200 protein-coding genes (2 of these 200 running past the window's edge) are annotated in these 230,686 nt (G+C 68.0%); 97 read left to right on the plus strand and 103 right to left on the minus strand.

The window, feature by feature from the left end; translation table 11 throughout:
• Positions 1–1,138: the 5' portion of an acyl-CoA synthetase gene (locus tag BT264_RS05370; protein WP_072436720.1), read on the minus strand. Its footprint begins 515 nt before the window's first position; 1,138 of the gene's 1,653 nt are visible here — the first part of the coding sequence; it begins with the start codon at positions 1,136–1,138; its stop codon lies off the left edge, out of view.
• Positions 1,139–1,306: 168 nt separating this feature from the next.
• Here BT264_RS05370 and BT264_RS05375 point away from each other — a divergent pair, with 168 nt between their 5' ends.
• The 6 genes from BT264_RS05375 (at position 1,307) to BT264_RS05400 (ending at position 10,470) form a co-directional block, all read left to right on the plus strand.
• Positions 1,307–2,062 (plus strand): Crp/Fnr family transcriptional regulator, encoded by a 756-nt coding sequence (locus BT264_RS05375; RefSeq protein WP_072436719.1) that lies wholly within the window; start codon positions 1,307–1,309, stop codon positions 2,060–2,062.
• A gap of 229 nt (positions 2,063–2,291) precedes the next feature.
• The gene (locus BT264_RS05380) at positions 2,292–5,540 is read left to right on the plus strand and encodes an efflux RND transporter permease subunit (protein ID WP_072436718.1); all 3,249 of its coding nucleotides are present in this window, start codon (positions 2,292–2,294) and stop codon (positions 5,538–5,540) included.
• A 26-nt stretch (positions 5,541–5,566) separates the two neighbouring features.
• Entirely contained in the window at positions 5,567–6,796 is a 1,230-nt protein-coding gene (locus BT264_RS05385; RefSeq protein ID WP_072436717.1) for an efflux RND transporter periplasmic adaptor subunit, read from the plus strand.
• A gap of 5 nt (positions 6,797–6,801) precedes the next feature.
• Positions 6,802–8,307, plus strand: coding sequence for an efflux transporter outer membrane subunit (locus BT264_RS05390; protein WP_083533927.1), 1,506 nt, complete (start codon positions 6,802–6,804; stop codon positions 8,305–8,307).
• 22 nt (positions 8,308–8,329) lie between these two features.
• Positions 8,330–9,025 (plus strand): heavy metal response regulator transcription factor, encoded by a 696-nt coding sequence (locus BT264_RS05395; protein WP_034179625.1) that lies wholly within the window; start codon positions 8,330–8,332, stop codon positions 9,023–9,025.
• The gene (locus BT264_RS05400) at positions 9,022–10,470 is read left to right on the plus strand and encodes a heavy metal sensor histidine kinase (protein ID WP_072436715.1); all 1,449 of its coding nucleotides are present in this window, start codon (positions 9,022–9,024) and stop codon (positions 10,468–10,470) included. Before BT264_RS05395 ends, BT264_RS05400 begins: the two co-directional genes overlap by 4 nt.
• Before the next feature lie 73 nt (positions 10,471–10,543).
• On the opposite strand, the gene BT264_RS05405 is transcribed toward BT264_RS05400, so the two are convergent.
• The 4 genes from BT264_RS05405 to BT264_RS05420 all read right to left on the minus strand — a co-directional run bounded on the left by BT264_RS05405 (position 10,544) and on the right by BT264_RS05420 (position 15,346).
• Positions 10,544–11,584, minus strand: coding sequence for an AraC-like ligand-binding domain-containing protein (locus tag BT264_RS05405; protein ID WP_072436918.1), 1,041 nt, complete (start codon positions 11,582–11,584; stop codon positions 10,544–10,546).
• A gap of 144 nt (positions 11,585–11,728) precedes the next feature.
• The gene (locus BT264_RS05410) at positions 11,729–13,255 is read right to left on the minus strand and encodes an amidase (protein WP_072436714.1); all 1,527 of its coding nucleotides are present in this window, start codon (positions 13,253–13,255) and stop codon (positions 11,729–11,731) included.
• Between the two features lie 46 nt (positions 13,256–13,301).
• Entirely contained in the window at positions 13,302–14,354 is a 1,053-nt protein-coding gene (locus BT264_RS05415) for an aliphatic aldoxime dehydratase (protein WP_072436713.1), read from the minus strand.
• Between the two features lie 95 nt (positions 14,355–14,449).
• On the minus strand, positions 14,450–15,346 hold the full coding sequence (locus tag BT264_RS05420) for a transporter (RefSeq protein WP_072436712.1): 897 nt from the start codon (positions 15,344–15,346) through the stop codon (positions 14,450–14,452).
• A 511-nt stretch (positions 15,347–15,857) separates the two neighbouring features.
• On the opposite strand from BT264_RS05420, the gene nthA reads away from it, so the two are divergent.
• From nthA to BT264_RS05440, 4 genes are all read left to right on the plus strand, one after another.
• Positions 15,858–16,457, plus strand: coding sequence for a nitrile hydratase subunit alpha (gene nthA / locus BT264_RS05425; RefSeq protein ID WP_072436711.1), 600 nt, complete (start codon positions 15,858–15,860; stop codon positions 16,455–16,457).
• 43 nt (positions 16,458–16,500) lie between these two features.
• On the plus strand, positions 16,501–17,154 hold the full coding sequence (gene nthB, locus BT264_RS05430) for a nitrile hydratase subunit beta (RefSeq protein ID WP_072436710.1): 654 nt from the start codon (positions 16,501–16,503) through the stop codon (positions 17,152–17,154).
• Positions 17,151–18,413 carry a GTP-binding protein gene (locus tag BT264_RS05435; RefSeq protein ID WP_072436709.1) on the plus strand — a complete coding sequence of 421 codons (1,263 nt, stop codon included), beginning with the start codon at positions 17,151–17,153 and terminating at the stop codon, positions 18,411–18,413. Before nthB ends, BT264_RS05435 begins: the two co-directional genes overlap by 4 nt.
• Before the next feature lie 183 nt (positions 18,414–18,596).
• The gene (locus tag BT264_RS05440) at positions 18,597–19,184 is read left to right on the plus strand and encodes a LysE family translocator (protein WP_072436708.1); all 588 of its coding nucleotides are present in this window, start codon (positions 18,597–18,599) and stop codon (positions 19,182–19,184) included.
• A 74-nt stretch (positions 19,185–19,258) separates the two neighbouring features.
• Here the strand turns inward: BT264_RS05440 and BT264_RS05445 are convergent, their stop codons facing one another.
• Positions 19,259–20,104, minus strand: a complete 846-nt coding sequence (locus BT264_RS05445; RefSeq protein WP_072436707.1) for an AraC family transcriptional regulator — start codon at positions 20,102–20,104, stop codon at positions 19,259–19,261.
• 171 nt (positions 20,105–20,275) lie between these two features.
• Here BT264_RS05445 and BT264_RS05450 point away from each other — a divergent pair, with 171 nt between their 5' ends.
• The gene (locus BT264_RS05450) at positions 20,276–21,070 is read left to right on the plus strand and encodes an SDR family NAD(P)-dependent oxidoreductase (RefSeq protein WP_072436706.1); all 795 of its coding nucleotides are present in this window, start codon (positions 20,276–20,278) and stop codon (positions 21,068–21,070) included.
• Between the two features lie 28 nt (positions 21,071–21,098).
• Here the strand turns inward: BT264_RS05450 and BT264_RS05455 are convergent, their stop codons facing one another.
• The 5 genes from BT264_RS05455 to BT264_RS05475 form a co-directional block, all read right to left on the minus strand.
• A complete protein-coding gene (locus tag BT264_RS05455; RefSeq protein ID WP_051983619.1) occupies positions 21,099–21,473 on the minus strand; it encodes a hypothetical protein in 375 nt (124 codons plus the stop codon).
• Between the two features lie 223 nt (positions 21,474–21,696).
• Positions 21,697–22,767 (minus strand): AI-2E family transporter, encoded by a 1,071-nt coding sequence (locus tag BT264_RS05460; RefSeq protein WP_072436705.1) that lies wholly within the window; start codon positions 22,765–22,767, stop codon positions 21,697–21,699.
• A 136-nt stretch (positions 22,768–22,903) separates the two neighbouring features.
• Positions 22,904–24,013 (minus strand): NADH:flavin oxidoreductase/NADH oxidase, encoded by a 1,110-nt coding sequence (locus tag BT264_RS05465; RefSeq protein ID WP_072436917.1) that lies wholly within the window; start codon positions 24,011–24,013, stop codon positions 22,904–22,906.
• Positions 24,014–24,154: 141 nt separating this feature from the next.
• A complete protein-coding gene (locus tag BT264_RS05470; protein WP_072436704.1) occupies positions 24,155–24,841 on the minus strand; it encodes a type 1 glutamine amidotransferase domain-containing protein in 687 nt (228 codons plus the stop codon).
• Positions 24,842–25,236: 395 nt separating this feature from the next.
• Positions 25,237–26,250, minus strand: a complete 1,014-nt coding sequence (locus tag BT264_RS05475) for a substrate-binding domain-containing protein (protein WP_072436703.1) — start codon at positions 26,248–26,250, stop codon at positions 25,237–25,239.
• A gap of 248 nt (positions 26,251–26,498) precedes the next feature.
• Between BT264_RS05475 and BT264_RS05480 the strand changes: the two genes are divergently transcribed.
• Both BT264_RS05480 and BT264_RS05485 read left to right on the plus strand, forming a co-directional pair.
• Positions 26,499–28,085 (plus strand): glycoside hydrolase family 68 protein, encoded by a 1,587-nt coding sequence (locus BT264_RS05480; RefSeq protein WP_072436702.1) that lies wholly within the window; start codon positions 26,499–26,501, stop codon positions 28,083–28,085.
• 158 nt (positions 28,086–28,243) lie between these two features.
• A complete protein-coding gene (locus tag BT264_RS05485) occupies positions 28,244–29,890 on the plus strand; it encodes a glycoside hydrolase family 32 protein (RefSeq protein WP_072436701.1) in 1,647 nt (548 codons plus the stop codon).
• A gap of 94 nt (positions 29,891–29,984) precedes the next feature.
• Here the strand turns inward: BT264_RS05485 and BT264_RS05490 are convergent, their stop codons facing one another.
• Complete coding sequence (locus BT264_RS05490; RefSeq protein ID WP_072436700.1) at positions 29,985–30,734, minus strand: SDR family oxidoreductase; 750 nt, start codon at positions 30,732–30,734, stop codon at positions 29,985–29,987.
• Positions 30,735–30,873: 139 nt separating this feature from the next.
• Positions 30,874–31,791, minus strand: coding sequence for a LysR family transcriptional regulator (locus BT264_RS05495; RefSeq protein WP_072436699.1), 918 nt, complete (start codon positions 31,789–31,791; stop codon positions 30,874–30,876).
• Between the two features lie 215 nt (positions 31,792–32,006).
• Here BT264_RS05495 and BT264_RS05500 point away from each other — a divergent pair, with 215 nt between their 5' ends.
• The 8 genes from BT264_RS05500 to BT264_RS05535 all read left to right on the plus strand — a co-directional run bounded on the left by BT264_RS05500 (position 32,007) and on the right by BT264_RS05535 (position 40,041).
• Positions 32,007–33,491: a MocR-like pyridoxine biosynthesis transcription factor PdxR gene (locus tag BT264_RS05500; RefSeq protein ID WP_072436698.1), complete on the plus strand. Its 1,485-nt coding sequence runs from the start codon at positions 32,007–32,009 to the stop codon at positions 33,489–33,491.
• 94 nt (positions 33,492–33,585) lie between these two features.
• The gene (locus BT264_RS05505) at positions 33,586–34,023 is read left to right on the plus strand and encodes a carboxymuconolactone decarboxylase family protein (RefSeq protein WP_072436697.1); all 438 of its coding nucleotides are present in this window, start codon (positions 33,586–33,588) and stop codon (positions 34,021–34,023) included.
• Between the two features lie 10 nt (positions 34,024–34,033).
• Entirely contained in the window at positions 34,034–34,453 is a 420-nt protein-coding gene (locus tag BT264_RS05510; protein ID WP_072436696.1) for a cupin domain-containing protein, read from the plus strand.
• 328 nt (positions 34,454–34,781) lie between these two features.
• Positions 34,782–35,480, plus strand: coding sequence for a TetR/AcrR family transcriptional regulator (locus BT264_RS05515; RefSeq protein WP_072436695.1), 699 nt, complete (start codon positions 34,782–34,784; stop codon positions 35,478–35,480).
• The gene (locus tag BT264_RS05520) at positions 35,477–36,439 is read left to right on the plus strand and encodes an HlyD family secretion protein (protein WP_072436694.1); all 963 of its coding nucleotides are present in this window, start codon (positions 35,477–35,479) and stop codon (positions 36,437–36,439) included. The genes BT264_RS05515 and BT264_RS05520 overlap by 4 nt, the downstream gene beginning before the upstream one ends.
• Positions 36,436–37,386, plus strand: a complete 951-nt coding sequence (locus tag BT264_RS05525) for an ABC transporter ATP-binding protein (protein WP_072436693.1) — start codon at positions 36,436–36,438, stop codon at positions 37,384–37,386. Before BT264_RS05520 ends, BT264_RS05525 begins: the two co-directional genes overlap by 4 nt.
• Positions 37,383–38,540 (plus strand): ABC transporter permease, encoded by a 1,158-nt coding sequence (locus tag BT264_RS05530; protein ID WP_072436692.1) that lies wholly within the window; start codon positions 37,383–37,385, stop codon positions 38,538–38,540. The genes BT264_RS05525 and BT264_RS05530 overlap by 4 nt, the downstream gene beginning before the upstream one ends.
• Before the next feature lie 10 nt (positions 38,541–38,550).
• Positions 38,551–40,041 carry an efflux transporter outer membrane subunit gene (locus tag BT264_RS05535; RefSeq protein WP_072436691.1) on the plus strand — a complete coding sequence of 497 codons (1,491 nt, stop codon included), beginning with the start codon at positions 38,551–38,553 and terminating at the stop codon, positions 40,039–40,041.
• 226 nt (positions 40,042–40,267) lie between these two features.
• On the opposite strand, the gene BT264_RS05540 is transcribed toward BT264_RS05535, so the two are convergent.
• Entirely contained in the window at positions 40,268–41,488 is a 1,221-nt protein-coding gene (locus BT264_RS05540) for a porin (protein WP_072436690.1), read from the minus strand.
• Between the two features lie 478 nt (positions 41,489–41,966).
• A complete protein-coding gene (locus tag BT264_RS05545) occupies positions 41,967–43,031 on the minus strand; it encodes a phytoene/squalene synthase family protein (RefSeq protein ID WP_072436689.1) in 1,065 nt (354 codons plus the stop codon).
• Between the two features lie 390 nt (positions 43,032–43,421).
• On the opposite strand from BT264_RS05545, the gene BT264_RS05550 reads away from it, so the two are divergent.
• Complete coding sequence (locus tag BT264_RS05550; protein WP_072436688.1) at positions 43,422–44,567, plus strand: glycerophosphodiester phosphodiesterase; 1,146 nt, start codon at positions 43,422–43,424, stop codon at positions 44,565–44,567.
• A gap of 22 nt (positions 44,568–44,589) precedes the next feature.
• On the opposite strand, the gene BT264_RS05555 is transcribed toward BT264_RS05550, so the two are convergent.
• Together BT264_RS05555 and BT264_RS05560 are read right to left on the minus strand one after the other, a co-directional pair.
• Positions 44,590–46,215 carry a rhodanese-related sulfurtransferase gene (locus BT264_RS05555; protein ID WP_072436687.1) on the minus strand — a complete coding sequence of 542 codons (1,626 nt, stop codon included), beginning with the start codon at positions 46,213–46,215 and terminating at the stop codon, positions 44,590–44,592.
• A gap of 104 nt (positions 46,216–46,319) precedes the next feature.
• Positions 46,320–46,886 carry a cysteine dioxygenase family protein gene (locus tag BT264_RS05560; protein ID WP_072436686.1) on the minus strand — a complete coding sequence of 189 codons (567 nt, stop codon included), beginning with the start codon at positions 46,884–46,886 and terminating at the stop codon, positions 46,320–46,322.
• 17 nt (positions 46,887–46,903) lie between these two features.
• Between BT264_RS05560 and BT264_RS05565 the strand changes: the two genes are divergently transcribed.
• The gene (locus BT264_RS05565; RefSeq protein WP_177318340.1) at positions 46,904–47,878 is read left to right on the plus strand and encodes a LysR family transcriptional regulator; all 975 of its coding nucleotides are present in this window, start codon (positions 46,904–46,906) and stop codon (positions 47,876–47,878) included.
• A 61-nt stretch (positions 47,879–47,939) separates the two neighbouring features.
• On the opposite strand, the gene BT264_RS05570 is transcribed toward BT264_RS05565, so the two are convergent.
• Entirely contained in the window at positions 47,940–49,280 is a 1,341-nt protein-coding gene (locus tag BT264_RS05570; protein WP_072436685.1) for an acyl-CoA dehydrogenase family protein, read from the minus strand.
• Positions 49,281–49,675: 395 nt separating this feature from the next.
• Here BT264_RS05570 and BT264_RS05575 point away from each other — a divergent pair, with 395 nt between their 5' ends.
• The 8 genes from BT264_RS05575 (at position 49,676) to BT264_RS05610 (ending at position 57,792) form a co-directional block, all read left to right on the plus strand.
• Positions 49,676–50,761 carry an LLM class flavin-dependent oxidoreductase gene (locus BT264_RS05575; RefSeq protein WP_072436684.1) on the plus strand — a complete coding sequence of 362 codons (1,086 nt, stop codon included), beginning with the start codon at positions 49,676–49,678 and terminating at the stop codon, positions 50,759–50,761.
• A gap of 20 nt (positions 50,762–50,781) precedes the next feature.
• On the plus strand, positions 50,782–51,621 hold the full coding sequence (locus BT264_RS05580; RefSeq protein ID WP_072436683.1) for a class II aldolase/adducin family protein: 840 nt from the start codon (positions 50,782–50,784) through the stop codon (positions 51,619–51,621).
• Between the two features lie 30 nt (positions 51,622–51,651).
• Complete coding sequence (locus BT264_RS05585; protein WP_072436682.1) at positions 51,652–52,686, plus strand: ABC transporter substrate-binding protein; 1,035 nt, start codon at positions 51,652–51,654, stop codon at positions 52,684–52,686.
• A gap of 4 nt (positions 52,687–52,690) precedes the next feature.
• A complete protein-coding gene (locus BT264_RS05590) occupies positions 52,691–53,788 on the plus strand; it encodes an ABC transporter permease (RefSeq protein ID WP_072436915.1) in 1,098 nt (365 codons plus the stop codon).
• Complete coding sequence (locus tag BT264_RS05595) at positions 53,782–54,609, plus strand: ABC transporter ATP-binding protein (protein ID WP_072436681.1); 828 nt, start codon at positions 53,782–53,784, stop codon at positions 54,607–54,609. The genes BT264_RS05590 and BT264_RS05595 overlap by 7 nt, the downstream gene beginning before the upstream one ends.
• Positions 54,610–54,659: 50 nt before the next feature.
• Positions 54,660–55,841: a c-type cytochrome gene (locus tag BT264_RS05600; RefSeq protein ID WP_072436680.1), complete on the plus strand. Its 1,182-nt coding sequence runs from the start codon at positions 54,660–54,662 to the stop codon at positions 55,839–55,841.
• 37 nt (positions 55,842–55,878) lie between these two features.
• A complete protein-coding gene (locus BT264_RS05605; RefSeq protein ID WP_072436679.1) occupies positions 55,879–56,832 on the plus strand; it encodes an ABC transporter substrate-binding protein in 954 nt (317 codons plus the stop codon).
• Between the two features lie 93 nt (positions 56,833–56,925).
• Entirely contained in the window at positions 56,926–57,792 is an 867-nt protein-coding gene (locus tag BT264_RS05610; RefSeq protein WP_072436678.1) for an MOSC domain-containing protein, read from the plus strand.
• 389 nt (positions 57,793–58,181) lie between these two features.
• Here the strand turns inward: BT264_RS05610 and BT264_RS05615 are convergent, their stop codons facing one another.
• The 4 genes from BT264_RS05615 to BT264_RS05630 form a co-directional block, all read right to left on the minus strand.
• Positions 58,182–58,691, minus strand: a complete 510-nt coding sequence (locus tag BT264_RS05615) for a hypothetical protein (protein ID WP_072436677.1) — start codon at positions 58,689–58,691, stop codon at positions 58,182–58,184.
• A 176-nt stretch (positions 58,692–58,867) separates the two neighbouring features.
• A complete protein-coding gene (locus tag BT264_RS05620) occupies positions 58,868–60,286 on the minus strand; it encodes a sensor histidine kinase (protein ID WP_177318339.1) in 1,419 nt (472 codons plus the stop codon).
• Between the two features lie 79 nt (positions 60,287–60,365).
• On the minus strand, positions 60,366–61,037 hold the full coding sequence (locus tag BT264_RS05625; RefSeq protein WP_047903423.1) for a response regulator: 672 nt from the start codon (positions 61,035–61,037) through the stop codon (positions 60,366–60,368).
• 125 nt (positions 61,038–61,162) lie between these two features.
• Positions 61,163–62,398, minus strand: a complete 1,236-nt coding sequence (locus BT264_RS05630; RefSeq protein ID WP_072436676.1) for a multidrug effflux MFS transporter — start codon at positions 62,396–62,398, stop codon at positions 61,163–61,165.
• 111 nt (positions 62,399–62,509) lie between these two features.
• On the opposite strand from BT264_RS05630, the gene BT264_RS05635 reads away from it, so the two are divergent.
• From BT264_RS05635 to BT264_RS05655, 5 genes are all read left to right on the plus strand, one after another.
• Positions 62,510–63,997 carry a MocR-like pyridoxine biosynthesis transcription factor PdxR gene (locus BT264_RS05635; protein WP_072436675.1) on the plus strand — a complete coding sequence of 496 codons (1,488 nt, stop codon included), beginning with the start codon at positions 62,510–62,512 and terminating at the stop codon, positions 63,995–63,997.
• 207 nt (positions 63,998–64,204) lie between these two features.
• Positions 64,205–65,305: an ABC transporter substrate-binding protein gene (locus BT264_RS05640; protein WP_072436674.1), complete on the plus strand. Its 1,101-nt coding sequence runs from the start codon at positions 64,205–64,207 to the stop codon at positions 65,303–65,305.
• Between the two features lie 100 nt (positions 65,306–65,405).
• The gene (locus BT264_RS05645) at positions 65,406–67,178 is read left to right on the plus strand and encodes an ABC transporter permease (RefSeq protein WP_072436673.1); all 1,773 of its coding nucleotides are present in this window, start codon (positions 65,406–65,408) and stop codon (positions 67,176–67,178) included.
• Entirely contained in the window at positions 67,171–68,238 is a 1,068-nt protein-coding gene (locus tag BT264_RS05650; protein ID WP_072436672.1) for an ABC transporter ATP-binding protein, read from the plus strand. The genes BT264_RS05645 and BT264_RS05650 overlap by 8 nt, the downstream gene beginning before the upstream one ends.
• A 71-nt stretch (positions 68,239–68,309) precedes the next feature.
• Positions 68,310–69,401 (plus strand): porin, encoded by a 1,092-nt coding sequence (locus BT264_RS05655; RefSeq protein WP_072436671.1) that lies wholly within the window; start codon positions 68,310–68,312, stop codon positions 69,399–69,401.
• Positions 69,402–69,519: 118 nt separating this feature from the next.
• Here BT264_RS05655 and BT264_RS05660 read toward each other — a convergent pair whose 3' ends face one another.
• Together BT264_RS05660 and BT264_RS05665 are read right to left on the minus strand one after the other, a co-directional pair.
• Positions 69,520–70,482 carry a quinone oxidoreductase family protein gene (locus BT264_RS05660; RefSeq protein ID WP_072436670.1) on the minus strand — a complete coding sequence of 321 codons (963 nt, stop codon included), beginning with the start codon at positions 70,480–70,482 and terminating at the stop codon, positions 69,520–69,522.
• 47 nt (positions 70,483–70,529) lie between these two features.
• On the minus strand, positions 70,530–70,781 hold the full coding sequence (locus BT264_RS05665; RefSeq protein ID WP_034179673.1) for a hypothetical protein: 252 nt from the start codon (positions 70,779–70,781) through the stop codon (positions 70,530–70,532).
• 95 nt (positions 70,782–70,876) lie between these two features.
• Here BT264_RS05665 and BT264_RS05670 point away from each other — a divergent pair, with 95 nt between their 5' ends.
• Positions 70,877–71,686 carry an AraC family transcriptional regulator gene (locus BT264_RS05670; RefSeq protein ID WP_072436669.1) on the plus strand — a complete coding sequence of 270 codons (810 nt, stop codon included), beginning with the start codon at positions 70,877–70,879 and terminating at the stop codon, positions 71,684–71,686.
• Positions 71,687–71,932: 246 nt separating this feature from the next.
• Here BT264_RS05670 and hpaI read toward each other — a convergent pair whose 3' ends face one another.
• The 7 genes from hpaI to BT264_RS05705 are packed head-to-tail and all read right to left on the minus strand — an operon-like array spanning position 71,933 to position 77,838.
• Positions 71,933–72,739, minus strand: coding sequence for a 4-hydroxy-2-oxoheptanedioate aldolase (hpaI, locus tag BT264_RS05675; protein WP_072436668.1), 807 nt, complete (start codon positions 72,737–72,739; stop codon positions 71,933–71,935).
• A gap of 7 nt (positions 72,740–72,746) precedes the next feature.
• Entirely contained in the window at positions 72,747–73,550 is an 804-nt protein-coding gene (gene hpaH, locus BT264_RS05680) for a 2-oxo-hept-4-ene-1,7-dioate hydratase (RefSeq protein ID WP_072436667.1), read from the minus strand.
• Between the two features lie 19 nt (positions 73,551–73,569).
• A complete protein-coding gene (locus BT264_RS05685; protein ID WP_072436666.1) occupies positions 73,570–73,962 on the minus strand; it encodes a 5-carboxymethyl-2-hydroxymuconate Delta-isomerase in 393 nt (130 codons plus the stop codon).
• A gap of 41 nt (positions 73,963–74,003) precedes the next feature.
• Positions 74,004–74,852 (minus strand): 3,4-dihydroxyphenylacetate 2,3-dioxygenase, encoded by an 849-nt coding sequence (hpaD, locus tag BT264_RS05690; protein ID WP_072436665.1) that lies wholly within the window; start codon positions 74,850–74,852, stop codon positions 74,004–74,006.
• Positions 74,853–74,901: 49 nt separating this feature from the next.
• A complete protein-coding gene (gene hpaE, locus BT264_RS05695; RefSeq protein ID WP_072436664.1) occupies positions 74,902–76,365 on the minus strand; it encodes a 5-carboxymethyl-2-hydroxymuconate semialdehyde dehydrogenase in 1,464 nt (487 codons plus the stop codon).
• Between the two features lie 22 nt (positions 76,366–76,387).
• Positions 76,388–77,152, minus strand: coding sequence for a fumarylacetoacetate hydrolase family protein (locus tag BT264_RS05700; protein ID WP_072436663.1), 765 nt, complete (start codon positions 77,150–77,152; stop codon positions 76,388–76,390).
• A complete protein-coding gene (locus BT264_RS05705) occupies positions 77,149–77,838 on the minus strand; it encodes a fumarylacetoacetate hydrolase family protein (RefSeq protein WP_072436662.1) in 690 nt (229 codons plus the stop codon). Before BT264_RS05705 ends, BT264_RS05700 begins: the two co-directional genes overlap by 4 nt.
• Before the next feature lie 152 nt (positions 77,839–77,990).
• On the opposite strand from BT264_RS05705, the gene hpaR reads away from it, so the two are divergent.
• Positions 77,991–78,431, plus strand: coding sequence for a homoprotocatechuate degradation operon regulator HpaR (hpaR, locus tag BT264_RS05710; RefSeq protein WP_034179682.1), 441 nt, complete (start codon positions 77,991–77,993; stop codon positions 78,429–78,431).
• A 55-nt stretch (positions 78,432–78,486) separates the two neighbouring features.
• Here hpaR and BT264_RS05715 read toward each other — a convergent pair whose 3' ends face one another.
• Positions 78,487–79,701 carry an SDR family oxidoreductase gene (locus BT264_RS05715; RefSeq protein WP_072436661.1) on the minus strand — a complete coding sequence of 405 codons (1,215 nt, stop codon included), beginning with the start codon at positions 79,699–79,701 and terminating at the stop codon, positions 78,487–78,489.
• 648 nt (positions 79,702–80,349) lie between these two features.
• On the opposite strand from BT264_RS05715, the gene BT264_RS05720 reads away from it, so the two are divergent.
• The 4 genes from BT264_RS05720 to BT264_RS05735 all read left to right on the plus strand — a co-directional run bounded on the left by BT264_RS05720 (position 80,350) and on the right by BT264_RS05735 (position 84,972).
• Positions 80,350–80,694, plus strand: coding sequence for a DUF3564 family protein (locus BT264_RS05720; RefSeq protein ID WP_072436660.1), 345 nt, complete (start codon positions 80,350–80,352; stop codon positions 80,692–80,694).
• 422 nt (positions 80,695–81,116) lie between these two features.
• A complete protein-coding gene (locus BT264_RS05725) occupies positions 81,117–83,012 on the plus strand; it encodes a peptidoglycan D,D-transpeptidase FtsI family protein (protein ID WP_072436659.1) in 1,896 nt (631 codons plus the stop codon).
• 180 nt (positions 83,013–83,192) lie between these two features.
• Complete coding sequence (locus tag BT264_RS05730; RefSeq protein ID WP_072436658.1) at positions 83,193–84,188, plus strand: arabinose ABC transporter substrate-binding protein; 996 nt, start codon at positions 83,193–83,195, stop codon at positions 84,186–84,188.
• A 19-nt stretch (positions 84,189–84,207) separates the two neighbouring features.
• Entirely contained in the window at positions 84,208–84,972 is a 765-nt protein-coding gene (locus BT264_RS05735) for an SDR family oxidoreductase (RefSeq protein WP_072436657.1), read from the plus strand.
• A gap of 69 nt (positions 84,973–85,041) precedes the next feature.
• Here BT264_RS05735 and BT264_RS05740 read toward each other — a convergent pair whose 3' ends face one another.
• The 4 genes from BT264_RS05740 to BT264_RS05755 form a co-directional block, all read right to left on the minus strand.
• Positions 85,042–86,760 (minus strand): cation:proton antiporter domain-containing protein, encoded by a 1,719-nt coding sequence (locus BT264_RS05740; RefSeq protein WP_034179686.1) that lies wholly within the window; start codon positions 86,758–86,760, stop codon positions 85,042–85,044.
• Positions 86,761–86,967: 207 nt separating this feature from the next.
• Positions 86,968–88,392 carry a cytochrome c gene (locus BT264_RS05745; protein WP_072436656.1) on the minus strand — a complete coding sequence of 475 codons (1,425 nt, stop codon included), beginning with the start codon at positions 88,390–88,392 and terminating at the stop codon, positions 86,968–86,970.
• On the minus strand, positions 88,389–90,167 hold the full coding sequence (locus BT264_RS05750) for a GMC family oxidoreductase (protein ID WP_072436655.1): 1,779 nt from the start codon (positions 90,165–90,167) through the stop codon (positions 88,389–88,391). Before BT264_RS05750 ends, BT264_RS05745 begins: the two co-directional genes overlap by 4 nt.
• Entirely contained in the window at positions 90,167–90,907 is a 741-nt protein-coding gene (locus BT264_RS05755; RefSeq protein WP_072436654.1) for a gluconate 2-dehydrogenase subunit 3 family protein, read from the minus strand. The genes BT264_RS05750 and BT264_RS05755 overlap by 1 nt, the downstream gene beginning before the upstream one ends.
• Before the next feature lie 595 nt (positions 90,908–91,502).
• On the opposite strand from BT264_RS05755, the gene BT264_RS05765 reads away from it, so the two are divergent.
• On the plus strand, positions 91,503–91,721 hold the full coding sequence (locus BT264_RS05765) for an RNA 2'-phosphotransferase (protein WP_072436653.1): 219 nt from the start codon (positions 91,503–91,505) through the stop codon (positions 91,719–91,721).
• A 12-nt stretch (positions 91,722–91,733) separates the two neighbouring features.
• Here the strand turns inward: BT264_RS05765 and BT264_RS05770 are convergent, their stop codons facing one another.
• The gene (locus BT264_RS05770; protein WP_072436652.1) at positions 91,734–92,150 is read right to left on the minus strand and encodes a DUF3995 domain-containing protein; all 417 of its coding nucleotides are present in this window, start codon (positions 92,148–92,150) and stop codon (positions 91,734–91,736) included.
• A gap of 330 nt (positions 92,151–92,480) precedes the next feature.
• On the opposite strand from BT264_RS05770, the gene ald reads away from it, so the two are divergent.
• Complete coding sequence (gene ald / locus BT264_RS05775; RefSeq protein ID WP_072436651.1) at positions 92,481–93,596, plus strand: alanine dehydrogenase; 1,116 nt, start codon at positions 92,481–92,483, stop codon at positions 93,594–93,596.
• Between the two features lie 39 nt (positions 93,597–93,635).
• Here the strand turns inward: ald and polX are convergent, their stop codons facing one another.
• The 6 genes from polX to BT264_RS37895 form a co-directional block, all read right to left on the minus strand.
• Entirely contained in the window at positions 93,636–95,402 is a 1,767-nt protein-coding gene (polX, locus tag BT264_RS05780) for a DNA polymerase/3'-5' exonuclease PolX (RefSeq protein WP_072436650.1), read from the minus strand.
• A gap of 161 nt (positions 95,403–95,563) precedes the next feature.
• Complete coding sequence (locus BT264_RS05785) at positions 95,564–95,956, minus strand: TraR/DksA family transcriptional regulator (protein WP_034179693.1); 393 nt, start codon at positions 95,954–95,956, stop codon at positions 95,564–95,566.
• Between the two features lie 305 nt (positions 95,957–96,261).
• The gene (locus BT264_RS05790; protein ID WP_072436649.1) at positions 96,262–97,434 is read right to left on the minus strand and encodes a glycosyltransferase family 4 protein; all 1,173 of its coding nucleotides are present in this window, start codon (positions 97,432–97,434) and stop codon (positions 96,262–96,264) included.
• 153 nt (positions 97,435–97,587) lie between these two features.
• Positions 97,588–98,994 carry an undecaprenyl-phosphate glucose phosphotransferase gene (locus tag BT264_RS05795; protein ID WP_256260570.1) on the minus strand — a complete coding sequence of 469 codons (1,407 nt, stop codon included), beginning with the start codon at positions 98,992–98,994 and terminating at the stop codon, positions 97,588–97,590.
• Between the two features lie 2 nt (positions 98,995–98,996).
• Positions 98,997–99,779 carry a Crp/Fnr family transcriptional regulator gene (locus tag BT264_RS05800; protein WP_072436647.1) on the minus strand — a complete coding sequence of 261 codons (783 nt, stop codon included), beginning with the start codon at positions 99,777–99,779 and terminating at the stop codon, positions 98,997–98,999.
• Positions 99,780–100,362: 583 nt separating this feature from the next.
• Positions 100,363–100,575 (minus strand): hypothetical protein, encoded by a 213-nt coding sequence (locus BT264_RS37895; protein ID WP_143155684.1) that lies wholly within the window; start codon positions 100,573–100,575, stop codon positions 100,363–100,365.
• A gap of 124 nt (positions 100,576–100,699) precedes the next feature.
• Here BT264_RS37895 and BT264_RS05805 point away from each other — a divergent pair, with 124 nt between their 5' ends.
• From BT264_RS05805 to BT264_RS05830, 6 genes are all read left to right on the plus strand, one after another.
• Positions 100,700–101,482, plus strand: a complete 783-nt coding sequence (locus BT264_RS05805; protein WP_177318338.1) for a Crp/Fnr family transcriptional regulator — start codon at positions 100,700–100,702, stop codon at positions 101,480–101,482.
• Between the two features lie 168 nt (positions 101,483–101,650).
• Entirely contained in the window at positions 101,651–101,902 is a 252-nt protein-coding gene (locus BT264_RS05810) for an acyl carrier protein (protein ID WP_006490451.1), read from the plus strand.
• Positions 101,899–103,095, plus strand: coding sequence for an acyl-CoA dehydrogenase family protein (locus BT264_RS05815; RefSeq protein WP_072436646.1), 1,197 nt, complete (start codon positions 101,899–101,901; stop codon positions 103,093–103,095). The genes BT264_RS05810 and BT264_RS05815 overlap by 4 nt, the downstream gene beginning before the upstream one ends.
• Positions 103,092–104,066 (plus strand): amino acid--[acyl-carrier-protein] ligase, encoded by a 975-nt coding sequence (locus BT264_RS05820; protein ID WP_072436645.1) that lies wholly within the window; start codon positions 103,092–103,094, stop codon positions 104,064–104,066. The genes BT264_RS05815 and BT264_RS05820 overlap by 4 nt, the downstream gene beginning before the upstream one ends.
• Positions 104,063–105,127, plus strand: coding sequence for a DUF1839 family protein (locus tag BT264_RS05825; protein WP_072436912.1), 1,065 nt, complete (start codon positions 104,063–104,065; stop codon positions 105,125–105,127). The genes BT264_RS05820 and BT264_RS05825 overlap by 4 nt, the downstream gene beginning before the upstream one ends.
• On the plus strand, positions 105,124–107,607 hold the full coding sequence (locus BT264_RS05830; protein WP_072436644.1) for a glycoside hydrolase family 2 protein: 2,484 nt from the start codon (positions 105,124–105,126) through the stop codon (positions 107,605–107,607). Before BT264_RS05825 ends, BT264_RS05830 begins: the two co-directional genes overlap by 4 nt.
• Before the next feature lie 47 nt (positions 107,608–107,654).
• On the opposite strand, the gene BT264_RS05835 is transcribed toward BT264_RS05830, so the two are convergent.
• Together BT264_RS05835 and BT264_RS05845 are read right to left on the minus strand one after the other, a co-directional pair.
• Positions 107,655–109,046 (minus strand): sigma-54 dependent transcriptional regulator, encoded by a 1,392-nt coding sequence (locus BT264_RS05835; RefSeq protein WP_034179702.1) that lies wholly within the window; start codon positions 109,044–109,046, stop codon positions 107,655–107,657.
• Positions 109,047–109,736: 690 nt separating this feature from the next.
• On the minus strand, positions 109,737–110,960 hold the full coding sequence (locus tag BT264_RS05845) for a glycosyltransferase family 4 protein (protein WP_256260576.1): 1,224 nt from the start codon (positions 110,958–110,960) through the stop codon (positions 109,737–109,739).
• Between the two features lie 216 nt (positions 110,961–111,176).
• Here BT264_RS05845 and BT264_RS05850 point away from each other — a divergent pair, with 216 nt between their 5' ends.
• Positions 111,177–111,839, plus strand: coding sequence for a GNAT family N-acetyltransferase (locus tag BT264_RS05850; protein ID WP_072436911.1), 663 nt, complete (start codon positions 111,177–111,179; stop codon positions 111,837–111,839).
• Positions 111,836–113,416 (plus strand): mannose-1-phosphate guanylyltransferase/mannose-6-phosphate isomerase, encoded by a 1,581-nt coding sequence (locus BT264_RS05855; RefSeq protein WP_072436641.1) that lies wholly within the window; start codon positions 111,836–111,838, stop codon positions 113,414–113,416. The genes BT264_RS05850 and BT264_RS05855 overlap by 4 nt, the downstream gene beginning before the upstream one ends.
• Positions 113,417–113,461: 45 nt before the next feature.
• On the opposite strand, the gene BT264_RS05860 is transcribed toward BT264_RS05855, so the two are convergent.
• The 5 genes from BT264_RS05860 to BT264_RS05880 form a co-directional block, all read right to left on the minus strand.
• A complete protein-coding gene (locus BT264_RS05860) occupies positions 113,462–114,742 on the minus strand; it encodes a right-handed parallel beta-helix repeat-containing protein (RefSeq protein WP_072436910.1) in 1,281 nt (426 codons plus the stop codon).
• Positions 114,743–114,762: 20 nt separating this feature from the next.
• Positions 114,763–115,821, minus strand: a complete 1,059-nt coding sequence (locus BT264_RS05865) for an acyltransferase family protein (RefSeq protein ID WP_072436640.1) — start codon at positions 115,819–115,821, stop codon at positions 114,763–114,765.
• Positions 115,822–115,928: 107 nt separating this feature from the next.
• Positions 115,929–117,281 (minus strand): oligosaccharide repeat unit polymerase, encoded by a 1,353-nt coding sequence (locus BT264_RS05870; protein WP_072436639.1) that lies wholly within the window; start codon positions 117,279–117,281, stop codon positions 115,929–115,931.
• Between the two features lie 63 nt (positions 117,282–117,344).
• Complete coding sequence (locus tag BT264_RS05875; RefSeq protein WP_072436638.1) at positions 117,345–119,612, minus strand: polysaccharide biosynthesis tyrosine autokinase; 2,268 nt, start codon at positions 119,610–119,612, stop codon at positions 117,345–117,347.
• Positions 119,613–119,667: 55 nt separating this feature from the next.
• Positions 119,668–120,753 (minus strand): polysaccharide biosynthesis/export family protein, encoded by a 1,086-nt coding sequence (locus tag BT264_RS05880; protein WP_371287036.1) that lies wholly within the window; start codon positions 120,751–120,753, stop codon positions 119,668–119,670.
• Between BT264_RS05880 and BT264_RS39800 the strand changes: the two genes are divergently transcribed.
• A complete protein-coding gene (locus BT264_RS39800) occupies positions 120,752–121,420 on the plus strand; it encodes a hypothetical protein (RefSeq protein WP_256260579.1) in 669 nt (222 codons plus the stop codon). The two genes, BT264_RS05880 and BT264_RS39800, sit on opposite strands and share 2 nt — an antisense overlap.
• A 161-nt stretch (positions 121,421–121,581) precedes the next feature.
• Here the strand turns inward: BT264_RS39800 and BT264_RS05890 are convergent, their stop codons facing one another.
• Positions 121,582–123,438, minus strand: a complete 1,857-nt coding sequence (locus BT264_RS05890) for a serine aminopeptidase domain-containing protein (RefSeq protein WP_072436635.1) — start codon at positions 123,436–123,438, stop codon at positions 121,582–121,584.
• A 639-nt stretch (positions 123,439–124,077) separates the two neighbouring features.
• Here BT264_RS05890 and BT264_RS05900 point away from each other — a divergent pair.
• From BT264_RS05900 to BT264_RS05915, 3 genes are all read left to right on the plus strand, one after another.
• The gene (locus tag BT264_RS05900; protein WP_072436633.1) at positions 124,078–125,334 is read left to right on the plus strand and encodes an oligosaccharide flippase family protein; all 1,257 of its coding nucleotides are present in this window, start codon (positions 124,078–124,080) and stop codon (positions 125,332–125,334) included.
• Positions 125,335–125,409: 75 nt separating this feature from the next.
• Positions 125,410–126,489 (plus strand): glycosyltransferase family 2 protein, encoded by a 1,080-nt coding sequence (locus BT264_RS05905; protein ID WP_072436632.1) that lies wholly within the window; start codon positions 125,410–125,412, stop codon positions 126,487–126,489.
• A gap of 452 nt (positions 126,490–126,941) precedes the next feature.
• A complete protein-coding gene (locus BT264_RS05915; RefSeq protein WP_072436631.1) occupies positions 126,942–129,143 on the plus strand; it encodes a glycoside hydrolase family 3 C-terminal domain-containing protein in 2,202 nt (733 codons plus the stop codon).
• Between the two features lie 87 nt (positions 129,144–129,230).
• On the opposite strand, the gene BT264_RS05920 is transcribed toward BT264_RS05915, so the two are convergent.
• The gene (locus BT264_RS05920; protein WP_072436630.1) at positions 129,231–130,490 is read right to left on the minus strand and encodes an NAD(P)/FAD-dependent oxidoreductase; all 1,260 of its coding nucleotides are present in this window, start codon (positions 130,488–130,490) and stop codon (positions 129,231–129,233) included.
• Between the two features lie 104 nt (positions 130,491–130,594).
• Here BT264_RS05920 and BT264_RS05925 point away from each other — a divergent pair, with 104 nt between their 5' ends.
• Positions 130,595–131,314: a class I SAM-dependent methyltransferase gene (locus tag BT264_RS05925; RefSeq protein WP_072436629.1), complete on the plus strand. Its 720-nt coding sequence runs from the start codon at positions 130,595–130,597 to the stop codon at positions 131,312–131,314.
• Positions 131,315–131,362: 48 nt separating this feature from the next.
• On the opposite strand, the gene BT264_RS05930 is transcribed toward BT264_RS05925, so the two are convergent.
• From BT264_RS05930 to BT264_RS06015, 18 genes are read right to left on the minus strand one after another with little or no spacing between them, the layout of a single operon-like run.
• Positions 131,363–131,797: an excinuclease ABC subunit A gene (locus tag BT264_RS05930; protein WP_072436628.1), complete on the minus strand. Its 435-nt coding sequence runs from the start codon at positions 131,795–131,797 to the stop codon at positions 131,363–131,365.
• A gap of 13 nt (positions 131,798–131,810) precedes the next feature.
• A complete protein-coding gene (locus tag BT264_RS05935; RefSeq protein WP_072436627.1) occupies positions 131,811–132,236 on the minus strand; it encodes a YbjQ family protein in 426 nt (141 codons plus the stop codon).
• A gap of 32 nt (positions 132,237–132,268) precedes the next feature.
• Entirely contained in the window at positions 132,269–133,507 is a 1,239-nt protein-coding gene (locus BT264_RS05940) for a beta-ketoacyl-[acyl-carrier-protein] synthase family protein (protein WP_072436626.1), read from the minus strand.
• Complete coding sequence (locus tag BT264_RS05945; RefSeq protein ID WP_072436625.1) at positions 133,504–134,733, minus strand: beta-ketoacyl-ACP synthase; 1,230 nt, start codon at positions 134,731–134,733, stop codon at positions 133,504–133,506. Before BT264_RS05945 ends, BT264_RS05940 begins: the two co-directional genes overlap by 4 nt.
• Positions 134,733–135,458 (minus strand): 3-ketoacyl-ACP reductase FabG2, encoded by a 726-nt coding sequence (locus BT264_RS05950; protein WP_072436624.1) that lies wholly within the window; start codon positions 135,456–135,458, stop codon positions 134,733–134,735. The genes BT264_RS05945 and BT264_RS05950 overlap by 1 nt, the downstream gene beginning before the upstream one ends.
• Positions 135,455–135,958 carry a hotdog family protein gene (locus BT264_RS05955; protein WP_072436623.1) on the minus strand — a complete coding sequence of 168 codons (504 nt, stop codon included), beginning with the start codon at positions 135,956–135,958 and terminating at the stop codon, positions 135,455–135,457. Before BT264_RS05955 ends, BT264_RS05950 begins: the two co-directional genes overlap by 4 nt.
• Before the next feature lies 1 nt (position 135,959).
• Complete coding sequence (locus BT264_RS05960; protein WP_072436622.1) at positions 135,960–137,147, minus strand: beta-ketoacyl-[acyl-carrier-protein] synthase family protein; 1,188 nt, start codon at positions 137,145–137,147, stop codon at positions 135,960–135,962.
• On the minus strand, positions 137,144–139,549 hold the full coding sequence (locus tag BT264_RS05965) for an MMPL family transporter (RefSeq protein ID WP_072436621.1): 2,406 nt from the start codon (positions 139,547–139,549) through the stop codon (positions 137,144–137,146). The genes BT264_RS05960 and BT264_RS05965 overlap by 4 nt, the downstream gene beginning before the upstream one ends.
• The gene (locus tag BT264_RS05970) at positions 139,549–140,223 is read right to left on the minus strand and encodes a LolA family protein (protein ID WP_072436620.1); all 675 of its coding nucleotides are present in this window, start codon (positions 140,221–140,223) and stop codon (positions 139,549–139,551) included. The genes BT264_RS05965 and BT264_RS05970 overlap by 1 nt, the downstream gene beginning before the upstream one ends.
• Positions 140,220–140,642: an acyl-CoA thioesterase gene (locus tag BT264_RS05975; protein WP_072436619.1), complete on the minus strand. Its 423-nt coding sequence runs from the start codon at positions 140,640–140,642 to the stop codon at positions 140,220–140,222. The genes BT264_RS05970 and BT264_RS05975 overlap by 4 nt, the downstream gene beginning before the upstream one ends.
• Complete coding sequence (gene hutH, locus BT264_RS05980) at positions 140,639–142,246, minus strand: HAL/PAL/TAL family ammonia-lyase (RefSeq protein WP_371287035.1); 1,608 nt, start codon at positions 142,244–142,246, stop codon at positions 140,639–140,641. Before hutH ends, BT264_RS05975 begins: the two co-directional genes overlap by 4 nt.
• Positions 142,233–143,942, minus strand: coding sequence for a glycosyltransferase family 2 protein (locus tag BT264_RS05985; protein WP_072436618.1), 1,710 nt, complete (start codon positions 143,940–143,942; stop codon positions 142,233–142,235). The genes hutH and BT264_RS05985 overlap by 14 nt, the downstream gene beginning before the upstream one ends.
• Positions 143,939–145,630, minus strand: a complete 1,692-nt coding sequence (locus tag BT264_RS05990) for an ApeI family dehydratase (protein ID WP_072436617.1) — start codon at positions 145,628–145,630, stop codon at positions 143,939–143,941. The genes BT264_RS05985 and BT264_RS05990 overlap by 4 nt, the downstream gene beginning before the upstream one ends.
• Positions 145,627–146,244: a COG4648 family protein gene (locus BT264_RS05995; RefSeq protein WP_256260571.1), complete on the minus strand. Its 618-nt coding sequence runs from the start codon at positions 146,242–146,244 to the stop codon at positions 145,627–145,629. Before BT264_RS05995 ends, BT264_RS05990 begins: the two co-directional genes overlap by 4 nt.
• A gap of 14 nt (positions 146,245–146,258) precedes the next feature.
• Positions 146,259–146,510 (minus strand): acyl carrier protein, encoded by a 252-nt coding sequence (locus BT264_RS06000; RefSeq protein WP_034179728.1) that lies wholly within the window; start codon positions 146,508–146,510, stop codon positions 146,259–146,261.
• 3 nt (positions 146,511–146,513) lie between these two features.
• Positions 146,514–146,813, minus strand: coding sequence for a phosphopantetheine-binding protein (locus BT264_RS06005; protein ID WP_034179729.1), 300 nt, complete (start codon positions 146,811–146,813; stop codon positions 146,514–146,516).
• A complete protein-coding gene (locus BT264_RS06010) occupies positions 146,788–147,582 on the minus strand; it encodes a lysophospholipid acyltransferase family protein (RefSeq protein WP_072436615.1) in 795 nt (264 codons plus the stop codon). Before BT264_RS06010 ends, BT264_RS06005 begins: the two co-directional genes overlap by 26 nt.
• Positions 147,566–148,264, minus strand: coding sequence for a beta-ketoacyl synthase chain length factor (locus BT264_RS06015; RefSeq protein WP_072436614.1), 699 nt, complete (start codon positions 148,262–148,264; stop codon positions 147,566–147,568). Before BT264_RS06015 ends, BT264_RS06010 begins: the two co-directional genes overlap by 17 nt.
• Before the next feature lie 499 nt (positions 148,265–148,763).
• Here BT264_RS06015 and BT264_RS06020 point away from each other — a divergent pair, with 499 nt between their 5' ends.
• Both BT264_RS06020 and BT264_RS06025 read left to right on the plus strand, forming a co-directional pair.
• A complete protein-coding gene (locus BT264_RS06020; RefSeq protein ID WP_072436613.1) occupies positions 148,764–149,351 on the plus strand; it encodes an IMPACT family protein in 588 nt (195 codons plus the stop codon).
• 266 nt (positions 149,352–149,617) lie between these two features.
• Positions 149,618–149,908: an H-NS histone family protein gene (locus tag BT264_RS06025; protein WP_072436612.1), complete on the plus strand. Its 291-nt coding sequence runs from the start codon at positions 149,618–149,620 to the stop codon at positions 149,906–149,908.
• Positions 149,909–149,963: 55 nt separating this feature from the next.
• Here BT264_RS06025 and ppk2 read toward each other — a convergent pair whose 3' ends face one another.
• Positions 149,964–150,914 (minus strand): polyphosphate kinase 2, encoded by a 951-nt coding sequence (gene ppk2, locus BT264_RS06030; protein WP_072436611.1) that lies wholly within the window; start codon positions 150,912–150,914, stop codon positions 149,964–149,966.
• Positions 150,915–151,240: 326 nt separating this feature from the next.
• Positions 151,241–152,962, minus strand: coding sequence for a gamma-glutamyltransferase (gene ggt, locus BT264_RS06035; protein ID WP_072436610.1), 1,722 nt, complete (start codon positions 152,960–152,962; stop codon positions 151,241–151,243).
• Positions 152,963–153,358: 396 nt separating this feature from the next.
• On the opposite strand from ggt, the gene BT264_RS06040 reads away from it, so the two are divergent.
• From BT264_RS06040 to BT264_RS06050, 3 genes are all read left to right on the plus strand, one after another.
• Positions 153,359–153,883, plus strand: coding sequence for a metal-dependent hydrolase (locus BT264_RS06040; protein ID WP_072436609.1), 525 nt, complete (start codon positions 153,359–153,361; stop codon positions 153,881–153,883).
• A gap of 219 nt (positions 153,884–154,102) precedes the next feature.
• Entirely contained in the window at positions 154,103–158,557 is a 4,455-nt protein-coding gene (locus tag BT264_RS06045; protein WP_072436608.1) for a DEAD/DEAH box helicase, read from the plus strand.
• 135 nt (positions 158,558–158,692) lie between these two features.
• On the plus strand, positions 158,693–159,967 hold the full coding sequence (locus tag BT264_RS06050) for an APC family permease (RefSeq protein ID WP_072436607.1): 1,275 nt from the start codon (positions 158,693–158,695) through the stop codon (positions 159,965–159,967).
• A gap of 141 nt (positions 159,968–160,108) precedes the next feature.
• On the opposite strand, the gene BT264_RS06055 is transcribed toward BT264_RS06050, so the two are convergent.
• From BT264_RS06055 to BT264_RS06070, 4 genes are all read right to left on the minus strand, one after another.
• On the minus strand, positions 160,109–160,405 hold the full coding sequence (locus BT264_RS06055; protein ID WP_072436606.1) for an XRE family transcriptional regulator: 297 nt from the start codon (positions 160,403–160,405) through the stop codon (positions 160,109–160,111).
• A 73-nt stretch (positions 160,406–160,478) separates the two neighbouring features.
• Entirely contained in the window at positions 160,479–160,838 is a 360-nt protein-coding gene (locus BT264_RS06060; protein ID WP_006751193.1) for a type II toxin-antitoxin system RelE/ParE family toxin, read from the minus strand.
• Positions 160,839–160,965: 127 nt separating this feature from the next.
• Positions 160,966–161,952: a pca operon transcription factor PcaQ gene (pcaQ, locus tag BT264_RS06065; protein WP_072436605.1), complete on the minus strand. Its 987-nt coding sequence runs from the start codon at positions 161,950–161,952 to the stop codon at positions 160,966–160,968.
• 77 nt (positions 161,953–162,029) lie between these two features.
• On the minus strand, positions 162,030–162,767 hold the full coding sequence (locus BT264_RS06070; protein ID WP_072436604.1) for a helix-turn-helix domain-containing protein: 738 nt from the start codon (positions 162,765–162,767) through the stop codon (positions 162,030–162,032).
• Between the two features lie 120 nt (positions 162,768–162,887).
• Between BT264_RS06070 and BT264_RS06075 the strand changes: the two genes are divergently transcribed.
• The 3 genes from BT264_RS06075 to pcaG all read left to right on the plus strand — a co-directional run bounded on the left by BT264_RS06075 (position 162,888) and on the right by pcaG (position 165,033).
• Positions 162,888–163,451: a YiiX/YebB-like N1pC/P60 family cysteine hydrolase gene (locus tag BT264_RS06075; RefSeq protein ID WP_072436603.1), complete on the plus strand. Its 564-nt coding sequence runs from the start codon at positions 162,888–162,890 to the stop codon at positions 163,449–163,451.
• A gap of 277 nt (positions 163,452–163,728) precedes the next feature.
• Positions 163,729–164,436, plus strand: a complete 708-nt coding sequence (gene pcaH, locus BT264_RS06080; RefSeq protein WP_072436602.1) for a protocatechuate 3,4-dioxygenase subunit beta — start codon at positions 163,729–163,731, stop codon at positions 164,434–164,436.
• 3 nt (positions 164,437–164,439) lie between these two features.
• The gene (gene pcaG / locus BT264_RS06085) at positions 164,440–165,033 is read left to right on the plus strand and encodes a protocatechuate 3,4-dioxygenase subunit alpha (protein ID WP_072436601.1); all 594 of its coding nucleotides are present in this window, start codon (positions 164,440–164,442) and stop codon (positions 165,031–165,033) included.
• Positions 165,034–165,502: 469 nt separating this feature from the next.
• On the opposite strand, the gene BT264_RS06090 is transcribed toward pcaG, so the two are convergent.
• A complete protein-coding gene (locus tag BT264_RS06090) occupies positions 165,503–166,282 on the minus strand; it encodes an AraC family transcriptional regulator (RefSeq protein ID WP_072436600.1) in 780 nt (259 codons plus the stop codon).
• Positions 166,283–166,424: 142 nt separating this feature from the next.
• Between BT264_RS06090 and BT264_RS06095 the strand changes: the two genes are divergently transcribed.
• Positions 166,425–167,204, plus strand: a complete 780-nt coding sequence (locus tag BT264_RS06095) for an alpha/beta fold hydrolase (protein WP_072436599.1) — start codon at positions 166,425–166,427, stop codon at positions 167,202–167,204.
• A gap of 35 nt (positions 167,205–167,239) precedes the next feature.
• On the opposite strand, the gene BT264_RS06100 is transcribed toward BT264_RS06095, so the two are convergent.
• The 8 genes from BT264_RS06100 to BT264_RS06135 form a co-directional block, all read right to left on the minus strand.
• Positions 167,240–168,067, minus strand: a complete 828-nt coding sequence (locus BT264_RS06100) for a M55 family metallopeptidase (RefSeq protein ID WP_072436598.1) — start codon at positions 168,065–168,067, stop codon at positions 167,240–167,242.
• Positions 168,064–169,146: a DmpA family aminopeptidase gene (locus BT264_RS06105; protein WP_072436597.1), complete on the minus strand. Its 1,083-nt coding sequence runs from the start codon at positions 169,144–169,146 to the stop codon at positions 168,064–168,066. The genes BT264_RS06100 and BT264_RS06105 overlap by 4 nt, the downstream gene beginning before the upstream one ends.
• A complete protein-coding gene (gsiD, locus tag BT264_RS06110; RefSeq protein WP_072436596.1) occupies positions 169,146–170,039 on the minus strand; it encodes a glutathione ABC transporter permease GsiD in 894 nt (297 codons plus the stop codon). Before gsiD ends, BT264_RS06105 begins: the two co-directional genes overlap by 1 nt.
• A gap of 7 nt (positions 170,040–170,046) precedes the next feature.
• Positions 170,047–170,967 carry a glutathione ABC transporter permease GsiC gene (gene gsiC, locus BT264_RS06115; protein ID WP_072436595.1) on the minus strand — a complete coding sequence of 307 codons (921 nt, stop codon included), beginning with the start codon at positions 170,965–170,967 and terminating at the stop codon, positions 170,047–170,049.
• Between the two features lie 67 nt (positions 170,968–171,034).
• On the minus strand, positions 171,035–172,597 hold the full coding sequence (gsiB, locus tag BT264_RS06120) for a glutathione ABC transporter substrate-binding protein GsiB (RefSeq protein ID WP_072436594.1): 1,563 nt from the start codon (positions 172,595–172,597) through the stop codon (positions 171,035–171,037).
• 129 nt (positions 172,598–172,726) lie between these two features.
• The gene (locus tag BT264_RS06125; RefSeq protein WP_072436593.1) at positions 172,727–174,613 is read right to left on the minus strand and encodes a dipeptide ABC transporter ATP-binding protein; all 1,887 of its coding nucleotides are present in this window, start codon (positions 174,611–174,613) and stop codon (positions 172,727–172,729) included.
• Positions 174,614–174,638: 25 nt separating this feature from the next.
• Positions 174,639–175,637: an isoaspartyl peptidase/L-asparaginase family protein gene (locus tag BT264_RS06130; protein WP_072436592.1), complete on the minus strand. Its 999-nt coding sequence runs from the start codon at positions 175,635–175,637 to the stop codon at positions 174,639–174,641.
• On the minus strand, positions 175,634–176,578 hold the full coding sequence (locus BT264_RS06135; protein ID WP_072436591.1) for a MurR/RpiR family transcriptional regulator: 945 nt from the start codon (positions 176,576–176,578) through the stop codon (positions 175,634–175,636). The genes BT264_RS06130 and BT264_RS06135 overlap by 4 nt, the downstream gene beginning before the upstream one ends.
• 466 nt (positions 176,579–177,044) lie before the next feature.
• On the opposite strand from BT264_RS06135, the gene BT264_RS06140 reads away from it, so the two are divergent.
• From BT264_RS06140 to BT264_RS06160, 5 genes are all read left to right on the plus strand, one after another.
• Positions 177,045–178,316: an MFS transporter gene (locus tag BT264_RS06140; RefSeq protein ID WP_072436590.1), complete on the plus strand. Its 1,272-nt coding sequence runs from the start codon at positions 177,045–177,047 to the stop codon at positions 178,314–178,316.
• A 27-nt stretch (positions 178,317–178,343) separates the two neighbouring features.
• Positions 178,344–180,764, plus strand: coding sequence for a glycoside hydrolase family 31 protein (locus BT264_RS06145; RefSeq protein WP_072436589.1), 2,421 nt, complete (start codon positions 178,344–178,346; stop codon positions 180,762–180,764).
• Positions 180,765–180,874: 110 nt separating this feature from the next.
• Complete coding sequence (locus tag BT264_RS06150) at positions 180,875–182,062, plus strand: porin (RefSeq protein WP_072436908.1); 1,188 nt, start codon at positions 180,875–180,877, stop codon at positions 182,060–182,062.
• A 305-nt stretch (positions 182,063–182,367) separates the two neighbouring features.
• Complete coding sequence (locus BT264_RS06155; RefSeq protein WP_072436907.1) at positions 182,368–184,389, plus strand: BCCT family transporter; 2,022 nt, start codon at positions 182,368–182,370, stop codon at positions 184,387–184,389.
• Between the two features lie 61 nt (positions 184,390–184,450).
• Positions 184,451–184,762 (plus strand): hypothetical protein, encoded by a 312-nt coding sequence (locus BT264_RS06160; RefSeq protein ID WP_072436588.1) that lies wholly within the window; start codon positions 184,451–184,453, stop codon positions 184,760–184,762.
• Between the two features lie 105 nt (positions 184,763–184,867).
• Here BT264_RS06160 and BT264_RS06165 read toward each other — a convergent pair whose 3' ends face one another.
• The gene (locus tag BT264_RS06165) at positions 184,868–185,716 is read right to left on the minus strand and encodes a class I SAM-dependent methyltransferase (protein ID WP_072436587.1); all 849 of its coding nucleotides are present in this window, start codon (positions 185,714–185,716) and stop codon (positions 184,868–184,870) included.
• Positions 185,717–185,894: 178 nt separating this feature from the next.
• On the opposite strand from BT264_RS06165, the gene BT264_RS06170 reads away from it, so the two are divergent.
• The 3 genes from BT264_RS06170 (at position 185,895) to BT264_RS06180 (ending at position 189,128) form a co-directional block, all read left to right on the plus strand.
• On the plus strand, positions 185,895–187,358 hold the full coding sequence (locus BT264_RS06170; protein ID WP_072436586.1) for a metallophosphoesterase family protein: 1,464 nt from the start codon (positions 185,895–185,897) through the stop codon (positions 187,356–187,358).
• On the plus strand, positions 187,355–188,755 hold the full coding sequence (locus tag BT264_RS06175; protein WP_072436585.1) for a cytochrome-c peroxidase: 1,401 nt from the start codon (positions 187,355–187,357) through the stop codon (positions 188,753–188,755). Before BT264_RS06170 ends, BT264_RS06175 begins: the two co-directional genes overlap by 4 nt.
• Positions 188,756–188,852: 97 nt before the next feature.
• On the plus strand, positions 188,853–189,128 hold the full coding sequence (locus tag BT264_RS06180) for a CppA family protein (protein ID WP_034179770.1): 276 nt from the start codon (positions 188,853–188,855) through the stop codon (positions 189,126–189,128).
• Positions 189,129–189,188: 60 nt separating this feature from the next.
• Here BT264_RS06180 and BT264_RS06185 read toward each other — a convergent pair whose 3' ends face one another.
• Complete coding sequence (locus BT264_RS06185; RefSeq protein ID WP_072436584.1) at positions 189,189–190,682, minus strand: aminotransferase-like domain-containing protein; 1,494 nt, start codon at positions 190,680–190,682, stop codon at positions 189,189–189,191.
• 194 nt (positions 190,683–190,876) lie between these two features.
• On the opposite strand from BT264_RS06185, the gene BT264_RS06190 reads away from it, so the two are divergent.
• Positions 190,877–191,227, plus strand: coding sequence for a hypothetical protein (locus BT264_RS06190; RefSeq protein ID WP_072436583.1), 351 nt, complete (start codon positions 190,877–190,879; stop codon positions 191,225–191,227).
• 159 nt (positions 191,228–191,386) lie between these two features.
• Here BT264_RS06190 and BT264_RS06195 read toward each other — a convergent pair whose 3' ends face one another.
• The 7 genes from BT264_RS06195 to BT264_RS06225 form a co-directional block, all read right to left on the minus strand.
• Positions 191,387–191,809 (minus strand): DUF6691 family protein, encoded by a 423-nt coding sequence (locus tag BT264_RS06195; protein ID WP_072436582.1) that lies wholly within the window; start codon positions 191,807–191,809, stop codon positions 191,387–191,389.
• Between the two features lies 1 nt (position 191,810).
• A complete protein-coding gene (locus BT264_RS06200; RefSeq protein WP_072436581.1) occupies positions 191,811–192,245 on the minus strand; it encodes a YeeE/YedE family protein in 435 nt (144 codons plus the stop codon).
• On the minus strand, positions 192,235–192,585 hold the full coding sequence (locus tag BT264_RS06205) for an ArsR/SmtB family transcription factor (protein WP_072436580.1): 351 nt from the start codon (positions 192,583–192,585) through the stop codon (positions 192,235–192,237). The genes BT264_RS06200 and BT264_RS06205 overlap by 11 nt, the downstream gene beginning before the upstream one ends.
• A 357-nt stretch (positions 192,586–192,942) precedes the next feature.
• A complete protein-coding gene (locus BT264_RS06210) occupies positions 192,943–194,211 on the minus strand; it encodes an NAD(P)/FAD-dependent oxidoreductase (protein ID WP_072436579.1) in 1,269 nt (422 codons plus the stop codon).
• A complete protein-coding gene (locus BT264_RS06215) occupies positions 194,208–194,441 on the minus strand; it encodes a 2Fe-2S iron-sulfur cluster-binding protein (RefSeq protein ID WP_072436578.1) in 234 nt (77 codons plus the stop codon). Before BT264_RS06215 ends, BT264_RS06210 begins: the two co-directional genes overlap by 4 nt.
• Positions 194,438–195,565: an NAD(P)/FAD-dependent oxidoreductase gene (locus BT264_RS06220; protein ID WP_072436577.1), complete on the minus strand. Its 1,128-nt coding sequence runs from the start codon at positions 195,563–195,565 to the stop codon at positions 194,438–194,440. The genes BT264_RS06215 and BT264_RS06220 overlap by 4 nt, the downstream gene beginning before the upstream one ends.
• Complete coding sequence (locus tag BT264_RS06225; RefSeq protein ID WP_072436906.1) at positions 195,562–196,494, minus strand: 4-hydroxyproline epimerase; 933 nt, start codon at positions 196,492–196,494, stop codon at positions 195,562–195,564. Before BT264_RS06225 ends, BT264_RS06220 begins: the two co-directional genes overlap by 4 nt.
• A gap of 251 nt (positions 196,495–196,745) precedes the next feature.
• Between BT264_RS06225 and BT264_RS06235 the strand changes: the two genes are divergently transcribed.
• The 5 genes from BT264_RS06235 (at position 196,746) to ilvD (ending at position 204,346) form a co-directional block, all read left to right on the plus strand.
• Positions 196,746–197,666, plus strand: coding sequence for a dihydrodipicolinate synthase family protein (locus BT264_RS06235; RefSeq protein WP_011547925.1), 921 nt, complete (start codon positions 196,746–196,748; stop codon positions 197,664–197,666).
• Between the two features lie 232 nt (positions 197,667–197,898).
• Positions 197,899–199,524: an APC family permease gene (locus tag BT264_RS06240; RefSeq protein ID WP_072436576.1), complete on the plus strand. Its 1,626-nt coding sequence runs from the start codon at positions 197,899–197,901 to the stop codon at positions 199,522–199,524.
• Between the two features lie 75 nt (positions 199,525–199,599).
• A complete protein-coding gene (locus BT264_RS06245) occupies positions 199,600–201,192 on the plus strand; it encodes an aldehyde dehydrogenase (NADP(+)) (RefSeq protein ID WP_072436575.1) in 1,593 nt (530 codons plus the stop codon).
• Positions 201,185–202,207 carry an Ldh family oxidoreductase gene (locus BT264_RS06250; RefSeq protein ID WP_072436574.1) on the plus strand — a complete coding sequence of 341 codons (1,023 nt, stop codon included), beginning with the start codon at positions 201,185–201,187 and terminating at the stop codon, positions 202,205–202,207. Before BT264_RS06245 ends, BT264_RS06250 begins: the two co-directional genes overlap by 8 nt.
• A 279-nt stretch (positions 202,208–202,486) precedes the next feature.
• Positions 202,487–204,346 (plus strand): dihydroxy-acid dehydratase, encoded by a 1,860-nt coding sequence (gene ilvD / locus BT264_RS06255; protein WP_072436573.1) that lies wholly within the window; start codon positions 202,487–202,489, stop codon positions 204,344–204,346.
• 157 nt (positions 204,347–204,503) lie between these two features.
• On the opposite strand, the gene BT264_RS06260 is transcribed toward ilvD, so the two are convergent.
• Entirely contained in the window at positions 204,504–205,430 is a 927-nt protein-coding gene (locus BT264_RS06260) for an SH3 domain-containing protein (protein ID WP_072436572.1), read from the minus strand.
• Between the two features lie 33 nt (positions 205,431–205,463).
• On the minus strand, positions 205,464–205,886 hold the full coding sequence (locus BT264_RS06265) for a hypothetical protein (RefSeq protein ID WP_072436571.1): 423 nt from the start codon (positions 205,884–205,886) through the stop codon (positions 205,464–205,466).
• A 296-nt stretch (positions 205,887–206,182) separates the two neighbouring features.
• On the opposite strand from BT264_RS06265, the gene BT264_RS06270 reads away from it, so the two are divergent.
• Together BT264_RS06270 and BT264_RS06275 are read left to right on the plus strand one after the other, a co-directional pair.
• Positions 206,183–207,718, plus strand: a complete 1,536-nt coding sequence (locus BT264_RS06270) for a sigma-70 family RNA polymerase sigma factor (RefSeq protein ID WP_072436570.1) — start codon at positions 206,183–206,185, stop codon at positions 207,716–207,718.
• A 174-nt stretch (positions 207,719–207,892) separates the two neighbouring features.
• On the plus strand, positions 207,893–208,774 hold the full coding sequence (locus BT264_RS06275; RefSeq protein WP_072436569.1) for a helix-hairpin-helix domain-containing protein: 882 nt from the start codon (positions 207,893–207,895) through the stop codon (positions 208,772–208,774).
• Between the two features lie 55 nt (positions 208,775–208,829).
• On the opposite strand, the gene BT264_RS06280 is transcribed toward BT264_RS06275, so the two are convergent.
• Together BT264_RS06280 and BT264_RS06285 are read right to left on the minus strand one after the other, a co-directional pair.
• Positions 208,830–209,255 carry a helix-turn-helix domain-containing protein gene (locus BT264_RS06280; RefSeq protein WP_072436568.1) on the minus strand — a complete coding sequence of 142 codons (426 nt, stop codon included), beginning with the start codon at positions 209,253–209,255 and terminating at the stop codon, positions 208,830–208,832.
• Positions 209,256–209,373: 118 nt separating this feature from the next.
• Positions 209,374–210,888 carry an acetyl-CoA hydrolase/transferase family protein gene (locus BT264_RS06285; RefSeq protein ID WP_072436567.1) on the minus strand — a complete coding sequence of 505 codons (1,515 nt, stop codon included), beginning with the start codon at positions 210,886–210,888 and terminating at the stop codon, positions 209,374–209,376.
• A 658-nt stretch (positions 210,889–211,546) separates the two neighbouring features.
• Here BT264_RS06285 and BT264_RS06295 point away from each other — a divergent pair.
• Genes BT264_RS06295 through BT264_RS06325 form a run of 7 tightly spaced genes read left to right on the plus strand, consistent with a single transcriptional unit; the run spans position 211,547 to position 218,762 of the window.
• Positions 211,547–212,227 carry a CDP-alcohol phosphatidyltransferase family protein gene (locus BT264_RS06295; protein WP_072436566.1) on the plus strand — a complete coding sequence of 227 codons (681 nt, stop codon included), beginning with the start codon at positions 211,547–211,549 and terminating at the stop codon, positions 212,225–212,227.
• Positions 212,224–213,033 carry a HalD/BesD family halogenase gene (locus BT264_RS06300; protein WP_034179790.1) on the plus strand — a complete coding sequence of 270 codons (810 nt, stop codon included), beginning with the start codon at positions 212,224–212,226 and terminating at the stop codon, positions 213,031–213,033. Before BT264_RS06295 ends, BT264_RS06300 begins: the two co-directional genes overlap by 4 nt.
• The gene (locus tag BT264_RS06305; RefSeq protein WP_072436565.1) at positions 213,030–214,031 is read left to right on the plus strand and encodes an HpnL family protein; all 1,002 of its coding nucleotides are present in this window, start codon (positions 213,030–213,032) and stop codon (positions 214,029–214,031) included. Before BT264_RS06300 ends, BT264_RS06305 begins: the two co-directional genes overlap by 4 nt.
• A 36-nt stretch (positions 214,032–214,067) precedes the next feature.
• Positions 214,068–214,835, plus strand: a complete 768-nt coding sequence (locus BT264_RS06310) for a phosphocholine cytidylyltransferase family protein (RefSeq protein ID WP_072436564.1) — start codon at positions 214,068–214,070, stop codon at positions 214,833–214,835.
• Complete coding sequence (aepX, locus tag BT264_RS06315) at positions 214,832–216,520, plus strand: phosphoenolpyruvate mutase (RefSeq protein ID WP_072436563.1); 1,689 nt, start codon at positions 214,832–214,834, stop codon at positions 216,518–216,520. The genes BT264_RS06310 and aepX overlap by 4 nt, the downstream gene beginning before the upstream one ends.
• Entirely contained in the window at positions 216,517–217,698 is a 1,182-nt protein-coding gene (gene aepY, locus BT264_RS06320) for a phosphonopyruvate decarboxylase (protein WP_072436562.1), read from the plus strand. The genes aepX and aepY overlap by 4 nt, the downstream gene beginning before the upstream one ends.
• Positions 217,698–218,762 (plus strand): 2-aminoethylphosphonate aminotransferase, encoded by a 1,065-nt coding sequence (locus BT264_RS06325; RefSeq protein WP_072436561.1) that lies wholly within the window; start codon positions 217,698–217,700, stop codon positions 218,760–218,762. Before aepY ends, BT264_RS06325 begins: the two co-directional genes overlap by 1 nt.
• A gap of 165 nt (positions 218,763–218,927) precedes the next feature.
• Here BT264_RS06325 and BT264_RS06330 read toward each other — a convergent pair whose 3' ends face one another.
• On the minus strand, positions 218,928–219,833 hold the full coding sequence (locus BT264_RS06330) for a LysR family transcriptional regulator (protein ID WP_072436560.1): 906 nt from the start codon (positions 219,831–219,833) through the stop codon (positions 218,928–218,930).
• A 95-nt stretch (positions 219,834–219,928) separates the two neighbouring features.
• Here BT264_RS06330 and BT264_RS06335 point away from each other — a divergent pair, with 95 nt between their 5' ends.
• The 7 genes from BT264_RS06335 (at position 219,929) to BT264_RS06365 (ending at position 225,346) form a co-directional block, all read left to right on the plus strand.
• Complete coding sequence (locus tag BT264_RS06335; RefSeq protein ID WP_072436905.1) at positions 219,929–220,879, plus strand: ketopantoate reductase family protein; 951 nt, start codon at positions 219,929–219,931, stop codon at positions 220,877–220,879.
• Positions 220,876–221,268, plus strand: a complete 393-nt coding sequence (locus tag BT264_RS06340) for a VOC family protein (RefSeq protein WP_072436559.1) — start codon at positions 220,876–220,878, stop codon at positions 221,266–221,268. Before BT264_RS06335 ends, BT264_RS06340 begins: the two co-directional genes overlap by 4 nt.
• 1 nt (position 221,269) lies before the next feature.
• Complete coding sequence (locus BT264_RS06345; RefSeq protein WP_072436558.1) at positions 221,270–221,728, plus strand: MaoC family dehydratase; 459 nt, start codon at positions 221,270–221,272, stop codon at positions 221,726–221,728.
• On the plus strand, positions 221,728–222,948 hold the full coding sequence (locus BT264_RS06350; RefSeq protein WP_072436557.1) for a CaiB/BaiF CoA transferase family protein: 1,221 nt from the start codon (positions 221,728–221,730) through the stop codon (positions 222,946–222,948). The genes BT264_RS06345 and BT264_RS06350 overlap by 1 nt, the downstream gene beginning before the upstream one ends.
• Positions 222,948–223,781, plus strand: coding sequence for a shikimate dehydrogenase (aroE, locus tag BT264_RS06355; RefSeq protein WP_072436904.1), 834 nt, complete (start codon positions 222,948–222,950; stop codon positions 223,779–223,781). The genes BT264_RS06350 and aroE overlap by 1 nt, the downstream gene beginning before the upstream one ends.
• A 19-nt stretch (positions 223,782–223,800) precedes the next feature.
• Positions 223,801–224,244, plus strand: coding sequence for a type II 3-dehydroquinate dehydratase (gene aroQ, locus BT264_RS06360; RefSeq protein ID WP_072436556.1), 444 nt, complete (start codon positions 223,801–223,803; stop codon positions 224,242–224,244).
• Between the two features lie 292 nt (positions 224,245–224,536).
• Entirely contained in the window at positions 224,537–225,346 is an 810-nt protein-coding gene (locus BT264_RS06365; RefSeq protein ID WP_072436555.1) for a PA3715 family protein, read from the plus strand.
• 46 nt (positions 225,347–225,392) lie between these two features.
• Here the strand turns inward: BT264_RS06365 and BT264_RS06370 are convergent, their stop codons facing one another.
• Positions 225,393–226,544 carry an acyltransferase family protein gene (locus BT264_RS06370; protein WP_072436554.1) on the minus strand — a complete coding sequence of 384 codons (1,152 nt, stop codon included), beginning with the start codon at positions 226,542–226,544 and terminating at the stop codon, positions 225,393–225,395.
• Positions 226,545–226,876: 332 nt separating this feature from the next.
• On the opposite strand from BT264_RS06370, the gene pip reads away from it, so the two are divergent.
• A complete protein-coding gene (gene pip / locus BT264_RS06375) occupies positions 226,877–227,809 on the plus strand; it encodes a prolyl aminopeptidase (protein WP_072436553.1) in 933 nt (310 codons plus the stop codon).
• Positions 227,810–227,873: 64 nt separating this feature from the next.
• On the opposite strand, the gene BT264_RS06380 is transcribed toward pip, so the two are convergent.
• The 3 genes from BT264_RS06380 to BT264_RS06390 all read right to left on the minus strand — a co-directional run.
• Positions 227,874–228,146 carry a hypothetical protein gene (locus BT264_RS06380; RefSeq protein WP_072436552.1) on the minus strand — a complete coding sequence of 91 codons (273 nt, stop codon included), beginning with the start codon at positions 228,144–228,146 and terminating at the stop codon, positions 227,874–227,876.
• Positions 228,147–228,330: 184 nt separating this feature from the next.
• Positions 228,331–229,383, minus strand: a complete 1,053-nt coding sequence (locus tag BT264_RS06385) for a transglutaminase family protein (RefSeq protein ID WP_072436551.1) — start codon at positions 229,381–229,383, stop codon at positions 228,331–228,333.
• A protein-coding gene (locus BT264_RS06390; RefSeq protein ID WP_072436550.1) for a circularly permuted type 2 ATP-grasp protein crosses the window boundary here: on the minus strand, positions 229,377–230,686 show its 3' portion. 1,297 nt of this gene lie beyond the right edge of the window; the window shows 1,310 of its 2,607 coding nt (coding positions 1,298–2,607); its start codon lies beyond the right edge, outside the window; the stop codon is at positions 229,377–229,379. Before BT264_RS06390 ends, BT264_RS06385 begins: the two co-directional genes overlap by 7 nt.

The raw sequence follows: 230,686 nt of genomic DNA on the forward strand, positions 1-230,686 counted from the left end.
GCGCCATCGTGTCGGGATCGAGCACCGTCGCGCCCGCTTCGAGGTGGTAGCGCACGCCCTGGCGCGCATTGAGCCGCGCGCGCTCTTCATCCGGCAGCGCTTCCCAGTGCGCCTGCTTCGCGCACACGGTCGCCGGGCCGTAGACCTCGGTCAGCCCGTACACGTGCAGCAGGTCGAAGCCGATCTCCTTCATCTTCGCGATCACCGCCGGCGCGGGTGCCGCGCCCGCGACCATCGCGTGCACCGTGTGGTCGATGCCTTCGCGGAATTCGGCCGGCGCGTTCGCGATCGCGCTCTGCACGATCGGCGCGCCGCAATAGTGCGTGATGCGTTCGCGGCGAATCAGGTCGAACACGGTCTTCGCGTCGAACTTGCGCAGGCAGACGTTCACGCCCGCACGCGCCGCGACGGCCCACGGGAAGCACCAGCCGTTGCAGTGGAACATCGGCAGCGTCCACAGATACACCGCGTGCTTCGGCATGTCCCATTCGAGGATGTTGCTGATCGCCGCCAGATACGCGCCGCGATGGTGGTAGACCACGCCCTTCGGGTCGCCGGTCGTGCCGGACGTGTAGTTCAGCGCGATCGCGTCCCATTCGTCGGCGGGCGGCGTCCATGCGTAGCCGGCGTCGCCGCTCGCGACAAACGCTTCATAGTCGATCGCGCCCGCGAAGCGCTCGGGATCGGCCGGCATCGCATCGGCGACGCTGACGATCTTCAGGCCCGGCACCTCGAGCGCCGCGCGATGCGCGAGCTCCGCGTATTCGGTGTCGACGATCAGCACCTTCGCCTCGCCGTGACGCAGCATGAAGATCACCGACGGCACGTCGAGCCGCGTGTTGATCGTGTTCAGCACCGCGCCGGCCATTGGCACGCCGAAGTGCGCCTCGACCATCGCCGGGATGTTCGGCAGCAGCGCCGCGACGGTGTCGCCGCGCCCGACGCCGGCCTGCGCGAGCGCGCTCGCCAACTGCTTCGCGCGCGTGTAGGTCTCGCCCCACGTGCGCCGCACGTCGCCGTGCACGATCGCGAGGCGCTCGCCGTAGACTTCCGCCGTCCGGACCAGGAAGTCGATCGGGGTGAGCGGTACGTAATTGGCATCGCGGCGGCCGAGCCCGGCCTCGAACATCTGCGTCATGATCCTGTCTCCCGTGTTCTGTCGACCGGTGTGCATGCACCCCGGATCGCTTTGATGTGGTTCAATTGCCGACAGCCTAACGGGCGTTATTGTGAGCCGTCTGTCATCGAAACGACAGAGTGCCTTTCGAGCACCGCGCGTTATCCCTAACCTCGCAAACCCGCACCCATGCACGATCACCACGTTGCGCCGCCCGACGCGGCCGCCCACCCGGCCGACGCGCTTCCCGAACCGGGCCCGCTGCCGGCGCTGTCGACGCTGTTCGGCCAGTGCGCGTGGTTCCGCACGCTCGCGCCCGAACACCAGGCGCTGGTGCTCGCGCAGTCGCATGTCGAGCAGTGCGAGGCCGGCGACGTGATCGCGCACCGGCTCGCGCCGTCCGAATACTGGATCGGCGTGCATCGCGGGCTGCTGAAGCTTGCGATCTTCAACGCGTCGGGGCGCGGCTGCACGTTTTCGGGTGTGCCGTCGGGCGGTTGGTTCGGCGAAGGCAGCGTGATCAAGCGCGAACTGCGCAAGTACGAGGTCGTCGCGATCCAGCGCTCGACCGTGCTGTTCGTGCCGGTCGACACGTTCCATGCGCTGCTCGACACGAGCCTGCCGTTCACGCGCTTCGTGATCCACCAGTTGAACAACCGGATGGGCGAATTCATCGCATCGATCCAGAACAGCCGGCTGCTCGACGTCGATGCGCGCGTCGCGCAGGCGCTCGCGCAACTCTTCAACCCGGACCTGTACCCGGACACCGGCCCGTCGCTGTCGATCTCGCAGGAGGAACTGGGGATGCTCGTCGGCGTGTCGCGGCAGCGGATCAACCAGGCGCTGCAGCAGCTCGAGAAGCTCGGCGCGCTGCGGCTCGCGTACAACCAGATCGAGGTCGTCGATCTGGGCGCGCTCGCGCGCTTCGGGATGGAGCAGATCTGAGCGCGGCGCGATGAGCGAAACCGTCGCCGGCACGACGCGCGCATCCGGTGCCGCGGCGGTTCGCCGGTCGCGGCATGCGCGCGCATTTCATCTGCGGAATCGGCCGGCGGCGACCGCGCGCCCAACCTGACAATCCCGCCAGTTTCGCGACAGTAACCCGTTCCACGCCGACGCCTATCATTCGGGTTCCCCTCACCGACGCCTGATCACCGCCTGTCCCGCTGCCTCCATGTGGATCGTCAATCTCGCGCTCAGGCGCCCCTACACGTTCATCGTGATGGCCATCATGATCGTGCTGGCCACGCCGCTTGCGCTGATGCGCACGCCGGTCGACGTGCTGCCCGCGATCAACATCCCCGTGATCAGCGTGATCTGGAATTACAGCGGCTTCTCCGCGACGGAGATGACGAACCGCATCACGGCCGTGCATGAACGGATCCTGACGACGACCGTCAACAACATCCAGCATGTCGAGTCGACGTCGCTGCCCGGCATCGCGGTCGTGAAGGTGTTCCTGCAGCCGGGCGCGAACGTGCAGACGGCGATCGCGCAGACGGTCTCGTCCGCGCAGGCGATCGTGCGGCAGATGCCGCAGGGCGCGACGCCGCCGCTCGTGATCACCTATTCCGCGTCGAGCATCCCGGTGATCCAGCTCGGGCTGTCGAGCACGACGCTCAGCGAACAGTCGCTCGCCGACATCGCGCTGAACTTCCTGCGCCCGCAACTGATCACGATTCCCGGTGCCCAGGTGCCGTTCCCGTACGGCGGCCGCACGCGCGTGGTCGCGATCGATCTCGATCCGCAGGCGCTGCTCGCGAAGGGCCTCACGCCGGCCGACATCGTCAACGCGGTCAACGCGCAGAACCTCGTGCTGCCGACCGGCACCGCGAAGATGGGCCAGACCGAATACCGGATCGACACGAACGCGTCGGCCGATACGGTCGCCGACATCAACAACCTGCCGATCCAGACCGTCAGCGGCGCGACGACCTACCTGCGCGAGGTCGCGTCCGTGCGCGACGGCTTCGCGCCGCAAACCAACGTCGTGCGCCAGAACGGCCAGCGCGGCGTGCTCGTGTCGATCCTGAAAAGCGGCGACGCGTCGACGCTCAAGGTCGTGTCGGACCTGAAGGCGCTATTGCCGAAGGTGATCCCGACGCTCCCCGAAGGGCTCACGATCACGCCGCTGTTCGACCAGTCGGTGTTCGTCAACGCGGCCGTGCAGGGCGTGATCCACGAGGCGCTGATCGCGGCCGTGCTGACCGCGATGATGATCCTGCTGTTCCTCGGCAACTGGCGCAGCACGCTGATCATCGCGATCTCGATTCCGCTGTCGATCTTCACGTCGCTGATCGCGCTGTCGGCGCTCGGCGAGACCATCAACATCATGACGCTCGGCGGGCTCGCGCTCGCGGTCGGGATCCTGGTGGACGATGCGACCGTCACGATCGAGAACATCGAGCGGCACCTGCATCTCGGCACGCGCCGGGCCGCCCCAAGCATGCCGAGCGACCCCGTCGGGGAGCAGCGACCGGAGGGAGCGCGGGGGTCGTCGTTCGGCACGAACCTGCACGATGCGATCCTCGAAGGCGCCGGCGAGATCGCGGTGCCCGCGTTCGTGTCGACGCTGTGCATCTGCATCGTGTTCGTGCCGATGTTCTTCCTCACGGGCGTCGCGCGCTTCCTGTTCGTGCCGCTCGCGGAAGCCGTCGTGTTCGCGATGCTCGCGTCGTACGTGCTGTCGCGCACGCTCGTGCCGACGCTCGCGATGCTGCTGTTCCGCCCGCAGCAGGCGAGCACGGGCCCCGATCATGCGACGTCGCGTTTCGCGCGCCTTCATCATGCGTTCAACAACTCGTTCGAACGGCTGCGCGCGTGGTACATCGTGCTGCTGAGCATGCTGCTCGTGCGCCGCCGCTTCTACGCGATGTGCTTCCTCGGCTTCTGCGTGCTGTCGACGGGCCTCGTGTTCGCGCTCGGCCGCGACTTCTTCCCGAACGCCGATTCCGGCAACATCCGCCTGCATATGCGCGCGCCGACCGGCTACCGGATCGAGGAAACCGCGCGCCTCGCCGACCGGGTCGAGCGCGTGATCCGCGAAGTCGTGCCGCCCGACGAACTCGGCGCGATCGTCGACAACCTCGGCCTGCCCGTCAGCGGCATCAACCTGTCGTACAGCAATGCCGGCACCATCGGCACGCTCGACGGCGAGCTGCTGATCGCGCTGAAGCCCGGCCACCGCGCGACCCGGGATTACGTGCAGACGCTGCGCAAGCTGCTGCCCGAGCGCTTCCCCGGCGTCGAATTCTTCTTCCAGCCGTCGGACATCATCACGCAGATCCTCAACTTCGGTCAGCCGGCCGCAATCGACGTGCAGGTGCTCGGCAACGATCTCGCGAGTAACATGACTATCGCGAGCAACCTGATGAAAAAGGTCAGGCAAATCCCCGGCGCCGTCGACGTGCACGTGCTGCAACGCAACGACGAGCCGACCCTGCTGGCCGACATGGATCGTACGCGCATGCAGCAGCTCAACCTCTCCGCGCAGAACGTCGCGCAGAACATGCTGATCTCGCTGTCCGGCAGTTCGCAGACGACGCCGTCGTTCTGGATCAACCCGAAAACGGGCGTCCAGTACCCGCTGCAGATCCAGACCCCGCAATACGACATCTCGTCGGTCGACGACCTGCTCGGCACGCCGATCTCGGCCAGCGGCCGCACGGGCATGCCGCTGCAACTGCTCGGCAACCTCGTGCAGGTGCGCACCGCCGCGAATCCGGCCGTGATCACGCACTACAACATCCGCCCGGCGATCGACCTGTACGTGAGCGTCGAGGGCCGCGACCTCGGCTCGGTCGCGGGCGAGATCGACCGCATCGTGTCCGACATGCGCGCGAGCCTGCCGCGCGGCACCGACCTGACGATGCGCGGCCAGATCGAGACGATGCGCACGTCGTATATCGGCCTCGGCGCCGGTGTCGCGATGGCGATCGTGCTCGTCTACCTGCTGATCGTCGTCAATTTCCAGTCGTGGCTCGACCCGCTGATCATCATCAGCGCGATGCCCGCCGCGCTCGCCGGCATCGCGTGGATGCTGTTCGTCACCGGCACGCACCTGAGCGTGCCCGCGCTGACGGGCGCGATCATGACGGTGGGCGTCGCGACCGCGAACAGCATTCTCGTGGTGTCGTTCGCGCGCCAGCGTCTAGCGGCCGGTGCGCCGCCGCTCACGGCCGCGCTGGAGGCCGGCGCGACGCGGATCCGGCCGGTGCTGATGACCGCGCTCGCGATGATCATCGGCATGGTGCCGATGGCGCTCGGTCTCGGCGAAGGCGCCGAGCAGAACGCGCCGCTCGGCCGCGCGGTGATCGGCGGGCTGCTGTTCGCAACCGTGTCGACCTTGCTGTTCGTGCCGCTCGTGTTCGGCGGCGTGCATTCGCGGCTGGCCCGCCGGCGCGCGCGCCAGGCCGGACACTGACTTTCGCCTATAGACCCGGTCAACTCATGGAAGAGAAACATCACAGCTCCGTCGGCATTCAGGTGGACGAACACGGCATGCACCTGCCGACGCGCACGTCGGTGTCGCGGCGCGGGCGAATCGTGCTGATCGTGATCGGCGTGCTGCTGGCCGCCGGCGCCGCGCGCACGATCGTCGTCAACGTGCTGAACCGCAACCGGCTCGACGCGATCGCCGAGCAGAACACGCGCCAGTACGTGAACGTCGTGCGCCCGGCCGACGCGGCCACCGGCGGCAAGCTGACGCTGCCGGGCACGCTGCGCGGCTTCGTCGAGGCGCCGATCTACGCGCGCGCGAGCGGCTATGTGCTGCGCTGGCAGGCCGATATCGGCGCGCACGTGAAGCAGGGGCAAGTGCTCGCCGAACTCGACACGCCCGAACTGAACCAGGAGCTCGCGCAGGCCACCGCGCAGCGTCAGCAGGCGCAGGCGGCGCTCGCGCTCGCGAAGACGTCGTTCGACCGCGCGCAGCAGTTGCGCCAGCGCGATGCGGTGTCGCAGCAGGAACTCGACGACCGCCAGGGCGCATTCAACCAGGGCACCGCGAACCTCGCCGCGGCCGATGCGAACATGCGCCGGCTCACCGAACTGAAGGGTTTCCAGCGGATCGTCGCGCCGATCGACGGGATCGTCACGCAACGCAACGTCGACGTCGGCGATCTCGTCAGCTCCGGCAACGCGGGCCGCTCGCTGTTCACGGTCGTGCAGGCCGACCGGTTGCGCCTCTACGTTCAGGTGCCGCAGGCGTACGCGCAGCAGGTGAAGGTCGGCCAGCACGTGAGCGTCGCGCAGGCCGAGCTGCCGGGCCGGACCTTCGACGGCACGATCACGCGCACGTCCGGGTCGATCGATGTCGCGACGCGTTCGCTGCAGATCGAGATCACGCTGCCGAACCCGGATGCACGGCTGCTGCCCGGCGCATACGTGCAGGCGACGCTGCCGATGACGCCGGTCGGCCGCCTGCAGATTCCGGCCAATACGCTGCTGTTCCGCGCCGAAGGCCCGACGGTCGCGACCGTCGACGCGAACGGCCAGGTCCGCCTGAAACCGGTGACAGTCGTGCGCACGATCGGGCAGACGCTCGAAGTCGACGGGCCGATCACGCCGAACGACCGCCTGGTCGCGAACCCGAGCGACGCGCTCGCGAACGGCGATCCGGTCGTCGTGTCGACGCCGGCGGCCAAACCCGCATCGGCCGTCGCGGGAGCGAAGTCGTGATCGCGATGCGCGCCCGCGTGCGGCCCGCGGCGCTCGCCGCCGTCGTGGCAGCGGCCGCCGTCGCCGGCTGCACGGTCGGCCCCGACTACCGGCGCCCTGCCGTCGATACGCCGGCCGCGTGGCGGCTCGACCCGGCCGACGCATACTGGCACCCGGCCGCGCCGGCCCGGGCGCCGCTCGATCCCGCGTGGTGGACCGCGTTCGGCGATCCGCGGCTCGACGCGCTCGAAGCCGACGCGCTGCGCAACAACCAGAACCTGAAGGCCGTCGCCGCGCGCTACGACCAGGCGAAGGCGACGCTCGCATCGGTCGCGTCCGCGCAGTATCCGGCGGTCGGCCTGACCGCGAGCGGCCAGCGCTTCAAGATCTCCGCCGACCGGCCGCAGACCAACTACGCGACGCGCAGCATGTCGACCGTGCAGAACGAGATTCAGGTCGGCGCGAGCGTCAGCTACGAGCTCGACTTGTTCGGGCGCGTGCGGCGCAGCGTCGAATCCGCGCAGGCGAGCACCGAGCAGGCGCACGACGATTTCGCGAACGCGCGCCTCGTGCTGACCGCCGATCTCGCGTCGAGCTATTTCGCGCTGCGCGAACTCGATAGCGAGATCGACGTCGTCAAGCGCTCGATCGACCTGCAGCAAAAGGCGCTCGACTACGTGAGCGCGCGCCACGAACTCGGTGCCGTGTCGGGCCTCGACCTGCTGCAGCAGCGTTCGCAGCTCGACGCAACGCGCACGCAGGCGCAGTTGCTGATCCAGCAGCGCGCGCAGGTCGAAACCGCGATCGCGACGCTGGTCGGCACGCCGGCCCCCGAATTCTCGCTGCCGCCGCGCGTGGTGCCGATCAACGCGCCCGCGCTGCCGACCGGCATGCCGAGCGACCTGCTGCAACGGCGCCCCGACGTCGCGTCGGCCGAGCGCGCAATGGCGGCCGCGAACGCGCAGATCGGCGTCGCGCGCGCCGCGTATTTCCCGCGCATCGCGCTGTCGCCGGACATCGGCTGGGATGCGACGCGCTTCGCGAGCCTGTTCACCGTGCCGGCACTGCTGTGGTCGGTCGGCGCGTCGGTCAGCCAGCCGCTGTTCGAAGGCGGCAAGCTGAAGGCCGGCGTCGATTTCGCGCAGGCCGGTTATGCCGCCGCGCAGGCCAGCTACCGGCAGACCGTGCTCACCGCGTTCCAGGAGGTGCAAAATGCGGTGACGGGCCTGTCGGTGCTGGCCGACGCCGCCCAGCAGGCAGCGGCGGCCGTCGACGACGCGCGCAAGCTCGTGTCGCTCGCGCAGGACCGCTACGCGGGCGGCCTGACGCCGTTCATCGACGTGCTGACGGCGCAGCAGCAACTGCTGACGAGCGAGCGCCAGGCCGTGCAGATCCAGGGCCAGCGCGCGGCGCTCGTCGTCTTTCTCGCGAAGGCGCTCGGCGGCGGCTGGGACGGCGATGCGACGAGCGGCCGCGCGCCGTCCGACGTCGCGACGGCCGGCCCGCAGCGCACCGCGGGCGTCGGCCCTTAACCCGATTAGGCGGAAAAACCACATGAAAGTCCTGATCGTCGAAGACGAACCGAAAGTCGTCGAATACCTGAAGAGCGGCCTGACCGAGGAAGGCTGGGTCGTCGACACCGCGCTCGACGGCGAGGACGGCGCATGGAAGGCCGTCGAATTCGACTACGACGTGGTCGTGCTCGACGTGATGCTGCCGAAGCTCGACGGCTTCGGCGTGCTGCGTGCATTGCGCGCGCAGAAGCAGACGCCCGTCATCATGCTGACCGCGCGCGACCGCGTCGACGACCGCGTGCGCGGGCTGCGCGGCGGCGCCGACGACTACCTGACCAAGCCCTTCTCGTTCCTCGAGCTGATCGAACGGCTGCGCGCGCTGACGCGCCGCGCGCGCGTGCAGGAATCGACGCTGATCTCGATCGGCGACCTGCGCGTGGACCTGATCGGCCGCCGCGCGACCCGCGACGGCACGCGGCTCGACCTGACCGCGCAGGAATTCCAGCTGCTCGGCGTGCTCGCGCGGCGCAGCGGCGAGGTGTTGTCGAAGACGACGATCGCCGAACTCGTGTGGGACGTAAACTTCGACAGCAACGCGAACGTCGTCGAGACGGCGATCAAGCGCCTGCGCGCGAAACTCGACGGCCCGTTCGCGGACAAGCTGCTGCACACGATCCGCGGCATGGGCTACGTGCTCGAGGCGCGCGAGGACGGCGACACCGAGAGGCAGGCATGAAACGCTCGATCGTCCTGCGGCTGTCTGCGATGTTCGGCATCGTGTCGCTGCTCGTGTTCACGCTGGTCGGCTGCGGGCTGTTCGTGATGATGGAGCGCCAGCTGTTCGCCGAGCTGCGCGCGACGCTCGATACGCGCACCAAGGTCGCCGAGATGATCGTGTCGCATGCGACGACGGCCACACGCGGGCGGCTCATGCAGGAAAAGCTGGCCGACCTGGAACCGCCCGACGGCTCGACGCGCTACCAGATCGACAGCACGAACCCGGCATTTCGCTTCGGTACGCCGGTGAACGGCGTGCCCGTCGATCCGCCGTTCGGCGCGTTCCAGCGCTACGCGCTCAACGACAGCAGCTACGACGTGATGACGAAGACCGTCACGGTCGCCGGCAACGGCGAGCGTCCGACGCTGAAGCTGATCGTCGCCAGTTCGTGCGAGCGCACGCAGCGGATGCTGCGCCGCTTCGGCTTGACGCTCGCGGCGCTGATCGCCACCGCCACCGTCATCACGCTGCTGCTGAGCCGCGCGGTCGCGCGCTTCGGGCTCGCGCCGCTCGACCGGCTGTCGCAGGATGCGGCAACCGTGAGCGCCACGAACCGCCGCCAGCGGCTGCACACCGACGCGCTGCCGGCCGAGCTGCGCGACCTCGCCACGTCGTTCAACGGCGCGCTCGAACGCATCCAGCAAACCTACGCGCGGCTCGAGGCCTTCAACGCGGACGTCGCGCACGAGCTGCGCACGCCGGTCAGCATCCTGATCGGCCAGACCCAGGTCGCGCTGACGAGCCGCGATCGCTCGGTCGACCGGATGCGCCAGACGCTGCAGTCGAACCTCGAGGAATTCGAGCGGCTGCGCGTGATCATCAACGACATGCTGTTCCTGTCGCGCAGCGATCGCGGCGAACGCGCGACCGACCTGAAGGACGTGTCGCTCGCCGACGAGGTGCGGCGCATGCTCGACTTCCTCGAAATCCCGCTCGACGAGGCGCAACTGCGCGCCGAACTGCACGGCGATGCGCGCGCGGCCGTCGATCCGTCGCTGTTCCGCCGCGCGATGACGAACCTGCTGATCAACGCGATCCAGCATTCGGCGCCCGGCGCGACGCTGCACGTGACGATCGCGCGCCGCGACGCGCTCGTCGAGATGGCCGTGTCGAACCCCGGCGAGCCGATCGATCCGGTGCAGCGCTCGCACGTGTTCGAGCGCTTCTACCGGCTCGAGGAAGCGCGCGCGAACAGCAAGGAGAACCACGGGCTCGGGCTGTCGATCGTCAAGGCCGTGGCCGAGATGCACGGCGGCGGCGTGTTCGTCGCGTGCTCGGGCGGCATCAATACGTTCGGCTTCTCGGTGTCGACGGAACCCCGCGCGGGCGGTCCGCTACGCGCGGCCGACGCAGCCGACTCGGCCGCTTCGCGTCCGGCCCACGCACCACGCGCGCTGCATTGACGGCGGCCGCGCCTGTCGACGTCCGGCCGCCTCCGATCGGCGCTTGCCGGCCACGAACGCGGCCCGGGACGCATTACGCGCGTGGCTTGCCACCCTGCTCGCGCCACGCCCGCGGCGACATCGCAAACCGCTCGCGAAACACGCGGCTGAAATGCGACATGTCGTTGAATCCCCAGCGCAATGCGACGTCGGACACGCGCAGCGCCACGCATTGCGGATTCGCGAGATCCTGCGCGCACCGTTCGAGCCGCAGGTTCCATACGTAACGCATCAGCGACGTCTCCTCGGCCTCGAAGAGCTTGTTGATGTACCGCGACGAAATCCCGATCGACCGTTCGATCATCATCGGGTTCAGCTCCGGATCGTGCAGGTGCTCGAGCACATGCCGCTTCACACGCGTCAGTGTCAACGCCTTCATCCTCGATTGCGCGAGGTCGTTGCGCTGCATGCCCCCTAGCGTCATCGCGATCAGCGTGATCGCGGTATCCGACAACTGCCGCATCTCGTCCTCGGTCACGCTACGGATCTGCGACGACATCTGCTCGAGAAACGCACGCATGACGCTGCCGACGCCCTCCCCGGTTTGCGTCGGGCACGCCGTGCGGTGTTCCATCCCGATGACGAGCTGGTTCAGCGTCGCCCGGGGAATGCTGACGACGATCTCGCGCCACGACTGGCCGAACTGCAGATGGTGAGGCCGTGTCGCGTCGTAGATCGCAAAATCCCCGGGGCGCAACGTGACGATCTTGCCGTCCTGCTCGACCGATTGGCTGCCCTCGAGCATCAATACTCCGAAATACTTGTCCTCATACTCGCTGCGCGCCTGGCGATAACGCCGAATCACGGCCTGCTCGCTCGCGTGGATTTCCGAGATTCGCATCTTTTCGCACTTGCGCTGCCGCACTCGGCCGAAGAAATCGGCTTTCTGCACGGCCGCGATCTGCACGTCCGCGAACAGGCGCAGAATCGTCTCGCGCCAGAATTCGATACGCTGGCTGACCGAGCCGTCGGTCGGCACCTCGATGGCCGCGTTCGTCCGTTCGTCCAGCGGGCTGTCGGACGCCAGACCGGGCGCGTCGCCGCTTGCGGCGCGCGGGAAAGGACGCATCGTCATGGTCGTGCCCCACATGGGTTAGCAAACACGCAGCCGGTAGCGTGCCCGTTCAAAAGCGCATTGTCCAATCGATGGCCGCGTACGCCGCGTTGCCGGTCGGACCGACACGCGGCGCGGCGGCGACGCGCTACCGCTCCGGGCATGTCATGAGCATGTCGTCCGACGCCAGTCGGATGATTGTTCATACGCATAAGCAACGCGATAGAGCGTCGCCTCGTCGAAACGGCGCCCGACCAGTTGCAGCCCGATCGGCAGGTCGTCGGCTACCCCGCACGGCAGCGACATCGCCGGATGCCCGGACACGTCGAACGGCGCGGTATTCGCGAGCATCTCGAACGCCCTCGTCAGCGACTCGGACATCGCGCAACCGGGCTCCGGCAGCTTCGACGCGCGCATCGGCACGGTCGGCATCACCAATACGTCGTACGACTGCAGCGCCGCGTCGTAAGCCGATCGCAAGCGCCGCGCGAGGTTCTGGCACTTCGCGTAGTAGCGCCCGCGATACCGGCTCGTGAAATATTCGCCGAGCAGCATCGTCACCTTCACGGTATCCGGCAACTCATCGGCCCGCTCGCGCCAGCCCGCGTGATGATCGATCATGCCGGTCACGTACAGGCCGCCCCAGTTGAAACCGTGGCTGTTGCCCTTCATCATCTGCTGCGTCGCACCCTCGGCCGCAATCGGCAGCCAGATCGCGGTGCCGGCGGCATGCAGCGACACCGACACTTCGTCGACGCTCGCGCCCAGCTTGCGCAACCGGTGCGTGGCGGCCAGCACGGCCTCGTCGACCACTTTCTCCGAATTCGCGAGCCCGAACGCCTCGCGCAGGATGCCAATCCGCAGTCCCGCGATGCCGTCTCGGATCGCGCCGAGATAATCGGCGCGCGGCGGCAACGCCCGTTGGCGCGGATCGAGTCCGTCATCGCCCGCGATGACATCGAGCAGCAGCGCGTTGTCGAGCACGTTGCTCGTCATCGGCCCCAGATGATCGACGGTTGCCTCGATCGGCATCGCGCCGGTGTACGGCACGAGCCCGTGCGTCGGCTTCATCCCGTAGACGCCGCAATAGGCGGACGGGATCCTGACCGAGCCGCCCTGGTCGCCGCCGAGCGCCATGTCGACCTCGCCGCTCGCGACCAGCGCGCCGCTGCCTGACGACGAGCCGCCGGACGAGTGCCCTGCCTTGCGCGGATTGTGCACCGGCCCCGACGCGCTCGTGTGCGAGCCGCCGGAAAAGCAGTAGTACTCACAGGTCGACTTGCCGGCGATCGTGCCGCCGGCGTCGAGCACCCGGGTGACGACGGTCGCATCGACGTCGGGCACATAGCCCTCGAACGTGCTCGCGCCGTTGCGCATCGGCACGCCGGCAACGCAGATGTTGTCTTTCACGACCACCGTCTTGCCGCGCAGCTTGCCATCCGCGGCACCGTGGATCGTGCTCTTGCGCGCCCACGCGCCGTAACGGTTCTCGTCGCCTTCCGGGCGGTAGCCGGGCGTGCGCGGATACGCGACGACGGGCAGATAGTCGGGCAGCGCGTCGATGGCGTCGTACGCATCGAAGTTCGCCTGCAGGGCATCGTCGTATTCGGCGAGTTGGCGGGAATCGACATGAAAGCCGAAACCGGCTGCAATGTCGGACAGTTGTTCGCGAGTCGGGCGTTTGATGGCCATCGACGTTCTCCAGTTCGGTAAGCGGCACCGCCGGCGCCGGCGGGATTCAGCGGGTGACGGCGTCGCGCATCAGTCCGGTGCGCGGATGGCAGTTCACGTATTCGTAAACCTGATGCTTGGCGTCGAAGACGGAAACCTCGTGATACAGCCGCAGTTTCGACAGCCCGGTCACGACGCGGAAGAATGTAACGAAGATCCGCAGGTGCGTCGGATGTGATTCGGCCCAGCGCTCGAGGCGGTCAAGCGAGCGCCAGTGGCCGATGTTGTAGCTCTCGTCGAGCACGTTGCCGTCGAGATCGATCGAGCGCACGTAGCGATTGCTGTAGCAACCGACGTCCGCGCCGTTGTCGCGCAGAAATTCCATCCCGCTGCGCAGCGTCGGCTCGATCTCCTCGAGATACAGTCGGCGCTCGTCTCGCTCGGCCGCGCGCCAGTCCTGGCCGGAGCGAATCAGCGCGATGTTGTCGTGTGCCAGTACGACCACGCGGCCGCCACGGGCCGGATCGCCCTCGACGACGCGCAACTCGCCGTCCGCGCGCATCCAGTCCGTCTGCGAGATCGGGAACCGGTCGCGCATCGATCCCCAGTAGCCGTGCTCCTCGATCTCGCCGCTGACGCCGTCCATGATCGCGCCGACGCCGGGGAAATCGCTCGTAAATGCGTAGAGCGTCTCGAACTGCTCGGCGCGCGGCGCGACGATTTCCCGGAAATAGCCGATCCCGTCCGCGAGACGCGCGTCGGAGGCCCACCATTCGACGAGTGCCGGCAACGCAATCCAGCGCGCATACGCGGCCGGATCGCGCCAGTAGCCGACGGCGATCAGGTTCTCGTAGCCTTGGTCGTCGGTGTGTTGTGTCAGATCGAAGTTGTTCGGGCCGTCCTGCGCACCGAAATCGGCGACGATCCGGCGCAACGCGGCCAGCGCCGTGGCGCGCTTGTCGGCGCCGCGATACTGCACGCCGAAATAGCCCATCACGACCTGGCTCAGGTCTTCGGCGGCCCGGGCGACATACATCGGGAACGGCGGCTGGTAATCGTCGGCGACGCGGCGCGACAGCGTCCGCGGGCAGATCAGGTGTTTATCGATGGCGGATTCCATGCGTGACCTCTCTGGAAAGGGAATCGGATGTCGAGGTATCGACGTTGGGGACACGGAGCGACATGCACCGGGCGTATCCCGGCGCACGCGGGTCGTCAGAAGATGTGCGCGTAACGCAGGCCGGCGAGCAGGCTGCTCTTCGGGCCGTTGCGCACGCTCAGATCGGTGCCGAGCTGGATTTGCACCTGATCGGACTTCGTCACGAATTTCGCCGCGGTGATCCGCATGCGCGTCGTGCGAAGCGCGTCGTTGTTGTCCGCGCCGCCCACGCTCGTTTCACCGCCCCAGAGCTGCGTGATGCCGATCCCGAGCGACGTGCCCGGATCGGGCATGTAACGCACCATCGCCTGTGCGCTGTAGCTCATCCGCTGATGCAGCGTCGTGCCGCTCGCGCCGTACGACGTGTTGTTGCCGTACCAGATCGCGTCGCCGACGAGATCGAGCGCCCACTGCGGCGAAAAGTGCTTGATGTAGGCCGCCTGGAAATCGAGCGACCAGCGGTTGGCGCCGAGATTGAGACCGCGGTTCTGGTCGTAGCTCCCTGTCGGCGCGTAGACGTATACCGTCGCGGCGACGACGTCCTTCGCGTCGTTCAGGCGGAATTTCAACGGTGCGGTCAGGATCACGTCGCCGACACCATTCGTACTGCCAAGCGCGCCAGCGTTGCCGAAGCTGCTGACGTGACCGAACGGCAGCAACACCTGCGGATCGATCGTGAGCCTGTCGGTGAGCTGGAACACATGCAGCAGGCGGGCGATGCCGATATTGGACTGCAGGTCGAAATCCGACGTCCGGTGGCCGTTCGCGTAGTAGGCGTTCGTCGCGGAGTAGTTGTAGTACAGCACGCCGATCGTCGCGCCGGCCGGATACTGCTCGTAATCGCCGGGATCGACCTCGACCGCGCCCGCGTAATGCGATGCGACGACCATCAGCGACAAGCCGATCCAGCGCGCGATTCGCTTCAGTTTCAATCTGTTGACGTTGTCCATCATGCTCCTCACCTGGATGCACAGACACCGCCGCGCTCGACGTACGACGAACGGGAATCGTTGCCGGACGGTGGAATAGCGGGGTGTTGGCTGACTGTTGTTCCGCCGTTACTGCGGGAGTACCGGCGATTCGCGACATCGAACGGCCGTCGCTTGAGGGTGAGAATAGAAAGGCAAAATCCGCATTTCTGTTTTCCGGCGGAACAAGAAATTGGCTGTGGCGGACCTCCGCGACCCGTGCCATACGGCGGTCGCACAACGTGCGCCGGCGGCCGCCGTTGCGTGCCGGGCGCCCTGTCGATGCCGTGAATCGCCGTGCCTCCGTTGCGCGTCGGCCCCTGCCGCGCCACGGGGCCGTCTCAGCATAGTTTCCGATCCGTGCCGGCAAAGAACCGCGCTTTTTCTCTTCTTACCCTGCTCGTCGAGCGTGACCGGCACCACGCTTCCACGCCCCGCCACGGCAGTACCAACGCGATGGCGGCGGTCAATCCGAACCACCACAAGGAACCCCACGATGAGCGCGATCCCTTCCGCGGAAACAGCCTCGACGCCCGGCGAACGTGCCTGGGCGCTGTTTCGCGTGATGAAAGAGAAGAACCTGATCCCCGACGGCTATATCGAAGGCCTGACCGAGCTGATGTCCACGACCTGGGATCCGGCCAACGGCGCGCGCATCGTCGCGCGCGCGTGGGTCGACCCGGCGTTTCGCGAACTGCTGCTGAAGGACGGCACGGCCGCGTGCGCGCAGTTCGGCTACACCGGGCCGCAGGGCGAATACATCGTCGCGCTCGAAGACACGCCGGCGCTGAAGAACGTGATCGTCTGCAGCCTGTGCTCATGCACGAACTGGCCGGTGCTCGGGCTGCCGCCCGAGTGGTACAAGGGCTTCGAATATCGTGCGCGACTCGTCCGCGAAGGGCGCACGGTGCTGCGCGAACTCGGCACCGACCTGCCCGACGACGTCGTCGTGAAGGTCTGGGATACGACCGCCGAAAGCCGCTATCTCGTGCTGCCGGTGCGGCCGGCCGGCAGTGAGCACATGACCGAGGAACAACTGCGCACGCTCGTCACGAAGGACGTGCTGATCGGCGTGGCGCTGCCGCGCGTGCACTGACTCGCACCACGTTTCGCTTTCGACCTTCATCTCGGAGTCACATATGGACGGCTTTCACGACCTCGGCGGATTCCAGGGTTTCGGCCCGGTGCCGCACACGATCAACAGTCTCGGCTACAAGCCGGTCTTCAAGGAAGACTGGGAGCATCTCGCGTACAGCCTGATGTTCGTCGGCGTGGACCAACTGAAAAAATTCAGCGTCGACGAGGTACGTCACGCAGTCGAACGCATCGACGTGCGCCAGCACGTCGGCACGCGCTACTACGAGCGCTACGTGATCGCGACGGCCACGTTGCTCGTCGAAACCGGCGTGCTCACACAGGATGAGCTCGACCGCGCGCTCGGTTCGCATTTCCGGCTCGCAAACCCGCCGAAATCCGGCGGCCGGGCGGCACCGCCCGACTCGACGCGGTTCGAGGTCGGCGATCGCGTCGTCGTTCGCGACGAATACGTCAGCGGACACATCCGCGCGCCGGGCTACGTTCGCGGCAAGGAAGGCGTCGTGCTGCACCGGACGACCGAATCGTGGCCCTTCCCGGACGCGATCGGCCACGGCGACACCGGAGCCGCGCATCAGCCGACCTATCATGTCGAGTTCCGCGTGAAGGATCTGTGGGGCGCCGCCGCCGACGACGGTTACGTTGTGGTCGACCTGTTCGAAGGCTACCTGGATCGCGCGTCCGGGCAGAGCGCATGACGACGCCGGGAAATCGACAAGCGCCGGCCGCCGCACCGCCGAGGATTCCGGTCACCGTGCTGTCCGGCTTCCTCGGCGCCGGGAAGACGACGTTGCTGAACCACATCCTGCGCAACCGCGCCGGCCTGAAGGTCGCCGTGATCGTCAACGACATGAGCGAAGTGAACGTCGACGCCGACGACGTGCGCCGCAACGTCGAGCTGCGTCGAGGCGAGGACGAACTGGTCGAAATGAGCAACGGCTGCATCTGCTGCACGCTGCGCGCCGATCTGCTCGAGCAGATCGGCACGCTCGCGCGGCAGCGTTGCTTCGACTATCTGCTGATCGAGTCGACCGGTATCTCGGAGCCGATGCCGGTTGCGGAGACGTTCGCGTTCCTCGACCGCGACGGTTTCAGCCTCAGCGAACTCGCGCGGCTGGACACGCTCGTCACGGTGGTCAACGGCGAGACGTTCGAGGACATGATCGCGTCGGCTGAACCGGTCACGCGCGACGCCACGCTCGCGAACGGCAGCGATTCCGGTCCGCCGCGCAAGCTGTCGGACCTGCTGATCGAACAAGTCGAATATGCGAACGTGATCCTCGTGAGCCGACTCGACCGGATCGGCAACGCAGGTTTCGACAGGCTGCGCGCCATCCTTGCATCGCTGAATCCGTCCGCGCGAATCCTGCCGATGCAGCACGGCGAGATCGATCCGTCAGACGTCCTCGATACGCGGCGTTTCGATCTCCCGGCGCTCGTCGAATCGCCGGGATGGATGCAACGCATGCAGGTCGACGAACGCCCCTCGGAATCCGATGCGTACGGGATCGCATCGTGGATTTATCACGAACGTGCGCCGTTTCATCCGGCGCGCCTGCTCGCGTGGCTGCGTCGCCCCTGGGCCAATGGCCGGCTGCTTCGCTGCAAGGGACATGTCTGGGCTGCGCACCGATATGCCGACATCGCCATGCTCGTGCAAACGGGCGGCGCGTTCCAGTGGGGTTACGTCGGGCGATGGTGGCGATTCGTTCCTCAATCAGACTGGCCGCACGACGACTATCGTCGCGACGGCGTGCTGAAAAAATGGGAGGAGCCGACAGGCGATTGCCGGCAGGAGATCGTGTTCATCGGGCAGTCGATCGATCACGTCCGGTTGCGTCGCGAACTCGATGCATGTCTGCTGACGGTCGAAGAAATCGATGCAGGCCCGGAGTCGTGGCCGCAGCTTCCGGAAGCCGACGTGTTCGACGCGCTCGCGACTACCGCCCGTCCGTGACGTGAGACTCGACGACCGCGGCTGCAACGGTGCGTCCAACGACTTTCGGTCGCCGGTGCGCGCTGCGACCGGTTCAGCGTGACGTGAATCCCGACAGCGACGCCGAGGGCAGTTTTCTTCAATACCGACACGCGCGGCTTCTTTAGTCTCGATGCGACTTTGACATTCGCATGGAGACAATCAATGAGCATGCTGGTTTCGATGGCCGCGTTCGCGCTGGCGTCGTCGATCACGCCCGGTCCCGTCAACATCGTCGCGCTCAGTGCGGGCGCCCGCCACGGCCTCGGCGCGAGCCTGCGCTATGCGGCCGGCGCGACGCTCGGCTTCGTCGCGCTGTTCCTGCTGATCGGCCTCGGCCTGCACGCGGCGCTCGTGCGCTGGCCCGTGCTGACAACCGCCACGCAGTGGTCGGGGATCGCATTCCTGCTGTACATGGCGCTGCGTCTCGCGCTCGACGACGGCCGGCTGTCGGCCGATCCGATCGTAGCCGGCCCGTCGGCGGCGGCCGGCGCGGCGATGCAGTGGCTGAATCCGAAGGCGTGGCTCGCGTGCGTGGCCGCGATGGGCGCGTATGCGGCCGATGGCGACCGCGCGCAGGTCTGGCAATTCGCCGCGCTGTATCTGGTGATCTGTTTCGCGTCGATCGCGTGCTGGGGCTATGCGGGCGCGTCGCTGCGGCACCGGCTCGCGAACGCGCGGCGCATGCGCATGTTCAACCGGCTGATGGCGCTGCTGCTCGCGGGCAGCGCGCTTTTCCTGCTCGACGTGTAGCCGGCCGGCCCGCAGATCGGGCGCCTCGGCGCAGCGACGGCGCAAGCGCACTCCACACTCCGCCGCCCTGGCGCTCAGCTCATGGCGCTACGGTACTGCCCGGGCGTCGCGGCCGCGATCCGCCGGAACGCGCGCTGGAAGTGCGCCTGGTCCGCGAATCCCGCGTCGAGCGCGACGTCGGCGATCGGCCGGCCGCGGCGCAGCTCGGTGCGGCCGTACTGCACGCGGCGATCGATCAGGAACGCATGCGGCGTCATCCCGTAGCGCGCGTTGAACGCACGGATCAGGTACGACGGCGACAGGTCGGCGGCCGCGCAGATCGCATCGAGCGTCACGCCCTCGCGGCAATGCGCGGCGATGTAGTCGGCCGCGCGCGCGAGCTTTGCGTTGTCGTCGCCCGGCCGCGGATCGGGCAGCTCGCGATCGAGCGCGCCGTGCAGTTGCGTGAAGAATTCGACCGCCGCGCTCTCCTTGCCGAGAGGATCGATGCCGGGCGACACGAGCGCGCGGTAGAAGACGCCAAATTGCGCGAACAGGTCGCACCGCTCCGTCAACTTCGGCGAAAACCCGTGAAAATCGCCGTTCGGATCGCGACCCAGCGAATGCTGCAGCCGCGCGAGCCATGGAACGTCGACGTAGACCATCCGGTACGCCCATGCGTCTGGGCCGTATGGATTGCACGCGTGCACCTGCTCCGGATCGATGATCACGAGCACGCCGCGCCCGACATGCGCGTTCGTCGCGCCGTTCACGTAGGTGCTCGTACCGCCGACGATCGCGCCCACCGAAAACGTGTCGTGCGTGTGCTTCGCGTAGCAGATCGCGCGCCCGTCGTCGACGGTGCGCGCCTCGATGAACGGCAGCGCGGCATCGCGCCAGAACGGCGACGGTACGGCGGATCGGTTGGAGATACGGCTCACGCGGCGGGCTCCTGGTTCGGGCAGCGAACGCTCACCGTACAAGACTGCGCGGACCGATGCAACCCGCGCTTTGCAGCTTCGAAGCCGAATCGCGCCGTTTCGCCTAAGCTTTGAAATCCGGCCGCCGCGACACGCGCGGCGGTTCCCGTTCACTCCTCTCCCGTCACGCTCATGCACATCGATCTGAAAGGCAAGACCGCGGTCGTCACCGCCTCCACCGCCGGCATCGGGCTCGCGATCGCCGAAGGGCTCGCGCGCGCCGGTGCGCGCGTCGTCGTCAACGGCCGCAGCGACGCATCGGTACAGTCCGCGCTCGCGCAACTGCGCACCGCCGTGCCCGGCGCGAGCTTCGAGGGCGTCGCCGCCGACCTGTCCGACGCGGCCGGCGTCGCGCGCGTCACGCAGCACACGCCCGATGCGGACATCCTCGTCAACAACGCGGGCATCTACGGCCTGAAGGCGTTCTTCGACATCGACGACGCCGAATGGGAACATTACTTCCAGATGAACGTGATGTCCGGCGTGCGGCTCGCGCGGCATTACTTGAAGGGGATGATCGAACGCAATGCCGGGCGCATCGTGTTCATTTCGTCGGAATCGGGCCTGAACATCCCGGTCGACATGATTCACTACGGGTTCACGAAAACCGCGCAACTGTCGATCTCGCGCGGCCTCGCGAAGCTCGCCGCCGGCACCCATGTGACCGTCAACTCGGTGCTGCCGGGGCCGACGCTGTCGGAAGGCGTGCGCGCGCTGCTGAAGGAAACGGCCGACAAAACGGGCCGCAGCGTCGAAGACGTGGCCGTGGACTTCGTGCGCGATCATCGCTCGAGCTCGATCATCCAGCGACCCGCGACGCCCGAGGAAGTCGCGAACATGGTCGTGTACGTATGCTCGCCGCAGGCTTCGGCGACCACGGGTGCGGCGTTGCGCGTCGACGGCGGCGTGGTCGACACGCTCGCATGACCGCTCACGCGCGGCGCACCGCTTCGCGCTAGCGCGAAGCGGCCTTGTCCGGCTGGAGCGTGCCCTTTCGATCGGCGTCCATGCAGGTATCGAAGCCGTACTGCGTGACGACACCGGCCTTGTCGAATACGACGAAGTAAGGCCGGTGATCGTTGCCGTGCTCGATGAAGTAGTTGTAGCAGACGCCGCTGCCGTTGCGGACCATCCATACGCTGCGCGGGTTGCCGCCGGCGCGTACGACATCGGCGCGCGTCGCGCCATGCCGCGACGCGGCCCGCGCGAGCGGCGTACGCGAATACGAGAACGGCAGCCACGGGTCGAACCACGCGCAGCCGTGCAACATCAGGCAGCCGGCCGCCAGGGATAGCGTCGCCGCGGGACGGGACATCGAAATCAATCGCATGCTTGGGGAATTCTGCCGCGCCATGCCGGCGTGATCGAAAGCCCCATGCTACTAGACCTTTGGGTCCGGATCGAAAAGAAATGTAGAGATCCGTATGCAAACCCCTGCCCGGCATGCCCCGTGTGCAAGCCGGATCGTTGCCGATCGTTGCGGCCGGCGCACGCTTGCACGCGCCCCCATCCCTTCGCGCCGATCCATCGGATCGGCGCGAAGGCGGGCATCGTCACGCGATCCATTCGGCCCACAGCATCGTCAGCACCGTCATCAGCGCGGGGCCGACGAACAGGCCGATCAGGCCGAACGTCTCGGCGCCGCCGAGGATGCCGAACAGCACGAGCAGGAACGGCAGCCGCGCCGAACTGCCGATCAGCACCGGCCGCACGAAATGCTCGGCGACGAACACGACGACGAAACCGAGCACCGCCACCACGACAGCCCACACTGTCGCGCCCTGCACGAACAGCCAGAGCGCCGCGCCGCAGAACACGATCGGCGCGCAGAACGGCAGCATCGCGGCAATCGCCGTGACGAGTCCGAGCAGCGCCGCATGCGGCACGCCCGCGAGCGCATAGGCGACGCCGAGCAGCGCACCCTCGCCGAGCCCGACGACCACGAGCCCCGTCACCGTGCCGTACACGGCCTTGACCATGCGCTCGATCAGTTCCGCGCCGTTGCGCCCGAACGCGCGCTGCCCGCCCTGCAGCAATGCGCCCGACAGCTTGTGGCCCGCGCGCAGGATCACGAACAGCGTGACGAGCATGAAGCCGAATTCGAGCAGCGCATGCGCGAGCTTCGTGCCGAACTGCCGGCCGAACGCGAGGAATTTCTCGCTGTTGACGCCGTGCATCGCGCTGGCTGCATGCAGCGGATGACCGAGATTGGCCTGCCACCACTCGGTGATCTGCGCCGAACCGTAAGGCAGCCGGCCGACGACGTCGGGCAGCGGAATGCCGTTGTCCTGGATCGTACGCAGCCACTCGCGCAGGTCGTGCGCCTGCCCGATCGCCTGGGTTGCCGCGATGGCGATCGGCAGCACGACGAGCAGCGAGATCGCCGCCGTGATGACGAGCGCGTTGACCGTAGGCCGGTTGCGGAACAGCCGGTGCGACTCGAAGCGTTTCAGCAGCGGCCACATCGCGATGGCGATCACGCAGGCCCACGCGATGGCGGGAATGAAGTCGCGGATCACCCACAGCGCGAGCACCAGCAGCGCCGCATACAGCGCGACGCGAGCGATCTGCTGCGCGCGCGGCTGCGCGGCGGCCTCGTGAGACGACGGCACATGTGCGTCCATGGCACCTCTGTCGAAATGGAAAAATGGCGGTTCGCGCAGGCAACCGGCCTGCACGAACCGCCATTCTATCCATCGGCACCGGATCGGCGGCGCGCGTCACACGCGGGCCGCCGCGGCGCCATGTTGCCGCGTCCGCTCAGGCCACCTTGTCGGCGATCCGGTAACGCTCGAGCCAGTGCGCGTACGGCGCGGGCAGCGTCCACGACGGGCGCTCGACGCCAAGCTGCTTCGCCGCGTAGTACGGCCAGTGCGGATCGGCCAGATGCGCGCGGCCGACCATCACGAGATCGAGCTGTTCTTCCGCAACCACGCGGTTCGCCAGTTGCGGCGTGTCGATCCCCCACGCGGACGACACCGGCAGCCCGGCCTCGCGGCGCACGCGCTCGGCGATCGGCGCGAGGAACGCCGGGCCCCACGGAATCTGCGCATCGGGTGTCGAGAAGCCGACCGACACGCTCAGCATGTCGAGCCCTTCCCGCTTCATCCGCTGCGTGAGCGCGATCGACTCGGCGAGCGTCTCTTCGTCGCGGCCGTCGTATTCGATCACGCCAAGGCGCGCGGTCAGCGGCAGATGCTCGGGCCATACCTTGCGGACGGCCGCGAGCGTCTCGACGACGAAACGGCCGCGGTTCTCGGCCGAACCGCCGTATTCGTCGGTGCGGTGGTTCGAATGCACCGAGAAGAAGCTCTGGCCGAGATAACCGTGCGCGAAGTGCAGTTCGAGCCATTCGAAGCCCAGGTCGCGCGCGCGCTTCGCCGCTGCGACGAAGTCGGCCTGCACGCGGGCGATGTCGTCGTGCGTCATTTCGCGCGGCACCTTCGGCAGGTGCGCGCCGAACGGCACGGCCGACGGCGCGATGGTCTGCCAGCCGCGCGGATCGCCGTCGGCGATATGGTCGTCGCCTTCCCACGGACGGTTCGCGCTCGCCTTGCGGCCTGCGTGCGCGATCTGGATGCCGGGCACCGAGCCCGCTGCCTTGATCGCCGCGACCGACGGCGCGAACGCTTCGGCCTGCGCATCGTTCCACAGCCCCGCGCAGCCCGGCGTGATGCGCCCTTCCGGCGACACGGCCGTCGCCTCCGCGATCACGAGGCCCGCGCCGCCGCGCGCGATGCCGGCCAGATGCACGTGATGCCAGTCGTTGACGACGCCGTCTTCGGCGACGTACTGGCACATCGGCGGCACCGCGATGCGGTTGCGCAGCGTGACGTCCTTGAGTTTGAACGGTTCGAACAGGGCAGACATCCACGACTCCTTTGCTTGGTTCTGCAAAACGACTGGGAACTCGCCGGGCGATGCGCACGGCGGAACGATTCGGGCCGTCGTCGGGGCGGCTGCGCCCGGCGACGGATACGGAACGGCGCCGGCCGGGCCGGCGCCGGATGCTTACCGGCGGCCGAGCTTCGCGAGCAGCGCCTCGGCCGCGGGCGCCGACGACGCGGGGTTCTGCCCCGTGATCAGCAGCCCGTCGGTGACGACATGCGGCGCCCAGTCGGCGCTGCGCTCGAATTCCGCGCCGTTGGTCTTCAGCATGTCCTCGACGAGGAACGGCACGACTTCCGTCAGCTCGACGGCCGCTTCCTCGCTGTTGGTGAAGCCCGTCACGCGCTTGCCGCGCACGACCGATTCGCCGGTTGCCGGGTTCTTCACGTGACGCAGCACGCCCGGCGCGTGGCAAACGGCCGCTACCGGCTTGCCGGCCGCGAGCGTGCCCTCGATCAGGCCGATCGAATGCAGATCCTCGGCGAGATCCCACAGCGGGCCGTGGCCGCCCGGGTAGAACACCGCGTCGTAATCGTCGGCCGACACGTCGGCAAGCTTGCGCGTCGACGCGAGTTCGGCCTTGGCCGCCGGATCGGCGTCGAAGCGGCGCGTTGCGTCGGTCTGCGCGGACGGATCGCTGCTTTTCGGGTCGAGCGGCGGCTGGCCGCCCTTCGGCGAAACCAGCGTCAGCTCGACGCCCGCATCCTTGAACGCGTAGTACGGCGCGGCCAGTTCCTCGAGCCAGAAGCCGGTCTTCTTGCCGGTGTCGCCGAGTGTGTCGTGCGAGGTCAGGACAACCAGAATCTTCATGATCGAAACTCCTTCGAAAATGGACGGGAACGCTGCCGCGCAACCGGGGCGGTCGGCGCGACACGCCTGTCGGTTAGTCCGCTATGGCGCGTCAACGTGCGACTCGCGTATCCGAATGCCGTGCGCGCCTATTAGACCAGTCGTCTAGAAAAATCCCAAATAAAACGACGGCGTACCCTGCACGATCGGCATCGCAGCGCGAAATGGCAATTTCGCGTCTTCGTTGCACGCGCCAGCGGACGTCGTCGCATTCACGAGGACGCATGATATCCACGGATTAGACCAGTCGTCTAGTAAATGGCCATTCGCCCCTGCCGTCGTCATGGCCTTTTCGACCGGGCGCGATCCGGCAACGTCCGCCACCGATCGCGCCCCGCCCGTGTCCGTCGCGCCGGCTAGCCGCGCAACGGACCGTCCGTATCGCCGGCCTCGATTACCGGCGCCTCGAGTCGATGCCCGCATGCACCGTCGTCCAGCCGCCTCAGCATCAATTCCGCCAGCGCGCGTCCCGACGCGTGCCCAGTCGGCTGGATGACGGCCGTCACGCGATGCGGATGCGCGATGTCCGGCGGCACGCCGTCGTAGACGATCAGCGACACGTCCTGCCCCGGCCGCAGCCCGCTGTCCACGAGCGCCCGAAACGCGCCGCCGCCCGCGATGTTGTTGTCGACCAGCAGCGCCGTCGGCCGCTCGGCGCGCGCGAGCAGCGCCCGCGCGGCCTGCAGCCCGCCGTCGTGCGTAAACGTACACTCGACGAGCAGCGCCGGATCCGGCTCGATACCGGCCTCGCGCAATGCCGACAGATAGCCTGCGCGACGCTGCGCAGCGAAATTCAGCGCAAGCGGCGCGCTGATCATCGCAATGCGCCGATGTCCGAAACCGGTCAGCCGGCGGACGGCATCGCGCGCGCCCGCCTCGTTGTCGAAATCGAACCACGCATACGGCTCCGCCGTTTGCGTGCGGCCGTATGCGACGTACGGAAACGCGTTCGACTGCAGGTACGCAATGCGCGGATCGTCGACCAGCGTGCGCGCGACGATCAGCCCGTCGACGAGCTTGCCGTCGACGATCCGCCGATAGGTGTCCAGTTCCGCATTCGGTCGCGCAGACGCGATGATGAAATCGAGATTGCGCTCGGCCAGCCGCTCGGTGATGCCCGCGACGACCTCGCCGAAACGCGGATCGCCGAGATCGCCCGCGCCGAACGGATAGACGATCCCGATCACGTCCGCCCGCCCGGTCGCGAGCCGGCGCGCGGTCGGGTCCGCCACATAGCCCATTTCCCGGGCGGCCTTCGCCACGCGCTCGCGGGTCGCCTCGCTGACGTCGTCGTAACCGTTCAACGCACGGCTGACCGTCGTCCGCGACAACCCGAGCGCATCCGACAGCGCCTTCAGATTCACCTTCACCGTCGCTCCTCGTGTTCGCCGGTCCGGCCGGATGCCCGGATACCCGGACGCCGGATGCCCGGGCGCCGGATGCCCGGATGCCGGATGCCCGGACGCCTCAATCGAGTAATTATTTCCATTTGGTAAGCATTACCGCCAAATAAATATCTTTTGCGTTCCAAACCGGTTTGAAATAGTATCCAAACCGGTTTGGACATCGATGCCACCTTCAGCCGTTCCCTTTCATCGTCAACTGAAACAACGCCGAGATGACACACTTTCTTTTTTGCCGCGCGACTGCGGCCAAACGTTTGCTGTTCGCTGGCGCGGCACTGGCCGCCTTCGCGTCCGCTTCGTCCGTTACGCACGCGCAGAGCGCCGGCGCCCCCGCGCCCACGCCGCATACGCAGCAGGCCTACGATCCCGAAGGCAACTTCACGATGCGCTGGACCCGCGCGGACATCCGCCAGATCGTCGCACAGTCGCATACGGCCGGCGCCGACAGGAACTCGCTGCCGCAAGCGCTGACGATGCCGGACATCCCGCAGGATTTCCCGCTGATCAACTCGAACGTGTGGGTCTGGGATACCTGGCCGCTGGCCGACCTGCGCGCGAACCAGCTCAGCTACAAGGGCTGGGAGGTGATCTTCTCGCTCACCGCCGATCCGCATGCGGGCTACACGTTCGATGACCGCCACGTCCATGCGCGCATCGGCTTCTTCTACCGCCGCGCGGGCGTCCCCGCGTCGCAGCGCCCCGCCAACGGCGGCTGGACCTGGGGCGGCCACCTGTTCCCGGACGGCGCGAGCGCCAAGGTGTTCGGCACCGCGCCGATGACCAACAACGCCGAATGGTCGGGTTCGGCGCGCCTCACGCATGGCGACAACGTCAGCCTCTACTACACCGCGACGTCGTTCAACCGCTCGGCGCCCGGCGGGGCCGACATCACGCCGCCGCAGGCGATCATCACGCGCGCCGACGGTCACATCCACGCCGACGACAAGCACGTGTGGTTCAGCGGCTTCGACGATCACAAGGCGCTGCTGCAGCCGGACGGCAACTACTACCAGACCGGCCAGCAGAATACCTACTTCTCGTTCCGCGATCCGTTCGTGTTCACCGATCCCGCGCACCCGGGCAAGACCTACATGGTGTTCGAAGGCAATACGGGCGGCCAGCGCGGCGCACGCACCTGCACCGAGGCCGATCTCGGCTACGCGCCGAACGATCCGTACAAGGAAGATCTCAACGCGGTGATGAATTCGGGCGCAGTGTATCAAAAGGCCAATGTCGGCCTCGCGGTCGCGACGAACCCGCAGTTGACGGAATGGAAATTCCTGCCGCCGCTCCTGTCGGCGAACTGCGTCGACGACCAGACCGAGCGCCCGCAGATCTACCTGAAGGACGGCAAGTACTACCTGTTCACGATCAGCCACCGTACGACGATGGCCGCGGGTGTCGACGGGCCGGACGGCGTGTACGGCTTCGTCGGCAACGGCATCCGCAGCGACTTCCTGCCGCTGAACGGCGGCGGCGGCCTCGTGCTCGGCAACCCGACCGACTTCTCCGCACCGGCCGGCGCGCCGTATTCGCAGGATCCGAACCAGAACCCGCGCGAATTCCAGTCGTATTCGCACTACGTGATGCCGGGCGGGCTCGTCGAGTCGTTCATCGACGCGATCGGCCCGCGGCGCGGCGGCACGCTCGCGCCGACGGTGAAGGTCAACATCAACGGCACGTCGACGGCGGTCGACCGCGCGTACGGACGCGGCGGGCTCGGCGGTTACGGCGATATCCCGGCGAACCTGCCGGCGACGGGCGCCGACCACAACGACGGCCCGGGCACCCGCCCGTAACGGCCGCGGCGGGCTACCGCCCGCAAGCGTTGAGGCGGCGCACATCGCGCGTGTCGCGTGCGCGCCGCTTTTTTTTCTTCCGCAGATCGCGCGTGCCGCCTTTGCAAGCGGCACGCGCCCTCCTTTCCCGCTTCGCGCGTCGGAGCACGGAACCCCGCATGAGATCGACGTTTTCCCGCTTTTCCTTCCGGATCGCCCGGCTGCTGCTCGCCTGTGCGGCGGGCGCGGCCTGCACGCAGGCCGCCGCCGCGCCCTGCGCCGCATCGACCGAAAACGGCACGCCGCAATGGCGCCCCGCGCTGCATTACACGCCGCAGCGCAACTGGATGAACGATCCCAACGGCCTCGTCTACGACGATGGCCGCTACCACCTGTTTTATCAGTACAACCCGCTCGGCAACGACTGGGGCAACATGTCGTGGGGCCACGCGACCAGCACCGATCTCGTCCACTGGCGCGAGCAACCGGTCGCGATGCGCGCGAACGCCACCGAGGAAATCTTCTCCGGCTCGATCGTCGCCGATACGCACAACACGTCGGGCCTCGGGTCGCCAGGCAAGACACCGCTGGTTGCGCTTTACACGAGTGTCTACAAGGACGGCTCCGGCCACGCGCCCGGCACGCAGGCGCAGTCGCTCGCCTACAGCGTCGACCACGGCGCGACGTGGCAGCCCTACGCGCACAACCCCGTGCTCACGCTCGATCCCGAATCGAAGCAGTTCCGCGACCCCAAGGTGTCGTGGTACGCGCCGGGACACTACTGGCTGATGACGACGGTCGTCGCCGATGCGCAGGTCGTCAAGCTCTATCGCTCCGACGACCTGATCCACTGGTCGTTCCTGAGCGACTTCACGTTGCCGGACGTGCCGCATGCAGGCGCACTGTGGGAGATGCCCGACCTCGTGCCGCTGCCGCTCGACGGCGATCCCCGACGCATCAAGTGGGTGATGATCGTCAATGTGAATCCGTGGTCGATCGCGGGCGGCTCGGGCGCGATGTATTTCGTCGGCGACTTCGACGGCCGCACGTTCACGCCCGATCGCGTCGCGCCGGCCGGTTCCGATCCCGCCCGGTTCCGCTGGGTCGATCACGGCGCCGACTTTTATGCCGCAGGCACCTTCTCGGGCGCGCCCGGCACTCGGCCGGTCGCGATCGCGTGGATGAGCAACTGGGATTACGCTGCAAAAGTGCCGACCACGCCGTGGCGCGGCGCGACGACCCTGCCGCGCGAGCTGGCGCTGAAGACGATCGACGGCGAACCCCGGCTCGTCGCCGCGCCGGCCGCCGCGTTCGACGCGTGGGCGGACGGCAGGCCCGCCGTGCACGAAGGCGAGCTCGCCGTCGAGTCCGCCACGCGCGAGCTGTCGGCGGCGACGCGCGGCGTCGCGCAACGCATCACGGTGACGATTGCGCCGCAGCGCGCGGCGCGCGCGGGCCTGATCGTCCGGCGCTCGGCGGACGGCACGACCGGCACCCGGATCGTGTACGACACGGCAAAACGCACGCTGACGCTCGACCGCTCGCAGTCCGGCGAAGCGAATTTCGCCGGCACGTTCAGCCGCGAGCATATCGTCGACCTGCCGCTCGAACACGGGCAACTGCGGCTCGAAATCGTCGTCGATCGCGGGTCGGTCGAAGTGTTTGCGAACGGCGGCCGCGTCACGCTCACCGACCTGATCTTTCCGCCGCTCGACGCGGACCGTGTCGCGGTGTTTGCCGAGCACGGCCGCGCGACGTTCTCGGGGCTCACGGTGACGCAACTCGAAGCCGGCGGCGATACGCGTAGCGCCTGCGCGGCGCGGTAGGTGCGGTTCGAGAGCGTAGCCCTTCCCGCACATGCGACGGGGACCGTCCGCCCGGCGCTGCGTTGGCCGGTGCGGTCCCCGCCGGCGTTACGGCTCAGAGCAATCCCATCCCGCCCGACGCGATGATCTCCGCGCCGACGATGAACGCGGATTCCGGCGCGCTGAGGTGCAGCACCGTCGACGCGATTTCGTCCGGCGTGCCGAACCGGCCGATCGGGACGAGGCCCTTGATCTTCCCGGCCGTCTCGTCGAGCGTCGCCGCATCGAGCCCGAGCTTGCCGTACAGCGGCGTCTGAACCGGCCCCGGACTCACGACATTCACGCGCACGCCGTGCGGCAGCAGTTCCGTCGACAGCGTCTTCGCGAACGAATTGACGGCCGCCTTGCTCGCCGCGTACACGGACGAGCCGGGCATCCCGATGTGCGCGTTGATCGAGCCGTTGATCACGATCGAGGCGCCGCGGTTCAGCAGCGGCACCAGCGACTGGATCTGGAAATACGCGCCCTTCACGTTGGTGTTGAACACGAGGTCCCACATGGCCTCGTCGCTGTCGGCGAACGGCGCGAGTTTCGCGACGCCCGCGTTGATGAACACGGCGTCGAGCCGCGCGCCCGCGGCGGCGATCGCGTCCGCCAGCGCGCGGGCCGACGCGACGCTGCCGGCCTCGTTGCGGATCGCGAGCGCCCCTTCGCCGAGCGTTTGCCGTGCGGCTTCCAGCGTCTGCGCGTCGCGCCCGGTGATGATGACCCGCGCGCCTTCGGCCGCGAATGCTTTGGCGGCCGCCAGGCCGATGCCGCTGTTGCCGCCCGTGACGAGGACCGTCTTTCCTTCGAAGCGTTGCATGATGTTCTCCTTTGAACCGGTGAGTTGACCGTGAACACAGGATGCGCGCGGCGACCTGTGTTGCCGTACGACGCGCGCGGCGAACATGTTCGAAATCGTCGAACGTGTTCGAGTGGGCGCTCCGTCGTCGTTTTCCGTCTCAGCCGGTCACGTCGATCCCGTCGAGCAGGCGTTGCGCGAGTCTGGGCTCGCGCAATTGCTCCAGCCACCATTGCAGCGCGCGGCCGTCGCGATCGCCGTGCCACGCGACATACAGCACGTTCGGTTCGCGCGGGTTGGCCGTCTGTTTCTCGACGAGCTCGCCGCGCGCGAGCAGCGACGCCACGCGCCAGCGCGGCACCCAGCCGACGCCGAGCGCGTCGCGCTGCGCGAGGATCTTCGCGCGCATCGACGGCACCGCGAGCACGGCCTGCCCGCCGAGCAGGCCATACGCGCGGCCGGCCGCGCGCCGCGACGAATCGGCGACGACGACCGCGCGATGCGCGCCGATCGCGTCGCGCGTCAGCACGTCGCTCACGGATGCAAGCGGATGGCGCGGCGACACCGCGAACACCCACTCCATCGCGCCCAGTTCGAACCATTTGAAGCCGGGGATTGCCGGCGGCTCGTTGGTCGCGCCGACGACCAGATCTGCGCGACCGTCGCGCAGCGCTTCCCAGGTGCCGCCGAGCACTTCGTGCGTGAAGCGCAGCGACACGCCCGAATCGAGCGCGTCGAACGCGCGGACGACCGGCAGCAGCGTGTCGAACTCCAGCACCTCGTCGCTGACGATCCACAGCCGGTCCTCCCAGCCGCTCGCGACCTGCCGCACGCGCTGCGTCAGCCGCGCGACGTCCAGCGCCAGCCGCGCCGCTTCGTCGGCCAGCAGTTGTCCGGCCGGCGTGAGCTGCAGCCGATAGCCGCGCCGGTCGAACAGCAGCGCGTCGAAACGCGTTTCGAGCTGGCGCGCCGCGTGCGACACGGTCGACGGCGCCTTGCCGAGCCGCGCGGCGGCGCGCGACAGGCTGCCGGTGGCGCGGATCGCGTCGAGCAGCGCAAGTTCGTCTTCGGACAGCATGGGGGCACTCCGGTTCGGGGTGAGTCTGGGATTGTCGTGGCTCCCGTGGATCGTAAGGCAGCGGCGGGCGGCGGTGCAATCGGACGGCGTTCGATACGGCGGATGGGCGGATGGGTGTCGGGCGCAACATCCTGCCACACCGAGTCCGCGCGCCGGCGGCATACTGGCGGTACACCGATTCCGGCAAATCAGCATCAATCGAGGTAACCACTGCGATGGACATCGCGATCCGCATCGAAGGCCGTCACGACCTGACGGGGCAAATCTTCCGGCAACTGCGCACCGCGATCGTCGACGGGCGCCTGGCAGGCGGCGCGCGGCTGCCGTCGACGCGCGATCTCGCGAAGCAGCTCGGCGTATCGCGCAAGACGACGCTCGACGCGTTCGAGCGTCTCGTCGCCGAGGGCTACCTGAATACGCGTGCGGGCGACGGCACGTTCGTCGCCGACGGCCTCGCGCGCGTGCCGCATGCCGCGGCCATGCCGGCGCCGTCGCTCGTCGAGGACACGCCGCGCATCGACGCGGTCGACGCACGCGCGCTGTGGAACGACCTCCCCGACGCGCTCGCGATGCCCGCGCCGCAAGACTCACCCGGCTTCGACTTCCGCGGCGGCGTGACCGACAAGACGCTGTTCCCGTTCGATGCGTGGCGGCGCTGCCTGCATCACGCGCTGCGCCAGCAGGCACGCGGCCCCGGCCAGTACCACGACCCGGCCGGCGATCCGCAGTTGCGCGGCGCGATCGCACGCTATGTCGCGTTCAGCCGCGCGGTCGCGTGCAGCTGGGACGATGTGCTGGTCACGCAAGGCGCACAGCAGGCGCTCGACCTGCTCGCGCGCGTCGTCGTGCGGCCCGGCGACGTGGTCGCGGTCGAGGACCCCGGCTATCCGCCGGCACGCGCCGCGTTCGCGTCGCTCGGCGCGACGGTGATCGGCGTGCCGGTCGATGCGCACGGCCTCGTCACGGAACGGCTGCCCGACGAAGCGCGGCTCGTCTACGTGACGCCGTCGCACCAGTTCCCGCTCGGGATGCCGATGACGCTGGAGCGGCGCATCGCGCTGCTCGAATGGGCACAGCGCCGCCGCGCGGTGATCATCGAGGACGACTACGACGGCGAGTTCCGCTTCGAAGGCCGACCCGTGGAATCGCTGAAGAGCCTCGACCGCACGGGCCTCGTCGCGTACGTCGGCACGTTCTCGAAGACGATCTTTCCCGAACTGCGGATCGGCTACGCGATTCCGCCGCGCGCGCTGCGCGGCGCGCTCGCCAAGGCGAAGCAGATCGTCGACTGGCACACCTGCACGCTGACGCAGGCGGCGCTCGCGCGCTTCATGCTCGAAGGCGATTTCGCGCGGCACCTGAAGCGCGTGCAGAAACATTACGACGCGCGCCGCAAGATGCTGATCGCGCATCTGCGCGGCGAGCTCGCGCCGTGGTTCGACGCGATCGTGCCGACCGCCGGCATCCACCTCGCGGCATACCTGAAGCCGGGGCCCGATGAAGCGGCGCTGGTGCGCGCGGCGCGCGAGCAGGACATCGGCCTGTACGGGATCTCGGCGTTCCATGTCGGCGTGCCGGTCCGTGCGGGGCTGCTGTTCGGCTATGGCGGGATCGACGCGCTGCGCATCGACACGGCGCTCGCGCAACTGGCCGGGCTGCTGGATTCGGGCCGTGTCGGCCGCCCGGCACTGGTTACCTGAATTTCCACAAAATTGGCTATTCAAGCAGGCCAATTCGGGTCTTAAAGTGGGTCCTGTCGCGCCACCGTGCGCACCAACCGAAAAAGGACCTGCCATGCAACCGCGCCTGAACTTCTATACCGCCAGCCCGAATGCGATCAAGGTGATGCGCAACGCCGAGGACTTCATCGCGAAGAGTTCGATCGAGAAGCCGCTCGCCGAACTCGTCCGCCTGCGCGCATCGCAGATCAACGGCTGCGCGTTCTGCGTCGACATGCACACGACCGACGCGCGCAAGGGCGGCGAAACCGACCGCCGTCTCGCGACCGTCGTCACGTGGCGCGAAACGCCGTTTTTCACCGAGCGCGAACGCGCGGCGCTGGAATGGACCGAGGCGCTGACGCTAGTGGCCGGCAATCACGTGCCCGACGCCGTCTGGGAAGCCGTGAAGCCGCACTTCAGCGACGAGGAGCTGTTCGACCTGTCGATGCTGATCGCGACGATCAACACATGGAACCGCTTCGCGATCGCGTTCCGCAAGATGCCCGAGTAAGGAGACGACGATGATCCGCTCCACGCTCCAGCGAGCCGCCCTGTGTGCGGGGCTCGCGCTCGGCGCCGCGATGCCGGCCGCCGCCCATGCGCACGACGCCGGCGACAACGTGCACGCGATCATGCAGCAGGCGGTGCCCGAAGCGCCGGGCAAGCTCGCCGTCGTCGCGACCGTCGACTATGCGCCCGGCCAGGCTTCCGACGCGCACCGGCACCTCGGCTCGGTGTTCGCGGTCGTGTCGAAAGGCGAAGTGCTGTCGCAGGTGAACGGCGGCCCGCTGCATCGCTACCGCGCCGGCGAAGGCTGGTACGAGGCGCCCGGCTCGCGCCACCAGGTGTCGCGCAACGCGAGTGCGACCGAGCCCGCGCAGCTCGTCGTGTTCGGGCTGACCGGCGAACACGCGCCGCTGAAGTCGCCGATCGATCAGTGACGACGTTTCGGGGGTGCGTGCCGTGTGCGGTCCGTGCCTCCGTTTCTCGACCGGTTTTCCCGCCGGTTCCGTGCAGTTTCTCGGCCTTCTCCGCCGCTTGTCGCTGTTTCCCCTCTGCCGTTTCCCCTCCGCCGTTTCCCATCGCCGTTTCCCCCCTGCCATTTCCCCATTAGCCGCTCCCTACACTCCGCCGCCGGCACACCGCCCTCGGCCGCGCGCGCCGCTTTCCCGCGCGTCCGCGCCGCCATTCGACGCGCGTCTGATCTCGATCAACGCCGGCGAAAACCCTTCCTTGAAATTAACTAACTCATCAATTAGCGTCGTCTGCATGAACGCGAAATCCACCGTCGCCAGGCCGCGCGGGCGCCGCCCGTCGGTGGACGATTTCGACCTGCGCGACCACATGCTCGACGTCGCGATGCAGTTGTTCGCCGAGCACGGCATCGCCGCGACGACGGTCGCGCAGATCGCCGCCGCCGCTGGCGTCACGTCCGCGATGGTCCACTACTACTTCACGAATCGCGAGCAACTGCTCGACGCGATCGTCGAGGAGCGGCTCGCGCAGGTCATCGCGTTCGTGTGGCGCCCGACCGAGCCGCAGATCGAGAACGATCCGTTCGCGCTCGTCGCCGAACTCGTCGACCGCTTCTTCGACGTCACGCATCGCATGCCGTGGCTGCCGTCGATCTGGCTGCGCGAGATCGTCCATGAAGGCGGGCTGCTGCGCGAACGGATGCTGCGGCGCATTCCGCTCGAGCATGTCGGGCGTTTCGCCGAACGCATCCGCGCCGCGCAGCACGCCGGCACGCTGAACCCCGCGCTGGAACCCGCGTTCCTGTTCCATTCGATCATCGCGCTCGTGATGCTGCCGCTTGCGACCGCGAAGCTGTGGCAAAGCGCGCGCGGCCTGCCGCCGATCGATCGCGACGTGCTGCACCGGCATGTCCGCGCGCTGCTCGGTTCCGGCCTGCGGCCGCCGGCCGCCGCGCCGCGTGCGCGGACGCGCTCGCCGCGGAGGCCGTCGTGAACGCGGCCCGCGCGCTATCGCTCGCGCTCGCCGCCTTCGCGCTGCTCGCCGGTTGCGGACGGTCGACGGACAACGGCACGACCTACCAGGGTTATGTCGAAGGCGAATTCGTGTACCTGTCGTCGTCGCAATCGGGCACGCTGACGCAGTTGTCGGTCGCACGCGGCCAGGCCGTCGCCGCCGGCACGCCCGCGTTCTCGCTCGAAGCCGCGAACGAAACGGCCGCGCTGCTGCAGGCACGGCATCAGCTCGCCGCGGCACGCGCGCAGCTCGCCGACCTGCAGACCGGCAAGCGCCCGCCGGAAGTGGCAGTCACGCAGGCGCAGCTCGCGCAGGCCACCGCGCAGGCCGCACGGGCCGCCGCGCAACTCGCGCGCGACGAACGCCAGTACGCGGCCGGCGGCCTGTCGAAGCAGCAGCTCGACGATTCGCGCACGTCCGCGCAAACCACCGCCGCGCAGATGCGCGAACTGCAGAAGCAGGTCGACGTCGCTCGCCTGCCGGGCCGCGCGCAGCAGGTCGCCGCGCAGGCCGCGCAGGTCGACGCCGCGCAGGCAGCGGTCGCCGAAGCGCAATGGAAGCTCGACCAGAAGCGCGTCGCCGTACCCGCCGCCGGGCGCGTGTACGACACGCTGTACCGCGTCGGCGAATGGGTGCAGGCAGGCAATCCGGTCGTGCAGATGCTGCCGCCGCAGAACCTGAAGGTGCGCTTCTTCGTGCCGGAAGCCGTCATCGCATCGCTCGCGCCGGGGCGCGCGGTCGCGATCCGCTGCGACGGCTGCGCGGCCGACGTGCCCGCACGCATCACCTATGTGTCGAGCGAGGCCGAATACACGCCGCCCGTGATCTACAGCAACGAGAGCCGGACCAAGCTCGTGTTCATGATCGAGGCGCGCCCCGCCGTCGCCGACGCGCCGAAGCTGCATCCGGGCCAGCCCGTCGCCGTGAGGGTGCAATGAACGCGCCGGCCGCTCCGTATGCGATCGACGTCGATCGCCTGAACAAGCGCTTCGGCGACAAGCACGTCGTGAAGGACGTCTCGCTGCGCGTCGCGCGCGGCGAGATCTTCGGCTTTCTCGGGCCGAACGGCAGCGGCAAGACGACCTCGATCCGGATGATGTGCGGCCTGCTCACGCCCGACTCGGGCAGCGGCACCTGCCTCGGCTACGACATCGTGCGCGACAGCGCGCAGATCAAGCGGCACGTCGGCTACATGACGCAGCGCTTTTCGTACTGGGAAGACCTGTCGATCCGCGAGAACCTCGATTTCGTCGCGCGCGTGTACGGGATGCCCGACCGCAAGGCGGCCGTCGCGCGCGCGCTCGACGGGCTCGGCCTCGCGAGCCGCGCGGACCAGCTCACGGGTGCGCTGTCGGGTGGCTGGAAACAGCGCCTCGCGCTGGCCGCGTGCATGCTGCACGAGCCCGAGCTGCTGCTGCTCGACGAGCCGACCGCCGGCGTCGATCCGGCCGCGCGCCGCGACTTCTGGGAGGAACTGCACCGGCTGGCCGCGCAAGGGATTTCAGTGCTCGTCAGCACGCACTACATGGACGAAGCCGAGCGCTGCCACAAGCTCGCCTATATCGCGTCCGGCGAACTGCTTGCGCAAGGCACGTCGGCGGAGATCATCGCGTCGCAGCACCTGTCGACCCGCACGATCACCGGCGAGCACCTGACCGAACTATCCGCACGGCTGCGCGCGATGCCGGGCGTCGATCAAACCGTCGTGTTCGGTTCCGCGCTGCACGTGAGCGGCCGCGATCGCGCCGCGCTCGACGCGACGCTCGCGCGGGTCGCGAGCGACGATGCGTCGCTGCGGGTCGCGCCCATCGACACCGGGCTCGAGGACGTCTTCATCTACATGATGGGCCGCGCGTCCGGGCCGCCCGGCGGAGCATCGTCATGAACGCGTGGGCGCGCCTGCGCGAATCGTTTTCGGTCGCGCGCTGGTGGAGCATCGTGCTGAAGGAATTCCTGCAGTTGCGCCGCGACCGCGTGACGTTCGCGATGATCGTCGGCGTGCCGATCATCCAGCTCGCGCTGTTCGGTTTCGCGATCAACACCGATCCGAAGCACCTGCCGACCGCGGTGATCGTCGCCGATTCGAGCCCGTTCGCGCGCAGCTTCATCGCCGCGATGCGCAATTCCGCGTACTTCGACATCGTCGAGACGCTGCCGGACGAAGCGGCCGGCCGGCATGCGCTCGCCCGCGGCGACGTGCAGTTCGTGCTGAGCGTGCCGGCCGATTTCTCGCGGCGGCTGCTGCGCGGCGAGCGTCCGTCGCTGCTCGTCGAGGCGGACGCGACCGATCCCGTCGCGACCGCATCCGCGATCGGCGCGCTGCCGGGCCTCGTGCAGCCCGTCGCGGACAAGGACCTGACGGGGCCGCTCGCGCACCTGAAGAACGGCCGCCCGGCCGCGTTCGACGTCGTGCTGCACCGGCTGTACAACCCGGAAGGCATCACGCAGTACAACGTCGTGCCGGGCCTGATGGGCGTAATCCTGACGATGACGATGGTGATGATGACGGGCCTCGCGATCACGCGCGAACGCGAGCGCGGCACGATGGAAAACCTGCTCGCGACGCCCGTGCGGCCGCTCGAGGTGATGACGGGCAAGATCGTCCCGTACGTGCTGATCGGGCTGATCCAGGTGTCGATCATCCTCGTCGCGGCGCGCTTCGTGTTCGTCGTGCCGTTCGTCGGCGGCGTGTTCGCGATCTACCTGTCCGCGCTGCTGTTCATCGCCGCGAACCTGACGGTCGGCATCACGCTGTCATCGCTCGCGCAGAACCAGTTGCAGGCAATGCAGCTCGCGGTGTTCTATTTCCTGCCGAACATCCTGCTGTCCGGTTTCATGTTCCCGTTCGCCGGGATGCCGAAGTGGGCGCAGTTCATCGGCAACCTGCTGCCGCTCACCTATTTCAACCGCCTCGTGCGCGGCATCCTGCTGAAGGGCAACGGCTGGGCCGACCTGTGGCCGTCCGTGTGGCCGGTCGCGCTGTTCACCGTCGTCGTGATGGGCATCGCGCTGCGCTTCTACCGGCGCACGCTCGATTAGGGGCCGCACGATGAAACCGGCTTCGCATCGCGCCTCCATCGCTGCAAGCGGCATTACGCTGGCCGCCGCTGCGCTGCTCGTCGCCGGTTGCGCGGTCGGGCCGGATTTCCGCACGCCGGACGCACCGGCCACACAGCAATACACGCGCGACGAGCCGCCCGTCACGACGGCGGCCGCCGGCGGCCCGGCCGGCGACGCGCAGACGTTCGCATCGGCCGCGCACACGCCGCAACGCTGGTGGACCGAGTTCGGCTCCGAACCGCTGAACCGGCTCGTCGACACCGCATGGCAAAACAGCCCGACGCTCGCCGAGGCCCGCGCGCGGCTCGACGAAGCGCGGCAGAACCATGCAGCCGAAGCCGGCGCGACGATGCTGCCGCGCGTCGACGCGAACCTGTCCGCCACGCGCGAGAAGGTCGACATCGCCGCGTTCGGGCTGCCGGGCAACGTGCCGAATCCGGGGCCGTTCACGCTGTACGACGCGTCGGTCAGCGTGTCGTACGTGCTCGACGTGTTCGGCGGCAACCGGCGCGCGCTCGAAGCGCTGCGCGCGCAGGTCGACTATCAGTCGTACACGCTCGACGCCGCGAAGCTGACGCTCGCGGGCAACGTCGTCGCCACCGCGATCCTGCGCGCGTCGCTCGCGCAGCAGGTCGCGCTCACGCAGCAACTGGTCGACGCGCAGGCGCGGCAGTTGCGCATCGTCGACGCGCGCTTCGCGGCAGGCGGCGTGTCGCAGGCCGACGTGCATGCGCAACGCGCGCTGCTCGCGCAGACGCAGGCATCGCTGCCGCCGCTCGCGGCCCGCCTCGCGCAGGCCGGCCACCGGCTCGCGATCCTGCTCGGTGCGCCGCCGTCCAGCGCGATGCTGCCCGACCTCACGCTCGATGCACTCGTGCTGCCGCGGACACTGCCCGTCACGCTACCGTCGACGCTCGCGCGCGAACGGCCCGACATCCGCGCAGCGGAAGCCATGCTGCATCAGGCGAGCGCGAACGTCGGCGTGGCCACCGCGAACCTGTATCCGCGTTTTTCGATTTCGGCGGGGATCGGCTCGGAACGCACGCGCATCGCGGATATCGTGAGCGGGTTGAATGTATGGAACGTCGGCCTTGGTCTTGCGCAGCCACTCTTTCACGGCGGCGAGTTGCGCGCGAAGAAACGCGCGGCCGAAGCGGCGTACGACGCCGCGTTCGCGAGCTATCGGGAAACCGTGCTGCAGGCGCTTCAGCAGGTAGCCGACGCGATGCGCGCGGTCGAGCACGACGCGGCCGAGCTGCAGGCGCGCGACACGGCCGCGCAGGAAGCGGCGGCACGCAACGCGATTGCCGGCGGCCGTTACGCGGCGGGCGGGATCAGCACATTCGACCTGCTCGACGCGCAGCGGCAGACGTTGCAGACAACGCTCGACCGTACCCGCGCGCAGGCCGATCGGCTTGCCGATACGGCGGCGCTGTTCCAGGCGCTGGCGGGGAGCTGGATGGATGATGCCGCGAAGTGACCGGCAGGATGGCGTTGGCACCGGCCGGACACCGCCGGTCTGCACGCCATGCGCCGCGTGAGCGGCGCGCTTGTCGCGCTCGGCTGCCGTCGCCGCCCGCTTCCGTTCGATGCCGCCTATGACGGAACCCGCAGTAAGCACAACGCGTACCGCCAATAAAAAAACCGGCCCGAAGGCCGGTTTTTCATACTGCATGCCGTGAGCGGCGCTCGCGCGCCGCGCGACATCAGAAGCGGTGGATCAGGCCGACGCCTGCAGCGATCTGGTTCTGCTTCGAACCTGCGCCCACGCCGTCGCCGATCGACGTCGTTGCATTAACGATGCCGCCGGTAAGGCCGCTGATCGTCTTGCCGCTAGCATGCTGCCAAGCCTCAACCGCGTACAGGCCCGTGCGCTTCGACAGGCTGTAGTACTGCGACAGCGTGACCTGGTGGTACTTGGCCGAGCTCGAAACACCGTTCGACTGCGTTGCCGCCGTGTACGAGTAGCCTGCTGCGAAGTCCCACTGCGGCGATGCCTTCCAGTGCAGCACGGCGCCAGCCGTGTTGAAGATCGCCGTGTTGCGGAATGCCGACAGCGTGCCCGGGATGTACTGGACGTTCGAGTACGACACCGAGATGTCCCACGCCGGCGTGAACTGGTAACCGGCCGTCACGGCGAGACGCTGTTGCGACTGTGCCGTCTTGTAACCGCCGTTGATCGACGACACGGCCTGCTCCGCACCGTTGCCGGCCGAATCCAGACCATTTTGTGCCGTCGAGTTCGCGCCCCACACGCCGCCGCCGAGCGTCGCGTTGTTGATGCGCTGATAGCCGACTGCGATGCCTGCCGGGCCGTTCAGGTACTGGACCGCCGCGCTCCAGGTCGAGCCGCGGTTGAAGCTGCCTGCCACGCCGCCGAGCGAGTACGAACCGCCGACCGTGAAGCCGTAGAACTTCGGCGACATGTAGACGAGCGAGTTGTTCGCGCGGTAGCTGGTATCCAGCGAGTCGATATCGCCCGGGTGCGCGCCGTAGTAACCGGTCAGCCAGGTCGTCGGGCTATACGGCGACAGCAGCGTGTAGTACGCGGTGTACTGGCGGCCGGCCGTCAGCGTACCGTACGTGGCGTTGGTCAGACCAACCCACGCCTGGCGCGTGAAGATGCCGTTCGTCCACTGCGACGAACCGTTGTTCGCGTTGAAGCCGGCTTCCAACTGGAAAATCGCCTTCGTGCCGCCGCCGAGATCTTCGCTGCCCTTCAGGCCGAAGCGGCTGCCTGCCCAAATGCCGGTGGCCATCTGCACCTTCGAGTGACCACCCGAGACCGCGCTGGTCGCCGACGAGTTGTTCTGGTAAGCGATAGCGTTATCGACGATACCGTACAGGGTCACGCTGCTCTGGGCGTGGGCGGCGGTAGCGGCTGCAAGGCCCGCTGCCGTCATGGCGAAAGCGACGCGCTTTTTCATTGATTCTCCGTCCTCAAAGAATGATTTCTTTTCTGGTGTGGTTTTATGACTGACACATGTGCGAGTACATGCCGGCGCAATTCTGACGGATTACCGATTATTTCCCAACACGCGCAGTCGGTCATCGTATGATCGACGCAACGCGCGGGTTCACCAAGCAGTTACATAACACCTGAAAACGCTTACGCGGCGGGCATTTCCGGCATTTCCCGGTGAAAACCCTAGCTTTACATTTTTACGGGTGCAACGCGACCGCCTCATGTCGTCAGACGCCTTCGGCAAAAAATCGTCTTACAAATGCGCGATCGCAGCTGACGCCGCGATTCACGCCGCCGCGCAGGATCGCTGACGTTCATGACACCCACATTTCGCGAAACGAAATCATGAAAACGTTTCAGTCCGCGCGCGGGAGATCGGACGGGAGCGGCCCGGCGAACGCGGGCCGAAGGACGATGCCGGCGCGGCGCGCCGGCGACATTCAACGCGATGCCGGCGCGACGAGCCGCGCGTTCACCGCATCGGCGAGCGCGGTCATCCGCGCACGGATCGCCGTGTTCGAGCCGACCAGCGCGAGCGACGACGCCATGATCCGGTAGATACGTTTTCTCGGCACCTTGGCCGGCTTCGCCGGGGCGAGCCACGCATCGTGGCCGGCCAGCAGTTCGAGCGTTTCGAGGCCGATCATGATCGGCCACAGGCACGCGAGCCGCAGCCGCACGAAGCGACGCGGAATCGCGAGCGTATACAGGCATGCATCGCGATACTGGTCGAGCGCGATGCGCAGCAGGTCGACCAGCACGCCGCGCGCGCGCGCCGACGCGTCGGGCTGCATCAGGTCGGCGACGCCGAGCCCGTGCGTGCGCAGCACGTCGTCGGGCAGGTAGCAGCGGCCGATGCGCAGGTCCTTCGCGCAGTCGCGCAGGATGTTGGTCATCTGCAGCGCCTTGCCGAAACGGATGCCCTTCTCGCGCATGCCCGGCAAATCCCAGCCGCGCGCGGCACGCGTGTGCGCGCCCGTCATGTCGGTCCAGAACTCGCCCACGCAGCCCGCGACGAGGTACGTGTAGCGATCGAGCATGTCGCGCGTCGGCAGCGACGCGACCTGCCCCGACTGCTCGTCCGGGAACGTGCGCAGATCGAATTCCATGCCTGACGTCAGCGTCGCGACGACCTTGCGGATCGACGCCCGGTCGGCGTCCGGCTGCGCGCGCAGCAGCGCCAGCATCGGCTCCATCGAGCCGAGCAGCACGTGCTCGTGCGAATCCGTCTGCATCCGCGTCACGTCGTCGAGCGAACGCGACAGCGCCGCGCCGTCGCCGAGCCGCTCGATCTCGTCGCGCAGGTCGGTCAGCAACGCGGCCCGGCGATCGGGCGCGACGAGCGCGGTGTCGGCGATCGTGTCGGCCGCGCGCGCGAGCAGATACGCGAGCCCGACCGGGTCGCGCATGCCGTCGGGCAGCACGCGCAGCGTCAGATAGAAGGAGCGGGAAACGTTCTTCAGCAGGTCGCCGAGCAGGTAGGCGGGATCGGTTCGGGTCGTCATGGGTCGGGAAAAATCGGCCGGCGCGGGCCCCGGACGCACACGGGCGCCGGGCGCCCGCGCCGGTCCGCGAGTCGCCGCATCGTCGCGCCGCGCGGGCATGGGCCCTGACGCTGCGATGCAAAATTCCCGCAAGTTTAGTGCATCCGGCGCAAGGCCTGCCCGAGACGGCCGGAATGCGGCACGCACATCGATGCCGCGCCGCTCCCCGCCGCCGTCATCGCAGCCCCGAACAAAACGGAAAGGCAGAAGTAATACATATGTAATTATTCGATGCGACGATCGCGTCCCGTTCGATCCCATATGACGCGGCACGACAGCCGCGCCGGCGGAGCGAGCACCCTTTCCCGATTTTCCCGATTTTTCCGACTCCCGTTTCGAAGGTTCATCGACATGTTCTTCACGCGCCCGAGCGCCCTGCGCTACGTCCCGTTCGCCTGTGCCGCAGCCTTCCTGCTCGCCGCGTGCGGCGGCGACGACGACCTGACGTCCGATCCCACGCAGCCGATTTCCGCGAAGGTCCAGGTGGTCGGCCATCGCGGCGCGAGCGCGCTGCGCCCCGAACACACGCTCGCGTCGTATCGCAAGGCGATCGAGGACGGCGCGGACGTCATCGAGCCCGACCTCGTGTCGACGCGCGACGGCGTGCTCGTCGCGCGCCACGAGAACGAGATCTCGGGCACGACGAACGTGTCGGCGCTGCCGCAGTTCGCGAGCCGCAAGGCGACCAAGACGATCGACGGCGCTCAGCTCACGGGCTGGTTCACCGAGGATTTCACGCTCGCCGAGCTGAAGACGCTGCGTGCGCGCGAGCGCATTCCGCAGATCCGCCCCGCGAACACCGCATACAACGACCAGTTCGAGATTCCGACCTTCGACGAGATCGTCGCGCTCGCGAAGCAGATGTCCGCGCAGACCGGCCGCACGATCCACCTGTATCCGGAAACCAAGCATCCGACCTACTTCCAGTCGATCAATCTGCCGCTCGAGGATCGCCTCGTCGACGCGCTGCTGAAGGATCCGTACACGTCGCGCACGGCGACCGTCTACATCCAGTCGTTCGAGGTCGCGAACCTGAAAACGATCCGCAACCGGATCAAGTCGAGCCAGCCCAACTGGAAGCTCGTGCAGCTGATGGACGAAGCCGGCCAGCGCCCGTACGACTTCGTGAAGGCGAACGACAAGCGCACCTACGGCGACCTGTCGACGCGCGACGGCATGCGCGAGATCGCGACCTATGCGAACGGCGTCGGCCCGTACAAGACGTCGATCATCGCGGTCGCAGCGGACGGCACGCTGCAGCAGCCGACGCCGTACGTGCGCTATGCACATGAGGCCGGCCTCGTCGTGCATCCGTACACGTTCCGCCCGGAGAACAACTTCCTGCCCGCGTCGCTGAAGGACGGCGGCACGCCGGCCACGCGCAACACGGCCGGCTCGGTGCGCGAGATCCAGGCCTACCTGCGCGCGGGCATCGACGGCTTCTTCACCGACGATCCGGCGGTCGGCCGCACGGCCGTCGATACGTTCAAGCGCTGAATGCCCGGTTCCGCCGCAGCGGTCAGATCACGCTGAAGTGGTGCGTGCCGTCGCGCTTCAACTGGTCGACCAGCCCGTATTCCCAGTCGAGATACGCCTGCATCGCGGCAGCCGCATTGTCGGTGCCCTCGTACGGGCGTCGGTAGCGGTCGACGCGCGGCGACGCGAGCCGCGTCTCGCCGCTTTCGAGCGGCAATCCGGCATCGATCCAGGCGGCCGTGCCGCCGGTCAGCACCAAGATGTCGGCCGATGCCGGCAGCAGCGCGCGCGCGTCGTCCGCCGCGAACCGCGCGAGCAGGCTCGATCCGCACGTGAATACGTAGCGCTTCGCGGGCGGAATCGCCGCGAGCGCGTCGTGCAACTGCGCGCGCACGACGAACCAGGCACCCGGAATATGGCGCTTCACGTAGTTCGCGCTGGCCGTCACGTCGACGATCGCCAGTTCGCCGGGCGCCGCTTCCTTCAGCCAGCCCGCGAGCGTCGTGGGTGACACGTCGGTCGCGGGCGGCGGCGCCGGCACGTCGCGCGGCGGCTGGCCGCGCTCGCCGAACGCCGCCGCGCCGGCCGGTTCGACCACGCGCACGTCCCAGCCCATCTGTGCGAGCCACGACGCGGTCATGTCCGCGCGCACACCGTCGTCGTCGGCGAGCACGATCCGCGCGCCGCGCACGGCCGCGTGATGGTCAGTCTCCTGCACGAGCTGACCGCCCGGCGTGCCCAGGAAGCCCGGCAGGTGGCCGGCTTCGTATTCCTCCGGCGTGCGCACGTCGAAGCGGTACAGCGTGCGGCCCGGCTCGTCGAGCGCGGCGACATCCGCGAGCGCGATGCGCGGCACGCCGGCGCGTTCGGCCACCGCGCGTGCAGCCTGGCGAGCCTCGGCGCGCTGCGTCGCGTCTATCTCGTCCGGAAAGCGTCGCGCCGCGCCGCGCTCGAGCGTCTGGCCGGCGAGCGTCCAGCCGATCGTGCCGTTGCGCAGTGCCGCGACCGGGTTCGGCAGCCCCGCGTTGACCAGCGACTGCGTGCCGATGATGCTGCGCGTGCGGCCCGCGCAGTTGACGACCACCTGCGTGTGCGGATTCGGCGCGAGCGCGCGCACGCGCAGCACGAGTTCCGCGCCCGGCACGCTCGTCGAGGTCGGGATGTTCATCGTCTGGTATTCGTCGAAACGGCGCGCGTCGACGATCACGACATCGGCCTTCGCGTCGATCAGCGCCTGCACTTCCTGCGCGGACAGCGACGGCGTATGCCGCTCGGCCTCGACCCATTCGCCGAACGACTTGCTCGGCACGTTCACGTCGATGAACAGTTCGCCGCCCGCGGCCAGCCAGCCCGCGAGGCCGCCGTCGAGCAGCCGCACGTCGGTATAGCCGAGCTGCGCGAGCTTCGCGGCCGCGCGCGGCGCGAGATCCTCGCCGCCCGCTTCGCCGAACACGACGATCGGTGTGTCGCGGCGCGGAATCCGCGTCCACGCGTCGAGTTCGAGTTTCGACAGCGGAAAGTTGGCGGCCCACAGCGGGTGGCCCTGCGCGTACGGATCTTCCTCGCGTACGTCGATCAGCGCGAGCTCGTCGCGGGCAAGCAGGCGCGCGCGTACATCCTGGTACGACGCGACGGGAAAGCGGAAGGTGGAATCGGCGGATTGCGTCACGATGTCTCTGTCTGATTCTGTTGAAGTCGGTGAAGAAAGCGAAACGGATGAATCTCGGGCCCGCCGGTGCACGCTCGCAACGGGCCACGCCGGCGGGCGCTGCATCAGGCGTTCGAATAGCCCGACACGAACGGCTTCACGGTGCCGTCGTCCAGGTACACCGCGCGCTCGACCTTGCCGATGTTCGCGCCGTACACGTGGATGCTGATCGATACCTGGTCGTCGAATGCGTTGGTCACGCGATGGACGTCGCCGATGCGCGGCGACACGGCCTCGATCTCGCCCGGCTGCAGCCGCACGGCTTCGCCCGCCGGCACGGGTTTGCCCGCTTCGTCGAACCGGTACGGCTGCGAGAACTCGCCGCCGCGCAGCATCCCGATCAGCCCCCACACCGTATGGTTGTGGATCGGCGTCGTCTGGCCGGGCCCCCACACGAAGCTGACGACCGAGAACCGCTCGTCCGGGTCGAGATACAACAGGTACTGCCGATAGCGCGCGGGATCGGGCTGTGCGAACGCGTCGGGCAGCCAGTCGTCGTGTTCAACGAGCGCGGCCAGCAGCGCGCCGCCCTCGTCGAGGATGCGCGCCTCGTTCGCGCCGGACGCGAGCAGCGCGCCCAGGCCGTCGACGAACGGACGCAGCGGCGTCCGATGCAACGAAAGCGTACTCATCGGCTGCCTCCTCGAATATGATGCCGAATATGATGGATCGTCATGATGCACCCGAAAGACCATGCAGAACAAACATGAAAATTAGCGATATCGACGCTTTTGCAGCGGTCGTCCGCTGCCAGACCCTGAGCCAGGCCGCTACCGAGCTCGGGATGACGCAGCCCGCGATCACGCGGCGCGTCCAGAATCTCGAGGAAGCGCTCGGCGTGATCCTGCTCGATCGCAACACGAAGCCGCCGCGCCCGACCGACATCGGCCGGCAGGTATTCGAGCAGTGTCGCGCGATCCTGCGCGAAGTCGATGCGCTGCGCGAACTGACGGCCGGCCAGCAGCCGCCCGCCGGCGAATTCCGGATCGGGCTCACGCAGGGGCTCGGCGAACTGATGCTGCCCGCGCTCATCGCCGAACTCGCCGCGCAGTGGCCCGCGCTCGCGACGCAGGTCACGACCGCGTGGGGCGGCATGCTCGTCGAGCGCGTCGCACGCCGCGAACTCGATGCGGCGCTCGTATTCCTTGCGCGCGAGATGGTGCTGCCGCCGTACGTCGAAGGCGAACGGCTGCTGGCCACGCGGCTCGTCGCGGTCGGCCGCAAGGGCGACTGGCCGCGCCGCAGCTACCGGCTCGCCGATTGCCACGCGCGCGGCTGGGTGCTCAATCCCGACGGTTGCGGCTTTCGCGCGGGCCTGCGGCGCGCGCTCGACGCGCAGGGCCTGCCGATGCCGGTCACGCTCGACGCCTACGGCCGCGACCTGCAACTGCAGAGCGTCGCGAACGGCTTCGGCATCGGGCTGATGCCGCAGCCGCTCGTCGAAGGCAGCCCGCTGCGCGACGCGCTCGAGATCGTGCCGCTCGCCGATTTCAAGCCGCAGATCGATCTGTGGCTGCTGCGCCGGCACGATGCCGCGCGCTTCGACGCACCGCTCGCGGCCGTCGCCGCGCATGCGCGCGCGGCGTTCGCGTTGCCCGAGCAGACGCACGGCAAGGCTGCGTGACCAGACGGGGCGGCGTCTGCTTCGCGCCGCCCTGTTCGTTTCCCCCGCAGCGCTGCACCGCTCACGCATCGTTTCGGCTGCGTTCGACCTCGTTGCGCGACGCCCCGCGCGCGTCCGCTTTCGTGTCACCCCGACTCGCCGCCTCGAGCACCTCACGCCCCGCCGTCACCGCGATCGCGTCGTCCTGCGGCGTATGCACGCGACTGCACAGCACGTCGCGATAGTGGCGTTCGAGCGGATTGCCGCGGCTCAGCCCGTGATTGCCCGACAGCTTCAGCGCCTGCTCGACCGCGCGGATCGCGTGCTCGGTCACGGTCCGCTTGACGAGGCCGCTCGTCGTGACCGACGGCGCGTTGCCGGCGTCGGCGCGTGAGATGTGATCGTCGAGCAGCACGCGGTTCGTGTACAGCCAGCCCTCGATTTCGCCGACCGCTTCCTGCACGCGCGGCAGCGTCGCGAGCGGCGCACCGAGCCCGCTCGGTGCACGCGTCGTCGCGAATCCGAGCAGCCAGTCGCGCGACGCGCGCGCCACCGCGTCGTACAGACTGCCGAGCAGCGCGACCATCCACGCGTGCTGGTCGGCGTGCGCGTCGGCATCCGCATGAGTCCCGGCCGATACGGCCCACGCATGCGGCGCGCGCACGTCGACCGCGTGGTCGGCCGGCAGCCGCACATCGTCGAATACCACCTCGTGACTGCCCGATGCGCGCAGGCCGAGGTGATTCCAGCTTTCGATCACGCGGATGCGGTCGCCATCGGCATCACGGTCGCGCGGCACGAGAAACACGCCGACCCGCGGCTCCGGTTCGTCCGTGCGCGCCCACACGGCCAGCCAGCGCAGCGCGGGAATCCCGGTGCTGTACAGCTTGTGGCCGGACAACCGCCAGCCGTCGCCGTCGCGGCGCGCGACCGTCTCCGGCAGGCCGCCGCGCGACGGCGAACCGAGCGCCGGCTCGACGCGCAGCGCGTTGATCAGCGCGCCTTGCGCGACCGCACTGTCGAACACCGCGCGCCGCACCTGGGCAGGCCAGCGGCTGTCGGCACGGCCGAGCGCGCGATGCTGCAGATACGTCATCGTCAGCACCAGCGCGGTCGCCGGATCGGCGCGCGCGACGGCGGCCACGATCCGGCTCGCCCGCGCGAGCGTCGCGCCCGCGCCGCCGTGTTCGCGCGGCACGACCTGCGCGATCAGCCCCGCGCGATGCAGCCGTGCGAAGTTCTCGTGCGGAAAGCGGCCGTCGACGTCGTTGCGCGTGGCGTCGGCGGCGAGTTCGGGGGCGAGGCGGTCGAGCAGCGCGGCGACGCGCGCGTCTTCTGCATCGTCGTCAGCGGCGTCGGCAGGCAGAAGGCGCAGCGAAGGCTGCTGCGGCGTCGGTGAGGAAGCGGCAAGGCTGGCGGACATCGGTACGGATTCCCTGGATAGCTCGGTCACGGGCAACACAAAACGTAGATCGGCCGGCGAATGGCGAGGCGGCACGTCGGACAGGCGGCGATCCGCTGCGGCACCGCGAACCTCCGGCGCCGCAAGCGCATCCGGCATCCGCATCATCCGAAGCGAACGGCCTGACGCCCGCGCCACGCGCAGCCGGCTGCCGACATCCCCGCGCGACGCCCTGCCGGCTCCGCTCCGGTTCGATCGCGAACCCACAGCGTATGCGCAACCCACAGCCACCCAAACCATGCAAATCTGATATTCAAATCGGGATTGATTATTTCCATTCCGCATGATCGCGGCGTTAACCTGCGCTCCATTCTTGCCCGGCCGTGCGCCGGGCCATCCCTGCACCGGAGACCCAGATGAGCGTCGAATTCATCGGCATGATCCAGAGCCAGAAGCAGTCGGAAATCCACCCGCCGTCCGGCCCCGTGGTCGATCCCGACTATGTGCGCGACTTTGCGCGCGCCCATGAAACGGCCGGCTTCGACCGGATCCTCGTGCCGCATCACTCGACCGGCCCGTCGGCGACGCTGACGATCGCGTTCGCGGCAGCCGCGACCGAGCGCATCCACTTCATGCTCGCGCATCGCCCGGGCTTCACCGCGCCGACGCTTGCCGCGCGGCAGATCGCGACGCTCGACCAGTTCAGCCGCGGCCGGCTCGCCGTGCACTTCATCTCCGGCGGCTCGGACAGCGAGCAGCAGCGCGACGGCGATTTCCTCGACCACGACGCGCGTTATGCGCGTACCGACGAATACCTCGGCATCCTGAGGCGAATCTGGACCGAGGCACAGCCGTTCGATCACGACGGCGCGCACTATCGGTTCAAGCAGGGTTTTTCGGAAGTGAAGCCATTCCAGCAGCCGCACGTACCGATCTACTTCGGCGGCGCATCGGAAGCCGCGCTCACGGTGGCCGGCAAGCACGCGGACGTCTACGCGCTGTGGGGCGAATCGCTCGACCAGGTGCGCGACCTGACAGCGCGCGTGCGCGCCGAAGCCGCTCGGCACGGCCGGCAGGTACGTTTCTCCGTGTCGTTCCGCCCGATTCTCGCCGCGACCGAGGACGAAGCGTGGGCGCGCGCGCATCGCATCCTCGACGAAACGCGGCGGCTACGCGAAGCGGCCGGCCTCGGCGCCGGCGGTCCGCAGCAGAGCGAAGGCGCGCGCCGCCTGCTCGCCGCGGCCGAACGCGGCTCGCGCGTCGACAAGCGGCTGTGGACCGAGATCGCGAAGCTCACCGGCGCGCGCTCGAATTCGACGGCGCTCGTCGGCACGCCCGAACAGGTCGCCGATGCGCTGCTCGACTACTACGACCTCGGCGTGACGACGTTCCTGATCCGCGGCTTCGATCCGCGCGAAGACGCGATCGACTACGGCCGCGAACTGATTCCGCGCGTGCGCAGCGCTGTCGCGGAACGCGACGCGGCACGGCGCGCCGCATGACCCCAACGGAGCCGCACGCCATGTCAGCCGTCCTCGCCACGCCCGTCCGTACCGCCTCGGGACTCGTGCTCGCCGAAGCGCCGCGCCAGCATTTCTGGTTCGACCCGCCCGCACCGCGCATCGACGTCGCCGCCGAACGCCGCCACCGGCAGGAGCGGCTCGCGGCCGCATTCCGCCTGTTCGCGCGCTACGGTTTCGCGTCGGGGCTCGCCGGCCACATCACCGCGCGCGATCCGGAGTTGCCCGACCATTTCTGGGTGAATCCGCTCGGCGTGCATTTCTCGCAGATCAAGGTGTCCGACCTGCTGCTCGTCAACGCGCAGGGCGAAACCGCGATCGGCACGCGGCCGCTGAACAAGGCCGCGTTCGCGATCCATGCGGCGATCCACGAAGCCCATCCGCACGTCGTCGCCGCCGCGCACACGCATTCGACCTACGGCAAGGCGTGGTCGACGCTCGGCCGCCCGCTCGATCCGCTGACGCAGGACGCGTGCGTGTTCTACGAGGATCACGCACTGTTCGACGACTTCACGGGGATGGTCGTCGACACGAGCGAAGGCGCGCGGATCGCGCACGCGCTTTCAAAACCGGACGGCAGCACGCACAAGGGCGTGATCCTGAAGAACCACGGAATCCTGACGGCCGGCCCGACGGTCGAGGCCGCCGCGTGGTGGTACATCGCGCTCGACAACGCCGCGCACACGCAGTTGCTGGCCGAAGCGGCCGGCACGCCGCAGCCGATCGATCATGCGACGGCCCGCCATACGCATAGCCAGATCGGCGGCCCCGAAGGCGCACTGCATGCGTTCGACAGCCTGTTCGCGCGCGTCGTCGCCGACGAACCCGACCTGCTCGACTGAGCGCCTTTCCGCAAGACCGGAGACCAGACCATGACCCACCCCACCGCACCCGCGCCGGCCATCGCGCACGACGACAAACGCCGCCGGCTGCTGCGCGCGGCCGGCGCCGCCGCGCTCGCCGCGCCGGCGATCACGCTCGGCCGCAAGGCCTGGTCCGCGCCGCCGCTGAAGAAGCTCACGTTCGCGTGGAACCAGAACGCGTTCTGCCTGACGCCGATCGTCGTCGCGCAGGAGCGCGGTTTCTTCGAGAAGAACGGCCTGAAGGTCGACCTGATCAACTACAGCGGGTCGACCGACCAGTTGCTCGAATCGATTGCGACCGGCAAGGCCGACGCGGCGGTCGGGATGATCCATCGCTGGCTGAAACCGCTCGAAGCCGGCTTCGACGTGAAGATCATCGGCAGCTCGCACGGCGGCTGCGTGCGGCTGGTCGGCGCGAAGGCGGCCGGCGTCACAACGTTGCAGGCGCTGAAGGGCAAGACGGTCGGCGTCAGCGATCTCGCCGCGCCCGGCAAGCATTTCTTCTCGATCCTGCTCGCGAAGAACGGCATCGATCCCGAACGCGACATCACGTGGCGGCAGTATCCGGCCGACCTGCTCGGCGTCGCGGTCGACAAGGGCGAGATCCACGCGATCGCCGACGGCGACCCGAATCTCTTTCTGCTCGAGAAGCGCAGCAACGGCGCGTATACGGAACTCGCGACCAACCTGTCCGGCGAATACGCGCGCAAGGTGTGCTGCGTGATCGGCGCGCGCGGCGATCTCGTGCGCAACGACCGGCCGGCCGCCGCCGCGCTCGCGCGTTCGATCGTGCAGGCCACCGAGTTCACGCACGAGAACCCGAACGAAGCCGCGAAGGTATTCGCGAAGTACTCGCCGAAGATCAGCCCCGACGACCTGCGCAAGCTGTACGCGACGCTCACCTACACGCATCACCCGACCAACGTCGACCTGCAGCAGGAAATCGCGTTCTATGCGGACGATTTCCGCCGCATCAGCGTGCTGAAGAAAAGCACGGACCCGCAGCGCTTCGCGCAGCAGGTCTATGCGAACGTGCTGGGGTGACGCGATGTCGACGATCGAACCCGCTTCCGCCGCGCGCGCTGCATCGGTACCGGCCGGCGGCGCCGCTGCCTCCACTGCGTCCGCCCGCATCGCCTGCCCGGCCTGCGAAGCCACGCTGGCGGCCGCCGCCCGCCGCGCACGCACCTGGCCGACCGGCATCGTCGCCGCGTTCGCGTGGGCCGCGCTCGGCGCGCTCACGCAACTGTGGCCGAACCGCGTCGTCGGCTTCACCGACTGGGCATACACGGACACGTTCGGCACGGCGGCATGGACGATCGCCGCGTTGCTGCTCGTCGTCGCGACGCTCGGCCATTTCGTTCCCGCGACGCGCACGCGGCTCGCGCGCGTGCGTCCGGCCGGACCATGGCTCGTCGCGCTGCCGCTCGTGCTCGCCGCATGGGAAATCGTCACCGCGAAAACCGGCTGGCTGCCGACACCGTTCTTCGCGCCGCCGCAGGCGCTGATCGAGGTGTATGTCGACGACTGGCCGCGCCTGCTCGGCAGCGCCGGCAACACGCTGAAGCTGCTCGCGCTCGGGTTTGCGTACGGCGTCGCGGTCGGCTTTGCCGTCGGCGTATCGATCGGCTGGTCGCGCCGGATCGGCTACTGGGTGCATCCGGTGCTGCGCGTGCTCGGCCCCGTGCCGGCCACCGCGCTGCTGCCGCTCACGTTCTACTTCTTCCCGTCGAGCTATTCGGCCGCCGCGTTCCTGATCGCGCTGTCGACCGGCTTCCCGGTCGCCGTGCTGACGTGGTCGGGCGTCGCGAGCGTCAACAAGCAGTATTACGACGTCGCGCGCACGCTCGGCGCGAACGCGCGCTTCCTGGTGCTGCGCGTCGCGATTCCGGCCGCGCTGCCGCACGTGTTCGTCGGCATCTTCATGGGGCTGAGCGCGTCGTTCACGGTGCTGGTCGTCGCCGAGATGATGGGCGTCAAGTCGGGGCTCGGCTGGTACCTGAGCTGGGCACAGGGCTGGGCATCGTACGTGAACATGTATGCGGCGCTGATCGTGATGGCGCTGCTGTTTTCCGGGCTGATCGCGCTGCTGTTCGCGGTGCGCGACCGCATGCTCGCGTGGCAGAAAGGAACCGTCAAATGGTAAGCGCCGCCGTACTCGAACCGTCCGTTTCCGCTTCTCCCGCCGCTTCGTCGACCATCACGGCGCCGCGCGGCGCGCGCATCGACATCCGCCGCGTGAGCCATGCGTTCGACGGCCCCGGCGGCCCGCTGCCGGTGCTCGACGACGTCACGCTGTCGGTCGCGGCCGGCGAATTCGTCGCGCTGCTCGGCCCGAGCGGCTGCGGGAAATCGACGCTGCTGCGCCTCGTCGCGGGCCTCGACGCCGCACGGCAAGGCACGATCGCGCAGGACGGCGTACCGATCGAGCGCCCCGATCCGTCACGCATCGTCGTGTTCCAGGACCCGACGCTGTACCCGTGGCGACGCGTGCGTGCGAACGTCGCGCTCGGCCTCGAAGCGCGCGGCGTGGCGCGTGTCGCGCAGCATCGCGTCGACGATGCGCTCGAACGCGTCGGGCTGCAGGAATTCTCGAACGTATTTCCGCATCAGTTGTCCGGCGGGATGGCGCAGCGCGTCGCGCTCGCCCGTGCGCTCGTCAACGATCCGCGCCTGCTGATTCTCGACGAGCCGCTCGGCAAGCTCGATTCGCTGACGCGGCTCACGATGCAGGCCGAGCTGACCGCGCTGTGGCAACGCGACGGGTTCTCCGCGCTGCTCGTCACGCACGATGTCGAGGAAGCGCTGTTTCTCGCGCAGCGCGTGATCGTGTTCGGGCCGCGTCCGGCACGGATCGTCGCCGAATTACACGTCGACCTGCCCTACCCGCGCCATCGCGGCGACCCGCGCCTTGCCGAACTGCGCCACGATGCGCTGCGGCATCTCGGGCTGGATGCGAGCTGGTAGATGCAGGGTGTCGTTCGACGCTTGGCCGCCGCGCGGCGGGAACGCGGCGGATGAACACGCCGCCGTTCTCCGACTGGGCGCTCGCATTCCTGCAACTGCTGTATCGCGCGCAAGTCGCGTTGGCGCGCGTGCTGCACGCACTCGGCCTGACCGGCGACGCCGACGGTCAGGCCGCATGGCCGTGGACACACCGGATCGCGCTCGAGACGCTGCGCATCGACGCGGGACTCACGCGACAACTCGCGTTCGCCTGTACGGCGACGGCGCTGGCCGTCGTGCTCGCCTGCATCGCGCTCGCTTCGCGCAAACGGCGCTTCGCATCCGCGATCGCCGCGCTCGCCGTTGCATGGTTCGCACCGTGGCCGCCGTCGTCGCTGTGGCTCGCGCCCGCCGTGCCGACGAGTTTCCAGCGCGATCCCGCGCCGTTTTCGGTGACGAACGTGATGCGCGGCGCGCATCTGTATGCGCAACACTGCGCGGCCTGCCACGGCGCGGACGGCCGTGGCGAAGGCCCGCTCGCGGCCACGCTCGAGCACTGGCCGCCGACCTTTGCCGGCTCGCTGCTCGCCCGTCGCCTCGACGGCGAACTGTTCTGGCGCGTGCGCCACGGCACGCACGACGAACACGGCGCACCGACGATGCCCGGCTTCGCCTCGACGCTCGGCCCGCAGGACACGTGGGCCGTGCTCGACTACCTGAAAGCGCTCTCTGCAGGCAGCGGCGCGCAGGCCGAAGGCGCGTGGCCCGTGCCCGTCCCGCTGCCGGCGCTCGACGTGCGTTGCGGCAGCGCCGCGCCCCAATCGCTCGATCGCTGGCGCGACGGCCAGCGCGTGCGCATCGTCGCGCTCGCGCCGGGTGCCACGCCACCGCCGGAAGATGCGCGCTGGCAAACCTTGCTCGTCACCGCACTCGGCGCGTCCGTGCCGCCGGCATCTGGCACACGTGCGAACTGCGTTGCGGCGACGCCCGATGCATGGCTCGCGTTCGCGACGATTGCCGGCGTCGCACCCGACGCGCTCGGCGGCACGCAACTGCTTGCCGACCGGCGCGGCTGGCTGCGGGCACGCGCGCTGCCGGGCAGCGCCGGCTGGTCGGATGCCGACCTGCTGTGTCGTTCCGATGCCGCTGCGCGGCCGGCCGCGGCCGCCGCGAACGGCGACCCGCTGACCGCGCTGCTGCTGCGCGTCGACGCGGAACCCGTACGCGACGTGCAGGCCGGGCTCCCGCACTGATTTCCCGAACCTCTCTTTCGATCGACCGAACTTCACGATGAATCCGACCCGACGCCATTTCCTCGCACAGGCGAGCGCCCTCGCCACGATCGCCGCGGCACCGGCCGCGCTGCGCGCGCAATCGGGCGCACGGCCGCTGTTGCGCGCCGGCGACCAGAAAGGCGGGCTGCGCGCGCTGCTCGAAGCGGCGGGCGAACTGAACGGCCTCGCGTACGACATCGCGTGGACCGAGTTCCCGGCCGCCGCGCCGCTCGCCGAAGCACTGAACGCGGCCGCCGTCGATTGCGGGCCGATCGGCGATGCGCCGGTAATCTTCGCACTCGCGTCGGGCGCACGCATCAAGGTGATCGGCGCGAACCGCTCCGATCCATACGGCACGGCCGTGCTCGTGCGGCCCGACGCGGCGCTGAAAGGCGCGGCCGACCTGAAGGGCAAGCGCATCGGCACCACACGCGGCTCGATCGGCCATTTCGTCACGTTGAAGGCGCTCGACGCAGCCGGCCTGCCGCCCGATGCCGTGTCGTTCCGCTTCCTGCCGCCGGCCGACACGATGCTTGCGCTCGCAACCGGATCGATCGACGCATGGGCGACGTGGGAGCCTTACACGGCGCTCGCCGAAACGAGCGGCCGAGCGCGCGTGCTGGTCAACGGCCGCGGGTTGTGGTCGGGCCTCAGCTACATCGCGGCGACCGACGCCGCGATCGCGTCGAAGCGCGACGTGCTGCACGATTTCCTGCGGCGTGTCGTGCGCGCCCAGGCATGGTCGTACCGGCATGTCGACGCGTATTCCGCGGCGCTCGCACGCATCATCGGCATTCCACCGGCAGCCGCGAAGCTGCAGTTCGAGCGCCGCAACACGCGCTGGCTGCCGATCGATGCGACGGTGATCGCCGAACAGCAGCGCACGGCCGACTTCTATCTGAAGGCCGGGCTGCTGCGCCAGCCGCTCGACGTGCGCACGACCTTCGACGCGGGTTTCCCGCTCGCATGACCGGCCGCCCGGCGGTACGCAACCGCCCGAACGGCGTCGGCACGATCTGGCACAATCGCGCTTTGATCCTCCACGTCATTCGAAGCCAGCGCCATGCCAGCCATCAGCGAACTTTTCGTCTACCCGATCAAATCCTGCGCCGGCATCGCGCTGCCGCGTGCTCAACTGCTCGAAACGGGCCTCGCATACGATCGCCACTGGCTGATCACCGATCCGGACGGGCAGATGATCACGCAGCGCACGCACCCGCGCCTCGCGCTGATCCGCACCGCACTCGACAGCGATGCACTCGTGCTGAACGCACCGGGCATGCGCGAGATCCGCACGCCGCTCGACGGCGACGTGACGCCCGCCACGCCGAAAATGGCCGCGACCGTCTGGCGCGACACGGTCGACGCGATCGACACGGGCGCCGAAACGGCCGCATGGCTCACCGAATTCCTCGGCATGCCGTTGAAGCTCGCGCGCTTCGGCGCGGACGCGCGCCGCGGCTGCAACCGCAAATGGACGGGCGAGATCGATACGCACACGCAGTTCGCGGACGGCTATCCGTTGCTCGTGATCGGCCAGTCGTCGCTCGACGACCTGAACGCGCGGCTCGTCGCGAAAGGCGCGCCGGCGATCCCGATGAACCGCTTCCGCCCGAACATCGTTGTGTCGGATCTCGATGCATACGAAGAGGATTTCGTCGAACACCTCGACACCGACGGCGCCACGCCGGTGCGACTGCGCCTCGTGAAGCCGTGCACGCGCTGCCCGATGCCGACGATCGACCAGGTCACCGGCGCGCCCGATCCCGCATGGCCGCACGAACCGACCGACACGATGCAGACCTATCGCGCGAACCCGAACTTCAACGGCGAGTTGACGTTCGGCATCAATGCGATCGTCGTGCGCGGCGCGGGCAGTTTCCTGGAAATCGGGCAGGCACTCGACGCGGAAATCGGCTTCGGCGACTGATAGACCTGCCATGCAGACTACCGGGCCTGCGTGCACACGCGCCGGCAGATCGAGCCTACCGCTCGCCATCGACAAAGTGCCTGACCAAGGGCGAAAGCGTGCACGTCGTCTACGACGGCTCGGGGCCAAAGACCTTTTGGGGATCGCTCGACGTGCCGCGCCCGTCGGGAACCCTCTGCCGGTACGTTCCGGTGCGTGGCGGGCCGGGGCGCGATCGTCGTCGACGGGCCCGCGGCATCGATGTGCTGCCCCCTGTGCCGCAGTATGGCGGGGCCAGCCATCGATTTAAAATGTGACGCACGCGGTAATTTTCCGCAATGCGTCACCGGGACGAAATGATTCAACCCTGAAATTCAGTTGATGCTTTATTCATAAATAATATCGATCATTTATTTTTGAATCTCCAATTCGGTGAGTACTGCATCGCTCACCGTGATCGTTTCATCCGGAATTTTCGGATCGAGATAGATCGTATAGTTCGCCGTTCCGGTTTTCGAATTCCGCGGTGTAACCGAGCTCAAATCCAGCAACGGGAATGGCGCCGGCGGAATGCCATGCCAGTTGGCGACGGAAACCAATCCAATGTAACCGTGCAAGTGCATCCAGAAGGTCCGCACCAGATTGCTGTGCCCCCCGCCTTCCTTTGACGGAAAATTCCAGTAATTCCCGCGAATCGCGATTTTTGTCGGTGCTGGCCGTTGGCTCCAGACCACCAAACCCGGACCTTGCACGGAGCCGCTGCCCTCCGGCAGTGAGGCTTGCACGCCTTCTGTATTGAAAGCAGCGGCGAAGGTGATGAGCGGTGCCTTTCCGTTCCCGGACGTGACCTGCCCTCCGCTTACCTTGAATTTCACGACAACAATTTCCGGCAGGACATCTTCATCGAGTGCTGTAGCCATGATGTGGCTCCCTTTCAATAATCTGAAATTTCGATTCACCCCTAAATCATCAAGACGAGGCCGCGCATTAGACGGCCAATTTATCGTAGGTATAAAGATTCCGCTTTTGTAGCTGTCAAAAATAGCAGCGTGTTACGACGACATTAAAATAATCGGAATTGTCGATTTAATTATTCCTATTTCTGCAGCTCTGCATCGAGCGCCACCGGCAGCCACACCGTCACGACCAACCCGCCCCCGGGCGCATCGCCCAGCGCCACCCTGCCCTGATGCACACGCGCGATCTCGCGCACGATCGACAGCCCGAGCCCCGTCCCTTCGACCGTCTGCGTCTTGCTGCCGCGATGGAAGCGCTCGAATACCGCGTCGCGCTCGTCCGCCGGAATACCCGGCCCGTTGTCGATGACGTCGAGCCGCGCGTGCTCGTCATCGCGCGATACGCGCACCGTAATCACCGCGCGGTCGCCCGCGTAACGGATCGCGTTGTCGATCAGGTTGCCGATCATCTCGCCAAGCAGGTCGGACTGCCCGTGCACGTCGATATCGGCCTCGTGCTCGAAGCCGATATCGATGTCACGCGAGCGTGCGACGGGCGACCAGTCGAGCGTCACGCTGCGCGCGACGCGATGCAGCGCGACCGGCTTGTGCGCGACCGCATGGCCGCTGTCCGAATCGAGCCGCGACAGCGACAGCAGTTGCTGGACGATCTTCGCGGCCTGCCGCACCGCGCCGTTCGCGCGCCGCAGGTGACCGTTCGCGCGCGGCTGCTCGTCGGGCCGCAGCGCGAGCTCGACGCCGGCCTGCACGGCCGCGAGCGGCGTCTTCAACTGATGGGCCGCATCGGCAAAGAAGCGGCGCCGTGCGACCTGCATCCGCTGCGTGCGGCCGATGTACTGGTTGATCGAATCGACGAGCGGCGCAAGCTCGCTCGGCATCGCGCCGGTGTCGAGCGGCGTCGGGTCGTCCTCGCTGCGCGCGGCGACCGTCGCCGACAGCCGGTTCAGCGGCCGCAGCCCGCGCCCGACGCCGAGCCACACGATCCCGAGCGCGAGCACGACGAGCAGCCCTTCCTGCAGCAGCGAGCCCACCAGGATCTCGCGGGCGAGCGCCTGGCGCGCCTCGATCGTTTCGCCGACCATCACCCACACGATGCGCGACTGCGCGGTCGGCACGTCGTGCACCGGTATGCGCAGCGCCGCCATCCGCAACTGCTCGCCGCGATAGACGACGTCGTAGTAGCGCGTGACGAACAGCGCGCCGTCGCCGGCGTCACGCCCCTGCGGCAGCGGCAGGTCCGGATAGCCGGTGATCGTGCGGCCATTGTCCTCGCGGATCAGGTAGTAGATCTTGCCGCCGTCGCTCGATTCGAGCATTTCGAGCGCGAGATACGGCAGGTCGACCTCGATCTCGCCGTCGTTGAGCCGCACGCCTTCGCGGATCGACTTCAGCGACGACGACAGCGTGCGGTCGAACGCGACGTGCGCGGCGCTCATCGCGCGCTGGTACGTGAGCCACGAGTCGAGCGCGAGCAGGCCGAGCAGTGGCAGCAGCAGCCACAGCGCAACCTGCGTGCGCAGGTTCGGGCGGGTCACCATGGCTCCCGCCGGGCCGCCCCAAGGAAGCCGTGCACCCCCTTGGAGGGCGGCGAACAAACGTGAGCGTGGGGGCAGTCGCTCATACGGCCTTCGCTTCGAGCAGGTAACCCAATCCGCGCAGCGTGACGATCGCGACGCCCGTGTTCTCGAGCTTCTTCCGCAGCCGGTACACGTAGATCTCGATCGCGTCGGCGTTGACCGACTCGTCGAGCCCGAAGATCTTCTCCGACAGCGTTTCCTTGTTGATCGCGCGGCCGTTGCGCAGGATCAGCACCTCGAGCACCGAGCGCTCGCGCGGCGTGAGCGACAGCGGTTCGCCCGCGAGGTGGAAGCTGCGGTCGATACTGTCATACGAAAGCGGCCCGCATTCGACGCGCGAGTGCTCGTGGCCGAGGCTGCGCCGGATCAGCGCGCGGGCGCGCGCCTCCAGTTCGGTCAGCTCGAACGGCTTCGCGAGATAGTCGTCGGCGCCGAGATCGAGCCCCTTCACGCGGTCCTCGACCGATCCGTGCGCGGTGAGGATCAGCACCGGCACCGGATTGCGCCGCGCGCGCAGCCGCCGCAGCACCTCCAGCCCGTCGAGCTTCGGCAGCCCCAGATCGAGGATCACCAGCGCGTAATCCTGCGTGCGCAGCACGTGGTCCGCCGCCTCCCCGTCCGCCATGTGATCGACCGCGAAGCGCGCGGCGCTCAGCGCGTCGTTCAGCGACTGGGCCAGGTTCGGATTGTCTTCGACGAGCAGCACACGCATGGGGATTCCGGTAAGGTCAGCAACAGGCCGCTACATTACATGATCCTTTCCATGTCGACGCCTCGCGGAAACACCTGTTGCGCCGCCGGCGCAAGCCCGTATCACCCGGCCTGCCCGATCTGCGCTCACCGCTCGGCGGCCGGCAGGCTCTCCGTGGCAAAGTGTCGGCCGTCGGCGGCGCTCCGCTCGCGAAGGCCGACCACCACCACCAGGAACGCGACGCTCGAGCAGACGGTGACGAGAATCATCGGGCGGGCGGTGCCGTCCGACAGCCATGCCAGCACGCCGCCGCACGTGGCCGTGATCGCCATCTGGATAAAGAAAAAGAGCCCGGACGCCGTGCCGGCGATCTTTGTATACGGCTGCATCACCGCGAACTGGCAAGCCGGAATCGTGATCCCGACGGTAATCATCACGACGAACACCGGCACGACGAGGGCCGCCACCGCCGTGGTGGCGATCGCCCCGCAGCCCCACAGCGCGGCGGCGCCGACCAGATTGACGGCAGCTGCCGCCGCGATGACCGAATCGGCTTTCCAGCGGCCGCTGGCCCGAGCGAATACGCTCGAGCCGATCAGGTAGCCGAGCACGGTCAGGCCGAAGATCGCCGCATAGACCGGGCCGGACACACCCATTTGCCGCTGAAACAGCGTCGACGATTCCGCGATGAACGGATAGTACGTGCAGTACGCGAAGCTGATGGCCAGCGAGTAGCGCAGGAAACGGCGCTCGCGCAGCAGGCCCGCATACGTCCGCAGGAGCCCGCGGCTCGGCGCCGGCCGCACGTCGTATTCGCGGGTCTCGGGCAGGTAGCGCAGCACCATCGCCGTCGCGATCAGCCCGCCCGCCGAGAGACACCCGAACACGCCGCGCCAGCCGAGCCACGCGGCGACCGCGCTGCCGGCCAGCGGCGCAATCACCGGCGACAGCGCCATGCCGGCCGAGATGCGACCGAGCATCGTGGCCTGCATCGCGGTCGGAAAGCGTTCGCGCACGATGACGCGCCCGATCACCGTCCCGCTGCAGCCGCCCAGCGCCTGGAAGATGCGCGCGGCGATGATCGCAGGGATGCTCGTCGACAACGCGCAGGCGACGCTCGCGATCGCATAGACACACAGGCCGCCGACGAGTACCGGACGGCGGCCGTATCGATCGGACAACGGCCCCGACACCAGCATCGACAGCGCATACCCGACCATGTAGAGGGTCAGCGTGAGCTGCAACTGGGCGTCGCTGCCGTGCAGCGCATCAGCCATCGCAGGCAGCGACGGTAGGTACGCATCGATCGTGACTCGCGGCAGGCACACGACGAGCATCAACAGGAACAGCCAGCCCCATTGGGGCAAGGAACGTGTCTTCATGCGGTGAGTCCGTCTCCGGTCGAATGGGTGTGGTTGGCGTGGTCGACAGCAATCTAAGGGGAAAGTGATATAAGCTGAAGGACCATTAAATCGAACAACTACTGGACCACTATGCCGCGAGGCAAAGCCGCGATTCCGCTTGATCTGCCGTGCCCTTCCGGGCTGTCGACCGGCAGCCCGCAGTCGAAGCAGGCGTGCATTGCCGACGCGATTCGCGACGCGATCCTGAAGCGCCTGCTTGCCGGCGACAGCCCACTGCCGTCCAGCCGCACCCTTGCCGTGCGCTGGGGCGTCGCACGGGGAACCGTCGAAGCGGCGTACGACCTGCTGTGCTCCGAGGGCTACATCGCACGCACGCGCGGCTCCGGGTCGCGGGTCTGCGCGGTGGTGCCGGACAGCTATCTGCGCGCGGCCGCGCAGCCTCGCCACGGCCCCCCTCATCAACCCGACACACCTCGCGCGCCGGCCGGCGCGACCGATGCGGCCGCGCCGGAACATGGCGTACGCCCCGGCGTCCCGTTCGTCGCGCGGCTCGCCGATCCCGACCTGATGCCGATGCAGCAATGGAAGAAGGCGCTCGGGGCAAGCCTGCTTGCCGCGACGGCGAACGACCTCGGGGCGACGCCTGCGCAAGGCGTCGAAAGCCTGCGCGCCGAAATCGCCGCGTACCTGCGGGAATACCGCGGCATCCCGTGCGACGCCGGCGACATTTTCATCACGACCGGCATCCGGCATTCGATCGATCTCGTCGCGCGAACGCTGCTTACGCCCGGCTCGACGGTGCTGATGGAAGATCCCGGCTATGCGTCGGCCTGGCAGATTTTCACGATGGCCGGTGCGACCGTGATCGACGTGCCGGTCGATCGGGAAGGGATCGACACGTCGTCGCTGGATCGCCATCCCGGTGCGCGCGCGGCGTACGTGACGCCCGCCCATCAGGCGCCGCTCGGCGTCACGATGTCGGTGTCGCGCCGGCTCGAACTGCTCGACTGGGCGCAGCGCAACCGGGCATGGATCATCGAGGACGACTACGACGGTGAATTCAGCTACCAGGCCGCTCCGCTACCGGCGCTGAAATCGCTCGACGCATGCGATCGCGTGATCTACTGCGGCTCATTCAACAAGACGCTGTTCTCGGGGCTGCGCATCGGCTTCATGGTCGTGCCGGCGGAATTGCGGCCGATGCTGTCGGCCGTGTGGCATGCGACCGCGCGCTCCGTCGGCGTGGCACCCCAGCTCGCGCTGGCCCGCTTCATCGGACACGGCGACTTTGCGAAGCACCTGCGCGCCAGCCGCCACGCGTACCGTCAGCGGCGCGACATCGTGCTCGACCAGTTGGCGAAGCACGCCGGCGTGCAGTACACGGTGTCTGGCGAGCACGCGGGATTTCATTTCGTGCTGTGGCTGCCGCCTGGGATGGACCATGCATCGTACGTCGCGCAGGCCCACGCGGCCGGCATCGCGTTGCAGACGATCCGCGGATTCTGCCGAAGCGCCGAGTGCGAAGCGGGCGTCGTCGTCGGGTATTCGGCACTGACGGCCGCGCACGCGCGGCATGGCGGCCGGATCCTCGGCGAGTTGCTGGCGCAACCCGCATAACCGTCATCGCCGCGTCCCACGGCGACTCGCCCCCCTCCCGTCAAACCGCCTCGCGCGCCGCGAAAACCGCGGCCTCCGTCGTTTCGACCTCGGGAAATCCATGACACAAACGACGCGATTGTGAACCGGAATGAAAGCAGGCTGAAAGTGCCTCGCAATTAACATCCGCGTCACTCGAACAACATCTATGGGTAACTGGAGGAAGACATGCCGTTTGCACCGAAGCACCTCGCCGCCGCGCTGGCGATCGTCCTGGGCACTGCCGCCGGCAGCGCCGTCGCGCAGGTTCCGGCCGGGTATCAGGGTAACTACCAGGGCGTGATCGACGCCGCGAAGAAGGAAGGCAAGCTGATCGTCTACTCGACGACCGACACGGGCCTCGTGCGTCCGCTGATCAAGGACTTCGAAAGCCTGTACGGCGTGAAGGTCGAGTACAACGACATGAACAGCACCGAGCTGTACAACCGCTACATCAGCGAGAACGCGGCGAGCAGCACCAGCGCCGACGTGCTGTGGAGTTCGGCGATGGACCTGCAGGTCAAGCTCGTCAACGACGGCCTGATGGCGTCCTACGATTCGCCCGAAAGCGCGAACGTGCCGCAGTGGGCGCAATACCAGAAACAGGCTTACGGCACGACGTTCGAGCCGCTCGCGATCGTCTACAACAAGCGCCTGATTCCCGAAAACGAAGTGCCGAAAACGCGCGCCGACCTGATCAAGCTGCTCACGTCGCAACCCGACAAGTTCAAGGGCAAGGTCACGACCTACGACGTCGAGAAATCGGGCGTCGGCTTCAACGCGCTGACGCAGGACGCGCACCTGAACGAGAAGGTCACGTGGGAGCTCGTGAAGGCGATCGGCGCGACCGGCCCGAAGCTGCAGTCGAGCACGGGCGCGATGATGGAGCGGATCTCGTCGGGCGAGAACCTGGTCGGCTACAACATCATCGGTTCGTACGCATACGCGAAAGCGAAGAAGGACAAGTCGATCGGCTACGTGTTTCCGAAGGACTACACGCAGATCGTAAGCCGCCTCGCGACGATCTCGAAGAAGTCCAAGAACCCGAACGCCGCGAAGCTGTGGGTCGACTACCTGCTGTCGAAGCGCGGCCAGACGTTGATCGCGGACCAGGCGAACCTGTATGCGATCCGCACGGACGTCACGGGCGAAACGTCGGCCGCGAGCCTGACGAAGGAGCTCGGCGATTCGCTGAAGCCGATCCAGATCGGCACCGGCCTGCTCGTCTATCTCGACCAGTCGAAGCGCCTTGCCTTCCTGAAGCAATGGCAGCAGGCGATCAAGCGCTGATCCGCTGACTGCCGGCCGCCCGCCGCGCATCGCGCGGGCGGCCCCTTCCCCTTACCGACTTCCTAGAGGCGGCCATCCGGATGGCCGCAGGGGCGAACTCATGCTTTCAACCAGCACACGCTCAACGGCGCCGGCCGTTGCGCCCACCACCGGCCAGCGCGGCGCGATTCCCCCGCTGCCGGTCAACAGCCTGCAGCCGCTCGCCGGCATGCTGCGCTGGATCGTCGTCGCGGTACTGACCGTCGCCGTCGCGCTGCCGCTCGGCTTCATCCTGTTCCAGAGCCTGTTGTCCGCGCCGTTCTTCGACGCGAACAAGACGCTCGGCATCGAAGGTTTCCGCTTCATCTTCAGCGATCCCGACTTCTGGTCGGCCGTGAAGAACTCGTTCATCATCGCCGGCGGGATGCTGTTCATCTCGATCCCGCTCGGCGGCATCCTCGCGTTCCTGATGGTGCGCACCGACCTGCCCGGCCGCCGCTGGCTCGAACCGCTGCTGCTCACGCCCGTGTTCGTGTCGCCGATGGTGCTCGCGTTCGGCTACGTGGTCGCGGCCGGCCCGGTCGGTTTCTACTCGGTGTGGTTCAAGGAATTGTTCGGGGTGCAAAGCGTGCCCTGGAACGTCTATTCGATATTCGCGATCACCGTGATCGTCGGCCTCACGCACGTGCCGCACGTGTATCTGTATTCGTCGGCCGCGCTGCGCAACCTCGGCTCGGACGTCGAGGAAGCCGCGCGCGTGACGGGCGCCCGCCCGTTCCGCGTCGCGCTCGACGTGAGCCTGCCGATGACGATGCCCGCGCTGCTGTTCGCCGGCGTGCTGGTGTTCTTCCTCGGCTTCGAGGTTTTCGGACTGCCGCTCGTGCTCGGCGATCCGGAAGGCCACCTCGTGCTCGCGACCTACCTGTACAAGCTGACCAACAAGCTCGGCGTGCCGTCGTATCACCTGATGGCCGCGGTCGCGGTGTGCATCGTCGCGATCACGTTCCCGCTCGTGCTGCTGCAGCGCCGCCTGCTGAAAACCGCCAACCGCTTCGTCACGGTGAAGGGCAAGGCCGGCCGCGCAACGGTGCTGCCGCTCGGCGTGTGGCGCTGGGTCGCGCTCGCGATCGTCGCGCTGTGGCTGATGCTGACCGTGATCGTGCCGATCTCGGGCATCGTGCTGCGCGCGTTCGTGACCAACTGGGGCGAAGGCGTCGCGCTCGCCGAAGTGCTGACGCTGTCGAACTTCATCGAGCTGTTCGAGCAGGACAACCTGGTGCGCGCGATCGTCAACACGCTCGGCATCGGCGTGATCGGCGGCGCGCTCGCGGTCGGCTTCTACTCGCTCGTCGCGTTCGCCGGCCATCGCCGCCCCGACTGGGCGACCAAGCTGCTCGACTATCTGGTGCTGCTGCCGCGCGCGGTGCCCGGCCTGCTCGCCGGTCTCGCGTTCCTGTGGATCTTCCTGTTCGTCCCCGGCCTGCGCGAGCTGAAGAACTCGATGTGGAGCATCTGGATCGCATACACGGTCGTGTGGCTCGCATACGGGATGCGGCTCATCCAGAGCGCGCTGCTGCAGGTCGGCCCCGAGCTCGAGGAAGCCGGCCGCAGCGTCGGCGCGACGCGCAGCCGCGTGTCGCTCGACGTGACGCTGCCGCTCGTGCGCTTCGGCCTGCTCGCCGCGTGGCTGCTGATCTTCATGATCTTCGAGCGCGAATACTCGACGGCCGTCTACCTGCTGTCGCCCGGCACCGAAGTGATCGGCGCGCTGCTCGTGTCGCTGTGGGCGACCGGCGCCGTCGACCAGGTCGCCGCGCTTTCTGTCATCAACATCGCGATGGTCGGCGCCGGTCTCGGCGTGGCCCTGCGTTTCGGAGTGAAACTTCATGGATAAGCTCATCGTCGACGATCTGCATCTCAGCTACGGCGCCAATCCGATCCTCAAGGGTGTGTCATTCGAACTGAAGGCCGGCGAAGTCGTGTGCCTGCTCGGTGCATCGGGCAGCGGCAAGACCACGCTGCTGCGTGCGGTGGCCGGCCTCGAACAGCCGTCCGACGGCCGCATCCAGCTCGACGACCGCGTGTTCTTCGACGGCGCGAAGCGCGTCGACCTGCCCGTCGAGCAGCGCTCGCTCGGCCTCGTGTTCCAGTCGTACGCGCTGTGGCCGCACCGCACCGTCGCCGAGAACGTCGGCTACGGGCTGAAGCTGCGCCGCGTCGCACCCGCCGAACAGAAGCGCCGCGTGCAGAGCGCGCTCGACCAGCTCGGCCTCGGCCATCTCGCGGAACGCTTTCCGCATCAGTTGTCGGGCGGCCAGCAGCAGCGCGTCGCGATCGCGCGCGCGCTCGTCTACAACCCGCCGGTGATCCTGCTCGACGAGCCGCTGTCGAACCTCGACGCGAAGCTGCGCGAGGAAGCGCGTGCGTGGCTGCGTGAGCTGATCGTGTCGCTCGGGCTGTCGGCACTGTGCGTGACGCACGACCAGACCGAGGCGATGGCGATGTCCGACCGCATCCTGCTGCTGCGCAACGGCCGCATCGAGCAGGAAGGCACGCCGGCCGAGCTGTACGGCGCGCCGCGCTCGCTGTACACGGCCGAGTTCATGGGCAGCAACAACCGGATCGACGCGCGTGTCGCCGCGATCGACGGCGAATGCGTGACGCTTGCCGGCGACGGCTGGGAAATCCGCGCGATGGCGCGCGACACGTTCGCGCCGGGCCAGGACGCGCAGGCCGTGATCCGCCTCGAGCGCGTGCAGGTCGCCGACGGTCCGGGCGCGAACCGGCTGCAGGCCGACCTCGTCACGTCGATGTATCTCGGCGACCGCTGGGAATACCTGTTCCATTGCGGCGACATGCGCCTGCGCGCGTTCGGCCACGTGCCGCGCGCGGCCGGCAAGCACTGGCTCGAATTCCCGACCAACGACTGCTGGGCGTTCGCGAAAGCGGGCTGACCCGATCGCGGCGGCCCGCGCGCCGCCGTGCCTGTTTCACCCAACCCACAAGAACCAAGGAGACACCGTCAATGAAGTCACGCGCAGAACGTTCGATTCGCACAGTAGTCCTCACGAGCTCGGCCGCCGCGGCCTGCGTCGCCGCGCCCGCCGCGCACGCGCAGTCGTCCGTCACGATGTACGGGATCATGGATGCCGGCATCGAATACACGAACCACGCGGCGCCGCAGGGCGGCAACTCGTTCAAGCTGAAGTCCGGCAACAAGAACACGTCGCGCTGGGGCCTGCGCGGCGTCGAGGATCTCGGCGGCGGGCTGAAGGCGATCTTCCGCCTCGAAAGCGGGATCGATCTCGCGAACGGCGCCTTCGACGACGGCCCCGACTCGATCTTCGCGCGCCGCGCGACGGTCGGCCTGAAAGGCAAATGGGGCGAACTGTCGCTCGGCCGCAACTTCACCGTCACATACGACTACATGCTGCCGTTCGACCCGATGGGTTACGCGCAGAACTACTCGTGGGCGACCTCGTCGATGGCGACGGGCGGCCGCAAGGACGGCCTGTTCACGCGCTCGTCGAATGCGGTGCGCTACGACGGCGAATTCAGCGGCTTCAAGTTCGGCGCGCTGTACGGCTTCGGCAACGTGCCGGGCAGCGTGAAGACCAGCTCGAAATACGATTTCGCGCTCGGCTACGAGACCGGCCCGTTCGCGGCGGTGGTCACGTTCGACCGGCAGAACGGCGCGGCCGACAGCGTCACGCCGGCGGATACGGTCAACTACATCCAGGGCATCCACGCGGGCCTGAGCTACGACTTCGGCAACCTGAAGACGATGGCCGGTTATCGCAATTACAAACGCACGTTCCGCACGACGGCGGCGAACCAGTTGAGCGACATGGTCTGGGTCGGCGGGTCGTACCAGTTCACGCCGACGTTCTCGCTGATCGCGGCCGTCTATCACCAGAACATCAAGGGCGGCACCGACGCCGATCCGACGCTCGTGTCGCTGCGCGCGAACTACGCGCTGTCGAAGCGCACGGTGCTGTACGCGGCCGGCGCGTTCGCGATTGCGAAGCACGACCAGAAGGTCGGCGTGTCGCGCGATTTCGCGGGATACGGCACGACGCAGGTCGGCGTGACGGCGGGGATTCAGCAGCGGTTCTGAGCCCGACGCGGCCACCCTGCTTTCCCCCCACGCGCGGCGGCATCACGACGGATGGCCGGTCGTCGCCGCGCGGCTCGTTCATCGCGCTGCGTCCGGCCCGCTGCGGTTCGGTCGCCGCTCACGCGCCGTGCATCATGAACACCGGACGCACGAGACTGTTTGCATCGCCCCAGTGTTCGCCGACAGCCGACAGCGGCACGGTGCGCGTCTCGATCGTCAGCCGCGCCGGGCCGGCCGCGTCGAACACGCCGCGCACGGAGTCCAGCAAACGCGGCAGCGGCACGCTGCCGAGGCCGCTGCCCATCAGTTCGATTGCGGTTGCGCGCAGCACCGCGCCCGGCAGCAGCACGTCCGCGCCGCCCATCGAGCCGATCTGCACGAAACGCAGCCGGCGGCCATCGGGCGCCGCCTTCGCCGCGGCAACCAGCAGCGTCTGCGCGCTGGCACCCCACAGATAGTCGAGCACGACATCCACGCCCGCGCGGAAATGCGGTTCGAGCGCGCGCGCCAGATGCGTATCGTCCTGCTGCAGCGACACGACGGCGTCCGCGCCGGCGTTCAGCAAAGCGTCCAGCGCGGCCGCGTTGCGGCCTGTCGCGATCACCTTCGCGGCGCCGAGATGCTTCGCGATCCGCACCGCCAGCCGGCCCGACGTGCCCGTTGCGCCGTTGACGAGCACCGTCTCGCCCGCGACGAGCCGCGCGCGTTCGGTCAGCGCGGCCCACGACGACATCCCGGGAATCGCGATCGCCGCGGCCGTCACGTCGTCGAGCGCGGCCGGCAGCGGCACGCACTGCGTGTCCGGCACGATCGTGCGTTCAGCCATCGCGCCGAACGGCGCGGGGGCACCGAAGAAATAGACGCGCTGCCCGTCGTCGCGACGGCCGACGCCATCGACGCCCACGACGAACGGGTATTGCCCGCCGGACGAATAATGCGTGCCCGAGGCGCGCCCCTGCGCCAGCCGGCTCAACGCGGATGCCGTCACGTCGACCAGCCGGTGGCCCGGCGTCGCGCGCGGCTCCTCGAATTCCATATAAACGGGGCGCTCGCCGGCGCCCTTCACGACTGCGGCTTTCATGGTGGCTCCTTGATTCGGGGGATCTCGATCGACGGTTGCGGCGGACGTCAGCGTGCGTCGAGCCACGCGCGCAGCGCCGGATCGCGCACTTCCATCACGTCGAACAGGCCGAGCGCGCGCAGCGCGGGCAACGCATCGATCGCGTCGGCTTCCGCGCGTGCCCGGTCGGCGGGCGTGGCGCCGGGATCGGTCAGCACGCGCGCGTTGACCAGGAACGCGCCGACGGTGCCCTTGCGGATCGTCGTTCCGCCGGCATCGATCCGGTCGGCATGGTCGGGAAGCATCTGTTCGGCTCGCATCGCGTCGTACTCCGGTTGTCATCGAAGAACGCAGTGTAGGCGTGCGAAGCCGGCCGATCTCCGGTATAACAGTCATTCGATACCGCTATCCGGCCATGTCCGATCCGCTCCTGCCCGCCCGATTCATCACGTCCGACGACGGCCCGTTCGTCGTCGCCGCCGTCCTGTCGCAGCGCGACCCGCGCGTGACCGCGCCTCACGCGCATGCGCGCGGCCAGCTCGTCGGCGCGCTGAGCGGGCTGGTGTCGATCGGCCTCGACGACCGCGACTGGGTTGTGCCGGCGGTCCATGCGATCTGGATTCCGCCGCATTGCCGGCATTCGCTGCGTTCGTTCGGACCGATTTCCGGCTGGTCGGCGTTCGTCGCCGAAGCGCGCTGCGCGGCACTGCCTGATACGCCGCGCGCGATCCGTGCGTCGCCGCTGCTGCGCGAAGCGGTACAGCGCGCCGCGAGCTGGGACGGTTCGGAACTGAATGACGCGCAAACGCGTATCGCAGACGTGATCCTCGATGAAATCGCTGCTTCGGAAGTCGAGTCGCTAAGCCTCGCGCGGCCGCGCGACGCGCGGCTCGTGCGCATCACCGACGCGCTCGCCACGAACCTCGCGGACAACCGGCGGCTGGAGGAATGGGCCGATTGGGCAGGCATCAGCGCACGAACGATGAGCCGCCGCTTCGTCGCCGAGACGGGGCTGACGTTCGCGCAGTGGCGTCAGCAGGCAAGGCTGCTGCGGGCGCTGGAGAGAATCGCCGACGGCGTGCCGGTGACGACGATCGCGCTCGATCTCGGGTACGACAACGTGAGCGCGTTCATCGACATGTTCCGGCGGGCACTGGGGACGACGCCGGGGCGGTATATGGACGTAGCAAGATCAGCAGTCGGAACAATGGGAAGTCAGTCGTAACCCATCCCCAGGGCTTGCGCCTGCGCGCTCAATTCCGCCAACGCATCCACGATCGCTTGATCGCATTCTGCCCCGCAACGCGTCAGGGCAACGGCGCGGACACATCGACGAGCCGCCGCACCGCGATATGGGATCGCATTCGATTCAAGCGATGTCATCCGGTCCCTTTGCGAAACCTTGTACCAATTCCCCGATTCGTAAGGCAGTGCCTCTGCGTTACTTGGCATATCTGCCACGGCCCCTCGCTCAATATGTCGTGTCACCATTCTTTTCCGTCGCTCGAGATTTACCCCTGAACTGCGCCGCGAGCCGCTCCGCACTCCTCGCCAGCAGCGTCGTATCGACCCCGACCGCGACGAACAGCGCCCCCGCTTCGAGATACCGCCGCGCCGCTGCCTCATCCGCACTCAGAATCCCCGGCGCCTTGCCGGCCGCCTTGATCGTCCGGATCGCGCCGTCGATCGCGGCCTGCACGTCCGGGTGCCCCGGATTGCCGAGATGCCCGAGATCGGCCGCAAGATCGGCCGGCCCGATGAACACGCCGTCGACACCTTCGACCCGCGCAATCGCGTCGATCGCATCGAGCCCCGCGCGCGTCTCGACCTGCACGAGCACCGCCATCTCGTCGTTCGCGCGGTGCAGGTAGTCACCGACGCGATTCCACCGCGACGCACGCGCCAGCGCGCTGCCGACCCCGCGCATCCCGTGCGGCGGATAACGCGTCGCGGCAACGGCCGCGCGCGCTTCGTCGGCGCTCTGCACCATCGGCACCAGCAGCGTCTGCGCGCCGAGGTCGAGCACCTGCTTGACGATCACCGGATCGTTCCACGGCACGCGCACGACCGGATGCGACGGATACGGCGCGATCGCCTGCAGTTGCGCGAGGATCGTCGGCACCGTGTTCGGCGCATGCTCGCCGTCGATCAGCAGCCAGTCGAAACCGGCACCCGCGACAACTTCGGCGCTGTACGGGTTCGCGAGGCCGAGCCACAGCCCGACCTGCGCGTCGCCGCGCGCGAGCGCGGCCTTGAATATATTCGAAGGAATCCGCATCGCTCGCTCACTCGAAGTAGCACTGGATCGTCCCAAGCGGGCCGTAGTCGACGCTGAACGTGTCGCCCGGCCGCGCCGCGCACGGCCGCGTGAACGAGCCGCCGAGCACGATCTGCCCGGGTTCCAGCGCGACGTCGAAACGCGACAGACGATTCGCGAGCCACGCGACGCCGTTCGCCGGATGATTCAGCACGCCGGCCGCGACGCCCGTTTCCTCGACCACGCCGTTGCGCGACATGATCGCCGCGACCCAGCGCAGGTCGACGTCCTGCGGCCGCACCGGCCGGCCGCCGATCACGACGCCCGCGTTCGCCGCGTTGTCGGCGATCGTGTCGAACACCTTGCGCGGCCGTTTCGTATCGGGGTCGATCGACTGGCTGCGCGCGTCGATGATCTCGAGCGCGGGCACGACGTAATCGACCGCGTCGTACACGTCGAAGATCGTGCAGTTCGGGCCCGAAAGCCGCTTGCCGAGCACGAACGCGAGTTCGACCTCGACGCGCGGCACGATGAAACGACCGGTCGGGATCGTGCCGCCGTCCGCGAAGAACATGTCGTCGAGCAGCGCGCCGTAGTCGGGTTCGTCGATCTGCGACGTGTTCTGCATCGCCTTCGACGTGAGGCCGATCTTGTGCCCCTTCAGCATGCGGCCTTCCGCGAGCTTGAGGGTCACCCACGCGCGCTGGATCGCGTATGCGTCGTCGATCGTGATGTCGGGATGGTCGAGCGAGATCTGGCGGATCTGCTTGCGCTCGCGCTCGGCGTCGTGCAGACGTTGCGCGAGCTGGTCGATGATGGCGGGTTCGAGCATGGTCGGATCGGGAATGGGGTCAGCCGGCTCGCTTGTAGCGGGCGTGGATGTTGTTGTGCTTGTACGAGCCGCTTTCGCTGAACTCGGTCAGTTCCATCGACAGCGCGAGATAGCGTTTCGCGTACAGCTCGGCGAAATGGGCCTTGATCGCGTCGAACAGCGCATCGCACGCGGCTTTCTTCGTGTCGTCGCTGCGGCCCGAGCCGATCTTCAGCGTCACGTGGACGAACGCGTCGTCCTCCGTGCCGTCGGCGACGCAATAGTCCTGCAGCTCGATCGCGCGCGACCGGATCCCGCCGGTCGGGAACACGCCGCCCTGCGCGATCAGTGTTGCATTGATCGTGCGCAGCAGCGCGGGAATGCGCGCGTCGTCACGGATGTTCGAGGTGTATTCGACGACGATGTGAGGCATGGCAAGTCTCCGGTCGGATGTTCGATGCGGGGCCGCGGCGTTCAGGGCAGCGGGAAGATCGCGTTGATCTGCCCGGTGCCCGAACTCGCGAAATAGTCGGTGACGATCTCGACCGGCTTGTCGTAACGATCCCAGCCGAGCAGGCCGAGCAGCATCGCCGTGTCGTGCATGCCGCCTTCGCCGTGGCAATGCGTGTTGTACTCGGGCAGCATCGCGCAGAACGTCTTGAAATCGCCCTGCTTCCACAGCTCGACCACGCGCAGGTCGACCTGCCGGAAGAATTCGCGGCTGATCTGGTGGATCGATTCCTCGGGGCTGCCGTTATCGTTGAAGCGGTGCGACAGCGAACCGCTCGCGAGGAACGCGACGTTCGCATCGCTCTTCTCGATCGCCTCGAGCAGCGCCTCGCCGAAGCGCCGGCTTTCGTCGAGCGTGTGCCACATGCACCAGCCGGCGATCGACACGACCTTGAAGTGCTGGTCGCAGTTCATGTAGCGCATCGGCACGAGCGTGCCGTATTCGAGTTCGAGGCTGTCGATCTCGTGTGCGCGCGTCGCGATCCCGTGTGCGCTGGCCGTCTCTGCAATCAGCCGGCCGAGCGCCGGATTGCCCGGATACGCGTACTGCATGTCGCGGATGAAATGCGGCAGCTCGTTGCTCGTGTACGTGCCCGAGAACCGCGCATTGCAGTTCACGTGATAACCCGCGTTGACGAGCCAGTGCACGTCCGACACGACGATCGTGTCGACACCGAGCGCACGGCAGCGCTCGCCGATCAGTTGATGGCCGCGGATCGCCGCTTCGCGGCAGCCGTGATGCCTGCCGGGCATTTCCGACAGGTACATCGACGGCACATGCGTGATCTTCGCGGCGAGGGACAGTTTTCCCATCGTTAAGTCTCCGTATCGTTCGTTCTTGCGGCGAAACGACCCGCGCCCGTTACACGCCCCAGCGCGGAATGTGATGCGAACCCATCGAGATACACACGTTCTTGATCTCCGCGAACACCTCGAAACTGTACTCGCCGCCCTCGCGCCCGGTGCCCGACTCCTTCACGCCGCCGAACGGCTGGCGCAGGTCGCGCACGTTCTGGCTGTTCACGAACACCATCCCGGCCTCGATGCCGCGCGCGAGGCGATGCACCTTGCCGACGTCCTGCGTCCAGATGTACGACGCGAGGCCGTACGACGTGTCGTTCGCGAGCCGCAGCCCTTCTTCCTCATCCTCGAACGGAATCAGGCACGCGACCGGCCCGAAGATCTCTTCCTGCGCGATACGCATCCGGTTGTCGACGTCGGCAAACACGGTCGGCCGCACGAAGTTGCCGTTGTGCAGATGCTCGGGCAGGCCCGCCGGCTTGTCCGCGCCGCCCGCGACCACGCGCGCGCCTTCCTGCTCGCCGATGCGGATGTAGCCCGTCACCTTCTCCCAGTGCTGGCGCGTGATCATCGCGCCGAGCTGCGTGGCCGGATCGGACGGATCGCCGACCACCAGGTTGTTCGCGCGGCGCGAAAATTCCTGCACGAAGCGGTCGTAGATCGTGCGCTGCACGAAGATCCGCGAGCCCGCGGTGCAGCGTTCGCCGTTGATCGAGAAGATCGTGAACAGCGACGCGTCGAGTGCACGATCGAAATCCGCGTCGTCGAAAATCAGCACCGGCGACTTGCCGCCGAGCTCCATCGAATACTTCTTGAGGCCCGCACGCTCCATGATCCGCTTGCCCGTGACCGTGCCGCCGGTAAACGACACCGCACGCACGTCCGGATGCCGCACGAGCGCGTCGCCGGCGCTCGCGCCATAGCCCTGCACGACGTTCAGCACGCCGGGCGGAATGCCGGCTTCGAGCGCGAGCCGGCCGAGCTGGTCGGCCGTCAGCGGCGACAGCTCGGACATCTTCAGCACGGCCGTGTTGCCGAGCGCGAGGCACGGCGCCGTCTTCCACGTAGCCGTCATGAACGGCACGTTCCACGGCGACACCAGCGCGCACACGCCGACCGGCTGGTACAGCGTGTAGTTCAGCATCTGGTCGTCGACCGGATAGGTGCGGCCGTTCATCTGCACGCAGACTTCCGCGAAGAAATTGAAGTTCTCGGACGCGCGCGGAATCAGCTGCTTGCTCGTCTGCGCGATCGGCAGGCCGGTGTCCTGCGTCTCCAGCGCCGCGAGCATCGGCACGTTCTTCTCGATCAGCTCGCCGAGCTTGCGCATCAGCTTCGCGCGCTCCTTCGCGGGCGTGTTCGCCCATTTCGGGAATGCTTCCTTCGCCGCGCGCACGGCCGCGTCGACTTCGGCCTCGCCGGCCGACGCGACGTCGGTGATCACGTCGCCCGTCGCGGGGTTCAGCGTCGTGAAGGTCTCGCGGCTCTCGACTTCGCGGCCGTCGATCCAGTGCTTGATGGTCATGGGTTCTCCTTGGGCGACGGGCTCAGCCGGCGCGATAGTAGTCCGCTTCGGCGACGATCGTGTTCACGAGCCTGCCGATCCCTTCGATTTCGGTCACGACCTCGTCGCCCGGCCGCGTGTCCGCCACCCCCTCGGGCGTGCCGGTCAGGATCAGGTCGCCCGGCGAGAGCGTCATGAAGCTGCTGATGTGCTCGATCAGCGCCGGCACGTCGAAGATCATGTCGCGCGTGCTGCCGCGCTGCGTCTCCCGGCCGTTCACGGTCGTGCGCAGGTTCAGGTCGCCCGCGTCGCCGATCTCGTCGCGGCTGACGAACCACGGCCCGAGCGGCGTGCAGGTGTCGCGGTTCTTCACGCGCAGGTTCGGGCGGTAGTAGTTCTCGAGATAATCGCGGATCGCGTAGTCGTTCGCGACCGTATAGCCGGCCACATAGTCGATCGCATGCGCGCGGCTCACGTTGCGCGCGGGCCGGCCGATCACGACGGCCAGCTCGCACTCGTAGTGCATGTGGGTGGCATCCGCCGGGCGCACGGTGCGCGACCGGTGGCCGATGAACGTGTTCGGCCCCTTCAGGAAGATCAGCGGCTCGCTCGGCGCGTTGAACGCGAGTTCCTTCGCGTGGTCGGCGTAGTTGAGGCCGAGCGCGAACGTCGTGCGCGGCGCGACGGGCGGCAACCATGCGACCGTCTCCTCGGCAACCACGCGCCCCGTGTCGAGGCGGATCGCGCCGTCGCCGGCCGGTTCGGCCGCATGCAATGCGCCGTTGTAGATCACGCGCGCCGTCTTCATCGTGTCTCCTCCGCAATCAGCGTATGCCGCAGCGTGCCGATGCCGGCCGCGGCGATCTCGATCGTGCTGCCCGCACGGGCGCGCGGCGCGCCGCCGGCGACGCCGAGCAGCAGCACATCGCCGGCGTCGAACGACATGAACGCCGTCACGTCGGCGATCAGTTCGCGCACCGGGCGAATCAGCGTCGCGGTCGACGCCGATGCGGCCACCTCGCCGTCGATCCGCACGGTCAGTGCGAGCGCGTCGACCTCGGCCAGCGCGGCGGCCGGCACGATCGCCGGGCCCAGCGGGCAGAAACCGTCGCGACACTTGAAGCGCACGGCCGGACGGTAGTAATCGGGATGCGGCACCGACACGTCGCTCGCGAGCGTGAAGCCGTGCACGTAGTCGAGCGCCTGTGCGGCCGGCACACGCGTGGCGCGCCGGGAGAACACGACGGCCACCGACGCGCCGATCTCCAGCGCATCGACACCGGCCGGCACGACGACGGCCGCGCCGTCGGCCGCATGCGTGTTGGCCGGCTTGATGTAAAGGATCGGCGCCTGCGGAGGGCGACCGTAAGGCGGTGCGTTCACCGCGTCGCCGAGCGCGTCGAGCGCCGTGCGCTCGTTCAGCAGCGCACCGTAGACGGTACCGATGGCGACCGGCAACGGCGGCGCCGCGGCGGTCGTGCAAGACAGCTCCATGCGTCATTCCCCTGCCGCGCGTCGCGGCGCATCGTCAATACTTAACATCTTAAGTAAACAATCGGGTGCTGGCAACCTCGATTACCCTGATACGCGAAATTCACCACCTTCGGCTGTTAAGATTGATGCGTCCCCGTCCACTGTCCACCCCGATGAACCGTACGCTCGACCATCGCAACCTGGCCATGCTGCTGCTCGAAGCCCGCGAAACGCTGATGGGCCTGTTCCGCCCCATTCTCAAGGAATTCGCGCTGACCGAACAGCAATGGCGGATCATCCGCGTGCTCGACGGCGAACCGGCGCATGCACTCGAAGCGGGACAGATCGCGCGGCGCTGCTGCATCCTGAGCCCGAGCCTCACGGGCGTACTGGAACGGATGGAGCGCGACGGGCTGATCACGCGCACGCGCGCGCAGGAGGATCAGCGCCGGCTGCTGGTCAGCCTGACGCCGCAAAGCAGGAAACTCGTCACGGAAATCGGTCCGCGCATCGACGAGCAATACCGGCAGCTCGAGTCGCGCTTCGGCCAGGACGGCCTGGAAGACATCTACCGCGCGCTCGACCGGCTCATCGAACTCGGCGGCAACGCGTGATGATGGCGCCCGTTCCCGCCAGCCGCGGGAACGGGCGCCGGTACAGCGCGGGCGGTCAGTGCAGCGCGCCGCGCATCAGCTCGGTCACGGCGACGCCGCGCGACGTGCGCATGCATTCCTCGACGTAATCGATGAACGGCAACGGCTCGAAATCGATTTCGTCGCGCACGCGACTGTTGTCGAACACGCGATCGACCGTCGCGAATTCCGCGCAGCGCTGCAGCGCCCGGCCGATCACGCGCTCGAGTGCCGGATCGGGCCGCCCGAGCACCTCACGCACCACCAGCGGCAGCTCGGCCGGCGCGCACGCAGCGTAGCGCGGCGCCCCGGTCATCCCCGCCGCCTCGTCCATCGCGCGCACGATCTGCGCGACCTGCGGCGCCTCGTCGCCGGCCGACACGTGATAGAGGTCGTGCGCGAGCGTCGGCTTGACGGCCAGCAGCATCGTCGCGCGCGCCACGTCGTCCACCGACACGATGTCGATGCGCGTCATCGGCCGCGCGGTGAAGCGGCGCGCGGCATGCGCAAGCCGGAACATCCAGAACGAATTCGGCGCGGGCCGCGTGCCGAGCACCGTATGGCCGACGACGTGCGATGGCCGCACGACGACGAGCGGCAGCCCGAGCGCGCGCAGGCGCTGCTCCGTTTCCGCCTTCGCATGCAGGTAGTCCGCCGCGAGCACCGCGCCCGGCAAGCCTTCGCCGTGTTGCGCGACATCGTTCGCCGCGTCGTCCGCCACGACTGCTTCGTGCACGATTCCGCCGCGCCCCGCATGCGCATAGGCCGTGCCGACGTAGACGAAGCGCTGCAGACGCGGCGCCCGTGCGAAGCGTTCGGCGAAGCGCACCGAATCGGCGATGTCCGCCTGCAGGTGCGCGCCGTCGGCCGGCGACGCATGGCCGGCGCAGTGGATCACGTGCGTCGCGCCGGCGAGGCGAGGCGCATCTGCGCCCTGCCACACGTTGCCGAGCGCGCCGACGATCACGTTCGCGTCGGTCAGGCGCGATGCCCAGTACGGCGCGAGCCCCGCGCGCAGCGCCGCTTCGCGCAGCCGCGCGACGGCGTGGCCGCGGTCCTGCGCGCGCACGACGCACACGATGCGTTCGAGCAGCCCTGCATTGACGAGCGCCGTCAGCACGGTACTGCCGATGAAGCCGGTCGCGCCGGTCAGCACCAGCCGCCCGACGTTCGCCGCCGCGACCGGTGCGCTGGCCGGCGACACGAGGCTCGTCCGCCAGTTCAGCGACAACGCGGTTTTCCAGATCAGCACGATAGTCTCCTTCGAAGAGTCGGCCGGGCGGCGCAGCGCCTGCGGTTGCGGGCTGCGCACGGCTCACCGGCCGGGCCGGGGCCGACGCGCGCCCCGGCGGTCCCGATCGGGCGTGCGGCCCGCGATCGCGTCGATCGCACCTCTGGCACGAGGCGGCGGCAGCAGCCGAGGACGGGCGTCCGCGGCACAGGATCGGGAAGCTCCCAGTGTGGGGCCCGATCGCGTGCAAGTCTGTCCCGAAAGTTTCGTGAAAGTGTGCCGATTTGTGCGCGATTGTTGGAGTGTGTCGTTCCGGCCGTGCCGTCAAAACGCTGAAACATCGGGGCGGACCGCATTCCGGCGGTGCCGGATTGCGTCGATCGGCCCGGTTTCGGCGGCGGCCCGCGCGCGACAGATCGACGCGCCCCGGCCATGTCATCCCATGTCTCGAACGTCGCCGATGCGCGCGTCGACACCGCAATCGCCGATGCCACGTGCGTTTGCGCGCGCCGCCGAAATGTCCGTGAATCGTCAGACGTCGTTTCATCTGAAACCGCAATGGACTCGATATGGGTTTATTGCGGATTATCACTTGCGTTTCACACCAGTCTATCTAGACTGTTCAAGTCCAAACGGTCAAATTCGTCCTTTCTTTCAGGAGACGATCCAATGCGCCTCACCATTCGAATTAATGGCAGCGAATCGGCAACCAGGCAATCCTTCGCGGTACTGTGGGTGGATACCGACGAGGGACTGTGGTCGCGTGAGGCACATCAGGGCATCGATCTTCCGACCTGGGGCAAGGTCCGCGACGTCGAGGGCGCAATGGCGCTCTGCGCGGCCGACGGCGGAAAAGCCGTATGCCAGTTGAAGGGGCTGTCGTTCGGTGCGACGCAGCGCGAACAGGGCCCCGCCGTGCTCGCCGGCAATCACCCCGGCGCGTGGCGGCTGCAGGCCGTCGATCGCTGCACGACCCAGCCGGAATACCGGGAATTCATTTCCGTCGCCCGATAGAAAATTTTTTACGGAAAACGTCTGCGGTTTTCGGGTTTATTCCAGTTTTCAGAGATAGTCATTTCGATATTCAGTATTAACAGCGCCTCATTCTGGGGCGTTTTTTATTTTCCGCTATTAAAGAAATAACCGAGGGCCGGGCAATTGATCGCATACCGACGACGGCCGCGATCGACCGCCAGCGGACACCGCACGCCCGGATCGAGACACCGCCGAGCGCCCGTCGATCATCGTCTGCTGCGGCGGCGGAAATCCGCTCGCGCCCCACCTTTCCGGCATCACCTTTCAGCGCTTGCCGGATGACACCGCCCGCCTTTTCACGGGGCCGGAACATACTTTCCCCACACGGCGTTTACTCATTTATTACAATCGCATTATTCAGACTGACCTGCCGCCGTCCGGCGGCCCGACCCGGCCATTGCATGAGCGTGAAAAAGAAGACCCACCCCGCCGATCCGTACTCGGCCGCGACGAAGAATCCGATGCTCGCGTCGCGCCTGCCGATGTGGCGCTCGAAGCTGGTCGTGATCGTCGTGTTCCTCGCGTTCGCCGCGCTGCTCGCGCGCGCCTTCTGGGTGCAGGTCGCGAACCAGGATTTCTACGTCGGCCAGGGCCAGAAGCGCTACCAGCGCACGATCGAGCTCGACGCGATGCGCGGGCGCATCGTCGATCGCAACGGCGCGATGCTCGCGGTCAGCCTGTCGACCTATGAAATCTGGGCGAACCCGAAACAGGTCGCCGATACCGACTATCCGCAGATCGCGAAGCTGCTCGACCTGCCGCTCGGCGAGGTCAAGCGGCGCCTCGGCAACGACAAGACGTTCGTGCTGCTCAAGCGGCAGGTCGACGCGGACACCGCGGGGCGGCTCGACAAGCTCGCGATCGACGGCATCACGCAGATCGCCGATTCGAAGCGCTTCTACCCGGAAGGCGAATCCGCCGCGCACGTGGTCGGCTTCACGAACGTCGAAGACAAGGGCCAGGAAGGCGTCGAACTCGCGGCGAATGCGCGCCTGTCGGGCACGTCCGGGCAGCGCGAGGTGATCCGCGACCGGCTCGGCCGCATCGTGTCGGACACGCGCCCGCTCGTTCCCGCGCAGCACGGCGCGACGATCGAGCTGACGATCGACCGCCGGATCCAGCAGCTCGCGTTCAGCCAGCTCAAGGCGGCCGTGATCGAGAACAACGCGATCGCCGGCAGCGTCGTCGTGCTCGATGCACAGAACGGCGAGATCCTCGCGCTCGCGAACTACCCGACCTTCGACCCGAACGACCGCGCGCGCCTCACGGGCCAGCAGTTGCGCAATCGCGCGGTGATCGACACGTTCGAACCCGGCTCGACGATCAAGCCGCTCGTCGTCGCGCTATCGATCGACGAGCGCAAGGTCACGCCGAACACGATCATCAACACATCGCCGGGCACCTACAAGATCGGCCCGGCCGTGATCCACGACACGTCGAACCACGGGTCGCTGACGGTCTCGCAGGCACTGCAGAAATCGAGCAACGTCGCGCTCGCGAAGCTCGCGCTGAACCTGCCCGCCGAAACGATCTGGAACAAGTATCAGGAATACGGGATCGGCCGCGCGCCGGAGCTGACGTTCCCGGGCGTCGCGTCGGGCCGGCTGCGCGGCTACAAGCGCTGGCGGCCGATCGAGCAGGCGACGATGGCGTACGGCTACGGGCTGTCGATGTCGCTGCTGCAGATCGCGCAGACCTACACCGCCTACGCGGGCGACGGCACGCTGCACCCGGTATCGCTGCTGAAGAACGGCACCGACCAGCAGACGATCGACGCGCACCGCGGCCACCGCGTGACGTCGCCGCAAACGGCCGCCGCGATCCGCTCGATGCTCGAGATGGCGGTGGGCGAAGGCGGCACGGGGCGCCGCGCGCGCGTCGACGGCTACCGGATCGGCGGCAAGACGGGGACCGCGCGCAAGCAGGTCGGCGCGACCTATGCGAAGGGCAAGTACCGCGCGCTGTTCGCGGGGATGGCGCCGATGAGCGACCCGCGCCTGATCGTCGCGGTGATGATCGACGAGCCGCGCGGCAAGGGCTACTACGGCGGCACGGTGGCCGGCCCGGTGTTCGCGTCGGTCACGAGCGGCTCGCTGCAGTTGCTCGGCGTGCCGCCCGATGCGCCGGTCGAACCGGAGAAGCCGCAGCCGGCCAAGGCGGTTGCACCGCCGAAAACCGTTGCGGCGCCGAAGGTGGCGGCTCAATCGAAAACGGCTGCGGCGCAGAAGGCCCCCACTCCGACGAAGACGGCCGCGCAATCCGGCACGAGCGTGCCGGCGAAGGCAGCGGCAAGCTGAAGCCGCCGGGCGGCCGATGCGGCGTACCGCACCGCCCGCCATCTCCGTCCCCTCGCTTTCATCCCACTTTTCAGGAACGCTCTGCATTATTTGAGCGTTCCCACTGCGTCCGCCTACAATTTTTTCGCGCGGCGGGCGGCCTTGCCCGTGGCGCCCGACTACAACAATGGAGAGAGACGCATGCGATTCCACTGGAAAACGCTCGTGCTGACCACCGCGAGCGTCACGCTGCTGGGCGGCGCCCCGGCCCGGGCTGCCGATGTCACCGACGTGAAGATCGGCTTCCTCGTCAAACAGCCGGACGATCCGTGGTTCCAGGACGAATGGCGCTTTGCCGACCAGGCGGCGAAGGAAAGGCATTTCACGCTGATCAAGATCGCGGCCCCGAGCGGCGAAAAGGTGTCGACCGCGCTCGACAGTCTCGCCGCGCAGAAGGCGCAGGGCGTGATCATCTGCGCGCCCGACGTGAAGCTCGGCCCCGGCATCGCCGCGAAGGCGAAGCGCGCGGGGATCAAGCTGATGTCGGTGGACGACCAGCTCGTCGACGGCCACGGCGCACCGCTCCAGGGCGTGCCGCACATGGGCATCTCCGCGTACAAGATCGGCCAGCAGGTCGGCCAGGCCATCGCCGACGAGACGAAGCGGCGCGGCTGGAATCCGGCCGAGGTCGGCATCATCCGGCTCGCGTACGACCAGTTGCCGACCGCGCGCGAGCGCACGACCGGCGCCGTCGATGCGCTCAAGGCAGCCGGCTTCCCGGCCGCGAACGTGATCGACGCGCCCGAGATGACGGCCGATACCGAAGGCGCGTTCAACGCGGCGAACATCGCGCTCACCAAGCATGCGAACTTCAAGCGCTGGGTCGCGTTTGGCTCGAACGACGACACGACGGTCGGCGCGGTGCGCGCCGCCGAGGGCCGCGGCATCGGCGCGGACGCGATGGTCGCGGTCGGCATCAACGGCAGCCAGGTTGCGCTCAACGAGTTCGCGAAGCCGAAGCCGACGGGTTTCTACGGATCGATCCTGCTGAATCCGCGCCAGCACGGCTACCAGACGAGCATCAACATGGTCGACTGGATCACGAAAAATCAGGTGCCGCCGCCGCTCGTGCTGACGTCCGGCACGCTGATCACGCGCGACAACGAGAAGCAGGCGCGCGCCGCGCTCGGTCTGTGAGCATGCGCAAGGAGCCGACATGACACGCACCACCCTCGTGACGGGCGCGGCCGGCGGCATCGGCCAGGCGCTGTGCCGTACCTTCCTCGCGGCCGGCGACCGCGTGCTCGCGCTCGATCGCGACCGCGCGGCTCTCGACCGCTTCATCGATACGCTCGCCGACGCACGCGCGGCACCGGTCGTCGACGATCTCACCGACGCGGAGCGGCTGCGCTCGGTGCTCGAACCGCATCCGCAAGTCGACGTGCTCGTCGCGAACGCGGGCACGGCCGCGTCGACCACGTTGCGCGACACGACGCCGGCCAGCTGGCGCACCGATCTCGATTCGAACCTGACGGCCACCTACGTGAGTGTCGAAGCCGTGCTGCCCGGCATGCGCGCACGCGGGCGCGGCGCGATCGCGATCGTCGGTTCGGTAAACGGCGTGCACGCGCTCGGGCATCCGGTGTACAGCGCGGCGAAGGCCGGCCTGATCAGCTACACGAAATCGCTCGCGATCGAATACGGCCGCGATGGCGTGCGCGCGAACATCGTGCTGCCTGGCACGGTGAAGACACCCGCATGGGAAGCGCGCGTGCAGCGCAACCCACACGTGTTCGAGCAATTGAGGAAGTGGTATCCGCTCGACGATTTCGCGACGCCCGACGACGTCGCGCAGGCCGCGCTGTTCCTGTGCTCGCCGGCCGCGCGGATCATCACCGGCGTCGCGTTGCCGGTCGATGGCGGCCTGCTGGCCGGCAACCGCGTGATGGCGCAGGAACTGACGCTCGAGACGTTCTACTGAAGAACGCGGGGCCGGCGGCCGCCCGGGCCGCCGCACCCTGCCCGGTACGCGGCGCGATGCCGCGCGCCGTCAATGCGCCGCCGCTGCGACCGGCTTCACCATCCTGCCGAGCACGTGCTCGGTCATCCCGCGCGCGAGTTCGGTCTCGCCCATGAACACGGTGCCGATGCCCTCGCTCGACAGCAGCGCGGCCTCGTCGCCGCTGTTCGTGCACAGCACGACCTCGAGCGTTGGGTTGAGCGTGCGCGAGATCTCGACGATCTGCCGCACGTCGAACACATCGGGCAGCGTGACGACCAGCATCCCCGCACGCGCGATATGCGCCTGCACGAGCACGATCGGCTCGATCGCGTCGCCGGACACGGCCGCGATGCCGTCCGCACGCAGCTTCTCGACGAGCTCGCGATTCTGCTCGACGACGACATACGCGATCCCGCGCTCGTCCAGCGCATGCGCGATCCGCGTGCCGACCTTGCCGTAGCCGACGATCACGACCTGCCCCGTCAAATGCGTCTGCGGCGTCGACATCGGCAGCGCGGCGAGCGGATCGTCGCGCGCCTCGAGCTTGCGCGCGAACGCCGAATGCTTGCGGATCCACGCGAGCGCCGGATCGATCATCGCGAACAGCAGCGTGTTCATCGCGATCGAGATCAGCGCGACCGCCAGAATCAGGCTCTGCCCCTCGGCCGACAGCAGCCCGAGCGCACGGCCGAGCCCCGCGAGGATGAACGAGAATTCGCCGATCTGCGCGAGGCCCGCGCCGACCGTCAGCGCGGTATTCAACGGATAGCGGAACGCGATCACGAGCGCGACCGCCGCGAGCGTCTTGCCGACCAGCACGATCGCCGCGACCTCGATCACGTGCAGCGGCTCTTCGATCAGCACCTTCGGGTCGAACAGCATCCCGACCGAGATGAAGAACAGCACCGAGAACGCGTCGCGCAGCGGCAACGTCTCGTCGGCCGCGCGCCGGCTGAATTCCGACTCGCGCATCATCATCCCGGCGAAGAACGCGCCGAGCGCGAACGACACGTCGAACAGCTTCGCCGCGCCGAACGCGATGCCGACCGCGGCCGCGATCATGCACAGCGTGAACAGCTCGCGCGAACCCGTGCGCGCGACGAGCCACAAAATGCGCGGGAATACGCGCTTGCCGACCACGAGCATCAGCGCGATGAACGCCGCGACCTTCAGCATCGTCACGCCGAGCGTGCCCCACACGCTGCCGCCGGCCGCCTGCACATCGCCGGGCGGCGTGCCGCCGAGCAGCCCCGCGACGGGTGGCAGCAGCACGAGCACCAGCACCATCACGAGATCCTCGACGACGAGCCAGCCGACCGCGATGCGCCCGTTGACCGTCTCGACGAGCCCGCGCCCCTCGAGCGCGCGCAGCAGCACGACGGTACTCGCGACCGACAGCGCAAGCCCGAACACGAGCGCCGCGCCGAGGCTCCAGCCCCACGTGAGCGCGAGCCCGCCGCCGAGCAGCGTCGCGACGGTAATCTGCACGACGGCGCCCGGCAGCGCGATCTTGCGCACCGCGAGCAGATCGCCGAGCGAGAAATGCAGGCCGACGCCGAACATCAGCAGCATCACGCCCACTTCGGCGAGCTGCTGCGCGAGCGACAGGTCGCCGACGAAACCGGGCGTGCCGGGGCCGATCACGATCCCGGCGAGCAGATAGCCGACGAGCGGCGGCATTTTCAGCAGCGACGCGAGGTAACCGAAGATCATCGCGAGACCGAAACCGGCCGCGAGCAACGCAATCAGGCTGACGTCATGGGGCATCCCCCCTCCCGAGTTCTTGTAACTATTTAGTAAGGTTCAAGAGTGGAAGGATAAGGGATGAGGCGGAACAATGGCGCGCCGCCGTGAAAATTTCACGCGGTGGCGCGCCTTTGCGGGGTGCAACCCCGGTGGAACGGCAGGCGCCGCGCGGGCTCGGCGGCGCCTTGAAGCGGCTCGGACAGACGGGGCTGGCGCCCCGCCGCCCCGTCAGCGCGACGCTTGCGGGAACCGCGCGCCCGGCGGCGGTTCCGGTCGGGTCGACGGCACGCTCTTGCGCACCTTCGCGACCTGCGCGGCCGTCACCGGCGCGCCCGTGTTGCCCCAGCTCGTGCGCACGAAGTTCGACACGTCCGCGACTTCCTGGTCCGACAGGCGCCAGCCGAACGGCGGCATCGTGAAGGTCGACGGCGCGGTGTGCGTGCCCTGCAGCGCGCTGCCCTCCAGCACGACGTGGATCAGCGACGTCGGATCGCCGCCCTGCACGACCGGGTTGCCGGCGAGCGCCGGGAACACGCGCGTGTAGCCGTGGCCGTCGCTGCGGTGGCACGCCATGCAGTTGTCGCGATAGACGGCCGCGCCCGGCTTGCTCGCGTCGCCGGTCTGCAAGGCCTTCGCGGCGGCCGCGTCGTACACGTGCGGCTGCTCGCCCTGCACGCGCGGCGACAACGTCTTCAGGTAGCGCGCGATCGCATTCAGGTCGTCGTCGGTCATGTGCTGCATGCTGTGGCCGACCACGTCCGTCATCCCGCCGAACGCGGCCGTGCGCAGCGTGCGGCCGGTCTTCAGGAACTGCACGATCTCGGTTTCCGTCCACGTGCCGAGCCCGGTGCGCGGCTCGCCGCGCAGGCTGGTCGGCACCCAGCCGTCGATCGCCGCGCCGCCGGCCAGGAAGTCCGGGCCGTCCGCGTCGGTCAGCCCGCGCTCCTGCATCGTCGGCGCGCGCGGCGTGTGGCACGCGCCGCAGTGGCCGAGACCCTGCACGAGATACGCGCCGCGCGCGACCGCCGGGTCGGTGTACGGCGCCGCGTCGAACGGCTTCGGCGACGGCGCGAACATCTTGCGCCAGATCCCGAGCGGCCAGCGCATCGACAGCGGCCACACGATGTCGACCGCGCGGTTCTCGTGCTCGACGGGCGCGACGCCGTGCATGAAATACGCGTACAGCGCCTTCATGTCGTCGTCGGTGAGGCGCGCATAGGACGGGAACGGCATGGCCGGATACATCGTGTCGCCGTTCTTGCGCACGCCCTCGCGCACCGCGCGGGTGAAGTCGTCGAACGTCCAGCCGCCCAGGCCCGTTTTCGGGTCCGGCGTGATGTTCGTCGAATAGATTCCGCCGATCGGCGTGTCGAACTTCAGCCCGCCCGCGAACGGCTTGCCGCCGCTCGCCGTGTGACATGCGATGCAGTCGCCCGCGCGGGCCAGGTATTCGCCGCGCTTGACGAGGTTCGCGTCGGCGGATCGAGCCGCGGGCGCGGCCGCGGGGCCCGAAGCCGCCGCGGGCGCAACCGCCGGTTGCGCGAAAGCCGCGGTGCCCGCGAGGCCGAACGCGGCCCAGGCCGCGCCGGCCGCCAGCGCGCGCCGCACCGGGGAAAGGCGGCGCGCGGCGTTGTGGTTCATCGTCCTCTTCATGCGGTCACCAGCGGGGCGGGATTCTTCAGGTATTGCTCGCGGATCGCGCGTGCCGACCAGTAGGCCAGCGCCGCGATGATCCCGGTCGGGTTGTAGCCGATGCCCTGCGGCAGCGCCGACGCGCCCATCACGAACACGTTGTGCACGTCCCAGCACTGCAGGTAGCGATTCAGCACGCTCGTCTTCGGGTCGGTGCCCATGATCGCGCCGCCGACGAGGTGGGTCGTCTGGTACGCGCGCGAATCGAAGTGCTTGCCGAACTCGCGCGTCGACACGCCGATCGCCTTCGGCCCCATCGCCTCCGCGATCTTCTTCATCTGCCCGGTCACGTACTGCGCCATCCTGATGTCGTTGTCCTTCCAGTCGAAGGTCATCCGCAAGAGCGGCTGGCCGTACGAATCGCGATAGGTCGGATCGAGGTCGAGATACACGTCGCGGTACGACATGTTCGTGCCGTGCGCGTCCATCGAGATCGTGTGCGCGTAGTAGTCCTTCACGGACTTCTTCCACGCCGAGCCCCACTGCGGCGTGCCGGGCGGCGTCGCGATACCGCTGATCGGCTTCGCGCCGGCCTGGTTCACCCACAGCGGCGAGCCGCCGACGAAGCCGAGCGGGCCGTGGTCGAAGTTGTCCGCGTTGAAATCGTCCACCGCGACGCCGTTGCCGCCCGCGCCGATGAACGGGTTCGTGTAGGTGTCCTTGTCGAAGAACGCCTTGATCGTCGACAGGTTCTGGTACGCGAAATTGCGGCCGACCACGCCCTCGCCCGAGATCGGGTCGTACGGCTTGCCGATGCCCGACAGCAGCAGCAGGTGCACGTTGTGGTACTGGAACGCGGCGACGATCACGAGATCGGCCGGCTGGTGCACTTCGCGCCCGGCCGGGTCGACGTAGGTGACGCCCGTCGCGCGTTTCTTCGTGTCGTCGAGGTCGACACGCAGCACGTGGCACTTCGAGCGCAGCTCGAAGTTCGGCGCCTGCTTCAGCGCGGGCAGGATGTTCAGGTTCGGCGACGCCTTCGAGTACATGTAGCACGCGTAGCCGCTGCAGTAGCCGCAGAAGTTGCACGGGCCCATCTGCACGCCGTACGGGTTCGTGTACGGGCCCGACGTGTTCGCCGACGGCAGCCGGTACGGATGCAGGCCGAGCGACTGCGCCGCATCGAAGAAGCGCTGCGCCGAATAGGTATTGAGCTGCGCGGGCAACGGGAAGTCGTTGCTGCGGTTCGCTTCGAACACGTTGCCGTCGCCGACCACCTTGCCGCCGACCTTGTACGCCTGCCCCGACGTGCCGAACACCTTCTCGGCGAAATCGAAATGCGGCTCGAGCTCGTCGTAGCTGACGCCGGTGTCCTGGATCGTCATCCCGGCGGGGATGAACTTCTTGCCGTAGCGCTCTTCATAGTGGCTGCGCAGGCGCAGCTCTTCCGGCGTGATCCGGAAGTGCACGCCCGACCAGTGCAGCCCCGCGCCGCCGACGCCCTCGCCCGGCAGGAACGCGGCGAGCTGCCGGTACGGCAGCGCGGTGTCCTGCACGCCGTGGCGGATCGAGACGGTCGTCTTCGACAGGTCGACGAACAGCTTCTTGCGGACGTTGTAGGTCAGCTCGTCGATCGTGTTCGGATACGCGCCGTCCGGATAGGTGTCGCGATACTCGCCGCGCTCGAGCGCGACGACCTTCAAGCCCGCTTCGGTCAGTTCCTTCGCGAGAATCGCGCCGGTCCAGCCGAAGCCGACGATGACCGCATCGACATGCGGCTTTTTCTCTGCGGCCATCAGGTGCGCTCCCCGTTGATCGAGACGGGGCCGTACGGATAGGGCTTGCCGTTCTGGTTGACGAAATCCATGAAATCCGCGCGCGCGCCCGGAAAGCCGATCATCTTCCACGCGGCCATGTCGTGATTGCCGCCGTGCACCGGATCGCAGAAGTAGCCTTCGCGCGTGTTCTGCAGCAACTGGCCGAAGAACACGCCGGGCGGCACGTCGTCGATCTGCGCGCCGCCCTTCTCCAGCGCGCCGAGTACGGTGTCGCGCGTCGGCGCGTCGAGATCCGCGAACGCGTTGCCGTGGGCCTTTTCGCAATAGCGGTTGACGGCCGCGATGCCGAGCCGGTAGATGTCGCGCGGCACGAGCTTCAACTGGTAACCGAGCTCGGGCACGCCCTGCTGGAACGGCCCCTGCATGTACCACGTCGCGCCGTGCGCGTACGGCGTCTCCATCTGGCGGTCGATGAATTCGGGCACGCCCGATTCGAGCGCGCCAGGGCCTTCGGCGTCGGCCGGAATCAGCCGGTCGACGGCAGCCTGGACAAACGCCCACTCCTTCGCATCGAAGAAGGTCGGCTTGTACGGGGCGCGTTCGGCGTTGGCCGAGGCGGCGGGCGCGTTGCCGGCCGTCGTCGCGGATGGCGACGACGCGCGCAGGTCGCAGCCGGCGACCGACGCGATCGGCACGAGCGCGACCGACGTGCGCAGAAAACGGCGGCGCGAGTTGGGTTTGTCAGGTGGCGTGGACATGGTCGGATGTTGATCGTTGGGGATCGGGGCCGGACGCGCGCATTCCGTATGCAGCGGGTCCGGCACGGCAGCCATGCCGCATGCGGCTGGCCGTCCTGTTCATTCGTGTGTTGCGAACAACCTCGATGCAGACACCGGCCGCGCGATGCGCGGCGGCGCCGTCATGCAGCCGCGTGCATGCCGGTTCCGGCGGCGCGGATCGACCTCTTCGCGGGTCTTATCGTCGGACAAATACCGGCCTGTCGGCCCGGATCTGCCCGCCACCGCCATGACCGTGTTCAACCTGGACGCCGCGTTTGCCACAGCAGGCGCGACGCGCACGGCCCTCTTTCGGGTCCGGCGACGAGTGCCGCGAATTATATATGGAACCGGTTCCATTGCTAGACGGTTCGATGCAATTCAATGCGTCGAAAATTGCAACAATTGAAAAATCCGGTAGCGGGAATGCGCAAGGATGGCGCGCTCGCCGGCCGAGCCGCGCGCCGGGCAAGGCGATCGGCCTGCGTCGGGCGGAACCGACGGCTGTCTCTTTCCAGCCACGCGGCGCAACGCGTCGGTGCCGGTTTGCACGGTGCTCTGGTAGCCTCCGCGCCTCATGAATATACGGAAGAACAAACCGCCGGTGCATCTGTCGCCGGACATCCGGACTGCATTGGCCGTCGGCACACGCTACGGCGTGCCCGCGATTCTCGAAGTCGATGCGCAGCGCATGCACCGGCAAGGCCGCACGTTCTTCGTCGCCGAAAACGGCGTATGGCTGACCGACACCGTGCCGGCCGAATATCTCACGCAGATCGACACGCCGGCGCGGTGAGCCGCACGCCGCTCACCACGGCCAGAACATCGACGCGAGGGACAGCGCAAGCGCCGCGCAAAGCGGCGAGTAATACAGCGTGTCCATCCGCGCGAAACGCGACCCGCGAACCCGCTTGAAGAAGCCGACGTAGCGGAAATCGCCGACGGCCCGCACCGCGAAGATCAATGCGAGCGCAACGACCGCGAATGCGATCGTGCCGGGATACGCGTTCCGCCCCAACCAGCCGGCACGCGCGGCGACCACGCATGCGCCGGCCAGCAGCGCCGCCGCGACGGCAAACGTGCCGACGGCGGTCGGCCGCAGCAGCGGCATGCCGTCCTGTTCCGGAATGGCCGCACGCTTGCCGAGCCGCCCGCCAAACGCCCAGTAGACGTGAACGAGCGCAATCGCGCAAAGCGTCGGCACGCTGAAATACGCGCCGGTCATGTCGGTAAATGTCCTCGTCTCGTTGTCTCGTTGTCTCGTCGTTTTGCCGGAAGATTCCGGCACGCGGCCCCGGCCCGCGACACGCAAGACGATACCGAAACCCGGCATCGCGTGCATTGCGGCGTCCGGTCGCAACCCGCCGCAGTGCGTGCTGCGGTGCAATGCGCAGACATCGTGGTGCCGGCCGTCCGCTTGACTTCCCTCAACGCACTACTACGCTGGTATTCCAGTACTGCGGTCGGCATGCCCCTGCGCAACCGGCCGCACGCGCATCGTTCGCCGCGCGGCGCAGATGCACGACAACGATAACGAAGGCCATGGAGGCGACTCATGCTGATCGGTGTGCCGAAGGAGATCAAGAACCACGAATACCGCGTCGGCCTCACGCCGGCCGGCGCGCACGAACTCACGCGGCACGGCCATACCGTGCTCGTCCAGCGCGGCGCGGGCACGGCGATCGGCCTGCTCGACAACGACTACACGGCCGCGGGCGCATCGCTGTGCGACGGCGCCGACGAAATCTTCGCGCGCGCCGACATGATCATCAAGGTCAAGGAGCCGCAGCCGGCCGAATGCGCGATGCTGCGGCGCGGCCAGATTCTCTATACCTACCTGCATCTCGCACCCGATCCCGAACAGGCGGCCGCGCTCGTGAAGTCCGGCGCCGTCTGCATCGCGTATGAAACCGTGACGGCGCCCGGCGGCGGCCTGCCGCTGCTCGCGCCGATGAGCGAGGTGGCGGGACGCATGTCGATCCAGGTCGCGGCGACCCACCTCGAAAGCCCGCGCGGCGGCCGCGGCGTGCTGATGGCCGGCGTGCCCGGCGTGCCGGCCGCGCACGTGGTTGTGCTCGGCGCGGGTGTGGTGGGTACCGGCGCGCTGCAGATGGCGGTCGGCCTCGGCGCGCGCGTCACCGTGCTCGACAACAACGTGAACCGCTTGCGTCAGCTCGACCTCGTCTTCGCCAACCGGATCACGACCGTCTGCTCGAATGCGCATACGATCGACGAAGCCGTGCGCGAAGCCGACGTCGTGATCGGCGCGGTGCTCGTGCCCGGCGCATCGGCGCCGCGGCTCGTCACGCGCGACATGATCGCGACGATGCGCACGGGCGCGGTCGTCGTCGATGTCGCGATCGACCAGGGCGGATGCTTCGAGACCTCGCGTGCGACAACGCATGCGGACCCGACCTTCGTCGTCGACGGCGTCGTGCACTACTGCGTCGCGAACATGCCCGGCGCGGTCGCGCGCACGTCGACCTTCGCGCTGAACAACGCGACGCTCGGGCATGCACTCGCGCTCGCCGACAAGGGCTGGAAGCAGGCGATGACCGACGATCCGCACCTGCGCGCAGGCCTGAACGTCTGCGACGGGCACATCACGTACGAAGCGGTCGCGCTGGCGCTCGGCTTGCCTTATGTGCCGGCCGCCGGCGTGCTGGCATGACATGAACGCACGGCTGGCAGCACGCGTTGCCGGCCGTCTTCACGCCCCCTTCGACCGGCTCCGCTTCGACCCGCCGCCCCCACCCATCGTGCGCGCGAGCAGCGGCCGCAGTTGCGCGAGCGTGCGCGTGTTGAGCACGTCCGGCCGCGAGAGCCAGCCGCGTCGCGCCTGATCGACGCCGTACGCGAGGTTGTCGAGTTCGTCCGCACTGCACGCATCCGAGCCGACCGCGACCGGCACGCCGGCCTTCGCGGCCTCGCGGCACCAGATGTCCGGCAGGTCGAACCGCCGCGGCTGCGCATCGAGTTCGACGAAGCAGCCGCGCGCCGCGGCCTGCGCGATCACGCGCGGCACGTCGAGCTCGCATGCGTCGCGCTCGCCGAGCATGCGGCCGGTCGGGTGCGCGAGTATCGTGAAATACGGATGGTCCATCGCGCGCAGCATGCGGTCGGTCTGCGCGGCGCGCGACAGGTCGAAGCCGTCGCGTACCGCGCCGACGACGAGATCGAGCCGGCCGAGCATCGCGTCGGGTATGTCGAGACTGCCGTCTTCGAGAATGCCGGCTTCCACGCCCTTGAGCAGCACGAAATCGTCGAACGACGCATTGACGCGATCGATCTCGTCGAGCTGCCGCGCGAGCCATTCGAAGCTGTTGCGGCCGCCGTCGGCAGGCGGTGCCCGGTCGGTGATGGCCAGGTACGCGAGCCCGCGTGCGCGCGCCGCGTCGGCCATCGCACGCAGGCCGTCGCGGCCGGCCGATGCGTTCGTATGCGCATGCAGGTCGCCGTGGATATGCTTGCGCTCGACCAGCGCCGGCAGCGTGCCCGCGCGCGACGCGTCGATCTCGCCGCGATTCTCGCGCAGTTCGGGCGGCACGACGTGCAGCCCGATTGCATCGTAGACCGACGCCTCCGTCGTGCCGGCAATCCGCTCGTCGCCGCGAAACACGCCATATTCGTTGATCTTCAGCCCGCCGGCCTGCGCGATCCTGCGCAGCGCGATGTTGTGCGCCTTCGATCCGGTGAAGTAGACGAGCGCCGCGCCGAACGCATCGGCGTCGACGACGCGCAGGTCGACCTGCAACCCGCCGTCGAGCACGACGCTCGACTTCGTCTTGCCGTGCGCGAGCACGCGCGCCACCTTGTCGTAACCGACGAACGCGTCGGCGACGGCCACCGGATCGCATGCAGTGGCCAGAATGTCGAGATCGCCGACCGTCTCGCGGCGGCGGCGAAAACTGCCGGCCGGCACGACCTTGCCGACGCCGGCCACCGCGCGCAGGCATTCGAGCAACGGCGTCAGCGCTTGCTCGGCAGCCGGCAGCAGGAAACGCTGCGGTTCGCGCTGCAGGCGATCGTCGATCGCTTCGAGCAGATGCGCTTCGGTTTTCGCGCCGAAGCCCGGCAACTCGCGCACGTGCCCGCTCTTCGCTTCGACGCGAAGCTGTTCGAGCGAATCGACGTGCAGTGCGTCATGCAGCGCCTTCACGCGTTTCGCGCCGAGCCCCGGCACGTCGAGCAGCTCGACGATCGCGCCCGGCAGCGCGTGGCGCAGCGATTGCTGCAGTTCGCAGGTGCCGGTCGCGGCGATCTCGCGCAGCTTCGACGCGAGATCGGCCCCGATCGACGGAATCTTTCCGAGATCGTCGCCGCTCGCGATCATCGTCGGGATGTCGCGCCCGTAGTCGGCGATCGTACGCGCGGCGTTGCGGTAGGCACGCACGCGGAACGGATTGGCGCCCTGGATTTCGAGCATGTCCGCGATCTCGGCGAACACGGCCGCGCACTCGGCATTGTGGATCGGCATGATCGGCGTGGCTCCCTTCCACGTGGATGGCGCCGCACGCGTGCGCGACGGCGTCTGCCCGCCCGGCGCCGCATGTCGACGCCGCCGGGCGCCCGTTCGTCATCCTACGCCGGCCGCGCATCGCGTGCAGCGCGAAAACGGGATCGCGAGCGCGACGTCAGTCAGAGCGATGCGCGCGGTGTCGTCGCGTAGCGTCGCTCGTAGACCGACTGGCAATGCGTGCAGCGCTCGGCGGTCGGGCGCGCGAGCAGGCGCTCATAGTCGACCGGCGCATCGCAATCGATGCATTCGCCGTAGCTGCCGTCGCGCATTCGCAGTTGTGCGCGTCCGATCGCACGCAGTTCGGTCAGCTTCATGCCGATCAACGCATGATCGACGTCGACGAACAGATCCGCGTTCGCCTCGTCGCCCTCGTCCGGCGACGCACCGGCAAGATCTGCATAGGATTCCGACGCGCGCTGGTCTTCGCTCGTGCGGATCTCCGCACGCAGCGTCTGCTCGCTCTCCTTCAGCCGCTGTTGCAGCATCTGCCGTTGTTGTTGGTCGAGCGCCATGGCCGTCTCTCCTGTTCCGGGTTCCGCGCGGAAAGTGTGGCGCGCGGTGTCGCGCCGGTGCGCGGCGGATAGACACGACCGGCGCCGCCGCGCCCGGATATGCGCCCGGACGCATGCAGCGCCGGATGCATTCGACGCAGGATAAACCCATTGAACACGCGTGTGTTGACCGGAATCAGCGCGGCGCTCGCCGCATGCTCGCGGAAACTGGGGACGGACGCAAAAACGCGCCATCGCCGGATTCGTCTGATGCAAACGCCGCGAAGGATCGCTCGATCCGCAGCGCAACATGACGTCATCGCGCGTCAGGCATCGGCACGAACGATGTCGAGCAATGCGCGCGCCGAGCGCTGCCAGCTGTAACGCTGCGCATGCTCGCGGCCCATCGTGCGCAGCCGCGCACGCAGTTCGGGATCGTCCATCACGCGCGCGATCGACGCCGCGATATCCGGCGGCGAATACGCATCGCAGAACAATGCCGCTCCGCTGCAGACTTCCGGGAGTGCGCCCTCGTGCGACACGACGACGGGGCAGCCGCACCGCATTGCCTCGAGCGGCGGCAGCCCAAACCCTTCGTACAACGATGGAAATACGAAGCAGCCGGCATGCTCGTACAGCGCCTTCAGTTCGCCGTCGGTCACGTAGCCGGCCCACGTGATGTACGGGTCGTCTTCGCGCAAGCCGGCCGCCCGTGCGCCGAAGATCTTCGCATTGGCGCCGCCCGCGATCACGAAGCGCAGCGTCGGATGCGACTCGCGCATCAGCGCGATCGCGGCAAGCGCGCGCCCGAGATTCTTGCCGGGTGCGAGCGACCCGACGAACAGCACATAGCGGTCCGTCTGCAGATTCAGCCGCGACAGCACGCCGGGGTCGGCGTCGATCCGGTCGATATGATCGACTGCGCCCGGCACGACCGACAGGCGTGCGGGCGGCACGCCAAGCCGCGCAGCCAGCCGCGCCCGCGAAAAATGCGAGACCGTCACGATATGGCGCGCGCGCCGCTTCAGGATCGAGAACGCAAAGCGATACCACAGACGGAACGCGAGCGAATAACCGGCCGGCAGATCGAAAATCGCCGCATCGTGAATCATCAGCAGTTGATCGCGCTTCGTCAGCGGCCCGATGTTGCACAGGCTCAGCAAGGTCCGGCCGCGCGTCGTGCGCGGCAGCGTCCATTGTTCCCAGAGCGCGCCGTGGCGGCGACCGGAGGTCTGCGACCGCGCACCGGCCGGCAATGCCGCCGGATCGTGATCGGACGGCACGACCAGCGCCGGTGCATCGTCGGCGTTCGCGATGCACGCGAGCTCGGCCGTCAGTTCGTATGCCACCCGCTGAACGCCCGTCATGCGCTGCGCAGTGAATTTTCCGTTGATTGCGAGGCCGCGCAACCGCGCGGTGTGCGCGGCTGCGCCGACGCCCCGTTTCACGTGCGCTTCCTGCAATACAGGTGCGCCTCGCTCCCGAATCGACGTTGACATGATCGTGACTGTTCCGATGGCTGCGGCGCGATTGCGCGCCGCCGGACACCCCGTTTCGCGGGATGCTGCTGTGCCGTCAGTGTGTCCGCCGCCTGCGATCCGGTCGGTACGTTCGACCGCACAACGCCCCGCTTTCCGGACGATTCGCGATCCTCAGAAAGCGTTGCGCCCGATGAAGCCGCGCACGACCGTCAACAGGATGATCTTCATGTCGAACCAGAAGCTCCAGTTCTGCATGTAGAACAGATCGAACTTCACGCGAGCGGCCATCGCCTCGACCTTGCGCGTCTCGCCGCGATAGCCGTTCACCTGTGCCCATCCGGTGATGCCGGGCCGCACGCGGTAGCGGTACATGTAGCAGTCGATCAGCTGCCGATAGAAGTCGTCGTGCTCGATCGCATGCGGACGCGGCCCGACGACCGACATCTGCCCGAACAGCACGTTGAAGAACTGCGGCAGCTCGTCGAGCGACGTGCGCCGCAGGAATGCGCCGACGCGCGTAATGCGCGAATCGTTGCGCGACGCCTGCCGCAGTACGCCCGGCTGTACGCGATGCACGCGCATCGTCCTGAACTTCAGGATGTCGAACTCGCGACCGTCGACACCCTTGCGGCGCTGCCTGAACAGCACGGGCCCCGGCGAAGACAGCTTGACCGCGATCGCCAGCATCGACAGCAGCGGCAGCAACGGAATCAGCACGCCGAACGCAAACAGCCGGTCGAACGCGAACTTCGCCCACAGCTCCGGCGCGGAGCGCGGCGTGGTCGCGAGATTGATCGCCGGCATGCCGAGCACGTCGGTCGCCGAGCGATCGACGACGGCCATCTGCCGCACGTCGGGCAACAGCCGCAGCTCGACGAATTCGTCGCGCAGCTCGCGCACGATGCGCTGGATCCGCCACTCGTGCGACATCGGCAGCGTGAGCCACACCTCGTCGATCGCGCCGCCGCGAATCATGTCGCGCAACGCATTCCAGTCGTCGATCACCGGCACGCCGCCGATGCCGCCCGCGGCGGCCGGCGCATCGTCGTCGAAGACGCAGGCCGCCACGAACGGGCCATTCGATGCGAGTTGCATCCGCTCGATCGCGACGCGCCCGTAGGCGGTCGCGCCGACGACGGCGACGCGGCGCTGCCGCGCGCGCGGGTCGTCACGCGTCAGCGCGAGCGCCAGCAGCGCGGCACGGCCGAGCAGCAGCGCCGCGTCGCCGGACAGCACCGTGCGCGCGATCCAGCGTGTCGTGACCGTGCCGCCGCGGTTCACGATCCACATCGTGGCCGCCACCGTCAGCACGCTCGCGCAAACGACGGCCGCCATCGTCTGCGTCGGCACATGTGTGCCGCGATGCGGCGCCACGCCGCCGCGCAGGTGGCGCGGCAACAGCGCCACGGTCAACACGCACAGCAGCGCGATCGCACCGCGCTGCGCATCGGATAGCTCGCGCCACGCAAGGCCCGACGCCGCCTGCGCAGCGAGCGCCCCCGCCAGCAGGAGCACGACATCGGCCGCCGCGATCGCGGCACGCCGCATCGTATTCGTTCCACCGGACCTCGACTGCATCGTCACGCACCGTGTGCCGGGAATCCGCAACGGACCTCCTGGATGCGGGGACGCACCGGCGTCGACCGCGCATTTCCGCGCGTGCCGAGCAAGCGGCGATAGTCGGCACGAATCAGGTCGTAGCATTCGCACGCGTGATGTTCGAGGCCGTCGCGGTCGAGCACCGTGATGCGGCCGCGGCGCTGCCGGATCAGCCCGGCTTCCTGCAGGTTGCCGGCCGCTTCCGTCACGCCTTCGCGCCGCACGCCGAGCATGTTCGCGATCGTTTGCTGCGTGACGGCCAGCTCGTCGCCGTCGATCCGGTCGTGCGCCAGCAGCAGCCAGCGGCTGAGCTGCTCGCTGACCGAGTGATGCCGGTTGCACAGCGCGCTGCGCGAGATCTGCGCCATCGTCGCCTGGCAGTAGTTGAGCAGCAGACGGTAAGTCTCGGGCGACCGCTCGAATTCGGCGCGCATCACGCAGGTCGGTACGCGATAGGCCATGCCGCCGATGCGCACCTCGACCCGGTTCGACGCGGCGACACCCCCGACCAGCGTGCCAAGCCCGACCACGCCCTCGCGGCCGACCACCGCCACCTCGACCATCGCACCGTCCTCCATCAGGTGCTGCACCGACATCATTGTCGTCGTCGGGAAATGCAGATGGCGCATCGGCTCGCCGACCCGGTCGAGCATGCCGGCCTTGATCCGGACCAGTTCGAGGTGCGGTGCGATGTTGCGGATGCTGTCCTCCGGGAGGGCATCGAGGATGGCATTCGCCGAGTAGCTCGAGTGAAGATGAAGCATGTATGTATCCCTTTTATGTCCGCGCCGCGTGCAGCCGCATGCACGGAACTCGTTATCGCGATGCGTGCCCGGACGTTCACAGCGGTTGCGGCCACAACCCTGAATCCGGTTGCCCATCGGCTTGTCACTTCCGGATTGAGTCGATCGTTCCGTTTTCGACACGCCAGCCCGAATAAGCGATTTACGTGCCAATACCCGTCCGTCCTTAATATATGAATCACATCCGATTTAGATCGACCGAATAACCCATCTAAAACCAAAAAAAGCGTCTCATTTCCGGACACTCTTCCGCGCGACGGACACCGTTCCGCATTCGACTGATCAATTTGCGCACCGGATCGGAGCCGCCGCAGCGGTGCCGCGAGGCTTACCGGTCATATACTTACAGCCGATTTTCAATTGTTTCCGTGATGTGCCGGACAGCACGCGCCAGCGCCGCCACGCTTCACACGGTCGTTTGAAACTGTCTCAAATTTGAATCTGCACACTAATTCCAGACTATGTCCGGTATCGCACACATCGCATGCAAGCCATTGATTCTTAGAGAAAGCCGCGCGACCCAAGTTTAATTGTCAAATAATGTTCAATGCTCGCGCGGCAATTTCCCCGTACGATGCGCGGCGTCGGCCGATTGCTTCACGATCGATATTGAATGGTCGACCGGTCTGTCATTCCATTCGCGGATGATTAATTTCATGACAAACGAATCATTAAATCCGGATAACGTTTGCGCCCAATCAAAATCGTCAAACTTTGTGAAATGACGTAATGTGCGATTGGTTGAATTCAATTGCATGCTAGCCTTTCCGCAGCATCGTCATTCGAATTTAGATGAACACAAGTCCGCACGAGCGTGCGAAATTCCCTTTTCGGGAGTCTCGCCGCGACAGCGCGCGACCGCCACCCTACGAGGATGCGCCGTGACTCACCAGGCCCCCGACGTCGTCGCGCACGCGAACGGCATGATCGAGTTTTCCCACAGTTTCGATGCGAACCGGTTTCTCGCGGCCATCGACCGCGACGAGCTCGCCACGCTGGTCCCCCACCTTCAACTCGTTCACCTGGAATCGGGGCAGGTGCTGTGCGAACCCGGCGCAATGCTCGCCGCGGTCTACCTGCCCGTCACGACGGCGATTTCGCTGCAGTACGTGTCGTCCGGCGGCATGACGCTGGAAGTCGCGGAAATCGGCAGCGAAAGCGTGGTCTGCGACGACGTGATCGGCGGCAGCGGCCGGATGCCGTGCCGCGCCGTCGCCTGCCGCGACGGCTTCGTCTACCGGCTCGACCGCCGCGTGTTCGCGGCCGCGTTCGACGCATCGCCGGTGATCCGCCATCTCGTGTTCGTCTGCGTGCGGCTCTTGATGGCGCAGGTATCGCAGATCACGTTCTGCAGCCGTCATCATGTGCTCAAACATCAGTTATGCAGATGGTTCCTGCTGGCGTACGACCGTACGCGCAGCATCGAGATCCAGGTGACGCACAGCATGCTGGCGCAGATGCTCGGCGTGCGGCGGGAAACGGTCACCGATGCCGCCGGCGAAATCCAGAAGCTCGGCCTGATCCGGCAATACCGGAGCTCGATCGAGCTGGCCGACCTCGACGGCCTCGAGAAGATGTCGTGCGGCTGCCGCGCGATCGTGCGCGACGAGATGAAACGCATCCTGTCGGCCGATTCGGGCGTGCCGGCCGCATCGCGTGCCTGATTGCCGCGCCGATTCGTGCGGCGCCAGCATGCGGGGTTAGCGGTTTGTAGGGTGGCGAACAGAACGCCGAGCGTGCGAATGGTCTACTGATGCCGGACTGCCGGGGGGATGTCAGCGCGATGCGCGCGTCTGCCCGAGCGGACGACACCACGCACGCCGGAGCCGCACGTGAAAAACGAAATCAGAACCATCCTCAAACACGTCGCCCACCTCGAAGCCGCGATCGATTCGATCGGCGACGGGGACGACCTCTACGAAGCGGGCCTCTCCTCGCTCGACACGATCCAGTTGATGCTCGCGATCGAGAAGCAGTTCAACATCGAGATTCCCGACGAGATGCTGAACCGCAACCTGTTCCGCAGCATCGACGCACTCGCGGACACGATCGCCACGCTGCAACGCACCGAGCATTCCGCATGAGCGCGCTGCTTCCCGAACTCGCGGCCGACAGCGAATCGCATCGGCTCGACGAGGCCGCGCACGCCGTCGCGCAGATCGCCGCGCAGCACGCGGATGCGGTCGACCGCGACGCGCGCTGCCCCGTCGAGGCGATCGAGGCGATGCGCGCGCGCCGGCTGCTGGGCGCGATGGTGCCGACTCATCTCGGCGGCGCTGGCGCGTCGCTGCAAGACATCGCATCGGCCTGCTCGATCCTCGGCCAGGCCTGCGCATCGTCGGCGATGGTGTTCGCGATGCACCAGATCCAGGTTGCCTGCATCGTCAACCACGCCGTCGACCAGGGCTGGCACAAGCTGTTCCTGCAGCAGCTCGTGCGCCACCAGTGGCTGCTCGCGTCGGCCACGTCGGAAGACGGCGTCGGCGGCAACCTGCGCGCGAGCCAGTGCGCGCTCGAAGCCGACGGCAGCGAATTCCGGCTGCGCAAATCCGCGCCGACGATCTCGTATGGCGACTATGCGGACGGCATCCTCGCGACCGCACGACGCGACGCGAACGCGCCCGCTTCCGAACAGGTGCTCGTCACGCTGCTGCGCGACGGCTATACGCTCACGCGCCGCGGCGAATGGGACACGCTCGGGATGCGCGGCACCTGCAGCAACGGCTTCGTGCTCGACGCACAGGGTGCCGCCGTTCAGTGCCTGCCGGTGCCGTTCGCGAAGATCGCCGAGGAAACGATGGTGCCGGTCTCGCACATTCTGTGGGCCGCGGTCTGGATCGGCGTGGCCGGCGATGCGTTCCATCGCGCACACCAGTTCTTCCGCGCGCAGGCACGCCAGACCGACGGCGCGCCGTCGCCCGCGTCGCGGCGCATCGCCGAATCGCTCGAGCTGATGCAGGCGATGCAGGCCCGCGTCGACAACGTGCTGCGGCTCCATGCGAATACGCCGGCCCGCTCGTGGTCCGCCGGCATGGCCTGGGCCGCCGAGATCAACACGCTGAAGACCTACGTATCGTCGACCGCGCTGGAAGTCGCGCAACAGGCGATGATGATCTGCGGGATGGCCGGCTACAAGCAAGGCACGCCGTTCAGCATCGGCCGCCACATTCGCGACCTGCACGCGGCGCCGCTGATGATCAGCAACGACCGCATTGCCGCCAACACCTCGAGCCTGCTGCTCGCGCTGCGTCCTGCGACGCTGGAGAAACATTCGTGAACGATCGCCTCGCCGTGCCCTCCGCCGCCTCCTCTCCCGCCGACGCGCCGCTCGACCGCGCGGGCGTCAACCCGCTGCGCGATGCGCTGATCGACGCGGGCCTGCTGGTCTCGACCGGCATCCAGGGCCTGTTCGGCCGCAGCGAACGGTTCGAGCGCGTCGTCGAAGCGCTCGACGCGCTCGTCACGCGCCTCGGCGCGGATCAACAGGCCGAGGTGCTGCGCTTCCCGCCGGCGATGAGCCGCACCGAATTCGAGCGCAGCGAATACATGAAGAGCTTCCCGCAGCTCGCGGGCAGCGTGCATGCGTTCTGCGGCGACGAGCAGCAGCACCAGCGCCTGTTGCAGTGCCTCGATCGCGGCGACGACTGGACGGAAAACCAGAAGCCGACCTACGTCGTGATGACGCCGGCCGCATGCTACCCGGTCTATCCGGTCGTCGCACGCGCGGGCGCGTTGCCCGGCGACGGCCGGATCGTCGACGTGTTCTCGTACTGCTTCCGCCACGAGCCATCGCTCGATCCGACCCGCATGCAGTTGTTCCGGATGCGCGAATACGTGCGGATCGGCACGCCCGAACAGATCGTCGCGTTCCGCGAGACGTGGATCGAGCGCGGCACGCGGATGATCGACGCGCTGCGCCTGCCGAACGCGATCGATCTCGCGAACGACCCGTTCTTCGGGCGCGGCGGCAAGATCGTCGCGAACAGCCAGCGCGAGCAGAACCTGAAGTTCGAGCTGCTGATCCCGATCGAGCACGACGACCGCCAGACCGCATGCCTGAGCTTCAACTACCACATGGACCATTTCGGGCTGCTGTGGGACATCCGCACCGAGACGGGCGACGTCGCGCATACGGGCTGCGTCGGCTTCGGCCTCGAACGGCTCACGCTCGCGCTGTTCCGCCACCACGGCTTCGACATCGACGCGTGGCCGCGCGAGGTCCGCGACGTGCTGTGGGGCACGCGATGAGGTTCGTTTCCCGCGACGGCGAAGACGCGTCGTTCGACGACGTGCGCCACCGTGCGCGCCACTACCGGCCGCACCCGCTGCACAGTCAGGAGATGGTCTGGAAGCAGACCAACTGCTACGTCGACATGTGGCTCGAGGTGCTCCGGTGGTGGGGCTTCAATCCGTACGCGGCGCTGCCGTTTACGATCGCGCTCGATTTCGAGGGCGACCAGTTCACGTTCTTCAAGTTTCCGCACGACGAACTGGAGCGGCTCTACGGCATCGTCGTGCAGGAGCACTCGATCTACGAGCCGCTCGACCGGCACATCGAAACGCAGGTCGCGCGCGGGCACCTGATGATCGTCGAAGTCGACGCGTGGTTCCTGCCCGACACGCGCGGCAGCAGCTATCGCACGCAGCACACGAAGACGACGATCGGCATCGACGCGATCGACCGCGCGAAGCGCCAGATCGGCTATTTCCATAACAGCGGCTATTACGTGGCCGAGGATTTCGACTACAACGGGCTCGTCGGCGGCAGTTCGCCGATGACGCTGCCGCCGTACGTCGAAATCGCGAAGCGGCGCTTTGCGCCGCTCGACGAGCACGCGCTCTGCGAAGCGTCGCTCGCCGCGCTGCAGCGCCACCTGCGGCGCCTGCCGGTCGTCGATCCGATCGCGGCATTCCGGCGACAGTTGCAGACCGATGCGAAGACGCTCGCCGATGCGCCGCTCGAACACTTCCATGCGTACTCGTTCAATTCGGTGCGGCAGCTCGGCGCGAATTTCGAACTGTTCGGCCATTACGCGCGCTGGCTGCAGGCCAGCGGCTGCGTCGGGCCGTTCGCCGAGATCCGCGCCGCATGCGACCGCATCGCGTCCGAAGCGATGGTGCTGGAGTTCCGGCTCGCGCGCGCCTGCGCACGCGGCAAGGAAGAACGCGGCGATTCGACGCTCGAGGCGATCGAGGCCGCCTACGTCGATCTCGTCGCCTGCGCGCGGCAGATCGGCTCGCCGTCGCGGCATGTGGCGCCCGCGACGCCTGCGCGCAGCGACGCGGCGCCCATGCCGGCCATGCGGTGACGCGCGCGCGTGCCCTGCCCGCGTGGTCGATGCTGGCGACGGCCGCAGGCGCCGCGCGGGAACCGCGCGATCTTCCGGCCGACGGCGACGGCTGGATCGCGACGCCGGTGCCCGGCACGGTCGCGCAGGCGCTCGCGCTGGCCGGCCGGCTCGACGAAGCGGCATCACTCGACGAACGCGATCACTGGTACCGGATCGAACTGCGCGGGCGCGGGCCGCGCGTGCTGCGCTTTCACGGCCTCGCGACGCTCACACAGGCGTGGCTCGACGACACGCCGATCCTCCGCTCCGACAGCATGTTCGTCGCGCACGACGTTCCCGTATCGCTCGACGGCACGCACCGGCTGACGCTCTGCTTCGGCGCGCTCGCGCCGCACCTGCGCGACGCGCGCGCGCCGCGCCGTGCGCGCTGGCGCACACGGCTCGCCGAGCCGGCGGCGCTGCGCACGGTCCGCACGTCGCTGTTCGGACACATGCCCGGCTGGTTTCCGCCATACGTGCCGACCGGCCCGTGGCGCCCCGTCGACGTACTCGATCCGGCCGACGGCTTCGTTCCGGTCGACTGCGACCTGCGTGCGCGCGTCGAAGGCGACACGGGCTGGCTCGATGCCGAACTGACATTTGCCGCGCCGTTGCCCGACGCGCTCGCGGCAAGACTGTCGTGCGGCGAACACCAGGCGACGCTCGAACGCGCCGGCACCGACCGGCTACGCGCGAGCGTCGCGGTGCCCAACGTGCGCCGCTGGTGGCCGCATACGCATGGCGAGCCGACACTCTACGAAATCGCGCTGCATATCGGCGACGAACGGCGGCCGCTCGGCTCGACCGGCTTCCGCACGATCGAGATCGATGCCGGCGCCGACGGCAAGGGATTCGGGCTGCGCATCAACGGCGTGCCCGTGTTCGCGCGCGGCGCATGCTGGAGCAGCGCCGCACCGCTTGCGCTGCACGCGGACGACGCCACCTACGGCCGCCTGCTCGGGCTCGCACGCGACGCCGGCTTCAACATGATCCGCGTCGGCGGCACGATGACCTACGAGGCCGACGCATTCCACGCGTGGTGCGACCGGCTCGGGCTGCTGGTCTGGCAGGACTTTATGTTCGCGAACTTCGATCATGCGCTCGACGATCCCGCGTTCGCGGACAACGTCGACCGTGAAGCCGATCAATTCCTCGCGCGCCACGGCGCGTCGCCGTCGCTCGCGGTGCTGTGCGGCGGCAGCGAGATCGCGCAACAGGCGGCGATGTCGGGGCTCGGGCCGAAGCAGCGCTTCCTCGAGCTGACCGCCGAGCGGCTGGCCGGCCACGCGGCCGCGCGCCGGCCCGACGTCCCGTATGTGCCCGATTCGCCCGACGGCGGCGTGCTGCCGTTCGCGCCGCGCGAGCGCGTATCGCACTACTACGGCGTCGGCGCGTACCTGCGCCCGCTCGACGATGCGCGCCGCGCGGACGTGCGCTTCGCGAGCGAATGCCTCGCGTTCGCGAACGTGCCGTGCGATGCGACGCTCGTCAGCCTCGGCTGGCCCGGCGTGCACGAGCCGCGCTGGAAGGCGGCCGTGCCGCGCGACCCCGGCACGTCGTGGGATTTCGAGGACATTCGCGACCACTATCTGCAGACGCTGTACGACGTCGCGCCGGACCGGCTGCGCCGCGAGGATCCGGCACGCTACTTCGAACTGTCGAGGGCCGCGATCGCGGACGTGATGCGCGAGACGTTCTCCGAATGGCGGCGCACCGGTTCACGCTGCGCCGGCGCGCTCGTATGGCAGTTCCAGGACGTGATGCCGGGTGCCGGATGGGGTGTGATCGACGCCACGCGCCGGCCGAAATCGGCGTGGTATGCGCTGCGCCAGGTGCTGCAGCCCGTGCAGGTGCTGCTCGTCGACGAAGGCTTGAACGGGCTCGACGTGCATGTGGTGAACGAGCGCCCGGCGCCGCTGTCGGCGGCCGTCGAACTGGTCGCGCTGCGCGACGGCCGCACGCCGGTCGCGCGGGCCGGCTGCCCGGTACGGATCGCCGCGCACGACACGATACGGATCGGCTCGGCCGAGCTGCTCGGCCGGTTCTTCGACTGGACCTATGCGTACCGTTTCGGGCCCTGCGAACACGACACCGTCGTCGCGACACTACGCACCGACGACGGCACGCTGCTGTCGCAGGCGTTCCATTTCCCGTCCCGCACGCATCCGGCCGTGCTGGCGCGCCGCGAACTCGGGATCGAAGCGTGCGTGTCGCGCACCGGCGACACGTGGCACGTCGACATCGACACGCGGCACGTCGCGCGGCACGTGCAGATCGACGCGCCAGGTTTCATGCCGCGCGACGACTGGTTTCATCTCGCGCCGGGCACGCCGGCGCGCGTCGCGCTCGTTCCGCTGGAAACCGCCGGGAAGATTCGGGACGCGGACGGCGGGCCGCCTGCCGTGGAAATTCGCGCGGTAAACGCCGCGCGAACGGTACGCGCCACGCAGGCCGGTTGACGCGACGCTCGCAGGCGCCATGCGCCGCGAGCGCCGCAATTCGAACGTCAGTCGGACGAACCCGTGCCGCGCGGCCGCTCGATCCCGTACGCTTCCATCCAGCGATACAGCGTCGCGCGCGACACGCCAAGCTCGCGCGCCGAAGCCGCGACGCGCCCGCGCGTGCGCAGCAACGCGGTTTCGATCGCCTCGCGCTCGATCGACTTGCGGATGTCGGCCACGGACGGCGACGCCGCATCGAGACAGTATTCGAGCTCGAGATCCCGCGCGGTGATCAGGCGCCCTTCGGTCATCACGACCGCGCGGCGCACCCGGTTGATCAGTTCGCGGACATTGCCGGGCCAGTCGTGCTTGTAGAGTGCGGTGATCGCGTCCGTCGAGAAGCCGCGCACGCGATGACGCGCATCGCCGCGGAAGCGTTCGAGCATGTGGTGCGCGAGCAGTTCGATGTCCTTGCCGCGCGCGCGCAGCGGCGGCTGGTCGATGCGCATCACGCACAGTCGGTGGAACAGGTCCGCGCGAAAACGCCCTTCCTCCATCGCGCCGCGCAGGTCGACGTGCGTCGCCGATACGATCCTGACATCGACCGGCACCGGATCGCTGCCGCCGAGGCGATGGATCGAGCGCTCCTGCAGAAAACGCAGCAGGCTCGCCTGGCTCTCGTGCGGCAGGTCGCCGATCTCGTCGAGCAGCAGCGTGCCGCCGTTCGCGGCCTCGACATAGCCGATCTTGCGCGCGTTCGCGCCGGTAAACGCGCCGCGCTCATAACCGAACAGCTCCGATTGCAGCAGATGCGGCGGAATCGCGCCGCAGTTGACCGCGACGAACGGGCCGTTGCGCCGCTCCGAATGACGATGGATCGCGACGGCCGTCAGCTCCTTGCCGGTACCCGTTTCGCCGAACACGAACACCGGTGCGTCGGTGCGTGCGAAGCGCCGCACCGTGTCGAACAGCCGCAGCATCGCGCTGCAGGTGCCGACGATGCCTTTCTCGTCCGATTCGAGCTGTTCGCGGTCGCGCGCGAACAGGCATTCCATGCCGTATGCATGGCCGACCGTATCGGCGATCCGCTGGTGCGACGCGGGCAACGTGACGTAGTCGAAGCAATAGTCGCGCAACAGCGCGCGCACGTTCGGGGAAGCGGTCTGGCCGACGTCGACGAGCGCGACCCACACGACGTCGCGCATCGACGCACAGGTCGACGCGATGCTGCCGATCGCATCGGCATGGCCGCCGCTCAGGTCGAGAATGCCGCAGGTGATTTCGCCGGGCGTATTGCGCAGCTCGTTCGCATGCTCGACGATCGACACCTTCCAGTCGCGTCGGGCCAGTTCCTTTCGCAGCATGACGGACGGCGACTGCGTCCAGTAAATCAGCGGACGCTGCCCGTTACCGCTTCCCCCGCCGGCGCTCTTATCGCGCGTTATTGGCATATTCATAACGAACCATCACTTTCTCCACTCCGCGAACCGTTCGCGTGCGCTGCGGCCGGCGGCACATGGCTGCCTGTCCGCGCTGCGTTTCCGCAGCTTTGGCGAAGATCGAAACTGCACACGGCGAGAGCCCCCGGAGGTCGAGCCGGATGTCATCCGGCCTCGTTGTCATCGAACTCGAAGGGAACGCGCGGCCGCGGGAGCCACGACGTTCCGGCTTTGATGCGACGCGCCGTCAGGCGGAGCACGTCGGCAAACGGGAAATCCGTCCGCAGGTGCGTTGCGTCGTACACGACAGTCGCGCCCGATGCCGAACCGGATGGCCGCCAACCCGCTCCCGGAATGACCGCCGCATTTCATCCGTTCGTGAATCTACACCCCGTTTCGAGATGGCCGTGTTACCAAAAGATAAACATGATTCAGCCCATTACGCCACCGGTCGGCCCGCACAACACACCTTTGACCACTGAAATTTGATTATCTATGACTATTCCCGTCAATCAGTGGCAAATCCCACTTTTCGGCAAGATCGCTGCGTCCATTGCCCGCGATTTTCTCCGAAATCCCGGAATAAATCCGGACGTCCCGCTCCGCGAGTCGATAATCGCCGCGCGCATGCCCCACCGGCACCGCACGGAGAACGCACGCGCCCGGGTCGTTCGTTACAGCGTCGTAACCAAACGCCAGCGCCGCCGGTCAGGTCCGCAGTGCCGCCTCGCGTTGCCGGGCCTGCCGATCGTGCAGGTTGCCACGGGCCGAAACGCCGTCGCCCGGCGTGAAACCGGCGGTGCCGGCCATCTCCTCCTGCAATGCAGCATAGCCATCCATCACGAAGCGCGTGAGCTCGCCCCGGAAACGCGCCGAGCCGAAGCATTCGGCATTTGCGCGGCACGCGTGCGGATCGAACGAACCGCGCGGCAGTGCTTCGAAGCGGGCTAGCGCGTCGACCAGCGCGTCGACCGTCTGCGCGCGGTAGAACAGGCCCGTTGCACCGGCGCACGGCCACGCGCGCACCGACTCGCGCACGCCGCCCTTCCCGTAAGCGATCACGGGCGTGCCGCACGCCTGCGCCTCGACCGGCGAAATGCCGAAATCCTCTTCCGCCGCGAACACGAACGCGCGTGCGCGCTGCAGGTGGTCGTGCAGCACATCGAACGGCTGGTAGCCGAGCAGCGTGACGTTCGGCCCGGCAAGCGCGCGGATCTTCGCCATTTCAGGCCCGTCGCCGATCACGACGAGACGGCGCTCCGGCGTACGCGAAAACGCGTCGACGATCAGGTCGATCCGCTTGTACGGCACGAGCCGCGACGCGGTCAGGTAGAACGCGTCCTTGTCCGTGCGCATCGACAGATGGTCGACGTCGACCGGCGGATAGATCACCGTCGCCTCGCGCCGGTAGGTCTTGCGGATGCGGCGCGCGATGAAGTGCGAATTCGCGGCCACGCGATCGACGCCGTTCGCCGAGCGCGCATCCCAGTTGCGGATGTAATGCAGCAGCGCCCGTGCGATCGCCGATTTCGGCCCGCGCGCGAGCCCCGCCTCGTTCAGGTACTGGTGCTGCAGATCCCACGCGTAGCGCACCGGCGAATGCACGTAGCTGGCGTGGAACTGGTCCGGGCCGCTCAGCACGCCCTTCGCGACCGCGTACGAACTCGACAGCACGATGTCGTATTCCGACAGGTCGAACTGTTCGATCGCGAGCGGAAACAACGGCAGATAACCGCGGTAGCGCTTGCGCGCGAACGGCAGCTTCTGGATGAAGGACGTGCGCACCGCGCGGCCGCGCAGGCAGTCCCGATCCTCGAGGAAATCGACGAGGCTGTAGATATCGGCCTGCGGAAAGCAGTCGATCATGTGCGCCAGCACGCGTTCGGCGCCGCCAGGCACGACCAGCCAGTCGTGAACGATCGCAATCTTCAAGTACTGCCCCCGGTTCTTCATTCACGTTCGATGTCGGCAGACCGCGCAGTGCGGCCGCCGTGACGTGCCAATTATCGGAAAGCCCCGGCACGGCCGATGTGTGCTACCGCACATTGCGCCGCTGTCGGCGCGCGCATTGCCGTGCAGCACGCCGGCCGCGCGAAACCGAGGCGTGAGTGCGCTTTCGAACAGACCGGCGCGCGCGGCATCCGCATCATGACCATTGCCGCACCGCACGGAACGAACGCGTCCGTGGGGTACAGCGTGCTGAAGGCTTCACGCGAGGACCGCATCATGGAATGGCATTGTTGTGAATTCGAACATCTGAGCGCCGTCGATCTCTATGCAATCCTGCGCGCGCGCAACGCCGTGCTGGTGGTCGAGGACGCACACACGCATCTCGACATCGACGGCAAGGACGCCGGCGCGCTGCACGTGTATGCAAGCGTGCGCAACGGCGACACGGCGGAAGTCGCGGCCTACGCGCGCATCCTGCCCGGCGACGACATCGATCCGGATGTCGTGATCGACAAGGTACTGACAAGCGAGGCGTGTCGCGACGGCGATACGCTCGAACGCCTGATCGAACGCGCGCTGACCGCCGCGCTGGCCGCGTGGCCGGACGCCGCGCTCCGCACACACGTTCCCGCGCCGCGCCAGGCCTTCTACAAACGCTTCGGATTCCGCAAGGCGTACGGCCCGTATCTCGAACAGGGCGCGCCGTTCGTCGGCATGATCCGGCCGGCCGATCGCGCCGCCGGTGCGCTGCGTCAACTGCTGTCCCGGGCCGTTTCGACGCCCCGGCCCCGAAACGAAGACGTGCTCGCCGACGGTCGCGGGCGCAACCGGCTGCCCGCCGATACCGGAGCCAATCGATGACCCGCACCCTTCACCCGGTTCCCGAACCCGACCTTCCGCGCATCCTGCCGGTCATCCTTGCCGGCGGCTCGGGCACGCGCCTCTGGCCGCTGTCGCGCGAGCAGTATCCGAAGCAACTGATCGAGCTGACCTCGAACGAATCGCCGCTGTCGGCGACGGCGCGCCGCCTGAACGGCATCGCGAACGCGTCGCTCGGCGACACGCTGCTGCTGGTGTGCGGCGAACAGCACCGCATCATGAGTGCCGCGCAAGTGGTCGACCGTGCGGCGCCGGCGCGCATCCTGCTCGAGCCGGCCGCTCGCAACACGGCACCGGCGCTCACGCTCGCCGCGCTCGACGCGAGCGCGCTCGCGGACGATCCCGTGCTCGCGGTGATGCCGGCCGATCACGTGATCGCCGATGTCGGCGCATTCCAGGACACCATCGCGCGCGCGGCGCGTTACGCGCAGGAAGGCGCGATCGTCACGCTCGGCGTGCTGCCGCGCCGCGCGGAAACGGGCTACGGCTATATCCAGGTCGGCGAGCCGCGCACGGGCCGCCACGGCGGACAAGGCGGCTATTCCATCGGGCGCTTCGTCGAGAAACCCGACGCGACGCTCGCCGAACGCTACCTGCAGTCGGGCGACTACTGGTGGAACAGCGGGATTTTCGTCACGCGCGCGTCGGTCTGGCTAAAGGCGATCCGCACACTGGCGCCCGCGATTCATGCAGCCTGCGAAGCGGCGTGGCGCGCGGGCGTCGCAGAGGATCCGTTCTTCCGGATCGACGCGGCGGCGTTCGACGCCTGCCCGTCCGACTCGATCGACTACGCGGTCATGGAGCGCCTCGCCGAAAGCAGCGAGCTCGGCATCGAAGGGATCGTGGTGCCGCTCGCGGCCGGCTGGTCGGACGTCGGCACATGGGATGCGATCTGGGAAATCATGCCGAAGGACGATCACGGCAACGTCGCGCGCGGCCCGATCGTGTTCGAGGACACGCAGGACAGCTTCGTGCGTTCGGAGGGGCGACTCATCGCATGCGTCGGGATGAAGGACGTCGTCGTGATCGAAACGCCCGATGCGGTGCTGGTCGCGAACAAGCACGACGTGCAGCGCGTGAAGAACATCGTCGCGCGCCTGAAGAGCGACCGGCGCCCGCAGGCGAGCGAGCACCGCAAGGTGCAGCGTCCGTGGGGGCATTACGATTCGATCGATCTCGGCGAACGGTTCCAGGTGAAGCGGATCGTCGTCGAACCGGGCAAGCGGCTGTCGCTGCAGATGCACTATCACCGCGCCGAACACTGGATCGTCGTACGCGGCACCGCGAAGGTGACGCGCGGCACCGAGACGTTCCTGCTCAGCGAGAACGAATCGACGTACATCGCCGTCGGCGAGGTGCATCGCCTCGAGAATCCCGGCCGGATTCCGCTCGAGATCATCGAGGTGCAATCGGGAAACTATCTCGGCGAAGACGATATCGTGCGCTTCGACGACCAGTACGGACGCGCGGTCGTCGACGCGTTGCCGGAAACGCGTGCGGTGCCGCCCGCTTCGCGGGAACCGCATGAGCGGGCCGTCGAAGGAGACGTCGTGCGGTAAGCGCGGTAAGCGCAGGCCTTGCACGCCGGCGCGCGCATCGTGTCGTCAATCGATGCCGCGCTGCGACCAGCGTGCCTGCCTCAGCGATTCGCGCACGCGCGGCAACTGCGACGTGTCCGCGCCCACCGTCACGCCTGTCGCGAGCGGCTGTACTGCCGCCGCCCCGCACTGCCCCACCTTCGATCCTCCTGCATCCGGGTGGCCCGCGGCGCAGCCTCCTCTGCCACCGCCCACCTGTACCGGCATCCCGCCGATCGCGGACAACCGGTTATCCGCGATCCGGTATTGCGACACGTTTCCCCAAACGCGGATGCCGGCGAACCGCGCGCGCGACACGCGGTTGCCGATCACGGCCACGCGCGTCACCGAGCCCGACCACGTACTGACGTCGATCGCGGCCTGCTGCGTCAGCGGGCGCGGATCGGTGCGCGCGGTCGCGGTCTGGATATCCGAGATCTCGTTGTTCTCGACCAGCACGCCGGACGCGCCGTAGGTCCGGAAGCTGTCCTCCTGCGCGACGAGAATGCCCGCGCTCACCTGCACGTTGCGCACGATGTTGTTCGCGATCGTCACGTCCGCGCCGCCGACCACCGTGATGCCGCGCCCCCACGCATTGCCCTCGAGCGAGTTGCCGGTAATCAGCACGTTGCGGCTGAGCACGCCGTCGCCCTGGTAGCTCACCACGGCAATCATGTCGTCGCCGGTGCCGCGCACGACGTTACCCTGCACGAGCACGTTGCGCGCGCCGTGCGTGATGTGGATGCCGTCCGCCAGCGTCGCCAGCACCTCGTTGCCGACGATCGCGACATCCGCTCCGCCGAACACGAAAATGCCGCCGCCTCCGCCGTCGATCGCGTTGTCGAGCACCTGCACGCCGCGCCCGGTCACTTCGATCTTGGTCGATCTCGGCGTTTCCATCCGCGTCGAGCCGGTTCCTGCCAGCCTGAATCCGACGATCGTCGTGCCGTCGCCGCGCATCTCGATCGTCTGGTCGTCCGGCACGGTCGCGATCAGCGTCGCGCCGTAACCCGACAGCACGACCTGCGCTTGCCGAACGACGAGCGAACGGCCGACGATGTAGCGCCCCGGCGCGAACACGAGCCGCTGGCCGGGATGCAGCGCGTCCAGCGCGCGTTGCAGCGCGTCGGCCTGGTCCGCGCCGTCGCGTGCGGGGTCGACATGCGCATCCGGCACCGTCGCGCGGATCTCGCCCTGCGCCGCGGATGCGGCCGCCGCCGCGGCGTGAGCAGCCAGTGCGGGACTACCCATCGCCCATACGCCGAGCATCGCGCAGCAGAGACGGGAAAGGCATCGGCGTCTACGCATGCCGGCCGCTTCCACGCGTGTCATGCGGCCTGCGGGCGCACAACCGCCCCGCGCCCCGGCCACGACGGAAATCCGGCCACCCGAGCAGCCCCCGTGCGCAACGCGATCAGGTAGACCGCCATCGGAACCGCCACGCCGGCGAGCGTGCCGAGCGCGAGGTGCGTCGCGAGACTGCCGACGCCCGCGCGCATCAGCACGATGCGCACGCCGCCCATCACCACGATATGCATCAGGTAGATCGGCATCGACGCCCACCCGACCGCCGCCAGCCACCCGGCCCGCGCGGGGGACGACGCATACCGGTACGCGAACTGCAGCATCAGCGCGATGCCGGCGAATGCAGCGGGCACGGCCCAGACGCTCGTTGCACCACCCAGGCCGTGCGCCAAAACGACCGCCGCGACGAAGACCGCCGCCGTCACCGCGCATGCCACGGGATGGCTGTGGCGTTCGAGCCATCCCGGCAACGCGCGCGATGCAACGACGCCGGCCACGAAGAACGGCCAGTTCATCAGCGTCGTCGACAGGATGCCCCATTGCGTCGCCGCGCCGACGGCCAGCCCGAGCACCGCGCTTGCCATGAGCACGCCGCGGATGCGCGGCGGCATCGGTACCTGCGCAAATGCAGGCACCCGCCGCGCAAGCAGCCAGACGCCGATCATGCAAAGCATCAGCGCATACAGGAACCAGAACTGCGCGAACGGCCGCCAGCCGATCGCCAGCAGGTCGGCGAGCGTGAATGGATGATTGGTGCCGTGCGACGCCATCGCGATCTGCACCCCGCCTTGCAGGACCGACCACAGCAGGTATGGATAGACGATCGTCCGCACCTTCGACCCCATGAAGCGGTGCGGCGCGCTGCGCAACGAGCCGCAGACGTGCAGCCCGGACAGGAAGAAGAACAGCGGCATGTGGAACGTGTAGATCACGTAGTCGATCCAAGCGAACACGGTATCGGGCAGGCCGGCCGGCACGAGGCCCGACGAGGCGACTCCGCGCAACACGTGTCCGTAGACGACAAGAATGATCCCCGCGCCACGGGCGACGTCGAGGCTGGTTTCGCGTGCGGTCGTAGTCATGTGAGCGGTCGATGCGGCGGCGCCGTCAGGGCGCGCGCGTTGCGAGTGGTCATGAGACGTTCCACTCTATGCATGCCGGCGGCGAAAGACTGTGGGCTGGGCGACAGTTAGCCGATATCGGGCGCATGCCGGATCGCCGCGACGCGCGCGGCTGCGGGCGACGCCCGTTGCGGCCGCTTTGCGAACCACCGGAACACGACAATCAACAGCACGACAGGTACGAAGTTGCGGCCGCTGAACAGGTTCGGAATCCGCAGGATTTCCATCAGCGACACATAAAGCACCGCGTGCGCGCAGCACCAGAAGCCGTTCCCGCTCCGCCACCCCGCGTAGCCGCGACCGAACACCCAGCCGGCAAACGCCGCGTTCAGCAACCCGAACCAGCCCCATTCGTAGAAGTGGACGAAGATGCCCGACGGATTGTTGAACTCGGGGTCGGCGTAGCTGTTCAGGAACAGGTCTAGACTGTCGCCCGAATCGAGCCACGGCTGCAGCGTCGCGCCGACCACCGGGAAGCGCAGCAGCCAGTCGAACGTGAACATCGGATGCCCGCTGCCCCAGCCGAGCACGTTGAGGATCCCGGCGCCGTTGTTCAGCGACGTCGAGTAGTACAGGCCCAGGCGTTCGAGCGCGAAATCGAAGATGTTGTCGTAGATGTTGATGTAGTAGGTTTCCCACGAACGGTTGTATTCGTTCACGATGAACAGGCCGAGCAGCAGCGGAATCGCCGCATACGGCCCGAGCGCCAGGAGCCGCGAACGCTTGCGGCCGAACCGGAATCGCACGACCATCAGCGCGAACGGCAATACCATCTCGATGATCGCAAGCCGTTCCGCGAAGATGAAGCTGCGCAGCAGCGTCAGCACGGTGAGCACGGCCAGGTACGCCTTGTAGCGGTTGAACCCCTTGACCGGCGTCCTGAACACGTAGAAATACAGCGCGACGAACGGCGCCGTCGCCTGCGTGAAGGTGCTCAGGCCGGTGACGCGCCCTTTCAGCTCGATCAGCTCGAACGTGTTCGCCGTGCCGGACAGGAACGACAACAGCACGGCCGGATGCGCGAGGATGCCGCTCATCATCACGAGATAGCCGAACAGCGCGAGCGCGAACACGAAATCGAGCACGCGCGGCGACAGCTCGACCGGCCCGTCGTCCGGCACGCGCCGGAACTGCGCGTCGGTCGCCGCGAACCACGCGGACGCGGTCAGCACCAGCAGGAACAGGCCGCCCGCGAACGCGGCGTAGCCGTCGAAATAGATGCGCGCGATCGACTTCTGATCGCCGAGCAGGCCGATCGACAGCATCGCGTACAGCGGCAGGATGAAGATCAGCACGAGCCGCGCCGGATCCTCCCACCAGTAACCCGCGTAACCGGCAGCCCGGGCGGCGCGCGCCGCCCGGCGCACCGTCGCCGGCTGTCGCTGCCGCACGCGCACGCCGGCCGCCACTCGTTTGTTCATGATGTCCGTTCCATCGCTTCCCGTGCGCGCACCGTGCGAAACCCGGTGCCGCGTATTCGCCGCTCAGCGCGCCGGCCGCCGCGCCGCCATCGCGCCGGCATAGCCGGACGCGGCCTGATGGGTGTTCGCCTCCGCGTATCCGTAGTCGTACCGTCCCGGCGTGCCCTTGAAATCGTTCAGGATCACGCCGCGTACGTCGATATGCGCGTGCTCGAGCCGCCGTGCGCTTTCGTCGAGTTCCGTCAGCGTCGTCACGCCGCTGCGCGCGACGAGGAACACGGTCCCGGCCAGGCGTCCGAGCACCAGCGCGTCCGCCACCGGCAGCAGCGGCGGCGCGTCGATCACGACCATGTCGTAGCGCGACGCGACGCGCTCGATCAGTTCCGCGAGCGCGGGCTGCAGCAGCAGTTCGCCCGGATCGGGCACGACGTTGCCCATCGGCATGAAATCGAGGCCGGGCATCGCGTCGCGCTTGATCGCCTGGTCGAGCGCGTGCGTGCCGGCGACCACATCCGCCAGGCCCGGCGCGCGGCTGTAGCGAAACCGCTCGTGCAGCGAGCCCTTGCGCAGGTCCGCGTCGATCAGCAGCACGCGCCGCTTCGCGGCACCCACCAGCGACGCGAGATTCGCGGCGACGAACGACTTGCCGACGCCCGTTGTCGGCCCCGAGATCAGCACGACGCGGTTCGGTGCGTCGGGCATCGACAATTGCAGCGCCGTGCGGAAATTGCGCAGGCTTTCGAGCGCCGCGCCCTCCGGGGCGCCCGGCGGCTCCGGCTTGCGCGCGGCGCGCCGCCGTGCTCCCTTCGACGGCGGCACGGCTTGCCCGGACACCGGGCTGTGCGGCACCGCCGCGAACACCGGCAGGCCTGTCGACCATTCGATTTCCTCGGCGTCGCCGACCGTGCCGGCGACACGCTGCCGCACGATCACGACCGCCGCACCCGCCAGCAGGCCGAGGATCAGCGACGCGATCACGGCCATCCCGCGATGCGGCCCGGTGGGCGTCTCGGCGACCTTCGCGGCATCGACGATCCGCACGGTACCGGTCTTGCTGGCCCGCGCGAGGATCATCTGCTGGCGCGTGTTGAGCAGGTTCGTGTAGAGCGCGGTATCGACGGCCACGTCGCGCTGCAGCTGCAGCACGCCCTGCTCGACGGTCGGCAACTGCTGGATCTGCTTGCGCACCGTGTCGAGCGAATGCTGTGCGTCGGCGAGCTGCGCGTCTACCGCGACGACTGCCGGATGCTTGGGCATGAACCGGGTCAGCAGCTCTTCGCGGCGTTGCTGCAGCGTCTGCACGCGGGTCTCGATGTCGACCGACTGCTGCCGCAGCGCCAGCCCTTCGTCGCTCGTGTTGACGGTGCCGTGCGACGCACGGAACGCGTTGAAGCGGCTTTCCGCCTGTTCGAGCTGCGCCTTCAGTTGCGGCAACTGCGCGTCCATGAAACGGATCAGCTTGTCGGCCGCCGCGGACTTGCGCTGCGTGTTCTGCGCCAGATACGCGTCGCCGACCGCGTTCAGCACGCGGCTGTCGTGCACGGGATCGGTACCGTCGAGCGTCACGCCGATCATGTTCGACTGCTTGCCGCGCTCCGAGATCAGCGCGTTCTTCTGCAGCCACGCCGTCGCTTCTTCGTCGGCGTAGCGCGTCAGGTCGAAGCGCGCGCCGGGCTCGCCCGCGACGCCGCGCACGAACACGTCGAGCGGCCCCTGCGGCGTCTCGACGTGCAGCGGCTGGCCGACCCTGCCCTGCCATACGGGGCCCGTCCTGCCGAGCAAGCCCGTGCGCTGCAGCGTATAGGCGCCGTCGTTGCCGACGGTCAGCGCGAAACGCTTGCCGAGGAAACGCTTCGGCACGTCGAAGGTCGGTACGTCGATGCGCTCCGTGCCGTACACGTAACCGCCCGGCAGCGGCGACGACAGCCCGTCGGCCGCGTTCACGAACCGCCAGCCGACGATCGGCAGGTAATGCGGCCGCGCGTCGACGGCCAGGTTGGTATCGTCGACCGCGCGCGCCATCACCGCGCGCGATTTCAGCACCTCGATCTCGGTCGACGCATCGGTCTTCAGGTCGAACACCGACGACGGATCGCCCGGCGGCGAGTTCGGCTTCGACTCGGTCGGGCTCTGCTCGACCTGGAACAGGATGTCGGTCCGGTAGACGGGGCGCGCGCAAAGCGCATAGACGGCCCCGGCAAGCACGCCCGCGAGCGCCGTGCACAGGATCAGCCGCCGGCCGCCGACCAGCATGGTCCAGTAGCGGCGGTACGGATAGGACGGCCGCAACGCGGGCCCGTCGTGCGGGTCAGGCAGGGTCAGGGAGTTCATGCAGGATCAGTCCCGTAGGCGCGACGAATCGCGATCGCGAAATCGGTCACGAAGTTCACGGCGAAATGGCCTTGGCCGTCAGCGCACCCTGCGCGGACGACGGAATCAGCAGGTTGACGACACGGCTCCAGCGCACCAGCGACGACGCATCGACGAACACCACGTCGCGACGCTCGAGCGGGAACCGGTCGGCCAGCGCGAACGAGGCCGGCGAACTCCCGTCGAGGTGATAGACCTGCGGCCGGTTGCCGGGCCCGCGCCGCACCACGTATACCTGCCGCGCGTCCGCCGTGTACTGGCTGACGCCGCCCGTGTCGCCGAGCGCTTCGCCGAGGCTCATCCGGCCGTCGGTCAGCGTCAGCGTCGCCGGACGCGACACTTCGCCGAGCACGAACACCTTGCTGTCGCTCGCCGCGCGCACGCGCACGAGATCGCCGTCGTGCAACAGGATGCTGGTCGGGTTGATGCCTGCGGCCAGCATCGCCGGCAGGCTCACCGTCACGGTCTTGTCGCCGCGCGTCACCGACACCCGGGAGCGGTCGGCCGTCGCGGTGAAGCCGCCCGCGCGGTCGATCGCCTCGGGCAGCGTCATCGGCATGTCGTTGACGATCTGCAGCCCCGGCGTGCGCACTTCGCCGTCGAGATAGACGCGCTTGCTGCGGTATGCCTGGACGCGCACCGCGATCTGCGGCTTGCGCACGTATTCGCCGAGCCGCTTCGTCAGCACCGCGCGCGCCTGCGCCTCGGTCAGCCCTGCCACGTGCACGAGGCCCGCATAGGCGAACTGCACGCTGCCGCTCGCGTCCACCGTATAACCGGCCGCGACCGAGCTGGCGCCGACGCCGTCGCCGCCGCCCGTCGTCTGGGTCGTCGGCAGGTTCAGTTCCGGGTGATCCCACACGACGATGCTCAGCACGTCGCCGGGGCCGATCACGTACGGCTTCGGCGTGCCGAACAGCTGGCGGATTTCCGCGTCGACACTGGCCGACTGTGCCGCATGCTGCTGCTCGACGAACGCCGGCGTGATCTCGATCAGATCCTCGCCCGATACGTTCTGAACGCCGTCGAGGCCGCCCGAACCCGATGCGTCGGCACCCACGCGCGCATTCGCGTCGCGTTCGGCAGGCGCGCGATACGTCATGCCCGGCGCCAGCGCGCACGCACTCAGCGCGCACACGGCGGCCGCCAGCGCCACGCGCGACAGCCAGGGCGTGCGTGACAGCAGCCTGCCGGCCGCCGATTCCTTTTGCGTCGTCGTTGACATGGTGTCCTTCCGAAACTGTGCGGTAACCCGCCAAACGCGGCGGGCTCCGGCATTACGCTTGCCAGCGCGGCTCGCCATGCGGCGCCGCGCCTCCCTCGTCACCGCACGTCATTCCGTACGATTCGTCATGAACTGCTCTTCGTCACTTTCGTCGCTTTCATCGCTCGTCTGCATCCTGTCGGCCGGTTTCGCGTGCGCCGCCGATGCGCAATCCGTGCGGTCCGACCCGGCCGACGCGCCAGCCTTCGCATCGTCGGCGCTGATTGCGCCGGCCCCGCTGCAGCGTTCGGCGCAAACCGCGACTGCCGGCATTGCAACCGCGGCATCCGATGCCGCGGAACCGGACCTTGCGCTTCCCGGCATTCGCACCACCGCGGAACCGGCATCGCGCGCCCGCAGCACGCTGCGGCGGCCGCTCGTGCCGGGCCGTCCGAGCCGCCCGAAAGCGGCCAGCGCGCCCGCAGACGACGCGTGGCGCAACGACACGCTGTACGCATCGCCGTACACGACGTCGCCCTATGCAAGGCCGGGCGATCCGGACTGATGCGATCCGGCCGGTCATGCACGGGCGTGACGGCGCCTGCACCGATACACGATTGGACACCGCCGCGACTGGCGCGTCTGTGAGCGAGCCCACCGAACGCCGATCTTCATACGAAGCGGGGATCGCACCCCGTAATCCGCGCAATCGCGACGCGATTCGCGTCACGGACTGCCGACCGATACGTTCGCGTACGGCCGCCCGGCTGCGTCGGATGCCGACGGATCGGCGGCGCGTGCGGCCGGCCAGCCCGGGTCGCTGCCCAGCGCCTGCATGCAGAGATCGATCACGGCGGCCGTTCCCGCCGCGCCGTACAGCGCGTGGTCGACCTGCGGCATCAGGTGCAGGCGCACATGGCGCGAGCGCCGAAACGCGCACTCGACCGCGCCGAAGTGGCGCCGGACGTCGTCGATGCCGGGATCGAGCGCGCCGTATACGAGCATCGTCCACACGTTGCGCTGCGCGAGCTCGCGCATCACGCCGCGCGGCGTACCGGCGCGCGGCTTCCAGCCGACGCGCGCGGCCGCCGCCTTCACCGGCACGCTGATGCGCGCGATACCGTTCGCCGCCACCGCGCGCAGGATCGGACGCAGGTCGCGCCGCTCGGCGACGAGCCGCTTCCAGCGCCGCCAGTCGCGCACCGACAGCCAGTAGCCGCGCACCGAGTTGATCCGCTGCTTCTGCGCCGCTTCGAGCGTGAGCCCGGCCGGCCACACGAAGCGCGCGAGATTGATCGCGATCACGCCGCCGAGCGACGCCGTTTTCACCGCCGCATGCAACGCCGCGTACGCGCCGGAACAGATGCCGGCCGCGATCACGTCCGGATGGCCGATCGCACGCAGCCAGTCCGCCGCCGACGCGACGTCGTCGATCGCCTGCGGCGAATACACGACGCCCGACTGGTCGTCCGGCGCACCGAACCCGCTGTCGCCGACGCCGGTCACGTCGATCCGCAACGTCGTCACGCCGGCCCGCGCCAGTGCGCGGGCGATGCGCACGCCGAAGCGCCCTTCGCCGCTGCGCGGATTCGTCGATGTGTTCGCGATCACGAGCGCCGGGCCGACCGGCGTTGCCGGCCGCGTCTCCGCCGGACGGCACAGCACGCCGACCAGCCGGCCCGGGCCGACCGCGACGACCTGCTCCGTCATGTCGCCCATGTCGAGCGCGACGGCCGACTCGCCGCTCCACGTCCCGACCGTGTGCGGTGAAACGCGGGCGGCGACGGCCGTATCCGGTGCGCGCCCGACGATCCAGTTCACCAGCGCATCGATCGCCGCGTGCGGCAGGCGTGAGCGCGTGCCGTCCAGCATCGTCGTCGGCCATTCGCGGAACGGATCGCACGTCACGTCCACGCTGCGCGCCAGCAACGCGTCGCGCAACGCGGGCCCGTCGCCCTGCTCCGGCTGGATCAGCAGCATCGCGCCGGGCAACGCCGGCGCGTCGCGCACCACGTCGCACAGATCGATAGCCTTAAGCGCATCGACGAAATCGGCCGGGTAGCGATGCCCGAGCACGTTCATGCACGATTCGTCGCGGTGCGCGACACGGATCGCGGGCGGCATCGTATCGAGCCACTGGCGATGCACGAACGACAGCTCGCGCAGGTATGCACGGCCGCGCACGACCGGCGACAGCGCCACCATCGCATCGACGCGCGGCGACGTGTGCCGGCCCGCGCCCGCGGCGGCCAGCATCGCGAACAGCGCACCCGCGCGGAGGCCGACGAGCGTCAGCGCGGTCACGCCCGCTTCGTCGCGCAGCAGGTCGATCGCGCGATGAATGCTGTCGATGCTGGCGGCATGGCGTCCGGCGTCGAGATCGTCGCCCGCGGAATCGCCGGCGCACGGATAGTTGAACCGCAACACCGTGACGCCCGCGCGGGCGAGACGCTCCGCGATCGCTCGCATGAGCTTGTGCGTCCACGCGGCCTCGTGGCCCAGCGATTCGCACAGGATCACGCCCTGTCCCGTCTGTCCTTCGTGCAGCCACCCCACACAGCTGCCGAACGTTATCGGTTTCACTCGGTACTCCTCGGATCGGTATTTGTTATTCCATGCGCACGCGCGCCGGCGGCTCCACCGGCATGCGCGGCTGCGCGATTCCCGCGGCGGGCCGGCGACGGCAGGAACACCGGCTGCGGTCTTCCGCCGCGCCCCTGCGCGGCCCGCTCGCCGTGTTCCATGCGCCGCACTGCCCCACGCGCGAGCCGGCCTCGCGCAAGCGCGCGCCGGCCGGCATGCGTGACATTCGCCGCGTTGCACCGGCTTCATTCGCCCGCGGGCCGGTCGTGCTGCCGGTTGCAGGCTTGGCCTGCATCACTTCCTCCGCGGACGAAACAGTGCGTCTGATTAGATCATTCGGCTCGATCGGCCTTCGGTGCGCCAGCTTACAAATGCATTCATCACCGCGGCGATACAACACGGCGCGCCCTGTCGCGATTCGTTCCGCTCGTGCGAACGGAATCCGCGAACGGTAGGCTCGCGAACAATGCGTCGCCGCACGGCCCGTATCATGGCCGCCATACGATGTGATGCAGCCGTGCCGGCATCGCCGGAACGGGTCGCGAATCCTCGCAGCCGGGTCAGCGCCGACCGGCCGCGCATCCGCACGGCAGCACGCAACCCGCCGCCATGCGATACCCAACGGCGCCGACCGAGCGAATGTCAAACCTCAAGAAGAACTTCCTGCTGCTGCTGACGCTGCAGATTTCGATGTATGCGGTGCCGCTGCTGATCGCGCCGCTGCTGACGCACGCGCTGGGCCCGGAAGGCTATGGCCAGCTCGCGTTCTCGCTCGCGGTCATCGCGTATCTCACCAACTGCACGAGCTACAGCTTCGACCTGACCGCGACACCACGCATCGCGCTCGCCCGCGACGACCGCGCCGAACGCTCGCGCATCTTCTGGGCGACGCTGTACGCGCAGATCGGGATCGCGGCCGTCTGCTTCGTCGTGCTGGTGGTGCTGACGCTCGTGATCGGGCGCTTCGGCGAGGATCGCGACCTGTTGCTGATCGGGTTCGGCATGGTCGCCGGCGTGGCATTCACGCCCGGCTGGTATTTCCAGGGCATGGAGAAGCTGCGCGCGCTCAGCCTGATCCTGTTCGTCGGCCGCGTGCTGAGTCTTCCCGCGATGTTCGCCGTCGTGCACAGCCCGGCGGACATCGATCGCGCGATGATCGTCAACGCCGCCGTGCCGGTGCTGTCGGCGATCGCGCTGGCCGTCTACCTGTATCTCCATCGCGAAATCGACTTCGTCCGCGTCGGCGTTGCCGACATTGCCGAATCGCTGAAAGGTGGCTGGCAGGTGTTTCTCGCATCCACGTCGATCGCGTTCTACGCATCGACCAACACCGTGCTGCTCGGCTTCGTGTCGGGCAACGTCGCGGCCGGCTACTTCGCCGCCGGCGACAAGCTGATCCGCGCGGCGCTCAGCATGCTCCAGCCGCTGAAGGCCGCCACCTATCCGCGCATCAGCTACCTGATGCGGCATGCGCGCAACGACGCGTTCTCGTTCCTGCGCAAGCTGTTCGTCGTGCAGGTCGTGATGGTGCTCGGCATCTCGCTGGTGATTTTCTTCGGTGCGCCGCTGGCGGTGCGCATCCTGTACGGCCCGTCGTACGAACCGACGGTTCACGTGCTGCGCTGGATGGCGTTCATCCCGTTCATGGCCGGCATGACCGACCTGTTCGGCGTGCAGACCATGCTTCCGCTCGGCATGAAAACGGCCTTCACGCGCATCCTGATGTCGTCCGGCATCCTGAACATCGTGCTGCTGCCGGTGCTCGCGAAGTATTTCGCCGAACTGGGCGCCGCCGCCGCCGTGCTGCTCGCGGAGGCTGCTGTTGCCGCCGCGCTCGCGGCCGTGGTCTATCGCGCCGGCATCCCGCTGCTCGGCAGCGCCGTTGCGCGCCGCTAGCATGCGGCCGCACGACGGCGCGGCGCGGGCCGCCCGCGCCGGAAGACTCGAACCCGCGTCACCGGGGAGTTGCTCATGGCAGACCTGACCATTGCAATCTGCAACTACAACCACGGCGCCTATCTGCGTGCCGCGATCGACTCCGCGCTCGCACAGACCGCGCACGGCATCCGCGTGCTGGTGATCGACGACGGATCGACCGACGATTCCCGCGACATCATCCGCTCGTACGGCGAGCGCATCGCGGCGGTCTTCCAGGAGAATCGCGGCCAGGTCGCCGCGTACAACCGCGCGCTCGAGCATGTCGCGACCCGATACGTCATCCTGCTCGACGCGGACGACCTGCTCTATCCCGACGCCGCCGCCCGCGTGCTGGCCGCGTTCGCGGCCGGCGACTTCGTGAAGGTGCATTTCCGGCTCGACGTGATCACGCGGGACGGCGCCGCAACCGGCGTCGCCGTCCCGCAGTCGGGCGTCGACGCGGATTGCGGGCGTCTGCTGCGCGCGGGCTGGCTGTATCCGTCGCCGCCCGCGTCGGGCAACGCGTACCTGAGCGACGCGCTCCGGCGCATCTTCCCGGTGCCCGTCACGGCCGACAACCTGCACGGTGCCGATTTTTATGCGATCTACGGAATCGCGCTGCTCGGCGCCGTCCACATGATCGACACGTCGCTCGGCGGTTATCGCGTTCACCAGCCGGCCGCACACGCCGCCGGCGACGCGAACGGCGATACCGCCGATCTCGCGTTCGCCAACGCGGAAGACGCAGCCACGGGGGCGTCGAAGGCTGAACGCCGATGGTCGATGCTGCGCACGATTGCCCGCTCGCGGCTTCACGAAGCGCTGCCGAGCGAACCGTTCGATTTCTCGATCGAAAAGGCCCGCTTCGCGAGCACGCTGTACCGTGCGCCGCTCGCGCGCCGCTGGCGCTGGTTCCTGTCCGATTCGGACCGTTACTGGCATACGGTGCTGCGCAATCCGTTCTGGCGTCCGTTCAAGAAACTGGCCGTCGCCGGGCTGTCGCTCGCGTGCCTGCTGCCATCGTCGACGCTCAGCGACCGCGCGATCCGCTACATCGCCAATCCGCTCGCACGCGCCCGCAAACCGTCCGATGCGCTCACCGCACGCGATCCGGGATCCCGCGCCGCCGGATAACGACGGGCCCGCCCGATTCGATGCGCACGCAACGAGACGAATCTCCTTCATCTCCACGTTCCCCTTCGCAAACGCCTGTACGCAGGTACTTCTTACCCCGCCGCACAGCCGCAATCGGGAACGATGACCGTCTTTTTGCCACGTCGCGCGACCGTGCCGAATAAAGATCGTACGTATCGGTAGAAACACCGATGCTGTAGTCGGACTACATTCATACCATTAGTCGCTGCTGAGAGTCGCTACATCCGATTCGACAGCGTCGAGCGGCCTGTGCGTCGCCGCCCGCGTTGACCGATCGAGCCCAACCGGCCGTAACGATTCCCCGCCTGGCCTGGCATGCCGACGCACAACCACACTGCATCGCCAGCCGAATGCGTCCGGTGCGAACCCACCGGATGTGCGCAGCTCCAGACATCATTCGAACAACCGGCAATTCGATCATGGAGAGCAACATGCGGGACAAACTCTGGCCGGCCGTCGTGCTGGCAGCGACCCTCTGCACCACCGCCTACGCGGGCGACGCCGATTTCAACTCGCAGGGCGACGCCACCGACGCGTTCGCGTCGTCCGCTGCGCAACGGCGCGCCGACCTGCTCGTGCGCAAGATGACGCTCGACGAAAAAATTCAGTTCATTCATTCGCAATACGAAATGTCCAAGGTGCCGGGCGGCGGCGCCGGCTACATCCAGGGCGTGCCGCGGCTCGGCATTCCCGATCTCAACATGGTCGACTCGGCGACCGGTTCCGGCAGCACGTCGCAGGCCAGCACGACGTTCCCCGCGACGATCGCCGTCGCCGCGAGCTGGGATCGCCGCCTGTCGTACGACTTCGGCAAGCAGGTCGCGATCCAGTTGCGCGCGCAAGGGTTCGGCATGGGCCTCGCCGGCGGCACCAATCTCGCGCGCGAACCGCGAGGCGGCCGCCTGTTCGAGTATCTCGGCGAGGATCCGCTGCTCGCCGGCGACCTGCTCGCCGAACGCACGCTCGCGACGCAGCGGCAGAAAGTCATCGCGACCATCAAGCACTACGCCGGCAACGAACAGGAGCACGGCCGGATGGGCGGCAACACGCAGATCGACGAGCGCACGCTGCGCGAGCTGTACCTGCTGCCGTTCGAGATCGCCGCGAAGCGCGGGCGGCCAGGCAGCGTGATGTGCAGCTACAACCGCCTGAACGGCACGTATGCGTGCGAGAACAATCACCTGCTGAACGACGTGCTGAAGAACGAATGGGGCTTCCAGGGCCAGGTGCAGTCCGACTGGGGCGCGACGCACAGTACCGCCGCCGCGATCAACGCCGGGCTCGACGAGGAAGAAGACGTCGGGCCGAGCGTGTACCTGACACCGGCGGCAGTCAAGCAGGCGATTGCGAACGGCTCGGTGTCGACCGCGCGCCTCGACGACATGGTGCGCCGCAAGCTCGCCGTGATGATCCGCGTCGGCGTGATGGACGATCCGGCCAAGGGCGGCGGCACGATCGATTTCGCGGCCGCGAACCGGTTCGCGCAAGCCGCCTCCGAGCAGTCTATCGTACTGCTGAAGAACGACGGCAACCAGTTGCCGCTTGCCGCGTCTGCGCTGTCGCATATCGCCGTGATCGGCGGCCATGCCGATGCGGCCGTGCTGTCGGGCGGCGGCTCGGGCAACACGCGCGACCCGGTGACGGGTTCGTTCGCGGGTTGCGGCGGCCTGACGTTCGGATCGTCGACGGGATGCAGCTGGTGGCGCAATCCGTGGCTGAAGGTCGACGTACCGATCGTCGCGGCGATCCGCGCGCTCGCGCCGGCCGCGCAGGTCACGTATGCGGGCAACAGCGACCAGCAGTCGCCGTTCCGCGCGTACACGCAGCAGGAGATCGACCAGGCCGCCGCGCTCGCGGGCCGCTCGGACGTCGCGATCGTCGTGGTCGCGCAGCCGGCCGGCGAGGATTTCGGCGAACTGCAAAGCCTGAGTCTCGCGAACCCGTCGAACCAGGATGCGCTCGTCGAAGCCGTCGCGCGCGCGAATCCGCATACGATCGTCGTCGTCCAGAGCGGCAACCCGGTGCTGATGCCGTGGAAGGACCGGGTGTCCGCGATCGTCGAGGCGTGGTATCCGGGCGAAGCCGGCGGCAAGGCGATCGCGAACGTGCTGTTCGGCGCCGTCAATCCGTCCGGCAAGCTGCCCGTCACGTTCCCGGCGCGCGACCAGGATTCGCCGACGTGGGGGCAAAACGGCGCGTTCGACAACGATCCCGTCTACGCGGAGAAGCTGAACATGGGCTATCGCTGGTATGACGCGCGCAACATCAAGCCGATGTTCGAGTTCGGCCACGGGCTGTCGTATACGCACTTCGCGTATTCGGGGCTGTCGGTGTCGCGGCAATGGGACGGCGCGCTGAGCGTCGCGTTCACCGTGCGCAACGACGGGCGCGTCGCCGGTGCGGAAACGCCGCAGGTCTATCTCGGCGTGCCGTACAAGGACGAACCGCCGAAGCGGCTGGTCGGCTGGGAGAAGATCCGGCTGAATCCGGGCGAGGCGCGGCATGTTCGCGTCACGGTGTCGCCGCGGATGCAGAGCGTGTGGGATACGTCGCGCAACGGCTGGCGCGTCGTGCCGGGCGGGACGGTATATGTCGGCGCGTCGTCGCGCGATATCCGGCTGCAGGGCAACTGAGCGGCGATGAATCGACGGGGGCGCCGCACATGACGTGCGCGGCGCCCCCGCATTTGCTCATCTGCTGATGATCTTCACCAGAACCACTCAACCGGCGCTCTGCTCCGGCCGGGCCGAGCGACAGATTTCGGCAAGCACATCGAGACCACGCGCCGGCTCGCGCACGAACGGATTCGACTCGTCCCATGCATAGCCGGCCAGGATCGAGCAGATCATCCGCTTGACTTCCGGCGCCTTGTCGTCATGGAAGACGATGTCCTGCAGATCGCCGGAATACCAGCGTTCGACGAATGCGCGGAACGTATCGATTCCCTTGCGCAGCGGCGTGCCGTAGTCGCGCTGCCAGTCGACCGTCTCGCCGCACAGGTGGCGCTCGAGCGTTGCGACCGCCAGATGGGACGACCGCAGCGCGATCGTCACGCCCGACGAGAAGATCGGGTCCAGAAACTCGCCCGCATTGCCGAGCAACGCGTAACCGGGGCCGTGAAGGCGCTCGACGTTCGACGCGTAGCCGCCAATGTGCCGCACCGGCATCACGAACGGCTTGCTGCCGACGAGGCGCGCCAGCGTGGGTTCGGTCTGCAGCAACTCGCGCAGCAATTCTTCGCGGCGCGTGTCCGGCACGTCGAGGAAAGCGGCCTCCGCCACGCACCCGACCGACGAGCGTCCGTTCGTTAGCGGAATCATCCAGAACCACACGTCGCGCCGCTCGGGGTGCACCGCGATGCAGATCTTGTCGCGATCGGTCGATCCCGCGGGCAAGCGATCCTCGACGTGCGAGAAGATCGCCGCGCGCATTGGCAGCCGCGTCGGCGCCTCGAGGTCGAGCAGGCGCGGCAGCACCCTGCCGAATCCGCTTGCATCGAGCACGAACGACGCGTGCACGCGGTAATCGCTCCCGGCTTCGTCCACGACATCGAGCGTCGGGCGATCGCCCGGCACAAACGCGCGCACCGTGTGACCGAATCGGACGTCGGCACCTTGCCGAGCCGCGCAGCGAATCAGCACGTCGTCGAACGTGGCGCGCTCGACCTGATACGCCGTCCCCCATCCTTCCGTAAACTTCTCGCGAAAATCGAACGACGACATCCGGTCGCGATGCACGAAGTACGCGCCGTTCTTGAACTGGAACCCTGCCTCGACGACCGCCTGCAGCATGCCGGCCTCGTCGAGATAATCCATGCTCTGCGGCAGCAGGCTTTCGCCGATCGAGAAGCGCGGAAAGTGCTGGCGCTCGAGCACCAGCACCGACCGTCCGGCCTTGCGCAACAGCCCCGCTGCAACCGCGCCGGCAGGTCCTGCGCCGATGATCGCTACGTCGACCGATTCCGATTTCATTTCATTCATGCTCGCCTTCCATCCCGGTTCATCGGGCAGGTTGATTCTTTGCGCCGCAATTCGGCGATGCAAACTACAATAACCGTTCAACAAAAGATACCAACGAGAAGCACATGACAGCTTATCGCACGCGCACGTCCACTTACGTTCCCGAAACCGCATTCGGCATCTGGTTTCTTCGCACGCACACCTGGGAACATCATGTGCTTCGCGTGGCCATCAACGATCTGAAGCGGCTCGTCGCGGCGCCGTTGCCGAAGTCGCCCGTCATCCTCGATGCCGGCTGCGGACAAGGCAAGTCGTTTCGCTTGCTGAACGACGCGTTCGCTCCCGGCAAGATCGTCGGGATCGACTGCCACGACGAATCGCTTGCGCATGCGTCGGAAGCAGCCCGGCACTGCGGCACCCTCGTCGAATTGCGGCATGCCGATTGCGCAAGCATTCCGCTCGCCGACGCAAGCGTCGACGTCGTTTTCTGCCACCAGACCTTCCACCATCTCGTCGAACAGGAACGTGCGCTGGCCGAGTTCCATCGGGTGCTGAAGCCGGGCGGCGTACTGCTGTTCGCCGAGTCGACCGACGCCTATATCAAGTCGTGGGTCATCCGGCTGTTGTTTCGACATCCTATGCAGGTCCAGAAAAGCGCGGACGGCTATCTCGCGATGCTGCGTGAAACCGGCTTCGCGTTCGACGCCCGAAACGTGTCGTTTCCGTATCTGTGGTGGAGCCGCGCGAATGACTTCGGCCTGCTCGAACGCATCGGCCTGCACAGCCCGAAGCCCGGCAAGCGTCGCGAGACGCTCGTCAACGTCGCCGCACGCAAGCCGGCCTGAACGGGGCCCGCCATCGGGCGGCCCTCGTTCAGGCTCGCCCGCCGCGCGTCAGTGCTTCAGCGTCACGACCTCGCCCGTCAGCGCCACGCCAGCCACGAATGCGCCCGCACCGCAGGTAAAGTCGGTCGTACTGCTGCGCAACACGTTCCGGTAGTTGCTCTTGATCCCGACGACAGCGTTGCCGCCCTCCTTCCGTGCTCGCGCCTGAAGCTCGAGCGCCGCCGACAGGAACACATGCTGGCACGCGGCCTCGTCGCTCTTGCCGAACGCGTTGGTTTTCTTGTTGGTCGCGAAGGTGCCGTACGACTTGACGATCTTCGGGTGCGACTGATCGCCGAAATAGAGCGCGACATCGCCGCCGAGCGTGTCGCCCTCGCTCGTCAGCGCGCTCTCGATCGGATAGTTGCCGACAGAATCGCGCGCATGAGCCTGCGACATCGCCAACGTGGAGAAGAGCAGCGCGAATGCAATCCGGTACTTCATACCATCCTCCGTGTCATTGCTTGTCGAGCAACACGACGTCGCCGGACACAGCGATCGCGCCAGCGCTGCCGCTCACGCCGCAGGTGTACTCGGTCGTCGAATCGGAACGCTTGTCGTGAAAGCGCGTCGTCACGTTGATGACCGCATTCCCGCCATGATTCTTCGCATATTCGCGCAGACGGTCCAGCGCCGTGCTCAACGCCTGTTCGCACGTCGGCTGTTCCGCGTCGGTCGCACGCCGCACGCGCACCGACTCCGAACGCGGGCCGATGCTGGTCTTCACTGCCGGATGAGCTTGCGTCCCGAAATACAGGCTGACACCCGACGCATCCTGCGCCGTCGCCGACGCGGGCAGCGGCAGCGAACGCACCACGGTGCCGCAGCCCGTCAACAACGTCGCCGCGATCAGCATGCCGGCCAGATGTGCTTTCTGCTTCATTGTTCTTGTCCTCTCAGCTCAGTAGGTTCACTTCAATTGCCTTTCCAGGCATCCAACAACACACTTGCGCAGCTTCCGCCGAACCCAAACGAGATCGACAGCGCGCGCTCGATCCGCGCGGTGCGTGCTTCGCGCACCAGCGGCATCCGTCCGAGTGCCGGATCGGGCTCGCCCTCGACCGCCGTGCCGGCAACGAAGCCGTCACGCATCATCAGGATCGTGTAGATCGCCTCGTGGGCCCCGCTCGCGCCGAGCGGATGGCCGGTCATTCCTTTCGTCGACGAAAACGGCGGCACGTTGCCGCCGAACACGTCGGCAAGCGCCTTCAGCTCCTCGACATCGCCAAGCGATGTCGACGGCGCGTGCGTGTTCACGTAATCGGGCAGCCGTCCGCCGCCTTCGATCGCCATGCGCATCGCACGCGCGATCCCCGCTGCGTGCGGCGTTGCCATGCCCGCGCCATCCGTGCCCTGGCCGAACCCGGTCAGTTCCGCGTAGATTCGCGCGCCGCGCGAGCGTGCGTGGTCGAGCGACTCGAGCACGAGGATGCCCGCCCCCGAAGCGATCACGAAGCCGTCACGGCCGCACGCGTACGGCCGCGATGCCTGCGTCGGCGTGTCGTTATAACCGGCCGACAACGCGCCCATCGCGTCGAACATCAGCGTCATGTTGTCGTGGAGCGCCTCGCTGCCGCCCGCGAGCACGATGTCCTGGCAGCCCGACCGGATCAACTGCATCGCATGCCCGATCGCCAGCGCACCGCTCGTGCACGCGGAAGACGGCGAGTAGGACACGCCCTCGATGCCGAACAACTGCGCGACGCACGCCGACGCCGTGCTGCTCATCGCACGCGGAACGATATAGGGCGGCGTCTTGTCGATCCCGCGCTGCACCGCGATCGCCATCGCGTCGTCGTAGTCGGCCATCGAGCCGATGCCCGAGCCGATGATCGCGCCGGCGCGCGGCGAGCGCAGCGTCGCGGGATCGAGTCCGGCATCGCGGAGTGCCGCGGCGGCGGCATGCGCGCCGAAGCGGGCGGTATCGCCCATGAAGCGCTCGTGCTTGCGCGCGAACGGCGCAGCCGCATCGACACTGGCGACGCCCGCGACCTGGCTGCGGAAACCACGTGCGCGCCAGCCGTCGACGCGACGGATAGCGGAGCGGCCGGCACGCAACGCGGCCGACACGTCGTCGAGCGAATTGCCCAGACACGACACGATGCCGAGCCCCGTGACGACGACGCGCGCCGGCGCGTAACCGGTTGCGCTCACGCGACGCCCCTGCGGAAGATCAACGACGTGTTGATCCCACCGAAGGCGAAGTTGTTGCTCATCGCGAACTCCGCGTCGATCGCGCGCGCGCCGTCGACGATGTAGTCGAGCGAAGCACAAGCCGGATCGACGTTATCGAGGTTGAGCGTCGGCACGTACCAGTTGCGCTTCATCATCTCGATCGTCCACCACGCCTCGAGCGCGCCGCACGCGCCGAGCGTATGACCGACATAGCTCTTCAGCGAACTGATCGGCATGTTTTCGCCGAACACCGATGCCGTCGCATGACTCTCGGCGACATCGCCGCGATCGGTCGACGTGCCGTGTGCATTCACGTACGCAATCGCCGCCGGATCGAGCGACGCGTCGCGCAGCGCCAGCCGCATCGCGATCGCCATCGTTTCGGCGGTCGGCTGCGTAATGTGTCCGCCGTCCGAATTGCAGCCGAAGCCGACGATCTCGGCATGGATCGTCGCGCCACGCGCGAGCGCATGTTCGTATTCCTCGAGCACCAGCGTCGCGGCCCCTTCCCCGACGACCAGACCGTCGCGGCCGACGTCGAACGGCCGCGGCGTCAGTGCGGCGGCATCGTTGCGCGTACTGGTGGCATACAGCGTGTCGAACACCGCGACGGCCGGCCCCGACAACTCCTCGGCGCCGCCGGCGAGCATCAGTGCCTGCTTGCCGGCCGCGATCGCCTCGTATGCGTAACCGATCGCCTGGCTGCCGGACGCGCACGCCGACGACGCCGGCACGATGCGGCCCTTCAGATCCCAGAACAGGCTGACGTTGACGGCCGTCGTATGCGGCATCATCTGCACGTAGCTGTTCGACGTCACGTCGCGCATCGAGCCGGTCTCGAGCATCGTGCCGAACGCACGGATCGGCTCGACCGAACCCGACGACGAGCCGTAAGCGACGCCCATCCGGCCGTCCTTGATCGACGGATCGTCAGCGAGCCCGGCATCGGCAAGCGCGAGTTCGCTCGCCCGCACCGCATACAGCGACACCGGCCCCATCGACCGGGTCTTCTTGCGCGGGTACCATGCCGGCGCCGCGAAGCCCGGCAGCGGACACGCGAGCCGCGTATGCAGCGACTCGTAGCAGTCCCACTCCTGCATGCGCCGCACCGCGTTGCGCGCGCCGCGCAGGCGCGCCTCGATTTCCGGCCACGTTTCGCCGAAAGCGGTCACGCCACCCATTCCCGTCACGACGACTCGCTTCATCACACCATCCCGCCGTTGACGCCGATCACTTGCCGCGTCACATAGGCCGCCGCATCGGACATCAGGAATCCGACCACCGCCGCCACTTCGTCGGGCTGGCCGACACGTCCCATCGGCACGGTCTGCAGCGCGTGCTCGAGCGGTACGTCATCGAGCATGCCGGTGTCGACGAGGCCGGGGGCAACGCAATTGACCGTGATGCGTCGCGACGCCAGTTCGACCGCGAGCGCCTTGGTCGCGCCGATCAACCCGGCCTTCGCCGCGCTGTAGTTGACTTGCCCGCGATTGCCGATGACGCCCGATACCGACGCGATCGTCACGATGCGTCCCCCGGCGCGCAACCGCACCATCGGCATCGTCAGTGGATGGACGACGTTGTAGAACCCGTCCAGCCCGGTCTCGATCACGACGTCCCAGTCCTCGTCCGTCAGCGCGGGAAACGCGCCATCGCGCGTGACGCCGGCGCTGCACACGATGCCGTAGTACGCGCCGTTCGCTTCCACGTCAGTCTCGAGCTGCTGCCGACAGGCCGTGCGGTCGCGCACGTCGAACTGCAGCACGCCCGCCGTGCCGCCCTGCTCGCGGATCGCGGCCGCGACGGCTTCCGCCTGGTCGCGACCGCTGCGGCAGTGAACCGTCACGGAGAAGCCGTCCGACGCGAGGCGCATGGCAACGGCCCGGCCGATACCGCGGCTCGCGCCGGTCACGAGTACTCGCCGAGTCATGAGTTGAAACTCCCTTCGATAAAAGACTGAAAATCGTCCGGCTGGTACACCTTGACGATCGCCTCCGCGCAGCACCGATCGCCTGCATGGATCGCGCATTCGTAGGCGCCGTGCCCTTCGTCACCGCGCAGCAATTCGCGCGCGGTGATCCGCAATGCCGTGCCGGCGTCGAACGCGGCCCGGTGCGCGGTGTAACGGTTCGCGCCGAGCAGCACGCCCGGTTTCGCTCGCCCGCCCGCATGCCGTGCGAGCAACCCGACGTGCGCGGCAATCGCCTGCGCCATCAGCTCGATACCGATCCACGCCGGCATCGCACCGTCGTCGCCGGCATACCAGGCATCGTCGCGCACGCTCGCGGCCACCTCGATCGCCGTTTCCGAACAGCGTTCGATCGCGTCGAGCAGCAACATCGTGCCGCGATGCGGCAGCACGTCGAGCACGTCGCAAACGGCGATCTCCGCACCGTCGTGCAACGTTTCGGTTAGCGAACCGGTCTGCATGTCAGTTCCCCAGGATCAGGCTGGCATTGCTGCCGCCGAAAGCGAACGAATTGCTCATCACATACTGTCCCGATGCCTCGCCGGCCAGCCGGCGTTCCGTTTGTACGAAATCCAGCGCCGGCAACGCCGGATCGGCCTCGCCGTCCCAAACGTGCGCCGGCAGCGACAACCCGCGGGCGAGCGTCAACCAGCCGAATGCGAGTTCGGTCGCGCCCGCCGCGCCGAGCAGGTGCCCCGTGAGCGGCTTCGTTCCGCTCGCGGGTACGCCGGCGGGAAACACCCGCGCGGTCACGCGCGCTTCCATCTCGTCGTTCAGGCGCGTTGCCGTCGCATGCAGGTTCACGTAGCCGATCGCAGACGGTGTCACGCCCGCGTCGGCGAGCGCCGCGCGCAGCGCGTCCTCCGCGCCGAGTCCGGCCGGGTCCGGTGCCGAGATGTGATGCGCGTCGCTCGATTCACCGACACCGGCAAGCCGCACCGCGGCTTCGTCGCGGCTCATCACGAACACGGCCGCGCCTTCGCCGATATTGATCCCGCATCGGTTACGGCTCATCGGATTGGTCCGCGTCGGGCTGACCGATTCCAGCGACGCAAAGCCCTGCAACGTCATCTCGCACAGCGTATCCGCGCCGCCGACGATCACCGCATCGCACAGGTTCAGGCGCAGCAGGCGACGCGCCGCCGCGAACGCCTTCGCGCTCGACGTGCAGGCAGTCGACACCGTATAGGCCGGCCCCGCCAGGCCCAGCGCCGCCCGTACGAACGGTGCGGCGGTCCCGATTTCCATCTGCCGGTAATCGAATCCGGGCGGCATCGCGCCGGTCGCCGCTCGCTGCGCGAACGCGTCCTCGGCCGCGCGAATGCCGGACGTGCTGGTGCCGATCACGACGCCGATCCGGCGCGGCCCGTGACGCGCCACCACCGCATCGACGGCAGGAGCGATCTGCGCGAGCGCTGCCAGCAGCAGGCGATTGTTGCGGCAGTCGAAATGCGCCAGCTGTGCGGGCGGCGCGATATCGAGCGGCGAGCACACCTGCCCGACCCAGCCACGGGAGGGTTCTGCCGCGTGCGGGCCCATGCCTGGCGACATGCCGGTGCGAAGTGCATCGGCGATCTCGTCGACGGACCCGCCGAGCGCATTGACCATGCCGAGTGCCGACAGATAGACGGGCGCCTGTGTCAGGTTCATGCGCGATTCTCCGTATGGGACGGTGTCGCGAGCGGCGCGAACAGTACCGAAAACACGATGCCCAACGCGAGCGTCGTACCGAAGCTGCGCAATGCCGGCATCGCACTCACGCCCAGCATGCCGAACGACAGCAGCGTCGTCGCGGCGGACAGCAGCACGCCGGTCCAGACGGCGCCGAGATCGGCCGCGTCCCGCATACACCCTTCGCGCAGGAATACTGCATAATTCGCGCCCACGCCAAGCACCAGCATCAGCGCAAGCCAGTTGAACAGCGTAAGCGGCACGTTCGCATAGCCGAACACAGCCAGCGTCAGGCCGATCGCCAGCACGACCGGCAGCGTCGTCGCAAGACCGCCGCGCACGCCATAACGCCACGCCAGCAGACCGGCGACCACGACGAGCGCGCCGGCGAGCCACAAGCCGCTGTCGACGCGGTACGCACCGAACAGCCTCGACACGCTCGCGGCCTTGTCGACCCATGTCACGCCCGGCAGGCCGCGCGCGATCGCTTCGAACGACGCGACGTCCGTCGCGTCGGCCCGTTCGGGAATCGCAATCGCCGCGTACACGGGATCGCGCTCGCCAACCTTGCCGAGCCACAGATGGCGGAACGGCGCCGACCATTGCGCGGCCAGCCACGTATCGACCGACAACGATGCCCGTGCGTCGCGAGCGAACGCGTCAATCCACGCATGCGCGACATCGTCGCGGAATCCCGCCTGTTCGAGCGTCGCGCGCAACGCCGCCGGATCCGCGAACACGCGTTCGGCCAACACCGCGCGATTGCGCGCCTGCTGCCGCGCCGACGGCACGAATGCCGCGATCGACTGGACCCGGCCGACATGCAGCGGCGCCAGCGACGCGACGAGCGAGGCCGATCGTTCGAGCACGTCTTCCGGTGTCGCGCCCTGGACCACGAAGAATCTGGCCGTGTTCTCGAGGCCGACCGCCGCGCGAATTTCGCCCTCCTGGCGCACCAGGTCCGGATCGCGCTGGATCAGCAACTGGATGTCGTCGTCGCTACGCAGCGCGATCCAGCCCGGCACCGCGACGAGAGCGAGCAGCACCGCGGCCGCCATCGCACGCCGCCCGCCCAGCACGGATCGCCAACCTGCCAGCACGCGCGCGGCACACGCAAACACGCGTGCAGGCGTTCGCTTCGGCGCCTGTGTGAGCATCAGCGGCAGAAACCCCGTTACGGCCGCGAACGCGGCCGCAATGCCGACCATCGCGAAGCAGGCGATCTGCTTCAGTGCCGGAAACGGCACCCACATCAGGATCGCGTAGCCGAGCAGGCTCGTCGCGAGCGCAACCGCGAGCGCAGGTCGCACGGCAGCCGCGCCCCGTCGCGCGTCCCACTGCTTTCCGGCGGATAGATGAACGACGAAATACTGGATCGAATAATCGACCGCTTCGCCGATCAGGCTCACGCCGAACACGAGTGTCAGGAGATGCAGCTTGCCGAACACGAGCAGCGTCGCCGCGAGTGCGCAGGCGATGCCGAACGCCGTGGATGCAAACGCCAGCACCAGCAGGCGCGGCGTGCGGAACACGCTCGTCAGCAGCAATGCGATTCCGATGAGCGACACTGCGCCGATCACGTGCACGTCGCGCTCCGCGCTCGCGCGCGCGGCTTCCGCGTAAAACACCGCGCCGGCACGATCGATTCGCGCGCCCGGATAATCCGTGCCGACCGAGCGCTCCGCATCGGCGGTCGCGTCACGCACCGCCCGCTGGACTTTCGATTCGTATGCCGAACCGGCAAGCGACGTCATCACGAGCACGCCCGTGACGCCGTCGCTGTGCGACACGAGCATCCCGTCCTCGAGCGCGAGATTCGACGTTGCCAGCGGCAGGCCCGCGAGCCAGTGCTGGAGCCAGCCGAACGGATCGTCCGCGACGGCGGTCGGCAGGCCGTCGGCCGGCGGCCCGTAAAGTCGCCGGGCCAGCCGGTCGGCAAGCGCTGCGTCGCCTCGTTCGAGCGACGCGCGATCGGCCTCGGTCAGCAATCCGAAGCGGGCCGGCAGATAGGTCGCCGCGATCTGCGACACGTCGAACGGGGGCACCTCGACCGTCACCGAGCGAAACGCACCGCTATGCGCGAGCCGGGCACCGAACTGCTTTGCGGCGACTTTCGCGCGCGCAGCGTCGCGGTCGGTCACCAGATAGACGGTGCGGCCGCCGAGCATGTTGCCGATCGTCTCGACCGCCTTCTCGGCCACCGGATTCGCCTCGGTCGCGGGCAGCAGCGCCAGCAGGTTCGTCTGCAACGGCGACGGCCCCATGAAACGCCAGATGCAGTAAAGCACGACGACGAGTGCGACCAGTGCCCACGCGGCGCAGCGCAGCCGGCGCCGGACAAGCCTGGCCGGGACGTCGATCGCGTCGCGCGTTTCGCTCATCAGCGCGTCCCCAGCCACGCGCGCTCGGCCGGCGCGGGACCGTCCACCGGCGTCGCCCGCGTGAATTCGAGCGTGGTTACGTTACCGTTCGCGAACGTCATGTCGAGCCGGCCGAGATACGTGCCGCCGCCCATCTCGATCGTGCGGACCGCCTGCGCGAGCTGCGGCTGGTTAGGTCGAAGGAGCATCCGCCAGCGTTCGCGCGTGCCGCTCGCTTCGACGTCGAATTGCGCGTACAGCGCCGACAGATCGCCGCCGAGCATGTCTCGCATCATCCGCGACACCTGCGCGACGCCGCGGCCGTTGCCGCTCGGCGCGACAAGCCGGCCATCGGCCCCGACTTCGCGCACGCCGCCATCGGTAATCACGTAGGTCGCCTGGTACGGCGTCTGGATCCGCCACACGACACCCGACGCTCGATCGAACAGCATCGAGCCCGTGCTGACGAGCGGCTGCTTCATCGCCGCGAGCGTCTGGGTCTGCCGAAAATCGGCGCGGATTGCGCCGACTCGCGCCAGCCTCGCCGCGATGTCGGACACGAGCGCGGTGTTCTCGGGCCGCGCCGCAGCCGGCGCTGTCGACGCGGCCGGAGCCGCGTGCGCAATACCCGCAACGAACGTCGCGCATACGCCGAGCGCCGCGAGAAATCCCCGGTAGCCACTGTTCGTCGTCATCGCGCCTGCACCCGTTCGATCAACGCTGCCGGCGAAACGAACTGCAACTCCCGCGTCGCGGCGTCGATGGCCAGCTGGACCGTGTACCCTTTCGTCAGGCGCTCGCCCGACCCGGCATCGACGATTTCGTAGCCGATCCTCAGCCGGTTCTCGAATTCGAGCAGCGTTGTGCGCACATCGAGCTGCTGGCCGTAGGTCGCCGGCCGCACGTACTTCAGGTGCGCTTCGACAACCGGCCACATGTAACCCGACGCCAGCATTGCCGGATAGTCGTAGTCGATCATCCGCAGCAACGCCGCGCGCCCGCTTTCGAAATACTTCAGATAGTGGCCGTGCCAGCAGACGTTCATCGCGTCGACGTCGTGAAACGGGACTTCGACACGGGCCGTCGCCGTCAGCGGCGCTCCCGGCGCATTCATGCGGCCTCCCTGCAAGACGATGCACCGATCGGGTCGCAGGCGGCGAGCCGGGCAGTCAACGCGCGCAGCTCGGCTTCCAGCGGCCGGTCCTCCACCACCAGCGGCGAACGGCTGCCCACGTCGTCGACGAACGCGCGCAGCGCGGGCGACAGGTGCGTGCCGGCGGCATCCCGCTGGCGCAGCCGCACGGCCTGCACGGTCGCGAGCACATGCGCCGCTGCAACCTGCTCCGTCAGCGCGAGCACGCGCAGGCAATCGCGCGCCGCGATCGTGCCCATGCTCACCTTGTCCTGGTTGTGCGACTCCGTGGAGCGCGAGAACACGCTCGCCGGCATCGTGTGCTTCAGCGCTTCCGCCGTCCATGCCGATGCGGAGATCTGCACCGCCTTGAAGCCATGATTGATGGCCGCGCGATCGCCCGTCGCGCCCGTCAGGTTGCGCGGCAAGCCGTTGCTGAACTTGTCGTCGACGAGCAGCGCGAGCTGGCGGTCCATCAGGTCCGCGAGATTGGCCACCGCCGTTTTCAGCGCGTCCATCGCGAACGCGATGTGACCGCCGTAGAAATTTCCCCCGTGCAACACGCTGCCGTCGTCAGGATCGATCAACGGATTGTCGTTGGCGCTGTTCAACTCGTTCTCGACATCGCGACGCACCCACGTCAGCGCGTCGCGCGTCACGCCAATCACATGCGGCGCGCAGCGCACCGAATAGCGATCCTGCAGACGGTGCCCCGGCGTGTCGTCGCGACCGGCCAGGTCCGCGCGTATCCAGGCCGCCGCCTCGGCCTGCCCGGCATGCGGCTTCGCGTCGAACAGCCGCGCGTCGAAGTGCGCGGCGCGGCCGTCGAGCGCGACGGTCGTCAGCGCGGTCAGGCGCGCGGCGATGCGCGTCAGGTGGTCGGCGCGCGCGAACGCGAGGCAAGCGAGCCCCGTCATCACCGCCGTGCCGTTCATCAGCGCGAGGCCCTCCTTCGGCGCCAGTTGCAGCGGCGCGTGGCCGATCGTGCTCCAGACATCGCGCGCCTCGCATTCGGCGCCGTCGAACAGGACGGTGCGCTCGCCGGCCAGCGCGGCCGCGACATAGGACAACGGCGTCAGGTCGCCGCTCGCGCCGACGGAACCTTCGGACGGAATCCGCGGCAGGATCCGATGATTCACGAGGTCGGCCAGCCGTTCGAGCAGCATGAATCGCACTCCCGAATAGCCGAACGCGAGCGAATTGAGCCGCGCGGCGACGATCGCCAGCGTCTGCTGCGCATCGAACCAGTCGCCCATCCCGCACCCGTGATAACGCGTCAACTGCAGCGGCAGCGCCTCGACGAGCGCCGGCGGCACGTCGACAACACACGCGTCGCCGTATCCGGTGGTCACGCCATACAGGATCCCGCCGCCGGCGAGGTAATCGCGCAGCCGCGCCGCGCCGCGCTCGATGCGCTCGCGCCAGCCGATATCCGCATTCAGCTTCACCGGTGCGCCGCCGCGGGCGATCGCGACGACATCCTCGATGGTCAGATGCCGTGCGCCGATCACGACCGGCGCATGGGCCGTTTCGGACCGCGCCGCGGCGGGTGCGTGCAATTCGTCGGTCACGTTATGTTCGGCCACGCGGACCTCCATCGGGCCGCGCCCAGAAATCGAAGAAATTGAACCATTGGTAGGGAGCCTTGCGGCAGTAATGCTCGAGCCGTTCGGCATAGCGCTGCGCCCATGCGGCCACATGTCCCGAGCGGTCGCGGCGCGGCAGCTCGATGCGATCGGCGAACGGTTCGAAGTAGAGCCGGTAACCTCGCCCCTCTTTCAGACAGAAGAACAGGTAAACCGGGCATTCGAGCGCGTGCGCCAGGATGTACGGCCCCTGTGCAAACGGCGCGGCGGCGTCGAGAAAGCACGCATCGACCGTCTTGCCCGCATCGTGCGGCGGCACGCGATCGCCGACGATCACGAGCAGTTCGCCCGCATCGATGCGCGACTGCATCATGAGCGCCGTGTCCGGCCCGAAATCCGTCACCTGGACGAGTTGCTTGCCGAAATCCCGGCTCGTCTTCGCCAATATCTCGTTGAAGCGCTGCGCGTGCTCCGTATAGACCACCGCTGTCACTTTCGTATGCGCGTCGCGCAATGCAAGTGCCCGCGTCATCTCCAGATTGCCGAGATGCGCGCCGATCACGAGCGCGCCGCGCCCGCTGGCGGCCAGTGCATCGAACGCCGACGCGTCGTCGAAGCGAACGTCGAATTCGTCGAGCCGGCCGGACCACGCGACGAACTTGTCGAAGCCCGATTGCGCGAACGCGAGCATGTGCCGGTACGCGGTGCGCCAGCCCGGACGCGGTGCCGCGCCCACGCCGCCCGCCCCGCGCAGGCGCGTGAAATAGGCGTTCGAAGCGACGCGCGCGGCGCGGTTGGTCAGCACGAAGTAGCCGACGATCGGATACAGCCACATCGACGTGATACGCGTGCCGAACCAGCGGCAGCTCAATGCCAGCAGCGCCATCCCGACGCGGCTGCCGCGTTCCGGCATGCGCCACCACGACTGCGCCCGGCCCGCGCCCGGCGAGCCGCGTCGCCGGCACAGCCGACGCGCGATCAACCACGGTGCGCGTGCCAGCATGCCCAGCGCCAGTCGCGTATGGCTCGCGCTGATGCGCACGTTATCGCGCAATACATCGAAATGCGACACGCCGTCTTCCGGATAAACGACACGCGTCGGAATCGTCCGGAACGTCATGCCGCGCCAGTGAAGCCGTACCAGCACCTCGCTGTCGAACGCCATCCGCTTCGGCATCGGCACCGTGTCGATCAATGTGCAGACCGCATCGACCGGATAGAGGCGGAATCCGCACATCGCGTCGGGAATATCCAGCGACAGCGTCTCGATCCAGACCCACACGTGCGTCAGATAGCGGCCGTACAGGCGCGCTTTCGGCACGCTTGCATCGAAACATGGACGGCCGAGCACGACCGCGTCCGGTTCCGCTTGCGCGGCCGCGACGAACTTCGGCACATCGGCCGCGTCATGCTGCCCGTCGGCGTCGATCTGGATCGCATGCCGGTAACCGCGCTCGCGCGCCGCGCGCAATCCGGCCATCACCGCCGCCCCCTTGCCGCCATTCACCGTCAGCCGCAGCAAGGTCATGCAGTCCGCATACCGCACGGCCAGCCCGGCCAGTGTCTGCTGCGTCGGCCCGTCGCTGCCATCGTCGACCACGATGATCGGCAGCCCGTGCACGGCAAGCCGCGCGAGCGTATCGCCGATCGCGTCGCGATGGTTGTAGATCGGGATGACGATACAGACGCCGGTCATTGCATCGCCTCGCCATAAACGAGCGTACCCGACGTGCATTCGCGCGCGCCGCGCCGGAACGCAAAGCGCACGCATCCGCGTGCCGGATCGTGCGCGAGGCGCAGTGCGAGCACGGCGCCCGGCGGAACCGGCGCCTTGAACTTCAGATGATCGATCGAGCGGACCGCGAGCGCTGTATCGAACGCGCGGCCGGCAAGCCGGGCGGCCCAATCGATCTGCACGACGCCGGGGAGAATCGGCATGCCGGGGAAATGACCATCGAAATGCGCGAGCGCCGCCGGCACGCGCAGTTCGTAATGCAGGCTGTCGGCGTCGAGCCACTCGGCCAGCAGTTCAAAACCCTCCGCCGTCGGTGCGAACGCGGCCGCGAGCGTCGACGCCGGCAGCTTGCCGCGCGCATCGAACGGCATCGTGCAGCGGAACCGCCAGTAGCGCGGCAACGCGGCTGCGTCGAAATACTCGCCGAGGTCGTGCCGCAACGCCGCGGCGAGTGCCACGCGGCCGTCGGTCTTCAATATCTGGCGGCCGGTGTCGGTCAATACCGCGACCACGCCGATGTGCGCGCGCGATGTGCCTTCGACGACCGTCGCCGCGGCCTGTCCGATATACGGATGCTGGAGAATCCGCGTTTCGAGTTCGGGCAGCGACACGCGCTTGCCATCGAGCTTCACCACGCGATCGCGACGCCCCGTCAATTCGAAACGTCCCTGCCGATCGAAGCGTGCGGTATCGTCGGTGCGATGCCAGTCGTCGTGACCGAGATGCGCGGAGCGCACGATCAGCGCGCCGTCGTCGTCGCGACGCACATCGATTCCCGCCATCGGCTGCCACGCGCTCGTCAGATCCTGACGGCGCCACGCGATGCCGCCCGTCTCGGTGCTGCCGAATATCTCGAACGGCGCGGCGCCGAAGGCCGCCGAATACACCAACGCCGTTTCCTCAGGCAACGGGCCGCCCGACGAGAAGAACAGGCGCGGCGCGGGATCCTGCATCGGAAAACCCGGCAATGCCGGCCAGCGCATCAATTGCGACGGTGTCGATATGACGATGGCGTCGCCGTATGCCGCAAGCCGCTGCTGCAGTTGCTGCGGTTCGAGCACCGACGCGCGGTCGAACGCGCGTCCGACCGCCAACGGCCACAGGATTCTGAAAAGCAGTCCGTAGATATGGTGATGCGGAACGCTCGACAGCGCGACCGCCGCGCCGACCTGCCCGCCCCATTCGCGTTGCAGCGTCCGCACCTCGGCATCGAACTGGGCCAGCGACTTGCGCACCGGTTTCGCGGCGCCGCTGCTGCCCGATGTGTAGAGCGTGATCGCCGCATCCGGTGCGATCGCGCGCCCAGCGGCCTCGATGCCCCCCACGCACTCGCGCGCGCATTCCGCCAGCGCTGCCGCGTCGAGCAGCAGATCGTACGCGTGCGCGAGTTCGTGCAAGTAACCGGGAGCCGCACTGGCCGGAATCACCGTTTCGTTCGCCGCCGCCATCGTGGCGAAGAACGCGCACGCGAAATCGTATGGATCGTCGACACAGACCGCGACGCGACGCGCACCGGCGGCTTCGATCGTTCGCGCGATCGCTTCCGTACGGGCGCGCAAGTCGGCCAGCGTGAAATATGCGTCACCGTCGCGGCAGACGATCGTGGCCGCGTCCGCGTCGGCGCGCAGAAGGTCGTGCAACGCCATCATGCGACGTCCCCCCCGCCGGAGCGCGCCGTTATGACCACGCGGCGCCAGAGCCATTCGCCGGCGAGCAACGCACCGATCAGCACGTAGACGATCGCGCCGTTATAGAGCGCCCACGCAGACCGACTCCAGTACAGCGCCGTATAGATGGAAAACCCGCCATTCACGATGAAGAACGCACACCAGATCTGCGTGACACGCCGCGTATAGCAAACGATCGTCTGGCTCGGCTCGGGATACCTCAGCCGCGCGAATTTCTCGATCATCGTCGGGCCGCGTTGCAGCGTCGCGCCGAATGCAACCAGCAGGCCGGCGCTCACGCACGCCGGATAGAAACGGAGAAGGCGCTCGCTGTCCGTCACGGCGATCGCGAGCGACAGGACGGTCAATGCACCTGCCACGCACCAGTCGTGCGCAGTGAGCCGTTTGAGCGCCATCGCGAACGCCCCTTTCCCGATCGTGCGCTGCACCCACAACAGCACGAACAGCAGGCAGCCGACATAGCGCGGCGTCAGCATCTGCCACGCGAACAGGATGACGAGCGGATACGCGAGCGCCAGTGCCGCTCGCGCTGCAACACCGACCCAACGCGGCCGGACAGTGCCGGTCACTCGCATATGCGCAACCGATGTCATCCGGCGCGTGCAAGCAACGCGTGAACCGCGGCAATCACGTCGCCGACGGTTCGCACCGACTTGAACTCTTCCGGCTTGATGCGCTGGCCCGTCATTTCCTGAAGCTTGATGGCGAGATCGACTGCATCGATGCTGTCGAGATCGAGTTCGTCGAACAGATGCGTATCGGCAGTCACGCGCTCCGGTTCGATCGCGAAGTTCTCATGAAAGATGGCGCGGATGCGCTCAAGGATTTCTGCGTCGGTCACGTGTCACACCCCTTTTGCCGGCACGGCTTCCTGCGGCGCGTGATGCGCCTGCTGACTCACGATGAACGCGGCCAGCGTATTGATCGAACGAAAATGCGCCTTCGCGTGCTCATCGTTCGCCGCGATCGACAGTTGAAATTTTTTGCGCAGCATGATCCCGACTTCCAGCGCGTCGACCGAATCCAGTCCGATTCCGTCGGTCGAGAAAAGCGGCACGTCGTCGCCGATATCGTCGATGGTCATGTCGTTGAGATCGAGCATCTCGATCAGAAGCTGCTTAATTTGCAGTTTTAAAGTATCCATGCCGAAACAGGTGTTGGGTAATGTGCGTTTCCACTTCGTGCGCGATAGTGCGGGCTGCGATCGACGGCGACACTGCGCCGCCAGTCAACCCATCCGTATCCATCGGATCGAGCACGTCGATCCGCATGCGGAACGCGCGCGACGGCACGTGATACCAGCGCAGCGTCTTGGTGAATACCGGTGGATCGCAATCGATCAGGACCGGCAGGATCCGGGCGCGCGACTGCAGCGCCATGTGCGCGAAGCCACGCGAAAACGCGTGCAGACGGTCGCCGCCGGGGCTGCGCGTGCCCTCGGGAAAGATGATCATCGTGTAGCCGGCCGCCAGTTGCCGCGCGCCGGACTCGACCAATTCGACGGCATCGGCGTTGCTCACGTATTCGGCCGCCCGGACGATACCCCAGAAGCATGGATTGCCCCAGTGCCCGCGCTTGACCACGCAGCATGCTTTCGGCGTCAACGACAACAGCACCATCACGTCGAGCCAGGTCGGATGATTGGCGACGACGATTGCCGGACCGCCTTCGCCAAGGCGCGATACGCCGGACACCTCCAGCCGCATCACGCCGACGCGTTGCAGCAATGCGACCAGCAGACGAAAGAAGTAGTGGATGACAAGCGTTACGACTCGCTGACGCGAGCGTCGATGCGGCCACAGCGCCCCGGCAGCGGCGGCGAGCAGCGAGAAAACCGATCCGCACAGCACGAAGAAGGCCAGGCTGGCGCCGGTCGCGAAGAGCCGCCAGCCGAAATCAAGCCGCGCGATCATGCCAGCTCCAGCGCCAGTACGCGTCGCCGCCGCGCCATGCCGTGGCGACACGTTCGGCCAGGCAATGCCGGACCGCCGCGCTCTGCGTATCGGCCTCCACACTGCCAGCCGCCGGCGAATCGTTTGCGCTGTCGATCGCGACGTCGCAGGTCAAGTAGCCGGCCGGCGCAGTCGCGTCGACCAGGATCGCGATTCCCCCGCTTTGCGGATCGTCCCCGACATCGCCGTAGACAGTGTCGGCCGGCTCATGCGCATGAACGAGCAGCACCGGCGACACGGAAGACGTTTCGTATTGGCAAAATGCCTCGAGCAGCGCATAGCCGAGGGTTTCGTGCCCGGCGGCGACTGCCGTCGCAGGCGATCGGTCGCGACGGGCGATACCGAAGATGCCCGTGACCGCGTTGAGTACCGACAGGCTGAAGGCCGTCGGGGAAACGGGCTCGCCGGCCTGAATAGCATCGAGAATGGTTGTCGTGCGCGCCAGTTCGCCGTGGCGTGACGCAAATACCACGCGCAATGCACCCGTCACGTCCGCACAGTCGCAAGCGGCCTGCAGCGCGAGCCGCGACAATCGGCTCAATCGACGACGCACCATCGGATCGAGGGCTTCGACGCCCGGCACCCCCGCGGTCGAAATCGACGTCCATCTGGCGATCGGCATGGTCCAATGCAAATCAGCCATTATTATTCTCGATTAGACTTGTTTTCTTTGGGGTTTTTTCGTATTCCGCGTCATCGGGTGTCCGACGGCCGATTGCTATTTTCGCCGAAACGCGCAGACAGCGCAGCATGCCCATCGGGAAAACAAAGGAAAATCGCCGGACGACGCAGCAGCCGGATTATCAATCAGCATTACTTAATCACCGGCATTCCGGTGGGGGCGAACTGTAACAGACGGGTTACAAAAAATCAACATCGGACGGCAGCGAGTCCGGGACATTTAAAATGATTTGTCAATCGGCCAAAATTTCGCCTCACCCAATATTGTTCGTGATCCGCAACGCGCACCACGCGCCGGTTGGGCCGGGCATAGGCCGGAAAGCAAATTGCACGGTGAGATAAAATGCGGGGCACACCGAATATCCGCCGGCCGTTTGACGGTCCGCCGACGCCCGCCATTTCAGCCGCACCTCAAAATTGACTGCTGTGAACCCGATGCAGAATCGCACGCCCTCCCTTCGATGAGTTATACGCTCGCCACTGCCACTACCCGGGAACTCGAGATCCGCAAGAGCCGCTTCATCGCGCACGCGATTCCCGTCGACGACCGCGACGCCGCGATGCAGGTGCTGCAGCGCCTGCGCAACGAGCATCCGACCGCCACCCACGTTTGCTGGGCGTTGCTGGCGGGTGGCCAGTCGGGCATGTCGGATGACGGCGAGCCGTCGGGCACCGCGGGCCGGCCGATCCTCGAAGTGCTTCGCCATCACGATCTCGACGGCGTGCTCGGCGCGGTCGTGCGCTACTACGGCGGCGTGAAGCTCGGCGCGGGCGGTCTGGTGCGCGCGTATACGGATGCGATCGCATCGGCGCTGCTCGATGCCGAGCGCATCGAACGCATCCGCCAGACGCGACTCGCGATCGAGATCGGCTATCCCGAGGAAGCGCGTGTGCGCCGCTGGATCGAACAGGCCGGGTATGAACTGGTGGACAGCGCGTACGGGATGACGGTGAAGCTCGTGATCAAGCTGCCGGAGACCGCCGAGGCCGATGCGAGAACCGAGTTGTTCGACCTGACGCAGGGGCGGTCGGGGTTTCCGGATCTGTAACGAACTGACGCGCCTCCTCCCGCCTCGCCATCACGGCCTCATGCAAATTCAGCCGAAAATTCAGATACGTCCGATAGAAAAACGGCGCGCCGAGTCCTAATCTCACCGGGTTCCCGGCGACACGCTCCGCAAATGCGCTGCCGGCAGGCCGGAGCACGCTGCGTGAGATGCGCCTCCGGCCAAGGCAGCACGCCATGGCCGGGCGTGCTGCCATGCAGCTCATCACGCGTCGCCAATAATCAAATCAGCCACGGGATAACGGACGCATGCAGCAAATCCAAAAACTGCAAGCCCAGCTTGCGGAACTCGATCAGCGCATCAAGGCGGCACGGTGCCGCGAACGCAATGCGGTGCTGGAGCAAGTGCGCGAACTCGTCACGAGCTACGCGCTGACCGCACGTGAAATCTTCGGTCACGGTTACAGCGACCGTGCGAAGCTGTTCACCGTCGGCATGAAGTATCGCGACCCGGTGACGGGCGCAACGTGGAGCGGGCGCGGCCGCGCACCCACATGGATTGCCGGGCGCGACCGGGCCGCCTTCCTGATCCGGGAGTAACGCGCGCCGCCTTGCGCGGCTCGCCCCTCGCCGCCGCCCAAACCCGCCCAGCCGCTCAGTAAATATCCGGCACGATCATGTTGTCCGGCACCGGCCGGCGGATGTAATCCTCGTGATGCTCGCGCTGCGGCAGGTCGATCGTCGGGCGCGGCACGTCGTGATACGGCACCTGGCCCAGCAGGTGGTGGATGCAGTTCAGCCGCGCGCGCTTCTTGTCGACCGCCTGCACGACCCACCACGGCGCCTCGGGAATATGCGTGCGCTGCAGCATCTCTTCCTTCGCAGCCGTATAGGCCTCCCAGCGGCGGCGGCTTTCGAGGTCCATCGGGCTCAGCTTCCACTGCTTCAGCGGATCCTGGATCCGGGCCTGGAAGCGCACCTCCTGCTCGTGATCCGTGATCGAGAACCAGTACTTGACGATCTGGATCCCGCTGCGCACGAGCATCTTCTCGAACTCGGGCACCGACCGGAAAAACTCCTCGTACTCGTCGTCGGTACAGAAATTCATCACGCGCTCGACGCCCGCCCGGTTGTACCAGCTGCGGTCGAACAGCACGATCTCGCCGCCGGCCGGCAGATGCGCGACATAGCGCTGGAAGTACCATTGCGTGCGCTCGCGGTTGTTCGGCGCGGGCAACGCGGCGACCCGGCAGACGCGCGGGTTCAGGCGCTGCGTGATGCGCTTGATCACGCCGCCCTTGCCCGCCGCGTCGCGCCCTTCGAAAATGACGATGAGCCGGTGCCCGGTGGTCATGACCCAGTCCTGCAGCTTCACGAGTTCGCCCTGCAGCCGGAACAGCTCGCGGAAATACTCCTTGCGCGCCTCGCGACGCTCCAGCGAGAACAGCAGGTCCTCGCCGTTGTCGAAGCGGCGGTCGTCGAGCTCCATCTCGAGCTCTTCGTCGTAAGCATCGACGAGGTCTTCCTCGAAGCGGCGCCGACGCGTCTCGATCGATTCCATATCGGTGAGGTTGTCGGTCTCGGTGCGGGTATCGTTATCGCCCATGGGGCCTCCTTCCATCATTGACGCAGCCTAACTCGGCCATTATCTCAGTGTCGCGCGTCAATTTGATGAAAAAACGCCGGCCGTGCCCGTCGGATCTGGCGCGATGCGGTAACGCAGGCGCGATCACCGCGCGTCAGCCGGGCGACGGCGGCACGACCGTATCCCCCGACCGGATCCTGTTTCGAGGATGCGCCCGCAGCCATCGCGGCGCAAATCTCCGGATTCATCCGGACCACCGGCTGAGTGCGTTGCGCGACCGGGCCCGACACCCGGCCGCGCAACGGCGTGCGCACCCGCTGTCGCGAACGCGCACGCATCGCATCACGTCAGTGAATCACCCGCGTCACCCCACGCCCGCGCGGGTCGGCCATCGCCTCCGGCGTCTTGCCGTCGATCTTGATCACCTGGATGTCGCCGCTGAAGTCCTGCCCCTTCAACGTGTAGCCACGCGCCTCGATCTGCTTCGCGAGTTCGCCTTCGATCGGGTGGTACGGCTCCCAGAAGATCGTGTTCGGCGGCAGCAGCTGGTGATGGAAGCGCATCGCGCCGACGGCTTCCTTCAACGGCATCTTGAAGTCGTAGATGTTGTTGATCACCTGGAAGATCGACGTGAAGATACGCGAGCCACCCGGCGTGCCGATCACGAGCGACACCTTGCCGTTCCTGGTCATGATCGTCGGCGACATCGACGACAGCGGGCGCTTCTTCGGTTCGATCGCGTTCGCGTCGCTGCCGACCACGCCGAACATGTTCGCGACGCCCGGCTTCGCGGAGAAGTCGTCCATCTCGTCGTTCAGCACGATGCCCGTGCCGTCGGCGATCACGCCCGAGCCGAAATAGCCGTTGATCGTGTACGTGTTCGACACCGCGTTGCCCCACTTGTCGACGACCGAGAAGTGCGTCGTTTCGGCCTTCTCCGGCATCGTCGTGCCGAGGCCCGGCTGCACGCTCTTCGTGTCCGACGGCTCCTTCGGGTTGACCTCGCCCGCGCGCTTCGCGATGTACGCGTCGTCGGTCAGTTGCGCGATCGGTACCTTGTAGAAGTCGGGATCGCCGAGATACTGCGCGCGATCGGCGAACACGCGCTTCTCGATTTCCGCGACGAGGTGGATGTACTGCGGCGAGTTGAGCTTCACGCCCTCGAAATCCTGCTTGCGGTCGGCCTTCATCTTCAGCAGCTGCACGAGGCCGATGCCGCCCGAACTCGGGGGCGGCGCGGTGATCACGTCATAGCCGTTCCACTTCGCCTGCACCGGCTGGCGCCACACCGCGCGGTATTGCGCGAGATCCTCGGTGGTGATCAGCCCGTTGCCGTCGCCGGTCTTCATCGAAGCCGCGATCAGCTCGGCCGTCTTGCCCTTGTAGAAACCTTCCGCGCCGTCGTTCGAGATTCGCGTAAGCACGTCGGCGAGGTCGGGCTGCTTGAAGTTCACGCCGGCCTTCAACCCGGAGAAGTACTTGTCGAAGTTGGTCTTGCCGCCGAACTCCTTCGACGCGTCGACGCCGCGCTGCGCGAGCTGCTCGTCGACGACGAAGCCGTCGCGCGCATAGTGGATCGCCGGCGCGAGCACCTGCTTCCACTTCAGCTTGCCGAAGCGCTTCTGCGCTTCCCACATGCCCGCGACCGTGCCCGGCACGCCAACCGCGCGCGGGCCGTACAGGCTCATGCCCTTGACGACGTTGCCGTCCTTGTCGAGGTACATGTCCTTCGTCGCGGCGAGCGGCGCGCGCTCGCGGTAGTCGATGAAGTACGGCTTGCCGTCCTTGTAGATTGTCATGAAGCCGCCGCCGCCGATGTTGCCGGCTTCGGGGTACGTGACGGCGAGCGTGAATGCGATCGCGACGGCCGCGTCGATCGCGTTGCCGCCTTCCTTGAAGATCCGCTCCGCGGCATCCGCGCTGTACTTGTCGGCCACCGCGACCGCCGAGCTCGTCAGCACCGCCGGTTGCGGACCTTTCGCATAGACGGGCGTGTTCGGCAGGAAACCGATGCCTGCCACCGTCGCGAGCACGACCGCGGATGATTTGAAGCGATTCAGCGTAGTCATTGCATGTCCCCCATGTGGATCTCCTTCAGGCAGGAAAAGCACCTGTCCGCTAATAGCCGCTGGCGCGCCGACGGCCATATGCCGGTTTCGTAGTATAGGGGGACAAAAAGGGTCGAACACGCGACACGGCGCGAAAGCCCATCGATCGGGTGCGTCCGGTCACGCGGCAGAGCAACAGCATGCATACGAACCGGTCGGAATTGCATGCGGTACGCGTCATCACGCAACGCACAAAACGGAAAGTTGCGAACTGCGCTGCATGCAACACATGCATACAAAAAAATCCGCGGACGTGCCGTCCGTTGCCCAGCCCGATCTGAGAAGATAGCGCCCCGCTTTCGTCGCATCATTTTCTTTCGTTCACGCGCCGCTTCACGTTTCTTCGTCTCATTCCCTATGGCATCACACAATGCGCATCATGCATCCGGCTTCGCGGCCGGCGTCGCCGCCGCCGTCCTCGTCGCGCAGACCGGCACAACGGGCCCGTGGCACGCGGGCATGCTCGCCGCGTTCGCCATGGGCGTCGCGGGCGGCACCGCGCCTGACTGGCTCGAAGTTGCATGGTGGACCCGCAAGCGGCGGCTGTGGATCACGCACCGCACCGTCACGCACTGGGGCATCGGCTGGATCGCGCTGCTCGCGCTCGGGTGGCACGGGCTCACCCATCATCCGCATCCGCTGTGGGCCGCGCCGCTGTTCGGCTTCGCGTGCGGCGGCGTGATGCACCTGCTCGCCGACTGGCCGAACCCGCTCGGCGTGCCGTGGATCTGGCGGCGCCATTCGCTCAACCTGTGGAACAGCGGGCATTGCGACCTGATCGTGGTGGCCGCCGCATGGGGCGGCACGCTGTGGCTCGCGCAATCGCTGTGGACGCGCGCACCGCTGCTCGAACACTGGCTCGGCTGGCTGCATCGCGTCTAGTCGCTTGAAGTGTCGCTTCGGCGCGATATCGGCGTGCCGGCACACACGCAACTTTACGTCCATTGAAAGTGCGGCGCAGGCCCCCATCTCGATCTGAATCGTCGGCACGCTAGCCCGAGCGGCACGCGAGGCCCGGCACGCACGCGCGACGTCTGGCACACTGACGATTCGATTCGCGCGCGATCCGTCCGCGCGCTCGCACCCCATTTCAACGCTCCGATGGACGTCACCGCTACCCGCCCTGCCGCCAGTGCGCTCGACGTGTTCCACCCGGCCGTCGCCGCGTGGTTCCGGCGCACGTTCGCCGCGCCGACCGGCGCGCAGGCGCTCGCATGGCCGCACATCAAGGCCGGCCGCTCGACGCTCGTCGCCGCGCCGACCGGCTCCGGCAAGACGCTCACCGCGTTCCTGTGCGCGCTCGACGATCTGGTGCGCGATGCGCTGTCGCACGACGGCACGCTTCCCGATGCGACACTCGTCGTCTACGTGTCGCCGCTGAAGGCGCTGTCGAACGACATCCACGTGAACCTCGACGCGCCGCTCGCCGGCATCGCGGAATCGCTCGCGCAACTCGGCCTGCCGGTGCCGGCGATCCGCACCGCCGTGCGCACCGGCGACACGACGCAGGCCGAACGCGCCGCGCTGCGCAAGCGCGCGCCGCACATTCTCGTCACGACGCCCGAGTCGCTGTACGTACTGTTGTCGTCCACGTCGGGGCGGCAGATGCTGTCGAACGTGCGCTCGGTCATCGTCGACGAAATCCACGCGCTCGCATCGTCCAAGCGCGGCAGCCATCTCGCGCTGTCGCTCGAACGTCTCGATGCGCTGGCCGGCCATGCGCTGCCGCGCATCGGGCTGTCGGCGACGCAAAAGCCGATCGACGCGGTCGCGCGCTTCCTGGTCGGCGGCCCGGCCGATGCGCCGCGCGACTGCACGATCGTCGACACGGGCCACACGCGCGAGCGCGACCTCGCGCTCGAACTGCCGAACGTGCCGCTCGAACCCGTGATGGCGACCGACGTGTGGGAACAGGTATACGACCGGATCGCGGGGCTCGCGGCCGCGCATCGCACGACGCTGGTGTTCGTCAACACGCGGCGCACCGCCGAGCGCATGGCGCGCCATCTCGCCGACCGGCTCGGCAAGGAAGCGATCGCCGCGCATCACGGCAGTCTCGCGAAGGAGCACCGCTTCGATGCCGAGCAGCGCCTGAAGCGCGGCGAACTGAAGCTGCTCGTCGCAACGGCATCGCTCGAACTCGGCATCGACATCGGCGACGTCGATCTCGTCTGCCAGGTCGGCTCGCCGCGCGGAATCGCACCGTTCCTGCAGCGCGTCGGCCGCTCGGGGCACCACGTCGGCGGCGTGCCGAAGGGCCGGCTGTTCCCGCTGTCGCGCGACGAACTCGTCGAATGCGCGGCGCTGCTCGATTGCGTGCAGCGTGGCGAACTCGACACATTGCGGATTCCGGAAGCGCCGCTCGATGTGCTCGCGCAGCAGATCGTCGCCGAAGTCGCGTGCACGGAATGGCAGGAGGACGCGCTGTACGCAAGCTTCACGCGCGCGGCGCCGTACGCGCGGCTGACGCGCGAGCGCTTCGACGAAGTGATGAAGATGCTTGCAGAAGGCTTCACGAGCCGCCGCGGCGTGCGCGGCGCATACCTGCATCGCGACGTGGTCGGCGGTACGGTACGCGGGCGCCGCAACGCGATGATGACCGCGACCACGTCGGGCGGCACGATCCCCGACATGGCCGACTACGCGGTGCTGCTCGAACCGCAGGGCATCCAGGTCGGCACCGTCAACGAGGATTTCGCGATCGAGAGCCTGGCCGGCGACGTGTTCCAGCTGGGCAACCAGTCGTACCGGATCATTCGCGTGGAAACGGGCCGCGTGCGCGTCGAGGACGCACAGGGCCAGTCGCCGAACATTCCGTTCTGGCTCGGCGAGGCGCCGGGGCGCAGCGACGAGCTGTCGGCGGCGGTCGGCCGGCTGCGCGCGCGGCTCGACGGGCTGTTCGCCGACGGCGACCGGCAAGCGGACGCCGGCGAGCGCAAACGCGCGGGTGGTAAAGCCGCGAGCGACGCGAAAGCCAACTCGGAAACCGCAACAGGCACCGTGATCGCCCCCGCCGAAAGCCGCCTCGCGCCGGCGTTGCGCTGGCTCGTCGACGACCTCCACCTGTCGCCCGACGCCGCGCACCAGATCGCCGACTACCTCGCCCGCACGCGCGCCGCGCTCGGCGCGCTGCCGACGCAGGACACGCTCGTGATGGAGCGTTTCTTCGACGAATCGGGCGGCACGCAGCTCGTGATCCATTCGCCGTTCGGCAGCCGCATCAACCGCGCGTGGGGGCTCGCGCTGCGCAAGCGCTTCTGCCGCAGTTTCAACTTCGAGCTGCAGGCCGCCGCGACCGACGACGCAATCATCCTGTCGCTGTCGCTCGCGCACAGCTTCGCGCTCGACGAGGTGTGGCGCTACCTGCGTTCGGCCAGCGCCGAGCACGTGCTGGTCCAGGCGCTGCTCGACGCGCCGATGTTCGGCGTGCGCTGGCGCTGGAACGCGACGACCGCGCTCGCACTGCCGCGCTTCACGGGCGGCCGGCGCACCGTGCCGCAACTGCAGCGGATGAAGAGCGAGGATCTGCTCGCGACCGTGTTCCCGGATCAGGTCGCGTGCCTCGAGAACATCGTCGGCGAACGCGAGATACCGCATCACCCGCTCGTCGACCAGACGCTCGACGATTGCCTGCACGACGCGATGGACACCGACGGCTGGCTCGCGCTGCTGCGCCGGATCGAAAGCGGCGCGATCGAGCTCGTCGCGCGCGACCTGCCCGCGCCGTCGCCGCTCGCGGCCGAGATCCTGAACGCGAAACCCTACGCATTCCTCGACGATGCGCCGCTCGAGGAGCGCCGCACGCAGGCCGTGCAGTCGCGCCGCTGGAGCGATCCCGAATCGGCCGACGATCTCGGCGCGCTCGACGCCGACGCGATCGATGCGGTACGCGACGAAGCATGGCCGCTCGTGCGCGACGCCGACGAAATGCACGATGCGCTGCTCACGCTCGCATGCGTCGCCGACAGCGAAGCACAGGCACACGAAGGCTGGGCCGACCGGCTCGCGGAACTCGTGGAGCGCCGCCGCGCAACCAAACTCGTCGCGCCGGGCGGTGCCGCGCTGTGGGTGCCGGTCGAACGGCTCATATGCCTGCGCGCACTGCACACCGATGCACGCATGACACCGGCGCTCAAGGTGCCGGCCGCCTGCGCGCAACCGTGGGAAGCCGATGCCGCACTCGTCGACGTGATCCGTGCACGGCTCACCGGCTTCGGGCCGCTTGCGCTCGACGCGATCGCGACACCGCTCGGCCTGCCGCCGGCGTCGATCGCGACGGCGCTCGCGGCGCTGGAGCGCGAAGGCTATGTGATGCGCGGCCGGTTCACGCCGGGCGCGACGACGGACGAATGGTGCGAACGCCACCTGCTCGCGCGCATTCATCGCTATACGGTGAAGCGGCTGCGCCGCGAGATCGAACCGGTCGAGCGCGCCGACTTCATGCGCTTCCTGTTCCATTGGCAACACCTGACGCCGGACACGCGCGGCACTGGCCGCGACGCACTCGCGGCCGTGGTCGAACAACTCGAAGGCTACGAAGCCGCGGCAAGCGCGTGGGAAGACGCACTGCTGCCGGCGCGGCTCACCGACTACATGGCGGGTGGCCTCGACGAGCTGTGCCGCTCGGGCAAGCTCGTGTGGACCCGCATCAGCGCACCGGCGCGCACGGCCGGCACGCCCGTGAAGACGACGCCGATCGTACTGCTGCCGCGCCGCCACCTCGCCGCATGGCAGGCACTGCGCGACCCCGACGCGCAACCGGCGCTGTCCGCGCGGGCCACGCACGTACGCGACGCGCTCGCCGCACACGGCGCGATGTTCTTCGATGCGCTGCTCGACGACCTGCACATGCTGCCCGTCGAACTCGAACAGGCACTCGGCGAGCTCGTGTCGGCCGGCCTCGTGAATGCGGACAGCTACGCGGGCCTGCGCGCGCTGCTGAAGCCGGCCGTCAAGCGCAGCGCGACCTATGCGCCGCGCACGCGGCGCGGCGGTGCGCTGATAGGCGGGATGGACGATGCGGGCCGCTGGGCGCTCGTGCAGCGTCACGCGCCGCCGGACGATACACCGGCGCCGAAACGCGGCCCGACCGCGACCGATCCCGACGCGCTCGAACACATCGCGTGGACGCTGCTGCGCCGCTACGGCGTCGTGTTCTGGCGGCTGCTCGAACGCGAGGCCGATTGGCTGCCGAGCTGGCGCGAACTCGTGCGCGTGCTGCAGCGCCTCGAAGCACGCGGCGAGGTTCGCGGCGGACGTTTCGTCGCCGGGCTCGCGGGCGAGCAGTTCGCGCTGCCCGAGGCGATTCCGATTCTGCGCGAACTGCGGCGGCAACCCGGTGACGGGCAGTACATATGCGTGACGGGCGCCGACCCGTTGAATCTCGCAGGCACGCTGCTGCCCGGCGACAAGGTGCCGGCGCTGGCCGGCAATCGCGTGCTGTTCCGCGACGGTGTGCCCGTCGCATCGCTCGTGTCGGGTTCATTCCACTACGCGCCCGAACTGTCGCCCGCTGCGCGCGAGGATGCGCGCCTGCGGCTCGCACGCCACTGCTGACATCGGCTGACAGACGGCGCAGCACCGACTACTGATCGCCGGGCCGCGCTGCCGCCATCGTTCGGGTAGCATCGTGCGATTGACCGCGCGGGCTCCCGCGCCCACACACAACAAGACTTCCGGAGACTGCCGCTCATGCCTGCGCATGCCGACTCGCCCGCCGCTCATCACGCGGGCTCGCTGACCATTTTCCAGGGTGCCGCGCTGTATATCGGCGCGGTGCTCGGCACCGGCGTGATCGCGTTGCCTGCGCTGGCCGCCGAGGTCGCCGGCCCGGCGTCGCTGCTTGCGTGGGCTGCGCTCGTCGTGCTCTCCGGGCCGCTCGCGGCCACCTTCGCCGCACTCGGCGCACGCTATCCCGACGCAGGAGGCGTGTCGACCTACGCACGGCGCGCATTCGGGCCGAAGGCGGCGGCGATCGTCGGCTGGTGCTTCTACTTTGCGGTGCCGGCCGGCGCACCGGCCGCCGCGATGTTCGGCGGCGCGTACGTCGCGGCCGTCACGGGCGGCGGGCACACGACGGTCATCGTCACGGCTGCCGCGCTGATCGCAGCCGTGTCGGCCGCGAATGCATTCGGCGTCACCGTATCGGGCCGCATGCAGCTCGTGCTGTCGGCGCTGCTCGTCGCGCTGCTGCTCGCCGCGGTGCTGGCGTCCGCGCCGCATGCGCGTACCGCGAACCTGCAGCCGTTCGCGCCGCACGGCTGGCTCGCGGTCGGCCAGGCTGCCGCGCTGCTCGTGTGGAGCTTCGCCGGCTGGGAAGCGATCACACATCTCGCGGCCGAATTCCGCCGGCCCGCGCACGACATGCCGCGCTCGGCCGGCATCGCGGTCGTGGTCGTCGGGTTCCTGTATCTGTCGGTCGCCGCCGCGAGCGTGACGGTGCTCGGGCCGTCTGCAGGCGCATCGGGTGCACCGCTCGCCGAACTGATCGCGGGCGGCATCGGCGGTCACGCACAGGTGCTCGCGGCCGCGGCCGCGCTGCTGCTCACGCTCGGCACGATGAACGCGTATTTCGCGGGCGCGGCCAAGCTCGGCGCGGCGCTCGGGCGCGACGGCGCATTGCCCGCGTGGCTCGCGCAAGGCAGCCAGGTCGGCGGCGTGCCGCGCCGCAGCCTCGGCGTGATCGCCGTGCTCGCGGCCGTCGCGCTGGCCGCGACGACGATCTCGGACGTCGGGCCGAAACCGCTCGTGCTCGTGACGTCCGGGTGTTTCGTGATGGTGTATGGGCTCGGTGCGGCCGCCGCGCTGAAGTTGCTGCCGCGCGGCGGCATCGCTTACCGCTGTGCGTGGATTTCGCTGGTTGCGGTTGCCGGGCTGTTCCTGACGACGGGCTGGTATTTGCTGTGCCCGCTGCTGCTCGCGGGCGGCGCGCTGCTTTATCTGCAGGTGACCGGGCCGCGTAAATGACCCGCCGTATGCGCATAGGCTGACGCCTGCCAGCTCACAGCGACGCGCCGGTGAATCGCAGGCCGGATCACCGGCCAATTCGCTGCGCACATCACGCGAACAGCCGCCGCAAACCGACCGCGCGCCGTTTCGTCACGCCGGTCAGGCCGGCACCAGCTCGAAACTGAGCCGTTTGCCGAGTGCGGCGGCCGCGCTCGCGAGCGTCGCCAGCGTGAGGCTGGTGTCGGTTTCGTCGAGCAGCCGGTTGAGCGCGGCACGGCTGGTTTTCATCCGCGCGGCCATCGCGGTTTTCGTGATGTGCTGCGCCTTCATTTCCTGCCCGATCTGCCACGCGATCACGCGCTTGATCGCGGTGGCGGTGGCCGCTTCGAGATGGCCGTCCTCTTCGAGGAAGGTATCGAAGTCGCTGCCGATATGCGGGTTGTTCGTGGTCGTCATGTCGTACTCCAGTGCATGGCGTTGCCGGCTGCCCGACCGTCGACGACGGTGCGTTCCGGCGCAACCGGGAAATTCAGATGGCGTGCGTCAGCGCTTTCAGGCGCGCGACGGTAACGTCGAGATCGTCGGGCGGCGTAGCCGGCGACTTCTTGATGAACCCGTGCAGCAGGACCATCGTGTCGCCGACGACCGTGAACAGGATGCGAGCGCTGCGCGTGGGCAGCACGATCCTGATCTCCCAGAGATCCTTTGCCATCTTCCGAACCAGCGGCATGCCGAGCGGCCAGCCGAATTGAACGGTTTTGATCTCTTCGCCGATCACCCTTCGCTCCACTTGCCCGAGCGCCTTGAGCCATTCGCGCACCGGCTCGTTGCCCCGGGCCGTGCGAAAGAACCGCACGCCGAGCGTGACCTGGATTTGCTGTCTCGCCATCGTCTTGCCACCGATCGTACCAAAAACGATACGATATGCCAAGCACCACGAGGGCGGCTACTGGCCGGATGGCCGATCCGGAAGCGGGGAAAGGGATTGAGCCGGGCTTGTCGCGCGGCCCGAAGGATCAGCGATCGCCGCGAACCGGCTTGCGTGCGGCGCGCGGCGTCCGGTGCGGGCGCTTGTCGCCGAACCGCGACCGCGCGATGTCGCGCACGGCATCGATCAGCGTCCGTGCGACCGGCGACGGCTGCGCATCGGTGCGCAGAATGAGCCCGACCGGTTCGTCGGTACCCGCGGACGGCAGCGGCAGGCGCGCCAGCGCACCGGCCGACAGATCGTATTCGGCCGCATAGAGCGGCACGAACCACACCGCGTCGTTCTCGAGCGCCAGCGCGCGCGCGACCGATACCGACAGCACCTCGATGAACGAATCCAGCGGCGGCGCGCCGCATGCGCCGAGCAGTTGCTCGGCAGACTGCCGGATCAGCGTGCCGTACGGCGGCAGCACGACCGGATAGCGCGCGAGCTCGGTGGCCGGCGCCGTGCTCGACAGCAGCGGGTGCCCTGCGCGCACGACCGCGACGAGCGGCTCGTTGTACAACTGCTCGAACGCGAGCCCGATCATCCGCTCCGGCTCCGACAGTCGCCCGATCGCGCATTCGATCGCACCGGACTTCAGGCGCTCGAGCAGATCGGCGTTCGCGGCCGTCGCGATCCGCACGACGACGCGCGGCCAGCGCTCGGCCAGCGCCTTCATCAACGCGGGCGCGAGCGATGCCGCGACAGTCGGCAGCATGCCGATTTCCAGCGTCGCGGCGGCGGCCCCGCCCTCGCGCGCGAGCAGCCCGACGCCCTGCCGCAGCGCCAGCATGCACGCGTTCGCGTGCGGCATGAACAACTGCGCTTCGCGGGTCGGCTGCGCGCCCTGCCGGCCGCGCTCGAACAGCTTCACGCCGAGGATCGCCTCCAGTTCGGCGATCGTCTTCGACACTGCCGGCTGCGTGATCGACAGGCTTTCGGCCGCCTTCTGCACGCCGCCCAGCTGCGCGACCGCGAGAAAGCACTGCAGGTGCCGAAACTTGACGCGGCCGTCGGCGATACGGTTATTCATAACGAGTGGTTATGCGAATGACGATGAAATGCCATTTTGCATAACTTTCCGGATAAGCCCAAGCATTCGGTGAAACGTCACGCGCTACGCCGCAGCGCGTGGAAACCGATCGGCTCCCAGACCCGCTTCGCGATCAGCAAGCCCGTCCCGTGCTTCTGCCCGAGCGGTGCGGACGACGATTCCGCATGCAGCGCGGCCGCCTTGCTGCGCAGCCGGCGCAACTCCAGTTCGAGTTCCGCGGCGGCCGCTTCCGTCAGCATCCCTTGCGAGAACGTCATCGTCTCGCCCGCGCCGTCGAAGCGGCTGTCGAGAAAATCGCCGAGCGCGTGCGCATGGAAATACCGGCGGATCGGCCCGCCCGGCAGCCAGTCGAAATCGCGCGCGACGCGCACGCGAATCCGGTCGCCCGGCAGCAGCGCGACGACGTTCATCCGGTCGAGCATCAACAGGTATTTCACGCACTCGGCCTTCGTCACGCGATAGGCCGTCACGATGTCCTGCACGGTCCAGTAGTTGATCGCGCAGACGGCGACGAGCAGCAGCTTCTCGTCCGACACGAGCAGCGCCTCCTGCTGTTCGGTCAGCACGTGCAGCCTCGGCGCCGACGCCGAGGCCTCCTGCACGAGCTCGGCCAGCGTATAGCCGAGCAACTGCGCGATCTCCGCGACGCGCTCCAGCGTGAAGCGGCCGCTCGCGAACAGCCGCTTCACGCTCGTCTCGGAAACGTCGAGCGCACGCGCGACGTCGCGATAGGTCATTCCCTGCGCCTTCAACTGGCGCTTCAGCGTTTCGATAAGTTGGGCGGTTTCGGTCATTTTGGTATCGAAAAACGATGCTCAAGGTCGGATATTAGGCTACCTGCGCATGCAGACGAACACTTTTGGATACTTGTCTGCATAATCCGCTCCGTCCTGTCACTCAACGACGGAGCCGAAATGGCCACCCGAACCGAAACCGCCGCTTACGAACCGCAGCACACCGCACCGCGCGATGCACGCGACACGGATCGCACGATGCCGCTCGCCACCGTCCGCACGCTGGCCGCCGGCGCGCATGTCGGCGATCTCGTGTTCATCCGTGCGCAGGCCGGCTCGCCGCGCAACGCGGCAGGCACGACGGGCGCATGGGCCAATCGTTTCGGCATCGTCGTCGATACGTCGGGCGACGAACCCGTGATCGCCGAGCCCGCGTTTGCGTGGACGAAGCTCACGCCGCTGTCGCGCTTCGTCGCCCATGCCGACGGCGGACGCATCGCGCTGGCGCGCCGCGTCGCGGCATCGACCGCCGGCGAGCAGCGCCGGTTGCATGCAACGGCCGAACAGCGGATCGACGCATTGCTCGGCAACCGCTTCAACCTGCGGGTGCGGCGCGGGTTCTGCGCGCAGTACGTGAGCGATGTGCTCGGCGCCGACCGGACCGCAACGCCGGCCGCACTGCTGCGCAGCGGCACGCTGTCGCTCGAATTCGACGGGATCGTGTTCGATCCCGGCCGCCAATAACGACGGGCAGGCTCGGGGAGGCCGGATAACAACAAGAACAAAAGACAAAAAATAGCGACGGGCTGGCTGGAGGGCCGTGCACGGGGTCGTCACCGACGACGCGAAGCCCGATCGCTTTCATCCGCCGGACAGGCGTCCTGTCCGGCGGATTTTTCATTGGCGCATCGAACATAACGAACGGTTATGCTTCTCGCGAAAAAAGGTCATTTTGCATAACTTCCCGGATTGGCTAAAGTCCTGCCATCCACTTCGCGAAATACCTATCAGGAGACGCCCGATGGATTCCCCCACGATCCTCACGCCGCGCGACTGGCCGTCGCATCCGGCCTATGTCCACCCCGAATACCGCTCGTCGGTGAAGCGCGGCCCGACCCGCCCGCTGATCCCGCTGAAGGACAAGCTGCGCGACCAGTACGCGCCCGTCTACGGCGCCGAAGATCTCGGTGCACTCGACCACGACCTGACGAAGAACGCCGTGAAGAACGGCGAGCCGCTCGGCGAGCGCATGGTCGTCACGGGCCGCGTGCTCGACGAAGGCGGCAAGCCCGTGCGCAACACGCTCGTCGAGGTGTGGCAGGCAAACGCGGCCGGCCGCTACGTGCACAAGGTCGACCAGCACGACGCGCCGCTCGACCCGAACTTTCTCGGCGCGGGCCGCTGCCTGACCGACAACGAAGGCCGCTACCGCTTCCTGACGATCAAGCCCGGCGCGTATCCGTGGGGCAACCATCCGAACGCATGGCGCCCGAATCACATCCACTTCTCGCTGTTCGGCGATTACTTCGGCTCGCGTCTCGTCACGCAGATGTACTTCCCCGGCGACCCGCTGCTCGCGTACGACCCGATCTTCCAGGGCACGCCCGAGGCCGCGCGCGATCGCCTGATCTCGCGCTTCTCGATGGACATCACCGAAGAAGGCTATGCGCTCGGCTACGAATTCGACATCGTGCTGCGCGGCCGCGACGCTACCCCGATGGAGCGCTGAACCATGACGACGCTGAAGCAAACCCCTTCGCAGACGGTCGGCCCGTACTTCGCGTACGGCCTGTGCCCGCAGCAATACGACTACGACCTGAAGAGCCTGTTCACGCCGACGATCGCCGCGACGCACGCCGACGGCGAGCACGTGCTGCTGGTCGGCCAGGTGTTCGACGGCGACGGCAACGTCGTCAGCGACGCGGTGCTCGAATTCACGCAAGTGGACAGCGCGGGCCGCTACCCCGCATCGCGCGACGACATCGCGAAATCCGGCTTCACCGGTTTCGCGCGAGTCGGCACGGGCACCGATGCGCAGCACCGCTTCGTCGTCGAGACGGTGAAGCCGGGCCGCACCGCCGCCGATGACGCGCCGCACATCAACGTGACCGTGATGATGCGCGGGATCCTCAGCCATGCGTTCACGCGCGTGTACTTCGACGACGAAGCCGCGGCGAACGCGGCCGACCCCGTGCTGAACGCGGTGCCGGCCGAACGCCGCGCAACGCTCGTCGCGAAACGCGACGCGCAGCCGGGCCGCCCGATCATCTACCGCTTCGATATCCGCATGCAGGGGCCGGACGAGACGGTGTTTTTCGACGTTTGACGCACGCGCCGGCGCCGGCCGGTTTTCGGATGCAGACGCACCGCCGCGTGGCACGATACCGACAGGGATCGCGCCACGCGGCGCTTTTTCGTGTTTCGTCGCAATCTTTCGATGCTGCGCCGCAACGCGCCGGGCCGCGGTTCCCGATGTCCATTGGTCGAGGCTTCTGCCCCCACATCAAACGCGCGATTGAAACGCATGCTGCGACAGCACATGAATCGTCGGGCCAACAGGATATCGTTTGCGCGTTATGCGGCGTATTCTTTGGTATCCACAACGAGCCAGCAGGATTAAATCCAAAATGAAAATAATCCCGCAAGCAATGCGCGACACCGCCCTGCTGGCCGTGCGCGTTTTTTTCTGACCGAGTGCCTTTAAACGCGTCTGACCGAATCGGGCAGGCGCGTATTTTTTTGCGGCTGCGACCCGCGTAGGGGCGTGGCGCGCGTCGGTCGCCGCTTCCTTTCCCCTAGCGCCGAATCTCCAGATACCGGCTCGGCGTGTCGCCCAGAATGCGGCGAAACGCCGACGTGAACGCGCTCGCGCTCGCATACCCGAGATCGAGCGCGACGCGCGTCACCGGCTGCCCGGCGCTCAGGCGGGAAATCGCCGCGAGCATGCACACCTGCTGACGCCATGCCGCAAAACTCACGCCCGTCTGCGCGCGGAACTGCCGCGTGAACGTGCGCCGGCTCACGCCCGCGTCGGCGGCCACCCGGTCGAGATCGGCCGCGATCGACGGCGACGCGAACAGGTGCCGGCACACCTTCGCGAGCCGTGCGTCGGCCGGCAGCGGCGCATGCAGCGACAGGCGCGGCATCGTCGCGATTTCCGCGATCAGCAGCGCCATCAGCTTGCCCGCACGGCCGTCTACGTCGTACATGGCCGGCAGGTCGATCGCATCGTCGATTAGCTGCCGCAGCAGCGCGGACACGCCATACACGCCGCACTGCCCGGGCAGGCCCGCCTCCTGCGCGGCGTCGCCGGACACGAACGTGTTGAGCATCGTGACCGGCCCGGTCATCGTCATTTCGTGCCGCACGCCGGCCGGCACCCAGCACGCGCGCTGCGGCGGCACCAGCCAGCGGCCGTGCGGTGTCGACACGCTGATCGTGCCGCGCGACGCGAACGCGAATTGCCCGCGCCCGTGCGCGTGTTCCGGAAACGTCGTGCCCGCCGCATAGTCGTTGGCGGTCACGACCACGCTCCGGGGAATGTGTTCGTAGGGATCTAGCAGCGTATTTCTCACGGCCCGAATTCCATCATCAATGACCCGATATCGAAGGCGGGTCTCCTTCGATCCATCTACGATCCGCTCCACGCTTGCGCGACCTGACGGCCGCAAGACCCGTCGGCCTGATCGGCCGGATTGCAACCTCATCGGAGCGGACATGCCGAATACGTTTCATCGCGTGGGGGACGGCCCCCACCCTGTTCTCGTGCTGCACGGCTGGTTCGGCGACGCCCGCGCGTTCGAACCCGTCGAAGCGTGGCTGTCGCGCGAGCACTTCAGCTATGTGTTCATGGACTACCGCGGCTACGGCCGCATGCGCGCCGCACGCGGCGACTACACGATCGACGAGATTGCCGCCGATGCCCTCGCGCTCGCCGACGCGCTCGGCTTCCCGACCTTCAGCCTCGTCGGCCATTCGATGGGCGGCATGGCGATCGAGAAGATCGCCGCCGTCGCGCCCGACCGCGTGCGCGCACTGGTGCCGATCGCGCCCGTGCCGTGCGGCGGCCTGCCGTTCGACGCCGAGCGGCGCGCGCTATTCGAGCGCGCCGCCGACAATCTTGCCGATCGCAGGACCATCATCGATCGCAGCACGGGCGGCCGGCTGCCCGCCGCCTGGGTCGAGTGGAAAGCCGCGTATTCGGCAGCCTGTTCGTCGCCGCATGCATTCGGCGCGTACTTCCGCGCGTGGGCCGATACGGATTTCAGCGACGGGATCGCGGGCGTGCATCCGGTGAAAGTACTGATCGGCGAGCACGACCCGGCGTTCGACGCGGCGCTGATGGCGCGCACCTACCTGCGGCGCTATCCGCGCGCCACCGTCGACGTGCTGCGCAATGCGGGCCACTATCCGATGAACGAGACGCCGCTCGCGCTGGTCGCGGCGATGGAGGCGTTCCTGCTCGCCGCGACGGCACACCCCGTCGCCGGCGACTGACCCGCCGAACGCAAGCGGCATCGTTGCGGCGCGCATCACCGCAGCATGAACGACATCGCCGACAGGCTGTTCAGCGTGCGCACCACGTGCTCGACCGACGGCCCGTCGAAGCGCAGCGTCACCGCATCGACGCGCTCGAGCGACGGCAGCACGCAGAACAGATCGGCAAGCGCGGCCGTCTGCACGCGCAGCGTGCAAGCGGCCGGTGCGGGCCGATGGGCGCCGGCGCGCAAGCCCGCCGACAGCGCGTGCGCGACCGTTTCGCGCGCGGCGGTCGCGATTCGCGCACACGACGCGGCAGGCGTGAGCGTGTCGCCGCTCGATGCGCCGCCGGCCGTCTTGACCGTCTCGAAACGTGCGTCCGGAAACAGCGGCTGCGTTTCCTCGGCGAACACGTCGTCGCCGGTTGCCAGCGCGACGTGCGCGCCATATTCGCGCGCCAGCGCGCCGTACAGCCCGGCTTCGCCGAGCTCGACGCCGTTCAGCCACACCTGCGTGAACGCGAAACCGTTGATCGTGTGCGCGAGCACGCCGCGCGTCTGCGATTTCGCGTGATAGCCGATCATGAATACGAGGTCCGGCCGCTGTTCGAGGCCCGCCATCATCCCGAGCGTGCGCGGCTTGCCGAGCACGACGCGTGAGCGCGCATCGAGCCCGTCGGGCAGCAGGTTGCGAAAGCCGCCATGCGAATCGTTGACCCAGACGGCCTGCGCGCCGCCCGCGAACGCGCCTTCGATCGCGGCGTTCGCCTCGGCGGTCATCCAGCGGCGCGCGCGTTCGTATTCCGGATTGCCGGCGCGCGTCTGCTCGGTGGCGAATACGCCGGCGACGCCCTCGATGTCGGTCGAGATCAGGATCTTCATGACTGGGTAAGACGCCCTTCGTTGCGTTCGTTGAACAGATGATCGAGATCGGGCACCGCATCGCGCAGCGATTGCCGCACGTGGCCGTCGCGCCCGGCGACCGTCACGGCCTGCAGCAATGCATCGGCGATCGCATGCTCGACGCTTTCGGCCGCGGCCATGAACAGCGGGTCGAGCGCCGCATCGGCCACGAGGGCCGGCAGCGCGATGGTCGACGCGTCGTGCGCGATCGTGTACGCGGTCGAGAATGCGAGCGCGATGTCGCCGCTGCCATGCCCGTAGACGGAACCCGTGCGGGCCAGCCCCGCGGCCGCGCGGCGTGCAAGCCGCGACAGTTGCCGCGCGTCGAGCGGCGCATCGGTCGCGAGCAACAGGATGATCGAGCCCTGTTCGGGCGGCGCCGCGTGCGCGGCCCCGGCCGCACGCCGTTGCGCGACGATGCGCCCGAGCGGCACGCCGCCGAGCGTCAGCATCGGCAGCCTGCCGAAATTCGCGAGCACGAGCGCGCCGACCGTATAGGGCCGGCCGGCCGCGACGGCGACGCGCGACGCCGAACCGATCCCGCCCTTCAGGTCGAAACACGACATCCCGCGCCCGGCGCCCACCGCGCCGCGTGCGACGTCGCGCGACGCGGCGCGGCATGCGTCGTCGTAATGCGCGGCCGTGACCGCGAACGCCTGGATATCGTTCAGATAACCGTCATTGCACTCGAACACGAGCGGATTGACGGTCGGCCAGTCGCGGCCGATCTGCGGATTCGCGGCGATCGCCGCGCGGATCTGCGCCTGCGCGACCGCGCCGACGCCGAACGTATTGGTCAACGCGATCGGCGTATCGAGCGTGCCGAGCTCGTCGACCTGCACGAGCCCGACGCTCTTGCCGAAACCGTTGATCACGGCCGCGCCGGCCGGCACCTTGCTGCGGTACACGTCGCCCGGATGCGGCTTCACGACGGTCACGCCGGTCTGCACGTTGCCGGCATCGAGCGTGCAATGGCCGACCGTCACGCCCGGCACGTCGGCGATCGTGCCGCGCGGCCCGGCCGGCAGCGTCGCGGCCCACATCGGCGCAGCACGCATCAGCGGCGCTCCAGCTTCGGATCGAGCGCGTCGCGCAGCCCGTCGCCGAGCAGGTTGAACGCGAGCACGGTCAGGAAGATCGCGAGGCTGGGGAAGATCGCGACGTGCGGCGCCGTCACCATGTCCGCGCGCGCCTCGTTGAGCATCGCGCCCCACTCCGGCGTCGGCGGCTGCGCGCCGAGCCCGAGGAACGACAGGCTCGCGGCCGTGATGATCGACGTGCCGATCCGCATCGTGAAGTAGACGACGACCGACGACACGGTGCCCGGCAGGATGTGCCGCATGATGATCGTCCAGTCCGACGCGCCGATGCTGCGCGCGGCTTCGACGTAGGTCATGTGCTTGAGCATCAGCGTGTTGCCGCGCACGAGCCGCGCGAACGCCGGAATGCTGAAGATCGCGACCGCGCAGATCACGTTGATCATCCCGTTGCCGAGGATCGCGACCACGCCGATCGCGAGCAGGATGCCCGGGAACGCGAACAGCACGTCGGCGATGCGCATCGTGATGCGATCCCACCAGCCTTCGTAGTAACCGGCGAGCAGCCCGAAGACCGTGCCGATCAGCGCGCCGAGCGCGACCGAGAAGAAGCCGGCCGCGAGCGAGATGCGCGTGCCGGTGACGATCCGGCTGAAGATGTCGCGGCCGAGCGAATCGACGCCGAACCAGTGCACGGCCGACGGCCCCGCGTTCAGCGCATCGTAGTCGAAATAGTTCTCCGGATCGAACGGCACGATGTGCGGACCGACGAATGCCAGCACGACGAGCGCCAGCACGAAGCCGCCCGCGACGAGCGCGACGGTCTGCTTGCGGAACTTGCGCCAGAATTCGCGCCACGGCGTGCGAATCGCGGTCGATGCGGCCGGCGCCGCGGTCTGGACAGTCGCGTTCATGTGCGCCTCACTTGAACCGGATGGTCGGGTTGATGACCGCGTACAGCACGTCGACGGTCAGGTTGATCAGGATGAATTCGAGCGAGAACAGCAGCACGATCGCCTGGATCACCGGGTAGTCGCGCATCGTCACCGAATCGACGAGCAGGCGCCCGAGCCCCGGCCAGTTGAACACGGCCTCGACGACGATCGAGCCGCCGAGCAGGAAGCCGAACTGCAGCCCCATCATCGTGACGACCGGGATCATCGCGTTGCGCAGGCAGTGCTTGAGCACGACCATCGGCTCGTGCACGCCCTTCGCGCGCGCGGTGCGCACGAAATCCTCGTTGAGCACCTCGACGAACGACGCGCGCGTGAAGCGCGCCATCACGGCCGCGACCGCGGCGCCGAGCGTCAGCGACGGCAGCACGTAGCTCTTCCACGTGCCGTCCGGCACGACCGGCAGCCAGCCGAGCTTCACCGAGAAGATCTCCATCAGCAGCATGCCGAGCGCGAACGCGGGAAACGAGATGCCCGACACCGCGATCGTCATGCCGATGCGGTCGGGCCAGCGATTACGCCACACCGCCGACGCGATCCCGATCGCCATGCCGAACAGCGTCGCCCACGCCATGCTGACGAGCGTCAGCAGCAGCGTCGGCATGAAGCGCTCGCCGATCTCGGTCGATACCGGCCGCTTGCTGCGCGTCGACACACCGAAGTCGCCGTGCGCGATCTTCACGAAGAAGTTCGCGAACTGGGTGGGCATCGGCTTGTCGAGCCCGAGATCGGCGCGCACGAGCGCGACCGTCGCGTCGTCGGCTTCGGCGCCGGCCGCGAGCCGCGCGGGATCGCCCGGCAGCAGGTGCACGAACAGGAACACCAGCACCGCGACGATCGCGAGCGTGGGCAGCAGGCCGAACAGGCGTTTGATGATGAAATTCAGCATAGGGCACCGAACCAGTGCGGCGCGCCGGCATCGCGGAGCCGGCGCGCCGTGACGCGCGCGAACGCGCTTATTTCAGCGAGATTTCGTCGAAGTTGAACGAACCGTCCGGCATCACGTACATGCCCTGCAGGCGCTTGCTGCGCGCGTAGACGATCTTCTCCTGCACGAGGAAGATCCACGGCGCATCGGCCCAGATCTGCTTCTGCGCGGTGGCGTAGTACTCGGCCTTCTTCGCGCGGTCGGTGGTTGCCAGCGCCTTCTCCAGCGCGTCGTCGAAGATGCCGTTCTGGTAGTACGCGGTATTGAACAACTTCGGCGGCTTCGACGCCGACGCGAGCAGCGGCGTCAGCGCCCAGTTCGCCTCGCCGGTCGACGACGACCAGCCGATGTAGAACATCCGCACCGGTGCGCTCGCCGGGTCCTGCGCGCTCTCGACCTTCGCGACGCGCTCGCCCGATTCGAGCGCCTGCACCTGCACCTTCACGCCGACCTGCGCGAGCTGCTGCTGGACGAACTGGATCACCTTCTGCGACGTCGTGTTGTTGTAGCCGGACCAGAGCGTCGATTCGAAGCCGTTCGGATAGCCGGCCTCCTTCAGCAGCGTGCGCGCCTTCGCCGGGTCGTACGGCCAGGGGCCGGTCTTCGTCGCATACTCGACGCCCGGCGGCACGACGCCGGGCGACGGCGTCGCGAAGCCCGAGAACGCGACCTTCGCGAGCGCATCCTTGTTGATCGCGTAGTTGAGCGCCTGGCGCACCTTCGGATTGTCGAACGGCTTCTGCAGCGTGTTCAGCGAGATGTAGCGCACGACGATCGACGGCCGCTCGACCACGTCGAGCTTAGGATTGCTCCTCAGGTCGGCGACCTGCTCGTACGGAATCCGGAACGCCAGATCCGCCTGGCCGGCCTTCATCAGCGCCGCGCGCGTGTTGTTGTCGATCACGGGCTTCCAGTCGATCATGTCGATCTTCGGATAGCCCTTCTTCCAGTAGCCGGCGTATTTCTTCACTTTCATGTCGTCGGTCTGCTTCCACTCGACGAACTCGAAGGGCCCAGTGCCGACCGGATGCAGGCCGATCTCGCGGCCCCATTTCTTCAGCGCCGTCGGCGAGATCATCACCGCGGACGGATGCGCGAGCGTGTTGACGAACGCCGAGAACGGCTCGCGCAGCGTGAACCGCACCGTATAGGGATCGACGACCTCGGTCTTCTCGATCACGCGGAACAGGTTGTAGCGCTTGAGCTTGTTCGCCGGATCGGTCACGCGGTCGAACACCACCTTCACGGCCTCCGCGTTGAAATCGGTGCCGTCCTGGAACTTCACGCCCTGGCGCAGCTTGACGGTATAGACCTTCGCGTCCGGCGACGCCGTATAACTCGTCGCGAGCACGTTGACGAGCTTCATGTCCTTGTCGAAGCCGAACAATCCCTCGTAGAACGACTTCGCGGCGGCCTGCGACACCGTGTCGTTCGAATCGTACGGATCCATCGTCGTGAACGTCTCGCCGACCGCGATCACCGCGGTTTGCTGCGCGAATGCGGGCAGCGCGGCCGACAGCGCGAACGCGCTGGCGCCCGCGACGATCAGCGCGCGCGGACGGAACATCGGGAACGAATGCGGCTTGTTCATCTTGTTTGGCTCCTGTGGATGATTCGGTAACGCGTGGTGGAAATCGCGGCGTGACTGCACCCGCTCGGGAAAAAGACGCCGTTGCCTTGCTCGTGCGCAGCTGCGGTCCATATGCAGCCTGCCGCGCGTTCAGTACGCGCCGCCGACGCGATGCGTCGCGACGTAATGATCGGGACCGACCGCGACGAGCGGCGCAACCACCGGCTCGTCGCCGACCGCGCGGATCGGGCTCGGAATTTCGTCCGCCGCGAGCTGGCGCGGCGCATGCCTGCGCGCGGGGTCGGCCACGGGCACCGCACTCATCAGCTTCTTCGTGTACGGATGCTGCGGCGCTTCGAACACCGCGCGGCGCGGGCCGATCTCGACGATCTGGCCGAGATACATCACCGCGACGCGATGGCTGACGCGCTCGACGACGGCCATGTCGTGCGAGATGAACAGGTATGCGACGCCGAGCTCGCGCTGCAGGTCGAGCATCAGGTTGACGATCTGCGCCTGCACCGACACGTCGAGCGCCGACACCGATTCGTCGGCGATCACGACCTTCGGGTTCAGCGCGAGCGCACGCGCGATCGCGATCCGCTGGCGCTGGCCGCCCGAGAACTCGTGCGGATAACGGCGTGCGGCCTCGGGCGGCAGGCCGACCTTGTCGAGCAGCCAGTCGACGCGCGCCTGCGCTTCGCGGCCGCTCGCGACGCCGTGCACGAGCAGCGGCTCCATGATCGAGAAACCGACCGTGAGGCGCGGATTCAGCGACGCGAACGGATCCTGGAAGATGAACTGGATGTTCCGGCGCAGCGCCTGCAGGTCCGGGCCCTTCAGCGCGCTGATGTCGCGGCCGTCGAATTCGATCGAGCCGCTTTGCGATTCGACGAGGCGCAGCAGCGAGCGGCCGGTGGTCGACTTGCCGCAGCCCGACTCGCCGACCAGCGCGAGCGTCTCGCCCGCGCGCAGCTCGAAGCTCACGCGCTCGACCGCATGCACGTACTGCGACACGCGGCCGAACACGCCGCTCTTCACCGGAAAGCGCGTGACGAGATCGCGTACGCGCAGGATCGGCGTCGAAGCCGAGTCGACGGGCGGCTGCACATCGTCGTTCGCCGCAGGCGCGGCGCTTGTGCCGTCCACCTTCAGCAGCGGGAATTTCTCGGGTATGTCGGTGCCCTGCATCGAGCCGAGCCGCGGCACGGCCGCGAGCAGCGCACGCGTGTAGCGATGCGCGGGCGTCGCGAAGATGCGCTCCGATTCGCCCTCCTCGACCTTCTCGCCGCGATACATCACGAGCACGCGGTCGGCCACTTCGGCCACCACGCCCATGTCGTGCGTGATGAAGATCACGCCCATGTTCATCTCGTCCTGCAGCCCGCGGATCAATTGCAGGATCTGCGCCTGGATCGTCACGTCGAGCGCGGTCGTCGGCTCGTCGGCGATCAGCAGCGCCGGCCGGCACGACAGCGCCATCGCGATCATCACGCGCTGCCGCATCCCGCCCGACAACTGGTGCGGATAGCGCACGAATACCCGGCGCGCTTCCGGGATGCGCACGAGATCGAGCAGCCGCAGCGCTTCCGCGCGCGCTTCGGCCGCGCTCTTCGACTGGTGCAGCGCGATCGCCTCGCTGATCTGGTCGCCGACCGTAAACACCGGGTTCAGCGACGTCATCGGCTCCTGGAAGATCATCGCGATGTCCGAGCCGCGGATGCCGCGCATCGTCGCGGCGCTCGCCTGCGCCAGATCGACCAGCGCGCCGCCGCGGCGCCGGAACGCGATGCGCCCGCTCGTGATCTCGCCGCCGCCGTGCTCGACAAGCCGCATCAGCGCGAGCGACGTGACCGACTTGCCGGAACCCGATTCGCCGACGATCGCGAGCGTCTCGCCGCGATCGACGTGAAACGACACGTTGCGCACCGCGTCGAACGTCGCGCTTTCGCGGCGGAACGTGACCGACAGGTCGTCCACGGCAACCACGCGCTGCTCGGGCAGCACCAGGCCGGACGGGTTACGGCTCGAAGTCATGCGTCTCTCCTCGTGCGATCCGGAATCAGGCTGCGTCGTCGCGGTAGATGCCGACGATAGGCGCTTCGCCGACGCGCGCGTAGCCGCGGTACATCCCTTCGGTGTTGAACGGCATCGCGACGTTGCCGTGCGCGTCGACCGCGATGATCCCGCCGCGGCCCGCCAGGCGCGGCAGCTTGTTCATCACGACGTCGTGCGCGGCGTCAGCCAGCGACGCGCCGCGATACGCGATCTGCGCGGCAACGTCGTGCGCGGTCGCGAGCCGGATGAACGTCTCGCCGGTGCCCGTCGACGACACCGCGCAGGTTGCATCGTCCGCATAGCAGCCCGCGCCGATGATCGGCGAATCGCCGACACGCCCCGGCTGCTTGTTCGTGATGCCGCCCGTCGACGTCGCCGCCGCGATGTGGCCGTGCAGGTCGCACGCGACCGCACCGACCGTGCCGTGCTTGCGGTCCGGATCGAGCGGTTCGGCCGGCTGCGGCTGCGATTGCGATTTGCCGAACGCGAACGTCGCCGCGTCGTGATCGAGCATCATGCCGGCCGCCGCGCGCGCCTTGAGCCACTGCGCGTGCCGCGCTTCGGTGTCGAAATAGCCGGGTTCCGCGAGTTCGAGCCCCTGCGCGGCCGCGAACGCATCGGCGCCCGCGCCGGCGAACAGCACGTGCTCGCTCGCCTCCATCACGCGCCGCGCGGCCAGCACGGGATTGCGCACGCGCGTCGCGCAGCAGATCGCGCCGGCGCCGAGCGTCGCGCCGTCCATGACCGCCGCGTCGAGCTCGTGCTTGCCTTCGGCCGTATACACGGCGCCGCGCCCGGCGTTGAACAGCGGGCAGTCCTCGAGCATCCGCACCGCGACGGTGACGGCGTCGAGCGCGCTGCCACCGTCGGCCAGCACCTGCTGCGCGGCCTGCAGGATCGCGGTCAGTTCGGCACGGTACCGGCGTTCGGTTTCGGTATCCATCGCATCGCGCAGAATCGTGCCTGCGCCACCGTGAATCGCGACGATCGCGGGAGAAGTCATGATTTTTTCGGACGGGGGGAAGAAGGGTTGGCGGCCGACAGCGCCGCTTGCGGCTGCACGAGCCACGGCAGCAGGAATTCGGTCATCTCGGCCGCGGACTTCGCGGACCGGTGCGTGCGCAGCGCGACCGCGTCGATCAGCGCCTCGATCATCGTGAGCACGGCCGCTTCCGACGTGGCCGCGAAGCGCCGTTCGGCCTTGACGTACAGGTTCAGCGACGCGATCGGCGCGAGCGGCGATTGCGGGCCGTCGGAGATGCCGAGCACGCGCGCGCCGCGTGCCGCCGCGCGGCGCGCCAGCTCGATCGTGTCCTTCACGTAGCGCGGAAACGCGAGCGCGATCACGAGATCGCGCGAGTCGACCGTATACAGTCGCCGCGCCGCGTGCGACGGGCCGCCGAGCAGCGCGAGCGACTGCACGCTGTCGTGACACACGGACAGCCCGTGCTCCATCAGCCCGGTGAGAAACGCGCTCGACCCCGCGCCGAGGATCAGCACGCGCCGCGCGCCGACGATCGCCTCGACCGCAGCCTCGACATCGGCCGCGTCCAGTTGCGCGCGCGTGTTCTCGATGTTCGCGACGGCCTGGTCGAACACCGCGTCGATCCATGCCGCGCCGCGCACGCCGGATTCCTGCTCCTGCGCCGAGCGCAACCGCTCGACCGGCCCGAGCGTCGCTTCGAAGCCGCGCACGAGGGCCGCGCGCATCGCCGGATAGCCGTCGAAGCCGAGCGCCTTCGCGAAGCGGTTCGCGGTCGCGATCGACGCATTCACGGCCTGTGCGAGTTCGTCGATCCGCATCGTCGCCGCGCGAAACGGATTCGCGAGCACGAATTCGCCCATGCGCCGGTGGATCGGTGTCATCAACGGCATCGCCGACGCGATCCGCTCGGCGATCGCGGGTTCGTCGTGACTGGCGTCGTGCGAAACGAGAGGCGTCATGCGAATGGTTGTTGCAAGGAAGGTGAAAATCAATTTACACAATCCGCAGCCAAGAAAAAAATAAATTTTCATCAGGGTTGTCACGCCCCGTCCTGCGCCCGCCGATCGCCAGACCATCGCACAGCCCCGCCGCACGGGCTTTGGCACGCAACCGCCATGCTCTCCCTCTCACGCCGCCCCCTTCTCATCGGGAAAACCCCGAGCAAGTTCATTCGAATGCAAATTCACGTTGACCGGATTCGCATTCGAACATAGGATGTTCGAAAATGATCAGTCGTCAGATAACATCCGTATCCAGCGACGACAAAATGTTCGCTCGAACAGCGTCATTTCGATGAAAACCGGCAAAATCGGCGCCCATCAAGATCGGACATCGTACAAATAAGCTGAAAAAGCCTTCCCGACCGGACGGCTTGCATGGATCAGGCAGGTGCCGCATGCCCGCCCTGCCCAACAGGAGACAGCAGTGAAAACAGTCAAGGCGTTGCGCTGGTGGATCATCGTGCTCGTGTGTCTCGGCACGATCCTCAACTACCTCGCACGGAACTCCCTCGCGGTGCTCGCCCCCGAGCTGAAGCAGGTATTCGCGATCTCGACGCAGCAGTATTCGTACATCGTCGGCGCGTTCCAGATCGGCTACACGATCATGCAGCCCGTGTGCGGGTTCATCGTCGACCTGATCGGGCTGCGGCTCGGGTTCGCGCTGTTCGCGATGCTGTGGTCGGTGGTCGGCGTCGCGCACGGCTTCGCGTCGGGCTGGCTGTCGCTCGGCATCCTGCGCGGCTTTCTCGGGCTGTTCGAGGCCGCCGCGATTCCGTCGGGGATGAAGGCCGTCGCCGAATGGTTTCCCGATCGCGAGAAATCCGTCGCGGTCGGCTACTTCAATGCGGGCACGTCGCTCGGCGCCGCGATCGCGCCGCCGCTCGTCGTGTTCATCTCGATGCGGTTCGGCTGGCAATCGGCGTTCATGGTCACCGGCGCGCTCGGCTTCGTGTGGGCCGCGCTCTGGTACACGCAGTACCGGTCGCCCGCCGATCATCCGCGCATCACGCCGCAGGAGCGCGCGCTGATCCGCGACGGCCAGGCCACGATGCCGCCGGTGTCGAAGCGCCGCATCCGCGACGTCGTCACCGCGCGGCGCTTCTGGGCCATCGCGCTGCCGCGCTTCTTCGCCGAACCCGCGTGGCAGACCTTCAGCTTCTGGATTCCGCTGTACCTCGCGACCGAGCGCCACATGCCGCTCACGCAGATCGCGATCTTCGCGTGGATGCCGTTTCTCGCGGCCGACGCCGGCGGCATCGCGGGCGGCTATCTGTCGCCGTATCTCGCCAACCGCTTCAAGCTGCCGCTCGTGTGGTCGCGCGTCGCCGGCGTTGCGCTCGGCGCGGTGCTGATGCTCGGGCCCGCGATGATCGGTCTTGTATCGTCGCCGTATACGGCCATCGCGCTGTTCTGCGTCGGCGGCTTCGCGCACCAGATGATCTCCGCGCTCGTCAACACGCTGTCGGCCGACGTGTTCGATTCCGAGGAAGTCGGCACCGCGAGCGGCTTCGCCGGGATGGCCGCGTGGATCGGCGGGCTCGGCTTCTCGCTGCTGGTCGGCGCGCTCGCCGACAAGATCGGCTATGCGCCGCTGTTCGCGTGCCTCGGCCTGTTCGACCTCATCGGCGTCACGCTGCTCGCGGTGCTGATCCGCGGGCAGTCGAAGCAGGAACGCCTGCTCGCACGGCACGCCTGACATTCGCTCTCACCAGGAATCGCATTCATGACTTCGCTTCTTCATCCGCCCGTGTTCCGGATCGCCGCCCGGCACGCGAACCGCCTGCTGCTCGCGTCCGACGCGGGCGCGACCCTCGAGATCTTCGTGCTCGAGGACGACATCGTGCGTGTGCGCGTGCTGCCGGACGCGACGACACGCAATCCGCGCACGTGGTCGATCGCGCCGGGCCTCGACGACGTGCCGCTCGACGGACGCGACCGTCTCGACCTGGACGGCTTCGCGCTGCCTGCCTGGAGCCTCGCCGAAGACGACGACGGCCTGCGCATCGAAACCGCGCAGATCCGGCTCGCGGTGCGCTGGCAAGGCGGCCATTGCACGTGGTCGATGCGCGGCGCGGACGGCGCATGGCGCGTCGCGCTCGCCGACCGCGCGACGCAGGCGTACAACTTCGGCTGGTGGGACGAGCGCGCGTATCACTACGTCGCCCGCGAGCGCGGCGACAAGGTGTTCGGCCTCGGCGAACGCGCGGGCGACCTCGACCGCACGGGCGCGCGCTTCGAGATGCGCAACATCGACGCGATGGGCTACAGCGCGAAGCACACCGACCCGCTGTACAAGCACATCCCGTTCTACATCACGTGGTCGCCCGCTGCATGCCAGGGGTTCGGGCTGTTCTACGACACGCTGTCGGATTGCTCGTTCGACATGGGCCGCGAGCTCGACAATTATCACGGCCCGTACCGCTATTTCGTCGCCGAGCACGGCGACCTCGACTACTATTTCATCGCATCGCCCGATACGCCGCTCGCGGCCGCGCGGCGCTTCACGTGGCTCACCGGGCGCCCCGCGCGCACGCCGAAATGGGGCCTCGGCTATTCGGGCTCGACGATGAGCTACACCGATGCGCCGGACGCACAGCAGCAGATGAACCAGTTCGTCGAGCAGTGCGACGCGCACGACATCCTGTGCGATTCCTTCCACCTGTCGTCGGGCTATACGTCGATCGGCGCGAAGCGCTACGTGTTCAACTGGAACCGCGACAAGTTTCCCGACGCGAAGGGTTTCGTGAAGCACTACCGCGACCACGGCATCCGCCTGTGCGCAAACATCAAGCCGTGCCTGCTGCGCGACCATCCCGCATTCGACGAAGCCGCCAAGCGCGGGCTGCTGATCCGCTCGGCGTCCGGCGAGCCTGCATGGGTGCAGTTCTGGGACGAGGTCGGCGCGTATCTCGACTTCACGCAGCCGGACACGTACCGCTGGTGGCGCGAGCAGGTCACGTCGGCGCTGCTCGAATACGGGATCGAGTCGACCTGGAACGACAACAACGAATACGAGATCTGGTCGCCCGACGCGATCGCGCACGGCTTCGGCCAGCCGTTCCCCGCGCGCGAGGCGAAGGTGCTGCAGACGATGCTGATGATGCGCGCGTCGCGCGACGCGCAGCGCGCGCATGCGCCGGCGCAGCGGCCGTTCCTGGTGTCGCGCTCCGGCGGCGCCGGCATGCAGCGCTATGTGCAGACCTGGTCCGGCGACAACACCACATCGTGGGAAACGCTGCGCTACAACCTGAAGATGGGCCTCGGGCTCGCGCTGTCGGGCGTGTCGAACATCGGTCACGATATCGGCGGCTTCTCCGGGCCGGCGCCGTCGCCCGAACTCCTGCTGCGCTGGGTGCAGTTCGGCATCTTCATGCCGCGCTTCAGCATCCATTCGTGGAACGACGACGGCACCGTCAACGAACCGTGGATGTATCCGGAGATCGCCGCGCAGGTCGCGTCGCTGATCAAGCAGCGCTACCGGCTGCTGCCGTACCTCTATCACCTGCTGTGGCTGTCGACGACGCGCTATGAGCCCGTGCTGCGGCCGACCTTCGCCGATTTCCCCGGCGATGCGCGCTGCTACGACGAGTGCGACGACATGATGCTCGGCGATGGGCTGCTGGTCGCGCCGGTCGTCGATCCCGGCCGCACGGAACGCACGGTCTACCTGCCGTCGGGTGCGCGCTGGATGTGCTCCGCGAGCGCGCAGTCGTTCGACGGCGGCGCGAACGTGACGCTGCCCGCGCCGCTCGATACGCCGGTGATGCTGCTGCGTGAAGGCCGCGTGCTGCCGCTGAACGTCGCGGACCAGCATTTCGGCGCGCGCGCCGACACGCGCGGCTTCCTCGTCGCGCCGCGCATCGAGGACGGCGTCGCGTACGGCGAATGCGTCGAGGACGACGGCGAGACGGAAGCGTGGCGCGACGGCGAATACGGACTGTGGCGAATCGAGACCGGCCGCGAGGCGTCGGGCTCGCTCGGCGTATCGGTCCGCTGGGACGGCCGCCCGGCCCGCCCGGCCGACCGCGTCGAGATCCTGCTGCCCGTATCGGTGCAAGGCCCGCTCGCCGTCCGCGGCGCGCGCGTCGAGCAGGACGCGCAGGACGGCGCATGGCGCCGCATCGTCGTCGCGTTCGATCACTGACCGCGCACGCAGCACCGATCGGGCGGGCCGTTCGCGCGGCCCGCCCCCCCGCCACAGAGGAGGTCTCCGAACCTCCCGCCCCCTTTGAAGAAAGAGTCTGGAGATCAATGATGAAAGCACCCGTCAATCGATATGCAATCCTGATTTTATCGGCCGCATCGCTCGGCACGACCGCCGTCCGCGCGCAGAGCAGTGTGACGCTGTACGGCGTCGTCGACGACTCGATCGCGTACGTGAACAACCAGCAGGGCCACTCGAACATCTACATGCGCGACGGCAACCTTTATGCGTCGAAGTTCGGGCTGCGCGGCGACGAGGATCTCGGCGGCGGCACGCACGCGATCTTCGACCTGCAGTCCGGCTTCAACCTGAACAACGGCGCGCAGGCCGCCGCCGGCACGATATTCAATCGCCAGGCGTTCGTCGGCCTGCGCAACGCTCGCTACGGCACGCTGACGGCCGGCCGCCAGTACACGCCCTACTTCCTGTTCGTCGGCCCGTACGCGTCGAGCAGCTGGCTGACCGGCGCGACGGGTGCGCATCCGGGTGACATCGACGGCCTCGATACGACGATCCGCGTGAACAATTCGGTTACCTATACGTCGCCGACCTTCGCCGGGCTGAGCGCGAGCGCGATGTACGCATTCGGCGGCATTGCCGGTGCGACCGGCAAGGGCAACACGTTCAGTGCCGCGCTGCGCTATGCGAACGGGCCGATCGGGATCGCGGCCGGCTACCTGCGCATCAACAGTTCGGGCTCGTCGGCGGGCTTCCTGAACCCGGCCACCGCGTCGTCGGGCAGCTTCGCCGTGTCCGTGCTGAACCAGGGCTACCTGACCGCGAAGGCCGTCGAGCAGGTCGCGGCGGCAGGCAACTACACGCTCGGCGACCTGACGATGGGCATCAACTATTCGAACGTGAAGTACCTGCCCGGCAACGGTTCCGCGTTCACCGACACGGCCGTGTTCAACACCTACGGCGCGCTTGCCGCGTACCGCTTCACGCCGGCGTTCTCGGTGGCCGGAGCGTTCGCGTACACGTTGGCATCGAAGGCGAACGGCGTCGCGAGCGCGGCCCGCTACCAGCAGTATTCGCTGAAGGAGTCGTACAGCCTGTCGAAGCGCACGACACTCTATGCGCTGCAGGCGTACACGCATTCGAGCGGGCAGACGCTCGGCGCGCAAGGTGCCGGCCACGTCATCGATGCGGCGCCGATCGTCGGCGATTCGCAGCAGCTCACGCCGTCGACGACGCACGGCCAGTTCGTCGGCATGGCCGGGATCGCCGTCACGTTCTGAACCCGCACCGCAGCGCCTTCAGCGCGCTGCCCGCACCCCGGACGATGCACATTGCACGCGCCGTCCGGGCGCCCGAGGCCCGGCGCCCACCGGCTTTCCACGTCCCGTTCGACCGGCGCGCAAATCGCGCGGATGTTCTCGATCGCCGCAATACCTTACAATTCGTCAGTCTTTTCCCTTCTGCATACCCCTTCTTGCAGTCCTGACACCACGGTACACTCGACGCACGCCGTAACAGGGTCCGCCGCGCAACGTGCGCGCCGGACGGCGTCGCGCCTCGTTGCGCCCACAACTGGATGCCCGACATGCCAGATTCCCGTCCCTCCCCGCGCACGACATTCAAGCCGCAGGTCGTCCTGCCCGCGCTCGCGGTCATCGGTGCGCTGCTGGCCGTCTGTGCGCTGCTCCCGAGCGAAGCCGGCACGCTGTTCTCCGCCGGCCAGCAATGGGTCGTCATGCGCTTCGACTGGTTCTACGTCCTGGCCGTCACCACGTTCCTCGTGTTTCTCGTGCTGATCGCCGCGAGCGATTTCGGCAACATCCGGCTCGGCCCCGACGACGCCGAACCCGAGTTCAGCTTCGTGTCGTGGACGGCCATGCTGTTCGCGGCCGGCATGGGCATCGGCCTCATGTATTTCGGCGTCGGCGAGCCGATGCAGCACTTCCTGAAGCCGCCGACCGTCGACCCCGGCACGCCCGCCGCCGCGCGCGAGGCGATGCTGATGACCTTCTTCCACTGGGGCTTCCATGCGTGGGCGATCTACGGGCTGATGGGGCTCGTGCTCGCATATTTCGGGTTCCGCTACAACTTGCCGCTGACGCTGCGCTCGGGCCTGTATCCGGTGCTGCGCGAACGCGTGAACGGCTGGATCGGCCATACCGTGGATGCATTCGCGCTGGTCGGCACGGTCGCCGGCATCGCGACCACGCTCGGCTATGGCGTGATGCAGATGAGCGCGGGCCTGCATACGGTCGTCGGCTGGGACACCGGCAGCAATCTGTTTCGCGTCGGGCTCGTCGCGATCGTGGTGTTGCTCGCGGGCCTGTCGGCCGCCAGCGGTCTCGACAAGGGCGTGCGCCGGCTGTCCGAGCTGAACCTGCTGCTCGCGTTCCTGCTGCTCGCGTTCGTGGTCGTCGCGGGCCCGACGGCATTCCTGTTCCGCGCGCTCGGCGACAACATCGGCCAGTACCTGTCGAATCTCGTCGACCTGTCGTTTCGCACCTATGCGTATGCGTCGCCGCGCGAGGAAGGCTGGTTCGGCGGCTGGACGATCCTCTACTGGGCGTGGTGGATCTCGTGGTCGCCGTTCGTCGGCATGTTCATCGCGCGCATCTCGCGCGGCCGCACGATCCGCCAGTTCGTGATCGGCGTGCTGCTCGTGCCGACCGCGTTCAACCTCGTGTGGATGACCGTGTTCGGCAACAGCGCGATCTGGCTCGACACGCACGGCGCGGCCGGCGCACTCGCGCAGACGGCCACCAACGTCGATGCGCTGCTGTTCCGCTTCTTCGATTTCCTGCCGCTGTCGCAACTGCTGTCGATCGCCGCGATCGTGCTGATCGCGGTGTTCTTCGTCACGTCCGCCGATTCGGGCGCGTTCGTGATCGACCAGATCGCGACGCGCGGCAACGCGCATTCGCCCGTCTGGCAACGGCTGTTCTGGGCCGCGCTGCTCGGCGTGACGGCCGCGGTGCTGCTGGTCGCCGGCGGGCTCGGCGCATTGCAGGCGATGACGCTGATCGCCGCGCTGCCGGTCGCCATCATCATGCTCGCGCTCTGCTACGGGCTGTGGCGCGGGCTCGCGGCCGACCGCGCGCACTATTCGCAGGAGATCGCGCCTGCGGCGAGCTACTGGACCGGCCAGCACTGGCGCCACCGGCTGACGCACATCCTGCGGCAGACGACCGAGGCCGAGGCGCGCCAGTTCGTCGCCGAGATGGTCGAGCCCGCGCTGCGCAAGGTCGCCGACGAACTGCGCGCGAGCGGCGTCGATGCGCACGTGCAGCGCGACAGCGACGACGCCGTGCGGCTCACCGTGCCGACCGCCGAGCACCGCGATTTCGTGTACGGCGTGCGCGTGACGGTGAAATCCGCGGCCGCGTACCTGGTGCGCGAGGCGGCCGAGCCGGAAGCGGCCCGTGCGCACGTGTACGGGATCGTCACGTTCTTCGAGGACGGGCGGCTCGGCTACGACGTCGAATACCTGCGCGGCGACGAAGTGATCGCCGACGTGCTGCGCCAGTACGAACGCTACGTGTCGCTCGCGGCCGACAAGCGTACGCATCTGCTGAGCCGCGCGCCGGGACACGCGACGGAGGCCGAATGAGCACGCACGCCGCAACCCTCGCTGCACCCCGCTGGCCGGGCGCGTTCGGCGGAGCCGCACGATGAGCGGGCTCCTGCAAAGCCGCGCCGCCGACCTCGTCGCGCTTGGCACGCTCGCCGTGCTTTATCTCGGCGGAGCCGGCATCGCGCTGTGGCGGATCCGGGCCGCGGCGCCGCGCGGCAAGGCCTACTGGATCGTCTGCATCGCGCTGCTGGCCGGCGGCGCCATCGCGATGGGCGGCAACCTGTCGCCCGTGCCGAACAGCGGTGAAATGCCGCCCGGCTTCGCGCTCGGCGTCGAAGCCGTCCTGCTCGGCCTCGCGCTGGTTGCCGGAGGTTGCGCGTGGCTGATGCTGCGCGCGCGGAAACGCTGACGCGTGCATGTCGCGCGGCGCGGCTTCGTCAGTCAAGCGCGAACGGCGACACGCGGGGTCAGCAGGCGGCGACGTGCCTGCCCTGATCCGCTTTATCGCAACGCGTTACGCGGACGGCGCGCGCGCCGTCACGAGCCAGCACGCCGCGTCGAAACGCACGTCCGTGCCGTGCACGTAACGCTCGAACGCGACACGCACCTTCTCGACCACGCGCCGCCGCGTCGCGTCGTCCGTCTCCAGCAGCGCGAGCCCTACCGGACCCAGCCGCGCGATGTAGTCGTCCAGCGCCGGCTCGGGCAGCACGCACGCCCTGTCGACCGGCTCGATCGCAATGTCGGCCCAGCCGCTGTCCGACAGCACCGACGCGATCCGCTGCCGGTCGCCGAACGCGAACTGCCCCGGCGCGCCGGGCCGGCGCGCGGGCAGGTTCGGCAGCAACGGCGCGGCGGCCTGCTCGGCCGTCGTCATGAACGGGTTGTCGGCCGCGCTGCGCCATGCGACGAACCGCATCTGCGCGTCCGGCCGCGCCGCGTGCCGCAGATTCGCGAAGGCCCGGACCGGGTCGTCGAAGAACATCACGCCGAGGCGCGACACGATCAGGTCGACGCTCGCGGGCTCGAATGCATGCGTCTGCACGTCCGCGCACACGAAGCGGGCATGAATGCCGCTGCGTTCGGCGCGCGCCTGCGCGGCATCGATCATCCGGGCCGAGATGTCGATACCCATGCATTGCGCGTCCGTGCCGAGCCGGCGCGCGATCGCAAGCGTGACCGCGCCCGTGCCGCAGCCGACGTCGAGCACGCTGCGCGCCGACGACGCAGCCGCCGCATCGGCAAGCAGCGCCTCGAACGGCTCGAACATCCGGTCGATCGGCGCCTGCGCATCGACCCATGCACGCCCCGACGGGCCATTCCACAGCGCGGATTGCTCGTCGTTGGGCCGGTTGGTTTCCATTGTCGATTCCCTTTCTGGTTCATTGGTCATAAAGCACACTGTGCTGCTTCAAGCCGGCTTGAGGTCAAGGCCCCGGCCGCGAAACCCGGCGCGTAGACGAGCCCCCCACCGCGCCCCGTTTTTCACATTTCTTACATTCGTGCTGCGTATCGTTGACGACTTTCCTACGGTGCCTCCCATGCGACGACTCCTCCCGCGCGCACTGCTCGCGCGCTGCGCCCCCCTTGTTGCCCTCGCCGCGCTGTCCGCGTGCTCGAATCACATCGATACGCCGGCCGACCCGGCCAGTGCGTCGGTCAACGTCCAGGCCGCGTGGGTCGAGATCGGCGACGCGAACCAGGCAATCGCGCGCATCATCACGAACTACACCCCCGCGTCGGCCGGCGATCCGCTGTGTCCGCAACTGACCGTCGACGGCAAGCTGTCGCGCATGACGCTGCGCGCCGGCGCCGCGACCCCGGCCCAGCGGCCGACCGCCAGCGACCCGGCCGATTCGAAGCCGTCGAGCTTCCCGGTCTCCGTCTGCGAAACGACGTTGCCGGCCGATGCACAGGCGGCGAGCGTCGCGGGCCGCACGCTGCCGCTGCCGAAGGCACAGCCGCAGCGCATCGCGATCATCGCCGACACCGGCTGCCGAATGAAGAAGGCCGACAACGCATGGCAGGCGTGCAACGACGCGACGGTCTGGCCGTTCGACACGATCGCGGCCAGCGTCGCGAAGCTGTCGCCCGACCTGGTGCTGCACGTCGGCGACTACCACTATCGCGAGAACGCATGCCCGCCGGACATCGCCGGCTGCAAGGACAGCCCATGGGGCTATGGCTGGGATACGTGGCAGGCCGACCTGTTCCGCCCGGCCGCACCGCTGCTCGCGAAGGCGCCGTGGGTCGTCGTGCGCGGCAACCACGAGGAATGCGCGCGCGCAGGCCAGGGCTGGTACCGCTTCCTCGATCCGCGCCCGTATTCGGCCGCCCGTTCGTGCGACGATCCGGCCAACGACACCAACGCGAACTATTCGGAACCCTATGCGGTGTCGCTCGGCGGCGGCTCGCAGGTGATCGTGTTCGACACCGCGAAGGTCGGCCGCACGCCGCTCAAGACGACCGACGCGCAATTCGGCATCTACCAGAAGCAGTTCCAGACGGTGGCCGCGCTCGCGTCGAAGGCCGGCATGACGACGACGATCTTCACGAACCATCATCCGATCCTCGCATTCGCGCCGATCGCCGGCAGCACGCCCGCGCCGGGCAACCTCGCGCTGCAGTCGGTGATGGCGAGCCTCAACGCGCAGGCGTACTACCCGCCGGGCGTACACGTCGCGCTGCACGGTCACGTGCACGACTTCCAGGCGATCAACTTTTCGTCCGGGCACCCGGCGACGATCGTGTCCGGCAACGGCGGTGACAACCTCGACGTCGCACTGCCCGACCCGTTCCCGGCCGGCCTGACGCCGGCACCGGGCGCCGTGATCGAGCGGCTGTCGCACAACAACAGCTTCGGCTTCCTGATCATGGAACGCCGTGCGGCACCCGCGACGGGCTGGGTGTTCCGTGCGTATTCGGCGGCAGGCAAGCTGCTCGCGTCGTGCAACCAGTCGGGCACGACGCTCGCCTGCGACAAGACGGGGTTCATTGCGCCGTGAGTGAAGAGGTTCGAGATGCCGGCCGCGTTGCGCGCGGCCGGCAAACGCTGCACACGCTTGCCGCGGCCGTGCTCGCCGGCCTGGCGCTGGCGGCGCACGCCGCTCCGTCCGAAACGGTCCTGCTCCCCGGCGCGCCGCCGTCGCGCGTCGTCGACACGATCGGCAACGGCACGCCGCAGGTGACGGGCAAGATCGACGCGGCCACCGCACGCTTCGCGCCCGATCCGTCGCTCGTCGCGCTCGGCCGCCGGATCTTCTTCGACCCGCGGCTGTCCGAGCCGCGCGGCATGTCGTGTGCGGGCTGCCACGATCCGGGCCGTGCGTTCGCACCGACGCTGTCGGCGGCTTCGCTCGCGGGGCCCGGCGTGCCGGAAGGCAGCCGGCCCGGGCGCTTCAGCCGGCGCAATGCGCCGTCGCTGCTTTATGTTCGCTACGTGCCGCGCCGCCACTTCTACCAGGACGACGATGCGCCCGCGCCGTCGCCGTTCGGCGGACTGTTCAGCGATGGCCGCGCGGATACGCTCGCCGAGCAGATCCGCGGGCCGCTGTTCGATCCGAACGAGATGAACAACCGATCGCCGGCCGCGCTGCTGCGCAAGGTCAATGCGACCGAACTCGCGCCCGATCTCGCCGCGCGCTTCGGCGCGCCGGTGCGACGCGATCCCGAACAACTCGTGCGCGCGCTGGGTTCGGCCGTCGAAGCCTATCTGCAGAGCGACGAGATGGCGCCGTTCACGTCGCGCTTCGACGCGTTCCTGCGCACGCGCAAACCGCTCGCACCGGCCGAGATGCGCGGCCTCGCGCTGTTCCGGAATCCGGACAAGGGCAACTGCATGACCTGCCATACGCTGTCGGACACGTCGAGCCGCCCGGAGCGCTCGCTGTTCACCGATTTCGGTTATGACGCGATCGCCGTGCCGCGCAACCGCGCGCTGCCTGCGAACCGCGATCCGCGCCATTTCGACAACGGGCTGTGCGACACCGCACGGCGGCTGCGCTGGCCCGAGCCGACGCAATGGTGCGGCTACCTGCGCACGCCGGGGCTGCGCAACGTCGCGGTCAAGCAGACGTTCATGCACAACGGCGTGTTCACGACGCTGCGCGACGCGGTCGCGTTCTACAACACGCGCTCGACCGACCCCGGCTTCTGGTATCACGGCGCCGGGACGTTCGACGACGTGCCGGCCGCCTATCGCGGCAACATCAACGTCAACTCGACGCCGATGAACCGCCGGCCCGGCACGCCGCCCGCGCTGACCGACGCGGAAATCGACGACATCGTCGCGTTCCTCGGCACGCTGACCGACGCGCGCTATACGGGCATCGCCGCGGCTGCTCCCCCTGCCGCCCGGATTGCCGGATCGCCGGACCGCCGAACCACCCCGCCGGCGCGCTGACCCTGGCCGAACGGCCAGCCGCAAGCGCGCCCGCTTGCGGCCGCCGCAAACACTGGTTATATTTACAGTACTGTATTTATGAACAGTGAGGTGCGCGATGGAACATCTGGTCCGTATCGTCAACGACACCGATCGCCAAGTGCTGGCGTGGCTTCGTGCCCAGGTCGGCGACGCCCGCGTCGAGCGCGCGGCGCGCCAGCTCGGGCATACGCGCAAGCCGTTTCCGTCGGCCGTCTGCCGGTATCTGGGCATGAGCGCGCCGGCCACGCTGCGCCAGGCCGAACGGCCGCGCGTCGCACGCGATTTCTCGGTCGGCGATCGTTACCTGTCGTTGATCCGCCAGCACCTCGCTTCGCATTCGGCAGGCCGCTGACACGGCAGCGGCCTGCCGGAGCGATCCCGCGTGCGCGAGCACGGCCGGCAGCCGCCGTGCTTATGCGGCCGCCGCGGCATCGCGTATCAGGCGGCCGAGCGTTTCAAAAGCCGCCTCGTGCGCCGCATCGAACACGCGCGTGCACGCAAGCCGGATATAAGCGTCGAAGCGGTCGGAATTCGAGAAGATCGAACCGGGCGCGATCTTTACTCCATGCGCCAGCGCGGCATCGAACAGCGCGTCGGAACGCACGCCTTCCGGCAACGCGATCCACAGCAGCATCCCGCCCGGCGGCTGGTTCATCCGGGTTCCGGCCGGAAAATGCCGTGCAATCGCGTCGATCGTCGCATCGCGCTGCACGCGCAACTGTTCGCGAAACCGGCGCAGATGGCGATCGAACGCACCCGAGCCGACGAATTCGGCGGCAACGGCCTGCAGCAACGCGGCATTGTGCCGGCTGTGCGCGAACTTCAGCATCTTCACGCGCGCATGCCAGCGCCCCGCACTCATCCAGCCGAGCCGCATCCCGGGGGCCAGCACCTTGTTGAACGACGGGCAGTAGATCACCGTGCCGTCGCGGTCCCATGCCTTGGCCGGCTTGACCGCCTGCGGCGCCTCGACGAGCTCGCGATACGGCTCGTCCTCGATCACGGCCACGCCGTGGCGCGAGCACAGCGCGACGAGCGCGGCCTTGCGTTCGTCGGGCATCACGCAGCCGAGCGGGTTCTGCAGGTTCGGTACGACGACCACGGCCCGAATGTCCGGATACGCGGTCAGCGCCACTTCGAGCGCCTCGATCGACAGGCCGGTCGTCGGGCTGGCCGGGATTTCGAGCGCGCGCAAACCGAGACTTTCGAGCAACTGGATCAAGCCGAAGAAGGCCGGCGATTCGATCGCGATCGTGTCGCCTGGGCGTGCCACCGCACGCAGCGCGAGATTCACCGCATCGACGCCGCCGCTCGTCGACATCACGTCGTCCGGCGACACGGTCACGCCGTACGACAGCGCGCGTTTGGCCATCGTCTGCCGGAATTCGGGCGAACCGCCGACGGGCCCCGCGTCGGTCAGCAGCGTCGGCTTGCGCCGCAGCAGCCGGATCGCAAGCGCCTGCAGGCGCTCGGTCGGATACAGCGCGGCCAGCGCGGACGCGCCGCCGAGATTCAACGCATCGGTTGCCGTATTCGCGCGGTCGATCACGCGCGACACACGTTCGTGCAGGCCCGCGAACGGCGGCTCGACGCTTAGCGGCGGCCCGTCGCTTTCCGGCAGCGTTTCGAGCACGGCCGACGCGCGGCGCCGCACGAAGTAGCCCGAGCGCGGCTTCGCCTCGCACCAGCCCGTATCCTCGAGCCGCCGGAATGCCTGGATCGCGGTCGACAGGCTGACGCCGTGCTGCGCCATGAATGCGCGCACCGACGGCATCCGGTCGCCGGGCGACAGCGTGCCGGCCGCGATGATGCGGCGGTAATGTTCGGCGAGCCGTTCGTAAAGTGGCTCGCCGTCCATCGGCAAAGGCGTGCGGGATGCGTCGGCGAAAGGCGTCATGCGGGCCATCGTGCCCGCGCGTCCGGGTGCACGCCAGATACAGATTCCGGGAAAAACCACCGATACAGCGACGCAAAATCGGCGCCTGCACCGCAACAGATTCCCGTCCCCTGAATCTGTCGTGCCCGCGCCTGTTTCCCTAACCTGACTGCACGCTGTCGCCTCGCCGTCGCGAGGCCGCGCAACCGGGAAAAGGGATCGCCATGCGGACGCAACATATCCGGCTCGACGCCGGGCAAAGCCACTTTGCGTGGTTCGACAAGGGCAGCCAGGTGATCGTGCTGGACGGTGCGCTCGCGGTCACGCTGCGTCACGGCGGGCTCGACTGGCTGCCCGACGCGCCGCAGTACATTCGCCGCGTGCTCGACGAAGGCGAATGCCTGATGCTCGAGACGGCCGGTCACGTGGCGTTGTCGGCCGGCGGCGCCGGTGCGGTCAGCACGGCAGTCGTGGAGCCTGCCGGCCGCCGAGGCATGCTCGCGGCGTGGCGCGCGATCCTGCGCCGGCTGTCCGGGCGGGTGCGCGGCGGCCATCATGTGCGAGAGCATTCCTGACGTCGCAACTTGCCGGCTTGCCGATTCACCCACTCGCGGAGACGGCCACGCAGCCACCACACCATCGCGGCAACGAGCGAACGCACTGCGCTCCAGCCACCTCATCCGAAGAAACCGCGTCGTCCGCCGCAGCCTGCCCGGCACGCGACGGCCATCGAATCACCGCAAGTTCCTGCGACGCTCGACCCACTCGAATATCGCCATCCCGGCCAGCATCGCGACGACGAACCCGATCCCCTTGGCCGACCCGAAGCCGATCGACACGATCGCGGGCCCCGGGCAGAACCCGGCCATCCCCCAGCCGATGCCGAACACGGCGCTTCCGGCGACCAGGCGCACGGTGATCGCCCGCAAGGCCGGCAACTGCATCGGCAAGCCGAGCCACGACCGCGTCCGGCGCTTCGCCCATGCGAACGCGAACACGGCAACGCCCGTCGCACCGGCCATCACGAACGCGAGCGACGGATCCCAGCGGCCCGCCAGGTCAAGAAAGCCGAGCACCTTCTGCGGATTGGCCATGCCCGACACGATGAGGCCGACGCCGAACAGCAGCCCCGCCAGAAACGCGAATCCTGCCTGCATGTCAGCCTCCCAGCACGTGCCGCCGCACGAATACGGTCACGAAGCCCGCGATCATGAAAGTCGCGGTCGCGACCACCGAACGCAGCGCGCCGCGCGACATCCCGCACACGCCGTGGCCGCTCGTGCAGCCGCCCGTATATCGCGTGCCGATCCCGACCAGCAGGCCGGCCGCCATCAACTCGGGCCAGCTTGCGTCGATCTGCGGCGTCAGGCCGGCTTCGGCGACGCGCATCGCGAGCGGTGCGGCGATCAGACCGGCGACGAATGCGACGCGCCAGTCGCGCTCTCCTGGACCCGCCGCGAACAGGCCGCCGACGATGCCGCTGATGCCGGCAATCCGGCCGTTGAACGCGACAAGCCATGCGGCCGCGAGCCCGATCAGCACGCCGCCGGCCAGCGACAGCCACGGCGTGAAATGAAGCGCATCAAGCTGCATCGCGTGTCCCCTTCGCGGCCGGGCCGCAGAACTGTTCATACAGCACGCCCATTACCGCGATCGCGGCCGGACTGTCGAGCGAATAGTGGATGTTCTTGCCTTCGCGGCGCGTGCGGACCAGCGCGTTGTCCCGCAATACGCCGAGTTGCTGCGACAGCGTCGGCTGGCGGATGTCCAGCGTCGTCTCGAGATCGCTCACGCAGCGCTCGCCCTGCGACAGTTCGCATAGCAGCAGCAGCCGGTCGGGATTCGACAGCACCTTGAGGAGCGCGCAGGCCGATTCGGCGGCTGCACGCATCTGGTCGGGCTCGGGCAGCCCGGCGGGAAGATCGTTGTTCATCGAGGCGGGAAGACAATTAAAGAATAAATAGTATATCAATTCATATAATGTCGCTTTCTGCTATTTACCCATCGGCGACCTTGCGCCCTTCGCTCAGGCTTGCTCGCCCGCGATCACACTCACGGCCGACGCACGCATCACATCGGCGCGAACCATGCCGCGCGCCGGCCTCGTGCCGATGGAACTCGAGAGCCAGAGCGCGGTTTCGATGTACTGGCACCTCGACAACGCGAATCACGCGGCCGTGGCCGCGACGATCGAGTGCCTGTGCGGCGCCTCAGGTGGAGGGATGGGAGAAAGTGAAGGTGGAGTGAATGACGCGGCCCGGCGCCAACCGGGCCGCTTCGCCGTAGCGCGTCACGCGCCGTCGCAGGACGCCGTGCCGTCGAGCATCAGCGTGCCGACCCGCGCGGGCACGAGCGGTGTGCGCGGCACCGGCGGCGTCCAGCCGAACAGCACCTGTGCGGCCGCGCCGCAAACACGGCCCTGGCATGCGCCCATCCCGCAACGCGACTGCAGCTTCGCAGCCGTCCAGCCCGGCTCCTGCGCAACCGCATCGAAGCGCACATCCTCGCAGCGGCACAGCAGCGTATCGGGCCGCGCAAGCCGGCGGATCGGCTCGCGGATCGCGAAACGCTCGCGTACGGCATCTGCGAAAGCCTGCCAGTGCGCGCGCCGCGCGACGAGCGCGGCCAATGGCGCCGTCTGCCCGGTCGCCGCATAACCGGCGATTTCGCCTTCGACCATCGCCAGCTCGCTGCCGCCGACGCCCGTACACTCGCCGGCCGCGAAGTACCCGTCGCGGCTCGTACGCTGGTGCGTGTCGACCGCCACCGCGCCGTTCTCTATCCGGCAGCCGAGATGGCTCGGCAGCACGGTGTTCGGCACGAGGCCGAAGCCGCACGCGAGCCGGTCGCAGTCGACGTCGAACTCGCGATCGCCGTGGCGAATCCGCACGCGTTCGAGTCGCTTGTCGCCGAACGCTTCGACGACGTGCGCGTCCGGCCGATAGGCGGCCGTGACGAGCTTCGCGGCCTGCGCAAGCTTCGACGGCCAGCGCCACAGCCCCGCGCCGAAGCCTGCCACGTCGCCCCACGCGGCCTGTTCCAGCACATGCGACACGCGCGCGCCGGCCTGACGTGCCGTCGCCGCGCTCGCCAGCAGCAGCGGCCCGCTGCCCGCGATCACCGTGCGCTGCCCGCGCACGTCGAGGCCGTACTTGACCAGCGCCTGCAACCCGCCCGCGCCGGTGACGCCCGGCAGCGTCCAGCCCGGGAACGGCAGCAGCAGCTCGCGTGCGCCGCAGCACAGAATCAGCGTCCGGAAATCGAGCAGCAGCCCGCGCTCGTCGTCCTCGAGCAGCAGCGTGCCCGATTGCGTTTCGGCGACGATGCGCGTCGCTGCAAGGTGCGTGACGTTCGGCTGCCTCAGTACGGCAAGGCGTTCGGCGGCGGCCGAAACCGGCGTGGCCGCTGCGCCTTGCCGCCAGATCTGCCCGCCCGCGCGCGGGTTGTCGTCGACGATCGCAACCGTTGCACCGCTTTGCGCGGCGGCCCGCGCGGCCGACAGCCCGGCCGGGCCCGCCCCGACGATCGCGACGTCGACACTCAGTCGTTCCTGTTTCATCTGACGCGCTCCACCTGCATCCCGTCGCGGCACAGCGTCTGGCAAGCCAGCCGGCGGCGGCCGTCGATCGTCATCCGGCACTCCTGGCAAATCCCCATTCCGCAAAACGGCGCACGCGCCGCACCCGTGCACGACACGCGCGTCGTGTCGTCGCCGCTCGCCGCGACGGCGGCCGCGACGGTCGCGCCGTCGGCCACCGTCAGCGCGCGGCCGTCCAGATGAATGATCATGTCAGCGCTCCGGCTACGGGGGACGCGGTCAGGAAGCGTCCCGGCAAATACGGTTCGATATCGATGGGCGGCCGTTCGCCGGCCATCTGCGCGGCGACGAGCCGCGCGCTGCCCGGCGCGGTCGTCACGCCGAGCCCTTCGTGCCCGACCGCGAGCCACACGCCCGGCCGCGCCGGGTGCTCGCCGAGCAGCGGCAGGCCGTCGGGGCTCGCGGAACGGAACCCTGTCCATGAGCGGATCCCGTTCAGGTCGGCCAGATCCGGCAGGTAGCCGACCGCGCGGCGCAGCATCCGCGCGAGCACCGGCGGCTCGACGCGCGCGTCCTCGGTGTCGAACTGGCGCGACGAGCCGATCAGCAGCTGGCCGGTCGGCCTCGGCTGCACGTTGAACGCGACCGACGTGCCGTCGCTCGCATGCGCGCTCGCCGCATAACCAAGCTCGACGAGCTGGTGCGACACGCGGCCCGGATAGCGGTCGGTGATCAGCAGGTGGCCCTTTTTCGGGCGCAGCGGCAGTTCGGGCAGCAGCGTGCGTGCCGCGACGCCGTTCGCGACGACCACGCGTTCCGCGCGCAATGTGTCGCCGCTCGCGAGCGTCACGCTTGGTCCATCGACCGCAACGGCCCGGTCGCGGCGCAACGTGATGCGCGGGACACGCTGCAGCAGCCAGTTCGCGGTAACGGGCGCATAGAGGATCGCGTCGCCCGGAATCTTCAGCGCGCCGCCCAGGCCCGCGCGCAGCATCGGCTCCAGTTGCGCGAGCGTCGCCGCGTCGATCAGCTCGCCGGCCACGCCGTGCGCGGCAAGCGTCGCCTGCTTCGCGCGCGCGAGATCCATTTCGTGCGCGTCGGCCGCGAGCCACAGCGTGCCGCAGTTGCGGTACGCGCAGCCTTCCGGCATCTCGCCGCTCAACGCGCGCCACAGCTCGATCGAGTAATGGCTCAGCGCGAGCTCGGCCGTGTTGTCGTCCATCGCGACGAGGTGGCCCATCCCCGCGCCGGTCGCACCGCCGCTCGCGTCGTCGACGACGAGCACGCGCAGCCCGCGCTGCGCGAGTTCGTGCGCGCACGCCGCGCCGACGATGCCGGCACCGATCACGACGACGTCGGTACTTGCGTTGCTCACGACACGATGCCCCAGCCGAACGGATCGTCTTCCTCGATCAGCAGCGTCGCTTCAGCGCTCAGGTGCGCGCTGCCGCGAATCGTCGGCACGATGCCGCCGTCGGCCTGCTCGTAGCTGGCCTGGAACACACTGCCGATCACGCTTACCTGCCGCCACACGGCGCCCGGCGCGAGCTTGCCGTCGGCCGCGAGGCACGCGAGCTTCGCGCTCGTGCCGGTGCCGCACGGCGAACGGTCGTATGCGAGGCCCGGGCACAGCACGAAGCTGCGGCTGTCGTGCTCGGAATCGTCGGCGAACAGTTCGATATGGTCGATCTCGCCGCCGTTCGCACCGGTGATGCCCGCGCGTTCGAGCCCTTCGCGCACGGCCGACGCATACGCGGTAAGCGCCGCGACGTTGTCGCCGGCGACGCGCTGCCCGTGGTCGCTGATCAGGAAGAACCAGTTGCCGCCCCATGCGATGTCGCCCTTCACGGGGCCGTAACCCGGCACGTCGACCGCGACACCCTTCGCGTGACGATACGCGGGCACGTTGCGCACGCTGACCGACAGATCGTCGTGCAGCGTCGCCTCGACGGTGCCGACGGGCGTCTCGATCAGATGAATGCCAGGCCGGATGCGCCCCATGTGATGCAGCGTGCGCACGACGCCGATCGTGCCGTGCCCGCACATGCCGAGATAGCCGCTATTGTTGAAGAAGATCACGCCGGCCGCCGCGTCGGGCGATACCGGCTCGCACAGCAGCGCGCCGACCAGCACGTCGCTGCCGCGCGGTTCGAGGATGCACGCGGTGCGATAACAATCGTGCTCGCGCGCGAGCACGTCGCGTCGCTCGGCCATCGTGCCGCTGCCGAGCGACGGAAAACCGGACACGACGAGCCGAGTGGGTTCGCCGCCCGTGTGCGAATCGATGATCTGGATGCGCTTCATCATGAGCCGTCCGAAGTGGGGAAAGGAGCATAGCTTCCTCTGTCGCGCGTCCGTCCGCTTGTGGCTTTTCGATGAGGACGACGACGAAATCGGCATAGTGCGAGGCGCCCTTCGCGCGCCGGGCGGCCGCTGTGCCGATTTCGTCATTTTGCTCCGCGATACGACTCAAGCGTGATGGGCATTTGCGCGGCGATACTGGTTGCCACACCGACACACCCGTCGGCCGACCGATACGAACGTAGGAGATTTCAGTGAGCCGCAAAGCCATTCAGTGGACCGGGGTTTTCCCGGCCGTCAGCACCCAGTTCAAGCCGGACTTTTCCCTCGACATCGACGCCACCCACCGCGTGGTGAAGAACCTGGTGAACGACGGCGTGTCGGGCCTCGTGGTCTGCGGCACGGTCGGCGAAAACACGTCGCTGTCGACGAGCGAGAAGCTGCAGGTGATCGAGGCCGCGCGCGACGCGGCCGGCGGCAAGATTCCGGTGATCGCCGGCATCGCCGAATTCACGACCGAATTCGCGCGCAACACGGTGCGCGAAGCGCAGCGCGTCGGCGTCGACGGCGTGATGGTGATGCCCGCGCTGGTCTACTCGGCGAAGCCGCATGAAACCGCCGCACACTTCCGCGCGGTCGCGACGAGCACCGACCTGCCGGTGATGGTCTACAACAACCCGCCGATCTACAAGAACGACGTGACGCCCGACGTGCTGATCGCGCTGCAGGACTGCGAGAACATCGTCTGCTTCAAGGATTCGTCGGGCGACACGCGCCGCTTCATCGACCTGCGCAATGCGGTCGGCGATCGCTTCGTGCTGTTCGCGGGCCTCGACGACGTCGTGGTCGAGAGCATCGCGGTCGGCGCCGAAGGCTGGGTGTCGGGCATGTCGAACGCGTTCCCGAAGGAAGGCGAGACGCTGTTCCGCCTCGCCAAGCAAAAGCGCTTCGACGAAGCCCTCGCGCTGTACCGCTGGTTCATGCCGCTGCTGCACCTCGACGCGCGCCCCGACCTCGTGCAGTGCATCAAGCTGTGCGAAGAGCTGGTCGGCCGCGGCAGCGCGATCACGCGTCCGCCGCGCCTCGCGCTGCAGGGCGACACGCTCGCGGAAGTGAAGGCAATCGTCGCGAAGGCGCTCGAAACGCGCCCGGCGCTGCCCGACGTCGGTCTCTGATCGACTTCCCCTGCGGCGGCGCGCGGGCCTTCCGCCCTGCGCGCCGCCGTCTCCGGTCCGGCATGGCCTGCGGGCCCGTTCGCCCCGGCGCCAGCGTGCGCCGCTCGTGAACGGCCCGCGGCCCGCCCCGGTCGTTCGAACCGGGCGACGCCGGCCGGCAGGCGTGCGCGCGGCTCCGTCGGAGCGCGGCGCACTCGACGCCTGCACCGCCATTCCCTCAGGAGACAAGCCCATGCCAGGCCAAGGCAACGCTCACCCGTCCGTCCCGCTTTCCCGTGCCGTGCACCCCGACGCGGGTCACGGCAAGTTCAAGAAACAGTTGTCGCTGACCGATCTCACGTTCATCGGTCTCGGCGCCATTTTCGGTTCGGGGTGGCTGTTCGCCGCGAGTCACGTGTCGACGATCGCGGGCCCGGCCGGCATCTTCTCGTGGCTGCTCGGCGGCTTCGCGGTGCTGCTGCTCGGCATCGTCTACTGCGAACTCGGCGCCGCGCTACCGCGCGCGGGCGGCGTGGTCCGCTACCCGGTGTTCTCGCACGGCCCGCTGCTCGGCTACCTGATGGGCTTCATCACGCTGATCGCGTTCTCGAGCCTGATCGCGATCGAAGTCGTCGCCGCGCGCCAGTACGCGGCCGCGTGGTTTCCCGGCCTGACCGTAGAAGGATCGAGCGACCCGACGACGATCGGCTGGCTCGTGCAGGCCGCGCTGCTCTGCTTCTTCTTTTACCTGAACTATTCGAGCGTGAAGACGTTCGCGAAGGCGAACAACATCATCAGCATCTTCAAGTTCATCGTGCCGCTCGCGGTGATCGGCGTGCTGTTCACGTTCTTCAAGCCCGCGAACCTGACCGTGCACGGCTTCGCGCCGTTCGGCATGCCGGGCATCGAGATGGCCGTGTCCGCGGGCGGCATCATCTTCGCGTACCTCGGGCTCACGCCGATCGTGTCGGTCGCGAGCGAGGTGCGCAATCCGCAGCGCACGATCCCGATCGCGCTGATCCTGTCGATCCTGCTGTCGACGCTGATCTACGTGCTGCTGCAGCTCGCGTTCATCGGCAGCATCCCGACTGCCATGCTCGCCGGCGGCTGGCACGACATCAGCAAGGCGTTCACGCTGCCGTACCGCGACATCGCGCTCGCGCTCGGCGTCGGCTGGCTCGCGGTGATGGTCGTCGCCGACGCGATGATCTCGCCGAGCGGCTGCGGCAACATCTACATGAACGCGACGCCGCGCGTGGTCTACGGCTGGGCGAAGACGGGCACGTTCTTCAAGGTGTTCACGCGCGTCGACGAAGCGTCGGGCATCCCGCGCGCGGGCCTGTGGCTCACGTTCGGCCTCGCGATCTTCTGGACGATGCCGTTCCCGTCGTGGGAAGCGCTGATCAACATCGTGTCGGCCGCGCTGGTGCTGAGCTATGCGGTCGCGCCCGTGTCGGTCGCCGCACTGCGTCGCACCGCGCCCGACCTGCCGCGGCCGTTCCGCGCGAGCGCGTTCGGCATCACCGGCCCCGCGTCGTTCGTGATCGCCGCGCTGATCGTCTACTGGTCGGGCTGGAGCACGGTGTCCTGGCTGCTCGGCCTGCAGATCGCGATGTTCGTCATCTATCTCGCGTGCCGCCGCTGGGTGCCGACCGCGCACCTGAGCCTCGCCGAACAGGTGCGCTCGTCCGCGTGGCTGATCGCGTTTTATGCGGCGATGATCGTGCTGTCGTATCTCGGCGGCTTCGGCGGCACGGGCCGGCTCGCGCATCCGTACGACACGGTCGTCGTCGCGGCTGTCGCGCTCGTCATCTACTACTGGGGCGCGCATTCCGGCGTCCGTTCCGACAAGCTGCAGCTCGACGACGACGAGGATTGACGCACCCGCCCGCCTTCTCACCATCGCTCCGGCCGGGTGCACCACACCCGGCCCCTGTTTTTTTCGAGGAAAACCATGCAACTCACAGGTCAGCTCCTGATCGGCCAGTCCGCCGTCGCCGGACAGAACGGCACCCTCCACGCGATCGCCGCCGCGACCGGCGAGCCACTCGAACCCGCTTTCGGCGGCGCGAGCCTGCACGACCTGGAGACGGCCTGCGCGCTCGCCGACGACGCGTTCGACACGTATCGCGAAACGACGCTCGACGCGCGCGCCGCGTTTCTCGACGCGATCGGCCGGCACATCATGGCGCTCGGCGACGACCTGATCGAACGCTGCGTCGCCGAAACGGGCCTGCCGCGCGCACGCGTCGAAGGCGAACGCGGCCGCACGGTCGGCCAGCTCGCGCTGTTCGCGTCGCTCGTGCGCGACGGCGGTTTTCTGGATGCGCGGATCGATCCGGCGCGCCCCGAGCGCAAGCCGCTGCCGCGCGTCGACCTGCGCCTGCGCAACGTCGCGGTCGGGCCCGTCGCCGTATTCGGCGCGTCGAATTTCCCGCTCGCGTTCTCGGTCGCCGGCGGCGATACGGCATCGGCGCTCGCGGCCGGCTGCCCGGTGATCGTCAAGGCGCATTCCGCGCATCCTGGCACGTCGGAACTCGTCGGCCGCGCGATCCAGCAGGCCGCACGCGAATGCGGGATGCCGGCCGGCGTGTTCTCGCTGCTGTTCGACGCGTCGCGCGAGATCGGCCAGGCGCTCGTCGCCGATCCGCGCATCAAGGCCGTCGGCTTCACCGGCTCCCGCCGCGGCGGCGTCGCGCTGATGCATATCGCGGCCGCGCGCCCCGAACCGATTCCCGTCTATGCGGAAATGAGCTCGATCAATCCGGTGCTGCTGCTTCCCGCCGCGCTCGACGCGCGTCACGACACCATCGCGCCGCAGTTCGTCGCGTCGCTCACGCTCGGCGCCGGCCAGTTCTGCACGAACCCGGGCCTCCTGCTCGCGGTCGACGGCCCCGCGCTGCGCGCGTTCGAAGCTGCGGCGGCCGATGTCGTGCGCGCGGCGGCCGCGCAGACGATGCTGACGCCGCACATCCACGCGAGCTACGCACAAGGTGTCGCGGCGCTGCGCGGGCACGATGCGGTCGAGCTGCTGGCGGAAGGCGCCGAAGGCGGCCGCCATCAGGCCCGCGCGGCGCTGTTCGCAACGTCGGCCGACGCGTTCATCTCGCGCCCCGAGTTGCGCGAAGAAGTGTTCGGCCCCGCTTCGCTGATCGTGCGCTGCCCGGACGCCGACACGCTGCATCGCGTGCTGAAGTCGCTCGAAGGCCAGTTGACGATCGCCGCGCATCTCGCCGACGGCGACGCAGCGCTGTTCGCCGCGCTGCGCCCGACGCTCGAGCGCAAGGCCGGCCGCATTCTCGTCAACGGCTTCGGCACCGGCGTCGAGGTCGGCCACGCGATGGTGCACGGCGGCCCGTTCCCGGCGACGTCCGACACGCGCACGACGTCGGTCGGCGCACGCGCGATCGAACGCTTCCTGCGCCCCGTGTCGTACCAGGACCTGCCGGACGCGCTGTTGCCGGAAGCGATCCGCAACGGCAATCCGCTGAACGTGCCGCAGCGTATCGACGGCGTGCCCGCGCCGCGCGAGGTGAACCATGTCTGAGCAAACCGCCGAAGTCGTCCTGTCGCTCGACGAAGTCCATGCGCTCGCGCTGCGCGTACTGACGCACAACGGGATGTCCGATGCGCATGCGCGGGCGATCGCCAAGGTCATCACGCAGGGCCAGCGCGACGAATGCCATTCGCACGGCGTGTACCGGCTGCTCGTGTGCGTGCGTTCGCTGAAGAAGGGCAAGGTCGATCCGCAAGCCGTGCCGACGCTGCGCCGGCTGTCGTCGTCGATCGTCGCGGTCGACGCGCATCGCGGCTTCTCGCTGCTGAGCTTCGAAACCGGGCTGCCCGTGCTCGTCGAGATGGCAAAGCAGCACGGGATCGCCGCCATGGCGATCAACCACTGCTACCACTTCTCCGCGCTGTGGCCCGAGGTCGAGGCGATCGCGGCCGAGGGGCTGGTCGGCATCGCGCTGAACCCGAGCCACAGCTGGGTCGCGCCGGAAGGCGGCCGCGAGCCGGTGTTCGGCACGAACCCGATCGCGTTCGCATGGCCGCGCCCGGGCGGCGAGCCGTTCGTGTTCGATTTCGCGACGAGCGCGATCGCGCGCGGCGACATCGAACTGCACGCGAAGCAAGGCAAGGCGATTCCGCCGCACTGGGCGATCGACGCCGACGGCCAGCCGACCACCGATCCGAAGGCCGCGCTGCAGGGCGCGATGCGCACGTTCGGCGGCCACAAGGGCTCGGCGCTCGCGGCGATGGTCGAATTGCTCGGCGGCGCGCTGATCGGCGACATGACGAGCCGGGAATCGATGGATTTCGACGAAGGCGTCGGCGCGACGCCGTGCCACGGCGAGCTCGTGATCGCGTTCGATCCGAAGGTGTTCCTCGGCGACGATCTCGACGCGGGGCTCGCGCGCGGCGAGCGGATGTTCGGGTCGATCGTCGCGCAGGGCGCGCGGCTGCCGTCGCAACGGCGCTTCGACGCCCGCGCGCGCAGCATCGCGAACGGCGTGCGGATTCCGCAGGCGCTTTACGACGAGATCCTGACGCTGCTCGACTGACGCCGGAACGCGGAGGCGGCGCGCAGGCATCGTCGATAAATGCGGGATCCGGCCGCCTCCCGAACCGGCGCGCGGGCGTGCCGCAGCCTCCCGCGCATTCCGCGCCGCGCCCGCCGCCCGCGCCGGTTGCCTGCCCCGCGGGCGCCACGCCCCCGGCGGCTGTGGGATAATCGCCCGGTTTGCCCAGGGCGCAGCTCAAGAGGTTGTTCGCACGGGCGCGAGAGAGGCCTTTATTCCCGTGCCTCCACCCTTTTCCGCGATATTTCTTCAGCAACCACAATGCCCACTTACCGTTCCAAAACCTCCACCGCCGGCCGCAACATGGCAGGTGCGCGCTCGCTGTGGCGCGCCACCGGCATGAAAGACGACGATTTCTCGAAGCCGATCATTGCGGTCGTCAACTCGTTCACCCAGTTCGTGCCCGGGCACGTGCACCTGAAGGATCTCGGCCAGCTCGTCGCGCGCGAGATCGAGGCTGCCGGCGGCGTCGCGAAGGAATTCAACACGATCGCGGTCGACGACGGCATCGCGATGGGCCACGACGGCATGCTCTATTCGCTGCCGAGCCGCGACATCATCGCCGACTCGGTCGAATACATGGTGAACGCGCACTGCGCGGACGCGATGGTGTGCATCTCGAACTGCGACAAGATCACGCCGGGGATGCTGATGGCCGCGATGCGCCTGAACATTCCGGTGATCTTCGTGTCGGGCGGCCCGATGGAAGCCGGCAAGACGCGCCTCGCGAACCCGGTCACCAAGACCGTCGAACTGAAGAAGCTCGACCTCGTCGACGCGATGGTGATCGCGGCCGACCAGTCGTATTCGGACGCCGACGTCGCCGAAGTCGAACGCTCGGCCTGCCCGACCTGCGGCTCGTGCTCGGGCATGTTCACCGCGAACTCGATGAACTGCCTGACCGAAGCGCTCGGCCTGTCGCTGCCCGGCAACGGCACGGTGGTCGCCACGCACGCCGATCGCGAGCAGCTGTTCAAGCGCGCCGGCCGCCGCATCGTCGAACTGACGCGCCAGCACTACGAGCAGGACGACGAACGCGTGCTGCCGAGCTCGGTCGGCTTCAAGGCGTTCGAGAACGCGATGACGCTCGACATCGCGATGGGCGGCTCGACCAACACGATCCTGCACCTGCTGGCGATCGCGCAGGAAGCCGGCATCGACTTCACGATGAAGGACATCGACCGCCTGTCGCGCACCGTGCCGCAGCTGTGCAAGGTCGCGCCGAACACGAACAAGTACCACATCGAGGACGTGCACCGCGCGGGCGGCATCATGGCGATCCTCGGCGAGCTCGAGCGCGCCGGCAAGCTGCACACCGACGTGCCGACCATCCACGCACCGACGCTGAAGGATGCGCTGGACCAGTGGGACATCGTGCGCACGCAGGACGACGCGGTCCGCACGTTCTACCTGGCCGGTCCGGCCGGCATCCCGACGCAGGTCGCTTTCAGCCAGGACACGCGCTGGCCGAGCCTCGACCTCGACCGCGCCGAAGGCTGCATCCGCTCGTACGAGCATGCGTTCTCGAAGGAAGGCGGCCTCGCCGTGCTGACGGGCAACATCGCGCTCGACGGCTGCGTGGTGAAGACGGCCGGCGTCGACGAAAGCATCCTCGTGTTCGAAGGCTCGGCTCACGTGACCGAATCGCAGGACGAAGCGGTCGAGAACATCCTGAACGACAAGGTCAAGGCGGGCGACGTGGTGATCGTGCGCTATGAAGGCCCGAAGGGCGGCCCCGGCATGCAGGAAATGCTCTACCCGACCAGCTACATCAAGTCGAAGGGGCTCGGCAAGGCATGCGCGCTGCTGACGGACGGCCGCTTCTCGGGCGGCACGTCGGGCCTGTCGATCGGTCACTGCTCGCCGGAAGCGGCAGCGGGCGGCGCGATCGGCCTCGTGCGCGACGGCGACAGGATCCGCATCGACATCCCGAACCGCACGATCGACGTGCTGGTGTCGGACGAGGAACTGGCGCGCCGCCGCGAAGAGCAGAACGCGAAGGGCTGGAAGCCGGCGCAGCCGCGTCCGCGCAAGGTGTCCGCGGCGCTGAAGGCGTACGCGAAGCTGGTCATGTCGGCCGACAAGGGCGCGGTGCGCGACGTGTCGCTGCTCGACGACTGACGGGGCGGCCTACCGACGACGGGTAACCGGCGACGGACAGTCCGCTCGGGCTGCGGCGCCACACAACCGCCCGGCGCCCGCTCGCCTGATCCAGAAGCCGCTCTCCGGAGCGGCTTTTTTTCGTCCTGCGCACGGAGAAATCGCGGGGCCGGTGCGGTCAATGACGGTATTCGTCGGTACCGCCGCCTCCGCCACCACCGCGGTTACCGCCGCCGTTTCCGCCGCCTTGCGGCCGCGCGTAACCACCGCCACCGCCGCCGCCTCCCTGATGCACGGGCGGCATCGGACGGGCTTCACCGCCCGGCGCGGGAGGCGGGCGCAATACGGCCGGCGGCGGGCCCGCCGGCCGGGCATTGCCCGGCGCGGCCTGCATCGGCGCAGGCGCAGGTGCCGCCGGCGCCGGCGTGCGGTTCGCTCCGTTCCAACCGCCGCGCGTGGCCGACGGCTGCGCATCATGCAGCCCCGGCGCCGGGCCGCCCGGCGCGGCCTGCATCGGCGCAGGTGCAGGTGCCGCCGGCGCCGGCATGCGGTTCGCTCCGTTCCAGCCGCCGCGCGTGGCCGACGGCCGCGCATCATGCGGCCCCGGCGCCGGACCGCCCGGCTCGGCCTGTATCGGCCCACCCGGCCGCGGACGACCCTGCCCCGGCGGGAATCCGCCGGGGCCTAGCCGCGGTTCCGCGCGATGCGCCCAGCGATCGCGGTCGTGGTACCACGGGCGGTGCCGATAGTAACGATCCCAGTACGCGCCGATCGCGAATCCGGTCACCGGGACCCCGATGATCGCGCCGTATTCGAGCAACGGCACGTAGTTGCCCTGGTACGGATACTCGAGCAACTGCGCATCGATCCAGCCGCGCACGCCCGGCAGCGCGACGTCGCACCACGAGTAGTCGCTCAGGCAGCCGAATACGTCCAGCGCCGTGTCGGGCGGGATCTGCGCGACCACCGGATAATCGGGCGCCGGCCCGGCGTACAGCTCGGCCGGCGAGTTCGTGTAGGCGCTGCTCTGCGCATCGGCGACGCCCGGCGCGGCCGCGAGGCCAAGCAGGACGACGCACAGACTTCGGACAATCGTGTTGCTCATGATGCTCTCCCGCGCGGCCCCGCCGCGCGCCCGTCAGTGCCGATGGCCGCCGCCCCAGTGGCCGCCGCCCCAATGCCCGCCGCCCCACGGACGATGCCAGTACCCGCCGCGCCCGCCCCAGTATCCGCCGCCCCAACGGCCCCAGAAGCCGATCGTGACGGGCGGCCCGTACCAGCCCGGATAGTACGCGGGGTAGTAGTACGGATACGGCGGCGGCACATAGGCCGGCGCGACATACACCGGCACCGGCGCAACGACGTCGGCCGGCGTGTCGGGAGCCGGCGAAAGGGCCGCGCCGGGCGCGGCAGGTGCAACCGGGATCTCGCGCTGTGTTACCGTGGCGGGCGCCGGCGCGTAATAAGGCGCATACCCGTACGGGCTCGTGTAGTAGCAGCCGCCGAGCGTCAGCGCGGCCAGCGCGATGACGGCGGGCCTCGCGGCGGGAATCGGGTTCATCTCGTGCTCCGGCATAATCCGCGCGCCGCCGCCGGGCGCGCGCCTGACTCTAGCTTACGTCCCCTGCAGATTTCCGCGGGTATGATCGGTTACTTTTTGTTTCCTGCGCCGGCCGGTCGTGCGGGCATGCCGCATGCTGCCCGTCTGCCGCGCCCGCGTTGAAGTTGGCGCAAATGCCCTCAACTTGAACGATGTCAGGCTGACCGGCGCGGACGGGCGTTCGCGGACATCCGGCAGCCGAGAACCGGCGGACTTCGGCCCGCCCCGACAGGAGCGCGGCTCACGCCGCCATCGACATGACTACGCCACGCCCCACTCCCCGGGCGGACACGCCGCTCGATCCGATCATCCAGTTGCTGGCGCTCGCCGGCGAACAGGGTTATCTGACGCACGCCGACCTCGTCGACGCGCTGCCGCCCGAAAGCGACAGCCCCGACGCGCTGGACGTCGTGCGCGCCGCGCTCGCCGACATCGGCATCGCCGTGCTCGACGAACCGGCCGCGCCTGCGCCGTTCGCCGGCACGGCGCCTGTCGAAGTCGATCGCGACACGCTCGACGAAGGCCGGGCCGTGCTCGGCGACCTCGCACGCGGCACGAGCGCATCGACCGATCCGCTCGCGCTCTACATGCGGCGCATGCAGGCGGTACCGCTGCTGACGCGCGAAGGCGAAATCGTGCTCGCCCGCGAAATCGAGACGGGCCGCCACCAGGTGCTGCACGCGCTCGCCGGCTGTCCGGCGGCGGTCGACGCACTGCTTGCGCGTCACCGTGCATCGGGTGCCGCCGGCGCGGCCGGATCGCCCGATGACGACGACGGCGACACGCCCATGCCCGCCAGCTACGACGCGCTGCAGGAAGCCGTGTCGGCGCTGCGCGGCGCATTGCTTGCGCATGGCTGCCGTTCGGCCGAATACCGCGACGCGCGCAACCGCGTGGCCGCGCTGCTCGGCACGATCGCGTGGGTCGCGCCGGCCGTCGACGACGCAAGCCGCGTCGTGCGCGCGCTCGCGTCAGCCCCGCACGACGCCGCAGCGGGCGAAGCCGCCCGCTTCGACGCGGTCGCCCGGCGTGCCCTCGCGGCGGCGCTGACCGACGGCCAGCAGAAAGTGCACGACGCGACCCGCGCGATGCTCGAGGCGAACCTGCGGCTCGTGCTGTCGATCGCGCGCAAATATATGAACCGCGGCATTGACCTGTCCGATCTCGTGCAGGACGGCTGCCTCGGCCTGATGCGCGCGATCGAGAAATTCGAATACCGGCGCGGGTTCAAGTTCTCGACGTATGCGACCTGGTGGATCCGTCAGGCGATCGCGCGCGCGGTCGCGGATCGCTCGCGTACGATCCGCGTGCCGGTGCACGTCGGCGACCAGTACCAGCGTGTACGGCGGCATGCGCTGCGCTTTCGCCAGCGCACGGGCCGCCAGGCGACGCCTGCCGAGCTCGCGGCCGAAACCGGGTTCGACGAGGACAAGGTGCGCGCGGTGCTCGCGCTGCCCGCCGAGCCCGTCTCGCTCGACACGCCGCTGCCCGACGCGGACACCGGCCTCGTGGACCTGATCGAGGACCAGGCGTCGGCCAGCCCGTTCGAGCAACTTGCCGACACGCGCATGCGCGAATGCGTGACGTCGCTGCTGCGGTCGGTCACGCCGGCCGAGGCCGACGTGCTGCGCCGGCGGTTCGGCCTCGGCGGCACCGAGCCCGATACGTACGACGCGATCGCGCAGGACGCCGGCATGTCGCGCGAACGCGTGCGGCAGATCGAGAAACGTGCGCTCGCCGCGCTGCGCACGGCCGCCGAGGCCGAGAACGCGCAGTCGTTTCTCGACGCGTAAGCGCGACGCGCGGTCGTGCCCACATGCGGCACGACCGTGCGCTTCGCGCCTGTGCTACGTTTGCCATTGACGTGCGTCAAGTGTTGTTCGTCGCGCGTCGCGACAATGGTCAAGAGCCGACCGGCGCATCGCTCGCCGCGTCCATTCCGTTTGCGCTTCCCCGGGTCCCTCGCCATGCAGTCGACCGCCAGCCAAACGTACGAGGAAAACCGGCACATCGCGGCATGCCTGCGCGAGGCCGCGCAGTGGCTCGCCGATCAGGGCGCGAACCCGTACCGGGTCGCTGCGTACCGCGCGTCGGCCGCTACGATCGATGCGCTCGACCGCGACATCCGCACCTTGTTCGAAGCCGGTGGCGTCGACGCGCTGGGCGCGCTGCCCGACATCGGCACGGGTGTCGCGCAGGCGATCGCCGAACTGCTGGTGACGGGACACTGGCGCCAGCTCGACCGGCTGCGCGGCGATACCGAGCGGATATCCGCATTCGAGGCCGTGCCGGGCATCGGCCACGCGCTCGCGCTGCGCATTCACGACGCGCTGCACATCGACACGCTCGAGGAGCTCGAACGCGCGGCCCGCAACGGCCAGCTCGAAACGATCGCGGGCGTCGGCCCGCGGCGAGCGGTCGGCATCCGCACCGCGCTCGACGACGTGCTGAGCCGCCGCCGGCGCTGGCAGGGGCACGTCCAGGACGCCGGCCCCGGCACGGAGCCGCCCGTCGAGCTGCTGCTCTACATCGATCGCCAGTACCGCCACAAAGCCGCCGCCGGCGTGTTGCCGATGCTCGTGCACCGACGCCTGAACGCGGACGACTATGTGCCGCCGCCCGTGATGCACATGACGAAAGGCGGTTGGCATTTCACGGCGCTGTGCCAGCACGCCGCCGCGCGCACGCCGGAATCCGGCCACACGATGGATTGGGTTTCGCTCTACTTCTACGATGCCGTGCAGCGCGAACACCAGCGCACCGTCTTCACCGAAACGTTCGGCTCGCTCGTCGGCAAGCGCATCGTGCGCGGGCGCGAGATGGAGTGCCGCGTGTATTACGCGGGATGAGTCATGCGTCGGCAGCTTCGCTGACGTCGAATGCCGCATCGCGCAGGCCGACCGCTTACGCGCGTTCCGCCTTCGTGCGGCGCGCCGGATGACGATGCGCGGCGATGCGCAGCAGCTTCCGGAACGACGGGCATTCGAGATGGTTCTGCGCCGGACACACGGCCGCATGCCGCAACGCATCGCGCACGGCGCCGAGACGGCGAATCGTGCGATCGAGTTCGTCGGCCTTGCCGTCGAGCTTCGCGCGATCGATCGCGGGCCGGCCGTCCGCGCCGACCATCGCGAGGATGTCGTCGAGCGAAAAACCGGCCTCGCGGCCGAGCGCGATCAGCGCCAGGCGCTCCAGCACCGACTCGTCGTATTGCCGCCGCAGCCCGTGCCGGCCGGTCGGGACGATCAGCCCCTTTTCCTCGTAGTAGCGCAGCGTCGACGCGGGCAACCCCGTGCGCCGCGCGACGTCCGCAATGTCCAGACGGCTCATGCCTGACCTCAAGTGAACTTGAAGCTGCAAGATAGTCGTCCGACTCCGTAAAGACAAGCGCGGACCGCCTTGAAATCCGCATCGAGGCGCTCGTCGCGGCGCTCGGCTTCGCGCCGCGTCAGGCCTTCATCGTCCCGGTCCGCACGTAGCGCTCGTGCCACGACAGCGCTTCGGCGAGCAGGTGCGGCGTGTGCTTGCCGAAGCTTTCGCGCGACGCACGCTCGAAGTAGTCCTCGAGCATCGGCCGGTAATCGGGGTGGGCGCAGGTCGCGATGATCTTGCGCGCGCGCTGCTTCGGCGACAGGCCGCGCAGGTCCGCGAGGCCCTGCTCGGTGACGACCACCGCGACGTCGTGCTCGGTATGGTCGACGTGGCTCGCCATCGGCACGATCCGCGAGATCGCGCCGCCCTTCGCGGTACTCGCCGACATGAAGCACGACAGGTAGCCGTTGCGCGCGAAGTCGCCCGAGCCGCCGATGCCGTTCTGGATCTTCGTGCCCATCACGTGCGTCGAGTTCACGTTGCCGTAGATGTCGGCCTCGATCATCCCGTTCATCGCGATGCAGCCGAGGCGGCGCACGAGTTCCGGATGGTTGCTGATCTCCTGCGGGCGCAGCACGATCTTTTCGCGGAACGTCGCGATCTCGTCTGCGAAACGCTGCACGGCGGCCGGGCTCAACGACAGCGCGGTAGCCGACGCGAAGCCCAGCGTGCCGTCGTCGAGCAGGTCGAGCATGGCGTCCTGAATCACTTCGGTGTACGCGGTCAGGTTCGAGAAGCCGGCCGAGCTGAGTTCCGCGAGCACCGCGTTCGTGATGTTGCCGACGCCCGACTGCAGCGGCAGCAGGTTCTCCGGCAGGCGGCCGCGCTTGACTTCGTGGCGCAGGAAGTCGATCAGCTGCAGCGCGATCTGCTTCGACGTCTCGTCCGGCGCGGAGAACGCGTTGCTGCGATCGGGCGCGTCGGTCTCGACGATCGCGACGATCTTGTCGGCCGGGCAGCGCAGGTACGGCTCGCCGATCCGGTCGTCGCTCTTCGTCAGCGGAATCGGCTTGCGATGCGGCGGCAGCGCAGTGCCGTAATAGATGTCGTGCATCCCGTCGAGGCCGAGCGGCTGGCGCGAGTTGACCTCGAGGATCACGTGCTTCGCGCGCTCGAGCCACGTCTTGTTGTTGCCGATCGATGCGGACGGAATCAGCAGCCCGTCCTCGCGGATGCCCGCGACTTCGACGATCGCGACGTCGAGATCGCCGTACAGCCCGAACCATGCGTATTGCGCGACGTGGCTCAGGTGGACGTCCTGGTAGTCGACTTCGCCGCTGTTGATCTTGTCGCGCAGCGTCGGGTCGGACTGGTACGGCAGCCGCATCGAGATGCCGTTGGTGCGGGCGAGCGCGCCGTCGAGTTCCGGCGCGGTGGATGCGCCCGTCAGCACGTTGATCCGGAAGTCCTCGCCGCGCGCGTGCGCCGCGTCGATGTGGGCGGCAAGCGCGGCCGGCACGGCCTTCGGATAGCCCGACCCGGTGAAGCCGCTCATGGCGACGGTCATGCCGGGACGGATCAGCGCGGCGGCTTCGTCGGCGGTGCGGACGAGCGAACGCAGGGCGGGAGCGAGGATGCGTGATGAAGACATGGCTGGTTTCTGACGCTTTGGTCTGTCGTTGACGTCGCGGGGGGGTGTCTCCTGAGCGACATGAAGCCCTTGGGGCCGCAAGGAGCGGCCGGCACCACAGGCACGGTCGGAGTATCGCAGAGGCGACCGCCGCGAAATGTCCGCCGGATGCAAAAGATCCTTGCCGGATTTGCCGGGTATCGAACGACCGTTCTGTGACAGGCGCCCCCAATGAACCGGATGCACGCGAAAGGTGCACGAAAGCATCGGGACGAATGACCGGTCGCCGATCGCCCAACCTTTGCGAATCAATCGGCGGATTTCCATTGCAATTTGCCGCCCGTCGATCGGCAATTGTCGATACGTATGCGGCGGCGCGGCCAATTGTCGCCCGATGCACCTTTTCCGAGCCTGACGCATGTCAAGGTCGCACGCGTTGCGCGCCATCCGCCGGCATGCGCGAAAAGCGCCGCCGCAACGGCCTTCGAGGCCCGTCCGTCCTTGACAGCCGCGCGATGCGAACCACACTGGAATACGGGCCCGGCCGCCGTGTTTGCGCGCCGTTTCGCACGCCCGGTTTTCGACCGACCGCGCCCCGCAAGACGCGGTAACACTCGCGTATGTCAGGACATTGATCGAATAAAAAGCAACAAATTACAATTCCGTATATATTTCGCCGATGGACCAAAGAAAAACCGCCACACGATCCGAGCCCCCCCTGCCACGCACCTGGGATGCGCGGCTCGCGCGCTCGCTCGTCCGACCGCTTGTCGATACGCCGGTCACCCCGAATCACCTCACCACCCTTCGTCTGCTGATCGGCCTCGCCGGCGCCTGGTGCCTCGCGCACGGCGGCTTCGGCTGGAGCAACGCAGGCGCGTTCCTGATCGTGCTGTCGAACTTCGTCGACCACACCGACGGCGAGCTCGCGCGCATCAGCGGCAAGTCCAGCAAGATCGGTCACTTTTACGACCTCGCGGCCGATGCGCTCGTGACGATCGCGCTGTTCGTCAGCATGGGCCTCGGCATCGTCGCCCAGGGCGGCCAGATGGCCGCGCCGCCGGTGCTGCTCGGCGCGGTGGCCGGCGCGGCCGTCGCGCTGATCTTCTTCCTGCGCATGCGGATCGAATCGATCGCCGGCAAGGCCGGCACCAAACAGGCATTCGCCGGCGGCTTCGAAACCGAAGACGTGCTGTACCTGCTGCCGATCGTGACGCTCGTCGACGGCGTCGAGCCGTTCCTGCTCGCGGCGTCGATCGGCGCCCCGCTGTTTGCCGCATGGGTCGTGATCGACTGGTGGCGCATCGTCCGGCGCGGCAACCTCCCGCAGAATTCAACCGAAATCCAGGCTTCCAAATGACTCCGAGCACGCGCGACGACTCCGTGCTGAGCCCGGCACGCCCCGCGCCTGCGCGCGCGGCCGCGTCCGACCCCGATCGCACCGTGGCCGATTGCGTCGGCCGTCTCGACCTCGACCGCCTGCGCGGCGACTACACGCGCCAGGGTTCGTTCCTGTACCTCGACGCCTTCCTGCCGGCCGACGCGCACGCGAAGCTCGCGGCCGCCGCCCGCGCGATGCAGGCCGGCCTGAACCGCAATTACCTGCCCGGCCACAAGCAGGGCGGCAGCGTGAGCCGCCACACGATCGACGAGCAGGCGCCGTACATCGCCGAGCTATATCGTTCGAAGGCGCTGATCGGCTTCCTCGAGAAGCTCACGGGCGACAAGCTGATGCTGTCGCCGGACGACGATCCGCACGCATACGCGCTGTATTACTACACGAAGCCCGGCGACCACATCGGCTGGCACTACGACACGTCGTATTACGACGGCCGCCGCTACACGCTGCTGATCGGCGTGATCGACGAATCGTCGTGCCGGCTCGACTACGAACTGCACACGCGCAACCCGGACGTGCCCGACGAACCGGGCTCCGTGCAGATCGCCGACGGCGGCATCGTGCTGTTCGACGGCGACAAGCTGCGCCACCGCATCACGCCGCTCGGCCAGAACGAGATGCGCGTGTCGCTGACTTTCGAATACGTGACGAACCCCGGCATGCGGCCGTGGAAGCGCTTCATCTCGAACATGAAGGACGCGATCGCGTATTTCGGTTTCCGCCAGGTGTTCAAGCAACTGGCCACGCGGCGCACGGCCGGGTCATGACACGCGCCGGCCTGATCCTGCTGTCCCTCGGGACCGCACTCTTCGTCGCACTCCTTGCATGGCAGGGCGTCGGCGCGGTCGCGTCGACGTTCCTCGCGGCCGGCTGGGGCCTCGCGCTCGTCGCGGCGTTCCACGTCGTGCCGCTCGTGATCGACGCGATCGCGATCTCCGTGATGTTCCGCCGCGGCCAGCCGGGCGCCGAGCTCGGCAACGCGCTGCGCGCGCGCTGGGTCGGCGAATCGGTCAACAGCCTGCTGCCCGCCGGGCAGATCGGCGGCCCCGTGCTGATGGTGCGCCACCTCGCGCAGCGCGGCACGCGGATGGCCGACGCGGCGGCCGCCGTCACCGTCGGCACGACGATGCAGGCGCTCGCGCAGATGGCGTTCGCGCTGATCGGCATCGCCGCGTTCAGCCTGTATGCGACTCACGAGTCGGTCGCGCACCTGCGCACGCCCGCGCTGATCGCCACCGGCGTGCTCGGCGCGCTCGCCGCGCTGTTCTACGTGGCGCAGCGGCGCGGGCTGTTCGGCCGCGGCCTGCGCCTCGCGTCGAAGCTGCTGGGCCCGCGCGACTGGTCGTCGCTCGCGACCCGCGCCGACGCGATCGACGACGCGGTCGGTGCGCTGTACCGCGATCGTGCGAGGGTCGCGAAAACCTTCGCATTGAGCCTCGTCGGCTGGATCGCCGGCACCGCGGAAGTGTGGCTCGCGCTGCACTTCCTCGGGCACCCGGTGAGCTGGCTCGACGCGCTGCTGCTCGAAAGCGTCGGCCAGGCGATCCGCGGCGCGGCCTTCGCGATCCCGGGCTCGCTCGGCGCGCAGGAAGGCGGTTACCTGCTGCTCGCGCCGCTGGTCGGACTGCCGCCCGACGCGGCGCTCGCGCTGTCGCTCGCAAAGCGCGCGCGCGAACTCGCGCTCGGCCTGCCCGGCCTGCTCTATCTGCATTTCAGTGAAAGAAACTGGCAGCGGCGCCGTGCGCCGCAGCCGCTCGCCGACTGATCGTTCAGATCCGCCGGCTTTTTGGTTGGAGAACCCATGCGAGCCATCATTCTTGCGGCAGGCCTCGGCTTGCGCCTGCAACAACCGCCCGAGGCGCAGTTCCCGAAGTGCCTGCTGCGCTTCGACGACGTTTCGCTGCTCGAGCGCCATCTGCGTGTGCTCGATGCCGCGGGCATCGACGAGATCGTGCTCGGGCTCGGCTTCCAGGCCGGGAAGGTCGAGCAGGAATTGAAGCGCCTCGGCCGCCAGGCCGAGATCGTGCTGAACGAGCGCTACGACCTCGGCAGCGTGCTGACCGTGCATACCGTCGCCGATGTGATGACGCGCGGCGGCGACGTGCTGCTGATGGACGCCGACGTGCTGTATGACGAGAACATCCTGCACGCGCTGGTGGCCGATCCCGACAAGGCGGTCGATCGCCTGCTGATCGATCGCGACTTCGAGGCCGGCGACGAACCCGTCAAGCTGTGCGTGAAGAACGGCGTGCCGGTCGAGCTGCGCAAGCAGCTCGCGGTCGACCTCGACTACGACACGATCGGCGAATCGGTCGGCTTCTTCCGCTTCACCGAAAGCACCGCGCGCCGCCTCGCGACGATCGTCGCGGGTTACGTCAACAGCGGCCGCTCGAACATGCCGCACGAGGAAGCCGTGCGCGACCTGCTGCTCGAAGGCGGCCATTCGTTCGACGTCGCCGACGTCACCGGCTCGCCGTGGATCGAGATCGACTTCCCGAACGACGTCGCACGCGCCACCCAAGAAATCCTTCCCCTGATTCAACGCACCACCGCAGGAGCCGCACGATGAACGCACGCGAACCCAACTTCACCGAATCGCGCAGCGCGCGCCTGCGCCGCATGCTCGTCAGCAGCGACCTCGAATTCCTGATGGAAGCGCACAACGGCCTGTCCGCGCGGATCGTCCGCGAGGCCGGCTTCAAGGGGATCTGGGCATCGGGCCTCGCGATCTCCGCGCAGTTCGGCGTGCGCGACAACAACGAGGCCAGCTGGACGCAGGTCGTCGACGTGCTCGAATTCATGGCCGACGCGAGCGACCTGCCGATCCTGCTCGACGGCGATACCGGCTACGGCAACTTCAACAACGTGCGCCGCCTCGTGAGAAAGCTCGAACAGCGCGGCATCGCCGGCGTCTGCATCGAGGACAAGCAGTTCCCGAAAACGAACAGCTTCATCGACGGCGAGCGCCAGCCGCTCGCCGAGATCGATGAGTTCTGCGGCAAGATCAAGGCCGGCAAGGATTCGCAGACCGATCCGGACTTCTCGATCGTCGCGCGCGTCGAGGCCCTGATCGCGGGCTGGGGGATGGACGAGGCGCTGCGCCGCGCGAACGCGTATGCGGAAGCCGGCGCCGACGCGATCCTGATCCACAGCAAGCTGTCGCGCCCGGACGAGATCCTGCAGTTCGCACGCGAATGGAGCGGCAAGGCGCCGCTCGTGATCGTGCCGACCAAGTACTACAGCACGCCGACCGACGTGTTCCGCCAGGCCGGCATCAGCACCGTGATCTGGGCGAACCACCTGATCCGCGCATCGGCTTCCGCGATGCAGGCCGTCGCGCGCGAGATCCACGAGAACGAAACGCTGATCAACGTCGAGGATCGCGTCGCGTCGGTCAACGAGATCTTCCGCCTGCAGGACGCCGACGAATATTCGGCGGCCGAGCGCATCTACCTGTCGTCGTCGTCGCGCGCGTCGAATGCGGCGGTCGTGCTCGCCGCGAGCCGCGGCAAGGGGCTCGAAGCCGTCACCGAAGACAAACCCAAGGTCATGCTGCCGGTCGCCGGCAAGCCGCTGCTGCGCTGGCTCGTCGACGGCTTCAAGAAGCAAGGCGTGAACGACATCACCGTGGTCGGCGGCTATCGCGCCGACGCGATCGACACGTCGGGCATCAAGCTCGTCGTCAACGAGCGCCATGCGCAGACGGGCGAACTCGCGTCGCTCGCATGCGCGGCGGAACGCCTGACGGGCGACACCGTGATCTCGTACGGCGACCTGCTGTTCCGCAGCTACATCCTGCGCGACCTCGCGGAGAGCGAGGCCGAATTCAGCGTCGTCGTCGATTCGTCGCTGACGGAGTCGACCAACCAGAGCGTGCGCGACTTCGCGCTCTGCTCGGCTGCGGACGATCGCGGCCTGTTCGGCCAGAAGACGTATCTGCAACGTGTATCGAGCGACGTCGCCACAGGCACGCCGCACGGCCGCTGGATCGGCCTGCTGAACGTGCGCGGCGCCGGCGTCGATCGCCTGAAGGCAATGCTCGCGACGCTGCAGGCGCGCGACGATTTCGACACGCTCGACATCCCGATGCTCCTCAACGAACTGATCGCCGCCGGCGAGAAGATCGAGGTGCAGTACGTGCACGGCCACTGGCGCGGCGTCAACGATCTCGAAGACTTCCGCCGCGCGGGCGACTTCGCGCACGGCCAGACGCCGCTGTCCGAACCGGGCGCCGGCAACGGGGGCGCGCAATGATCGAAGCGGCCCAGTTCGTCGAGGCCGCGCGCGAACGCGGCTTCGACTGGTACGCGGGCGTGCCCTGCTCGTACCTGACGCCGTTCATCAACTACGTGCTGCAGGACCCGACGCTGCACTACGTGTCGGCCGCGAACGAAGGCGACGCGGTCGCGCTGATCGCGGGCGCGACGCTCGGCGGCAAGCGCGGAATCTCGATGATGCAGAACTCGGGGCTCGGCAACGCGGTGAGCCCGCTGACGTCGCTGACCTGGACGTTCCGCCTGCCGCAACTGCTGATCGTCACGTGGCGCGGCCAGCCGGGCGTCGCCGACGAGCCGCAGCACGCGCTGATGGGCCCGATCACGCCCGCGATGCTCGACACGATGGAGATCCCGTGGGAGACGTTCCCGACCGACCCCGAACAGGTCGGCCCGGCGCTCGACCGCGCGATCGCGCACATGGACGCGACGGGCCGCCCGTACGCGCTCGTGATGCAGAAAGGCAGCGTCGCGCCGTATGAACTGAAGGCGAACCCGGCGGCACAGCCGCGCGCGCATGTCGCCGCGCAGCCGGCGTCGCGCGCCGTGTCGGCCGACGCATGGCCGACCCGTCACGACGCGTTGCAGCGCGTGATCGCGCACACGCCGGTCGATTCGACCGTCGTGCTCGCGTCGACCGGTTTCTGCGGCCGCGAACTCTACGCGATCGACGATCGCCCGAACCAGCTGTACATGGTCGGCTCGATGGGCTGCGTGACGCCGCTCGCGCTCGGCCTCGCGCTCGCGCGCCCCGACCTGCGCGTGGTAGCCGTCGACGGCGACGGCGCCGCGCTGATGAGGATGGGCGTGTTCGCGACGCTCGGCACCTACGGCCCGTCCAACCTCACGCACGTGCTGCTCGACAACGGCGCGCACGAATCGACGGGCGGCCAGGCGACCGTGTCGCGGCATGTGTCGTTCGCGGGCGTCGCGGCCGCATGCGGCTATGCGTCGGCGGTCGAAGGCGACACGCTCGACGTGCTCGATGCGACGCTGGCTGCGCCGGGCGACGGAGCACAGTTCGTGCGCGTTGCGATCCGCACCGGCGTGCCCGACGGCCTGCCCCGCCCGACCGTCACGCCGGTCGAGGTCAAGACCCGTCTGATGCGGCACATCGGCGCCGCGCAGGCCGAAGCCCACGCTGAAGGAGCCCTTTGATGCTGCTGCTGAACCCCGGCCCGGTAACGCTGAGCGAACGCGTGCGCCGCAGCCTGCTGCAACCCGACCTGTGCCATCGCGAAAGCGAATTCTTCGATCTGCAGGACGAAGCGCGCGCGCGCCTCGTCGCCGCCTACGAACTCGATCCGGCCGAATGGGCGGCCGTGCTGATGACGGGCTCGGGCACGGCCGCCGTCGAGAGCATGATCGCGGCGCTCGTGCCGCAGGACGGCAAGCTGCTCGTGATCGAGAACGGCGTGTACGGCGAGCGGATCGCGCAGATCGCGACGCAGTACGGGATCGCGCACGACGTGCTGAAGCATGAATGGATGCAGGCGCCCGATCTCGCGCAGATCGCCGCGCGCCTCGACGCGGGCGGCTACTCGCACGTCGCGGTGATCCATCACGAAACGACGACGGGCCGCCTGAACGACCTCGGCGCGATCGCCGAAGTCTGCCGTTCGCGCGGCGTGAGGCTGCTCGTCGACGGCGTCAGCAGCTTCGGCGCGGAAGCGATCGACTTCGCCGGCGGCGACATCGACGCGGTTGCCGCGACCGCGAACAAGTGCCTGCACGGCGTGCCGGGCGCGGCATTCGTGATCGTGCGCCGCAGCGCGCTCGCGAAGGCGGCGAGCCGCACGTACTACCTCGACCTCGGCCGTCTCGCGAAGCTGCAGGACCAGCGCAACACGCCGTTCACGCCGTCCGTGCATGCGTACTACGCGCTCGTCGAGGCGCTGCGCGAGTTCGACGAAGCCGGCGGCTGGCGCGCGCGCCATGCGCGTTACAAGGCGCTCGCCGACCGGGCACAGGCCGGCCTCGCCGCGCGCGGAATGCCGCTGGTGCTGCCGGAAGGTGCGTCGTCGGTCGTGCTGCGCGCGTACCGGCTGCCGCAGGGCGTCACGTACGAGACGCTGCACGACGGCCTGAAGGCTCGCGGCTTCGTGATTTATGCGGGGCAAGGCGGGCTGTCGAAGGAGCTGTTCCGCATCTCGACGATGGGCGCGATCGAAGCGGCCGATGTCGACCGGTTGCTGGATGGTTTTACCGAGTTGACGCGGTAAGCGGCTGCCGCTTCGTCGACGAGAGGCCCGTGAGGGCCTTTTTTTGTTCGCAGCTTTCCGTGGATGTCGCTTGGCCGCCCTCCGCGGCCATTCGATGCTGCGTCAACTGAACGGTTGTTCCCGGGGATAGAACTGACGATCAGATGGTCGACGTCGCGTGAAACGTCAGCGCAGACTGCTGAAAAGCTGAGCGACCAGATCGCGCAGCCAGCGATTTCCCGCTTCGTGGTGATAGCGGGCGTGCCAGTGCTGCCGCACCGCAAATCCCGCCACCGGTATCGGACACGGATGCACCGACAGGTCATTCACCTTCGCCAGCGTCTCGCCGATATGCCGCGGCAGCGTGGCAATCAGGTCGGTGCTCTTGATGATGGCCCCGAGCCCGAGAAAACCCGGTAGCTCGAGTACGACGTCCCGCTCAACGTGTTCGCGCACAAGCGCCTGCTCCAGCAGTTGCGCCCCGGTCCCTGCCGAGATGGCGACGTGGCCTTCCGCGCGGTACTGCTTGAGCCCGAGCTTTCCGCGCCCGCGCGGATGATGCTTATTCATCAGACATACCCAGTCCTGGGTGTACAACTGCTGCTGGTAAATGCCGCCGCCGAGCCAGGGCACGTGACCGATCGCAAGGTCTGCCTCACCCGATTCCAGCGCGCGTTCGGTATTGCCGTCGATTCCGGCCACTTCGAGGCGGATCCCCGGCGCCTGCGCGCGCACGTGCGCCAGCATGCGCGGAAGAAGCGTGATGTGGCTCGCGTCGGTCATGCAGATGCGGAACCGCCGCTTTGCGGTGGTGGGATCGAATGCGATCTCCCACGCAGCGAAGCGCCGCAGCGATTCGAGAATCTCCCGGCACGGACCGATCAGCGCATCGGCTTGCGGCGTCGGCGCCATGCCGCCAGGCGTACGTATGAACAGCGGGTCTTGCAGATGCTCCCGCAAACGCCCGAGCCAGATGCTGACCGTCGGCTGACTCTGTCCGAGCTGCTCCGCGACGCGCGTGACGCTGCGGACATCGTAGAGAAGATCGAAGAGCTGCAGCAGCTTCAGATCGGGGAGTTCTGCCGAGTTCATAGCAATATTGCCTGGTGCAATGACGTCATTGTATCCATTGCATTGCGGACATGATTGCCGAATCGTATCTTGGTCTCCAGATCAAGGAGACGGCAGTGAAGATTGCGATTTTAGGTGCGGGTGCTCTGGGCTGTGCCATCGGCGCGGCGCTGACCGAAGGCGGTAACGAAGTCTGGTTGCTGAACCGCTCGGTGGCACATGTGGAGGCCATGCGGCGCGATGGTCTGTGCGTGGACGACGCGAATGGCTCGCGTCGTGTGAAGGTAAACGCGACGACGCGTGCCGACGAAGCCGGCGCCGCCGATCTGGTGGTCGTGCTGGTCAAGTCATTTCATACCGACGCAGCGATGCGCGGCGCGCTGGACCTGATCGGACCCGACACGCTGGTCCTGTCGCTGCAGAATGGCCTTGGGCACGAAGACGTGCTCGCCGACATCGTCGGGCGCGAGCGCGTACTGGCCGGCAAGACGTACGTCGGCGGCGTGATGCGCAATCCCGGGCACATCGAGTCAGGCGTCGCTGGCAAGACGACCTATATCGGCGAACTCGATGGCCGGATAACCTCCCGCGTGACGGCGATCGCCGAAACCTTCAATGCCGCCGGACTGGCCACCACCGTCAGCGACAACATCGTCGGCACGATGTGGGACAAGCTGCTGGTCAACGTCGCAACCGGCGCGCTGACGGGCACCACGGGCCTGACCTACGGCCAGCTTTACGACGAACCGCTTCTGAAAGCGGCCGCGCTCGCGGCGGTTGCCGAAGCGATCGCGGTCGCCCACGCCGCTGGTGTAACGCTCTCGACAACCGATCCTGAACGCCCGTGGAACCTGGCAGGCGAAGGACTTTCGTCAGCCTTCAAGACCTCGATGCTGCAAAGCCTCGAAAAAGGCTCCATCACCGAAATCGACTTTATCAACGGCGCGATCGTGCGCTGGGGACAACGGCACGGCGTGCCGACGCCCGTCAACGCGACGCTGGTCGCGTGCATCAAGGGCATCGAGCGCGCCATGGTCGACCGACAACACGGGGAGACAACCGCATGAACGGCAGCAAGGCTTATCTGGAGCATGTCGCCATCTGGGTGAAGGACATCCACTGGCACATCCGCTTTTTCGAAGACGTTCTCGGAATGACGATGCGCGAGGTCGACGGCACCGTCGATGAACCGCGACAGTACTGGACGCTCGGCGGTTTGCAGTTCATCCATAACCCCCAGCATGACGCGCCTGAAGGTCGCCTCGGGCACCTGGGCGTGATGTGTGAAGACCTGGAGGCCGCGCTGGCTGCCGCGCAAAAGTATGACGTCAGCGAAATGCCGCAGGGACGCAACTGGTTGCGCCTCCCGGACGGCCTCGCCGTCGAACTGATCCAGGCAAAGCCCGCATCGTGCGTGGCGCGGGCACTGGACATCGATCCACGCTCGGAGGTTTGAGATGACGATCGTCGATAAATATTGGGACGATGCCCGCGAGGGCGACGAGTGCGTGAGCCCGAACTACACGGTAACGAAGGAACGCATTCTGGCCTATGCAGACCTGACAGGCGATCACACACCGGTTCATGTGGACGAGGAATACGCGAACGCGAGCCACTTCGGTTCGATCGTTGCACACGGTCTGTTTGGCCTGTCGATCGCCGATGGGCTCAAGACCCAGAGCGACTACCGCTTCCTGCCGGGTATGTCGCTCGGCTGGACGTGGGACTTCAACTTGCCCATCAAGGTCAACGACGTGCTGCACGTCAGGTTCCGCGTCGGCACGATGCGCGCGAGCAAGAGCCGTCCTGACTGGGGCATCGTCGTGCTGCCGTCGGAGCTGATCAATCAGGACGGCCACGTCGTCCAGCATGGCGAGCATCGTCTGATGGTGCCGCGCCGACCGGGAGCATTCTGATGCAAGCACGTCCTCTCGAAGGTATTCGCGTCGTCGACTACAGCCATTTTCTGGCCGGTCCGTATGTCGGGCGTTGTCTCGCGGCGCTCGGCGCCGAAGTCATCAAGGTCGAGCGTCCCGGTAGCGGCGATGCGGGTCGTCAGCACGCCACGGTGCTCGACGACGAACAGAGCGGCTATTTTCTGCAGCTCAACATGGGCAAGCGTGGTGTCAGCGTCAACATGCGCGACCCGCGTGGGAAGGAGTTCATGCAGCGGCTGTGCGATTCGGCGGATGTGTTCATCGAGAACTATCGGCCGGGTGCGCTGAACAAACTCGGGCTTGGTTATGACGAACTGTCCGCGCGCAATCCGAAACTGGTCTACTGCTCAATTTCGGCCTACGGCCATACGGGACCTGACGCGCATCGCGCCGGTTTCGGTCTGATTGCCGAAGCGAAGAGCGGCATCATGCAGATGATCGGCACTCCCGGCGAGCCGCCCCCGCTGATGCGCATTTCGCTCGGCGACATGTACACCGGTATTCACGCGGTGGCGGCGATCAATGCCGCGCTGCTCGGTCGCGTAAAGAGCGGCCGCGGCCAGCACATCGACATGGCGCTGTACGACACGCTGGTGTCGATGCACGAGTACGCCGTGCAGTGCTACACGATGCAAGGCACCGTGCCCGAGCAGACCGGTCACGACATGCCCACGTCGACACTCTATGGCGTGTTTCGTGCCGCCGACGGCGACCTCGTAATCGCGGCCCAGGTGGACGACGCGTGGAAGCGCTTCGCCGCCCTGATCGAGTCGCATGAAGGACCGGCCGGTTTCGGCACTGACACGCGCTATCACACCCTCGCGGGACGCAACGCGAACCGCTTGGACATTCTGTCCGTCGTGAAGCCCTGGGTGGCAAGCCGACCGGTCGCGCAGGTGCTTGAGCTGTTGGATGGCATCGATGTGCCTTGTGCGAAGGTGCAGCGCATTGACGAAGTGCTTGTCGATCCGCAGATCGTGGCGCGCGGCATGGTGGTCGAGCAGGAGCACCCGCGCTACGGCAAGTTGCGCCTGCCGAACCTGCCGTTCCGTTTCTCCGACTGCGACACGACGATCCGCGAGGTCGCTCCCGATCTCGGTCAGCACAACGTCGAAGTGGCGCAATCGCTGGGTTTCGGCGCTGCCGAGATCGACGCGATGCAGACTGAAGGTGTGCTGTATTCAAAAGCGAGGCCATGATGACTGACCAGTACGCGGTGATCGGCAACCCGATCGGCCATACGAAATCTCCGCTGATCCACGGTCTCTTCGCGCAGGAGACACGGCAGGACATGTCTTATACGGCAATTGAAGGACCGTTGGAGCCGCAGGACGCGTTCGCCGCGACCGTGCGCGCGTTCATCGCAGCGGGCGGCAAAGGCATGAACGTGACCGCGCCGTTCAAGCTGAAGGCGTTCGCGATGGCCGACGAACGCGGCGAACGCGCGGCACTGGCCGGTGCCGCCAATGCGCTGAGCTTCAGCGACGGCCGGATCGTCGCTGAGAATTTTGACGGTGTTGGTCTGGTGCGCGACATCGAGGTCAACCTGAACCTGCCGATGGCCGGCAGGCGCGTGCTGATCCTCGGCGCCGGTGGGGCGGTGCGTGGTGCATTGCTGCCATTCCTTGCCGCGCGACCGGCTGAACTGGTCGTCGCTAACCGGGACATTGCCAAGGTTCGGGCGCTGGTCGGACAAGTCGCCACGAGCGGTCCGCTGGCCGCTTGCGGGTACGGCGACCTCGAGGCGATGGGACAGTTCGACCTGGTGGTCAACGCGACGTCGGCCAGCCTTACCGGCGATCTGCCTCCTGTCCCACCGAGCGTTTTCAGTCCTTCAGGCGCGGCTTACGAACTCGCCTATGGCAAGCGATTGACGCCCTTCCTGAGACTCGCGCGCAATGCGGGCGTGCTGGGTGTCGCGGACGGTGTCGGCATGCTGGTGGAGCAGGCGGCGGAAGCATTCGACTGGTGGCGAGGCGTGCGGCCCCAGACCCGTGCCGTGATCGACCGGCTCACGGTGCCGCTGGATTGAACGTGCAACGGAGTGGCGAATGAAAAAGGTTCTGATGCTTCACGGTATCAACCACAATATGTTTGGCAAGCGCGACCCGGTGCAGTACGGAACGATCACTCTGGCCGAAATCGATGCCCGGCTGCAGGCTCTCGGCGCCGAGCTTGGCGTGCAGGTGGAATCATTCCAGACGAACAGTGAAGGGGCAATGTGCGAGCGCATTCACCGAGCCTTCGAGGAGCGCTGTGACGCCGTGCTGATCAACGCCGGGGCGTGGACACACTACAGCTACGGCATACGCGATGCGCTGGCTATTCTCGTCTGCCCGGTTGTGGAATTGCACATGTCCAACATTCACGCCCGGGAACCGTTCCGACATCACTCGGTATTCGCCGAGATCGTCGATGGGCAAATCTGCGGCTTTGGGGTCGAGAGCTATCTGCTCGCCTTGCGAGCCGCAGTTGCTCAGAGCAAACACAAGTGAAGCAATCGGCAATCTGGCTCCGAACCAGAGTCGGGATCAGCATGAAATGGCGTTGGTGCGGCTTTCTCCAGCGCTCTTTTGTTTGACGGCGTCCTGGCCCGCCACGATTCGGCCTGCCTTTCGCGACTCAGATGTATAAATACGGCTGCGGTAGGCTCGAACGGCCGCTTTCGGAGCGGCCGTTCGATTGTCTACGGTTGATTTCAGGCGGATGACCGGAGTTGGCCGAAAACCGACTCCCTACCCCGCGCTCCCAGGAAATCTGCGAAGAACCCGTTTTCCCATCGAGACCATGAAAATCCGTCGCTTCGTTCCTTTGCTGGCGCTCGCCGCCGCTCCCACCGCTCACGCCACCGACAGCCAGCCTTGCGGCGACGATACCGTCACGGCCATCGCCCGCTGGGCCGGCATCGCCAGCGCACGCATCGCCACGCGCGACACGAACCGGCTCGTCGTCGCGTCGGCGTGCAAGGCCATGCCGAACGCGCCGGGCACGACTATCGCGGCCGTCGCGTTCGATTCGCTTCCGAAAAGCAAGAACCCGGACGACAGCACCAAGCTGCAGGTCGTCGCGCTGGTCGAGGGCGGCAAGGTCGTGGCGGCCGAGCGGGCAGTGGTCCAGGAAGATGCGGCAACGGAGATCGACGAGAACAGCTATCGCATCGACACCGCGCCCTACCGGCTGTCGCCCGACGTGCGCGCGTTCGGTGTCGTGTTCACGAGCAGCGCGCGCGGGGCGAGTTGCCCCGATGCCAGCGCGAGCGAGGAACTGACGCTGTGGGTACGTGAAGGCACCCGCATCCGCCCGGTGTTCGGCACCAACCTCTACGGCTGGGTCAGCAGCGAAGGCACGGCCTGCGGCGCCGGCGTCGGCGATGCGCGCAGCGAGGACGCACGCATGACGATCGCCGTCGAGAAAACGTCAAGCCACGGCTTCGCGGACTTGTCGATCACGGCCCGCATCACGAAGACGCAGCGCAAGGACGGCGAATATTCGGACACGGGCAAGCGAACGGCGCGCACGGTCGTGCGTTACGACGGCAAGTCGTATGGCATCGACATGTTCCGAACCTTCTGGTATCCGCCTTCGGCGATGAAGTGACGCGGCGGCCGCGTCGCACTGCCCTGCACGCTTGCTCGCCGTCGACCTACTCCACCACCTTCGGCCCGATCGTGTCCGTCGCCACCGGCCCGAGCAACGCGTCGTCGCGCACACGTCGCGCCTCGCGCGCCGTATACCGATCCTTCAACCTCAGGAACGGCTTTTCGACGAGAAAATAACTGGCCGTCGCGGCCAGCAGCGCCCATACGATGCCAAGCGGAAACGCATGCGCGACCGGCAGGGCCGGGTTCGCGAACGGCTGCTGCCACAGATAAAGGCTGAACGAGATCGTGCCGACGAACACGACCGGCCGCGCGCGCAGCCAGCGCGCACACCAGAACTCGCCGCGGAAATTCAGCACGACGATCACGATCGCGATCAGCGCGGCTTCGAGCGTCACGCCGTACGTCGCGTTCCAGAAGCCGCCGAGCCGATGTTCGGCGAGCGGCATGCCGAGCAGCACGATGAAGACAATCGCCGTCACGATCCGAGTCTCGCCGCGCCACGTGCGGATCCACGCTTCGAGCCGTTCGCGGTTGAGCGCCGCATAGCAGCCGATCAGGATCGAATCGACGCCCGTGTGGAGCATCATCGCGAGTTGCCCGCGCAGCGTCGGTGCAGCGAAATACGTGACGGTGCGCACCAGCGGCACGATCAGGATCAGCGCGGCCAGCCAGCGCGTGCCGCCGCGGCGGGCGCCGTACACGAACAGCAGCGGCCAGAACCAGTAGAACTGCTCCTCGAGCGCGAGCGACCAGAAATGGCCGAGATACCACGCGCCGTCCGGATGCAACGCGTTGTCGCCGGTCAGCCCGAACCACGCCGAGTAATTCCACAGGTGCAGCGCGGCATACAGCCACTGCCGGCGATCGACGTCGAACCAGCCGGCGAAGGCCACGATCGCGACCGCCGCGAGATAGACATAGCAGGCCGGCCAGATCCGCAGCGCGCGGCGCACGTAGAACGACGTCAGCGCGATGCCGCCCGTGCGCGCGAACTCGGCGCGCAGCACGTTGGTGATCAGGAAGCCGCTGAGGACGAAGAAGATCAGCACGCCGAGCCGGCCGTCGGCGATCAGCCGCAACGGCGCGTACCAGCCCGTGTAGCCGCCCGGCAGCATGTGCTCGGCATGGCCGACGACAACCATCGTCACCGCGACGGCGCGCAACCCGGTCAACTGCGTGACGCGATGGTTCATCGGCTGGTTCCCGTTGGCACGGTAAAGGAGCAGGAGATAGGCCGGTGCCCCGATTCGGCGGCACCGATATGCCGCCGGGATTTTGTATGAAAAATATCGGAATGAAATTGCTTCAAAAATCCCGGGGCGGACACCGGCGACGGCGCGCACCCCGGCGAGCCGACGTCCGCGGCGGCGAATGGGCATAATGACAAGCCTTGTCCGGCGGCGGCCGGTCCGATGCCCACGCAACGAGTTTTTTGCGGCGCCGCAATATCCACCGTGCCGTGCCCCGCCCGCACACCGGCCCGCGCCTCGTCCGCCTCCTGTCGACCCTCACCCGGAGCCTGCCTGTGTACCCACCGATCGAACCCTACGCCCACGGCCACCTCGACACCGGCGACGGCCATCGCATCTACTGGGAGCGCTGCGGCAACCCAGCCGGCAAGCCCGCCGTGTTCCTGCACGGCGGCCCCGGCGCGGGCTGCAGCCCTGACCATCGCCGCCTGTTCGACCCGGAGCGCTACGACATCCTGCTGTTCGACCAGCGCGGCTGCGGGCGCTCGACGCCGCATGCGAGCCTCGAGAACAACACGACGTGGCATCTGGTCGCCGACATCGAACGCCTGCGCGAGATGGTCGGCGCCGAGCAATGGCTCGTATTCGGCGGCTCGTGGGGCAGCGCGCTGTCGCTCGCGTACGCGGAAACGCATCCCGAACGCGTGAGCGCGCTGATCGTGCGCGGCATCTTCACGATGCGTCGCGCGGAATTGCTGTGGTACTACCAGGAAGGCGCGTCGTGGCTGTTCCCCGACCTGTGGGAAGCGTTCCTTGCACCGATTCCGGAAACCGAGCGCGGCGACCTGATGGCCGCCTACCATCGCCGGCTGACCGGCGGCGACGAAGCCGCGAAACTCGAAGCCGCGCGCGCATGGAGCAGCTGGGAAGGCCGCACGATCACGCTGCTGCCCGATCCCGCGCTCGCCGCGCACTTCGCGGACGGCCACTACGCGCTCGCGTTCGCGCGGATCGAAAACCACTACTTCGTCAACAAGGGCTTCGTCGAAGAAGGCCAGTTGCTGCGCGACGCGCATCGCCTCGCCGGTATCCCGGGCGTGATCGTACAAGGCCGCTACGACATCGCGACGCCCGCACGCACCGCATGGGACCTGTCGAAGGCGTGGCCGGACGCGACGTTCGAGATCGTGCCCGGCGCCGGGCACGCGTACAGCGAGCCGGGGATCCTGCAGGCGCTGCTCGCGGCAACGGACCGGTTCGCCGATTAATCAACACGACACACGCAACGCGGCGCGTGCGGCCATGCCTGCCGGCACGCGCCGCGCCGCCCGATCAAAGGACGGTTTCGACGATCGTCCTGCCGCTGATCGCCCGCTCGACGAGCTGTTCGTCGCCGACCTTGCGGATCGCGTCGTCGAGCAGCCCTTCCGGTTCTTCGGTCGCCACCTTCAACAGGCCCGACAGGCCCCGCGCGTCGAGCACCACCAGCGTCTCCATCGAATCCGCGCGGCTCACGAGCACGCGGCGCAACGCCGGCCCCGCGCCGAAGCTCGCGCAGAGCGCAATCGTCTCGCTGCCGAGCGTGTAGTCGAAGTTCTTGATCATGGTCTGCCGCCGTTGCTGGGGAATGGCGAGGCGCGACGGCGCGGCGCCGTGACGTCGACGCACCCGCGCGTGCCGCCGGTGCCGGACCGAGGCTCGATCCGTTCGCCGGCAGGATCATGCTAGGCGTGCAGAATTAACGAAGACTTAAACGGCGAATCGCCCGGGCGGGCGGCATCGCGCGACATCACGGCGCGTCGAGCGGCTCGACCGTCACGCCGACCTTCAGCTCCTGATCCGCGCCGCCGCCGCGAATCACGCCGCGCAGCGGCGTCACGTCCGCATAGTCGCGGCCGATCGACAGCATCACGTAGTCGTCGCCCGGCGCGCGGTCGTTGGTCGGATCGAGCTGCAGCCAGCCGTTGTCCTCGGGCCACGCCGGGTCGTACACCTCGACCCACGCATGCGACGCGTCGGCGCCGATCAGCCGCGGCTGCCCGGGCGGCGGCTGCGTGAGCAGATAGCCGCTCACGTAACGCGCGGCCAGCCCGAGCGAGCGCAGTGCGCCGATCATCACGTGCGCGAAGTCCTGGCAGACCCCCTTGCGCAATCGCAGCGCATCGAGTGCCGACGTCGTGATGTCGGTGCTGTTCGGCGTGTACGCAAAGTCGGCGTGCACGCGCCGCATCAGGTCCCATGCGGCCTGCACGAGCGGCCGCTGCGGCGTGAAGCTCGCGGCCGCATACGCGGCGAGTTCGGCGTCGCACGCGACGTGCGGCGAAGCAAACACGAATTCGCTCGCCGCGTCGTAAGGCTGCCCCGCGCGGAACCGCAAGCGGTCGCGCACGGCTTCCCATGCAGTCGCGTGTTTTCCGTCGGGACGAGCGATCGCGGGCGGCGGCTCGCCGCGCGCACCGAGCGACCACACGGGCGGCGTCACGCGCACCGTGCTGCGGCTGCGCACGAGCAGCGCGTCGTGCGGCTGGTTCAGCGCGAACGATGCGCGCGCGTTGCCGAATGCGTCGATCTCCGTGCAGATCGATTCCGGCGCGGGGTTGATGTCGAGCGAGAACGACAGCACCTGCTGGCGCGGCGTCGCGAGCGGTTGCAGGCGCGCCTGGTGCTGCGCCGATTCGACGCGCGCCGCGTACCGGTATTCGGTATCGTGCGTGACGCGCAGCAACCGGCCGGGCGCAATGGCGGCCGGTGCGGCCGGTGCGGCAGGCGCGGCCGGCACCGCTGCCTGTCGCCCGTTTCCGGAACCCGGCGGCGTTTTCGTCGTGCCTTTCGTCGTCACCATAGCGTCCTGCCCGCCTCGCGCACGTGGCTGAAATAACGCTCGCCGATCCGGTTCGACAGTTCCCAGACCGCCTTCGCCGTCGCGTCGAGCATGCCGAGCAGCTTGTCATGCCGGCCGCCGTCGGCGGTTTCGCACAGCTCGTGCAGCGACCATGCGGGCACGTCCGGAATCGTCTCGGCCAGCTCGGACAGCGCATAACCTTCGCTGCGCTCGACCTTGGCCAGCCGGCCGCGCAGCGCCTGCACGACCCAGCCGAGCGAGCGCGGGTTGTCGGTATCGAGCACGACGAGCGACAGCAGCGGCGCGACGTCGAAGCCGCGCTGGAACCGCGAGCGGAACGTGATCGTGCTGTCGAACAGCTCCAGCACGAGCTCGAAGCCGTCCTGCCGGTACACGGCGCCTTCGTCGAACGCGAACTTCAGCACGCTGCACAGAAAGTCCAGCCGGTCGATCTGCCGGCCGATCGACAGCAGCCGCCAGCCGTCGTCGCGCGTCATGTGGTCGGTCTGCGCGCCCGTGATCGCGCCGAGCAGCAGGCCGAGGCGCTCCAGCAGCTGCAGTGCCTCGTTGCCGATCTGCTCGTCGGCTTCCGGATGGTCGGCGCTGTCCGCGAACAGTTGCGTCGCGTCGTCGATCAACCGCCACTGATCGCTCGACAGCCGTTCGCGAATCGCGGCGGCGGCGCCGCGCATCCCGAACAGGCATGATGCGATTCCCGAGGTGCGATCCGCGCCGCGCGTCAGCGACGTCGCGAGCGCGTGCAGGAACCCGCGCGGCGCATCGACGGCGTTCGGCGCGTCGGCCGCGATCAGGCCCGTGTCGCGGCACAGCGTGTCGAGCAGTTCCAGGTGCGCGGGGCTGTCGACGTCGTCCTCGCCGCGCAGCCGTTCGAGCGCGGCGCGCGCGAGGCGCATCAGGTTGGTCGCGCGCTCGGTGTAGCGGCCGAGCCAGAACAGGTTCTCGGCCGCGCGGCTCGCGATCGCGCGCGGCCGCTCGACGAGGTCGTCCGGGCCGAGATGCGTTTGCAGCAGCGTCGTCGAATCGACGATGCCTTCGGTCATCACCCACGTATCGACGGTGCTGCCGCCGTGCGGCATCGGCGCGTTGAACAGCGTGTCGCGCGTGCCGACCCGCGACAGCCCGCCCGGCAGGAGCCGCCAGCGCTGCGCGCCGTCGGCGAGCGCGAACACGCGCAGCAGCAGCGGCTTCGGCACGATGCGCGCGCCGCCGTTGCCGTCGGGCGTGCCGTGCCCCGGCCAGGTCGGCGCCTGCGACAGCGGCAGGTCGGCCTGCACCGTGTAGT

Source organism: Burkholderia sp. NFPP32 (assembly GCF_900119325.1).
In the GTDB taxonomy this organism is placed as follows: Bacteria; Pseudomonadota; Gammaproteobacteria; order Burkholderiales; family Burkholderiaceae; genus Burkholderia; species Burkholderia pyrrocinia_C.

Excerpts from the sequence above, each read along its gene's own strand:
- BT264_RS05375 (WP_072436719.1), top strand. The coding sequence starts at position 1,307 with ATGCACGATCACCACGTTGCGCCGCCCGACGCGGCCGCCCACCCGGCC.
- BT264_RS05380 (WP_072436718.1), top strand. The coding sequence starts at position 2,292 with ATGTGGATCGTCAATCTCGCGCTCAGGCGCCCCTACACGTTCATCGTG.
- BT264_RS05385 (WP_072436717.1), top strand. The coding sequence starts at position 5,567 with ATGGAAGAGAAACATCACAGCTCCGTCGGCATTCAGGTGGACGAACAC.
- BT264_RS05390 (WP_083533927.1), top strand. The coding sequence starts at position 6,802 with ATGCGCGCCCGCGTGCGGCCCGCGGCGCTCGCCGCCGTCGTGGCAGCG.
- BT264_RS05395 (WP_034179625.1), top strand. The coding sequence starts at position 8,330 with ATGAAAGTCCTGATCGTCGAAGACGAACCGAAAGTCGTCGAATACCTG.
- BT264_RS05400 (WP_072436715.1), top strand. The coding sequence starts at position 9,022 with ATGAAACGCTCGATCGTCCTGCGGCTGTCTGCGATGTTCGGCATCGTG.
- BT264_RS05405 (WP_072436918.1), bottom strand. The coding sequence starts at position 11,584 with ATGACGATGCGTCCTTTCCCGCGCGCCGCAAGCGGCGACGCGCCCGGT.
- BT264_RS05410 (WP_072436714.1), bottom strand. The coding sequence starts at position 13,255 with ATGGCCATCAAACGCCCGACTCGCGAACAACTGTCCGACATTGCAGCC.
- BT264_RS05415 (WP_072436713.1), bottom strand. The coding sequence starts at position 14,354 with ATGGAATCCGCCATCGATAAACACCTGATCTGCCCGCGGACGCTGTCG.
- BT264_RS05420 (WP_072436712.1), bottom strand. The coding sequence starts at position 15,346 with ATGATGGACAACGTCAACAGATTGAAACTGAAGCGAATCGCGCGCTGG.
- nthA (WP_072436711.1), top strand. The coding sequence starts at position 15,858 with ATGAGCGCGATCCCTTCCGCGGAAACAGCCTCGACGCCCGGCGAACGT.
- nthB (WP_072436710.1), top strand. The coding sequence starts at position 16,501 with ATGGACGGCTTTCACGACCTCGGCGGATTCCAGGGTTTCGGCCCGGTG.
- BT264_RS05435 (WP_072436709.1), top strand. The coding sequence starts at position 17,151 with ATGACGACGCCGGGAAATCGACAAGCGCCGGCCGCCGCACCGCCGAGG.
- BT264_RS05440 (WP_072436708.1), top strand. The coding sequence starts at position 18,597 with ATGAGCATGCTGGTTTCGATGGCCGCGTTCGCGCTGGCGTCGTCGATC.
- BT264_RS05450 (WP_072436706.1), top strand. The coding sequence starts at position 20,276 with ATGCACATCGATCTGAAAGGCAAGACCGCGGTCGTCACCGCCTCCACC.
- BT264_RS05455 (WP_051983619.1), bottom strand. The coding sequence starts at position 21,473 with ATGCGATTGATTTCGATGTCCCGTCCCGCGGCGACGCTATCCCTGGCG.
- BT264_RS05460 (WP_072436705.1), bottom strand. The coding sequence starts at position 22,767 with ATGGACGCACATGTGCCGTCGTCTCACGAGGCCGCCGCGCAGCCGCGC.
- BT264_RS05465 (WP_072436917.1), bottom strand. The coding sequence starts at position 24,013 with ATGTCTGCCCTGTTCGAACCGTTCAAACTCAAGGACGTCACGCTGCGC.
- BT264_RS05470 (WP_072436704.1), bottom strand. The coding sequence starts at position 24,841 with ATGAAGATTCTGGTTGTCCTGACCTCGCACGACACACTCGGCGACACC.
- BT264_RS05480 (WP_072436702.1), top strand. The coding sequence starts at position 26,499 with ATGACACACTTTCTTTTTTGCCGCGCGACTGCGGCCAAACGTTTGCTG.
- BT264_RS05485 (WP_072436701.1), top strand. The coding sequence starts at position 28,244 with ATGAGATCGACGTTTTCCCGCTTTTCCTTCCGGATCGCCCGGCTGCTG.
- BT264_RS05490 (WP_072436700.1), bottom strand. The coding sequence starts at position 30,734 with ATGCAACGCTTCGAAGGAAAGACGGTCCTCGTCACGGGCGGCAACAGC.
- BT264_RS05495 (WP_072436699.1), bottom strand. The coding sequence starts at position 31,791 with ATGCTGTCCGAAGACGAACTTGCGCTGCTCGACGCGATCCGCGCCACC.
- BT264_RS05500 (WP_072436698.1), top strand. The coding sequence starts at position 32,007 with ATGGACATCGCGATCCGCATCGAAGGCCGTCACGACCTGACGGGGCAA.
- BT264_RS05505 (WP_072436697.1), top strand. The coding sequence starts at position 33,586 with ATGCAACCGCGCCTGAACTTCTATACCGCCAGCCCGAATGCGATCAAG.
- BT264_RS05510 (WP_072436696.1), top strand. The coding sequence starts at position 34,034 with ATGATCCGCTCCACGCTCCAGCGAGCCGCCCTGTGTGCGGGGCTCGCG.
- BT264_RS05515 (WP_072436695.1), top strand. The coding sequence starts at position 34,782 with ATGAACGCGAAATCCACCGTCGCCAGGCCGCGCGGGCGCCGCCCGTCG.
- BT264_RS05525 (WP_072436693.1), top strand. The coding sequence starts at position 36,436 with ATGAACGCGCCGGCCGCTCCGTATGCGATCGACGTCGATCGCCTGAAC.
- BT264_RS05530 (WP_072436692.1), top strand. The coding sequence starts at position 37,383 with ATGAACGCGTGGGCGCGCCTGCGCGAATCGTTTTCGGTCGCGCGCTGG.
- BT264_RS05535 (WP_072436691.1), top strand. The coding sequence starts at position 38,551 with ATGAAACCGGCTTCGCATCGCGCCTCCATCGCTGCAAGCGGCATTACG.
- BT264_RS05540 (WP_072436690.1), bottom strand. The coding sequence starts at position 41,488 with ATGAAAAAGCGCGTCGCTTTCGCCATGACGGCAGCGGGCCTTGCAGCC.
- BT264_RS05545 (WP_072436689.1), bottom strand. The coding sequence starts at position 43,031 with ATGACGACCCGAACCGATCCCGCCTACCTGCTCGGCGACCTGCTGAAG.
- BT264_RS05550 (WP_072436688.1), top strand. The coding sequence starts at position 43,422 with ATGTTCTTCACGCGCCCGAGCGCCCTGCGCTACGTCCCGTTCGCCTGT.
- BT264_RS05560 (WP_072436686.1), bottom strand. The coding sequence starts at position 46,886 with ATGAGTACGCTTTCGTTGCATCGGACGCCGCTGCGTCCGTTCGTCGAC.
- BT264_RS05565 (WP_177318340.1), top strand. The coding sequence starts at position 46,904 with ATGATGCCGAATATGATGGATCGTCATGATGCACCCGAAAGACCATGC.
- BT264_RS05570 (WP_072436685.1), bottom strand. The coding sequence starts at position 49,280 with ATGTCCGCCAGCCTTGCCGCTTCCTCACCGACGCCGCAGCAGCCTTCG.
- BT264_RS05575 (WP_072436684.1), top strand. The coding sequence starts at position 49,676 with ATGAGCGTCGAATTCATCGGCATGATCCAGAGCCAGAAGCAGTCGGAA.
- BT264_RS05580 (WP_072436683.1), top strand. The coding sequence starts at position 50,782 with ATGTCAGCCGTCCTCGCCACGCCCGTCCGTACCGCCTCGGGACTCGTG.
- BT264_RS05585 (WP_072436682.1), top strand. The coding sequence starts at position 51,652 with ATGACCCACCCCACCGCACCCGCGCCGGCCATCGCGCACGACGACAAA.
- BT264_RS05590 (WP_072436915.1), top strand. The coding sequence starts at position 52,691 with ATGTCGACGATCGAACCCGCTTCCGCCGCGCGCGCTGCATCGGTACCG.
- BT264_RS05595 (WP_072436681.1), top strand. The coding sequence starts at position 53,782 with ATGGTAAGCGCCGCCGTACTCGAACCGTCCGTTTCCGCTTCTCCCGCC.
- BT264_RS05600 (WP_072436680.1), top strand. The coding sequence starts at position 54,660 with ATGAACACGCCGCCGTTCTCCGACTGGGCGCTCGCATTCCTGCAACTG.
- BT264_RS05605 (WP_072436679.1), top strand. The coding sequence starts at position 55,879 with ATGAATCCGACCCGACGCCATTTCCTCGCACAGGCGAGCGCCCTCGCC.
- BT264_RS05610 (WP_072436678.1), top strand. The coding sequence starts at position 56,926 with ATGCCAGCCATCAGCGAACTTTTCGTCTACCCGATCAAATCCTGCGCC.
- BT264_RS05615 (WP_072436677.1), bottom strand. The coding sequence starts at position 58,691 with ATGGCTACAGCACTCGATGAAGATGTCCTGCCGGAAATTGTTGTCGTG.
- BT264_RS05620 (WP_177318339.1), bottom strand. The coding sequence starts at position 60,286 with ATGGTGACCCGCCCGAACCTGCGCACGCAGGTTGCGCTGTGGCTGCTG.
- BT264_RS05625 (WP_047903423.1), bottom strand. The coding sequence starts at position 61,037 with ATGCGTGTGCTGCTCGTCGAAGACAATCCGAACCTGGCCCAGTCGCTG.
- BT264_RS05630 (WP_072436676.1), bottom strand. The coding sequence starts at position 62,398 with ATGAAGACACGTTCCTTGCCCCAATGGGGCTGGCTGTTCCTGTTGATG.
- BT264_RS05635 (WP_072436675.1), top strand. The coding sequence starts at position 62,510 with ATGCCGCGAGGCAAAGCCGCGATTCCGCTTGATCTGCCGTGCCCTTCC.
- BT264_RS05640 (WP_072436674.1), top strand. The coding sequence starts at position 64,205 with ATGCCGTTTGCACCGAAGCACCTCGCCGCCGCGCTGGCGATCGTCCTG.
- BT264_RS05645 (WP_072436673.1), top strand. The coding sequence starts at position 65,406 with ATGCTTTCAACCAGCACACGCTCAACGGCGCCGGCCGTTGCGCCCACC.
- BT264_RS05650 (WP_072436672.1), top strand. The coding sequence starts at position 67,171 with ATGGATAAGCTCATCGTCGACGATCTGCATCTCAGCTACGGCGCCAAT.
- BT264_RS05655 (WP_072436671.1), top strand. The coding sequence starts at position 68,310 with ATGAAGTCACGCGCAGAACGTTCGATTCGCACAGTAGTCCTCACGAGC.
- BT264_RS05660 (WP_072436670.1), bottom strand. The coding sequence starts at position 70,482 with ATGAAAGCCGCAGTCGTGAAGGGCGCCGGCGAGCGCCCCGTTTATATG.
- BT264_RS05665 (WP_034179673.1), bottom strand. The coding sequence starts at position 70,781 with ATGCGAGCCGAACAGATGCTTCCCGACCATGCCGACCGGATCGATGCC.
- BT264_RS05670 (WP_072436669.1), top strand. The coding sequence starts at position 70,877 with ATGTCCGATCCGCTCCTGCCCGCCCGATTCATCACGTCCGACGACGGC.
- hpaI (WP_072436668.1), bottom strand. The coding sequence starts at position 72,739 with ATGCGGATTCCTTCGAATATATTCAAGGCCGCGCTCGCGCGCGGCGAC.
- hpaH (WP_072436667.1), bottom strand. The coding sequence starts at position 73,550 with ATGCTCGAACCCGCCATCATCGACCAGCTCGCGCAACGTCTGCACGAC.
- BT264_RS05685 (WP_072436666.1), bottom strand. The coding sequence starts at position 73,962 with ATGCCTCACATCGTCGTCGAATACACCTCGAACATCCGTGACGACGCG.
- hpaD (WP_072436665.1), bottom strand. The coding sequence starts at position 74,852 with ATGGGAAAACTGTCCCTCGCCGCGAAGATCACGCATGTGCCGTCGATG.
- hpaE (WP_072436664.1), bottom strand. The coding sequence starts at position 76,365 with ATGACCATCAAGCACTGGATCGACGGCCGCGAAGTCGAGAGCCGCGAG.
- BT264_RS05700 (WP_072436663.1), bottom strand. The coding sequence starts at position 77,152 with ATGAAGACGGCGCGCGTGATCTACAACGGCGCATTGCATGCGGCCGAA.
- BT264_RS05705 (WP_072436662.1), bottom strand. The coding sequence starts at position 77,838 with ATGGAGCTGTCTTGCACGACCGCCGCGGCGCCGCCGTTGCCGGTCGCC.
- hpaR (WP_034179682.1), top strand. The coding sequence starts at position 77,991 with ATGAACCGTACGCTCGACCATCGCAACCTGGCCATGCTGCTGCTCGAA.
- BT264_RS05720 (WP_072436660.1), top strand. The coding sequence starts at position 80,350 with ATGCGCCTCACCATTCGAATTAATGGCAGCGAATCGGCAACCAGGCAA.
- BT264_RS05725 (WP_072436659.1), top strand. The coding sequence starts at position 81,117 with ATGAGCGTGAAAAAGAAGACCCACCCCGCCGATCCGTACTCGGCCGCG.
- BT264_RS05730 (WP_072436658.1), top strand. The coding sequence starts at position 83,193 with ATGCGATTCCACTGGAAAACGCTCGTGCTGACCACCGCGAGCGTCACG.
- BT264_RS05735 (WP_072436657.1), top strand. The coding sequence starts at position 84,208 with ATGACACGCACCACCCTCGTGACGGGCGCGGCCGGCGGCATCGGCCAG.
- BT264_RS05740 (WP_034179686.1), bottom strand. The coding sequence starts at position 86,760 with ATGCCCCATGACGTCAGCCTGATTGCGTTGCTCGCGGCCGGTTTCGGT.
- BT264_RS05745 (WP_072436656.1), bottom strand. The coding sequence starts at position 88,392 with ATGAAGAGGACGATGAACCACAACGCCGCGCGCCGCCTTTCCCCGGTG.
- BT264_RS05750 (WP_072436655.1), bottom strand. The coding sequence starts at position 90,167 with ATGGCCGCAGAGAAAAAGCCGCATGTCGATGCGGTCATCGTCGGCTTC.
- BT264_RS05755 (WP_072436654.1), bottom strand. The coding sequence starts at position 90,907 with ATGTCCACGCCACCTGACAAACCCAACTCGCGCCGCCGTTTTCTGCGC.
- BT264_RS05765 (WP_072436653.1), top strand. The coding sequence starts at position 91,503 with ATGAATATACGGAAGAACAAACCGCCGGTGCATCTGTCGCCGGACATC.
- BT264_RS05770 (WP_072436652.1), bottom strand. The coding sequence starts at position 92,150 with ATGACCGGCGCGTATTTCAGCGTGCCGACGCTTTGCGCGATTGCGCTC.
- ald (WP_072436651.1), top strand. The coding sequence starts at position 92,481 with ATGCTGATCGGTGTGCCGAAGGAGATCAAGAACCACGAATACCGCGTC.
- polX (WP_072436650.1), bottom strand. The coding sequence starts at position 95,402 with ATGCCGATCCACAATGCCGAGTGCGCGGCCGTGTTCGCCGAGATCGCG.
- BT264_RS05785 (WP_034179693.1), bottom strand. The coding sequence starts at position 95,956 with ATGGCGCTCGACCAACAACAACGGCAGATGCTGCAACAGCGGCTGAAG.
- BT264_RS05790 (WP_072436649.1), bottom strand. The coding sequence starts at position 97,434 with ATGTCAACGTCGATTCGGGAGCGAGGCGCACCTGTATTGCAGGAAGCG.
- BT264_RS05795 (WP_256260570.1), bottom strand. The coding sequence starts at position 98,994 with ATGCAGTCGAGGTCCGGTGGAACGAATACGATGCGGCGTGCCGCGATC.
- BT264_RS05800 (WP_072436647.1), bottom strand. The coding sequence starts at position 99,779 with ATGCTTCATCTTCACTCGAGCTACTCGGCGAATGCCATCCTCGATGCC.
- BT264_RS37895 (WP_143155684.1), bottom strand. The coding sequence starts at position 100,575 with ATGCAATTGAATTCAACCAATCGCACATTACGTCATTTCACAAAGTTT.
- BT264_RS05815 (WP_072436646.1), top strand. The coding sequence starts at position 101,899 with ATGAGCGCGCTGCTTCCCGAACTCGCGGCCGACAGCGAATCGCATCGG.
- BT264_RS05825 (WP_072436912.1), top strand. The coding sequence starts at position 104,063 with ATGAGGTTCGTTTCCCGCGACGGCGAAGACGCGTCGTTCGACGACGTG.
- BT264_RS05835 (WP_034179702.1), bottom strand. The coding sequence starts at position 109,046 with ATGAATATGCCAATAACGCGCGATAAGAGCGCCGGCGGGGGAAGCGGT.
- BT264_RS05850 (WP_072436911.1), top strand. The coding sequence starts at position 111,177 with ATGACCATTGCCGCACCGCACGGAACGAACGCGTCCGTGGGGTACAGC.
- BT264_RS05855 (WP_072436641.1), top strand. The coding sequence starts at position 111,836 with ATGACCCGCACCCTTCACCCGGTTCCCGAACCCGACCTTCCGCGCATC.
- BT264_RS05860 (WP_072436910.1), bottom strand. The coding sequence starts at position 114,742 with ATGCGTAGACGCCGATGCCTTTCCCGTCTCTGCTGCGCGATGCTCGGC.
- BT264_RS05865 (WP_072436640.1), bottom strand. The coding sequence starts at position 115,821 with ATGACTACGACCGCACGCGAAACCAGCCTCGACGTCGCCCGTGGCGCG.
- BT264_RS05870 (WP_072436639.1), bottom strand. The coding sequence starts at position 117,281 with ATGAACAAACGAGTGGCGGCCGGCGTGCGCGTGCGGCAGCGACAGCCG.
- BT264_RS05875 (WP_072436638.1), bottom strand. The coding sequence starts at position 119,612 with ATGAACTCCCTGACCCTGCCTGACCCGCACGACGGGCCCGCGTTGCGG.
- BT264_RS39800 (WP_256260579.1), top strand. The coding sequence starts at position 120,752 with ATGCCCGGCGCCAGCGCGCACGCACTCAGCGCGCACACGGCGGCCGCC.
- BT264_RS05880 (WP_371287036.1), bottom strand. The coding sequence starts at position 120,753 with ATGACGTATCGCGCGCCTGCCGAACGCGACGCGAATGCGCGCGTGGGT.
- BT264_RS05900 (WP_072436633.1), top strand. The coding sequence starts at position 124,078 with ATGTCAAACCTCAAGAAGAACTTCCTGCTGCTGCTGACGCTGCAGATT.
- BT264_RS05905 (WP_072436632.1), top strand. The coding sequence starts at position 125,410 with ATGGCAGACCTGACCATTGCAATCTGCAACTACAACCACGGCGCCTAT.
- BT264_RS05915 (WP_072436631.1), top strand. The coding sequence starts at position 126,942 with ATGCGGGACAAACTCTGGCCGGCCGTCGTGCTGGCAGCGACCCTCTGC.
- BT264_RS05920 (WP_072436630.1), bottom strand. The coding sequence starts at position 130,490 with ATGAATGAAATGAAATCGGAATCGGTCGACGTAGCGATCATCGGCGCA.
- BT264_RS05925 (WP_072436629.1), top strand. The coding sequence starts at position 130,595 with ATGACAGCTTATCGCACGCGCACGTCCACTTACGTTCCCGAAACCGCA.
- BT264_RS05930 (WP_072436628.1), bottom strand. The coding sequence starts at position 131,797 with ATGAAGTACCGGATTGCATTCGCGCTGCTCTTCTCCACGTTGGCGATG.
- BT264_RS05935 (WP_072436627.1), bottom strand. The coding sequence starts at position 132,236 with ATGAAGCAGAAAGCACATCTGGCCGGCATGCTGATCGCGGCGACGTTG.
- BT264_RS05945 (WP_072436625.1), bottom strand. The coding sequence starts at position 134,733 with ATGAAGCGAGTCGTCGTGACGGGAATGGGTGGCGTGACCGCTTTCGGC.
- BT264_RS05950 (WP_072436624.1), bottom strand. The coding sequence starts at position 135,458 with ATGACTCGGCGAGTACTCGTGACCGGCGCGAGCCGCGGTATCGGCCGG.
- BT264_RS05955 (WP_072436623.1), bottom strand. The coding sequence starts at position 135,958 with ATGCAGACCGGTTCGCTAACCGAAACGTTGCACGACGGTGCGGAGATC.
- BT264_RS05960 (WP_072436622.1), bottom strand. The coding sequence starts at position 137,147 with ATGAACCTGACACAGGCGCCCGTCTATCTGTCGGCACTCGGCATGGTC.
- BT264_RS05965 (WP_072436621.1), bottom strand. The coding sequence starts at position 139,549 with ATGAGCGAAACGCGCGACGCGATCGACGTCCCGGCCAGGCTTGTCCGG.
- BT264_RS05970 (WP_072436620.1), bottom strand. The coding sequence starts at position 140,223 with ATGACGACGAACAGTGGCTACCGGGGATTTCTCGCGGCGCTCGGCGTA.
- BT264_RS05975 (WP_072436619.1), bottom strand. The coding sequence starts at position 140,642 with ATGAATGCGCCGGGAGCGCCGCTGACGGCGACGGCCCGTGTCGAAGTC.
- BT264_RS05985 (WP_072436618.1), bottom strand. The coding sequence starts at position 143,942 with ATGACCGGCGTCTGTATCGTCATCCCGATCTACAACCATCGCGACGCG.
- BT264_RS05990 (WP_072436617.1), bottom strand. The coding sequence starts at position 145,630 with ATGATGGCGTTGCACGACCTTCTGCGCGCCGACGCGGACGCGGCCACG.
- BT264_RS05995 (WP_256260571.1), bottom strand. The coding sequence starts at position 146,244 with ATGCGAGTGACCGGCACTGTCCGGCCGCGTTGGGTCGGTGTTGCAGCG.
- BT264_RS06005 (WP_034179729.1), bottom strand. The coding sequence starts at position 146,813 with ATGGATACTTTAAAACTGCAAATTAAGCAGCTTCTGATCGAGATGCTC.
- BT264_RS06010 (WP_072436615.1), bottom strand. The coding sequence starts at position 147,582 with ATGATCGCGCGGCTTGATTTCGGCTGGCGGCTCTTCGCGACCGGCGCC.
- BT264_RS06015 (WP_072436614.1), bottom strand. The coding sequence starts at position 148,264 with ATGGCTGATTTGCATTGGACCATGCCGATCGCCAGATGGACGTCGATT.
- BT264_RS06020 (WP_072436613.1), top strand. The coding sequence starts at position 148,764 with ATGAGTTATACGCTCGCCACTGCCACTACCCGGGAACTCGAGATCCGC.
- BT264_RS06025 (WP_072436612.1), top strand. The coding sequence starts at position 149,618 with ATGCAGCAAATCCAAAAACTGCAAGCCCAGCTTGCGGAACTCGATCAG.
- ppk2 (WP_072436611.1), bottom strand. The coding sequence starts at position 150,914 with ATGGGCGATAACGATACCCGCACCGAGACCGACAACCTCACCGATATG.
- ggt (WP_072436610.1), bottom strand. The coding sequence starts at position 152,962 with ATGACTACGCTGAATCGCTTCAAATCATCCGCGGTCGTGCTCGCGACG.
- BT264_RS06040 (WP_072436609.1), top strand. The coding sequence starts at position 153,359 with ATGGCATCACACAATGCGCATCATGCATCCGGCTTCGCGGCCGGCGTC.
- BT264_RS06045 (WP_072436608.1), top strand. The coding sequence starts at position 154,103 with ATGGACGTCACCGCTACCCGCCCTGCCGCCAGTGCGCTCGACGTGTTC.
- BT264_RS06050 (WP_072436607.1), top strand. The coding sequence starts at position 158,693 with ATGCCTGCGCATGCCGACTCGCCCGCCGCTCATCACGCGGGCTCGCTG.
- BT264_RS06055 (WP_072436606.1), bottom strand. The coding sequence starts at position 160,405 with ATGACGACCACGAACAACCCGCATATCGGCAGCGACTTCGATACCTTC.
- BT264_RS06060 (WP_006751193.1), bottom strand. The coding sequence starts at position 160,838 with ATGGCGAGACAGCAAATCCAGGTCACGCTCGGCGTGCGGTTCTTTCGC.
- pcaQ (WP_072436605.1), bottom strand. The coding sequence starts at position 161,952 with ATGAATAACCGTATCGCCGACGGCCGCGTCAAGTTTCGGCACCTGCAG.
- BT264_RS06070 (WP_072436604.1), bottom strand. The coding sequence starts at position 162,767 with ATGACCGAAACCGCCCAACTTATCGAAACGCTGAAGCGCCAGTTGAAG.
- BT264_RS06075 (WP_072436603.1), top strand. The coding sequence starts at position 162,888 with ATGGCCACCCGAACCGAAACCGCCGCTTACGAACCGCAGCACACCGCA.
- pcaH (WP_072436602.1), top strand. The coding sequence starts at position 163,729 with ATGGATTCCCCCACGATCCTCACGCCGCGCGACTGGCCGTCGCATCCG.
- pcaG (WP_072436601.1), top strand. The coding sequence starts at position 164,440 with ATGACGACGCTGAAGCAAACCCCTTCGCAGACGGTCGGCCCGTACTTC.
- BT264_RS06095 (WP_072436599.1), top strand. The coding sequence starts at position 166,425 with ATGCCGAATACGTTTCATCGCGTGGGGGACGGCCCCCACCCTGTTCTC.
- BT264_RS06100 (WP_072436598.1), bottom strand. The coding sequence starts at position 168,067 with ATGAAGATCCTGATCTCGACCGACATCGAGGGCGTCGCCGGCGTATTC.
- BT264_RS06105 (WP_072436597.1), bottom strand. The coding sequence starts at position 169,146 with ATGCGTGCTGCGCCGATGTGGGCCGCGACGCTGCCGGCCGGGCCGCGC.
- gsiD (WP_072436596.1), bottom strand. The coding sequence starts at position 170,039 with ATGAACGCGACTGTCCAGACCGCGGCGCCGGCCGCATCGACCGCGATT.
- gsiC (WP_072436595.1), bottom strand. The coding sequence starts at position 170,967 with ATGCTGAATTTCATCATCAAACGCCTGTTCGGCCTGCTGCCCACGCTC.
- gsiB (WP_072436594.1), bottom strand. The coding sequence starts at position 172,597 with ATGAACAAGCCGCATTCGTTCCCGATGTTCCGTCCGCGCGCGCTGATC.
- BT264_RS06125 (WP_072436593.1), bottom strand. The coding sequence starts at position 174,613 with ATGACTTCGAGCCGTAACCCGTCCGGCCTGGTGCTGCCCGAGCAGCGC.
- BT264_RS06130 (WP_072436592.1), bottom strand. The coding sequence starts at position 175,637 with ATGACTTCTCCCGCGATCGTCGCGATTCACGGTGGCGCAGGCACGATT.
- BT264_RS06135 (WP_072436591.1), bottom strand. The coding sequence starts at position 176,578 with ATGACGCCTCTCGTTTCGCACGACGCCAGTCACGACGAACCCGCGATC.
- BT264_RS06145 (WP_072436589.1), top strand. The coding sequence starts at position 178,344 with ATGACTTCGCTTCTTCATCCGCCCGTGTTCCGGATCGCCGCCCGGCAC.
- BT264_RS06150 (WP_072436908.1), top strand. The coding sequence starts at position 180,875 with ATGAAAGCACCCGTCAATCGATATGCAATCCTGATTTTATCGGCCGCA.
- BT264_RS06155 (WP_072436907.1), top strand. The coding sequence starts at position 182,368 with ATGCCAGATTCCCGTCCCTCCCCGCGCACGACATTCAAGCCGCAGGTC.
- BT264_RS06160 (WP_072436588.1), top strand. The coding sequence starts at position 184,451 with ATGAGCGGGCTCCTGCAAAGCCGCGCCGCCGACCTCGTCGCGCTTGGC.
- BT264_RS06165 (WP_072436587.1), bottom strand. The coding sequence starts at position 185,716 with ATGGAAACCAACCGGCCCAACGACGAGCAATCCGCGCTGTGGAATGGC.
- BT264_RS06170 (WP_072436586.1), top strand. The coding sequence starts at position 185,895 with ATGCGACGACTCCTCCCGCGCGCACTGCTCGCGCGCTGCGCCCCCCTT.
- BT264_RS06180 (WP_034179770.1), top strand. The coding sequence starts at position 188,853 with ATGGAACATCTGGTCCGTATCGTCAACGACACCGATCGCCAAGTGCTG.
- BT264_RS06185 (WP_072436584.1), bottom strand. The coding sequence starts at position 190,682 with ATGGCCCGCATGACGCCTTTCGCCGACGCATCCCGCACGCCTTTGCCG.
- BT264_RS06190 (WP_072436583.1), top strand. The coding sequence starts at position 190,877 with ATGCGGACGCAACATATCCGGCTCGACGCCGGGCAAAGCCACTTTGCG.
- BT264_RS06195 (WP_072436582.1), bottom strand. The coding sequence starts at position 191,809 with ATGCAGGCAGGATTCGCGTTTCTGGCGGGGCTGCTGTTCGGCGTCGGC.
- BT264_RS06200 (WP_072436581.1), bottom strand. The coding sequence starts at position 192,245 with ATGCAGCTTGATGCGCTTCATTTCACGCCGTGGCTGTCGCTGGCCGGC.
- BT264_RS06205 (WP_072436580.1), bottom strand. The coding sequence starts at position 192,585 with ATGAACAACGATCTTCCCGCCGGGCTGCCCGAGCCCGACCAGATGCGT.
- BT264_RS06210 (WP_072436579.1), bottom strand. The coding sequence starts at position 194,211 with ATGAAACAGGAACGACTGAGTGTCGACGTCGCGATCGTCGGGGCGGGC.
- BT264_RS06215 (WP_072436578.1), bottom strand. The coding sequence starts at position 194,441 with ATGATCATTCATCTGGACGGCCGCGCGCTGACGGTGGCCGACGGCGCG.
- BT264_RS06225 (WP_072436906.1), bottom strand. The coding sequence starts at position 196,494 with ATGAAGCGCATCCAGATCATCGATTCGCACACGGGCGGCGAACCCACT.
- BT264_RS06240 (WP_072436576.1), top strand. The coding sequence starts at position 197,899 with ATGCCAGGCCAAGGCAACGCTCACCCGTCCGTCCCGCTTTCCCGTGCC.
- BT264_RS06245 (WP_072436575.1), top strand. The coding sequence starts at position 199,600 with ATGCAACTCACAGGTCAGCTCCTGATCGGCCAGTCCGCCGTCGCCGGA.
- BT264_RS06250 (WP_072436574.1), top strand. The coding sequence starts at position 201,185 with ATGTCTGAGCAAACCGCCGAAGTCGTCCTGTCGCTCGACGAAGTCCAT.
- ilvD (WP_072436573.1), top strand. The coding sequence starts at position 202,487 with ATGCCCACTTACCGTTCCAAAACCTCCACCGCCGGCCGCAACATGGCA.
- BT264_RS06260 (WP_072436572.1), bottom strand. The coding sequence starts at position 205,430 with ATGAGCAACACGATTGTCCGAAGTCTGTGCGTCGTCCTGCTTGGCCTC.
- BT264_RS06265 (WP_072436571.1), bottom strand. The coding sequence starts at position 205,886 with ATGAACCCGATTCCCGCCGCGAGGCCCGCCGTCATCGCGCTGGCCGCG.
- BT264_RS06270 (WP_072436570.1), top strand. The coding sequence starts at position 206,183 with ATGACTACGCCACGCCCCACTCCCCGGGCGGACACGCCGCTCGATCCG.
- BT264_RS06275 (WP_072436569.1), top strand. The coding sequence starts at position 207,893 with ATGCAGTCGACCGCCAGCCAAACGTACGAGGAAAACCGGCACATCGCG.
- BT264_RS06280 (WP_072436568.1), bottom strand. The coding sequence starts at position 209,255 with ATGAGCCGTCTGGACATTGCGGACGTCGCGCGGCGCACGGGGTTGCCC.
- BT264_RS06285 (WP_072436567.1), bottom strand. The coding sequence starts at position 210,888 with ATGTCTTCATCACGCATCCTCGCTCCCGCCCTGCGTTCGCTCGTCCGC.
- BT264_RS06295 (WP_072436566.1), top strand. The coding sequence starts at position 211,547 with ATGGACCAAAGAAAAACCGCCACACGATCCGAGCCCCCCCTGCCACGC.
- BT264_RS06300 (WP_034179790.1), top strand. The coding sequence starts at position 212,224 with ATGACTCCGAGCACGCGCGACGACTCCGTGCTGAGCCCGGCACGCCCC.
- BT264_RS06305 (WP_072436565.1), top strand. The coding sequence starts at position 213,030 with ATGACACGCGCCGGCCTGATCCTGCTGTCCCTCGGGACCGCACTCTTC.
- BT264_RS06310 (WP_072436564.1), top strand. The coding sequence starts at position 214,068 with ATGCGAGCCATCATTCTTGCGGCAGGCCTCGGCTTGCGCCTGCAACAA.
- aepX (WP_072436563.1), top strand. The coding sequence starts at position 214,832 with ATGAACGCACGCGAACCCAACTTCACCGAATCGCGCAGCGCGCGCCTG.
- aepY (WP_072436562.1), top strand. The coding sequence starts at position 216,517 with ATGATCGAAGCGGCCCAGTTCGTCGAGGCCGCGCGCGAACGCGGCTTC.
- BT264_RS06325 (WP_072436561.1), top strand. The coding sequence starts at position 217,698 with ATGCTGCTGCTGAACCCCGGCCCGGTAACGCTGAGCGAACGCGTGCGC.
- BT264_RS06330 (WP_072436560.1), bottom strand. The coding sequence starts at position 219,833 with ATGAACTCGGCAGAACTCCCCGATCTGAAGCTGCTGCAGCTCTTCGAT.
- BT264_RS06340 (WP_072436559.1), top strand. The coding sequence starts at position 220,876 with ATGAACGGCAGCAAGGCTTATCTGGAGCATGTCGCCATCTGGGTGAAG.
- BT264_RS06345 (WP_072436558.1), top strand. The coding sequence starts at position 221,270 with ATGACGATCGTCGATAAATATTGGGACGATGCCCGCGAGGGCGACGAG.
- BT264_RS06350 (WP_072436557.1), top strand. The coding sequence starts at position 221,728 with ATGCAAGCACGTCCTCTCGAAGGTATTCGCGTCGTCGACTACAGCCAT.
- aroE (WP_072436904.1), top strand. The coding sequence starts at position 222,948 with ATGACTGACCAGTACGCGGTGATCGGCAACCCGATCGGCCATACGAAA.
- aroQ (WP_072436556.1), top strand. The coding sequence starts at position 223,801 with ATGAAAAAGGTTCTGATGCTTCACGGTATCAACCACAATATGTTTGGC.
- BT264_RS06365 (WP_072436555.1), top strand. The coding sequence starts at position 224,537 with ATGAAAATCCGTCGCTTCGTTCCTTTGCTGGCGCTCGCCGCCGCTCCC.
- BT264_RS06370 (WP_072436554.1), bottom strand. The coding sequence starts at position 226,544 with ATGAACCATCGCGTCACGCAGTTGACCGGGTTGCGCGCCGTCGCGGTG.
- BT264_RS06380 (WP_072436552.1), bottom strand. The coding sequence starts at position 228,146 with ATGATCAAGAACTTCGACTACACGCTCGGCAGCGAGACGATTGCGCTC.
- BT264_RS06385 (WP_072436551.1), bottom strand. The coding sequence starts at position 229,383 with ATGGTGACGACGAAAGGCACGACGAAAACGCCGCCGGGTTCCGGAAAC.